Origin of the sequence: Cobetia sp. UIB-001 (genome assembly GCF_044789135.1) — a bacterium.
GTDB classification, from domain to species: domain Bacteria; phylum Pseudomonadota; class Gammaproteobacteria; order Pseudomonadales; family Halomonadaceae; genus Cobetia; species Cobetia amphilecti.
Genome location: NZ_CP058244.1, coordinates 3,452,828 through 3,683,513 on the forward strand (window position 1 = coordinate 3,452,828; position 230,686 = coordinate 3,683,513).

The 230,686-nt window shown below is 63.6% G+C and carries 168 protein-coding genes, 4 tRNA genes, 3 rRNA genes and 1 pseudogene (2 of these 176 cut by a window edge); 73 read left to right on the forward strand and 103 right to left on the reverse strand.

Annotation, left to right across the window (positions count from 1 at the left end):
* The 10 genes from HA399_RS14330 to HA399_RS14375 all read right to left on the reverse strand — a co-directional run.
* On the reverse strand, positions 1-880 hold the beginning of the coding sequence (locus HA399_RS14330; protein WP_348472091.1) for a type I secretion system permease/ATPase. Its footprint begins 1,295 nt before the window's first position; the window shows 880 of its 2,175 coding nt (coding positions 1-880); it begins with the start codon at positions 878-880; the stop codon falls past the left edge of the window.
* Between the two features lie 97 nt (positions 881-977).
* Positions 978-10,202 (reverse strand): VCBS domain-containing protein, encoded by a 9,225-nt coding sequence (locus tag HA399_RS14335; RefSeq protein WP_404325353.1) that lies wholly within the window; start codon positions 10,200-10,202, stop codon positions 978-980.
* Positions 10,102-16,062, reverse strand: a complete 5,961-nt coding sequence (locus HA399_RS14340) for a VCBS domain-containing protein (RefSeq protein WP_404325355.1) — start codon at positions 16,060-16,062, stop codon at positions 10,102-10,104. Before HA399_RS14340 ends, HA399_RS14335 begins: the two co-directional genes overlap by 101 nt.
* Positions 16,059-16,427 carry a hypothetical protein gene (locus HA399_RS14345; RefSeq protein WP_404325356.1) on the reverse strand — a complete coding sequence of 123 codons (369 nt, stop codon included), beginning with the start codon at positions 16,425-16,427 and terminating at the stop codon, positions 16,059-16,061. Before HA399_RS14345 ends, HA399_RS14340 begins: the two co-directional genes overlap by 4 nt.
* Positions 16,424-16,747 carry a VCBS domain-containing protein gene (locus HA399_RS14350; protein ID WP_404325357.1) on the reverse strand — a complete coding sequence of 108 codons (324 nt, stop codon included), beginning with the start codon at positions 16,745-16,747 and terminating at the stop codon, positions 16,424-16,426. The genes HA399_RS14345 and HA399_RS14350 overlap by 4 nt, the downstream gene beginning before the upstream one ends.
* Positions 16,720-23,370, reverse strand: a complete 6,651-nt coding sequence (locus HA399_RS14355) for an Ig-like domain-containing protein (protein WP_404325358.1) — start codon at positions 23,368-23,370, stop codon at positions 16,720-16,722. Before HA399_RS14355 ends, HA399_RS14350 begins: the two co-directional genes overlap by 28 nt.
* A 296-nt stretch (positions 23,371-23,666) precedes the next feature.
* Entirely contained in the window at positions 23,667-25,823 is a 2,157-nt protein-coding gene (locus HA399_RS14360) for a DUF3488 and DUF4129 domain-containing transglutaminase family protein (RefSeq protein ID WP_404325359.1), read from the reverse strand.
* Entirely contained in the window at positions 25,820-26,839 is a 1,020-nt protein-coding gene (locus HA399_RS14365; RefSeq protein WP_404325360.1) for a DUF58 domain-containing protein, read from the reverse strand. The genes HA399_RS14360 and HA399_RS14365 overlap by 4 nt, the downstream gene beginning before the upstream one ends.
* A complete protein-coding gene (locus tag HA399_RS14370; protein ID WP_404325361.1) occupies positions 26,836-27,765 on the reverse strand; it encodes an AAA family ATPase in 930 nt (309 codons plus the stop codon). Before HA399_RS14370 ends, HA399_RS14365 begins: the two co-directional genes overlap by 4 nt.
* A 118-nt stretch (positions 27,766-27,883) precedes the next feature.
* The gene (locus tag HA399_RS14375; RefSeq protein ID WP_225347259.1) at positions 27,884-28,396 is read right to left on the reverse strand and encodes an NUDIX hydrolase; all 513 of its coding nucleotides are present in this window, start codon (positions 28,394-28,396) and stop codon (positions 27,884-27,886) included.
* Between the two features lie 323 nt (positions 28,397-28,719).
* Here HA399_RS14375 and HA399_RS14380 point away from each other — a divergent pair, with 323 nt between their 5' ends.
* Positions 28,720-29,262, forward strand: coding sequence for a copper chaperone PCu(A)C (locus tag HA399_RS14380; RefSeq protein ID WP_404325362.1), 543 nt, complete (start codon positions 28,720-28,722; stop codon positions 29,260-29,262).
* A gap of 148 nt (positions 29,263-29,410) precedes the next feature.
* On the opposite strand, the gene HA399_RS14385 is transcribed toward HA399_RS14380, so the two are convergent.
* A complete protein-coding gene (locus tag HA399_RS14385; RefSeq protein WP_054556894.1) occupies positions 29,411-30,022 on the reverse strand; it encodes a LysE family translocator in 612 nt (203 codons plus the stop codon).
* 939 nt (positions 30,023-30,961) lie between these two features.
* Between HA399_RS14385 and HA399_RS14390 the strand changes: the two genes are divergently transcribed.
* The gene (locus tag HA399_RS14390; RefSeq protein WP_248380780.1) at positions 30,962-31,207 is read left to right on the forward strand and encodes a hypothetical protein; all 246 of its coding nucleotides are present in this window, start codon (positions 30,962-30,964) and stop codon (positions 31,205-31,207) included.
* A gap of 256 nt (positions 31,208-31,463) precedes the next feature.
* Here HA399_RS14390 and HA399_RS14395 read toward each other — a convergent pair.
* Positions 31,464-31,549, reverse strand: a tRNA-Leu gene (locus HA399_RS14395).
* A gap of 407 nt (positions 31,550-31,956) precedes the next feature.
* On the opposite strand from HA399_RS14395, the gene queA reads away from it, so the two are divergent.
* The 5 genes from queA (at position 31,957) to secF (ending at position 37,567) form a co-directional block, all read left to right on the forward strand.
* On the forward strand, positions 31,957-32,988 hold the full coding sequence (gene queA, locus HA399_RS14400) for a tRNA preQ1(34) S-adenosylmethionine ribosyltransferase-isomerase QueA (RefSeq protein ID WP_107336757.1): 1,032 nt from the start codon (positions 31,957-31,959) through the stop codon (positions 32,986-32,988).
* Between the two features lie 137 nt (positions 32,989-33,125).
* A complete protein-coding gene (gene tgt, locus HA399_RS14405; RefSeq protein WP_215823441.1) occupies positions 33,126-34,262 on the forward strand; it encodes a tRNA guanosine(34) transglycosylase Tgt in 1,137 nt (378 codons plus the stop codon).
* A gap of 130 nt (positions 34,263-34,392) precedes the next feature.
* Positions 34,393-34,728 (forward strand): preprotein translocase subunit YajC, encoded by a 336-nt coding sequence (gene yajC / locus HA399_RS14410; protein WP_043333819.1) that lies wholly within the window; start codon positions 34,393-34,395, stop codon positions 34,726-34,728.
* Positions 34,729-34,798: 70 nt separating this feature from the next.
* Entirely contained in the window at positions 34,799-36,649 is a 1,851-nt protein-coding gene (gene secD, locus HA399_RS14415) for a protein translocase subunit SecD (protein WP_054556870.1), read from the forward strand.
* Between the two features lie 12 nt (positions 36,650-36,661).
* Positions 36,662-37,567: a protein translocase subunit SecF gene (gene secF, locus HA399_RS14420; protein ID WP_107336021.1), complete on the forward strand. Its 906-nt coding sequence runs from the start codon at positions 36,662-36,664 to the stop codon at positions 37,565-37,567.
* 127 nt (positions 37,568-37,694) lie between these two features.
* Here secF and HA399_RS14425 read toward each other — a convergent pair whose 3' ends face one another.
* On the reverse strand, positions 37,695-38,489 hold the full coding sequence (locus tag HA399_RS14425) for an inositol monophosphatase family protein (RefSeq protein WP_043333816.1): 795 nt from the start codon (positions 38,487-38,489) through the stop codon (positions 37,695-37,697).
* Between the two features lie 505 nt (positions 38,490-38,994).
* On the opposite strand from HA399_RS14425, the gene HA399_RS14430 reads away from it, so the two are divergent.
* The 14 genes from HA399_RS14430 (at position 38,995) to der (ending at position 53,872) form a co-directional block, all read left to right on the forward strand.
* Positions 38,995-39,792, forward strand: coding sequence for an RNA methyltransferase (locus HA399_RS14430; RefSeq protein WP_054556868.1), 798 nt, complete (start codon positions 38,995-38,997; stop codon positions 39,790-39,792).
* A 9-nt stretch (positions 39,793-39,801) separates the two neighbouring features.
* Entirely contained in the window at positions 39,802-40,761 is a 960-nt protein-coding gene (gene cysE, locus HA399_RS14435) for a serine O-acetyltransferase (RefSeq protein WP_404325363.1), read from the forward strand.
* 142 nt (positions 40,762-40,903) lie between these two features.
* Positions 40,904-41,377, forward strand: a complete 474-nt coding sequence (locus tag HA399_RS14440) for a Fe-S cluster assembly transcription factor (protein WP_043333815.1) — start codon at positions 40,904-40,906, stop codon at positions 41,375-41,377.
* 125 nt (positions 41,378-41,502) lie between these two features.
* Positions 41,503-42,651 (forward strand): aminotransferase class V-fold PLP-dependent enzyme, encoded by a 1,149-nt coding sequence (locus tag HA399_RS14445; protein ID WP_404325364.1) that lies wholly within the window; start codon positions 41,503-41,505, stop codon positions 42,649-42,651.
* A gap of 15 nt (positions 42,652-42,666) precedes the next feature.
* A complete protein-coding gene (locus HA399_RS14450; protein ID WP_043333813.1) occupies positions 42,667-42,993 on the forward strand; it encodes an iron-sulfur cluster assembly accessory protein in 327 nt (108 codons plus the stop codon).
* A gap of 278 nt (positions 42,994-43,271) precedes the next feature.
* Entirely contained in the window at positions 43,272-43,697 is a 426-nt protein-coding gene (ndk, locus tag HA399_RS14455; protein WP_043333812.1) for a nucleoside-diphosphate kinase, read from the forward strand.
* 354 nt (positions 43,698-44,051) lie between these two features.
* On the forward strand, positions 44,052-45,209 hold the full coding sequence (gene rlmN / locus HA399_RS14460; RefSeq protein WP_404325365.1) for a 23S rRNA (adenine(2503)-C(2))-methyltransferase RlmN: 1,158 nt from the start codon (positions 44,052-44,054) through the stop codon (positions 45,207-45,209).
* Between the two features lie 131 nt (positions 45,210-45,340).
* Positions 45,341-46,249 carry a type IV pilus biogenesis/stability protein PilW gene (pilW, locus tag HA399_RS14465; RefSeq protein WP_404325366.1) on the forward strand — a complete coding sequence of 303 codons (909 nt, stop codon included), beginning with the start codon at positions 45,341-45,343 and terminating at the stop codon, positions 46,247-46,249.
* Positions 46,250-46,587: 338 nt separating this feature from the next.
* On the forward strand, positions 46,588-47,631 hold the full coding sequence (locus HA399_RS14470) for a RodZ domain-containing protein (RefSeq protein WP_404325367.1): 1,044 nt from the start codon (positions 46,588-46,590) through the stop codon (positions 47,629-47,631).
* Positions 47,632-47,642: 11 nt separating this feature from the next.
* Complete coding sequence (gene ispG, locus HA399_RS14475) at positions 47,643-48,758, forward strand: flavodoxin-dependent (E)-4-hydroxy-3-methylbut-2-enyl-diphosphate synthase (protein WP_043333809.1); 1,116 nt, start codon at positions 47,643-47,645, stop codon at positions 48,756-48,758.
* A 112-nt stretch (positions 48,759-48,870) separates the two neighbouring features.
* Positions 48,871-50,154 carry a histidine--tRNA ligase gene (hisS, locus tag HA399_RS14480; RefSeq protein WP_084589419.1) on the forward strand — a complete coding sequence of 428 codons (1,284 nt, stop codon included), beginning with the start codon at positions 48,871-48,873 and terminating at the stop codon, positions 50,152-50,154.
* Between the two features lie 87 nt (positions 50,155-50,241).
* Positions 50,242-50,898, forward strand: a complete 657-nt coding sequence (locus tag HA399_RS14485) for a tetratricopeptide repeat protein (RefSeq protein WP_043333808.1) — start codon at positions 50,242-50,244, stop codon at positions 50,896-50,898.
* Positions 50,895-52,055: an outer membrane protein assembly factor BamB gene (gene bamB / locus HA399_RS14490; protein ID WP_404325368.1), complete on the forward strand. Its 1,161-nt coding sequence runs from the start codon at positions 50,895-50,897 to the stop codon at positions 52,053-52,055. Before HA399_RS14485 ends, bamB begins: the two co-directional genes overlap by 4 nt.
* Before the next feature lie 392 nt (positions 52,056-52,447).
* A complete protein-coding gene (gene der / locus HA399_RS14495; RefSeq protein ID WP_043333806.1) occupies positions 52,448-53,872 on the forward strand; it encodes a ribosome biogenesis GTPase Der in 1,425 nt (474 codons plus the stop codon).
* 174 nt (positions 53,873-54,046) lie between these two features.
* Here the strand turns inward: der and HA399_RS14500 are convergent, their stop codons facing one another.
* Positions 54,047-54,910 carry an ATP-binding protein gene (locus HA399_RS14500; RefSeq protein WP_043333805.1) on the reverse strand — a complete coding sequence of 288 codons (864 nt, stop codon included), beginning with the start codon at positions 54,908-54,910 and terminating at the stop codon, positions 54,047-54,049.
* A 237-nt stretch (positions 54,911-55,147) separates the two neighbouring features.
* Here HA399_RS14500 and HA399_RS14505 point away from each other — a divergent pair, with 237 nt between their 5' ends.
* Both HA399_RS14505 and HA399_RS14510 read left to right on the forward strand, forming a co-directional pair.
* On the forward strand, positions 55,148-55,987 hold the full coding sequence (locus HA399_RS14505; protein WP_404325369.1) for a M48 family metallopeptidase: 840 nt from the start codon (positions 55,148-55,150) through the stop codon (positions 55,985-55,987).
* Between the two features lie 363 nt (positions 55,988-56,350).
* Positions 56,351-57,538 (forward strand): EAL domain-containing protein, encoded by a 1,188-nt coding sequence (locus HA399_RS14510; protein WP_404325370.1) that lies wholly within the window; start codon positions 56,351-56,353, stop codon positions 57,536-57,538.
* Between the two features lie 207 nt (positions 57,539-57,745).
* Here HA399_RS14510 and HA399_RS14515 read toward each other — a convergent pair whose 3' ends face one another.
* Both HA399_RS14515 and HA399_RS14520 read right to left on the reverse strand, forming a co-directional pair.
* Positions 57,746-60,157, reverse strand: coding sequence for an ATP-binding protein (locus HA399_RS14515; protein WP_404325371.1), 2,412 nt, complete (start codon positions 60,155-60,157; stop codon positions 57,746-57,748).
* Between the two features lie 48 nt (positions 60,158-60,205).
* Complete coding sequence (locus HA399_RS14520; protein ID WP_043333803.1) at positions 60,206-60,697, reverse strand: hypothetical protein; 492 nt, start codon at positions 60,695-60,697, stop codon at positions 60,206-60,208.
* Positions 60,698-60,973: 276 nt separating this feature from the next.
* On the opposite strand from HA399_RS14520, the gene HA399_RS14525 reads away from it, so the two are divergent.
* The gene (locus HA399_RS14525) at positions 60,974-61,690 is read left to right on the forward strand and encodes a response regulator transcription factor (RefSeq protein ID WP_043333802.1); all 717 of its coding nucleotides are present in this window, start codon (positions 60,974-60,976) and stop codon (positions 61,688-61,690) included.
* Positions 61,691-61,869: 179 nt separating this feature from the next.
* On the opposite strand, the gene aroE is transcribed toward HA399_RS14525, so the two are convergent.
* The 3 genes from aroE to HA399_RS14540 all read right to left on the reverse strand — a co-directional run bounded on the left by aroE (position 61,870) and on the right by HA399_RS14540 (position 64,428).
* The gene (gene aroE / locus HA399_RS14530; protein WP_152965433.1) at positions 61,870-62,703 is read right to left on the reverse strand and encodes a shikimate dehydrogenase; all 834 of its coding nucleotides are present in this window, start codon (positions 62,701-62,703) and stop codon (positions 61,870-61,872) included.
* Positions 62,704-62,746: 43 nt separating this feature from the next.
* Positions 62,747-63,667 (reverse strand): oxygen-dependent coproporphyrinogen oxidase, encoded by a 921-nt coding sequence (hemF, locus tag HA399_RS14535; RefSeq protein ID WP_107336010.1) that lies wholly within the window; start codon positions 63,665-63,667, stop codon positions 62,747-62,749.
* Between the two features lie 179 nt (positions 63,668-63,846).
* The gene (locus HA399_RS14540; RefSeq protein WP_404325372.1) at positions 63,847-64,428 is read right to left on the reverse strand and encodes an L-threonylcarbamoyladenylate synthase; all 582 of its coding nucleotides are present in this window, start codon (positions 64,426-64,428) and stop codon (positions 63,847-63,849) included.
* A gap of 292 nt (positions 64,429-64,720) precedes the next feature.
* On the opposite strand from HA399_RS14540, the gene HA399_RS14545 reads away from it, so the two are divergent.
* Entirely contained in the window at positions 64,721-65,605 is an 885-nt protein-coding gene (locus HA399_RS14545; RefSeq protein WP_107336008.1) for a 5'-nucleotidase, lipoprotein e(P4) family, read from the forward strand.
* 87 nt (positions 65,606-65,692) lie between these two features.
* On the opposite strand, the gene dprA is transcribed toward HA399_RS14545, so the two are convergent.
* Together dprA and HA399_RS14555 are read right to left on the reverse strand one after the other, a co-directional pair.
* Positions 65,693-66,982 (reverse strand): DNA-processing protein DprA, encoded by a 1,290-nt coding sequence (dprA, locus tag HA399_RS14550; protein WP_404325373.1) that lies wholly within the window; start codon positions 66,980-66,982, stop codon positions 65,693-65,695.
* Positions 66,983-67,083: 101 nt separating this feature from the next.
* Entirely contained in the window at positions 67,084-68,136 is a 1,053-nt protein-coding gene (locus tag HA399_RS14555; RefSeq protein WP_404325374.1) for a LysM peptidoglycan-binding domain-containing protein, read from the reverse strand.
* 255 nt (positions 68,137-68,391) lie between these two features.
* On the opposite strand from HA399_RS14555, the gene def reads away from it, so the two are divergent.
* The 5 genes from def (at position 68,392) to HA399_RS14580 (ending at position 74,616) form a co-directional block, all read left to right on the forward strand.
* A complete protein-coding gene (gene def / locus HA399_RS14560) occupies positions 68,392-68,901 on the forward strand; it encodes a peptide deformylase (RefSeq protein ID WP_043333797.1) in 510 nt (169 codons plus the stop codon).
* Between the two features lie 185 nt (positions 68,902-69,086).
* Positions 69,087-70,091: a methionyl-tRNA formyltransferase gene (fmt, locus tag HA399_RS14565; protein WP_404325375.1), complete on the forward strand. Its 1,005-nt coding sequence runs from the start codon at positions 69,087-69,089 to the stop codon at positions 70,089-70,091.
* A complete protein-coding gene (rsmB, locus tag HA399_RS14570; RefSeq protein WP_404325376.1) occupies positions 70,088-71,539 on the forward strand; it encodes a 16S rRNA (cytosine(967)-C(5))-methyltransferase RsmB in 1,452 nt (483 codons plus the stop codon). The genes fmt and rsmB overlap by 4 nt, the downstream gene beginning before the upstream one ends.
* Positions 71,540-71,699: 160 nt before the next feature.
* Positions 71,700-73,073, forward strand: a complete 1,374-nt coding sequence (trkA, locus tag HA399_RS14575; protein ID WP_043333795.1) for a Trk system potassium transporter TrkA — start codon at positions 71,700-71,702, stop codon at positions 73,071-73,073.
* A gap of 94 nt (positions 73,074-73,167) precedes the next feature.
* Complete coding sequence (locus HA399_RS14580) at positions 73,168-74,616, forward strand: TrkH family potassium uptake protein (protein ID WP_043333794.1); 1,449 nt, start codon at positions 73,168-73,170, stop codon at positions 74,614-74,616.
* Positions 74,617-74,705: 89 nt separating this feature from the next.
* On the opposite strand, the gene HA399_RS14585 is transcribed toward HA399_RS14580, so the two are convergent.
* The 10 genes from HA399_RS14585 to HA399_RS14630 form a co-directional block, all read right to left on the reverse strand.
* Positions 74,706-75,617 carry a tRNA-uridine aminocarboxypropyltransferase gene (locus HA399_RS14585; RefSeq protein WP_404325377.1) on the reverse strand — a complete coding sequence of 304 codons (912 nt, stop codon included), beginning with the start codon at positions 75,615-75,617 and terminating at the stop codon, positions 74,706-74,708.
* Between the two features lie 99 nt (positions 75,618-75,716).
* Positions 75,717-76,661: a bile acid:sodium symporter family protein gene (locus tag HA399_RS14590; RefSeq protein WP_043333793.1), complete on the reverse strand. Its 945-nt coding sequence runs from the start codon at positions 76,659-76,661 to the stop codon at positions 75,717-75,719.
* An 82-nt stretch (positions 76,662-76,743) separates the two neighbouring features.
* Complete coding sequence (locus HA399_RS14595) at positions 76,744-77,493, reverse strand: Sir2 family NAD-dependent protein deacetylase (RefSeq protein WP_052384572.1); 750 nt, start codon at positions 77,491-77,493, stop codon at positions 76,744-76,746.
* 54 nt (positions 77,494-77,547) lie between these two features.
* A complete protein-coding gene (aceK, locus tag HA399_RS14600; protein WP_404325378.1) occupies positions 77,548-79,326 on the reverse strand; it encodes a bifunctional isocitrate dehydrogenase kinase/phosphatase in 1,779 nt (592 codons plus the stop codon).
* Between the two features lie 218 nt (positions 79,327-79,544).
* Entirely contained in the window at positions 79,545-80,510 is a 966-nt protein-coding gene (gene ttcA / locus HA399_RS14605; RefSeq protein WP_082388814.1) for a tRNA 2-thiocytidine(32) synthetase TtcA, read from the reverse strand.
* 213 nt (positions 80,511-80,723) lie between these two features.
* On the reverse strand, positions 80,724-80,945 hold the full coding sequence (locus tag HA399_RS14610) for a hypothetical protein (RefSeq protein WP_043333792.1): 222 nt from the start codon (positions 80,943-80,945) through the stop codon (positions 80,724-80,726).
* Between the two features lie 505 nt (positions 80,946-81,450).
* Complete coding sequence (locus tag HA399_RS14615) at positions 81,451-82,095, reverse strand: 3'-5' exonuclease (RefSeq protein WP_348471572.1); 645 nt, start codon at positions 82,093-82,095, stop codon at positions 81,451-81,453.
* Positions 82,096-82,123: 28 nt separating this feature from the next.
* On the reverse strand, positions 82,124-84,094 hold the full coding sequence (locus tag HA399_RS14620; protein ID WP_404325379.1) for a DUF294 nucleotidyltransferase-like domain-containing protein: 1,971 nt from the start codon (positions 84,092-84,094) through the stop codon (positions 82,124-82,126).
* 152 nt (positions 84,095-84,246) lie between these two features.
* On the reverse strand, positions 84,247-86,049 hold the full coding sequence (locus tag HA399_RS14625; protein ID WP_404325380.1) for a sodium:solute symporter family protein: 1,803 nt from the start codon (positions 86,047-86,049) through the stop codon (positions 84,247-84,249).
* A gap of 90 nt (positions 86,050-86,139) precedes the next feature.
* Positions 86,140-86,397, reverse strand: coding sequence for a DUF4212 domain-containing protein (locus HA399_RS14630; RefSeq protein WP_043333789.1), 258 nt, complete (start codon positions 86,395-86,397; stop codon positions 86,140-86,142).
* Between the two features lie 553 nt (positions 86,398-86,950).
* Between HA399_RS14630 and HA399_RS14635 the strand changes: the two genes are divergently transcribed.
* The gene (locus tag HA399_RS14635) at positions 86,951-90,949 is read left to right on the forward strand and encodes a NahK/ErcS family hybrid sensor histidine kinase/response regulator (RefSeq protein WP_404325381.1); all 3,999 of its coding nucleotides are present in this window, start codon (positions 86,951-86,953) and stop codon (positions 90,947-90,949) included.
* A 145-nt stretch (positions 90,950-91,094) separates the two neighbouring features.
* Here HA399_RS14635 and HA399_RS14640 read toward each other — a convergent pair whose 3' ends face one another.
* From HA399_RS14640 to HA399_RS14655, 4 genes are all read right to left on the reverse strand, one after another.
* Positions 91,095-91,757, reverse strand: a complete 663-nt coding sequence (locus HA399_RS14640) for a response regulator transcription factor (RefSeq protein ID WP_043333788.1) — start codon at positions 91,755-91,757, stop codon at positions 91,095-91,097.
* A gap of 228 nt (positions 91,758-91,985) precedes the next feature.
* Positions 91,986-92,942 carry a DMT family transporter gene (locus tag HA399_RS14645; protein ID WP_404325382.1) on the reverse strand — a complete coding sequence of 319 codons (957 nt, stop codon included), beginning with the start codon at positions 92,940-92,942 and terminating at the stop codon, positions 91,986-91,988.
* 268 nt (positions 92,943-93,210) lie between these two features.
* Complete coding sequence (gene acs / locus HA399_RS14650; RefSeq protein WP_107335998.1) at positions 93,211-95,157, reverse strand: acetate--CoA ligase; 1,947 nt, start codon at positions 95,155-95,157, stop codon at positions 93,211-93,213.
* A gap of 276 nt (positions 95,158-95,433) precedes the next feature.
* On the reverse strand, positions 95,434-96,090 hold the full coding sequence (locus tag HA399_RS14655) for a SprT-like domain-containing protein (RefSeq protein ID WP_216061424.1): 657 nt from the start codon (positions 96,088-96,090) through the stop codon (positions 95,434-95,436).
* Between the two features lie 181 nt (positions 96,091-96,271).
* Between HA399_RS14655 and HA399_RS14660 the strand changes: the two genes are divergently transcribed.
* The gene (locus HA399_RS14660; protein ID WP_064503292.1) at positions 96,272-97,000 is read left to right on the forward strand and encodes a YecA family protein; all 729 of its coding nucleotides are present in this window, start codon (positions 96,272-96,274) and stop codon (positions 96,998-97,000) included.
* A gap of 120 nt (positions 97,001-97,120) precedes the next feature.
* On the opposite strand, the gene HA399_RS14665 is transcribed toward HA399_RS14660, so the two are convergent.
* Positions 97,121-98,242 carry a phosphatidylserine/phosphatidylglycerophosphate/cardiolipin synthase family protein gene (locus HA399_RS14665; RefSeq protein ID WP_054556850.1) on the reverse strand — a complete coding sequence of 374 codons (1,122 nt, stop codon included), beginning with the start codon at positions 98,240-98,242 and terminating at the stop codon, positions 97,121-97,123.
* A 317-nt stretch (positions 98,243-98,559) separates the two neighbouring features.
* Here HA399_RS14665 and plsB point away from each other — a divergent pair, with 317 nt between their 5' ends.
* A complete protein-coding gene (plsB, locus tag HA399_RS14670; protein WP_404325383.1) occupies positions 98,560-101,172 on the forward strand; it encodes a glycerol-3-phosphate 1-O-acyltransferase PlsB in 2,613 nt (870 codons plus the stop codon).
* A 111-nt stretch (positions 101,173-101,283) separates the two neighbouring features.
* On the opposite strand, the gene HA399_RS14675 is transcribed toward plsB, so the two are convergent.
* The 8 genes from HA399_RS14675 to ampD all read right to left on the reverse strand — a co-directional run bounded on the left by HA399_RS14675 (position 101,284) and on the right by ampD (position 112,406).
* Entirely contained in the window at positions 101,284-101,982 is a 699-nt protein-coding gene (locus HA399_RS14675) for a class I SAM-dependent methyltransferase (RefSeq protein ID WP_404326991.1), read from the reverse strand.
* A gap of 296 nt (positions 101,983-102,278) precedes the next feature.
* On the reverse strand, positions 102,279-103,097 hold the full coding sequence (locus tag HA399_RS14680) for an undecaprenyl-diphosphate phosphatase (protein WP_404325384.1): 819 nt from the start codon (positions 103,095-103,097) through the stop codon (positions 102,279-102,281).
* A gap of 205 nt (positions 103,098-103,302) precedes the next feature.
* Positions 103,303-103,998 (reverse strand): tRNA (adenosine(37)-N6)-threonylcarbamoyltransferase complex dimerization subunit type 1 TsaB, encoded by a 696-nt coding sequence (tsaB, locus tag HA399_RS14685; RefSeq protein WP_215823459.1) that lies wholly within the window; start codon positions 103,996-103,998, stop codon positions 103,303-103,305.
* Positions 103,999-104,288: 290 nt separating this feature from the next.
* A complete protein-coding gene (gene adk / locus HA399_RS14690) occupies positions 104,289-104,945 on the reverse strand; it encodes an adenylate kinase (RefSeq protein WP_131432716.1) in 657 nt (218 codons plus the stop codon).
* 554 nt (positions 104,946-105,499) lie between these two features.
* Positions 105,500-106,261 carry a TerC family protein gene (locus HA399_RS14695; RefSeq protein ID WP_404325385.1) on the reverse strand — a complete coding sequence of 254 codons (762 nt, stop codon included), beginning with the start codon at positions 106,259-106,261 and terminating at the stop codon, positions 105,500-105,502.
* Positions 106,262-106,531: 270 nt separating this feature from the next.
* Entirely contained in the window at positions 106,532-108,565 is a 2,034-nt protein-coding gene (gene aceF, locus HA399_RS14700; RefSeq protein WP_404325386.1) for a pyruvate dehydrogenase complex dihydrolipoyllysine-residue acetyltransferase, read from the reverse strand.
* A gap of 105 nt (positions 108,566-108,670) precedes the next feature.
* Positions 108,671-111,346, reverse strand: a complete 2,676-nt coding sequence (gene aceE / locus HA399_RS14705; protein WP_043333779.1) for a pyruvate dehydrogenase (acetyl-transferring), homodimeric type — start codon at positions 111,344-111,346, stop codon at positions 108,671-108,673.
* Positions 111,347-111,794: 448 nt separating this feature from the next.
* A complete protein-coding gene (gene ampD, locus HA399_RS14710; RefSeq protein ID WP_052384569.1) occupies positions 111,795-112,406 on the reverse strand; it encodes a 1,6-anhydro-N-acetylmuramyl-L-alanine amidase AmpD in 612 nt (203 codons plus the stop codon).
* Positions 112,407-112,577: 171 nt separating this feature from the next.
* Here ampD and nadC point away from each other — a divergent pair, with 171 nt between their 5' ends.
* The 3 genes from nadC (at position 112,578) to HA399_RS14725 (ending at position 115,140) form a co-directional block, all read left to right on the forward strand.
* The gene (gene nadC, locus HA399_RS14715; protein WP_054556845.1) at positions 112,578-113,441 is read left to right on the forward strand and encodes a carboxylating nicotinate-nucleotide diphosphorylase; all 864 of its coding nucleotides are present in this window, start codon (positions 112,578-112,580) and stop codon (positions 113,439-113,441) included.
* Positions 113,442-113,551: 110 nt separating this feature from the next.
* Positions 113,552-114,211, forward strand: a complete 660-nt coding sequence (locus tag HA399_RS14720) for a class I SAM-dependent methyltransferase (protein ID WP_225347288.1) — start codon at positions 113,552-113,554, stop codon at positions 114,209-114,211.
* Positions 114,212-114,345: 134 nt separating this feature from the next.
* Positions 114,346-115,140, forward strand: a complete 795-nt coding sequence (locus HA399_RS14725) for an SDR family NAD(P)-dependent oxidoreductase (RefSeq protein WP_404325387.1) — start codon at positions 114,346-114,348, stop codon at positions 115,138-115,140.
* Between the two features lie 122 nt (positions 115,141-115,262).
* On the opposite strand, the gene HA399_RS14730 is transcribed toward HA399_RS14725, so the two are convergent.
* The 4 genes from HA399_RS14730 to HA399_RS14745 form a co-directional block, all read right to left on the reverse strand.
* Complete coding sequence (locus HA399_RS14730) at positions 115,263-115,784, reverse strand: GNAT family N-acetyltransferase (protein ID WP_052384567.1); 522 nt, start codon at positions 115,782-115,784, stop codon at positions 115,263-115,265.
* A gap of 93 nt (positions 115,785-115,877) precedes the next feature.
* A complete protein-coding gene (gene mtnC, locus HA399_RS14735; RefSeq protein ID WP_043333776.1) occupies positions 115,878-116,558 on the reverse strand; it encodes an acireductone synthase in 681 nt (226 codons plus the stop codon).
* Positions 116,555-117,151 carry an acireductone dioxygenase gene (locus tag HA399_RS14740; protein WP_052384566.1) on the reverse strand — a complete coding sequence of 199 codons (597 nt, stop codon included), beginning with the start codon at positions 117,149-117,151 and terminating at the stop codon, positions 116,555-116,557. The genes mtnC and HA399_RS14740 overlap by 4 nt, the downstream gene beginning before the upstream one ends.
* Positions 117,148-117,813 carry a methylthioribulose 1-phosphate dehydratase gene (locus HA399_RS14745; protein ID WP_175089099.1) on the reverse strand — a complete coding sequence of 222 codons (666 nt, stop codon included), beginning with the start codon at positions 117,811-117,813 and terminating at the stop codon, positions 117,148-117,150. Before HA399_RS14745 ends, HA399_RS14740 begins: the two co-directional genes overlap by 4 nt.
* Positions 117,814-118,172: 359 nt before the next feature.
* On the opposite strand from HA399_RS14745, the gene tsaA reads away from it, so the two are divergent.
* Positions 118,173-118,913, forward strand: a complete 741-nt coding sequence (tsaA, locus tag HA399_RS14750) for a tRNA (N6-threonylcarbamoyladenosine(37)-N6)-methyltransferase TrmO (protein ID WP_404326992.1) — start codon at positions 118,173-118,175, stop codon at positions 118,911-118,913.
* A 187-nt stretch (positions 118,914-119,100) separates the two neighbouring features.
* Positions 119,101-119,679 (forward strand): NADPH-dependent FMN reductase, encoded by a 579-nt coding sequence (locus tag HA399_RS14755; protein WP_043333775.1) that lies wholly within the window; start codon positions 119,101-119,103, stop codon positions 119,677-119,679.
* Between the two features lie 158 nt (positions 119,680-119,837).
* Here the strand turns inward: HA399_RS14755 and purC are convergent, their stop codons facing one another.
* From purC to dapA, 4 genes are all read right to left on the reverse strand, one after another.
* Positions 119,838-120,554, reverse strand: coding sequence for a phosphoribosylaminoimidazolesuccinocarboxamide synthase (gene purC / locus HA399_RS14760; RefSeq protein WP_043333774.1), 717 nt, complete (start codon positions 120,552-120,554; stop codon positions 119,838-119,840).
* 194 nt (positions 120,555-120,748) lie between these two features.
* Positions 120,749-121,531, reverse strand: coding sequence for an MBL fold metallo-hydrolase (locus tag HA399_RS14765; RefSeq protein ID WP_213114027.1), 783 nt, complete (start codon positions 121,529-121,531; stop codon positions 120,749-120,751).
* A gap of 143 nt (positions 121,532-121,674) precedes the next feature.
* Positions 121,675-122,613, reverse strand: a complete 939-nt coding sequence (locus HA399_RS14770) for a hypothetical protein (RefSeq protein ID WP_404325388.1) — start codon at positions 122,611-122,613, stop codon at positions 121,675-121,677.
* On the reverse strand, positions 122,613-123,497 hold the full coding sequence (gene dapA, locus HA399_RS14775; RefSeq protein ID WP_043336386.1) for a 4-hydroxy-tetrahydrodipicolinate synthase: 885 nt from the start codon (positions 123,495-123,497) through the stop codon (positions 122,613-122,615). The genes HA399_RS14770 and dapA overlap by 1 nt, the downstream gene beginning before the upstream one ends.
* A 447-nt stretch (positions 123,498-123,944) precedes the next feature.
* Between dapA and HA399_RS14780 the strand changes: the two genes are divergently transcribed.
* Positions 123,945-124,421, forward strand: a complete 477-nt coding sequence (locus HA399_RS14780; protein ID WP_054556838.1) for a peroxiredoxin — start codon at positions 123,945-123,947, stop codon at positions 124,419-124,421.
* Positions 124,422-124,555: 134 nt separating this feature from the next.
* On the opposite strand, the gene HA399_RS14785 is transcribed toward HA399_RS14780, so the two are convergent.
* Positions 124,556-125,647 (reverse strand): AI-2E family transporter, encoded by a 1,092-nt coding sequence (locus HA399_RS14785; protein ID WP_043336373.1) that lies wholly within the window; start codon positions 125,645-125,647, stop codon positions 124,556-124,558.
* The gene (locus HA399_RS14790) at positions 125,644-125,910 is read right to left on the reverse strand and encodes a sulfurtransferase TusA family protein (protein WP_043336423.1); all 267 of its coding nucleotides are present in this window, start codon (positions 125,908-125,910) and stop codon (positions 125,644-125,646) included. Before HA399_RS14790 ends, HA399_RS14785 begins: the two co-directional genes overlap by 4 nt.
* 255 nt (positions 125,911-126,165) lie before the next feature.
* On the opposite strand from HA399_RS14790, the gene HA399_RS14795 reads away from it, so the two are divergent.
* Positions 126,166-127,668: a M48 family metalloprotease gene (locus HA399_RS14795; protein WP_404325389.1), complete on the forward strand. Its 1,503-nt coding sequence runs from the start codon at positions 126,166-126,168 to the stop codon at positions 127,666-127,668.
* Between the two features lie 110 nt (positions 127,669-127,778).
* Here HA399_RS14795 and nadA read toward each other — a convergent pair whose 3' ends face one another.
* The 12 genes from nadA to purL all read right to left on the reverse strand — a co-directional run bounded on the left by nadA (position 127,779) and on the right by purL (position 143,543).
* The gene (gene nadA / locus HA399_RS14800) at positions 127,779-128,858 is read right to left on the reverse strand and encodes a quinolinate synthase NadA (RefSeq protein ID WP_404325390.1); all 1,080 of its coding nucleotides are present in this window, start codon (positions 128,856-128,858) and stop codon (positions 127,779-127,781) included.
* A 296-nt stretch (positions 128,859-129,154) separates the two neighbouring features.
* A tRNA-Lys gene (locus HA399_RS14805) sits at positions 129,155-129,229 on the reverse strand.
* A 16-nt stretch (positions 129,230-129,245) separates the two neighbouring features.
* Positions 129,246-129,320: transfer RNA gene (locus HA399_RS14810), tRNA-Lys, on the reverse strand.
* Between the two features lie 36 nt (positions 129,321-129,356).
* Positions 129,357-129,431: transfer RNA gene (locus tag HA399_RS14815), tRNA-Lys, on the reverse strand.
* A gap of 280 nt (positions 129,432-129,711) precedes the next feature.
* Positions 129,712-130,572 carry a 23S rRNA pseudouridine(2605) synthase RluB gene (rluB, locus tag HA399_RS14820; RefSeq protein ID WP_043336411.1) on the reverse strand — a complete coding sequence of 287 codons (861 nt, stop codon included), beginning with the start codon at positions 130,570-130,572 and terminating at the stop codon, positions 129,712-129,714.
* A gap of 332 nt (positions 130,573-130,904) precedes the next feature.
* Positions 130,905-132,020 (reverse strand): SMC-Scp complex subunit ScpB, encoded by a 1,116-nt coding sequence (gene scpB, locus HA399_RS14825; protein WP_404325391.1) that lies wholly within the window; start codon positions 132,018-132,020, stop codon positions 130,905-130,907.
* Positions 132,017-133,054, reverse strand: coding sequence for a segregation and condensation protein A (locus tag HA399_RS14830; protein ID WP_404325392.1), 1,038 nt, complete (start codon positions 133,052-133,054; stop codon positions 132,017-132,019). Before HA399_RS14830 ends, scpB begins: the two co-directional genes overlap by 4 nt.
* A 126-nt stretch (positions 133,055-133,180) precedes the next feature.
* Positions 133,181-134,395, reverse strand: coding sequence for a hypothetical protein (locus HA399_RS14835; RefSeq protein WP_043336371.1), 1,215 nt, complete (start codon positions 134,393-134,395; stop codon positions 133,181-133,183).
* Between the two features lie 131 nt (positions 134,396-134,526).
* A complete protein-coding gene (locus HA399_RS14840) occupies positions 134,527-136,317 on the reverse strand; it encodes a DEAD/DEAH box helicase (protein ID WP_284727265.1) in 1,791 nt (596 codons plus the stop codon).
* Between the two features lie 233 nt (positions 136,318-136,550).
* A complete protein-coding gene (locus HA399_RS14845) occupies positions 136,551-137,372 on the reverse strand; it encodes a crotonase/enoyl-CoA hydratase family protein (protein ID WP_404325393.1) in 822 nt (273 codons plus the stop codon).
* A gap of 213 nt (positions 137,373-137,585) precedes the next feature.
* Positions 137,586-139,232: an FMN-binding glutamate synthase family protein gene (locus tag HA399_RS14850; protein ID WP_404325394.1), complete on the reverse strand. Its 1,647-nt coding sequence runs from the start codon at positions 139,230-139,232 to the stop codon at positions 137,586-137,588.
* 396 nt (positions 139,233-139,628) lie between these two features.
* Positions 139,629-143,543, reverse strand: a complete 3,915-nt coding sequence (purL, locus tag HA399_RS14855; protein ID WP_404325395.1) for a phosphoribosylformylglycinamidine synthase — start codon at positions 143,541-143,543, stop codon at positions 139,629-139,631.
* 172 nt (positions 143,544-143,715) lie between these two features.
* On the opposite strand from purL, the gene mltF reads away from it, so the two are divergent.
* Positions 143,716-145,209, forward strand: a complete 1,494-nt coding sequence (gene mltF, locus HA399_RS14860) for a membrane-bound lytic murein transglycosylase MltF (protein ID WP_082388806.1) — start codon at positions 143,716-143,718, stop codon at positions 145,207-145,209.
* Between the two features lie 82 nt (positions 145,210-145,291).
* Positions 145,292-147,247 carry a GGDEF domain-containing protein gene (locus tag HA399_RS14865; RefSeq protein ID WP_052384859.1) on the forward strand — a complete coding sequence of 652 codons (1,956 nt, stop codon included), beginning with the start codon at positions 145,292-145,294 and terminating at the stop codon, positions 147,245-147,247.
* 78 nt (positions 147,248-147,325) lie between these two features.
* Here HA399_RS14865 and tadA read toward each other — a convergent pair whose 3' ends face one another.
* Complete coding sequence (gene tadA, locus HA399_RS14870) at positions 147,326-147,772, reverse strand: tRNA adenosine(34) deaminase TadA (RefSeq protein WP_054556831.1); 447 nt, start codon at positions 147,770-147,772, stop codon at positions 147,326-147,328.
* Positions 147,773-147,972: 200 nt separating this feature from the next.
* Here tadA and HA399_RS14875 point away from each other — a divergent pair, with 200 nt between their 5' ends.
* Positions 147,973-148,818 (forward strand): acyl-CoA thioesterase, encoded by an 846-nt coding sequence (locus HA399_RS14875; protein ID WP_404325396.1) that lies wholly within the window; start codon positions 147,973-147,975, stop codon positions 148,816-148,818.
* A gap of 172 nt (positions 148,819-148,990) precedes the next feature.
* On the opposite strand, the gene HA399_RS14880 is transcribed toward HA399_RS14875, so the two are convergent.
* The 6 genes from HA399_RS14880 to HA399_RS14905 form a co-directional block, all read right to left on the reverse strand.
* Complete coding sequence (locus HA399_RS14880) at positions 148,991-149,269, reverse strand: hypothetical protein (protein WP_153636550.1); 279 nt, start codon at positions 149,267-149,269, stop codon at positions 148,991-148,993.
* Positions 149,270-149,679: 410 nt separating this feature from the next.
* Positions 149,680-149,795 (reverse strand): 5S ribosomal RNA (rrf, locus tag HA399_RS14885).
* Positions 149,796-149,931: 136 nt separating this feature from the next.
* Positions 149,932-152,817, reverse strand: a 23S ribosomal RNA gene (locus HA399_RS14890).
* 244 nt (positions 152,818-153,061) lie between these two features.
* Positions 153,062-154,602: ribosomal RNA gene (locus HA399_RS14895) — 16S ribosomal RNA — on the reverse strand.
* The 16S, 23S and 5S rRNA genes sit together here, the layout of an rRNA operon.
* Positions 154,603-155,208: 606 nt before the next feature.
* Positions 155,209-156,195 (reverse strand): uroporphyrinogen-III C-methyltransferase, encoded by a 987-nt coding sequence (gene cobA / locus HA399_RS14900; RefSeq protein ID WP_404325397.1) that lies wholly within the window; start codon positions 156,193-156,195, stop codon positions 155,209-155,211.
* Positions 156,164-159,028 (reverse strand): molybdopterin-dependent oxidoreductase, encoded by a 2,865-nt coding sequence (locus tag HA399_RS14905; protein ID WP_404325398.1) that lies wholly within the window; start codon positions 159,026-159,028, stop codon positions 156,164-156,166. The genes cobA and HA399_RS14905 overlap by 32 nt, the downstream gene beginning before the upstream one ends.
* Positions 159,029-159,871: 843 nt before the next feature.
* Between HA399_RS14905 and HA399_RS14910 the strand changes: the two genes are divergently transcribed.
* The 3 genes from HA399_RS14910 to nirD are packed head-to-tail and all read left to right on the forward strand — an operon-like array spanning position 159,872 to position 164,399.
* Positions 159,872-161,305, forward strand: coding sequence for an NAD(P)/FAD-dependent oxidoreductase (locus HA399_RS14910; protein ID WP_404325399.1), 1,434 nt, complete (start codon positions 159,872-159,874; stop codon positions 161,303-161,305).
* On the forward strand, positions 161,302-163,959 hold the full coding sequence (gene nirB / locus HA399_RS14915) for a nitrite reductase large subunit NirB (protein ID WP_404325400.1): 2,658 nt from the start codon (positions 161,302-161,304) through the stop codon (positions 163,957-163,959). The genes HA399_RS14910 and nirB overlap by 4 nt, the downstream gene beginning before the upstream one ends.
* Complete coding sequence (gene nirD / locus HA399_RS14920) at positions 163,956-164,399, forward strand: nitrite reductase small subunit NirD (RefSeq protein WP_303594859.1); 444 nt, start codon at positions 163,956-163,958, stop codon at positions 164,397-164,399. Before nirB ends, nirD begins: the two co-directional genes overlap by 4 nt.
* A gap of 504 nt (positions 164,400-164,903) precedes the next feature.
* On the opposite strand, the gene HA399_RS14925 is transcribed toward nirD, so the two are convergent.
* The 6 genes from HA399_RS14925 to HA399_RS14950 all read right to left on the reverse strand — a co-directional run bounded on the left by HA399_RS14925 (position 164,904) and on the right by HA399_RS14950 (position 171,969).
* Positions 164,904-165,905, reverse strand: coding sequence for a branched-chain amino acid ABC transporter permease (locus HA399_RS14925; protein WP_404325401.1), 1,002 nt, complete (start codon positions 165,903-165,905; stop codon positions 164,904-164,906).
* Position 165,906: 1 nt separating this feature from the next.
* Complete coding sequence (locus HA399_RS14930; RefSeq protein WP_043334657.1) at positions 165,907-166,794, reverse strand: branched-chain amino acid ABC transporter permease; 888 nt, start codon at positions 166,792-166,794, stop codon at positions 165,907-165,909.
* Between the two features lie 107 nt (positions 166,795-166,901).
* Entirely contained in the window at positions 166,902-168,083 is a 1,182-nt protein-coding gene (locus HA399_RS14935) for an ABC transporter substrate-binding protein (protein ID WP_404326993.1), read from the reverse strand.
* 246 nt (positions 168,084-168,329) lie between these two features.
* A complete protein-coding gene (locus HA399_RS14940) occupies positions 168,330-169,115 on the reverse strand; it encodes an ABC transporter ATP-binding protein (protein ID WP_404326994.1) in 786 nt (261 codons plus the stop codon).
* Positions 169,116-169,123: 8 nt separating this feature from the next.
* Positions 169,124-169,957, reverse strand: coding sequence for an ABC transporter ATP-binding protein (locus HA399_RS14945; RefSeq protein WP_404325402.1), 834 nt, complete (start codon positions 169,955-169,957; stop codon positions 169,124-169,126).
* Positions 169,958-170,586: 629 nt separating this feature from the next.
* Positions 170,587-171,969, reverse strand: a complete 1,383-nt coding sequence (locus tag HA399_RS14950; protein ID WP_043334655.1) for an L-serine ammonia-lyase — start codon at positions 171,967-171,969, stop codon at positions 170,587-170,589.
* Positions 171,970-172,233: 264 nt separating this feature from the next.
* On the opposite strand from HA399_RS14950, the gene HA399_RS14955 reads away from it, so the two are divergent.
* The 3 genes from HA399_RS14955 (at position 172,234) to HA399_RS14965 (ending at position 174,901) form a co-directional block, all read left to right on the forward strand.
* Complete coding sequence (locus tag HA399_RS14955; protein ID WP_404325404.1) at positions 172,234-173,244, forward strand: LysR substrate-binding domain-containing protein; 1,011 nt, start codon at positions 172,234-172,236, stop codon at positions 173,242-173,244.
* Positions 173,245-173,397: 153 nt separating this feature from the next.
* A complete protein-coding gene (locus HA399_RS14960; protein WP_107335965.1) occupies positions 173,398-174,132 on the forward strand; it encodes a hypothetical protein in 735 nt (244 codons plus the stop codon).
* A gap of 442 nt (positions 174,133-174,574) precedes the next feature.
* On the forward strand, positions 174,575-174,901 hold the full coding sequence (locus HA399_RS14965) for a hypothetical protein (protein ID WP_054557224.1): 327 nt from the start codon (positions 174,575-174,577) through the stop codon (positions 174,899-174,901).
* A 210-nt stretch (positions 174,902-175,111) separates the two neighbouring features.
* Here HA399_RS14965 and rpoD read toward each other — a convergent pair whose 3' ends face one another.
* From rpoD to rpsU, 3 genes are all read right to left on the reverse strand, one after another.
* Complete coding sequence (rpoD, locus tag HA399_RS14970; protein ID WP_043334650.1) at positions 175,112-176,950, reverse strand: RNA polymerase sigma factor RpoD; 1,839 nt, start codon at positions 176,948-176,950, stop codon at positions 175,112-175,114.
* Between the two features lie 326 nt (positions 176,951-177,276).
* Positions 177,277-179,370 carry a DNA primase gene (gene dnaG / locus HA399_RS14975; protein ID WP_404325405.1) on the reverse strand — a complete coding sequence of 698 codons (2,094 nt, stop codon included), beginning with the start codon at positions 179,368-179,370 and terminating at the stop codon, positions 177,277-177,279.
* 228 nt (positions 179,371-179,598) lie between these two features.
* A complete protein-coding gene (gene rpsU / locus HA399_RS14980; protein WP_024951433.1) occupies positions 179,599-179,814 on the reverse strand; it encodes a 30S ribosomal protein S21 in 216 nt (71 codons plus the stop codon).
* 425 nt (positions 179,815-180,239) lie between these two features.
* Here rpsU and tsaD point away from each other — a divergent pair, with 425 nt between their 5' ends.
* Positions 180,240-181,280, forward strand: coding sequence for a tRNA (adenosine(37)-N6)-threonylcarbamoyltransferase complex transferase subunit TsaD (gene tsaD / locus HA399_RS14985; RefSeq protein WP_054557225.1), 1,041 nt, complete (start codon positions 180,240-180,242; stop codon positions 181,278-181,280).
* Between the two features lie 144 nt (positions 181,281-181,424).
* Here tsaD and folK read toward each other — a convergent pair whose 3' ends face one another.
* A complete protein-coding gene (gene folK / locus HA399_RS14990) occupies positions 181,425-181,964 on the reverse strand; it encodes a 2-amino-4-hydroxy-6-hydroxymethyldihydropteridine diphosphokinase (protein WP_043334642.1) in 540 nt (179 codons plus the stop codon).
* Positions 181,961-182,338, reverse strand: coding sequence for a dihydroneopterin aldolase (folB, locus tag HA399_RS14995; RefSeq protein WP_043334640.1), 378 nt, complete (start codon positions 182,336-182,338; stop codon positions 181,961-181,963). Before folB ends, folK begins: the two co-directional genes overlap by 4 nt.
* 161 nt (positions 182,339-182,499) lie before the next feature.
* Between folB and HA399_RS15000 the strand changes: the two genes are divergently transcribed.
* Complete coding sequence (locus tag HA399_RS15000) at positions 182,500-183,120, forward strand: glycerol-3-phosphate acyltransferase (protein ID WP_082388932.1); 621 nt, start codon at positions 182,500-182,502, stop codon at positions 183,118-183,120.
* A gap of 183 nt (positions 183,121-183,303) precedes the next feature.
* Here HA399_RS15000 and HA399_RS15005 read toward each other — a convergent pair whose 3' ends face one another.
* The 8 genes and pseudogenes from HA399_RS15005 to HA399_RS15040 form a co-directional block, all read right to left on the reverse strand.
* Entirely contained in the window at positions 183,304-184,548 is a 1,245-nt protein-coding gene (locus HA399_RS15005) for a polynucleotide adenylyltransferase (protein WP_404325406.1), read from the reverse strand.
* Between the two features lie 91 nt (positions 184,549-184,639).
* Positions 184,640-184,966: a thiosulfate sulfurtransferase GlpE gene (gene glpE / locus HA399_RS15010; RefSeq protein ID WP_404325407.1), complete on the reverse strand. Its 327-nt coding sequence runs from the start codon at positions 184,964-184,966 to the stop codon at positions 184,640-184,642.
* Positions 184,967-185,045: 79 nt separating this feature from the next.
* A complete protein-coding gene (locus HA399_RS15015) occupies positions 185,046-185,885 on the reverse strand; it encodes a symmetrical bis(5'-nucleosyl)-tetraphosphatase (protein ID WP_404325408.1) in 840 nt (279 codons plus the stop codon).
* A 71-nt stretch (positions 185,886-185,956) separates the two neighbouring features.
* Positions 185,957-186,337 carry a Co2+/Mg2+ efflux protein ApaG gene (gene apaG / locus HA399_RS15020; RefSeq protein WP_043334633.1) on the reverse strand — a complete coding sequence of 127 codons (381 nt, stop codon included), beginning with the start codon at positions 186,335-186,337 and terminating at the stop codon, positions 185,957-185,959.
* A 185-nt stretch (positions 186,338-186,522) separates the two neighbouring features.
* Positions 186,523-187,311: pseudogene (gene rsmA / locus HA399_RS15025) on the reverse strand (16S rRNA (adenine(1518)-N(6)/adenine(1519)-N(6))-dimethyltransferase RsmA); the annotation flags it as partial.
* Positions 187,312-187,505: 194 nt separating this feature from the next.
* Positions 187,506-188,522 carry a 4-hydroxythreonine-4-phosphate dehydrogenase PdxA gene (gene pdxA / locus HA399_RS15030; RefSeq protein ID WP_404325409.1) on the reverse strand — a complete coding sequence of 339 codons (1,017 nt, stop codon included), beginning with the start codon at positions 188,520-188,522 and terminating at the stop codon, positions 187,506-187,508.
* 27 nt (positions 188,523-188,549) lie between these two features.
* Positions 188,550-189,833 (reverse strand): peptidylprolyl isomerase, encoded by a 1,284-nt coding sequence (locus HA399_RS15035; protein WP_404325410.1) that lies wholly within the window; start codon positions 189,831-189,833, stop codon positions 188,550-188,552.
* Positions 189,834-189,915: 82 nt separating this feature from the next.
* Positions 189,916-192,300 carry an LPS-assembly protein LptD gene (locus HA399_RS15040; protein ID WP_404326995.1) on the reverse strand — a complete coding sequence of 795 codons (2,385 nt, stop codon included), beginning with the start codon at positions 192,298-192,300 and terminating at the stop codon, positions 189,916-189,918.
* A gap of 381 nt (positions 192,301-192,681) precedes the next feature.
* On the opposite strand from HA399_RS15040, the gene HA399_RS15045 reads away from it, so the two are divergent.
* The 4 genes from HA399_RS15045 (at position 192,682) to speD (ending at position 196,504) form a co-directional block, all read left to right on the forward strand.
* Positions 192,682-193,932 (forward strand): aminoglycoside phosphotransferase family protein, encoded by a 1,251-nt coding sequence (locus HA399_RS15045; RefSeq protein ID WP_404325411.1) that lies wholly within the window; start codon positions 192,682-192,684, stop codon positions 193,930-193,932.
* On the forward strand, positions 193,932-194,792 hold the full coding sequence (locus tag HA399_RS15050) for an NDP-sugar synthase (protein WP_404325412.1): 861 nt from the start codon (positions 193,932-193,934) through the stop codon (positions 194,790-194,792). The genes HA399_RS15045 and HA399_RS15050 overlap by 1 nt, the downstream gene beginning before the upstream one ends.
* Before the next feature lie 178 nt (positions 194,793-194,970).
* Positions 194,971-195,396: an OsmC family protein gene (locus tag HA399_RS15055; RefSeq protein WP_054557233.1), complete on the forward strand. Its 426-nt coding sequence runs from the start codon at positions 194,971-194,973 to the stop codon at positions 195,394-195,396.
* Between the two features lie 313 nt (positions 195,397-195,709).
* Positions 195,710-196,504, forward strand: coding sequence for an adenosylmethionine decarboxylase (gene speD, locus HA399_RS15060; protein WP_043334620.1), 795 nt, complete (start codon positions 195,710-195,712; stop codon positions 196,502-196,504).
* Positions 196,505-196,625: 121 nt separating this feature from the next.
* Here the strand turns inward: speD and HA399_RS15065 are convergent, their stop codons facing one another.
* The 4 genes from HA399_RS15065 to HA399_RS15080 form a co-directional block, all read right to left on the reverse strand.
* Positions 196,626-197,510: an ion transporter gene (locus tag HA399_RS15065; protein WP_213113630.1), complete on the reverse strand. Its 885-nt coding sequence runs from the start codon at positions 197,508-197,510 to the stop codon at positions 196,626-196,628.
* A gap of 141 nt (positions 197,511-197,651) precedes the next feature.
* Positions 197,652-198,419 (reverse strand): hypothetical protein, encoded by a 768-nt coding sequence (locus HA399_RS15070; RefSeq protein WP_404325413.1) that lies wholly within the window; start codon positions 198,417-198,419, stop codon positions 197,652-197,654.
* Positions 198,420-198,498: 79 nt separating this feature from the next.
* A complete protein-coding gene (gene glnE / locus HA399_RS15075; protein WP_404325414.1) occupies positions 198,499-201,588 on the reverse strand; it encodes a bifunctional [glutamate--ammonia ligase]-adenylyl-L-tyrosine phosphorylase/[glutamate--ammonia-ligase] adenylyltransferase in 3,090 nt (1,029 codons plus the stop codon).
* Positions 201,589-201,690: 102 nt separating this feature from the next.
* Positions 201,691-202,062 carry a diacylglycerol kinase gene (locus HA399_RS15080; RefSeq protein WP_043334615.1) on the reverse strand — a complete coding sequence of 124 codons (372 nt, stop codon included), beginning with the start codon at positions 202,060-202,062 and terminating at the stop codon, positions 201,691-201,693.
* Between the two features lie 287 nt (positions 202,063-202,349).
* Here HA399_RS15080 and nhaB point away from each other — a divergent pair, with 287 nt between their 5' ends.
* Together nhaB and HA399_RS15090 are read left to right on the forward strand one after the other, a co-directional pair.
* On the forward strand, positions 202,350-203,882 hold the full coding sequence (nhaB, locus tag HA399_RS15085) for a sodium/proton antiporter NhaB (RefSeq protein ID WP_043334613.1): 1,533 nt from the start codon (positions 202,350-202,352) through the stop codon (positions 203,880-203,882).
* A 197-nt stretch (positions 203,883-204,079) separates the two neighbouring features.
* A complete protein-coding gene (locus HA399_RS15090) occupies positions 204,080-205,057 on the forward strand; it encodes an MDR family oxidoreductase (RefSeq protein WP_404325415.1) in 978 nt (325 codons plus the stop codon).
* A 305-nt stretch (positions 205,058-205,362) separates the two neighbouring features.
* On the opposite strand, the gene dacB is transcribed toward HA399_RS15090, so the two are convergent.
* The 3 genes from dacB to HA399_RS15105 all read right to left on the reverse strand — a co-directional run bounded on the left by dacB (position 205,363) and on the right by HA399_RS15105 (position 207,764).
* The gene (gene dacB / locus HA399_RS15095) at positions 205,363-206,913 is read right to left on the reverse strand and encodes a D-alanyl-D-alanine carboxypeptidase/D-alanyl-D-alanine-endopeptidase (protein WP_234368091.1); all 1,551 of its coding nucleotides are present in this window, start codon (positions 206,911-206,913) and stop codon (positions 205,363-205,365) included.
* Between the two features lie 67 nt (positions 206,914-206,980).
* A complete protein-coding gene (locus HA399_RS15100) occupies positions 206,981-207,310 on the reverse strand; it encodes a multidrug efflux SMR transporter (RefSeq protein ID WP_043334608.1) in 330 nt (109 codons plus the stop codon).
* Between the two features lie 4 nt (positions 207,311-207,314).
* On the reverse strand, positions 207,315-207,764 hold the full coding sequence (locus HA399_RS15105; protein ID WP_043334606.1) for a PACE efflux transporter: 450 nt from the start codon (positions 207,762-207,764) through the stop codon (positions 207,315-207,317).
* A gap of 141 nt (positions 207,765-207,905) precedes the next feature.
* Between HA399_RS15105 and HA399_RS15110 the strand changes: the two genes are divergently transcribed.
* The gene (locus tag HA399_RS15110) at positions 207,906-208,832 is read left to right on the forward strand and encodes a LysR family transcriptional regulator (RefSeq protein ID WP_404325416.1); all 927 of its coding nucleotides are present in this window, start codon (positions 207,906-207,908) and stop codon (positions 208,830-208,832) included.
* Between the two features lie 6 nt (positions 208,833-208,838).
* On the opposite strand, the gene HA399_RS15115 is transcribed toward HA399_RS15110, so the two are convergent.
* On the reverse strand, positions 208,839-209,528 hold the full coding sequence (locus HA399_RS15115) for a tRNA (guanosine(46)-N(7))-methyltransferase TrmB (RefSeq protein ID WP_054557238.1): 690 nt from the start codon (positions 209,526-209,528) through the stop codon (positions 208,839-208,841).
* A gap of 478 nt (positions 209,529-210,006) precedes the next feature.
* Between HA399_RS15115 and HA399_RS15120 the strand changes: the two genes are divergently transcribed.
* The 9 genes from HA399_RS15120 to HA399_RS15160 all read left to right on the forward strand — a co-directional run bounded on the left by HA399_RS15120 (position 210,007) and on the right by HA399_RS15160 (position 222,894).
* Positions 210,007-211,881, forward strand: a complete 1,875-nt coding sequence (locus HA399_RS15120) for a beta-ketoacyl synthase (RefSeq protein ID WP_279837392.1) — start codon at positions 210,007-210,009, stop codon at positions 211,879-211,881.
* 210 nt (positions 211,882-212,091) lie between these two features.
* On the forward strand, positions 212,092-212,601 hold the full coding sequence (gene coaD, locus HA399_RS15125) for a pantetheine-phosphate adenylyltransferase (protein WP_043334599.1): 510 nt from the start codon (positions 212,092-212,094) through the stop codon (positions 212,599-212,601).
* 10 nt (positions 212,602-212,611) lie between these two features.
* Entirely contained in the window at positions 212,612-212,869 is a 258-nt protein-coding gene (locus HA399_RS15130) for a YfhL family 4Fe-4S dicluster ferredoxin (protein ID WP_043334597.1), read from the forward strand.
* A 566-nt stretch (positions 212,870-213,435) separates the two neighbouring features.
* A complete protein-coding gene (locus tag HA399_RS15135; RefSeq protein ID WP_404325417.1) occupies positions 213,436-216,366 on the forward strand; it encodes an MASE3 domain-containing protein in 2,931 nt (976 codons plus the stop codon).
* A gap of 716 nt (positions 216,367-217,082) precedes the next feature.
* A complete protein-coding gene (locus tag HA399_RS15140; RefSeq protein ID WP_404325418.1) occupies positions 217,083-217,676 on the forward strand; it encodes an outer membrane beta-barrel protein in 594 nt (197 codons plus the stop codon).
* A 155-nt stretch (positions 217,677-217,831) separates the two neighbouring features.
* Entirely contained in the window at positions 217,832-219,178 is a 1,347-nt protein-coding gene (locus tag HA399_RS15145) for an MATE family efflux transporter (protein ID WP_347421968.1), read from the forward strand.
* Positions 219,179-219,346: 168 nt separating this feature from the next.
* Positions 219,347-220,657 (forward strand): short-chain fatty acid transporter, encoded by a 1,311-nt coding sequence (locus tag HA399_RS15150; RefSeq protein ID WP_054556491.1) that lies wholly within the window; start codon positions 219,347-219,349, stop codon positions 220,655-220,657.
* A 272-nt stretch (positions 220,658-220,929) separates the two neighbouring features.
* A complete protein-coding gene (locus HA399_RS15155; protein ID WP_043332919.1) occupies positions 220,930-221,454 on the forward strand; it encodes an acyl-CoA thioesterase in 525 nt (174 codons plus the stop codon).
* Positions 221,455-221,568: 114 nt separating this feature from the next.
* On the forward strand, positions 221,569-222,894 hold the full coding sequence (locus HA399_RS15160) for a methylated-DNA--[protein]-cysteine S-methyltransferase (RefSeq protein WP_404325419.1): 1,326 nt from the start codon (positions 221,569-221,571) through the stop codon (positions 222,892-222,894).
* Between the two features lie 13 nt (positions 222,895-222,907).
* On the opposite strand, the gene HA399_RS15165 is transcribed toward HA399_RS15160, so the two are convergent.
* Positions 222,908-224,356 (reverse strand): PLP-dependent aminotransferase family protein, encoded by a 1,449-nt coding sequence (locus HA399_RS15165; protein WP_404325420.1) that lies wholly within the window; start codon positions 224,354-224,356, stop codon positions 222,908-222,910.
* A 157-nt stretch (positions 224,357-224,513) separates the two neighbouring features.
* Between HA399_RS15165 and HA399_RS15170 the strand changes: the two genes are divergently transcribed.
* The 6 genes from HA399_RS15170 (at position 224,514) to HA399_RS15195 (ending at position 228,612) form a co-directional block, all read left to right on the forward strand.
* On the forward strand, positions 224,514-225,116 hold the full coding sequence (locus tag HA399_RS15170; protein ID WP_043332923.1) for a LysE family translocator: 603 nt from the start codon (positions 224,514-224,516) through the stop codon (positions 225,114-225,116).
* Between the two features lie 133 nt (positions 225,117-225,249).
* Positions 225,250-225,855 (forward strand): glutathione S-transferase family protein, encoded by a 606-nt coding sequence (locus HA399_RS15175; RefSeq protein ID WP_404325421.1) that lies wholly within the window; start codon positions 225,250-225,252, stop codon positions 225,853-225,855.
* A gap of 44 nt (positions 225,856-225,899) precedes the next feature.
* Complete coding sequence (locus HA399_RS15180) at positions 225,900-226,343, forward strand: GNAT family N-acetyltransferase (RefSeq protein ID WP_404325422.1); 444 nt, start codon at positions 225,900-225,902, stop codon at positions 226,341-226,343.
* Positions 226,344-226,450: 107 nt separating this feature from the next.
* Complete coding sequence (locus tag HA399_RS15185; RefSeq protein ID WP_043332928.1) at positions 226,451-226,855, forward strand: DoxX family protein; 405 nt, start codon at positions 226,451-226,453, stop codon at positions 226,853-226,855.
* Positions 226,855-227,439, forward strand: coding sequence for a DNA-3-methyladenine glycosylase I (locus tag HA399_RS15190; protein WP_404325423.1), 585 nt, complete (start codon positions 226,855-226,857; stop codon positions 227,437-227,439). The genes HA399_RS15185 and HA399_RS15190 overlap by 1 nt, the downstream gene beginning before the upstream one ends.
* Before the next feature lie 57 nt (positions 227,440-227,496).
* Entirely contained in the window at positions 227,497-228,612 is a 1,116-nt protein-coding gene (locus HA399_RS15195; protein WP_404325424.1) for a metal-dependent hydrolase, read from the forward strand.
* 85 nt (positions 228,613-228,697) lie between these two features.
* On the opposite strand, the gene HA399_RS15200 is transcribed toward HA399_RS15195, so the two are convergent.
* Entirely contained in the window at positions 228,698-230,017 is a 1,320-nt protein-coding gene (locus tag HA399_RS15200) for a sodium ion-translocating decarboxylase subunit beta (protein WP_192839147.1), read from the reverse strand.
* Positions 230,018-230,087: 70 nt separating this feature from the next.
* Positions 230,088-230,686: the 3' portion of a sodium-extruding oxaloacetate decarboxylase subunit alpha gene (gene oadA, locus HA399_RS15205; protein ID WP_404325425.1), read on the reverse strand. The gene runs 1,237 nt beyond the window's last position; 599 of the gene's 1,836 nt are visible here — the last part of the coding sequence; the start codon falls outside the window, past its right edge; the stop codon is at positions 230,088-230,090.

The following is a 230,686-nucleotide window of genomic DNA, read 5'->3' on the forward strand; positions in this document are numbered from 1 at the left end:
GGGCAAACGGCAGATCGACCAGGGTGGTCAGGGTCGCGGAGGTGAAGAACTCGCGAATCGAATCGAACTCCTGCAGGTGCTTCACATAGCCACCGACAGAGCCGGGACGCGCTTCCATCCGCAGGTTCATGGTCTTGGAGAAGAGTTTCGAGGTCAGCAACACCTCGGACTTCTTGCCGGCCGTATCCATGAAGTAGGCGCGTGTCTGGCGCATCACGAAGTCGAACACCATGATGATCGCCATACCCGTCGCCAAGACCCACAGCGTGTTGAAGGCCAGGTTGGGCACGACCTTGTCATAGGCGTTCATCACGAACAGTGGCGATGCCACGGCAAACAGGTTGATCAATATCGACGCCAGAATCACGTCACGATAGATCGGCCGCGACAGCTTCAGCGTTGACCAGAACCAATGGCCATCGCTCTGCTTGAGCGTTTCCGGTGCGCGTTCATCAAAGCGGTGCTCCTGCTTGAGATAGACGACACGCCCATCATGACGCTCAGCCAGAGACTCGATGTCGACCAGCTCATCACCATCGGCCTCAGGCTGATGAATCCTGGCCTTGCCTGCGTCGTTGTCGACCTCCAGCAAGACGACAGCACGCTCTTCCTTGAGTATGAGAATGCACGGCATCAGCATGTCGCTGATGGCCGTGATCTGCTGGTTGACCAGTTTGGCACTCAGATTGGCACGTGCCGCGGCACGACTGACAAGCGCCAGGGGAAGACGGCCTTCCTCCATGGGAAGGCCATCGACCAGCACTGCTGCAGATCTGGGATTGCCGTGGTATCGCGCCATGAAGACCAGCGCATTGAGAAGGGGGTCGCCCTCCCTCTCGCCAACAGGCTCCGGTCTTAATGGCGTGGGTTGATCGCTCAACCTGTCCTCCTTAGTAGGGCACTTCGCAGATGTCTCTACGGCAAAGTCTAATACAGCAAGGGGAGACAGCCTAAGCCATCTCCCCTATCACATCGATTCAGCCGTCGACGTTCGTCTTGAGACTGTTGCTGTCGAGCAGAGATTGAATGATCTGCGTATCCGTGTCGCCACCTGATGTCAGGTCGACATCCTGCAGATTGATCTCTTGCGTGATATTGCTGCCGTCGGATCCATCGACACTGATCTCGATATTGGTGCCACCTTCTCCATCTGACTCGAAGTGCAGGAAGCTCGAGAGCGTATCGGCATCATCGTTGGACTGAAGCAGATCGGACAGATCGATGACATCGCCATCCGCGACACTGAAGTCGGTGATGGTATCCGTCGCCATGCCGCCTTCGCTGTTGATGTCATGACCGCTCAGCCACTGGAAGGTATCGGCACCATCGCCGCCGGTCAGGATGTCATTGCCGGCACCTCCGACCAGAAGATCATCGCCCTCACCACCAGAGAGGATATCGTTGCCGGTGCCGCCTCTCAGCGTATCATTGCCGCTGCCACCTTCCAGACGATCGCTGCCCTCGCCACCGCTCAGGGTGTCATTGCCGCCTTGGCCAATCAGATAGTCCGCATAGAACGGGCCATCGCCATCGCCCGTCAGGGTCTCGTTGCCATCGGTACCGATGACCACGGCCAGCTTGTCGACATCGATACTGACACTTGAGGCGTTGGTATCCCCGTCATTGTCGACCGTCACGTAATCGAAGCTGTCCGTGGAGCGCTCGCTGACGTTATCCGGGGGCGTGTAGGTGAAGTCACCGCTCCCCAGATTGAACAGCATGCTGCCCCCCAGGTCCGTCGAGATGATCAACTCCAGGCTGTCCGCATCGTAGCTGCTGTTGTCCGACCCCGTAGCAGACACGGTGTTGGTAACCGGGTCATAACTGTAGGTCGTGCCATCCACGGTGACCGATTGCAGATAACCGCCATCCGCTCCCAACAGACTGCCATCCACGGAGCTGCCCGAGACAAGTTGCCCACTGACAGGCGATTGCACGGTCGCGGCCAGACTATCATCGAGGTCCGAGAAACTGGTGACGATAGCGGCATCAATATCTTCATCAGCTGAGCCGTCATAGGCAATGGGATTTAGATTGTCCTCGGAGACACCGGCCCCCATGCCGATGGCATAGGACTTGATTCCATTGTCCACAAGGAAATCTGTCCAGATCCCTTCTTCCGTATTGCTGATGCCAGTATCAGAGCGGTCACGAACCGGTATCAGCTGGCCACCGCTAAAGTACTGAACACTGTCGTAATCGAGGGAATTGTCGAGTTCATTACTATTGCCATCAGCACCGTATGGCGTGCCATCGGAGAAGAAGTAGGAAATATTCTGCGCTGACTCCAGCGCTCCATCTTCCGCATAATTCTCCATCGCTTCAGCGAGTGCTGCATCGTAATTGGTGACGCCACCGGCACTGAGGCCTTCCAATACAGTCACGGCCTCACTCGCTGTCATCCAGGCAGCGTAAGACGTCGCTGTGGTCGAGAATGACACCAGATTGATGCGCACATCCCCAAAATCGTCGTAGGCCGAGATCAGCGTCTTGATAGATTCAATCGCACTTTCAAGACGGGTCTGAGTCCCTATCCCACTTGCGCTCGCCATGGAGCCGGACACATCCAGCACGATGGTGAGATTGGTATCCACCAGGGTCGACGAGAAGCTCTGCGCTTCCTGCTGCTCTGGGGCATCATCCTCGATGCCGATGGTCAGCGTGCCGGTGGAGCTGGCACCTTCGCTATCCGTTGCGAGCACACCGAAGTCCAGAGACAGGACATCCTCACCATCACCCGAGTGATCGACCGCCTGACTCAGAGTGAAGGTATAGGCGCCGCTATCATCGATGGTCACCGTCGCGACTTCATTGCCTTCAGCATCGGTTGCCACCATTGACTGGGTGCCGCTGCCGGACCAGGTCACCGCACTGCCACCGGAGGTGATGGCCGTGGCAGGAGCCGTCAATACCAGCGACACGCTGTCACTGTCGACATCCGTGACGGAAACCGTACCGGTGACGGTGGTGGCATCGGTGGTATCCGTAAAGCCATCAGCCGCATCGCTGTCGGCGATACCGCCTTCGAGCCCTTCTTCGCTGACGCGGCCTTCAGTCGCAGTCACCACCGGGGCATCATTCGTCCCCTGAATGGTAATGGTGACATCCTGGGTAGCTGTCGCTCCCGCCGTATCCGTGACAATGACGGTGTAGGTCAGGACCAGCGACTCGCCTGCAGACAGGTAGTCGAAGCTTTCCCCGGCAGCACTGCTGTCGAAGGACCAGTTGAGCGTACCTTCAGTGCTCTCGTCATCGATGACGGCCCCGGTATCCACGCCCAGCAGCGCAAGCAGGTCATCGTTGTCCAGCGTGCCGGTATCGCCATCACTGGAGACGCCGGTAACGCTCGGCGTCACGCTATTGCTGAGATCCACGTCATCCACCGACAGAGTCCCGCTGGCACTCAGCGGTGAACCCGTCTCCGTCAGGCTGGCGGCGGCACTGTCGCCACTGCTGACACTTATCTCCGGCGCATCGTTGCTACCTTTGATGGTGATGGTCAGCGTGGTAGTGGCAGTATCACCGTCAGCATCCGTGATCACATAGGTATAGACATCCGTGACCGACTCACCGGCCGCCAGGTACTGCAGGTCGTCGCGTGCTGACTGATAGCTGTAGGATCCATCCGCCGCCAGGGTCAGCTCGCCGTGCTCACCCGTGATCACGGCCGCCGCGCCATCGCTCACCGGGGCAGTCTCCGCTCCGGCGATGACGGCAGTCACGGTTACCGCATCGGCACCCAGAGTATCGGCAGTCGCCGATGTGCCATCCACGACATTGCCGACAACGGCAGCATTGCGATTCTCGCCAATGCTGCGCGTATCAGCGTTGGCTACCGGCGCCGTATCCAGCACCGTGACATCGAGACTGTCACTGGTGCTCTGGCCTGCCAGATCCGTTACCACGACGGTGAAACCATCGACGACGCTGTCATCGCCATCTGTGTGATCAGCCGCTGTGCCATCTTCCACATAGGTGTAGGTGACCTCACCGCTGTCGGCGTCGTAGCCGGTCACGGTCAGCGTGCCTTCACCATCTGGATTGGAGATCACTACCGGTGTGGTGCTGGCATTCGTGATATCCACGCCAGCAATCGTCACTGCCGCGATACCTGCTGCAGCTGACACGGTAAAGGTATTGGTAAGCGTGCTTCCGGTCGCTTCGGTGACGGACTGGTCTTCCAGTGAACTGATGACCGGCAGCGCATCATCAGTCCCCTTGATGACGATATCCACTGTCGTGCTGGAGCCATCGCTGAGCTGCACGATGTACTGCTCATTGATCGTGTCGGCAGATGTCAGCCCCTGCACAGCGGCAGTGTCGTTATCCAGCGTATAGGTCCAGTTGCCGCCGGCATCGACGGCGAAGGTACCGTAGAGACTGCTGTCGTCAGTGGCCGGCGTGAACGTCGGCGCGTCACTATCGACATCGGTCGCGGTCAGCGTCCCTGAAGCTTCCGTCACACCATCTTCGGCAACAGCGCCATCATCGGCACTGATGACGACAGGGTCATCAATCGCTGCGACGTCCTCGAAGCTGAGAATGGCTTCATCGAACTCGGTGCCATCCGTGATCACATAAGTGGTGTCGGGTACCGGACCGTTGTAATTCTCACCGGGCGTGAAGGTGAAGGTACCGTCAGCATTGATCAGAAGTGTGCCGACTTCGCCAAGATCCGCTGTCTTGCCCGGGTCGTACGTAACCCCGTCAACTGTGAAGCTGACGACGCTCAACTCATCACCATCGGCGTCGACGTCGTTGTTCAGGACGTTGCCGCTGACCGGAGTATCTTCTTCGACCACGATCGGACCGTCGTCATAGGCCACCGGCTTGTCATTCAAGCCCTGGACATTGATGGTGATGTCGGCGGTATCCGAGTCACCATCCGCATCCAGGATGGTGTACTCGAATACTTCCTTGACGAGGTCACCGGCACCCAGTGCCTGAGCGCGCGCATCATCAAGGTCATAACTGAAGGTGCCATCGGTATTGATGGTCAAGCTGCCGTAGCTGCCATCGACCGTAACGCTACCCTCATTGTCTGCCAGTGAAATGCCATCGAGATGCGTGATGGTCACGCCATCAGCGCCTAGCTCATCCTGTCCGCCGCCGACAACACTGGAAATGACATTGGTGTTGATCACCGGCTCACCATCCGGAGACGTATCATCTTCGCGAATGGTGTAGGTGTCGTCATTGGCGACAGGCGCGGTATCCACAATCTTGACGTCAAGGCTGTCGCTGGTGCTCTGCCCGGCCAGGTCAGTGACGACCACGGCGTAGTTGTCGAACACGCTATCGTCGCCAGCCGAGTGATCCGCAGCCGTGCCATCCTCCACATAGGTGTAGGACACGGTGCCGGCATCGTAGCCCGTGATGGTCAGCGTGCCTTCGTCATCAGTCGCACCCGGAATCACGATGGGGTTATCCACTGACGCCGAAGTGATATCCGTGCCATTGATGGTGACGCTGGCGATGCCGGCATCCGCATCCACCTCGAAGGTGTCAGTGACCGTGGCACCTGTGGCCTCAGTCACTTGCTTGTCAGCCAGCGTGATGACCGGCACTGCGTCGGCCGAGCCGGTGATATTGATGGTCAGCGTGGTGCTGGAATAGTCGCCATCGCTGTCTTCCAGCACATAGGTGAAGACGTCTTCCGCCGGTTCGCCCTCTGCCAGAGACTGCGTCTTGGTGGTGTCCAGAACGTAGGTATAGCTGCCGTCGCTGTTGAGCGTCAGCGTGCCGTAGTCACCCGTGACCGTGGCACTGCCGCCGTCGGCAATTCCGGTATCGTCCAGTTTGCAGACCATGAACGGCGCATCTGCACCCAGGACGTCCTCATTGTCATTGGCACCATCAATCACGTTGCCCGTGAGCTCGTCCGTCGCATCTTCATCTATATCGCGCTCATCCGGCTTGGCCGTCGGCGCGGTATCCACAATCTTGACGTCAAGACTGTCGCTGGTGCTCTGCCCGGCCAGGTCAGTGACGACCACGGCGTAGTTGTCGAACACGCTATCGTCGCCAGCCGAGTGATCCGCAGCCGTGCCATCCTCCACATAGGTGTAGGACACGGTGCCGGCATCGTAGCCCGTGATGGTCAGCGTGCCTTCGTCATCAGTCGCACCCGGAATCACGATGGGGTTATCCACTGACGCCGAAGTGATATCCGTGCCATTGATGGTGACGCTGGCGATGCCGGCATCCGCTGCCACCTCGAAGGTGTCAGTGACCGTGGCACCTGTGGCCTCAGTCACTTGCTTGTCAGCCAGCGTGATGACCGGCACTGCGTCGGCCGAGCCGGTGATATTGATGGTCAGCGTGGTGCTGGAATAGTCGCCATCGCTGTCTTCCAGCACATAGGTGAAGACGTCTTCCGCCGGTTCGCCCTCTGCCAGAGACTGCGTCTTGGTGGTGTCCAGAACGTAGGTATAGCTGCCGTCGCTGTTGAGCGTCAGCGTGCCGTAGTCACCCGTGACCGTGGCACTGCCGCCGTCGGCAATTCCGGTATCGTCCAGTTTGCAGACCATGAACGGCGCATCTGCACCCAGGACGTCCTCATTGTCATTGGCACCATCAATCACGTTGCCCGTGAGCTCGTCCGTCGCATCTTCATCTATATCGCGCTCATCCGGCTTGGCCGTCGGCGCGGTATCCAGAATCTTGACGTCAAGACTGTCGCTGGTGCTCTGCCCGGCCAGGTCAGTGACGACCACGGCGTAGTTGTCGAACACGCTATCGTCGCCATCCGAGTGATCCGCAGCCGTACCATCCTCCACATAGGTGTAGGACACGGTGCCGGAATCGTAGCCCGTGATGGTCAGCGTGCCTTCGTCATCAGTCGCACCCGGAATCATGATGGGGTTATCCACTGACGCCGAAGTGATATCCGTGCCATTGATGGTAACGCTGGCGATGCCGGCAACCGCTGCCACCTCGAAGGTGTCAGTGACCGTCTCACCCGTGGCCTCGGTCACTTCCTTGTCAGCCAGCGTGATGACCGGCACTGCGTCGGCCGAGCCCGTGATATTGATGGTCAGCGTAGTGCTGGAATAGTCGCCATCGCTGTCTTCCAGCACATAGGTGAAGACATCTTCCGCCGGTTCATTCTCTGCCAGAGACTGCGTCTTGGTGGTATCCAGAACGTAGGTATAGCTGCCGTCACTGTTGAGTGTCAGCGTGCCGTAGCTGCCGGTGACGACTGCGGCGGCATCGGCCGTGACGTCGGATGCACTCCCGCCGTCCGGCGTGACGCTGGTCACGCTGGTGGCATCGGCCCCCAGGGTGTCGGCGGTGTCGCTGGCGCCGTCGATGACGTTGCCGTCGAGTGCCGTGGTGGTGTCTTCGTCGATGTTGCGGGCGTCGGCCTTGGCCTCCGGCGCGGTATCGAGGATCGCGATGTCCAGGCTGTCGCTGGTGCTCTGCCCGGTGATGTCGGTGACCACGACGGTGAAGCTGTCAGTGATGTCACCGCCGGTGTGATCTTCGCTCTCGCCATCCTCGACGTAGCTGTAGGTCACGGTGCCCGTGTCGGCGTCATAGCCGGTCACGCTCAGGACACCTTCGACGGTGGTGATCTCGACCGGATCGGTCTCGGTCGCGCCGGTGATATCAGTGCCATTCACGGTGACGGTATCGATGCCGGCAGTGGCGGCGACCGTGAAGCTGCCGGTGACGGAGTCGCCGGTGGCTTCGGTGAGGCTGTGGTCCGCCTCATCACCGCTGATATCGGTGATGGTCGGCACGCCATCGGTCGAGCCGTCGACGGTGATGGTCAGCGTGGTGCTGGAGGCATCGCCATCGGCGTCGGTGATCGTGTAGCTGAAGACGTCGGTCAGTGACGCCCCATCATCCAGGCCCTGGACCTCGGCATTGCTGTTGTCGAGCACATAGCTGTAGCTGCCGTCGGCTTCGAGGGTCAGCGTGCCGTAGCTGCCGGTGACGACTGCGGCGGCATCGGCCGTGACGTCGGATGCACTCCCGCCGTCCGGCGTGACGCTGGTCACGCTGGTGGCATCGGCCCCCAGGGTGTCGGCGGTGTCGCTGGCGCCGTCGATGACGTTGCCGTCGAGTGCCGTGGTGGTGTCTTCGTCGATGTTGCGGGCGTCGGCCTTGGCCTCCGGCGCGGTATCGAGGATCGCGATGTCCAGGCTGTCAGTGCTGCTCTGCCCGGTGATGTCGGTGACCACGACGCTGAAGCTGTCGGTGATGTCGCCGCCGGTGTGATCTTCGCTCGCGCCATCCTCGACGTAGCTGTAGGTCACGGTGCCCGTGTCGGCGTCATAGCCGGTCACGCTCAGGACACCTTCGACGGTGGTGATCTCGACCGGATCGGTCTCGGTCGCGCCGGTGATATCAGTGCCATTCACGGTGACGGTATCGATGCCGGCATCCGCTTCCACCTGGAAGGTGTCAGTGACGGTGCCGCCGGTCGCCTCAGTGACCGACTGGTCATCCAGCGAGGTGATGGTCGGCACGCCATCGGTCGAGCCGTCGACGGTGATGGTCAGCGTGGTGCTGGAGGCATCGCCATCGGCGTCGGTGATCGTGTAGCTGAAGACGTCGGTCAGTGACGCCCCATCATCCAGGCCCTGGACCTCGGCATTGCTGTTGTCCAGCACATAGCTGTAGCTGCCGTCGGCTTCGAGGGTCAGCGTGCCGTAGCTGCCGGTGACGACTGCGGCGGCATCGGCCGTGACGTCGGATGCACTGCCGCCGTCCGGCGTGACGCTGGTCACGCTGGTGGCATCGGCCCCCAGGGTGTCGGCGGTGTCGCTGGCGCCGTCGATGACGTTGCCGTCGAGTGCCGTGGTGGTGTCTTCGTCGATGTTGCGGGCGTCGGCCTTGGCCTCCGGCGCGGTATCGAGGATCGCGATGTCCAGGCTGTCGCTGGTGCTCTGCCCGGTGATGTCGGTGACCACGACGCTGAAGCTGTCGGTGATGTCGCCGCCGGTGTGATCTTCGCTCTCGCCATCCTCGACGTAGCTGTAGGTCACGGTGCCCGTGTCGGCGTCATAGCCGGTCACGCTCAGGACACCTTCGACGGTGATGATCTCGACCGGATCGGCCTCGGTCGCGCCGGTGATATCAGTGCCATTCACGGTGACGCTGGCGATGCCGGCATCCGCTTCCACCTGGAAGGTGTCAGTGACGGTGCCGCCGGTCGCCTCAGTGACCGACTGGTCATCCAGCGAGGTGATGGTCGGCACGCCATCGGTCGAGCCGTCGACGGTGATGGTCAGCGTGGTGCTGGAGGCATCGCCATCGGCGTCGGTGATCGTGTAGCTGAAGACGTCGGTCAGTGACGCCCCATCATCCAGGCCCTGGACCTCGGCATTGCTGTTGTCGAGCACATAGCTGTAGCTGCCGTCGGCTTCGAGGGTCAGCGTGCCGTAGCTGCCGGTGACGACTGCGGCGGCATCGGCCGTGACGTCGGATGCACTCCCGCCGTCCGGCGTGACGCTGGTCACGCTGGTGGCATCGGCCCCCAGGGTGTCGGCGGTGTCGCTGGCGCCGTCGATGACGTTGCCGTCGAGTGCCGTGGTGGTGTCTTCGTCGATGTTGCGGGCGTCGGCCTTGGCCTCCGGCGCGGTATCGAGGATCGCGATGTCCAGGCTGTCGCTGGTGCTCTGCCCGGTGATGTCGGTGACCACGACGCTGAAGCTGTCGGTGATGTCGCCGCCGGTGTGATCTTCGCTCTCGCCATCCTCGACGTAGCTGTAGGTCACGGTGCCCGTGTCGGCGTCATAGCCGGTCACGCTCAGGACACCTTCGACGGTGATGATCTCGACCGGATCGGCCTCGGTCGCGCCGGTGATATCAGTGCCATTCACGGTGACGCTGGCGATGCCGGCATCCGCTTCCACCTGGAAGGTGTCAGTGACGGTGCCGCCGGTCGCCTCAGTGACCGACTGGTCATCCAGCGAGGTGATGGTCGGCACGCCATCGGTCGAGCCGTCGACGGTGATGGTCAGCGTGGTGCTGGAGGCATCGCCATCGGCGTCGGTGATCGTGTAGCTGAAGACGTCGGTCAGTGACGCCCCATCATCCAGGCCCTGGACCTCGGCATTGCTGTTGTCCAGCACATAGCTGTAGCTGCCGTCAGCTTCGAGGGTCAGCGTGCCGTAGCTGCCGGTGACGACTGCGGCGGCATCGGCCGTGACGTCGGATGCACTCCCGCCGTCCGGCGTGACGCTGGTCACGCTGGTGGCATCGGCCCCCAGGGTGTCGGCGGTGTCGCTGGCGCCGTCGATGACGTTGCCGTCGAGTGCCGTGGTGGTGTCTTCGTCGATTGCGGGCGTCGGCCTTGGCCTCCGGCGCGGTATCGAGGATCGCGATGTCCAGGCTGTCGCTGGTGCTCTGCCCGGTGATGTCGGTGACCACGACGCTGAAGCTGTCGGTGATGTCGCCGCCGGTGTGATCTTCGCTCTCGCCATCCTCGACGTAGCTGTAGGTCACGGTGCCCGTGTCGGCGTCATAGCCGGTCACGCTCAGGACACCTTCGACGGTGATGATCTCGACCGGATCGACCTCGGTCGCGCCGGTGATATCAGTGCCATTCACGGTGACGCTGGCGATGCCGGCATCCGCTTCCACCTGGAAGGTGTCAGTGACGGTGCCGCCGGTCGCCTCAGTGACCGACTGGTCATCCAGCGAGGTGATGGTCGGCACGCCATCGGTCGAGCCGTCGACGGTGATGGTCAGCGTGGTGCTGGAGGCATCGCCATCGGCGTCGGTGATCGTGTAGCTGAAGACGTCGGTCAGTGACGCCCCATCATCCAGGCCCTGGACCTCGGCATTGCTGTTGTCGAGCACATAGCTGTAGCTGCCGTCGGCTTCGAGGGTCAGCGTGCCGTAGCTGCCGGTGACGACTGCGGCGGCATCGGCCGTGACGTCGGATGCACTCCCGCCGTCCGGCGTGACGCTGGTCACGCTGGTGGCATCGGCCCCCAGGGTGTCGGCGGTGTCGCTGGCGCCGTCGATGACGTTGCCGTCGAGTGCCGTGGTGGTGTCTTCGTCGATGTTGCGGGCGTCGGCCTTGGCCTCCGGCGCGGTATCGAGGATCGCGATGTCCAGGCTGTCAGTGCTGCTCTGCCCGGTGATGTCGGTGACCACGACGCTGAAGCTGTCGGTGATGTCGCCGCCGGTGTGATCTTCGCTCGCGCCATCCTCGACGTAGCTGTAGGTCACGGTGCCCGTGTCGGCGTCATAGCCGGTCACGCTCAGGACACCTTCGACGGTGGTGATCTCGACCGGATCGGTCTCGGTCGCGCCGGTGATATCAGTGCCATTCACGGTGACGGTATCGATGCCGGCATCCGCTTCCACCTGGAAGGTGTCAGTGACGGTGCCGCCGGTCGCCTCAGTGACCGACTGGTCATCCAGCGAGGTGATGGTCGGCACGCCATCGGTCGAGCCGTCGACGGTGATGGTCAGCGTGGTGCTGGAGGCATCGCCATCGGCGTCGGTGATCGTGTAGCTGAAGACGTCGGTCAGTGACGCCCCATCATCCAGGCCCTGGACCTCGGCATTGCTGTTGTCGAGCACATAGCTGTAGCTGCCGTCGGCTTCGAGGGTCAGCGTGCCGTAGCTGCCGGTGACGACTGCGGCGGCATCGGCCGTGACGTCGGATGCACTCCCGCCGTCCGGCGTGACGCTGGTCACGCTGGTGGCATCGGCCCCCAGGGTGTCGGCGGTGTCGCTGGCGCCGTCGATGACGTTGCCGTCGAGTGCCGTGGTGGTGTCTTCGTCGATGTTGCGGGCGTCGGCCTTGGCCTCCGGCGCGGTATCGAGGATCGCGATGTCCAGACTGTCACTTGTGCTCTGCCCGGTGATGTCGGTCACCACGACGGTGAAGCTGTCGGTGATGTCGCCGCCGGTGTGATCTTCGCTCTCGCCATCTTCGACGTAGCTATAGGTGACCTCACCGGTGTCGGCGTCGTAGCCGGTCACGCTCAGGACACCTTCGACGGTGGTGATCTCGACCGGATCGGTCTCGGTTGCGCCGGTGATATCAGTGCCATTCACGGTGACGCTGGCGATGCCGGCATCCGCTTCCACCTGGAAGGTGTCAGTGACGGTGCCGCCGGTCGCCTCAGTGACCGACTGGTCATCCAGCGAGGTGATGGTCGGCACGCCATCGGTCGAGCCGTCGACGGTGATGGTCAGCGTGGTGCTGGAGGCATCGCCATCGGCGTCGGTAATCGTGTAGCTGAAGACGTCGGTCAGTGACGCCCCGTCATTCAGGCCCTGGACCTCGGCATTGCTGTTGTCCAGCACATAGCTGTAGCTGCCGTCGGCTTCGAGGGTCAGCGTGCCGTAGTCACCGGTGACGACTGCCGCGGCATCTGCCGTGACGTCGGACGCACTGCCGCCGTCCGGCGTGACGCTGGTCACGCTGGTGGCATCCGCGCCCAGGGTGTCGGCGGTGTCGCTGGTGCCGTCGATGACGTTGCCGTCGAGTGCCGTGGTGGTGTCTTCGCCGATATTGCGGGCGTCGGCGTTGGCGACCGGCGCGGTATCGAGGATCGCGATGTCCAGGCTGTCAGTGCTGCTCTGCCCGGTGATGTCGGTGACCACGACGGTGAAGCTGTCGGTGATGTCGCCGCCGGTGTGATCTTCGCTCTCGCCATCCTCGACGTAGCTATAGGTGACCTCACCGCTGTCGGCGTCATAGCCGGTCACGGTCAGGGTGCCTTCGTCGGTGGTGAGCTCGACCGGATCGGCCTCGGTCGCGCCGGTGATGTCAGTGCCATTCACGGTGACGGTATCGATGCCGGCAGTGGCGGCGACCGTGAAGCTGCCGGTGACGGAGTCGCCGGTGGCTTCGGTGAGACTGTGGTCCGCCTCATCACCGCTGATATCGGTGATGGTCGGGACGCCGTCGGTGGACCCCTCGACGGTGATGGTCAGCGTGGCAGTATCACTGTCGCCATCGGCGTCGGTGATCACGTAGGTGAACGTGTCTTCTTCCGTCTCGCCATTATTCAGCGACTGGACCGCCGGGCTGGTGGTGTCGAGCACATAGCTGTAGCTGCCGTCACTGTTGAGTGTCAGCGTGCCGTACGTGCCTTCGACCACGGCAGCGTCATCGGCCGTGACGTCGGACGCACTGCCGCCGTCCGGCGTGACGCTGGTCACGCTGGTGGCATCCGCGCCCAGGGTATCGGTGGTGTCGTTGTCGCCACTGATGACGTTGCCGTCGAGAGCGGTGGCGTCCTCGTCGATACTGCGCGCATCGTCATTGGCCGTCGGCGCGGTGTCGACGATCGCGATGTCCAGGCTGTCGCTGGTGCTCTGCCCGGTGATGTCGGTGACCACGACGGTGAAGCTGTCGGTGATGTCGCCGCCGGTGTGATCTTCGCTCTCGCCATCCTCGACGTAGCTATAGGTGACCTCACCGCTGTCGGCGTCATAGCCGGTCACGGTCAGGGTGCCTTCGTCGGTGGTGAGCTCGACCGGATCGGCCTCGGTCGCGCCGGTGATGTCAGTGCCATTCACGGTGACGGTATCGATGCCGGCAGTGGCGGCGACCGTGAAGCTGCCGGTGACGGAGTCGCCGGTGGCTTCGGTGAGACTGTGGTCCGCCTCATCACCGCTGATATCGGTGATGGTCGGGACGCCGTCGGTGGACCCCTCGACGGTGATGGTCAGCGTGGCAGTATCACTGTCGCCATCGGCGTCGGTGATCACGTAGGTGAACGTGTCTTCTTCCGTCTCGCCATTATTCAGCGACTGGACCGCCGGGCTGGTGGTGTCGAGCACATAGCTGTAGCTGCCGTCACTGTTGAGTGTCAGCGTGCCGTACGTGCCTTCGACCACGGCAGCGTCATCGGCCGTGACGTCGGACGCACTGCCGCCGTCCGGCGTGACGCTGGTCACGCTGGTGGCATCGGCCCCCAGGGTGTCGGCGGTGTCGCTGGCGCCGTCGATGACGTTGCCGTCGAGTGCCGTGGTGGTGTCTTCGTCGATGTTGCGGGCGTCGGCCTTGGCCTCCGGCGCGGTATCGAGGATCGCGATGTCCAGGCTGTCGCTGGTGCTCTGCCCGGTGATGTCGGTGACCACGACCGCGAAGCTGTCGGTGATGTCGCCGCCGGTGTGATCTTCGCTCGCGCCATCTTCGACGTAGCTATAGGTGACCTCACCGGTGTCGGCGTCGTAACCGGTCACGCTCAGGACACCTTCGACGGTGGTGATCTCGACCGGATCCGTCTCAGTCGCGCCGGTGATATCAGTGCCATTCACGGTGACGCTGGCGATGCCGGCATCCGCTTCCACCTGGAAGGTGTCAGTGACGGTGCCGCCGGTCGCCTCAGTGACCGACTGGTCATCCAGCGAGGTGATGGTCGGCACGCCATCGGTCGAGCCGTCGACGGTGATGGTCAGCGTGGTGCTGGAGGCATCGCCATCGGCGTCGGTGATCGTGTAGCTGAAGACGTCAGCCAGGCTCTCGCCATCATCCAGCGACTGTACGGCCGGATTGGTGGTGTCGAGCACATAGCTGTAGCTGCCGTCGGCTTCGAGCGTCAGCGTGCCGTAGCTGCCGGTGACGACTGCGGCGGCATCTGCCGTGACGTCGGACGCACTGCCGCCGTCCGGCGTGACGCTGGTCACGCTGGTGGCATCGGCCCCCAGGGTGTCGGCGGTGTCGCTGGCGCCGTCGATGACGTTGCCGTCGAGTGCCGTGGTGGTGTCTTCGTCGATGTTGCGGGCGTCGGCCTTGGCCTCCGGCGCGGTATCGAGGATCGCGATGTCCAGGCTGTCAGTGCTGCTCTGCCCGGTGATGTCGGTGACCACGACGCTGAAGCTGTCGGTGATGTCGCCGCCGGTGTGATCTTCGCTCGCGCCATCCTCGACGTAGCTGTAGGTCACGGTGCCCGTGTCGGCGTCATAGCCGGTCACGCTCAGGACACCTTCGACGGTGGTGATCTCGACCGGATCGGTCTCGGTCGCGCCGGTGATATCAGTGCCATTCACGGTGACGGTATCGATGCCGGCATCCGCTTCCACCTGGAAGGTGTCAGTGACGGTGCCGCCGGTCGCCTCAGTGACCGACTGGTCATCCAGCGAGGTGATGGTCGGCACGCCATCGGTCGAGCCGTCGACGGTGATGGTCAGCGTGGTGCTGGAGGCATCGCCATCGGCGTCGGTGATCGTGTAGCTGAAGACGTCGGTCAGTGACGCCCCATCATCCAGGCCCTGGACCTCGGCATTGCTGTTGTCGAGCACATAGCTGTAGCTGCCGTCGGCTTCGAGGGTCAGCGTGCCGTAGTCGCCGGTGACGACTGCGGCGGCATCTGCCGTGACGGTGCTGCCATCGACGTCAGTGACCGTGGTGGCATCGGCCCCCAGGGTGTCGGCGGTGTCGCTGCCGCCGTCGATGACGTTGCCATCAAGTGCCGTGGTGGTGTCTTCGCCGATGTTGCGCGTATCGGCGTTGGCGACCGGCGCGGTATCGACGATCGCGATGTCCAGACTGTCACTTGTGCTCTGCCCGGTGATGTCGGTCACCACGACGGTGAAGCTGTCGGTGATGTCGCCGCCGGTGTGATCTTCGCTCTCGCCATCTTCGACGTAGCTATAGGTGACCTCACCGGTGTCGGCGTCGTAGCCGGTCACGCTCAGGACACCTTCGACGGTGGTGATCTCGACCGGATCGGTCTCGGTTGCGCCGGTGATATCAGTGCCATTCACGGTGACGCTGGCGATGCCGGCATCCGCTTCCACCTGGAAGGTGTCAGTGACGGTGCCGCCGGTCGCCTCAGTGACCGACTGGTCATCCAGCGAGGTGATGGTCGGCACGCCATCGGTCGAGCCGTCGACGGTGATGGTCAGCGTGGTGCTGGAGGCATCGCCATCGGCGTCGGTAATCGTGTAGCTGAAGACGTCGGTCAGTGACGCCCCGTCATTCAGGCCCTGGACCTCGGCATTGCTGTTGTCCAGCACATAGCTGTAGCTGCCGTCGGCTTCGAGGGTCAGCGTGCCGTAGTCACCGGTGACGACTGCCGCGGCATCTGCCGTGACGTCGGACGCACTGCCGCCGTCCGGCGTGACGCTGGTCACGCTGGTGGCATCCGCGCCCAGGGTGTCGGCGGTGTCGCTGGGCCGCCGTCGATGACGTTGCCGTCGAGTGCCGTGGTGGTGTCTTCGCCGATATTGCGGGCGTCGGCGTTGGCGACCGGCGCGGTATCGAGGATCGCGATGTCCAGGCTGTCAGTGCTGCTCTGCCCGGTGATGTCGGTGACCACGACGGTGAAGCTGTCGGTGATGTCGCCGCCGGTGTGATCTTCGCTCTCGCCATCCTCGACGTAGCTATAGATGACCTCACCGCTGTCGGCGTCATAGCCGGTCACGGTCAGGGTGCCTTCGTCGGTGGTGAGCTCGACCGGATCGGCCTCGGTCGCGCCGGTGATGTCAGTGCCATTCACGGTGACGGTATCGATGCCGGCAGTGGCGGCGACCGTGAAGCTGCCGGTGACGGAGTCGCCGGTGGCTTCGGTGAGACTGTGGTCCGCCTCATCACCGCTGATATCGGTGATGGTCGGGACGCCGTCGGTGGACCCTCGACGGTGATGGTCAGCGTGGCAGTATCACTGTCGCCATCGGCGTCGGTGATCACGTAGGTGAACGTGTCTTCTTCCGTCTCGCCATTATTCAGCGACTGGACCGCCGGGCTGGTGGTGTCGAGCACATAGCTGTAGCTGCCGTCACTGTTGAGTGTCAGCGTGCCGTACGTGCCTTCGACCACGGCAGCGTCATCGGCCGTGACGTCGGACGCACTGCCGCCGTCCGGCGCGTGACGCTGGTCACGCTGGTGGCATCCGCGCCCAGGGTATCGGTGGTGTCGTTGTCGCCACTGATGACGTTGCCGTCGAGAGCGGTGGCGTCCTCGTCGATACTGCGCGCATCGTCATTGGCCGTCGGCGCGGTGTCGACGATCGCGATGTCCAGGCTGTCGCTGGTGCTCTGCCCGGTGATGTCGGTCACCACGACGGTGAAGCTGTCGGTGATGTCGCCGCCGGTGTGATCTTCGCTCTCGCCATCCTCGACGTAGCTATAGGTGACCTCACCGCTGTCGGCGTCATAGCCGGTCACGGTCAGGGTGCCTTCGTCGGTGGTGAGCTCGACCGGATCGGCCTCGGTCGCGCCGGTGATGTCAGTGCCATTCACGGTGACGGTATCGATGCCGGCAGTGGCGGCGACCGTGAAGCTGCCGGTGACGGAGTCGCCGGTGGCTTCGGTGAGACTGTGGTCCGCCTCATCACCGCTGATATCGGTGATGGTCGGGACGCCGTCGGTGGACCCCTCGACGGTGATGGTCAGCGTGGCAGTATCACTGTCGCCATCGGCGTCGGTGATCACGTAGGTGAACGTGTCTTCTTCCGTCTCGCCATTATTCAGCGACTGGACCGCCGGGCTGGTGGTGTCGAGCACATAGCTGTAGCTGCCGTCACTGTTGAGTGTCAGCGTGCCGTACGTGCCTTCGACCACGGCAGCGTCATCGGCCGTGACGTCGGACGCACTGCCGCCGTCCGGCGTGACGCTGGTCACGCTGGTGGCATCCGCGCCCAGGGTATCGGTGGTGTCGTTGTCGCCACTGATGACGTTGCCGTCGAGAGCGGTGGCGTCCTCGTCGATACTGCGCGCATCGTCATTGGCCGTCGGCGCGGTGTCGACGATCGCGATGTCCAGGCTGTCGCTGGTGCTCTGCCCGGTGATGTCGGTCACCACGACGGTGAAGCTGTCGGTGATGTCGCCGCCGGTGTGATCTTCGCTCTCGCCATCCTCGACGTAGCTATAGGTGACCTCACCGCTGTCGGCGTCATAGCCGGTCACGGTCAGGGTGCCTTCGTCGGTGGTGAGCTCGACCGGATCGGCCTCGGACGCGCCGGTGATGTCAGTGCCATTCACGGTGACGGTATCGATGCCGGCAGTGGCGGCGACCGTGAAGCTGCCGGTGACGGTATCGCCGGTGGCTTCGGTGACGCTGTTGTCGTCCGTGCCGCTGATGCCGGTGATGACCGGCGCGGCATCGGTCGAGCCCGTGACGGTGATGGTCAGCGTGGTGCGCGAGGCATCGCCATCGGCATCGGTGATGCCATAGGTGAAGACGTCGCTCAGCGGGTCGCTGTCATCGTTCAGTGACTGGACCTCGGCATTGCCGTTGTCCAGCACGTAGCTGTAGCTGCCGTCACTGTTGAGGGTCAGCGTGCCGTAGCTGCCGGCGATCTCGGTACCGGTCGTGTCGTTGACGTTTGCCGCAAGCGCGTCATCGTCTTCCAGAGTGCCTGTCACGACACCGGTGACCAGGGTCGGCGTGTCGCTGCCCAGGGCATCGGCGGCCGCATCGGCATCCGTGCTGTCACCGGACCCGCTGATGACATTGCCGGTCAGGGCGTCAGTGGTGTCCTCGGCGATGGTGCCGGTGTCGGCATTGGCCGTCGGGACGGTGTCGACGATCGCGATGTCGAGACTGTCCGTGGTGCTGGCATCCGTGATGTCGGTGACCACGACCGCGAAGCTGTCGGTGATGTCGCCGCCCGAGTGATCCTCGGTCTCGCCATCCTCGACGTAGCGGTACGTTACGGTGCCCGTATCGGCGTTATAGCCGGTCACGCTCAGGGTGCCTTCGCTCCCCTCGATGACCACCGGGTCGACCTCGGTCGCATTGGTGATGTCGACCGGCGTATCCGCATCCGCGCCAGCAATGGTGACCGTAGCAATCCCGGCAGTGGCGGCGACCGTGAAGCTGCCGGCGACGGTATCGCCGGTGGCTTCGGTGACGCTGTTGTCGTCCGTGCCGCTGATGCCGGTGATGATCGGCGCGGCATCGGGCATACCGGTGATCAGGATGTCGACCGTGGTGGTCGAGCCATCGCTGAGCTCGACCACGAACGACTGGCTGACAGTGTCACCTTCATTCAACCCCTGAACGACAGCGGCATCGTTATCGAGGGTGTAGGTCCACTCCCCTGCCTCGTTGACGCTGAAAGTGCCGTAATCATCGCTTTGGGTACCAGCGACAACATCAGTACTTTCGACATCGACAAGCGCGCCGGAAGCTTCGGTAACGCCATCCTCCGTTACCTCTCCAGAATCGCCGCCAATCAGGGCGCCCACGTCATTGCTGGTCGCGGTGTTGCCGGCCGGATCGGTGACCGAGGCCTCGACGCTGTATTCGCCTTCGCTCAGCGGTGTCTCGGCGTCAACCGTATAGGTGCCGTTCTCGACGGTGGCGGTGACGGTCTGCTCGTTGCCGTCGCTGTCGGTGATGACCAGGGTGACGGTGCTGCCGTCTTCGGCATCGGTGGTACCGACGATGGTCGGCGTGGTGTCGGAGGTCAGTGCCGGAGCATCGACAGTCAGCGCCGGCGCGCTTGCGTCGATCTCGCCCACGTCATTGCTGGTCGCGGTGTTGCCGGCCGGATCGGTGACAGAGGCCTCGACGCTGTATTCGCCTTCGCTCAGTGGCGTCTCGGCGTCGACGCTGTAGGTGCCGTTCTCCACAGTCGCGGTGACGGTCTGCTCGTTGCCATCGCTGTCGGTGATGACCAGGGTGACGGTGCTGCCGTCTCCGGCATCGGTAGTGCCGACGATGGTCGGCGTGGTGTCGGAGGTCAGTGCCGGAGCATCGACAGTCAGCGCCGGCGCGCTTGCGTCGATCTCGCCCACATCATCGCTGGTCGCGGTGTTGCCGGCCGGATCGGTGACCGAGGCTTCGACGCTGTACTCGCCTTCGCTCAGCGGCGTTTCAGCGTCAACCGTATAGGTGCCGTTCTCGACGGTGGCGGTGACGGTCTGCTCGTTGCCGTCGCTGTCGGTGATGACCAGGGTGACGGTGCTGCCGTCTTCGGCATCGGTGGTGCCAACGATGGTCGGCGTGGTGTCGGAGGTCAGCGCGGGAGCATCGACGGTCAGCGCCGGCGCGCTGGCGTCGATCTCGCCTACGTCATTGCTGGTCGCGGTGTTGCCGGCCGGATCGGTGACCGAGGCTTCGACGCTGTACTCGCCTTCGCTCAGCGGCGTTTCAGCGTCAACCGTATAGGTGCCGTTCTCGACGGTGGCGGTGACGGTCTGCTCGTTGCCGTCGCTGTCGGTGATGACCAGGGTGACGGTGCTGCCGTCTTCGGCATCGGTGGTACCGACGATGGTCGGCGTGGTGTCGGAGGTCAGCGCGGGAGCATCGACGGTCAGCGCCGGCGCGCTTGCGTCGATCTCGCCCACGTCATTGCTGGTCGCGGTGTTGCCGGTCGGGTCGGTGACCGAGGCCTCGACGCTGTATTCGCCTTCGCTCAGCGGCGTCTCGGCGTCAACCGTGTAGGTGCCGTTCTCGACGGTCGCGGTGACGGTCTGCTCGTTGCCGTCGCTGTCGGTGATGACCAGGGTGACGGTGCTGCCGTCTTCGGCATCGGTGGTGCCGACGATGGTCGGCGTGGTGTCGGAGGTCAGCGCAGGAGCATCGACAGTCAGCGCCGGCGCGCTTGCGTCGATCTCGCCCACGTCATTGCTGGTCGCGGTGTTGCCGGCCGGATCGGTGACCGAGGCCTCGACGCTGTATTCGCCTTCGCTCAGCGGCGTCTCGGCGTCAACCGTGTAGGTGCCGTTCTCGACGGTGGCAGTAACGGTCTGTTCGTTGCCGTCGCTGTCAGTGATGACCAGCGTGACGGTGCTGCCATCGTCGGCATCGGTAGTGCCGACGATGGTCGGCGTGGTGTCGGAGGTCAGTGCCGGGGCATCGACGGTCAGCGCCGGCGCGCTTGCGTCGATCTCGCCTACATCATTGCTGGTCGCGGTGTTGCCGGCCGGATCGGTGACCGAGGCTTCGACGCTGTACTCGCCTTCGCTCAGCGGGGTCTCGGCGTCAACCGTGTAGGTGCCGTTCTCGACGGTGGCAGTAACGGTCTGTTCGTTTCCGTCGCTGTCGGTGATGACCAGGGTGACGGTGCTGCCGTCTTCGGCATCGGTGGTGCCGACGATGGTCGGCGTGGTGTCGGAGGTCAGCGCAGGAGCATCGACAGTCAGCGCCGGCGCGCTTGCGTCGATCTCGCCCACGTCATTGCTGGTCGCGGTGTTGCCGGCCGGATCGGTGACCGAGGCCTCGACGCTGTATTCGCCTTCGCTCAGCGGCGTCTCGGCGTCAACCGTGTAGGTGCCGTTCTCGACGGTGGCAGTAACGGTCTGTTCGTTGCCGTCGCTGTCAGTGATGACCAGCGTGACGGTGCTGCCATCGTCGGCATCGGTAGTGCCGACGATGGTCGGCGTGGTGTCGGAGGTCAGTGCCGGGGCATCGACGGTCAGCGCCGGCGCGCTTGCGTCGATCTCGCCTACATCATTGCTGGTCGCGGTGTTGCCGGCCGGATCGGTGACCGAGGCTTCGACGCTGTACTCGCCTTCGCTCAGCGGGGTCTCGGCGTCAACCGTGTAGGTGCCGTTCTCGACGGTGGCAGTAACGGTCTGTTCGTTTCCGTCGCTGTCGGTGATGACCAGGGTGACGGTGCTGCCGTCTTCGGCATCGGTGGTGCCGACGATGGTCGGCGTGGTGTCGGAGGTCAGTGCCGGGGCATCGACGGTCAGCGCCGGCGCGCTTGCGTCGATCTCGCCTACATCATTGCTGGTCGCGGTGTTGCCGGCCGGATCGGTGACCGAGGCTTCGACGCTGTACTCGCCTTCGCTCAGCGGGGTCTCGGCGTCAACCGTGTAGGTGCCGTTCTCGACGGTGGCAGTAACGGTCTGTTCGTTTCCGTCGCTGTCGGTGATGACCAGGGTGACGGTGCTGCCGTCTTCGGCATCGGTGGTGCCGACGATGGTCGGCGTGGTGTCGGAGGTCAGCGCAGGAGCATCGACAGTCAGCGCCGGCGCGCTTGCGTCGATCTCGCCCACGTCATTGCTGGTCGCGGTGTTGCCGGCCGGATCGGTGACCGAGGCCTCGACGCTGTATTCGCCTTCGCTCAGCGGCGTCTCGGCGTCAACCGTGTAGGTGCCGTTCTCGACGGTGGCAGTAACGGTCTGTTCGTTGCCGTCGCTGTCAGTGATGACCAGCGTGACGGTGCTGCCATCGTCGGCATCGGTAGTGCCGACGATGGTCGGCGTGGTGTCGGAGGTCAGTGCCGGGGCATCGACGGTCAGCGCCGGCGCGCTTGCGTCGATCTCGCCTACATCATTGCTGGTCGCGGTGTTGCCGGCCGGATCGGTGACCGAGGCTTCGACGCTGTACTCGCCTTCGCTCAGCGGGGTCTCGGCGTCAACCGTGTAGGTGCCGTTCTCGACGGTGGCAGTAACGGTCTGTTCGTTTCCGTCGCTGTCGGTGATGACCAGGGTGACGGTGCTGCCGTCTTCGGCATCGGTGGTGCCGACGATGGTCGGCGTGGTGTCGGAGGTCAGCGCGGGGGCATCGACGGTCAGCGCCGGCGCGCTTGCGTCGATCTCGCCCACATCATTGCTGGTCGCGGTGTTGCCGGCCGGATCGGTGACCGAGGCCTCGACGCTGTACTCGCCTTCGCTCAGCGGTGTCTCGGCATCGACGCTGTAGGTGCCGTTCTCCACAGTCGCGGTGACGGTCTGCTCGTTGCCGTCGCTGTCGGTGATGACCAGCGTGACGGTGCTGCCATCGTCGGCATCGGTGGTGCCGACGATGGTCGGCGTGGTGTCGGAGGTCAGTGCCGGGGCGTCGACGGTCAGCGCCGGCGCGCTGGCGTCGATCTCGCCCACGTCATTGCTGGTCGCGGTGTTGCCGGCCGGGTCGGTGACCGAGGCCTCGACGCTGTACTCGCCTTCGCTCAGCGGCGTTTCAGCGTCAACCGTATAGGTGCCGTTCTCGACGGTGGCGGTGACGGTCTGCTCGTTGCCGTCGCTGTCAGTGATGACCAGCGTAACGGTGCTGCCGTCTTCGGCATCAGTAGTACCGACGATGGTCGGCGTGGTGTCGGAGGTCAGCGCCGGTGCATCGACCGACAAGGACAGCACGACCTCTGTGGGCAGTGTCGGATCAAGATCCAGCCCCAGGCCATCTTCGTCCTCATCATTGAATTCCGGGTCGGTAAAGCCGCTCTCATATTCATAGGAGGTCCGTTCGACACGCCCTTCGCGCCCCACCCCAGAGGCATCCAGGAAACCACTACGACTGCTACCCGGCGCACCGCCACTCTCACCGGCTGCGGGAGCTTCCTGAATTGCGGTCGGGTCTTCACCACGAGCGATCGCTTCGCGCAACGCTTCCACTGCCGGGTCAACAGGCGCTTCCCCACGCGACTCGGCCAGCAACACCTCAACGCCGATCGGCGCCCCCTGCGGCACCACAAGCTGGGTGCCGTCTTCTAGCACCACGATCGCGCCCTGCGGCGCGACCAGAGTGGCTGTAGATTCAAGCGTCATTCCTTTGACGACACGCTGCGCCTCGTTGGTGGAGGAAGCAACAAGTACTGTGCCTTCTGTGCGAATGACCTGGACCATGGGGACATACTCCTGCTGGGGAAAGGTGCTACATCATGCTGCGAAGGGGGAGCGATGGCATGATAGACAAGAACGGATGGTTACATTTTGATACACAACAACACTTACCGCAACCTAGCAATTTTCAGTAGCGCTATCGCGCTGCAAGGATGAGATATCTAATGCGAAAAAACCTCTTTAAATCAATAAGTAACGCTCATAAAAGTCATCATTGTGATTTAGCGAATCTTGCGAGACTGCACAGACCACTGGCGCCGAACACTACGCAAGGATGATGCTTCACCATGAGAACTCGCTAATACCGTAGCATCGTTGTATAGCCATTGTTCAATCAAATCTGCCAAATGTAACAATACTCTTACATTCTGCGGCTGCTGTTGGGCAATACGGCGCAAGTGGCTGCCGGGAGCCTCGCCCACGTGGGGGCCATGGCCCGTACGCTCCAGCCGCTTCACCAACCTGCGGTAGGCTCGCACACCTGCGTGCGCTGACACCTCACGGCCCGACCACAACACCAGTGCCACGCCTGCCAGCACCACACTGGCCAGCAGCCCGAGCACACCCCAGACAAGCCACTCCCAGCGGAAGTCACCAAACAGTCGCTTCCAGAGATTTCGCTGCTCGTCGAGACGGAACCCCACCACGCTGCGTTGCCAGCGGTATTCGAAACGCTCCCACTGCCGTCTCAGATCACTGAGCAATGAATTATTCAGCGTGAAGGCGCGCAAGCCAGCATCGGCCATGAAGCCCGGCTGCCCCTGCAGGCTCAGCGCCCCCTGCGAGATTCGCTCGGGAGCCACCGCCGCGGTGGGATCAAATCGATGCCAGCGACCGGCATGGAACACCTCGACCCAGGCGTGGGCGTCATACTGACGGATGCTCAATTCCTGCGGCCCACCGATGCCATCGCCTTGTGCCTCGCCGCCCAGATAACCCGCGACCATACGCGCCGGCAGTCCGGCAGCACGTGCCAGAAAAACGCTGGTAGAGGCGTAATGGGTGCAATAGCCCCGCAAGCTGTCGAACAGGAAATCATCGACACGGCTGAGCCCCTCGAGGCGCGGTGGCGTCAGGGTGTAGTGGAAAGGCTGGCGATTGAAATACTGGAAAAGGCGTTGCAGGAAGACCTGCGGATCTCCCCCCGACTCCCGCATCAGATCGCGAGCGAACTCGCGGGCACGCGGGTTGCCATCATCGGGCAACAGCTGATCAAGGCGCTGCATCCATTGCGGGGCCGTTGTCGGTGGCGCGCCGGAGGAAGACATCTCCAACAGCTCGCGGGTATTGAGTGACGCCAGCCCCTCAAGGGTGCCGTCAATCAGGTAGCGGGCCTCACGGCTGGTCGTCAGTGGCGCGCCGAGACTCGGCCGCCAGGGGCGCGGGTCCGGCTCCAGCAGCAGCTCATAGCGGTGACGCGCGACTTCCCCCTCCATGCGCGTCCCGCGCTGAACGTAGCGTTCAGGCGGCCCACCCAGTGCCTCCTGAAGACGCTCCGGCGTGGCGCGCGACCAGCGCACGCCATCAAACAGACTCAGGGTATACACACGCCAGTAGCGCTGGGAGGCCGCAGGCAGTCCGTTGTCGAAACGTGCCCGAAACGCCAGGGCATCACTGCGACCCAGGGCGGCGATATCGCCGGGAGAGACACTGTCAGTAAGCCCCGTGGTGGCCTCGTTGAGCTGCGGCACGTTCCACAGCGGCGGCAAGCGGGGAAAGAGCACGAACAAGCCCAGCATCAGCGGCAGGGACAGCCCCATCAGCCAGGCCGTCTCCCGCATGGCCTCACGACGTTCGCGTGCACCGGCGATCAACACCAGCCCGCCGACCAGCCACGCCGCGGCCATGACCGAAGCCGCCGCCATCAAGGGCCCCTGGTCATGCAGGAAGGCCGCCGCCAGCACCACGAAACCCAGCCCGCAGACCACGCGACCATCGCGCAGGCTGTCCGTCTCCAGCAGCTTGAGCAGATAGATGCCGACCAGCAGGCCGATCATCGCCTCCAGGCGCAGCATCTGGCCATATTCGAGAAACAGGCCCGCCGCGACCATTGCCACCGCCGCCAGTCGCAACAGGATGCCAGCGCGCGGAACTCGCGCCCGGAGCTGCTGAAAGCGCCACAACGCCGCCAGCAAGGCCGGCAGGGCAAGCCACACCGGCATCCACAGCACATGCAACGCCAGCACCAGACACTGGCCGATGAACAGATGGCGCAGCTCCAGCCAGCCCAGCGCCTGGTCAGGCGTCAGCGGTTTGCGCTGCCACCAGCGTCGTCTGGCACCGGAGGAGGGAGAAGACGCGCCACTGGAGTGATCGTCCCTTGTGGAGCGGCCCAGGGAGGCACGTCCCGGGGAAGCCTTGGCTGTCGACAGGCTCATGCGCTGCCCTCCTGACTCAAGGGACGACTCGCGCCGGCTCGCTCGGCGGCCTCACTGGCCACCAGCTGGGCGGACCATGGCAACCTGTGCTCGCCGCCGAACAGCGTCAGCGCCTCAAGCACTCGACGGCGATGCGCCCCGCCACTGGCGATGGCCAATGTCTGGCCCGGCAGCCGCAGACCATAGGTCGCCTGGGCGCCTTCCGCCGCCAGCACCCGCGCCGTCAGCTCCGAGAGCCGCTGCTCCATGTCGCCACGACAGGCCTCGTAATCCAGCCACAGCGAGGGACGCGCAGGCGTCTCGAAGCGCTTGGTGACCAGCTCGCCGCTGCGCCCCCAGTGCTTCCAGGCGATATGCGCTGGCGCATCACCCGGTACATAGCGGCGCAGACCGGCGAAATCGCCCTGCTCTATCTGCTCGAGCGTACGACGACTGCCCTGCGGGGTGGAGGGAAGCTCTGGCTGTGGATAGACGAGGACCGGCGTGTCGATCGCGACCCAGGCCCACAGGCGCACCAACCCCAGTGGCCAGCGCGACTCCAGCGTCAGCGTCGGCAATGAGAACTGGCCACGCTGAAAGGCCGCCAGCTCCAGCGGCGCACTGCCCTCACCGTCATGGATCTCGAGTCGCTGGCGCGCCTCTCCCAGTCGCACATCAATGGCATGTGAGCGAGCCCGACCGGTGAGGCGCACCATGACACGCAACGCATTGCCCGCAAACGCCTCGCCATCGGCGATCAGCTGCACTCGCACGCCCGCCAGATTGCGCCAGCTGCGAAAGATGCTGACCACTGCCACGGCGAACAGCCAGAAGGACAGACCATGCGCCAGCGAGTTCTCGTAATTGATCCCCAACAGCAGCAGCAGGATCACCAGCACCGCCCAGAACAGCCCGAAGGGCGTCGGCAAGATCATCAAGCGCGCATGATGAAGCGCCTCGCCTCCGCCAATCGACATCTTGCGCAGCATGCGGGCTTTCACGCGCGTCCATGCGCCGGGCTTCGCCACCTGGGTCATGCAGGCACCACCGCCACCTGCCCGAGCAGATGGCGCGCCACGGCCTCACCTTCGGCAACACTGCCTTCGCTGAGGCGGTGCCCCACGACGGGCGCCCAGACCGCTTGCACATCCTCCGGCAGCACATAGTCGCGTCCTGCCAGCAGTGCCCAGCCACGCGCAGCACTGGCCAGCGCCAGCACCCCACGCGTCGAGAGACCATAGGCCACTTCCGGCGAGCTACGCGTCGCCGCCACCAGCGCCTGCAGATAATCCAGCAACGGATCAGACAGACGCACACGGTCCACGGCGGCCTGCCACTCCTTGAGCACCGAGACGGGCAACAAGGGTCGCAACGCCTCGATATACTGTCGCCCGGCATTGCCCTTGAGAACCTCGCGCTCGGCTGCGGGTTCCGGATAGCCCAATGACAGCCGCATCAGGAAACGGTCCAGCTGGGACTCCGGCAGCGGGAAGGTGCCGGATTGCTGGAGCGGATTCTGGGTCGCGATCACGAAGAACGGTTCTGGTAGGCGACGGGTCTCGCCCTCCACCGTGACCTGACGCTCTTCCATCGCCTCCAGCAACGCGCTCTGCGTCTTGGGCGTGGCACGGTTGATCTCGTCCGCCAGCACCAGCGAATGGAACACCGGGCCGGGGTGAAAGCGGAAGTTGCCCTCACGCGGGTCGAATACCGACACGCCGAGAATGTCAGCGGGCAATAGATCGCTGGTGAACTGCACCCGCTGCATGTCGGCTCCGATCAGACGCGCCAGTCCCTGGGCGAGGGTCGTCTTGCCCAGCCCGGGCAAGTCCTCGATCAGGACATGACCACGGCACAGCAGACAACAGAGCGCCAGACGGATCTGGCGCGGCTTGCCCGCCAGCACCGTCGACAATGCGGCTTCCACCTCTTCCAGCTGCTGTGGCGATACCTTGGCATTCATGCAAAGACTCCAGAACAAAGTGGGGAGGAGGAGATGCGGCCATCACGATGGGCAGCACACGCCAGATGGCGCAGGGCCAGCGGCGTTGCTGCCCAGGCTCGACAAGGAAAAGCGAAGATCATCGGCTCAGGCTCTCACTCAGAAAGCCTTCACGAATCAGGCGCTCAAGGGCCATACGGCTATCAGGCGTTGAAGGATGCAACGCAAGCGCATCGGCAGGCGTGACCCAGAAGGCGTCCGCCACTTCTTCAGCCTGAAGCGTCAGCGGGCCATCGTAATGCACCAGATATGCACTGCCGAAGACATGGTTGGTCGCGTCGGTGTAGCAGAAATCGAAACAATGCTTGAGCGGCGCGCCGCGCACGCCAATCTCTTCCTCCAGCTCGCGACGGGCAGCCACCTGCACGGCCTCACCGGCCCCGACAACCCCCCCACTGGCGAGATCGAAATAGCCGGGGAACACTTCCTTGCTCAGGGTACGCTTCTGGATACACAGCTCACCGCGGCCATTGAGCACGAAGGCATAGGTCGCACGGTGCCAATAGCGGTAGCGTCGCATCAAGCGACGCGGTGCCGTGCCACAAGGGCGATTCTGCGCATCGACCAGCTGAATGATTTCGTCCTGGATCACCGTTCCCTGTTCCTTGCCTGTCCTTGAATCATTTCGATAGCCATCCGCGACGACCAACACCGCCGGATGGCATCGACCAATGCGTCCCACGGTAGCAGAATGCGACGAAGCTGCCTTCAACTGCGGCCCGGACACCTGCCTTCACCCCCGGGCAACAGGTGACGCTCGCATTCGTGCAAACCACCTAAAACAGAACTCTCTGCAATAGCCTCTGCACTAGCCTCTACACTAGAGGCCATCGACGTCAGAAAACACCACACTGGCATCATGGACCGCTCCCATGGTCATTCTCTTTACACACCCAGACAGGAGATGCGCACAGCATGAGGCAACCTCGCCAGGGACATGGCGCGCCGCGACGCGCCGGACAGATATCGGCTGGCCTGACCGCCCTTCGCACCATCGCCAGCAGATGGCTGGCGACGCTAGCCCTGCTCTCCCTTGTCACGGTTCACGCCACTGCGCAGGAGCCCCCATCCGCCGTCCCCCATGTCGAGCGAGCCTTTGCGCTGCCGACGCCACCGGGTGCCACGACCGGGGCCGCCTACCTGACACTCTCGATCGTAAAGGGCGATGCCGTGCTGACAGGCGCCAGCACGCCGATGGCCGCCACGGTCGAATTGCACAGCATGCAAGTCACGCAAGAGCGCATGCAGATGCATAGAATCGAGCAACTGGCGATTTCCTCTGACGCGCCACTGACGATGGCTCCCGGCGGCGGCCCCCATCTGATGCTGATCGGGCTGACGCAGTCACTCACTGCAGGCGACAGGCTGCCGCTGACGCTGCATTTCCTGGCGAGACCTGACACGAGCCTTGAGGTCTCGATCAAGGACTACGCCGAGATGATGTCGCTCAGTGAGTAACGCCAACGGTACATACGCCTCTATCGACAAACACCTCTATCGACAAACGCCTCAACCCGCGAAACGCGCATGCAAAACGGCCCTAACACAAGGTGCCAGGGCCGTTTTCTCAAGAAGCGCCAGATCCTCACCGGGCTGACAGGCTGTCTCAAAGCCCCCAGACCACCCGCAACGCCAGCCCCAGCAACACCACGCCCGTCAGACGATTGATCCACATCGCACGCGCCTGCAACCAGGGCAGCACCCGCGAGTGCGACAGCACCAGTGCCACCAGCACATACCAGAGCCCGTCGATGCCCATGGCCGTCACGACGACCAGCCACTTGCCCATCTCGCTCATCTCCGGCGTGATCAACTGACTGAGCAGCGCCACGAAGAACAGGATCAACTTGGGGTTGGCCAGCGCCACCATGAAACCATCGCGTATCGCCATGGAGCGAGACGTCGTGACGGCCTGCGCCTCCAGCGCTCCACCGCGGCCTGCCCGCAGCGCCTTGAACCCCAACCAGGCCAGATAGACTGCGCCCAGTAGCATGATCGCCTGGAAGACCCCCGGATAATGAACGATCAAGGCGCCGAGCCCCCAGGCAGTCAGCGCGGCGTACAACCCGACTCCCAGCGCATGACTGATACCGGCGGCGACCCCCGCACTCCTGCCGCCGCCCAGGGTATGGCGCAACACCATCGCCAGACTCGGTCCGGGCGACATCGCCCCCATCGCGCATAGCGCAACCAGTGACAACCACAGATTCAGCGGCATCCAATGCATGAAGGTCATTCCATGTTCCAGTCAATTGGTGAAAGCGACACTGCGCCGGCCTTGGACATACACCTGGGGGATCACCTGACAGTAGCCCGGCGCTCGCGATGGGGCCCGCCCTACCCATCCGGCGCTGCTCAAGGGATGAGAGCATCGGACACATACGACTCCCACCAAGTCTTCAGGCAGACGCAGTCGAGTGTATCAAGCGCCGTGCTGATGCGGCAGCAGGCCATATGGACGACCTGAACATGCCCCTCACGATAGGTGTCACACGGGCTGGACCGTCCGCCCTCGAAGGCGGCCGTCGTGCATGGATTTATATGAGAACATAATAAAGTACAGAAATTTACACATTTGAAAACTTGTGCAACAAATTAGACGTTGTACAAGTTTATGATAACCAGTAACGTCTCTACCGCTGCTCAGGAAGAGCGGCAGGTTCAGCGTAGTGACAGGCCAAGTGCACAGGAAGTGCAGCCAGGGACAGGCCCTGTCAAAGGATGACGCGCAGGCTTGGGGACTTCGCTCCTTAGCCAGGAAGATTCGTAAGCCTGAGCGGGTAGGTTTACGAATCTTCATGACTGGCAAGCCTGCGAGCTCAGGGAAAGAGAGCACTACGCTGAATGACACCGAATTCAGTCAGTTTCTGAAAGGTGTACAAGATTCTTGCGGGTCAGTAACGCCCGATCGCTGCTCAGGAAGAGCGGCAGGTTCAGCGTAGTGACGGGCCAAGTGCACAGGAAGTGCAGCCAGGGACAGGCCCTGTCAGAGGATGACGCGCAAGCATGGGAAGCTTCACTCCCCGGCCAGCAAGATCCATGAGTCTGAGCGATTGATTCATGGGCCTTGATGACTGGCAGGTTTGCGAACTCAAGGAAAGAGACCACTACGCTGCACCTCACCAGATTCAGTCAATTGCTGAGAAGGAGAGGAGACATGGAAGGGAAAGCTCAAGCCGCACTGTGTTGTCCGGCATGCTCCGGCCTGAAGATGGAATATCAGTACCACACTCCATCGGCCGACCACCTGGTGCACTGCCAGGATTGCCATGAATACGTCGGCATGTGGTTTACCCTGCGCCAGGAACTCGCGATCCAGAACACCCGCATCGCACTCCTCGACCCCTCCCTCGCCAGCAACAGCCTCTATCGACGCGTAAAGAGCGTTCCACATCAGGCGTGAGCCGCCGTCTGGATGCACGAGACACAGGAAAGCCCCGACATTCGCTCGGGGCTTTCCTGTGTCTGGGCCCCTGCCGTCACTTACAGAGCAAAGACAAGCAGCTGCCATCGCCAGCGCCATGACAGGCGAAGCGTGAAGAGATAAGCAAGGACTGGTATTCGGGGCAGGGACTGAGCGCGAGCGAAGAACCACAAGGGAGATGAATCGGCGGGAGCCAGAAACGCAAAAAGCCGCTCGAAAGCGACTTTTTCAATTCTGGTGCCGGTGGTCGGACTCGAACCGACACGCCTATTAAGCGGCGGATTTTGAATCCGCTGCGTCTACCAATTCCGCCACACCGGCAACGGAGCGAAATTATACGGGACATTGCGCCAAGGTCAACGAGTTTTGGCGTCAGATCAGACACATGGAGCGCTTCCTCACACCCCACGCCGCAGTGGGCTGAGGCGTGTCGCCCGCAAACGGGTCTTCGCGTGGACGATGGCATTGGGTATCATGAGCGACCTTTTTCGTCTGCCCAGACAGCCAAGGCCTCAAGAGTGTCGCACCTGACTGCCCCACCCGCAGAAAGGGAGCCATGCGCTCGCGACGAGAGCGCCAGTGTCTCAGGGCGGCATCTCCCCATTGTGCATGTACGCATGCCACGGAGCGCACCACGCGCCTCGTGCTATCAGAGTGTCAGGTTGGCCATGTCACGTATCGATTCCGGTGATGCCTCGGGCGTTGCCACACCTAACGACGCGCGCCCGATGCAGCGCAGCGATTACGATTTCAGCCTGCCGGATGAGCTGATTGCCCGCTACCCGTCAGAGCAACGCAGCGATTGTCGGCTGCTGCATCTGGATGGCAAGAGCGGCGAGATCGTGCACCGTCGCTTCCCGGATCTGCTCGAGCAGCTGGAACCCGGCGATGTCGTGGTGTTCAACGACACCCGCGTGATCCCCGCGCGCCTGCATGGTCAGAAAGCCTCCGGCGGCAAGATCGAGATGCTGCTGGAGCGCCCGCTGGACGCCCATCGTGGCCTGGCGCACATCCGCTCCAGCAAGTCGCCCAAGCCGGGCACCGAACTGATCTTCGAAGGCGGCATCACGGCCGTGGTCGAAGGCCGCCAGGAGGCGCTGTTCGAGCTGCGCTTCCACGGCGAGACACCGATGATCGAGCTGCTCAACCAGCACGGTCACATGCCGCTGCCGCCTTATATCACTCGGGATGACGAGCTGTCGGATCGCGAGCGCTATCAGACGGTCTATGCCAAGCGCGATGGCGCCGTAGCCGCCCCGACGGCGGGCCTGCACTTCGATGAGCCGATCATGGCCGCCATGGCCGAGAAAGGCATCGAGACCGCCTTCGTCACCCTGCATGTCGGCGCCGGCACCTTCCAGCCGGTGCGCGTCGACAGCATTCTCGAGCACCACATGCACAGCGAGTGGATCGAGGTCGGTCAGGAAGCCTGCGACAAGATCGCCCGTGCCCGCGCCGCCGGCCGCCGCGTAGTCGCCGTCGGCACCACCAGCGTGCGCTGTCTCGAGAGCGCCGCCAAGGCCCACGCTGGTGAGCTGGCCCCCTACTCCGGCGACACCGACATCTTCATCTACCCGGGCTACGAATGGCAGGTGGTGGATCTGCTGATCACCAACTTCCATCTGCCGGAATCGACCCTGCTGATGCTGGTCTCGGCCTTCGCCGGCTACGAGCACACCATGGCGGCCTATCAGGCAGCGGTGGAAGAGCGCTACCAGTTCTTCAGCTATGGCGATGCCATGCTGCTGGAACGCGCCTGAACCCCCTCTTCTGACATGGCCCCGGCATTCGCCGAGGGCCGTGTCATGCGCAGTTAACGCGCCCCGCGCTATGCTGCGGCATAGTGGCATCGACACACCAGCTGCGGCCTGTTTCGCCGCCAAGCAAAGAGAGCACCATGCGTAAAGAATGCTTCATGAGCTTTGAAAAGCTCGCGACCGATGGCCGTGCACGTCGTGGCCGCATGACCTTCCCGCGCGGCACCGTGGAAACCCCGGCCTTCATGCCGGTGGGCACCTACGGCACCGTCAAGGGCATGACGCCGGAGTCCATCAAGGAAATCGGCGCCGAGATCATCCTCGGCAACACCTTCCACCTGTGGCTGCGCCCGGGTACGGAGGTCATCGAAGCGCATGGCGATCTGCATGACTTCGCGCAGTGGGACAAGCCGATCCTGACCGATTCCGGCGGCTTCCAGGTCTTCTCGCTGGGCAAGACGCGCAAGATCACCGAACAGGGCGTTCACTTCCGCTCACCGGTTGATGGCTCCAAGGTCTTCATGGGCCCGGAAGAATCGATGGCGGTGCAGCGCTCGCTGGGCTCCGATATCGTGATGATCTTCGATGAGTGCACGCCGTATCCGGCCACCCATGATGAAGCCCGCAAGTCGATGGAGATGTCCCTGCGCTGGGCGCAGCGCTCCTACGACGCGCATGGCGACTCGCCGTCGGCGCTGTTCGGCATCATCCAGGGCGGCATGTATCCGGACCTGCGCGAGAAGTCCCTCGAGGGCCTCAAGAAGATCGATTTCGACGGCTACGCCATCGGCGGCCTGTCCGTGGGCGAGCCCAAGGACGAGATGATCAAGGTTCTCGACTACCTCCCCGAGTGGATGCCGGAAGACAAGCCGCGCTATCTGATGGGCGTCGGCAAGCCGGAAGACCTCGTCGAGGGCGTGCGGCGCGGCGTCGACATGTTCGATTGCGTGATGCCGACCCGCAACGCGCGCAACGGCCACCTGTTCACGCCGACGGGCACCGTCAAGATCCGCAACGCCGTCCACAAGCGTGACACCTCACCGCTGGACCCGGACTGCGATTGCTACACCTGCACCAATTTCTCGCGCGGCTATCTGCATCACCTTGATCGCTGTGGAGAAATGCTCGGCTCGATGCTCAACACCATCCACAATCTGCGCTACTACCAGACCGTGATGGCTGGTTTGCGCGGTGCAATTGAAGCGGGTACATTGCAGGACTTCGTGGAACAGTTCTATGCCGCGCGCGGCCTGCCGGTGCCGCCGCTGGCCGACTGATCGAGGCGAATGACGACCGGGGGCCAAATCCTCCGGTCGTCTTGATATTCGACTCGAGCCAGACGTGAAGAAGAGCCTGAATCACGCTCATTGCATAACAACAGTTCACTCGTAACCTCTGGAGATACACATGCTGGAATTCCTGATTCCTGCCGCACACGCGGAAGCCGAAGCGGCTGTCGCCGGCGGCGGCGCCATCGGCCAGATCGTCATGCTGGTCGGCTTCGTGGTCATTTTCTATTTCCTGCTCTGGCGTCCGCAGTCCAAGCGCGCCAAGGAACACAAGAACCTGATCGGCAATCTGGCCAAGGGTGACGAAGTCGTCATCGGTGGTGGCCTGGTTGGCCGCATCACCAAGGTCAGCGAGCAGTTCATCACCATGGAGCTGAACGAAGGCAACGAAGTCAACGTGCAGAAGTCTGCCGTGGCTGCAGTCCTGCCGAAGGGCACCATCAAGTCCATCTGATCCCTCCTGCTGCCGGCCCCTGTGCCGGCAGCATGCTTTTCTCTCCCGCTCCACCAAGGACAGGGCTGCCATGCTCAACCGCTATCCGCTTTGGAAGTACCTGGTGATCTGCCTGGTACTTGCCGTCGGCGTGATCTACGCATTGCCGAATCTCTACCCCGAAGACCCGGCTGTGCAGATCAGTGCCGCCAGCGGCGCCGAGGCCATCGACCAGCAAGACCTCGATCGCGCCACCAGTGCCCTCGAAAACGCCGGCATCACGCCCAAATCCGGGGAACTCAACGGTTCCACCGGCCTGATTCGCCTTACCAGCAACGACCAGCAGCTGCGCGCCAAGGAACTGATCAGCGAGACGCTCGGCGATGACGCCATCGTCGCGCTGAACCTGGCCGACGCCACGCCGTCGTGGCTGGCCAGCCTCGGTGCCTCACCGATGAAGCTGGGCCTTGACCTGCGTGGCGGTGTCCACTTCCAGCTGGAAGTCGACATGGACGCCGCGGTCAAGCAGCGCCTGGAAGTCAACGCCAGCGCCATCAAGGAAACCCTGCGCGAGGAGCGTATCCGCTACCGCGGCAGCGAAGTCGACGACGGCACCCTGAGCCTGACGTTCTCCGATGAGGAGGACCGTTCGAAGGCGCGCTCACTGATCTCGCGCGACTTCCAGAACTTCGAATACGACGAGCGCGATGTCGAGCGTGGGGCCGTACTGGACCTCACCCTGACCGCCGCCGCCGTCAAGGAGATTCAGGATTACGCGGTCAATCAGAACCTGACCACGATCCGCAATCGCGTCAACGAGCTGGGCGTGTCCGAGCCGCTGGTTCAGCGCCAGGGCCCGAACCGCATCGTGGTCGAGCTGCCGGGCGTGCAGGACACGGCCGCCGCCAAGCGCGTGCTGGGTGCCACCGCCAACCTCGAATTCCGTCTGGAAGCGGCCAGCGACACGCCGGCCAGCGAGATGGAGAGCTTCGCGTTCCGCAACCAGCCGAGCCGCACCGCCAACATCATGAAGGACGTGATCATCAGCGGTGACAGCGTCTCCAGTGCCAGCACCAGCTTCGATGAAAGCGGCCGTCCGCAGGTCAACATCAACCTGGACGGAACCGGTGGCTCGATCATGAACCGCGTCACGCGTGCCGCGATCGGCCGCAACATGGCGGTGCTGTTCATCGAGCACAAGACCCGCACGCGCACCGTGATGGAAGACGGCGAGAAGGTCGAGAAGCGCATCCCGTACACCGAGAAGGGGCTGATCAGCCTGGCGACCATCCAGAGTGCACTGGGCAACAGCTTCCGCATCACTGGCCTCGACTCGCCGACGGAAGCCAAGGAGCTGTCGCTGCTGCTGCGTTCCGGCTCACTGGCCGCGCCGATCTACTTCGTGCAGGAACGCACCATCGGCCCGAGCCTCGGTGCCGAGAACATCTCGCGCGGCATCCTGTCCGTCGAGCTGGGCCTGCTGCTGGTCGTGCTGTTCATGCTGGCGCGCTACAAGGCCTTCGGTGTCGTCGCCAACGTGGCCCTGACCGCCAACCTGGCGATCCTGATAGCCGCGATGTCGATGCTGGGCGCCACCCTGACGCTGCCGGGTATCGCCGGTATCGTGCTGACGCTGGGCATGGCGGTGGATGCCAACGTGCTGATCTTCGAGCGTATCCGCGAGGAAATGCGCTCCAAGATGCCGCTGCATCAAGCCGTGCATACCGGCTTCGAGCGCGCCTTCACCTCCATCGTCGATGCCAACATCACCACCCTGCTGGTCGCGGTGATCCTGTTCTCCATCGGCAGTGGCCCGGTCAAGGGCTTCGCGGTGACGCTGTCCATCGGCATCCTGACGTCGATGTTCACGGCGATCATGGTCTCGCGCGGCATCATCAATCTTGCCATTGGCGGCAAGACACTCAAGAAACTCTGGATCTGAGGGGCCATCGTGATGCGACAGTTTGACTTCATGAGCAAGCGGCGCGCGGCCTTCATCGTCTCCATCGTGCTGACGATCGTGGCCATTGGCGCCCTTGTGATTCATGGCCTGAACCTGGGCCTCGACTTTACCGGCGGCACCCTGGTGGAAGTGAAATACCAGGCAGCACCGGCGCTGGACAGCGTGCGCCAGACACTGGAAGCCGCCGGCTACAAGGATGTCTCGGTCCAGACCTTCGGTGCCAGCAACGAGATTCTGGTGCGTCTGCAGCAGAGCTTCGAAGCCGGTATCGGCAATGACATCGTGGCGCATCTGCAGGCCACCGGTGACAGCGTCAACCTGATCCGCGCCGAGTTCGTCGGTGCCCAGGTCGGTGATCAGCTGCGTGACCAGTCCGGTCTCGGCATGCTGCTCGCCCTGGCCGTGGTGATGGTCTACGTGGCCTTCCGCTTCCAGTACAAGTTCGCCCTCGGCGCACTCATCTCGCTGGGTCACGACGTCATCATCCTGCTGGGCATCTTCGCCCTGTTCGGACTCGACTTCGACCTGACGGTACTGGCCGCGGTGCTGGCCGTGATCGGCTACTCATTGAACGACACCATCATCGTCTACGACCGCATTCGCGAGAACATCCGCAAATCGCGTACCGATGACATGCCGTCGATCTTCAATGACGCCATCAACGCGACGCTGTCACGCACGCTGTCCACCTCCGGCACCACCTTGCTGGTGTTGCTGGCGCTGTACTTCCTCGGCGGTGACATGATCCACAACTTCGCCATCGCACTGATCATCGGTGTGGTCGCGGGGACCTTCTCGTCCATCTACGTGGCAGCGGCGCTGCTGCTGGTGGTCGGCCTGAAGCGTGTGGATCTGATCCCCCCGCCCAAGGAGCAGTTCGAGGACGGCGCGCCGTAAGCGCCTCCGCTCGTTAAGCCCGGCACGGATCGCCAGGCACAAAAAAACCCCACCTCATGCGAGGTGGGGTTTTTTTCGTTCTCCAGACGGCCCCGAGGGCTGTCAGGTCACGTCATCTTGCAGGGTCTTACAGGTGCGGCTGCATGGTCTGCGCCAGCGCCTTGTACAGACGCGCGCCAGCGGCCATCAGGGTGCCTTCGGCAACCACGACCGGCGTGCCGTCGGCACTGCCTGCCAGTGCGCCACATTCCTTCAGGAACAGGCTGACGATCTCGCTGTCACCGGCATCCAGACCCAGCACATAGACGGCATCGACGCGACCGGAGGCCAGCTCGAGCACATCCAGCAGCGCACAGCCGCTGGTGCGCAGCATCTCGACCTGCGGGCCGACCTGCTGAACGATGGAGAGGTAGGTCGGCAGGTGACGCGGACGCTGCCAGCTTTCCGGCAGACCCATCGCCAGGCGCGCACCTTCGATGGAGGTGGCGTTGGTCACGCGGATACGGTGACCGGAGTGCTGGGCACCACGGCCACGGCTGACGATGTACTCTTCGTCAGTGAACGGTGCGATGACCACGGCGTGCTCGGCACGGCCCTTGAACAGGCAGACCACGGACAGCGCGAAGCCGGAGGCCGCGGAGGCCAGGTTGGAGTAACCGTGCACCGGCTCGATGCGCCAGTGGTAGTCAGAGCCCTGACCTTCACCATCGCGATGGTCGGTATAACGGCCGGAGAGACCGTGTTGCGGATAACCGCGCTCCAGCTGACGCACGATGTGCGCTTCGGCGCGACGTGCAGTGTCTGCAATGAAGGTGTCGAGATCGTTGTCGCCACGGGCGACTTCGATACGTTCACGAGCACGGACGAACTGCTCTGCGGCACCGCGTGCAGCACGCAGCGCAAATTGGACCATCGGATGCATGATCAAGGCCTTGACGAGTCGGGAGCTGTTAAAGAACGGGTGCCACGGCGCGTGAGACATCAACGCGGCGCAACACGGATCGAGCGAAACTGGGTGCAATCAGATCAGGCGGTCATGTAGCCCGTACAGGAATCCTGATACGGCGCGGGGCGCGCTGCATAGTGCAATGTATGCAGGCTGCCAGCCGCCACAGCACGCGGCGCCAGCGAGGGCGAACACATGTTGCGACATGACGGGACGGCGTAGTCTATCAGAGCTCGGCTCGAGCTGCCATTGCCTGCGGCCACCCTCTGCCTGCGCTTCGCCTCCCTGAGCCCTGCCCGCGCGCGCCTCCCTCGCGCCGCTCTTGCCCTCAACACCGGCGGGAAACTGCTCCCTGACGCGGCTTCATGCTAGGATATCGGGTCCTGACGCGCGATTTATCGCTGAGTCTGCGTATGCGGATCACGCACTGCGCCAGCCGCGTCGGCCGACCCGCCCTTCAATTGCTATCCTGGAAGTCCTCATGCTTGAACGTCTGCGCATTGTCCTGATTGGCACCAGCCATCCCGGCAACATTGGTGGTGCAGCCCGCGCCATGCTCAATATGGGCCTGGCCGATCTCGCACTGGTCGCGCCGCGATGTCAGGTGCAATGCCAGGAATCCGCCTCACGCGCCTCGGGTGCCGATGCACTCGTCGCCAGCGCCTCGGTGCACGAGACGCTGGAAGAGGCCGTGGCGGATTGCAGCCTGGTGGTCGGCTGCAGCGCACGTTCGCGCAACCTGCCGTGGCCGATGATCACGCCGCGCGCCTTCGGTGCCACCCTGGCCGATGAAGCCCGCCTGCCGGATGCCCGCGTGGCCATCGTCTTCGGCCGCGAGGATTCCGGGCTCTCCAATGAAGAGCTGCAGCGCTGCCACCGCCACGTGCACATCCCGACCAATCCGGATTTCAGCTCGCTGAATCTGGCCGCGGCGGTGCAGGTGCTGGCCTATGAGTGCCGCCAGGCGTGGCTGGCCGACCAGGAAGCCGCCGGCGAGACGCCGCGTGCCGAGGATGACCAGCCGTTCGGCATCGACTGGGACAGCCCGCTGGCCAGCCATGCCGACCTCGAGCGCCTGTTCGAGCATCTCGAGAAGACACTGATCAGCGTCGACTTCCTCGATCCGGAACAACCGCGCCAGCTGATGGCACGCCTGCGTCGCCTCTATCTGCGCGCGCGTCCGGACAGCATGGAAATCAACATTCTGCGCGGCATTCTTTCCGCGGTGGACAAGCAGGTTCGCCTGGCACAAGCCGACACGGCCAACCGCACTTCCTGAGGACACGCCATGTTCACTCGACTGCGTGAAGACATCGATAGCGTGTTTGCCCGTGATCCGGCGGCGCGCAACTTCTTTGAAGTCCTGACCAACTATCCGGGCCTGCATGCGCTGGTGGCCCATCGCATCAATCACTGGCTATGGCGCCACAACGCCAAATGGCTGGCGCGCACCGGCTCGACCCTGATGCGCTGGCTGACCGGCATCGAGATCCACCCGGGTGCCACCATCGGTCGGCGCTTCTTCATCGACCACGGCATGGGCGTCGTGATCGGCGAGACCGCCCTGATCGGCGATGACGTGACCCTCTATCACGGCGTCACTCTCGGCGGCACCACCTGGAACGCCGGCAAGCGCCACCCGACCCTCGGCGACGGTGTCATCGTCGGTGCCGGCGCCAAGATTCTCGGCCCGTTCACCGTCGGTGCCGGCGCCAAGGTCGGCTCCAATGCCGTGGTCACGCGTGAAGTGCCTGCCGGCGCCACCGTCGTCGGCATTCCCGGCAAGATCGTCAAACGTGCCGAGCCGGATGTGGCAGAGGAGCCGTCAGTCGACCCGGAAAGCCGCGAGGCCATGAAGGAGAAGTTCGGCTTCGATGCCTACGGCATGGGCCAGGACATGCCCGATCCGGTCGCGCGCTCCATGCACGCGATGCTCGATCACATGCATGCCGTGGACAAGCGCATCGAACAGATGTGCGGCACGCTGCGCAAGCTGGATGCCAGCTATCGCGCCGGGCGCCTGCCGGAGCTCGATGACGCCGACTTCGCCCAGCTGATCGATGAACTGGGGCCCTGCGGTGGCGAGACCACCGTCGCTGACGTTGCCGCGGCCCAGGGCAGCACCTCGCCCAAGGGCCGGGCAGCCTCCAGTTCCGAGCAGACCTCGACCCAGCAGGCGCCGACTGAGCAATCACCGACCGAGCAGGCAAGCGATACGCAGGAGCCCGCCGAACGTCAGCATGGCTAAAGTTGACCAATTCAGTCGGGATTGACCCCGCCAGACCACCCCACCATAATGGGGCGCATTGATACGCCGTCTCGCCAGAGGCGGCGACTACGCCCGGCCTCGTCCTCAACGTCGCAGGCTCCATCTGCTCACGGACTCTGTCATGCGCCTGACCACCAAGGGACGCTACGCCGTCACCGCGATGCTCGATCTGGCCCTGCATGCCAGTTGCGGCCCGACCTGTCTGGCCGATATTTCCGTACGCCAAGGCATCTCGCTGTCGTATCTGGAGCAACTGTTTGCGCGTCTGCGGCGTGCAGGTCTGGTCAAGAGCGTGCGTGGCCCCGGTGGCGGTTATCTGCTGGATACCGAACTCGAGACCACCTCGGTGGCGTGCATCATCGACGCCGTCAACGAGTCAGTCGATGCCACACGCTGTCAGGGAATGTCGGACTGTCAGGCCGGTGACACCTGCCTGACGCACCATCTGTGGTGTGATCTGTCCGACGAGATCCACGGCTTTCTCGACGGCATCAGCCTGGCCGACCTGGTCGCGCGCGAAGAGATTCGCCAGATCGCCAGTCGCCAGCGCAAGGCGTGCGAGCCGACACCGATCACCGTCATGCAAGGCAGCTGAGCGGCGTTTGTCAGCCAGGCTGAGCACGGCCAGCCGAGGCGATGCTCGCCGCGCCCCGTCGCCCTCGAGATCGCCTTCATCACGTTCACCGTCATCACTGTCTGTCGTGTCTTCAGGAAGTCACCATGTCCCAGCCGATCTACCTTGACTATGCCGCCACCACGCCCGTCGACCCACGCGTCGCCGAGCTGATGATGCGTCACCTGACGCAGGACGGCACCTTCGCCAATCCGGCCTCGCGCAGTCACATGCCGGGCTGGCTGGCCGAGCAGGCCGTCGAGGGCGCACGTCGTCAGGTGGCCGAGCTGATCGGTGCCGACCCGCGTGAGATCGTCTGGACCAGCGGTGCCACCGAAGCCGACAACCTGGCGCTGACCGGCTACATGCGTGCCAATGCCGCGCGTGGCCGCCATCTGATCACCTCGACCATCGAGCACAAGGCGATTCTGGATACCGCCAGTGCGCTGGAGGCGGAAGGCTTCGAGGTCACGCGCATCGCGCCGCAGCCTGACGGGCGCATCAGCCCGGACAGCCTGCGCGACGCCCTGCGCAGCGACACCATCCTGGTATCGCTGATGGCGGTGAACAATGAGCTGGGCAGCCTGAATGATCTGGATGCGCTGGGTGACATCGCCCACTCGCATGGCGCGACCTTCCATGTCGATGCCGCCCAGGCGCCCGGCAAGGTGCAGATCGATGTCAGCCGTCAGCCCATCGACATGCTGTCACTGTCCGCCCACAAGGCCTACGGCCCCAAGGGCATCGGCGCGCTGTACGTGCGTCGCCAGCCGCAGATCAAGGTCGATGCCCTGATCCACGGCGGTGGCCATGAGCGTGGCATGCGTTCCGGCACCCTGCCGACCCATCAGATCGTCGGCATGGGCGAGGCCTACCGCCTGAGCGCCGAAGAGTTCGACGCCGATCACCAGCACCTCGTCGCGCTGCGTGATCAGTTCGTCGCCGGGCTTGCCGGCCTTGAAGGCGTGCACTTCAATACCGATATAGAGGTCAGCGCGCCCAACATCGTCAATCTCGCCTTCGAGGGCGTGGATGGCGAGGCGATGCTGATGGCGCTGCGCGGCATCGCGATTTCCACCGGCTCGGCCTGCAATTCCGCCAGTGTCGAACCGTCTTTCGTCCTCACCGGCATCGGGGTACCCCGTCCGCTGGCGCTGTCATCACTGCGCTTCAGCTTCGGTCGTTTCACCACCGCTGCCGACATCGAATCCGCGCTCGGCGAACTCAGGCATGCCCTGACGTCGCTGCGCGCCTGACCCGGGAGACTGCTCATGGCACATCTGTCGATTTCCTCCTCCGCCGCCGACCAGATCCGCGTCGTGCTGGCCGAGCGCGGCCACGGCCTTGGCCTGCGTGTCTCGGTCAAGCCCAGCGGCTGCTCCGGCTACAGCTACGTGCTCGACTTCGCTGACGAGGTCAACGAGGAAGACGCCGTCTTCGTCGATCACGGCGCCACCGTCTATGTCGACACCGAAGCCCTCACCGTGCTCGACGGCTCCGAAGTGGACTACGTCAAGGACGGCCTGAACCGCTACTTCCGCTTCAACAACCCCAACGTCAAGGACGAGTGTGGTTGTGGTGAGAGCTTCAGCGTGTAGACCAGGCTTCAGCGTCTGAGACTGGCTTCAGCTTGTAAACAGAGCTTCAGCGTCCAGGCCAGGCGCAACGTCCGAACCGACCCTCAGCGCCTCGCCAGCCCATGCCGACGAGGCGCTTGCCATCTGTGCGTCATGCGACTCAGGCATGATGGATGCAGCCGGTGGCACTTGCCGCTATAATGCCGCCCACTTTTGTCGCGCGCATGCCGACAGAGCCCGTTTTCCGCCGTTCGGCATCTGCCGTGCGGCTCTTCAAAGCTTGTCTCAGGAGATTCACCATGACTCAGCGTACTCTGTCCATCATCAAGCCGGATGCCGTTGCCAAGAACGTGATCGGCGAAATCTACTCTCGCTTCGAGAAGGCCGGTCTGCAGATCGTCGCTTCCAAGATGGTTCACCTGTCCAAGGAACAGGCCGAAGGCTTCTACGCTGAGCACAGCGAACGTGGCTTCTTCGGTGAGCTGGTCGGCTTCATGACTTCCGGCCCGGTCATGATCCAGGTGCTGGAAGGCGAAGACGCCATCACCAAGAACCGCGACCTGATGGGCGCTACCAACCCGAAGGAAGCAGAAGCCGGCACCATCCGTGCAGACTTCGCCACTTCCATCGACGCCAACGCCGTTCACGGTTCTGACGCGCCGGAATCTGCTGCTCGCGAAATCGCCTACTTCTTCGGCGACAACGAAATCTGCCCGCGCGGTTGATTTCGCCTTGTACGACTGAGAAGCCCGGCCCTTCGGGGCACGCGCCTTTCAGCCGTGCATGACACGACGGCCCTGCCTGCGAGGCGGGGCCGTCGTGGTATCGGACGTGCTGAAGCGTCGCGCGACAGCATGCACCCCCTGAAGCAGATTCGACGCTTGAGCAGGTCCGATACGCTTTTCTGAAAGCCGCTGCAGCGCCCTCTCCCCACGCCATGTGACGCCAACGCGCACTGCGCTGATGATGAGAGCCTCTTGAGGTCTGCGAGCCATCGCCACCTCCGCTGACAGCGTCGCCCTGCAGACGTCTATCCTTTGTGTGACGCCTGCCCATCCCTGACACGACCGGCCCATACCATGACTGATACCACTGCAACTGCCACCGATGCCGCGGCGCCTGCCGCCGTCAAGCTCACCAACCTGCTGGGCCTGCCGCGCCCGGCGATGGAAGCCTTCTTCGAGAGCATCGGCGAGAAGAAATTCCGCGCCACCCAGGTGATGAAATGGATTCACCAGGAAGGCGTCGACAGCTTCGACGAGATGACCAACCTCGCCAAGCCGCTGCGCGAGCGCCTCAAGCAGGTCGCCGAGATCCGTGCGCCGGGCATCGTCTATGAAGGCGAGTCCAAGGACGGCACCCGCAAGTGGGTGCTGGAAGTCAGCGATGGCAGCTATGTCGAGACCGTGCTGATCCCGTCCGAGAATGGCAACCGTCGCACCCTGTGCGTGTCTTCCCAGGTCGGTTGCTCGCTGGACTGCAGCTTCTGCTCCACCGGCAAGCAGGGCTTCGAGCGTGACCTGACCGCCGCCGAGATCATCGGCCAGGTGTGGGTCGCCACCCGTGGCGCCGAAGACCGCAAGGACACCCGCAAGCGTCCGGTCACCAACGTGGTGATGATGGGCATGGGCGAGCCGCTGATGAACTACGACAACGTCGTGCCGGCGATGAAGCTGATGCTGGACGACAACGCCTATGGCCTGTCCAAGCGTCGCGTCACCCTCTCCACCTCCGGTGTGGTGCCCAAGCTGGACCAGCTCGGCGACGAGATGGACGTCAGCCTGGCGATCTCGTTGCACGCGGCCAACGATGAACTGCGCAACGTGCTGGTGCCGATCAACCGCAAGTGGAACATCCGCGCACTGCTCGACTCCTGCCATCGCTACCTGGCCAAGTGTGACGACGCACGTATCATCACCATCGAGTACACCCTGATCAAGGACGTCAACGACCAGATCCAGCACGCCGAGGAACTGGCCGCGCTGCTCGACGAGCTGCCGTGCAAGATCAACCTGATCCCGTTCAACCCGTTCCCGCATTCCGGTTACGAGAAGCCGTCACGCAACCAGGTGATGCGCTTCCAGCAGCGTCTCTATGAGCTGGGCTACACCGCACCGGTGCGCGCGACCCGTGGCGATGACATCGACGCCGCCTGTGGCCAGCTGGTCGGTCAGGTCAAGGACCGCACCCGTCGCGCCGAGCGTTACATCAACGCCATCCAGCTCGACGCCGACTGAGCGGCTGCCAGCCCTGACCTGACGCTATCGCCATAGCCATGCGCCGCCCTGCCACCTTGACTTGTGGCAGGTGCGGCGCTTTGATGGGGGCGCTTTTGTTGCCTGCCGCGACCCTCGCCCGCAGGCACATCATGAGCCTTCATTCACGCGAGGATTGCATGCCGAGTCGTCTGCCCCGTCATCGCACCAATGAGCATGACCCTGTCGCCCATCACTCTGTCGCACAGGGCCCCTGCCAGCATGATTCCCACACCCGCACCGCTGCTCGCGGCATCACTTGCCGCACCCGAGCCCTGCTGCTGTGCCTCGGGTTTGCCGGCCTGACCCTCGCAGGCTGCGCGACACGCGTGGAAACCAACGACCCCTACGCCCCGCCGGATGACAACAAGGCCTCGAACGCCTACGTGGAACTCGGGGAGGCCTATCTGGGTCGTAATCAGCTGCAACGCGCTGACAGCGCCTTCCAGAAGGCACTCAAGCTGCAGAGCAGCAATGCCGAGGCCAAGGCCGGGCTGGCGATGATCTATCAGCGTCAGGGTGAGAACGTGCTCGCCGATGACTATTTCAATCAGGCCATTTCCAGCGATCCGTCCTTTACTCGTGCGCGCAACAACTACGCGGCCTTCCTCTATTCTCGCGGTGAATACGTCGAGGCCTGTCGGCAGCTCGAGATCGCGGCAGAAGACCTGACCTACGACAATCGTGGCCAGCTCTACACCAATCTGGGCCGCTGTCAGTTGCAGCTGGGCAAGACCAGCGAGGCCGCGAAGAGTTTCGAGCGCGCCGTCAAGATCAACCCGCGTGAGTCAGAGGCCTGGTTGGCGGTGGCACGCATGTCGCATGACGCCGGCGACAATGACGCCGCCCAGTCGGCGCTGAGCCGCTACTTCCGTCTGGCAGGCACCGATAGCGACAGTCTCGCCCTGGCCGTCGATGTGGCCACCGCACGCGGCGACAGTCGTCTGGCAGATCTCTACAGCCGTCAGCTGGAGCAGGTCATGACACGGGAATCCGGTCGCGCGGTGATTCGCACTCCCTGAGCGAGGCGCAACGACGCCGCTGATGGCGCCACCTCACGGGCGGGGTCGCTGCAAGCAGGACCGAGAAGACCGAAATGCCGGTGAAAATCTCGGCGCGGGCTTGGTATAGTGCCGACGCGGACGAACGTGTGTTCGTGCGCGTCGATTGGCATGGGGGGGTCATCGCTTTTCACGCTGCTCACTCGCATGATGAACAACGAGTCGTGCAGTACCCGGCCAATCGCGCGACAGCATCAGTCAGCATGCTCCAGCATCAGTGTCAGGAGCAGTTTCCCGCAGTACCGGAAGAGCGCCCGGATGTGCGTTCGGTAGACAGTTTTTCCTTACAAGGATGCGCCATGAGCGAACATCAACCCGCCCCTGATCAGCACGCCAGTGATGCACTGCCTGGCACGCGCCTCAAGCTGGAGCGCGAGCATCAGGGGTTGTCGCGTGATGAGGTGGCGACACAGCTCAACCTGCGCCCCAGCCTGGTCGATGACCTGGAACGCGACCACTACGACCAGATTCCCATCGCCGCGTACCGTCGCGGCTATCTGCGTGCCTATGCCCGCCTGCTGGGCATGGACGAGAAGGCGATCGTCGGGCAGTACAATGCCCAGTTCGGCACCACCGAAGCCGAGCGCTACACCCCCAGTTCCACGCCGTCGGTGCGCCCGCCGGGCAAGATGGGCAAGTACTTGTTCCGCCTCGTCAGCCTGCTGGTCATCGCCGGTCTGATCGGTCTCAGCTACGTGTGGTGGCAGAGTGGCGACTATGGCCGCACCTCGCCGGCGGAAACCTCCGCCCTCGAAGGTGGCAGCGATGCGGACAACGCCGCACCGGTCGTGAACGCCGATGGCTCCATCGAGCTTTCGCTCTCGCAGTCCTCTGCCAGTGAAGCGGCGCCGTCCTCCACTGCTACCGCCACCGGTGATGCGTCTGCCGTCGAGGCAGCAACCTCGTCCGAGGCGACAGCGCAGAGTGCCGACGCGCTCGATACAGGCGCGACCGCGGCCGCGCCGGGCGCTGCAGAGGCTGGCACGTCAGCGTCTGGCGCTGCCACGGATAGCGCCGCTGCCACTGACGTGAGTGCTGTCGCCGATGCCAGTGCCGACACCACACAAGAGAGCGCAGCAGAAGAAGCTGCGCCGGCGGCAGACCCGCGCAAGCTCGAATTGACGTTCAACATCAATTCCTGGACCGACATTCGTGATGCCGATGGCAAGCGCCTGCTGCGCGGCAACAACGAGGCCGGCACCAGCACGACGCTGGAAGGCAAGCCGCCCTTCACGCTGACCATCGGCAATGCCTCTGGCGTCGAATTGCGTTACATGAATGAAGCGGTCGACCTCACGCGCGTCACGCGCGGCAGTGTCGCCAAACTTACCCTCGGTGAATGATCCGGAATCCCATGCATAGTCACTCCCCCATCAAGCGCCGCGTCTCGCGCAAGATTCATGTCGGCAATGTGGCCGTCGGCGGCGATGCACCGATTTCCGTGCAGAGCATGACCAACACCGACACCAACGATGTCGCCGCCACCGTCGCGCAGATCAAGCGCCTCGAGGATGCCGGTGCCGATATCGTGCGTGTCAGCGTGCCGGACATGGATGCCGCCGAAGCCTTCGGTCGCATCAAGCAGCAGAGCAACATTCCGCTGGTCGCCGACATCCACTTCGATTACAAGATCGCCCTGCGTGTGGCGGAACTTGGCGTCGACTGCCTGCGCATCAACCCGGGCAACATCGGTCGTGAAGACCGCGTGCGCGCCGTGGTCAGCGCCGCACGCGACAACGGCATCCCGATCCGCATCGGCGTCAACGCAGGCTCGCTGGAAAAGGACCTGCAGAAGAAATACGGCGAACCGACGCCGGCGGCGCTGGTCGAATCTGCCATGCGTCACATCGACCATCTGGATCGCCTCGATTTCCAGGACTTCAAGGTCAGCGTCAAGGCCAGCGACGTGTTCATGGCCGTCGCCGCCTATCGTGACCTGGCAGCGCGCATCGAACAGCCGCTGCACCTGGGCATCACCGAAGCGGGCGGCCTGCGCTCGGGCACCGTCAAGTCTTCCATCGGCCTGGGCATGCTGCTGATGGACGGCATCGGTGACACCATCCGCGTGTCGCTGGCAGCGGACCCCGTCGAGGAGATCAAGGTCGGCTTCGACATGCTCAAGAGCCTCAAGCTGCGCGCCAAGGGCATCAACTTCATTGCCTGTCCCAGCTGCTCGCGTCAGAATTTCGACGTCATCAAGACCATGAACGAGCTGGAGACACGTCTTGAAGACGTGATGACGCCGCTGAACGTCTCGGTCATCGGCTGTGTCGTCAATGGCCCCGGCGAAGCCAAGGAGACCGATGTCGGTCTGACCGGCGGCAGCCCCGCCAACCTGGTCTACCTGGACGGCAAGCCGGCCAGCAAGTTGACCAATGACACCCTGGTTGACGATCTTGAGCGACTCATCCGTGACAAGGTCGCGGAAAAAGAGGCCCGTGAGGCCGACACTATCATCCGCCAGAGCTGAGCTTGTCTCGGCTGGCTTGCGCGTCATGATTGACGCGCCTTCGTCTCCCCACCCGCCTGCATGACGTCATGCGAGCGCCGTGGGGAGACGCGCAAGGATTCAGGAGAGAACGTTGAGTACCAAGATCCAGGCCATTCGTGGCATGAACGACCTGCTGCCGGACCAGTCACCGGTATGGCAATACTTCGAGCACCAGGTGGAAGCGCTGATGGGCCAGTACGGCTATCGCGAAATCCGCACCCCCATCGTCGAGCAGACCGCGCTGTTCAAGCGCTCCATCGGCGAAGTCACCGACATCGTCGAGAAGGAGATGTACACCTTCGACGACCGTAACGGCGACAGCCTGACCCTGCGTCCGGAAGGCACCGCCAGCTGCGTGCGCATGGCGATGGAGAATGGCCTGGTCCACAACCAGATCCAGCGTCTGTGGTACACCGGTCCGATGTTCCGCCACGAGCGCCCGCAGAAGGGCCGTTATCGTCAGTTCCATCAGGTGGGCGTCGAAGCCTACGGCATGGAAGGTCCTGACATCGATGCCGAGATGATCCTGATCTCCGCGCGTCTGTGGCGCCAGCTGGGCCTGCTGGAGCACGTCACGCTCGAGCTCAACTCGCTGGGTAGCCTCGAGGCGCGTGCCGCCTATCGTGACCTGCTGGTCGAATACTTCGAACAGCACCTGGATGTCCTCGACGAAGACTCCAAGCGTCGTCTGCACAGCAACCCGCTGCGCATCCTCGACACCAAGAACCCGGACATGGCCGCCGTCGTCGACGCCGCGCCGCGCCTGGGGGATCATCTGGATGAAGAGTCCCGCGTGCACTTCGAGGGCCTCAAGGCACGTCTCGACGCCGCCGGCATCGAGTACGTCATCAACCCGCGCCTGGTGCGTGGCCTCGATTACTACTCGCGCAGTGTGTTCGAATGGACCACCACCGCGCTGGGCAGCCAGGGCACCGTGTGTGCCGGCGGCCGCTACGACAGCCTGTTCGAACAGCTGGGCGGCAAGCCGGTACCGGCGGTCGGCTTCGCGATGGGCGTCGAGCGCCTCATCCTGTTGCTCGAGACACTGGAACTGGTACCGCAGGACGTCCGCGAGACCGTCGATGTCTACCTGATGTCGATGGGCGAGCAGGCCGAAGGCGAAGCCATGCGTCTGGCCGAAGAGCTGCGTACTGCCCTGCCCAATCTGCGTCTGGTGCTGCATTGCGGTGGCGGCAGCTTCAAGAGCCAGATGAAGAAGGCCGACAAGAGCGGTGCTCGCATCGCGCTGATTCTCGGTGAGAATGAAGTCATCGAAGGCACGGTGGCGCTCAAGTTCCTGCGCGAGGAACGCGACCAGGAAACGCTGAACCAGCGTGCGCTGGGCGAACGTCTCGACAGCGTCTTCGGCGCCTGAGACTGCCAATGAATATCGGGCGGAGAGCCAGCTCTCCGCCTCACGAATGCAAGTGCCGGCATGCCGGCCAGGTCAAGGAGACCGCCCGTGGCGGAAGAGCTCAGAAGCGAAGAAGAACAGCTTGAAGCCATCAAGCGTTGGTGGAGCGAGAACGGCAAGTCACTGATTGCCGGTGTCGTACTGGCCGGCGCCGGTGTCTTTGCCTTCAAGGCCTGGCAGAACTACGACGCCAGCCAGTCCGAAGCGGCCTCCGTGCGTTACCAGCAACTGATCAGCCTCGTCAGCCAGCCCAAGCTGGAAGACGCCGGCGTCAAGCAGGCGCGTACGCTGATCGGCGAACTGGAAAGCGAGCACGGCGACAGCCTCTACACCCAGATGGCACACCTGCTGGATGCCAGCATGTCGGTCAAGGCCAACGATCTCGACGCAGCCGCCACGGCGCTGCAGAGCGTGATCGACAACAGCGATGACAGCTACCTGCAGGGGCTGGCCAGCCTGCGTCTGGCGCGCATCAACGTCGAGCGCGGCGACAACGACGCGGCACTCGCCCTGCTCAAGAGCCCGCCGGCGCCGCTGGCAGCGCAGGCGGCGGCGGTGCGTGGCGATGCCCTGGCCGCACAGGACAAGCGTGATGAGGCCATCGCCGCCTATCAGCAGGCCAGCACCCTGTCGCAGGAAAGTGGTCAGCCGGTCTACGGTCTCGACCTGAAACTCGCCGATCTGGCTGCGGAGTCTTCTTCATGAGCGTCACTCGTCGTCTGAGCGTACCGGCCTCGCTGCTGGCCGTGAGTCTGCTGGCCGGTTGTGCCAGCAGTGCCCAACCGGAATATGCGCCCAAGGAGCTGGTCGATTTCGATCGTCAGGTCGCGCTGGATTCCGTCTGGAGCGAATCGGTCGGCAATGGCCTGGGCCGTGCCCACTATCCGCTGTCACCGATCTTCGCCAACGACAAGCTGTTCGTCGGTGCCGAAGGCGGTGAGCTGGAAGCCCTCGCTGCCGACAGTGGCGACGACATCTGGCAGACACGGTTGCCGGCTGGCATCACCAGCGCACTGAATGCCGATGCCTCTCGCCTGTACATCGGTACGCGCGATGGCAAGGTCAGCGCCGTCAGCCAGGAAGATGGCAGCATCGAATGGAGCACGCGTGTCTCCAGTGAAGTGCTGGCCGCGCCGCAGTACAACGACGAGCTGGTCGTGGTGCAGAGCGTCGATGGCACCGTGACCGCGCTTGATCGCTTCACCGGCGAAGAGCAGTGGGCCTACTCGGCCACGATTCCGGCCCTGACGCTGCGTGGCACCGGCGCGCCGCGTGTCATCCAGCCGGTCACCTTCGCGGGCTTCGCCAACGGCAAGCTGGTCACGCTCGACAACCGCTCAGGTCAGGAACTGTGGGACCTGCGCGTTGCCGTGCCGGCCGGGCGCACCGAGGTGGACCAGCTGGTCGATCTCGATGGCCAGCCGGTACTGACCCAGGATGGTCGCCTGTTCGTCACCAGCTACAACGGTCGCCTGATCGCGCTGGACGCCCGCAACGGCGAGCCGCTGTGGGACAAGCCGTCCTCCAGCTATCTGACGCCCATCGTGGTCGGCGATTACCTGTTCAGCATCGACAATGCCAGCCATGTGCTGGCGATGGATGCCAACACGGGCAACGTGCTGTGGAAGTCCGAAGACCTGGAAGGCCGCTGGCTGACCTCTCCGGCCTTCGTCGATGGCAAGCTGGTGGTCGGTGACTACGAAGGCTATGTGCACCTGATCGACGCCCAGAGCGGCGAGATGGCCGGCCGCTATGACGTGGGGGGCGATGGCATCAGCATCACCCCGCTGACCGAAGGCAAGCGCATCTACGTCTACACCAACGATGGCGAGCTGACGGCGCTGGATCTCGAAGCCCCGTAAGCCACTGATCGAGCGCGCACGTCAGCCTGCCCCGCAATCTGACATGCGCCTCGTTCAGCCCTCGTCACGACAACGGCAGCCATCTGGCTGCCGTTGTCGTAATGCGCCATTGGTAGCAACTCCCTGTCAATGCTAGAATGCTGCCCCCGCTGATCAGGCCTGCCGCACGACGCAGCCATTGATTCAGCCACGAGATCTTTCCGCCGACAGTGCTAACCCCCTGTCGGCGGACCATACTGGATGCATGCGACGCCTGCGTCGTCATCCAGTGCCCCAAGTCCGATATCATCGCTATCGCCCTGCCTGCACAAGGTGCTTTCCAGCCATCATGGTTCGAAGCAGACCGTACGGGGCCGGCATCGATGCTATCCCTGCGAATGCTGTGAGATTCCATGAACCCCGTGATCGCCCTGGTCGGCCGCCCGAATGTCGGCAAGTCGACGCTATTCAATCGCCTCACCAAGACCCGTGATGCTCTGGTCGCCGATTTCCCCGGCCTGACCCGTGACCGCAAGTACGGCACCGGCAAGGTCGGCGGCAAGCCCTACACCGTCATCGACACCGGCGGCATCAGCGGTGACGAGGAAGGCATCGACCTGATGATGGCCGGCCAGTCACTGGCCGCCATCGACGAAGCCGACATCGTGCTGTTCATGGTCGATGCGCGCGCCGGCCTGAACATGGCGGACGAGGCCATCGCCAATCACCTGCGCGTCAACCAGAAGAAGACCTGGCTGGTGGTCAACAAGACCGACGGCATGGACGAGGAGATCGGCAAGTCCGACTTCTGGACCCTGGGTCTGGGTGACCCGCGCGCCATCGCCGCCGAGCACGGCCGCAACGTCACCACGCTGCTGGAAGAGGTGCTCTCGCCCTACCCTGAAGTCGAGGAAGGCGAAGACGAGGACCTGCACCCGGAGCTGGATGATCGCGGCGTGCGCATCGGCATCATCGGTCGCCCGAACGTCGGCAAGTCGACGCTGGTCAATCGCCTGCTGGGCGAGGAGCGCGTGGTCGTCTATGACCAGGCCGGCACCACCACCGACGCCGTGGAGATTCCCTTCGAGCGTCGTGGCAAGCCTTACCTGCTGGTCGATACCGCCGGGATCCGTCGTCGCAAGAACGTGCGCGAAGTGGTGGAGAAGTTCTCCATCATCAAGACGCTGGAAGCGATCAAGAAGTGCAACGTCGCCGTGATGGTGCTCGATGCCCGCCAGGGGCTGGTCGAGCAGGACCTGCACCTGCTGGACTTCGTGCTGACCAGCGGCCGCGCGCTGGTGCTGGTGGTCAACAAGTGGGATGGCCTGGAAAGCGAAGCCAAGGAGAAGATGCGCTCCGAGATCAAGCGTCGTCTGGGCTTTGCCGACTACGCTGACCTGCACTTCATCTCCGCGCTGCACGGCACTGCGGTGGGTGATCTCTACCCGTCCATCGACCGCGCCTTCGAAAGCGCCGTGGCCCGCTGGTCGACCAAGCGTCTGACCACTCTGCTGCAGGACGCCACCCAGGCGCACCAGCCGCCGATGGTCAACGGCCGTCGCATCAAGCTGCGCATGGCTCACCAGGGTGGCGCCAATCCGCCGCTGATCGTGGTGCACGGCAACCAGACCAACCGTCTGCCGGAAGCCTACAAGCGCTACCTGACCAACACCTTCCGCAAGGTGCTCAAGGTCAAGGGCACGCCGATGCGCTTCGAGTTCCGCTCCGGCGACAACCCTTTCGATGGCGCTCAGGGGGCTGACGACCGCGAACGCGCGAAAGAGCGTTCACTGGCGCGCACCAAGGAAGCTCGCAAGGAACGCAAGCAGCGCCGTTGATGGCGTGAACTGCGCCCGTGCGTGATGGCAGGCGAGCGGATCTGATCCGCCAGCCTGCCCCATGAAAAAGCCGCCCCTGCAGATGACTGCAGGGGCGGCTTTTTCATGTCGCGAGCACTGACGCTTCAAGCACCTCAAGCGCCGCAATCATCTCAAGGGCGTCAAGCAACGGGCTCACGCCTCCAGCGTCTTCTGCCCCGCCCAGAGATTGGCAAACTGCCAGGCGGCACGCCCGCTGCGCACCCCGCGCTGGGTGGCGTAGCGCAGCGCCTCGCCACGCGCGGCCTCATCGAAGCTGCCAGCGCCGAGACGCCATTCCACCCAATGCTGACAGGTCTCCAGATAGGCGTCCTGGTTGAAGGGATGGAAGGCCAGCCACAGACCGAAGCGGTCCGACAGCGAGATCTTCTCTTCCACTGCATCGCCATGATGCAGCTCGCCATCGACGATGTGGGTGGCCTGGTTATCGCTCATATGTTCCGGCAGCAGATGACGACGGTTGGAGGTGGCGTACAGCAGCACGTTCTCCGGCGGCCCGGTCAGGGTGCCATCCAGCACGCTCTTGAGCGCCTTGTAGGCGTCATCGCTGCCCTCGAAGGACAGGTCATCGCAATAGACGATGAAGCGATGCGGCTGCTGGGCCAGCTCGGCGACCAGCGCCGGCAGTGCCGGCAGGTCGTGCCGGTCGATCTGGATCAGACGCAGCCCCTCGCGGCCCAGGGTATTGAGCAGTGCGCGGACCAGCGATGACTTGCCGGTGCCACGGGCGCCCCACAGCAGCGCGTGGTTGGCCGGCTTGCCCGCAAGGAAGGCGCGGGTGTTGGCCAGCAGCTCGCGCTTCTGGCGTGCGATGCCGAGCAGATCCTCGAGAGTCAGGGCGTCACGCGGCGCGATCGGCGTCAGGCGCCCTCCCAGCGGGTGGCGGGTCCACAAGGCGGCGACATCGCGTGTCCAGTCCACTTCGACAGCCGTCGGCGGCAGCATCGGCTCGAGTCGGTCCAGCAGATGCGAGAGGCGGCGTTCAAACTCTGGCGACATGGTGATTCCCTGTCAGATACATGGGGTCCGGGCCGTGGCAGGCCCATCAGATCAAGTCCAGTATCTCATGCCCGGCGGGGCCGTCTGGCCTGACGATGCTGTGATCTCAGCAACGTATCATTTCGCTGACTGCACCACTGCGCCTATCCGGTTATGCTGTCTGCACGTTTCTTGCACGTTCAGCGTCGCCCTGCCGTGCGCTCGAAGGTTGTCACGTCATCTAGCCAGGAGGCCCCAATGCCAGGATTGCTCGATCTCTCATCTCCCCGCGCCCTGCGTCGTCTGCTCCCGTTGGCGGCGCTTGCGGCGTCCGTCACCCTGAGTGCCTGCGCCAGCTCTCCGCTGGGCCGCAGTCAGCTGACCCTCTACTCGGACCAGGACCTGGAGAAGATGGGGGAAGCCAGCTTCAGCAAGTACCAGCAGGAGCTGCCGGTGGTGGAAGGGCGTCAGGATGCCTACGTCAGCTGTGTGGCGGATGCGGTGACCGCCAAGGTGCCCGCCAGCTATGGCATCAGCGGCTGGCAGGTCAAGGTATTCGAGGATGAGTCCGCCAATGCCTTCGCGCTGCCGGGCGGCTACATCGGCGTCAACACCGGGTTGCTGGAGGTCGCCGAGAATCAAGACCAGCTGGCGACCGTCATCGGCCACGAGATCGCCCACGTGCTGGCTCGCCACGCCAACGAACGCGTCTCGACCCAATCGCTGACCTCCGCCGGGCTGTCACTCACCCAGGCACTGGCCGGCCTCGAAGGTACCGGTGGCGATCAGCTCATGGGGCTGCTGGGCATGGGCGCGGAATATGGCGTGCTCAAGCCGTTCTCGCGCTCCCACGAGTCCGAAGCCGACCTGCTGGGACTGGACCTGATGGCCGAAGCCGGCTTCGACCCGCGCGCCAGCATCAAGCTGTGGGCCAACATGAATGCTGCCGGTGGCGCGCAACCGCCGGTGTGGATGTCGACGCACCCGAGTGATGAGCAGCGCATGGCGGCCCTCAACGAGCGCCTCGAGACCGCTCTGCCGACCTATCAGCAGGCCCGCGCCGCCGGCGAGAAGCCCAACTGCGATCGACTGCGCTGACCCCGCCTGTGTGGCGTGGTTTAACCAGTCTCAGGTAACACACGCTCGCGCAGTCCCGGAGGCAACCCGGGGCTGCGCGAGCGTGTGGCGCTCTCTATCCAGCCGCCCTCTACTCTCTGGCCCTGCTCTCACTAGCCTGCCTTCTGATCTATCTCCCTTGGCTATCTAACGCTCTACCAGCTCCTCGCTTTACCGGCTTGGCAGCCTGAATGTAAAAAGAAGCCGTCAAATGTGTCGATATCCGCGAATCATGTAACCGCATTGCTAATCTGGGATCACCCGCTCGCCTGCGCACTGCTCACTCAGACACTTCATGCACAGCGGCGCGAGCGTATTCCCGACACTCGCTTGAGGATGCCTTACATGACTCGACACGCACTCATCATTGACGACGATCCGGATTTTCGTGAACTCATCAGCGGCCTGCTTTCCGCCCATGGTTTCGACTGCACGCAGAGCGAAGGGCTGCAGGACATCGCCTGCAATCCCGCCTGCCTGGAGACGGACCTCATCCTGGTGGACTACGAACTGGGCGACTTCACCGGCGATGATGTGCTCGGCTATCTGCGCGAACGCAATGTCGAGGCAGGTATCATCCTGATGAGCGCCTGTCACAACGACGACATGCAAGCGATGGTCGCCAGGGGCAAGCGCAGCGGCCTGGAGATGCTGGGCCAGCTCGGCAAGCCCTTCGACATCATGCACCTGGCCTCGCTGCTGGCAGAGCTGGACAAGCAACGCAATCCGCTGTCACTCGATGAGCTGGATGATGCCCTGACCGAGCGCCAGCTGCATCTCGTCTATCAGCCCAAGATCGACCTCGCCAGCGGCCAGCTCAGCGGCGCGGAAGCTCTCGTGCGCTGGCAGCATCCTCTGCGCGGCATGGTCATGCCCAACCAGTTCATCGCCCTGGCGGAACGCAGCAACCGTATCGAAGCGCTCACCTGGCAGGTCATCGATCATGGCTTCCGTCAACAGGGTCAATGGCAGTCCCAGGGCCTTCACCTTGATCTCGCGCTCAACCTGTCACCGCAACTGCTGCGCACCCGCGACATGCTGAAGACGCTGGATGCGCTGGCCAATCAACATCGTATCGACCCGCACTCCATTACGCTGGAACTCACGGAAAGCTGCGGAATTGACTGCCTCACCTATGCCCGCCACCTGCTCAATGCCATCCGCGAGCGTGGCTATCGTCTGGCACTCGATGACTTCGGCACCGGCTTCTCTTCGATGATGCAGCTCTACAACCTGCCATTCGATGAATTGAAGATCGACCAATGCTTCGTCGGACGCAGTGACAGCCACCCGGAAGCTCGCGCCATCACACGCACCATCGTCGAACTGGGTCAGCGCTTGAATCTCGCCGTGGTCGGGGAAGGCATCGAGACCGCGGAACAACGTGATTACCTTTGCGATACCCGCTGCAATATCGGTCAGGGCTATCTGTTCGCGCGCCCCATGCCCGTCAGCGACTTCAATGCCTGGAGCCGCTGCCCGCCCAGCGCCGTCAATGCACTCAGCCAGCGCCACGTCTCCGCTGTCCATTGAGGAGACTGGCGTCCCGCCGCAGCGCAGCACAGACAGCGGGAATGCCGCAACACCCCCACTACACAGACGCCACCCATGTCCCCATGGGTGGCGTCTGTGTAGTGGGTGACAGGGTGAAGAGAACGAAAGAAGGCGGGAACGGGAGAACCAGAGGGACGGTAATGGAATGCTGTCGGCTGTCTATCACGCCATCACGTCCCAATACCGTCAGGAGAACAGATAGCCCTCTGCGAGGAGGCTGTCCCGCGTCGGTACACTCAAGGAGCGCAACGTGGCGACATAGTGGTGTACCTCGGGCAGGTCCTCACTGATCACCGCCTCCTCCAGCGCCTTGGCACCACTGGCTATGCCGCTGCATCCCAGCGAGGCTGACGCCCCCTTCAGGGAGTGTGCCTCGCGCTTGAGCTCGGTGAGATCCATCTGCTTCAGCAAGGTCACCATCACGTCGAGGCGTCCTTCGAGGCGCGTCAGATAATTGCTCAGCAATCGTGAATAAGCCTCGCCACTCAGGGTCGTGAGCAGCTCCTGACAGGTCGCGTGTTGCAGCAAGGAAGGCGCGGCATCGGGCAGAGCGCGCGCGCCTGAGTCGTCAGTTGCCACATCGAACGCCGGAGCAGCGTCGATCTGCGCGCTCTTCTCATCAGCCGCTGACGAGCTGATGCAATCATCGCCTGATACCTGCAGGGCGGCAGACGGCTCGCCAGCCGAGTCCTCTGGCTTGTCTGGCTCGAGCGCCTTCTGCTGCGAATCAGACTTCTGTGAATCAGGCTCCTGCGAATCAGAGGCCTGGACCAGATACTGTTGCAGCACCCGATGCAGATCATCACGCGTGAAGGGTTTGTGCAGCACCCCCTGCATGCCAGCCTCGATGCAGCGGCGGGCATCCTCCTGCATCACGTTGGCGGTCATCGCGATGATCGGCAGACGAGCGCTGGCGGGTTGCTCTGACTCGTACTGCCGCCAGCGACGTGTCGTCTCGACGCCATCCAGCACCGGCATCTGCATGTCCATGAACACCAGATCGACATCGTTGCCAGCCTGCGCCAGCCATTCGAGTGCCTGTTCACCGTCTTCCACCACCGTGACCTGCTGCCCCAGATACTCGAGCATGGCCCGCGCCAGTGACTGATTGACCTCGTTGTCTTCCACCACCAGCACGCTTGCATGGGGCAAGGGCGTGTCTCCCACCGCCTGCTGCGGGCAAGCCTCGGCGGCGGTCAATACCGGCAGCGGCACGCGGCACCAGAAGCGACTGCCAAGCCCGAGATGACTCTCGACGCCGATCTCGCCGCCCATCGCCTCCACCAGTCGCTTGCAGATGGCAAGCCCGAGCCCGGTGCCTTCATGACGACGCGCAATCGAGGTATCCACCTGGGTGAAGGGAGCAAACAACTGGCTCACCTGGTCGGCGGCGATCCCGCAACCGCTGTCGTGAACCTCGAAATGAAGCGTCTCGCCATCTTCCAATGATGCCCTCAGCCGGATGGTGCCCTGGGGACAGAACTTGAAGGCGTTGTTGAGCAGGTTGGTCAGTACCTGACGCAGGCGATTGACGTCACCCTTGACCCAGACAGGCAGGTCATCGGCACGTTCTTCGAGGAAGATGCGCGAGCATCCCTTGCCGGCACTGCCTGTCTGGCGATGGTAATGCGCGGCCAGGGAATCGAGGAATTCGGGCAACGAGAAGCAGCGCTGATCCAGCTCCAGCTTGCCGGCTTCGATCTTGGAATAATCCAGCACATCATTGATGACGGCCTGCAGGCTCTCGGCACTCTGGCGCAGCATCGTCAGGTATTGCTGGCCACGCCGGGTCGAGACTTCCTCGCCGATGAGGTCCGACACACCGACCATGCCATTGAGCGGGGTACGTATCTCATGGCTCATGATCGCCATGAATTCCGACTTGGCACGACTGGCCGCCTGCGCCAGCTGCACCATGCCATCCAGCTCCTGGGTGCGCTCCTCCAGCTTGCGGGTCTTGTAGGCCCGTCCACGACTCTCGACGATCAGCGCGACCACCAGCACGATGCCGCTCAACGTCATCAGCAGCACCAGCGACAGCGCGAGGGCATACAGGTTGAGGAGCTCCGAGCGCTCCTTGGTGCGCTGGATAGCGGCCTCGGCATTGATGTTGAGCAGCAGCTCGCCGGTCTGCTCCTGAAGCGAGGCAAGCCGGCTGAGTATCTGCACATAGAGGGACGCATCACGCTCCTGACGACTCGCCAGGTCCATGATGGCGCTGTCCAGCACCTCGATTCTGGGCAGCATGGCCATCAGCTGGGCATGCAGGTCGGGCATCCCCGCCAGCATGCTGCCCAGTTGGCCGCTCTGCAGCAGCTGCACCCGGCTATAGAGGATGTCGAGCCGCAACAGCAGCTCGCTGTCATCCATCAGGGCGGGCGACGTCGGGGTCTTCTGCTCCTCGGCCACCACCATGCGCAGCTCGCGCACTTCCCTGTCGAACTGATAGACCGCCCAGATCAGATTCTCACGCAGCTTGTGCTCGAGTGCCTGCTGACGCTGATAGACCAGAACGCCAGTCACCAATGCCGAGACGAAGAACAACGTCGCGGCAATGGCGATGGCGGTTCTGAAATGCAGAGAACGGAGTGGATTCATGCACGAGCATCCTGGCAGCGCTCATGAAACGGAGCAGAAAAGGCGGGTTCAGCGTTCGATGTCGATTCGCTTCACCTGCCAGACAGAGCGGGTCATGATTTCCTCGTTGAGGAGATCCGGCTGCTCACTGAAGGGGTAGATGATGAAGATGGGGCCATTGTCGCGTACACGCAGTCGCTTGCCATCGACTTCCATGGCCAGTATCACCGGATGATCGAAATAGTCCTGCACCGGCGCGGTGGCGGCGTAGTCGTTGAGCGCCACGATACGCATGGTGCCATCCTCGACGCCTACCGCCTCCATCAGCGCCGAACCGAGCGGACCGCTGAAGCTCACTTCGCCGTCATGCCAGGGGGTGGTGGTCACGGTTTCCCGTTGCGTCAGCGCCATGAGCATGGCGCGATCGAAATGTGCCTCGCCTCCGGCGTTGGCATGGGTGACATCCCCGGTGACGCGCAGCACCACCGGCCCCTGCGGAGCCTCCAGGGCCATGGCGAAGGGGCAAAACGACAGCGTCAGCAGCAGAAGCCAGTGGCGCATGCGGGGTAACGCCGTGGTGAGACATCGCAGGAGAATGAGAAGCGGCATGGGAAGACTCCAGGGGTCATGGACAACCATGGATGACGGCCGGAGGTTCACCGTCTCGTTTCATCCTCGCCATTCACGGGTCAGCAGCGGCACCGCGCCATGAAGCAGCGAGAGGGGATGAACACGAGTATATGTCGCCATCGTCCTGCCAAACGTGAACCATTGTGACGCGGTCTCACGCAAGAGACGCGTAGACTGCTTGCGATACCCACGCGGGGAGACAGCGACATGCAAATCGGCATTCTGGAAGATGATCATGATCAACGTGATTACCTGACCCTGTGTCTCGAGGCCCAGGGACATGAGCTGGCAGGCTTCGAGCGCGCCAGCCAGTTGTTGCGCGCACTGCGCGAGCGCAGCTTCGACCTGCTGATCATCGACTGGCAACTGCCGGATGCCTGCGGCATGGAGCTGACGCGCACACTGCGCAGCGAGCACGGCTGGCGAGGGCTGATCCTGTTTATCACCGCAAGCCAAGGAGAGGAGGATGTCGTGCATGCGCTTCAGCACGGCGCCGATGACTTTCTGGCCAAGCCTATCCGCCCTGCCGAGCTCACGGCGCGTGTGGAAGCGCTGGGCAGGCGTTTCGTCACCTCCGACACCAATTACCTGCAGCCCAAGGTGGCCATCAGCGATCAATATCGGATCGAGCCGGATGAACACACCATCTGGTGCGGCGAGGAGCCGGTCGCCCTGACCCAGCGCGAATATCAGCTGGCCTCCCTGCTGCTTCGCCACGTCGGAGAGCTTTACTCACGCGCCTACCTGCTGGAGATGATCTGGGGGGTCAACGGGGACATCTCGACCCGGACGGTCGACACCCACGTCAGCCGCCTGCGGCGCAAGCTGGGACTGAACGGCAGCCGTGGGCTCAGACTGAAAAGCGTCTATCAGTACGGATATCGGCTCGAATCCTGTGCCACGGCCCCCGTCAAGAGCAGCTGAGCGCCAACAGCGAGGCGTGAGCACGCTGGATCATGGCCAACCAAAAAGGAGTGGGGGACTCTGTCGAGTCCCCCACTCCTTTTCATCGTCTGTCGTCTGACTGGTCGGCTAGCTGGTCATCTGGCTGCCCGTCTGGCGGCCATCTGAATCGACGTGCATGCCCGGCAAGCGCACACGAATCACCCCTCCGCCAGCATCCTGCGCAACATGTCCGCCACTGGCCCCGTCTCCGGGCGCTTGTGACGCCACAGGAAGTAGGACTCGGCCGCCTGCTCCACCAGCATGCCGAGACCATCCTCGACCCGCGCACCGCGCTCGCTGGCCCAGCGCATGAAGACGGTCGGCTCGGCGGCATACATCATGTCGTAGGCGAGCGCCTGCGGAGAGAACAGCGAATCCGGCAACGGCGGCAGCTCACCGCCCAGCGACGCACTGGTGCCATTGATGACCAGATCGAACTGACCTTCGATGGCCGCATAGCTGCCACCGGACAGCAGGCAGCCTTGCCCCGCCAGGTCGGCGAAGTCCTCGGCCAGCGCGCTGGCCTTGGCGGCGGTGCGATTGGCGATCACCAATGCCGCCGGCTGCTTGGCCAGCAGAGGTTCCAGCACGCCACGCACGGCGCCACCCGCGCCGAGAATCAGGATGCGCGCGCCCTTGAGCGGCGCCTCGAGACGTTCGAGATCACGGGTCAGGCCGACACCATCGGTGGTATCGCCATACAGCTGACCGGTCTTGCCGAGCATCAACGTATTGACGGCGCCGGCGCGGCGAGCGCGCGGGCTCAGCACATCGACCAGCCGGAAGGCCTGCTCCTTGAAGGGCATGGTGACATTCGCCCCCTGGCCGCCTTCGGCGACGAACTCGGCCCAACCGGCCGCGAAGTCATCGACCGGCGCCAGCCTTGCCTCGTAGCTCAGCGAGTCCTTGAGCTGCTCAGCGAAGGAGCGATGAATCAACGGGGATTTCGAGTGGGCAATCGGGTTGCCGAATACAGCGTAACGGGACATCAGGACTCCGGGACAATCACAGAAAAGCGTCAGGTCAATGCGGCGATCAGGCCTCTTCGCCCAGCCAGTCGCGGGCATGCAGGAAGTCACGATACAGCACGGCTTCGGCACTGCCTTCCTCAGGCTCGTAGCCGTACTCCCAGTGCACCACCGGCGGCATCGACATCAGGATCGACTCGGTACGTCCGCCGCTCTGCAGACCAAACAGCGTGCCGCGGTCCCAGACCAGGTTGAACTCCACGTAGCGCCCGCGACGATAGAGCTGGAAGTTGCGTTCACGCTCGCCATAGGCCGTGTCGCGGCGGCGCTCGACGATGGGCAGATAGGCCTCGAGGAAGCTGTCGCCGACGGATTGCTGGAAGGCGAAGCAGCGTTCGAAGCCCCACTCGTTGAGGTCATCGAAGAACAGGCCACCCACGCCCCGCGTCTCGTCGCGGTGCTTGAGGTAGAAGTACTCGTCACACCAGGCCTTGTAACGCGGATAGACATCACTGCCGAAGGCGATGCAGGCATCGTAGGCCGTCTGGTGCCAGTGACGCGCGTCTTCTTCATGCGGGTAGAACGGCGTCAGATCGTAGCCGCCCCCGAACCACCATACAGGTGCCTCGCCCTCCTTCTCGGCGATGAAGAAGCGCACATTGCCATGGCTGGTCGGCACGTGCGGGTTGTGCGGATGCAGCACCCAGCTGACCCCGACGGCGTGGAAGCTGCGACCGGCCAGCTCCGGACGCACCGCCGTCGCGGAGGCCGGCAATTCATGCCCGAAGACATGCGAGAAGTTGACGCCACCCTTCTCGAAGACGCCGCCGTTCTCGATGACCCGTGAGCGACCACCGCCACCCTCGGCACGCTCCCAGCTGTCTTCACGGAAACTTGCCTGGCCATCGCAGGCTTGCAGCGCCTCGCACAGGCGGTCTTGCAGATCGAGCAGGTAGACCTTGACGTCTTCGAGATTGGCGTGGGCCACGATGCCTCCGGTAGAACGGGAATGAATGATGACGGGGCGACACCCGTCGTTGGCCGCTGCTGGCGGTGAACTGCCAGCTTACCGCGACACGCTGCGCTCGACAGGTCGAAAAATGCGACGCCTGGGCGCCTGAATGACGCGGCACTGATCTGGATCAACCCGAGCGACGATCCTGCTGCTCAGGCGCGCAGTACCTGGCCGGTCGCGAGATCACGAATGGTGCTGGGACGCGGGTTGCCGCCGAGCGGTCCTTCGAGGATCACGTCATTGACCAGCGCATCGCCGAAGGCGTCACGCACCTCGTCTGCGCTCATGGCAGGCGATTCGCCGGCACGGTTGGCCGAGGTAGACACCAGCGGTCCGCCGAAGGCGGAGCACAATGCCTGGACCAGCGGATGATCGGTCACGCGCACGGCCAGGCTGACGTGTTCACCGCGCAGCAAGGGGTGCGCACGGCCATTGTCAGGCACCAGCCAGGTATAGGGTCCCGGCCAGCTGGCCAGCAGCTGCTCACGCTGCTCGACGGTGACTCCCGCCAACCAGGGTTCCAGCTGGGCGATATCACCGGCGATCAGGATCAAGCCCTTGGCGGCGTCGCGGGACTTGAGCTTGATCAGCCGTGCCAGGGCCTCACCATCGTCGGGATCACACCCCAGCCCCCAGACGGCCTCGGTGGGATAGGCGACGATGCCCCCATTGCGAAGACAGGCAGCGGCGCCGTCGAGGGCACGCTGATCCAGCGAAACATCACTGACATTCATGATCTGCTCGAACTCCTAGCTGCGGCAACACAATGGCGGCGATTCTAGCACGCTCACCGGCGCGAGACCGACGCTGCACATCGACGCAACACGGCGTCGCGTCGGGGTGGCATAGGCGCACCGCTCGGTTCACGGCATGATGAACGGGTCCACCGCCCTCAGGGTATTGCGAAACTGACGCAAAGGCTTGTTTCAAAAGACTATCGAGGTCATTTGAACGCTTTGCTGGACAGTCTCCAGCACCGGGCCTGATGGCGTTTCACCCTCATTTTTACAGACAAGGATGTGATCCATGCGTCGCGCTTTCTCACTGACCACCTCAGCCGCTCTACTGCTGGCATTGGCAGGCTGTGCCAGCTCTGGCACCCAGACGCCGACCGCGCCGGCGCCACGCCCTGCCCCGCTGCAGGATGCCGCAGCGCAGGCGCCCTTGAGCGACCAGGCCATGCTGGCGACCCTGTGGATACAGCGCAGCGCGGAGTTTCATGCCCTGTCACTGCAAGCCTTCAACGTGGCCCACGACCGCCTGAATCTGGCGCTGGCGCGTCGCCACGCGCAGGACAAGCCGCTGGCGGTGGTCGTCGATGTCGATGACACCGTGCTCGACACCACCAGCTACGGCGGCTGGGCACTGCGTGAAGGCCGTACCTACGACAGCCAGAGCTGGGCTGACTGGGTGGATGACGCCGTCTCCACGGCTTCACCGGGCGCCGTGGAGTTCCTCAACTACGCACACGCCAGCGGCGTCGATGTCTACTACATCACCAACCGCAAGGCGGCCGGCAAGCAGGCCACCATCGCCAATCTCGCCGCGCTGGGCTTCCCGCAGGCCAATGCCGAGCACGTGATGCCGCGCACCGACAGCTCCGACAAGACCGCGCGCCGCGCGCGGGTCACGCAGGAGCATGACATCGCGCTGCTGATGGGCGATAACCTCGGTGATTTCGATCAGGCCTTCCAGCAGTCCACCACCCGCGCACGCAATGCCGAGGTCGCCCGCCAAGCGGATCAGTTCGGCCGTCGCTTCGTGCTGTTGCCCAACCCGACCTACGGCGAGTGGGAAGGCGTGCTCTACGATGGCAACTGGAGTGCCAGTGAGCGCGAGAAGCGCGCCATGCGTGACGCGGCGCTCAATGCCTGGCAGCCCGAGAGCGGCAAGGTCAGCCAGGGCAAATGAGTTCAGGTTGCCGGCCTCCCGGATCATCACTGTCAGGTCGGCAATCTCGGATCATCACTGCCAGGTCGGCGACTTTTGCTCAGAACGTCATAGCCGTTTCCAGCCACCCGGTGCCTGCATGACTCGCCCCTCGAGCTCCAGTTCCAGCAACTGCATGCTCAGCTCGCTGACCGAGGTGCCGCTCAGCTCGACCAGCTTGTCCAGCGCCAGCGGCACGGCCCCCAGAAAGCACAATGGCGCCGCCTCCTGACTGACAGGCGGTGTGGCAGCGCGTGATACTGTCGGCGCCAGGGACGGCAAGGGCAGTGATGTCGTGGGTGTCGCGAAGGTGGCGGAGGCTGTCGCTTGCCGAGCCGAAGTGACTGAGCGAGAGGCCGCAGAACCGGCAGCGGCCTGTCTGGATGACGCCACCCGGGACTGCACTGCTGTCTGCTCGGTCGAGTGAGCCGGCAGCAGGTGCTCGAGCTCCGCCAGCATGTCATCGACATCGCGTACCAGCGTCGCCCCCTGACGGATCAACTCCAGACAACCGCTGGCGGTGATGTCATCGATGCGTCCCGGCAGCGCGAACACCTCGCGATTCTGCTCCATCGCCAACCGGGCACTGACCAGTGAGCCACTGCGCAGCGTGGCTTCGACCACCAGCACGCCAAGTGACAGGCCGGTGATCAGCCGATTGCGGCGGGGAAAGTGGCGCGCATGCGCACCGGTGCCAGGCGGATGCTCCGAGAGCAGCAGACCACCGCCCTCCAGCAGCCGCTGGCGAAGATGATGATGCTGAGCGGGATAGACCACATCGACCCCACAGCCGAGCACCGCCAGCGTCGAGGGGTTGGCCGCATAGTCGTGCGCGCCGAGACGCGCTGACGCCGCCAGGGCTCCCTGATGCGCCGCGGCATCGACCCCCAGCGCCAGCCCACTGGCGACACTCCAGCCACGTGAGACCAGCTCAGCCGCGAAGTCATGCGCATGCCGCAGGCCTGCCTGGCTCGCCTTGCGTGCGCCGACGATGGCCAGCATGGGCAACTCAAGCAGCGACTGCCGCCCCAGCGCCCAGAGCGCCAACGGCGGGTCCGGCAGGGTGTCGAGCATGGCTGGCCACTCGGGGTCCGCGGGGGTGAGCAGATGATAGCCCTGTGCCGGCGCATGCCAGGCAAGGTCTGCCATCACCTGCTCATGGAGCGGCGAGGATTCGGGGCGCTCGCACCACAGGCGCAGCGGTGCCGCGAGGCGTGGCGGCAATACCGCCAGCCAGCCCTGCGGCCAGTCGGCTCGCTCACGCAGCTTGGCCGCGGTATGCGTGCCAAAACCCGGCAAGCGCGCCAGAAAGACGAAATCCGCCCGCGAGGGGCCGCGTTGTTCGACATCGATCGACACGCCACACCTCCCGAGCGGATTATTGACTCACCCTGGTTGTTCACTTCAGCACGACGAGTCGTTTCACCACGCTGATGCTTGCGGATGACAGGGGCTTTCGATCAGCCGTGGGGCTCCAGCAGCTTGTCACCGACGCTCAATGGGCGGCCGGCCTGCATCACCAGCGCGTAGCTGACCTTGTCGTAGATACGAAATACCATCACCAGGCCACCTTCCTCGCCGGGCAGGGTGATCGGCTCGCCGGTGACGGGGTCGGTGATCGTCTCGCCGCGGCGCTCGATACCGAAGACGTACCCCGGCTGGATGCCTTCACGACTGCCGCGATTGAGCGCCACGATGTCATTGCGACCGATGTTGCGCAGTCCATCAGGGGCCGCGAGGATGACGCCGCCTACATCTTCTTCGGGCGGCTGCGGCTGGAAGCTGGTGGTGATCGCACCACCGTCCGCCGGCAGCAGCAGATCGCCATTGAGAATCTCGCGATTGGCCGACAGCACGCGCAGCACGCCGATATCGCCTTCGCGGCGCTCAAGCTTGATGTCGCCGATGCTGATCATCTCCAGCCCCAGAAACTCCTGGGTCTCCGGGTCCAGATAGCGCTGGCCCTTGCGGTAGACGCTGTAGGTGTCATTGGAGGACCAGTTGCCACGGGCGTAGATGGTATCGCCGGCACCGCTGATCAGGCGGGTGTCATCCCCGGCCACGATATAGGGCGCATCAGTGAGCAGCGCCGGGTCAATCACGCGATGCTCTTTCAAGAAGGCCGAGATCTTCTCCAGCGGAATCGGCGGCACCGCCTCGCGCTTGGGAATCTTGCGGATCTGGGGAGACAGCTTCACGACCCCGCCCTGACCGCGCTCCAGGCGCAGACGTGGCTCGCCATTCTCGTAGTAGAGCGAGATGCGATCGCCCGGATAGATCAGGTGCGGATTCTTGATCTGCGGATTGGCGCGCCAGACTTCCGGCCACAGCCAGGGTTCACGCAGAAAGCGCCCGGAGATGTCCCAGAGCGTATCGCCACGCACCACCACATAGGTGGAAGGTACGTCATCACGCACGGTTGCTGCCTGTGCCAGCGACATCCCTGCGCTTGCCCCCAGCGTCGCCATGCCGAGGAGTGCCGTAAAGACGGCATTGCCGACCAGTCGTTTCATGCCCATTCCTGCGTCCCTTGCGTTATTGCCACCCATCGCTCGGTGGTGATGGTCTTGTTCTGAACTCCGCACCGCGCAGACCCGCTCTGCCCCGCGCCTGGTGGCTGCTGACCCCTGTCCATCGCCATGTCAGATCAATCCTGACTATTGCCGCGATAGTAGCAGCATTGACGGCATTCGGTTCCGTTCCTCGCTTGCGCACACTACAATATCAGGCAAATCCTTTCTGACAGCACAACGGTAATTACACCAGCCATGGCCAAACGCGAAATCCTTGAATTCCCTGATGAGCGTCTGCGCAACGTTGCCGCCCCGATCGACACGATCGACGCCGAGCTGCAGACCCTGATCGACGACATGATCGAGACCATGTATGACGCCCGCGGCATCGGCCTCGCCGCGTCACAGGTCGACGAGCATCGCCGTCTCATCGTCATCGACGTCAGCGAAGATCAGTCCCAGCCGCTGGTGCTGATCAACCCGGAATACACCCCGATCGGTGATGAACAGCAACCGATGCAGGAAGGCTGCCTGTCGATTCCTGAATATTATGCCGAAGTCCCGCGCTACCTGAAGGTACGACTCAAGGCTCAGGACCGCAACGGCGATGCCTACGAACTGGAAGCCGATGGCCTGCTGGCACATTGCATCCAGCATGAGCACGACCACCTGCAAGGCAAGCTGTTCGTCGACTACCTCTCCCCGCTCAAGCGTGATCGGGTGATGAAGAAGATGCAGAAGCGTCACAAGCTGCAAGAAGCCTGATCCCTCACGCTCGGCCACACGGCCGATATTGAGCGCATGGCGGCACCGCACGAAGGCCGAGGGCATCCCCTCGGCCTTCGTGCGGTTACTGGTCCATCAGCCGCGCCTGTCGCGCTGGCCGTCCTGCCGCAACCGTCAGCACCTTGAGCACGGCCGCCTCCGTGCTCCTACATGAGTCATAGCACATGTCGAAAGCCCTGCGCATCGCCTTTGCCGGCACCCCCGATTTCGCCGCCGAGTGTCTGTCCGCCCTGCTGAGCAGTCGCCACGAGATCATCAGTGTCCACACCCAGCCTGATCGCCCCTCCGGACGTGGTCGCAAGCTGACCCCGGGCCCCGTCAAGCAGCTGGCGCTCCAGCACGATATCCCCGTCCATCAGCCGCTCAACTTCAAGGACGAGGCCGATCGTCAGATCCTGCGCGACCTCGAGGCCGACATCATGGTGGTGGTGGCCTACGGGCTGATCCTGCCGCAGGCGGTGCTCGATATTCCGCGTCTGGGCTGTCTGAACATCCACGCCTCTCTGCTGCCGCGCTGGCGCGGTGCCGCGCCGATCCAGCGTGCCATCGAAGCCGGTGACAGCGAATCCGGAGTCACCATCATGCAGATGGATGCCGGCCTGGATACCGGTGACATGCTGCTGATCCGCCGCACCCCGATCACCGCCAGCACCACCGGTGGCGAGCTGCACGATGCGCTGGCGGCCCAGGGTGGCGAGGCCATCGTCACGGCTCTCGACGCCATCGCCGCTGGCGACCTGCCCGCGACCCGCCAGCCGGAAGACGGCGTGACCTACGCCGCCAAGCTTTCCAAGGCCGAGGCCGAACTCGACTTCACCCGCCCTGCCGCCGAGCTGGACGCGCGCATCCGCGCCTTCAATCCGTGGCCGGTGGCCTGGACCCGCCTTGAAGGCGAGCCGCTGCGCCTGTGGATGTCCCGCACCGGTGAGCAACGCCTCACCGACAGCGTGACGCCCGGCACCCTGCTGGCACCCGGCAAGGATTGCCTGCGCATCGCCTGCGGCGATGGCCATGAGGTGCTCGAGATCACTCGCGCCCAGTTGCCCGGCGCCAAGCCGCTGTCCGTCAAGGACCTGCTCAATTCCCGTGCTGCGCGCTTCCCCGAGGGCCTCGTCCTCGGCGCAGATCACGCCCCTGATACCGATTCCCAGACCGAGACTTCCGCATGAGCCAGTCAGACAACCCGTCCTCCAAGGGCAACGGCAAGAAGCGCAACTCCCTGCCGCCGGCCCGCAGCAAGGGCGGCGCTCACAAGCATGGCGGCGCCCGTCGCAAGCCTGACAATGCACCGGCCTCGCCGGGCGCTGCGGTACGTGTCGCGGCCGCGCGAACGCTGGCCCCGGTGCTGGCCGCGCGTACCTCGCTGAACCTGGACAGCCTGCCGTCTGGCGTCGCCGGGCGTGACCAGGGCCTCTACAAGGCACTGTGCTTCGGCGTCTGCCGCCAGCTGCCGCGTCTGGATGCCTTGGCGGGCAAGCTGCTGAAGTCGTCCTTCAAGTCGCAGGATCAGGACATCCACGCCCTGCTGCTGCTCGGCCTCTATCAGCTGCTGTACATGCGCATCGCCCCGCACGCCGCCGTCGGTGAGACCGCTGGCGCTGCCCGTGGCCTGGGCAAGGGCTGGGCCACCGGCGTGCTCAACGCCTGTCTGCGTCGTTTCCAGCGTGAGCAGGAAGCGCTGGAAGCCGAGGTCGACAAGGACCCCGCCGTCGCCCTGTCCCATCCCCAGTGGCTGCTGGATACCTTCCAGCGCAACTGGCCGGACGACTGGCAGGCCATCGCCGAGGCCAACAACGCCCAGGCGCCGATGACACTGCGCGTCAATGTCTCCGCCATCAGCCGCGACGACTACCTCGCCCAGCTGGCGGAAGCCGAGATCGAAGGCGTAGCCTGCCCGTTCGCCGAGCACGGCATCACCCTGACCAGCGCCTGCGACGTCAGCGCCCTGCCGGGCTTCGAGGAAGGCCTGGTCAGTGTGCAGGATGAAGCGGCACAGCTGGCCGGTCAGCTGCTGGCACCGGCCGTGACGGCCATCAACGCCGAGGGTGAAGGCGTGCGCCTGCTGGATGCCTGCACCGCGCCGGGCGGCAAGCTGGCGGACATGCTGGAGCGCTTCCCGGGCCTGGACGCCACCGCCATCGACATCGACGGCGAGCGCCTCGAGCGCGTGGAAGAGACGCTGGAGCGTCTCGAGCTTGGTGCCGGCGTCGTGTGTGCCGATGCCAGTGAACGCGACTGGTGGGACGGCGAAGCCTTCGACGTCATCCTGCTCGACGCGCCCTGCTCCGGCAGTGGCGTCATCCGCCGTCACCCGGACATCAAGCTGCTGCGTCGCCCGAACGACATCGGCGATCTGGCACGCCTGCAGGGCAAGCTGCTGGCCAATCTGTGGGGCATGCTCAAGCCCGGCGGCACCCTGGTCTACGGCACCTGCTCCATCATCACCCAGGAAAACGCCCGCGTGATGGACCGCTTCCTGGCCGCGACGCCGGACGCCAAGGCCGAGACCATCAAGGCCGGCTGGGGCCGTGTCTCCGGTGCTGGCCGCCAGATGCTGCCACAGGTCAATGGTCACGACGGCTTCTACCTGGCCCACATCACCAAGGCCAGCGCCTGATCACAGCCAGGTAAGCCGTGTCGGCGCGACGTCCGTGATGACATGAGACGCCACGCCTGACATTCCCGGACAGCCGCGCCCCGACTCTCGGGGCGCGGCTGTCTTCCGTCCTGGCACTGGTTTATCCTGTGCCGACTGAGCAACAGCGGACGAGCCGGACATGAAAATCATCATTCTGGGCGCAGGTCAGGTCGGCGGTACGCTCGCCGAACACCTGGCCCATGAAGAAAATGACATCACGGTGGTGGATACCGACAGCGAACGGCTGCGCGAGCTGCACAACCGACTCGACATCCGCACTGTCACGGGGCCGGCGAGCTATCCGCAGATCCTGCGGCAGGCGGGTGGCGAGGATGCCGACATGCTGATCGCGGTGACCAACTCTGACGAGGTCAACATGATCGCCTGTCAGATCGCCCATAGCCTGTTCCACACGCCGACCAAGATCGCGCGTGTGCGCTCGACCGCCTATCTGACCCGCAAGGGCCTGTTCTCGCATGACGCCATCCCGGTCGATGTGCTGATCAGCCCCGAGCAGGTGGTGACGGACCACATCCGCCGCCTGATCGAATATCCCGGCGCCCTGCAGGTGCTCGACTTCGCCAATGGCGTCGCCCAGCTGGTCGCGGTCAAGGCCTACTACGGCGGACCGCTGGTCGGTCAGGAGCTCGGTTTCCTGCGTCGCCACATGCCCAACGTGGATACCCGCGTCGCCGCCATCTATCGTCGCAATCGTCCGATCATCCCGCGCGGTGACACCGTGATCGAGGCCGATGATGAGGTGTTCTTCATCGCGGCACGCAAGGACATCCGCACCGTGATGGGCGAGCTGCGACGCGTCGATCGCAACTTCCGCCGGGTGGTGATCGCCGGTGGCGGGCACATCGGTGAGCGTCTGGCCGAGACGCTGGAGCACAGTCATCAGGTCAAGATCATCGAGCACTCGCTGGCGCGTTGCACCGATCTCTCCGAGCGCCTCGATCGCACCGTGGTCCTGCACGGCAGCGCCACCTCCAAGCGTCTGCTGCTGGAGGAGAACATCGAGGATTGCGACATCTTCTGCGCGCTGACCAACGACGACGAGGTCAACATCATGTCGTCGATGCTGGCCAAGCGACTCGGTGCCAAGAAGGTGCTGACGCTGATCAACAACGCGGCCTACGTGGACCTGGTGCAGGGCGGCGAGATCGACATCGCCATCTCGCCCCAGCAGGCGACCATCGGCGGCCTGCTGACCCACGTGCGCAAGGGTGACATCGTCAATGTCCACTCGCTGCGCCGTGGTGCGGCGGAGGCCATCGAGGCCATCGCCCACGGCGATGAGCGCTCCTCCAAGGTGGTAGGCCGACGCATCGAGGATATCAACCTGCCGGAGGGCACTACCATCGGTGCCGTAGTACGCGGCAAGGAAGTGCTGGTGGCGCATCATGACCTGGTGGTGGAGTCCAACGACCACGTCATCCTGTTCGTGGTCGACAAGCGTCGCATCCGCGAGGTGGAGCGTCTGTTCCAGGTCGGGTTGACCTTCTTCTGATGCCGGCCTCCATGACTTCCGCCCCGCGCCCGCGCCCGCCCCGAACGTCACTCGGCGGCCTCGCCACGCTGCGCCTCTCCCAGGGAGGCGCCGCATGAGCCTACGCGTGATCTCTCGCATCCTCGGTATCCTGCTGATGCTGTTCAGCCTGACGCTGGTGCCGCCGATGCTGATCTCGAGGGTCTTCGAGGACGACACCCTGAGCGCCTTCGCCGTGGCGATGGGCATCACCCTGCTGACCGGTTTCGCGCTCTTCTACCCCAATCGGCACGCCCGCAAGGAGCTGCGCAACCGCGATGGCTTCCTGATCACGGTGCTGTTCTGGACCGTGCTGGGGGCCTTCGGCTCGCTGCCCTTCCTGCTCGCCGAAGACCCGAACCTGACCATCATCGATGCCATGTTCGAGTCGTTCTCGGGGCTCACCACCACCGGCGCCACGGTGATGACGGGGCTCGATCTGCTGCCCCACTCCATCCTCTACTACCGCCAGCAGCTGCAATGGCTGGGCGGCATGGGGATCGTGGTGCTGGCGGTGGCGATCCTGCCGACACTCGGCATCGGCGGCATGCAGCTCTACCGCACCGAGATTCCCGGCCCGCTGAAGGATTCCAAGCTGACGCCGCGCATCACCGAGACGGCCAAGGCGCTGTGGTACATCTACGCCGCGCTGACGCTGGTGTGCTTCGCCAGTTACTGGGCGGCCGGCATGAGCTGGTTCGATGCCCTGGGCCACAGCTTCTCGACCGTCGCGGTCGGTGGCTTCTCGACCCATGACGCCAGCATTGGCTACTTCGACTCCGCCAGCATCGAGATGATCTGCGTGTTCTTCATGGTGGTGTCCTCGATCAGCTTCGGCCTGCACTTCGCCGCCTGGCGCGAGGGGCGCATCAGCCATTATCTGCGCGACCCGGAGACACGCTTCTTCCTGATCCTGCTGCTGATCCTGACCTGCGTCACCATCGCCGGACTGCTGCTCACCGGCAGCTACGATGACAGCAAGGCGCTGCGCCACGGCCTGTTCGAGGCCGTCTCGGTGGCCACCACCACCGGCTTCGGCGTCGCCGATTTCACCGGCTGGCCGGGTGTCTTGCCGATGATGCTGTTCATCGCCGCCTTTATCGGCGCCTGCTCCGGGTCCGCCGGTGGCGGCATGAAGGTCATCCGCATCCTGCTGATCCTCAAGCAGGGCGTGCGCGAGATCCATCGTCTTATCCACCCCAATGCCATCCTGTCGGTCAAGGTCGGCAAGATGCGCATCTCCGAGGGTGTCGCTGAAGCGGTGTGGGGCTTCTTCTCCGTCTACCTGATGCTGTTCGTGCTGATGATGCTGGGCATGCTGGCCACCGGGCTTGACCAGGTGACGGCGTGGTCAGCGGTCGGCTCGGCGCTCAACAATCTGGGGCCGGGGCTGGGTGAGGTCGCGACTCACTACGGCGATATCCCGGGGGCCGCCAAGGGCATCCTGATCCTCGCCATGCTGCTGGGGCGTCTGGAGATCTTCACCATCCTGGTGCTGTTCACGCCGGCCTTCTGGCGGCGCTGATAGCCGCCAGAAGGCCGAGAGCATCACCTTGAACGCAAACGCCCCCGCCGGAGGACTCCGACGGGGGCGTTTTTGTTGTGGCGCTTAGACTATGACTCGTCGGTAGTGGCGTCACGGCGCGCCAGCAGGCGGCGCATCGGCGCGGTCGGCTCCAGCACATAGTGGATGCGGCTGGCACGATAGCAGTCGTTGAAGGCATCGAAGTAGTCATCCAGCACGCTGGCCGCGTTCTCCTCCCCCGCCTGACGCAGCAGCTCCGCCGCCACTTCCGCCGTGCACAGGTGCGCCTCGGAGGCAGGCTTGCGCAGGTGATAGCGGGTCAGGCGCTGAGTGTGCAGCGGCAGGACCGGCAGGCCATCCAGATAGGGGCTCTTGCGGAAGATGCGTCGCGCCTGACGCCAGGTGCCATCGAGCAGGATGAACACCGGAATGCGCGCCTCGCCACTGGCGGTATGCGTCGCCACATCTGCGCCGACGCCGGCGATGGCATTCACGTCGACCACGCGATCGGCGTAGTCGGGCTGGTCATCCGGGAAGATGATGAAGGGCTGATAGCGCTCATCTTCCAGCAGCGCCAGCAGGCGCGGGTCCGGCTCGACGCGATACCAGCTGAAGACCTCGGTGCCCGCCAGCACATCCGAGATCAGGCGCCCGGTATTGGTCGGCTTGTAATGTTCCAGCGGATGGGTGATCAGCCAGAACTTGATCCGCGACTCGGCGGTGACCTGATAGGGACACAGGCAATTGAGCCTGGGCAGGCGGCACGCCTCACAGCGAATCACCTGACTGCCACGCGCCTTGAACTCGCGGCGCGGATGCCGCCCATGCCACGCCTCCGGCTCGCCACTGGGCAGCGTGGTGATGCCACTGCCTTCACCTGGCGCGACGGTATCGATTGCCACAGCGTCGCCATCGACGCTGGAGGCGACAGCGGAAGCAGATTGAGGCGCACAGGCGGCGATATCGTCGCCATCAGCCGGCGGGGGGCGGGAATCACACATGATGAGCAGTCAGAACCAAAGAAAAAGGGACGCGCATTCTAGCATGTGCGTCCCTTTCTCATATTCCTCTATCACAGCTCAGGCGGCCAACTCGCGGGATCAGACCTCGTAGCGGTGCTTGCTGCCGGTCACGAACTTGGGCGGACGACGCTTCCAGTAGCCTGCCAGCAGCGACCCCGAGACGTTGTGCCAGATGGAGAAGATCGCCCCCGGCAGCGCCGCCGTGGCGGAGAAGAACTGACTGGCCAGTGACGCCGCCAGGCCGGAATTCTGCATGCCGACCTCGATGGCGATGGTGCGCGAGGTGCGCTCATCCAGCCCGAACAGGCGCGACAGGCCGTAACCCGCGCTCAGACCGATGGCATTGTGTGCCACGACCGCCAGCGCGACCAGCGGGCCCAGCGTGGCGAGGCGCCCGACGTTGAGCGAGACCACGATGGCGATGATCAGCACGATGGCCAGCATGGCCAGACTCGCCAATGCCGACTCCCACTCGCGGATCAGATCACGCGCGAAGTGGTGCACGACCACGCCAAGCACGATGGGGGCGACCACCAGCTTGGCGATGCTCAGCAGCATGCCGCTGACCGGCACGTTGATATCGGTACCCAGCAGCCACCAGGTCAGCAGCGGCGTCATCACGATGGAGAGCAGCGTCGAGGCCATGGTCATCGAGACCGATAGCGCCACGTGCCCGCCGGCAAGCCAGGTCATCACGTTGGAGGAGGTTCCCCCTGCCGTGGCGCCGACCAGCACCATGCCCACCGTCAGCGCCGGGTCCAGCCCCAGCAGACGCGCGATCAGGAAGGCGGCCAGCGGCATCACGCTATATTGCAGCAGCAACCCGAGCGCGATCGGTCCGGGGCGACGTGCCACGCGTATGAAGTCGTCACGCGACAGGGTCAGGCCCATGGCGAACATGATCAGCGCCAGCAGAGGCTGAATGGTGTCCTTGAGCGCCACGAACGGCGTCGGAGCCACCACGGCGATGCCGGCAAAGACCAGCGCCCACAAGGGGAAGAAACGATTCAGCGTCTCGAACATGCTTTTCACTTTTCGGTCGCCCGGGGCATCGATTTCCCGGAAATTGCTGGCCCGCCTCCCATGGCAGGCCTGAAGGCGCGCATCATAACGTATCAGGCAGCCCCAGGTGGCCCTGATACAACCAATGGCGCACAAGGCGCGGTACCGCCTGACCGGCACTTTCGGCCAGCGGTAGCACGCCGGGCTCGGCCAGTTCATCGGCATTCGGGTCGACCAGCACGATGGGGGCATCCAGCGGCGCTGCTGCATAGAGGTTGGACGCCGGCATGACCTTGAGCGAGGTGCCGACGATCAACAGCAGGTCCGCCTCGGCGGCGATCTCCTCGGCGACCGCATAGAGTGGCACCGCCTCACCGAACCACACCACGTCCGGACGCAGCTGACTGCCCTTGTCACACAGGTCCCCGAGGCGAATGCCGCCACGCGGCAAGGGATAGCGCAGGCCGTGGTCGACGCTGGAGCGCGCCTTGAGAATCTCGCCATGCAGATGCACGACCTCGCGCGAGCCCGCTCGCTCGTGGAGGTCGTCGATGTTCTGGGTGATGACCGAGACGCGAAAGCCGTGCTGCTCCAGCTCAGCCAACGCCTTGTGGGCCGCGTTGGGTCTGGCGCGGCGCACTTGGGTGCGGCGGTCATCGTAGAAGCGCAGCACCTGCTGGGGGTCACGTCGGAAGGCCTGCGGCGTCGCGATGTCTTCCAGACGATGCTCTTCCCACAGGCCATCCTCGGCACGGAAGGTGCGCAGGCCGCTCTCAGCACTGATGCCGGCGCCACTCAACACGACCAGATGGCGTCCGTGACGTGCACCGGGGTCCTTGAAGCCTTCACTCATCTAGCACTCTCTCTGGCGTTGGACAGGATCGAACAGCGGGCATGGCGATCACACTCAGTCATCGATGAAGTCCTGACTGCGATCGACACCGAAGCGCCGCTTGTTGCGATAGGGATAGACATCGATCACGCGCCCTTGCGCGATGGCGTCCTGCAGGCCACGCCACCAGCTGGCCTGGAAGATCTCGGGATGCAGCTCGTAGAACAGCTTGCGCAGCTGAATATCGGCAAACAGGAAGGGGCCGAACTCCTCGGGGAAGATGTCGTTGGGCCCCACCGAATACCAGGGCTCGCTGGCCAGTTCCTGCTCAGGGTAACGTGCCTCGGGAATCTCACGGAAGTTGCACTCGGTCAGGTAGCTGATCTCGTCGTAGTCATAGAAGACCACCCGCCCGTGGCGCGTGACGCCGAAGTTCTTGAGCAACATGTCGCCGGGAAAGATGTCAGCGGCAGCCAACTGCTTGATCGCATTGCCATAATCATTGAGCACCGCGCGGGTTTCCTCGGCGTCACACTCCTCGAGATACAGGTTGAGCGGCGTCATCATGCGCTCGGTATAGCAGTGACGGATCAGCACCTTGTTGCCGCGCAGGCTGATCGAGGAGCTGCACACCTCCAGCAGCTCTTCGAGGCAGGCCGGGTCGAAGTGGTCCTTGCCGACGGTGAAATTCGAGAATTCCTGCGTATCGGCCAGTCGCCCGACGCGATCATGGCGCTTGACCAGACGGTACTTCTCGCGCACCTGATCACGACTCATGTCCTTGCCGGGGGCGAAGCGGTCCTTGATCAGCTTGAACACCAGCCGGTAACTGGGCAGCACGAAGACCGCCATCACCATGCCGCGCACGCCCGGCGCGATGATGAACTGATCGGAGCGACTCGCCACATGCTGGTTGAGGCCGCGGAACAGCTCGGTCTTGCCATGCTTGTAGAAGCCGATGGCGGCGTACAGCTCGCCGATGGGCTTCTCGGGCATCAGGGTCTGCAGGAACCCGACCACCTCGCTGGGCACTTCGATCTCGACCTGGAAATAGGCCCGCGTGAAGGAGAAGATGATCGAGACCTCTTCCGGCTCGATGATCACGGTATCCAGATAGACGCCATCGCGCTCGGTATGCAGCACCGGCAACACCAGCGGCAGGGTCTGGCCGCCACCCTCGATGCGCCCGACCAGATAGGCCCCCTTGTTGCGATAGAAGACGCTGCGCAGCATCTCGAAGGCGGCATCCGGCGCATCGCGCACCGCCTCAGGCAGCGTCGCGAGCAACATCTCGGCGCCCAGCGTCACATCGCGCCCCTGATGCTCGAAGGCGATCCCCAGTGGCGCCTCGTTGAGCACGGATTCGAGTGCCCCGGCCCAGTCACCCTCGACCGGAACACGATGGCTGATGCTCAAGCCGGAATGGCGTGCCGGCCTCTGGCGGGATGGCGAGACGAACATCCAGTCGTCGTGGATGTGACGATGGGAAAACACGCTGCAGAAGATGGAGTTGTAGAAGGTCTCGGCCAGCTTGTAGTCGAGGCGTTGATCGATCAGCGCCATGTACTGCCGCTTGGCCTCGCCCCACAGGGTGCACTCGCACAGGCGGTCGGGCTCGAAGGCACGCTCCAGCCGCTCCATGGTGGCGGCGACCTTCTCGTCGTAGAGGTTGATGCGCGCGGCGGAGGCCTGCTGTGCCTCACGCCAGTCGGCCTCGATGAAGCGTCGCCGCGCATCACTGGAGATCTGCTTGAAGCGTGATCGATATTCATCGAAACCATGCAACACGGTCGCCGCCAGTCGCTGGCCCTGCTGGCCATTGCCGCGCTCGTCACTGTCCACATCATTGCCCATCGCCGCCTCCCTGCCCTTAAGTCACCTGACATGACCAAAGCATGCGGACTGTCGCGCCAGCAAGCGAGACGACAATGGTCGCGGGCCTTCAACCCTGACTCACGCTAGGTGCGCCATCCATCAAGGCCGGGATGGCAGCAGACCGCCTGAAACGCAGAACGCCACCCCGCAAGCGAGGTGGCGTTCATGATGTCTGACGATGGCCAGGGGCGCGTGGCTTACAGCTCATGCCCCAGCGAGGCCGCCGAGTCGGCCAGCGGCTTGACGCGGCGCTCGGCCTCGAACAGGTCATCGGCCATGCCGGCCTGCTCGGAACTCATGTCCAATGCATCAATGCGCGATGCCTGGAAGCGATCACGCTGCTCATCCAGGCCGGCGAAATCGAACAGGTCGCGGTCTGCCAGGTGTGACGGCGCCACCGAGGTGACGGCATGGAACATGGTTTCCAGCCGCCCCGGATGCTTCTTCTCCCAGTCCTGCAGCATCTCCTTGACCACCTGACGCTGCAGATTCTCCTGCGAGCCGCACAGGTTGCAGGGAATGATCGGAAACTCGCGCGCGTTGGAATAGGCCTCGATATCGGACTCACGGCAGTAGGCCAGTGGACGAATCACGATATGGCGCTGGTCATCGGAGAGCAGCTTGGGCGGCATCGTCTTGAGCTTGCCACCGAAGAACATGTTCAGGAACAGCGTCTCGAGGATGTCGTCGCGGTGGTGACCGAGGGCGATCTTGGTCGCGCCGATCTCGGCGGCGAAGCCATACAGCGAGCCGCGACGCAGGCGCGAGCACAGCCCGCAGGTCGTCTTGCCCTCCGGCACCTTCTCCTTGACGATGGAATAGGTGTCGCGCTCGAGGATGTGGTACTCGACGCCCACCGACTCGAGCCATGCCGGCAGCACATGTTCCGGGAAGCCGGGCTGCTTCTGGTCGAGATTCACTGCCACCAGCGTGAACTGCACCGGCGCATTGCGCTGCAGGTTCATCAGGATATCCAGCATGGTGTAGGAATCCTTGCCCCCGGACAGGCACACCATCACCTTGTCACCATCACGGATCATGCCGTAATCGGTGATGGCGGTACCGACATTGCGCCGCAGGCGCTTCTGCAACTTGTTCAGTTCGCGCTTGGCAGTGGCCGCATCAGTGGGGCTGGACGAAAGCTCGCTATCGGGTGTGAACATGGGGCATCAGGCTGGCAGTTTGGAAGGGCGCACAGTCTAGCATTGGCCAGTAGACGGTCACAGAGGCAGCGTGCTTCAGGCGGGGGTGCCTGCCCCCTGTCGGGCCAGGTGGCGGGACGCCGACGCAAGATACGCCAACGCCCGCAGTCAGCGGGCGTTGGCGTGTGGCATGCGCCGTGGGGAACAGCGGCGCTTGCAGGACGTCCGTGCAAGCTAGAAAAGGCGCAGCACTTCCAGATAGCGGATCACCACCCCGCCCAGCATCACGAGGATACCGAAACGTTGCAGTCTGAATTCAAGCGCAGTGAGCGCAAGCTTGCGTGACCAGAACATCAGCACACCGCGCATGTCCTGTGTCCGGCGAATATAGAGGCCGTAGGCAAACAGCACGATGGCCAGGCCAAGAATCAACAGCGTATTGGTCGCGATCAGCATGTCGCACCTCGTGGGCAAGTACCCCTGAGTCATAAGGAAGGCAATCGTGGGCGGATGCCTTATCTGAAGCCGGGCCCCGAGCAGATGCCCGGGGCCCGACAGTCATCACCTGGCGCAGTGATGACGATCCTGAAGAGAATGATTCCGTCCCCAGGCCTGACAGAGGCTGGCTGACAGCAGGTCCGTATCACGCGTGGCCTTTGCTCGCTGTCGCCGCTTCATTATGGTTATCAAAGCTGCTCGGTATTGCATCCTGCATGGCTTGGCCGTCCTGCTGGCCGGTAGTGCACTGGCGTGTAATCAGAGTCGACCTCTCGCCGCAGTGGGCGTGTCGTATGGGTGCCAGTGTGGACAAAGGCAGTGAGCCGGGCCATTGGACATTCCGGCAACAGACCTTGGAATAATAGCCTTGAGGATGATGTCGGCTGATGAGACGTCTGATACCGGGCCTGACTCTCATCCAGCCCCTGCCCAGCCCCTGCCCAGCCCCTGCCATAAGCCTCGCTCAGGCCTGACTGACCAGCGAGGGCGACAGCGGTGCCTGCATCAGGCGCTGCGCCATCAGCGCACTGGTCACGGCGTCCCCCAGCGCGCTGTGGCGACCGATCACCGGCACTCCCAAGGCGTCAGCCATCGCCTCGAAGCGCAGGTCCGGGGCGGCCTCCGGCTGCTCATGCTTGCAGCGCCGGGCGTAATCGCGCGCCAGATCATGACGCTGGTTGGGCAGATCAAAGCCGAAGCGTGGCCGCAGGTGACGGTTGATCACCGCGACATCGAAGTCGATGCACCAGCCCACCAGCGGACGATTGCCGATGAACTCCAGCAGCTGTCGCAGCGCATCGCCCAGCGCTTCTCCGCCATGCAGATCGATACCGCGCAGACGATGGATGCGAATCGAGTCGCCCTGCAGACCTTGCGGGCATTGCAGGTAGAGTGACAAGGCGCTGGAGGTATGGATATGGCGCGCATCGAAACGCACCGCCGCCAGCGAGACCAGCTCGGCGTGGCCGACATCGAGACTGGTGGTCTCGCAGTCCAGCGCCACACGCTCCCCGCCCCGCTCGGCGGCATGCCAGGGACGAAAGAGCTCGGCGAACTCGCCCTGCGCATGACGACGACGATCACTGGCGCGTCTCAGTTGTTCGAACATGCCACCTCCCCTCGGCCTTGAGGCCGGTTCAGTATTCCAGGTGATAACGATGTGACAGGCGCTGCTTGAAGTCCTTGACCCGACTCAGGGCATCGCGCAATAGATCACGCTCCAACGAGGACAGCGACTGGGTGATGATCAGGTTGCGACTCCCCGCCTCACGCGCCGCCGAGGTCTTGTCCTGGCCATCCCTTCGCGAGTCGCTGGCCCCGCCAGCGGCAGCGCCATGTTCGTCCTCTTCCAGATGGCGCAGCTGCTGGCGCAGACGCAACTCGGCAAACAGTGACAATGCCTCGGCAAGGTCGGCGCTGTCGCTGGCCTCGATACGCCCATCACTGACCAGCGCCTCAAGCCGCGCGAAGGTGCCGGTGGCCATCACTCCGCGTTCCAGCGCCATGGTGCGAACGCCATGCACGATGGGGAAGATGCCGCCCTTCTTGATATCGATGCCGTGTCGCGGCGAGCGCAAGGAGCCGAACAGCGTCAGCGGGGTCGAGAAATGCAGCGCCGGGCGCGCGAAGTGTGACAGCAGCAGTTCATCGCGCGTGGCGTGGCGCACCAGGTGGCCGCGCAAGCTGTCGACCAGCGCTTCATTGCCGCCGCTGGCGCGCGCATCGAAGACGATGGCCAGATTCATCAGCGCCTCGCCATCGCGCCCGGCGCACCAGCGTGCGATCTTGCCGCGCCAGCGCGACTCGGTGGCGACCCACTCAGGATTGGAGACCATGATGTTGCCCGGGCATGGTGGATAGCCGAGACCCGCCAGGGCGTCACTGAAGCGCTGCAGGGTGTCCTCGTTTTCGGGCCACTGGTGGCCATCGGCGATGATCAGCCCATTGTCCTGATCGGTCTTGAGGATCTGTTCGCCGCGCCCTTCGCTGCCCATCAGCATCAGGCAACTCGAGGCCCGGTGCTCCTCCTCGACCAGCATGGCGAAGGTGCGCTCGATCAGGCGCCCGTTGAGCGCACTCAACAGCGCCATCGCATGGCGCATGTGGACTCCCTGCATCGCCAGCGCCCTGACCATTTCCGGCAGACGCGCACTGGCCTGCTCAAGCGCCGCCATGTCAGAGGCGCGCTCGATCTCGAGACTCACCAGCTGACTGCGATTGGAGAAGAACCCCAGCACGTCGGTCAGCTCGATGACCCCGACGACCGCCGCGTCAGGCGTCAGGCGCTCCTTGACCACGACCCGCGCGACCCGGTGGCGGGTCATCTGCACCAGCGCCTGGAACAGATATTCCTCCGCTGTGACCGCCACCAGCGCAAAGCTGCCCAGCGAGGCGAGCGGATGGTTGGGAGCCAAGCCCTGGATCACCAGCGCATTGAGCAGGTCCGTGCGTGTCACTACGCCCTGACGGCCCTCGACAGAGATGATCAGACTGTCCGCCCCCGCCGTCTGCATGGCCTTGACGCCCTGCTCGATGCTGGCGCTGGCCGCCAGCTTGAGCGGCGGACGCATGCAGTCCATCACCCGCGCCAGCATGAAGCCCGCCTGGTCGCGACTCGCGCCCTGACGGGTGTCACGCTGCGCCGCCAGCAGCCGCGCCTTGTCGCTCAGGCTGTGCTGGAAGTACTCACCGAAGGCAGGACACTCGTCGCACAGCGAGAAGAACAGCTCTGCGGGCAGCTGATAGCACAGCGTCTCCTGCTCGCAGACGAAGCGGGTGCGGCAATGGCCATTGAGCAGCGTCAGCGCCCCGAACAGGTCCCCCGCGGTGTAATGGCCGATGCGCAGACTGACCCAGGCATCCAGCCCCTCGCGCTGCGCCTTGTCGAGCGTGGCGGCGTCCGGCAGTGCCGAGTCGGCGGCCAGTTCCGCCACCTCGCCCTTGTGAATGATGTAGACCGCCTCACCGACGGCCCCCGGCACCAGCGGCTGCGCCAGTGCCTCGAAATAGTGAAGATCCACCCCTTCGGCCAGCCGTTGCCGAAGACGCTCATCCAGCAGACTGAACGGCGGCTCCTCGAACGCGATATCCACCAGTGACGCTTGCATGACAGCGACTCCCCTCTGCGCGTACACCGCTGATCGATGCACGAGCCCTCAAACCACGAGGCCCCGCCTGCAGGTGCAAGACGGGGCTTCGGGAAACGGGGGCCTGTTCGCGCCGATGCTGCGTGCTGCGCGAACAGGCCCTGCTGCCTGAATCAGTGATCCACTGCTGTTCCGGCCCCGCGCGGAACACGAATGTCCTCGACGATATGCTGGATGTGCTCGGGCGGCGGCGGAGTCATCTTGCAGACGATGACCGCGACGACGAAGTTGAGCACCATGCCCAGCGAGCCGATCCCCTCCGGTGACACACCCAGCAACCAGTTCTCGGCGCTGTTGAGTTCCGGCGAGATGAACTTGAAGTAGACGATGTAGCTGAAGGTGAAGACCAGGCCGACCAGCATGCCCGCGATGGCACCTTCCTTGTTCATGCGCTTGGAGAAGATCCCCAGCAGGATGACCGGGAAGAAGCTCGATGCCGCAAGCCCGAAGGCAAAGGCCACCACCTGCGCCACGAAGCCTGGCGGGTTGATACCGAAGTACCCGGCGATCACGATGGCCACTGCCGCCGCCAGACGTGCCGCGACCAGCTCCTGTTTCTCGCTGATGTCCGGCTTGAAGGTCTTCTTGAGCAGGTCATGCGAGATGGCCGACGAGATGACCAGCAACAGGCCTGCCGCCGTCGAGAGCGCTGCCGCCACACCACCCGCCGCCACCAGCGCGATGACCCATGCCGGCAGATTGCCGATCTCCGGGTTGGCCAGCACGATGATGTCGCGATCGATGTAGACCTCGCTCTCATTGTCGGTGGGCGTATTGCTCACCAGACGCTGACCGTGTTCGCCGCGTGCCGCCTGGCTGTCGGCACTGCCCTCGTAGCTCGGCTTGCCCGCGAAGGGATCACCGCCACGCATCTGGATGATGCCGTCGCCATTCTTGTCGACCCAGCCGATCAGCCCGGTGTTCTCCCAGTTGTAGAACCAGCCCGGCAGCTCCTCATAGGCCGTCTCGTTGACGGTCTCGACCAGATTCACCCGCGCGAAGGCACCCACGGCCGGCGCAGTGGTGTAGAGCAGTGCGATGAAGAACAGCGCCCAACCGGCGGAGATACGTGCATCCTTGACCGTCGGCACCGTGAAGAAGCGCACGATGACGTGGGGCAGACCCGCGGTACCGCACATCAGCGCGGCGGTGATGAAGAAGACATCGATGATGGACTTGGAACCCTCGGTGTACTCGCGGAAGCCGAGATCGGTCACCACCTGATCGAGCTTGTGCAGCAGATAGACGCCGGTGTCATTGCCCTGGGCATCAACCAGGGTGCCGCCGAAACCGGTCTGCGGCAGCACGTGGCCCGTCATCATGATCGACAGGAACACCGCCGGCACCAGGAAGGCGAAGATCAGCACGCAGTACTGGGCCACCTGGGTATAGGTGATGCCCTTCATGCCGCCGAGTACCGCATAGAAGAAGACGATCGCCATGCCGATCACCACGCCGACGTTCACGTCCACCTCGAGGAAGCGCGCGAAGACGATGCCGGTACCGCGCATCTGGCCGGCGACATAGGTGAAGGAAATGAAGATGACGCAGACCACCGCCACGGTGCGCGCGACGCTGGAGTAGTAACGGTCACCGACGAAGTCCGGCACCGTGAACTTGCCGAACTTGCGCAGGTACGGCGCCAGCAGCATGGCCAGCAGGACGTAGCCGCCGGTCCAGCCCATCAGGTAGACGGAGGCGTCATAACCGACATAGGCGATGATGCCCGCCATCGAGATGAACGAGGCCGCCGACATCCAGTCAGCGGCGGTCGCTGCCCCGTTGGCGATGGGGTGTACGCCACCCCCGGCGACATAGAATTCCTTGGTGGAACCGGCTCGCGACCACACCGCGATCCCGATATAGAGCGCAAATGACGCGCCCACGAACAGATAGGTCAGCAGTTGAACATCCATTGGCAGTGTCCTTGGCGATGTCGATCATATTGTTCTTATTCACACAACGGCGCGTCACGACGAGCGGCCTGTGCCCGGCGTGTCACTGACTCATTGCTCGTGAACATCGAAGCGCTCATCGAGCTTGTTCATCGAACGGGCATACAGAATGATCAGCGCGAGGAAGAAGTAGATCGCCCCCTGTTGCGCAAACCAGAAGCCCAGCTTGAAACCGAAGAACTGGATGTTGTTCAACACGTCCACCAGCAATATCCCGCATCCATAGGACACCACGAACCAGACCACGAGATAGCCCATGATCAGTTTGATATTGGCGGACCAATACGCCTTGGCATTCGCTTCCTTCATGATGGTGTTCTCGCATTGTTATTGTGATTGGCGAAGTGGAGTGATTGGCGATCCGGAGATCGATGACCACCCGTCAGCGGATGATCCTTTCTCGGCGGTTGATGGGTATTTCCTGCGCCTTTCAAGGCATGACAGGAAACTTGGCGACTCGAATCTGACAGTAGACAAGGCCCTGCAACGTTGCAGGCTGACTTTAGTCGAGAATGTCAGTCACCCCTGATGGAGCAAAGTTGAGAACGATGCAATTCCTTTGAAATCAACAAGTTGATTAATATCCTAAAGATGCAATCCCTTGGTCTATTGGCCAAATGGGCGAAGAATGATCGGTGAAAGCTTCGGCATATTGCGCGCATGACATTGGCCGATGCCGGAAAACAGGCCCGAAGTGCAGACGCCATTTCCGGCTTCTTGACGCCAATCATCGAGGCGTCTGCGTGGCAATGGATGACACAGCCTCTTCCCCACGACTCTCAAGACGCCGAGTCTGTCATGCACAGTGCTTGGGACTCGTGGCGGGGCTGCGTAGAATGGCGCTTCCAGAGAGGAGAGCGACATGTTCCAGGGTTGGTGGCTGATCGCAGTGGCACTCGCATATATCGCGGTGCTGTTCACGATTGCATGGCGGGGGGATCGCAACGCCAAGAAACACGGGTCGCCGAATCGGCGCCCAGCGGTCTACAGTCTGGGGCTTGCGGTCTACTGCACCAGCTGGACCTTCTACGGTAGCGTCGGGCAGGCCGCGACCAGCGGCTGGAGTTATCTGAGCATCTTCATCGGGCCGATTCTGGCCTGTCTGCTGTTCTGGCCGATCCTGCTCAAGATGATTCGGGTCGCCAAGCGCCAGAACATCACCTCGATCGCCGACTTCATCGCCTCGCGCTACGGCAAGACGCAGTCGCTGGCGGTGTTCGCCTCGCTGGTGGCCCTGGTCGGCACCCTGCCCTACATCGCCCTGCAGCTGAAGGCCGTCTCGAGTGCCTATCAGGTACTCACCGACACCAGCGATGTCACGCGAACCGCCTGGCTGGGCGATACCGCCTTCTATGTCGCGGCGATCATGGCGCTGTTCGCCATCCTGTTCGGCACCCGCCACACCGACGCCACCGAGCACCATGTCGGCCTGTTGCAGGCGATCGCCTTCGAATCGCTGGTCAAGCTGGTCGCCTTCCTGACCCTGGGCGTCTATGTCACCTGGGGCATGTTCAATGGCCTGGGCGACCTGTTCACCAAGGCCGATACCTATCTGGAGCTGCAACAGCAGCTGGAGACCCAGACCTTCGGCACCGGCTTCTGGGCCCAGACGCTGCTGGCGATGCTGGCGATCTTCTGCCTGCCGCGTCAGTTCCACGTCGCGGTGGTCGAGAACACCCACCACGATGACGCCCGGCGTGCGCGCTGGATGTTCCCGATCTACCTGGTCGCCATCTCCTTCTTCGTGCTGCCGATCGCCGCCGCCGGCCTGACCATGTTCCCCGATGGTTCGGTGTCACCGGACAGCTTCGTGCTGGCACTGCCGATGGCGGCGGACCAGACCTGGCTGACCCTGCTGACCTTCATCGGCGGCTTCTCCGCCGCCACCGGCATGGTGATCGTCGCCGCCGTCGCGGTCTCGATCATGATCTCCAACGAGATCGTGATTCCGCTGTTGTTCCGCCTGCGCTGGTTCGATACCGAGGCGCGCGACTACAGCCATATCGTGTTACTGGCACGCCGTCTGACCATCGTGATGATCCTGGCGCTGGCCTACGGCTTCTATCTGCTGATCGCCGAATACAGCACCCTCTCGGCCATCGGCTTGCTGTCGTTTGCCGCCGTCGCCCAGTTCGCACCCTCGCTGATGGGTGGCCTCTACTGGAAGCGCGGCAATCGTCTCGGCGTCATCGTCGGCCTGAATGTCGGCTTCGCGGTCTGGGCCTGGACCCTGCTCGTGCCGGCACTGGCACAGGCGGGCCTGATGCCGACCGAGATCGTCAATCATGGCCCGCTGGGCATCGACTGGCTGTCGCCGCATGGCCTGTTCGGCTTCCGCTTCAATGACCCGCTGACCCACGGCGTGATGCTGTCGCTCGGCCTGAACCTGTTCTGCTACATCTTCGTCTCGCAGATGACGCCGCAGCGCGTGGTCGAGCGCATCCAGGCCTCGCTGTTCGTCGACAGTGTCGAGACCCGCCAGACCAGCGTCTCGCGCCCCTGGACCGGCTCCACCTCCGTCTCGGACCTGCGCGTCCTGTGCGAACGCTTCCTCAGCCACGAGCAGGTCGAGCGCGCCTTCGAGGACTACGCACGCCGCAGTGGCCAGCCGCTGGAGCTGCATGCACGCGCCTCCATCGACCTGATCCAGTTCACCGAACGCTTCCTGGCCTCGGTACTCGGCGCCTCCTCGGCACGCATCGTCGTCAACTCGGCGCTGCAGGGTCGCGGCATCGGTATCTCGGATGTCATCTCCATCGTCGATGAAGCCTCGCAGGTGCTCGAATTCAATCGCGCCCTGCTGCAGGCGACCATCGAGAACATCCACCAGGGCATCAGCGTGGTCGACCAGCACATGCGCCTGGTGGTGTGGAACCAGCGCTACCTGGACATGTTCCGCTTCCCTGACAACCTGATCCGGGTCGGCGCGCCCATCGATCGCATCTTCCGCTACAACGCCCACAACGGCGAATACGGCCCGGGCGACCCCGAAGAGCACGTCGATCAATTGCTGGATGCCATCCGCAACGGCGAGCCGCACCGCTACGTGCGCTATCGCCAGGATGACAGCGTGATGGAGATCCAGGGCAATCCGATGCCCGGTGGCGGCTTCGTCTACACCTATCAGGACATCACCCAACAGAAGCGCACCGAAGAGGCGTTGATCCGCTCGGAAAACAACATCCGCATCTACACCGACAACGTGCCGGCGCTGATCGCCTACTTCGACAAGGAGTGTCGCTACCTCTTCACCAACCGTGCCTATGAAGCGGTGATGGGCATCGACCGTACCGCCGTGATCGGCGAGCCCGCCGAAGAGGCGATGCCGGAAGACATCTATCGCCAACGCGCGCCGTGGATGACGCGCGCGCTGTCAGGTGAGCGCGTCTCCTTCGAGATCTCGCTGGAAGCCCCGGAAGGCGGCGTGCGCTACATGCTGGTCACCTATACGCCGCACTTCAGCACCAAGGGCAACATCCTCGGCTTCTTCGCGCTCTATCAGGACATCACCGAGCGACGCCTGGCGGAGATCGCCCTCAAGGAGACCAACGAGAACCTGGAGGAGCGCGTGCGCGTGCGTACCCAGGAGCTGTCACAGGTCAACGAGGCCCTGCGCACCGAGAACCGCGTGCGCGCCGAGGCCGAGCAGGCACTGCGTCAGGCCAAGCAGCTGGCCGAGGATGCCAACGCCTCCAAGACGCGCTTCCTGGCCGCGGCCAGCCACGACCTGCTGCAGCCACTGAATGCGGCGCGTCTGTTCACCTCCGCCCTCGCCCAGCAGGTCGAAGGCGAGATGAAGACCACCACCAATCACATCGACAACTCGCTGCAGGCCGCCGAGGAACTGCTCAGCACCCTGCTCGACATCTCCAAGCTGGATGCCGGGGCACTGGCGCCACGCCGCAGCGTGTTCCGCCTCTCCGACATCCTCAAGCCGCTCAAGGCCGAGTTCGAGGTGATGGCGGAAGACCGCGGACTGGACCTGAAAGTGGTGATGACGCAGCTGGCGGTGGACTCCGATGGCCAGATGCTCAGACGCATCGTGCAGAACTTCCTCTCCAACGCGGTGCGCTATACCCGCCAGGGCCATGTGCTGCTGGGCTGTCGCCGTCTGGGCGATCGCATTCGCATCGAGGTCTGGGACACCGGCCCCGGCATTCCCGAGTCGAAGCTGACCGAGATCTTCCAGGAATTCCGGCGTCTCGATCAGACCGAGCGTCACAAGGAAAGCGAGAAGGGTCTCGGCCTGGGACTGTCGATCGCCGAACGCATGAGCCGGGTGCTCGACCACCCGATCACGGTGCGCAGCTGGGTCGGCATCGGCACCGTCTTCGCCGTCAGCGTGCCGATCAGCAAGGAGCTGCCGGCGGCCGAGCTGCCGGATGCCGTGCCGGCTCGCAAGCGCGCCGGCAACAAGCTGACCGGCACTCGTGTCCTGTGCATCGACAACGAGAGCCTGATTCTCGAGGGCATGAAGGCGATGCTGTCCGGCTGGGGCTGCGAGGTGTTCACGGCGACCTCGATCGGCGGCGCCAAGTCGGTGATCCGCAACCTGGATGGTGATCCGGATGCCATCCTCGCCGACTACCACCTCGACAACGAGGTGACTGGCCTGATGGCGCTGGACGCGCTGGATGAACGTCTGGCGGGCTCGGTGCCGGGCATCGTGATCACCGCCGACCGCACCGATGAGGTCGCCGAGGAAGTGCGCCGTGCGGGCTATCACCTGCTGCTCAAGCCGGTGCGACCCGCCGCGCTGCGTGCGCTGCTGACGCGCACCCTGCAGGCCAACCGCGCCGAGAAGCACACCAGTGGCGCGAGTGATTCCCCCGACGCCGCGACGGATGACCCAGCCCCCTGATCAGGCGGGCTGGCCTGTCGCTCTTTCGTCCTTAACTCTTTTATCCATGACGCAAAAAGCCCGCCCTGTCAGCGACAGGGCGGGCTTTTTGTGGCTTGAAGGCGCGACTCTCGAGGAGAGCCTCAGCTCAAGCGCTGACGCAGGATCAGGAGCGGACTTTCGGCGGCTCGACTTCCAGACGCTGGGCCGCGATGACGGCCTGGGTGCGCGAATGCACGCCCAGCTTGCGCAGAATGGCAGTCACGTGGGCCTTGATGGTGGCCTCGGACACATTCAGCTCATAGGCGATCTGCTTGTTGAGCAGACCTTCCGTCAGCATGTTGAGCACGCGGAACTGCTGCGGCGTCAGTGACGCGATCGCCTCGGCGAAGCGCGATTCATCCTCGGAAGACTCGCCCATGGCCTCGGCGATATCCGTCGGCAGCCAGACCTCACCTTCGAGGATCTCGCCGATGGCTTCGGCGATGACGTCGAGGCTGGCGGACTTGGGAATGAAGCCGGAGGCCCCATAATCGATGGCGCGGCGCACCACGTAGGGCTCCTCGCTACCGGACACGACCGCCACCGGGATGTCCGGTGTCTGGCCACGCAACTGGATCAGACCGGAGAAGCCGTGGGCTCCCGGCATGTGCAGGTCCAACAGGATCAGGTCGGCATCGGGATGGCGGGCAACGACTTCGTTGGTCGCTTCCATGCTGTCAGCCTCGACGATCTCCGCCTGGGAGGCGACTTGTCTAAGCGCCTGGGTCAGTGCGGCACGAAAGAGCGGGTGATCGTCTGCAACGATGAACTTCTGGGCAAAGGCCATTGAGTCTCCTCCAAAACCCCGATGGTGATCATCACCGACCTTCCTGGCCGGTCAACAATCGCCGTTATTTTCTGGCATGTTACCCCATAAAACGTGCGTTTAACAAAGCAGCCCACCATCGGAAGATGTACTGATGTTTCGCTCGGGGAACACGAGTATCGCACGGATTGATGCCCGGCGAGCGAACAATCCGTGCGCTGATTCTGACAGCATCCTGGGGATGGTGAGTCAGACAACCCTACCCGCAACGCGACTGGCATGCCAGCCGATCAATGCGACACCGGCAATCAGCACGAAGCCGATCAGACTGGCAATATCCGGCACCTCCCCCCAGATGGCCCAGCCCGCCAGTGCCGAAAACACGATGGTCAGATAGGAATAGATCGACACTTCCCCCGCCGGTGCGAGGCGATAGGCGGTGGTCATCAGAATCTGACCGCCGGCCGCAAAGATGCCGATGCCCAGCAAGGCCAGCGCCTGAGGGCCGCTCGGCATCACCGGATTCATCAACATCGGCACCAATGTCACCACACTGGAGACCAGCGAGAAATGCAGCACGATGGTCGCCGAGGCCTCGCGCCCTCTCATCGCACGGATGAGCGTATAGGCCGCCCCCGCCAGCATTGCCGAACCCAACCCGACCATGGCGGGCAACAATGCCTCCACTCCGCCCTCGGCAAATGCCAGTTGCGGCTTGATGACCAGCGCCGCGCCAGAAAAGGCGACCAGCATGCCCACCAGCCGCCAGCCACCAAGGCGCTCGGCCAGGAAGAGGCCGGCGAACAGGCTGACGAAGAACGGCGATAGCTTATTCAGAATAGTCGCATCTGCCAGCAGCAGATGATCGATGGCGTAGAAGAAGCTCATCACGCCGCCGAGTCCGATCAGTGACCGCGCCATCAGCATCGGCTGGTGATGCCAGTGGCCCAGCAGACGCGCGCCCGCCATGCGCACCATCACCACCGCCACGCCGAGACTGACCAGGTTGCGCACGAAGACCTTCTCGAACAGCGGCAGGTCGCCGCTCAGCTTGACCATCGCCCCCATCAGCGCGAACGAGATCGCCGACAGGCACATCAGGATGACGGCGCGAGGACGATTCTCGCCCTCATTGGACGACGCAGCGGCAGGAGAACTGGCTGGCTGAGAGGCGGGGCAGGATGCATCCGACTTGCCTGCTGACATGGGGGTGGCCTTGATCTTGAATTGATTGGGGAAATGCGCAGCGAGGCGAGAATGGACTCCGCGGGCACATGCGCTGGCGCGTCATTATCAAGCCAGCGCCTCCTCGATGGCCAACCTTTCACGTCTTGCACAGCGCAAAAGCGCGGGCCAGGAATACGAACAGACAGATGCTCCCGGACAGGCGCACAAAAAAGCGCGGGAGCCAGGCTCCCGCGCTTCGCTGTCGCTGCGTGTCTTGTCAGGCCTCGATGGCCCTTACTCGACGCGTTCAGCGGTTGGCGCGCTGCTCGATCAGGTCATCCACCACTGACGGGTCCGCCAGGGTCGAGGTATCGCCGAGACCGTCGGTCTCGTTGGCGGCGATCTTCCTGAGGATGCGGCGCATGATCTTGCCGGAACGCGTCTTGGGCAGTCCCGGCGCCCACTGGATGACATCCGGCGAGGCGATCGGGCCGATGTCCTTGCGCACCCACTGGGTCAGCGTCTTCTTGAGCTCATCACTGGCTTCGATACCGTCGTTGAGCGTTACGTAGATGTAGATGCCCTGGCCCTTGATGTCATGGGGATAGCCGACCACGGCGGCCTCGGCGACCGCCTCATGCGCGACCAGCGAGGACTCGATCTCGGCGGTGCCCATGCGATGGCCAGAGACGTTGAGCACATCATCGACGCGCCCGGTGATCCAGTAGTAGCCATCCTCGTCACGGCGACAGCCATCACCGGTGAAGTACATGCCCGCATAGGTGGAGAAGTAGGTCTGCACGTAGCGTTCGTGATTGCCCCAGATCGAACGTGCCTGCCCCGGCCAGCTGTCGAGAATCACCAGGTTGCCTTCGGTCGCGCCCTCGAGGATGTTGCCCTCGTTGTCGACCAGCGCCGGCTGCACACCGAAGAACGGCAGCGTGGCGGAGCCCGGCTTGAGATCGGTCGCGCCCGGCAGCGGCGCGATCATGATGCCGCCGGTCTCGGTCTGCCACCAGGTGTCCACCAGCGGACAATTGCCATTGCCGATCACGCGGTGGAACCACTCCCAGGCCTCGGGGTTGATCGGCTCGCCCACCGAGCCGAGCAGCCGCAGGCTCGTGCGCGAGCTTGAGTCCATCACGCTGTCACCGTGTGCCATCAGCGCACGCACGGCGGTCGGGGCGGTATAGAGAATGTTGACCTGGTGCTTGTCGACGATCTCGCCGATGCGCCCGTGGGTCGGATAGCTGGGCACACCCTCGAACATCAGCGTGGTCGCGCCATTGGCCAGCGGTCCGTAGACGATGTAGCTGTGGCCCGTCACCCAGCCGACATCCGCCGTGCACCAGTAGATATCGCCATCGTGATAATCGAACACGTAGCGATGGGTCATCGCGGCATAGAGCAGATAACCGCCCGTGGTGTGCTTCAGACCCTTGGGCGTGCCGGTGGAACCGGAGGTGTAGAGGATGAACAGCGGGTCTTCCGCGCCCATCGCCTCGGCCGGGCAGTCACTGGACTGACGGTCCACCAGCTCATGGAACCAGGCATCGCGACTGCCCCAGTTCACCTCACCGCCGGTACGCCGCACCACCAGCACGTGGTCGACACAGTCGGTGCCATCACGCTCCAGCGCCTCATCGACGTTCTCCTTGAGCGGTACGCGCTTGCCACCCCGCAGTGACTCATCGGCGGTGATCACGATGCGCGAGCTGGAATCGACGATACGCCCCGCCAGCGCGTCCGGCGAGAAGCCACCAAAGACCACCGAGTGCACGGCACCGATGCGCGTACAGGCCAGCATCGCCATCGCGGCTTCCGGAATCATCGGCATGTACAGCGTGACCACGTCGCCCCGCTTGACGCCCAACTCCTTGAGGCCATTGGCAAACTGGCTGACACGCGCGTGCAGCTCGCGATAGGTGATCGACTGGGACTCGTTCGGGTCATCCCCTTCCCAGATGATGGCGACCTGATCGCCACGCTCGGCGAGGTGGCGATCGAGGCAGTTGTGCGCCACGTTGAGCTTGCCGTCCTCGAACCAGCGCACATCGACATCACCGGGGCCGAAGTTGGTATTGCGGATCACCGAGGGCGCATCGAACCAGTCCAGTGACTGGGCCTGCTCGGCCCAGAATGTCTCCGGCGCCTCGACGGACTGCTGATACATGGCCTGATAGCGCTCGCGGTCTGCCCAGGCGTGGGCGGCGACATCGGGAGTGACCGGATGAACCTTGGCATGTTCGCTCATGTGGCGTGACCTCTGACGGATTGGCTGGCGACTCGCTGTCCCACGCAGCATGCGTGAAGCGCAGGCGAGCCGAGGCAAGTCCATTTCAGCTTAAACCCAAGCATGGGGGGGCCACACACTAGACCTTGGTAGATAAATTTTTACTAATTATTTCAACTGTTTATCAACAAATTACACCAAGGTCACAGCGACGTTCGGAGGACAGAAACCGCCTGAAAAGACACCTTCTGGCGCGACTCGCACTTTGCAATGACGCGCAGGCGAGCGAAATGCGCCTCAACGCGCAGTCGACGCATTGCGCGCCGGGTCATTCAAGGGACCGCTCAATTCCTGGCCACAGCGCCGACAGCGATAGCGGTGACCGCGCTGGGCATTGGCATGGCGTCGCGAGCTGAAATAGTGCGCGGTATCGCAGCCACAACCATAGGCCCAGGGCGTCGGGCTGGCAGTCGAGACATCCATGCGATGCGTCACCTCCGGCGGGATGCCGTAGAGGTTGGTCATCACCTGCTGCCACTCGGGGCCATGCGGTTTGACACGCGTCTTGCCGGCGCGCTCGACCACCTCCATCACCACCCAGTGCGCGACCTCGTGGGGGACGGTCTGGCTGAGGAAGTGATGGCGGTTCTCGCTGAGCAGCTGCCAATTGAAGCGCAGCCGCTGGCGCGCCGAATCCGCCGTGCCCGCCGTGCGCCCCTTGAGGCGGCAGGAGACCGACGGCATGCGCAACTCGGGGAACAGGGCACGCGCGCGTGCCAGACATGCCAGCACCTGCGCCTCCAGCGTCGCGTGCAGGGCAGGCGCCGTCAGCGCCTCGAGCGCGGCGGCATCGGCCAGCGGCAGTGGCGTCGCGGGGGCCTCCCCCAGGCGGGCCAGGGCATGATCGGGCGCAAAGCGGTGACGGCTGACGACACGACGAGTGGATGATGACATGACACGATGACCAGACAGCAGAGCGATGGAACGGATGAGCTGATGACGAGCGAGCGTACCACTCCTCGAGGCGTGAAATGATACACTAGCGCCATTCACGCCTGCCCGGTTCCCCTTGGTTCACCCAGGTAACCAGGCGGCACTGTTCGACTTCTCCCCTTATCGCACGTGAGACTCCCCCATGGCCGAGCCTGTCCAGACCCAGCCGCTGCTGGATGATGAATCCCTCGACATCCTCGACGAATTCCTCGAGTCCGACATCGTCGGCCCGGAAGCTCTCGATATCATCAGTGCGCATGGCTTCATGCTGGCACTGGCCATCGCACCGCGCGAAGTGCCCTCCAGCCTGTGGCTGCCGGAACTCTTCCAGGGGCAGCCAAGCTACGAAAGCCCGCAGCAGGAAGCGGAAGTCGTCTCCCTGTTCGAGCAGATGCGCGCCAATGCCATCGATGCCCTCGAGCACGGCGTGCTGCCGGAACTGCTGTTCGAGCTGGAGCTGGGCGGTGCCGACCCCGTCGAGACACCGATCGGCGACTGGTGTGCCGGCTTCATGGAAGGCGTGTTCATGGACGAGGAGGCCTGGTTCGGCACCCAGGAAGAGGCGGCCGCCGAACTGCTGCTGCCGTTCATGGCCATCTCCGGCGTCTTCGACGATGAAGACCCGGAGATCGGCGAGCTGATCGCCGACCCGATCGGTGCCCAGCGCTTCGTCAACCAGCTGCCGGAACTGCTGCTGGACCTCTACCTGCTCTACCGTGTCCCGCCGGAAAGCCCCAAGCCGTCGCCGCGTCGCAAGGGTTCCGCCGCACCGGGCGCAGCCGGCATTCCGCGCAGCAAGCACGCCGGCAACAAGGGCGCTGGCAAGGGTGGCAACAAGAACGGTGGCAAGGGCGGCGGCAAGAAGCGCTGATCCCGCCATGGCGCTCTTAACGCCATGCAGCCTTGAAAACGACAACGCCGGTCGACCTCATGGGTCGTCCGGCGTTTTTGGTTCCACGCAGCCGCGTCTGTTGAAACAGCTGCGAACCGGTCAGCGCAGCCGCGTCACCAGGCTATCCAGAGTGCCATAGCCCCACTCGCGACAGCGCTGCATCAGCGGCCGACGCTGCCAGGCGGCCTGGGTGATCTCGACACTGTGGGCGAAATGATGCTCGAACAGCGTGGCGACGTCGGCGGCGAAGCGATGGTCCTGCACTTCCTGATTGGCCTCCAGATTCCACTGCAGGCTCCAATGATCGAAGTTGCACGACCCCAGCGTCACCCAGTCATCCGCCAGCGAGAACTTGGCATGCAGAAAGCGTGGCTGGAATTCATGGATACGCACGCCCGCCTTGAGCAGCCCGGCGTAGAAGCGCTGCCCCGCCGAGCGCACGCCCGGGTGATCATGATGCTGCCCGGCGATCAGCAAACGGACATCGACACCCCGGCGCGCCGCACGCTTGAGGCGCCGCCGCATGCTGAAGGTCGGCACGAAGTATGGCGTACAGATCCACAGCCGCTTGCGTGAGCTGCTGGCCTGATGCTGCAGGGAATGACGGATGGCTTGATAGCGGAAACCATGCCCCCAGACCACCCGCCCACGCATGCTCAGATAGCCCTCGACCCGGCACGCCCGCACATTGATGCTGCGCACCGCCAGCCGACTGCCATGGCCACGACTGGCCGCGGAGTCCCACACGCGTGCGAACAGGCGCACCCAGTCACTGATGCACGGCCCCTCGATACGTATCGCGACTTCCGACCAGGCCTCGGCGAAGACGTCCACCGCACCGAAGCCGCCGGTAAAGCCCACCTCCCCATCGACCACCAGAAGCTTGCGATGGTCACGCGTCAGATTGCGCCCCAGCCGCCACCAGGAAAGCGGGTTGTAGATCCTGAGCTGGATATCGGCCTCGATCATGCGCTGGCGGTCAGCTTCCTCGAGGCCCAGCGAGCCGAAGCCATCCAGCAGCACCAGCACCGTCACGCCGCGGCGGCGCGCGCCACACAGCGCATCGATCAGGACGCGACTGAGGTGGCCGCTCTCGGCCAGATACAGCTCGAGCAGGATGGAATGGCGCGCGGATTCCACCGCCTCCAGCATGCTGGGCAGAAAACGCGCGCCTTCCGGCAGCAAGGTGAATCGATTGCCTGATCGCCACATTCCCAGCATGCCTTGCCTCCCGTCATTTCCCTGCACGGCACGATACAGATGACGATGCCCATGACGGTGCACCGCCAGATGCTGCCACTGTGCGCTTCGTCACTACGCACTCAGTCACTACGCACTCAGTCACCAAGTACTCTGCACGGCGTCTGCGGGCAGAATGCGTATAATGTTCAATATCATGCTTGCGCTGAACGCTACCAGCCAGACCATGAAAACGTCGCAATCAACCCTCATTCATCGTCCCGATGCTTTATTCGTGAACGCCGACAGATTGTCGTTTCCGGTAGTCCGTCCTTGTCCACACCTGCGAGAGCCTCACCATGTCGCCAGTCACCTTAGTCTTGCGCCCGTTGCGCAATGTCAGTCGCCGTCTGCTGGACAAGTGGGTGGAGCTGCGCGCGGTGGAGCCCGACATCAATGCGTTGGACCACAGCGCCTTGAACCTCGACCCGACGCTGCCGGTGGTCTACGTCTTCCCGTACCAGGCATTGTCCGACGAGCTGGTGGTCGAGCAGCTGTGCGAGGCACGCGGCCTGCCCTCTCCGACCCTGCCTCTGAGCATAGGCGACCTGCGCCTGAGCCACTCTCGTCTCCGCCTGTTGCGGCGCTCGCGCAGCGACAGGAGCCTGCTGTCACGCCGGCTGGCCAAGTTGATCGCCGCACTGGAAGACGCCCCGAGTGATGTCGAGGTGCAGCTGGTGCCGGTCAGCGTGTTCTGGGGGCGTGCCCCGGGCAAGGAATTCGGCTTCTGGAAGTTCATCTCCGCCGATAGCTGGCGCGTCACGGGCGTGCTGCGCCGCGCCATCGCGATTCTGGCGCATGGCCGCTCGGTGGATGTGCATTTCGGCCAGCCGCTCAGGCTGCACGAAGCGCTCAGGGAAGGCCCGCAGGACTCGGCGCTGGCGCACCGCCGCATCTCGCGCCTGCTGCGCGTGCACTTCCGGCGCGTGCGTACCCGCCTGCTGGGGCCAGACCTCTCCCACCGCCACACCATGATTCGCAACCTGCAGAAGGCACCCGCCGTACAGGACGTGATCAGCGAGCTGGCACGCGAGCAGAATCAGCCGCCGGCACGTCTGGAGAAGCGCGCCCTGCAGTATGGTCGCGAGATCGCCTCCAACATGGGCTATCCGGTGCAGCGCTTTCTGGCGCATGCCCTCAAGCGGCTGTGGCACAAGCTCTACGACGGCGTCGAGGTGCGCGGCATGTCCCAGGTCAAGGCGATCGCCGGCGACTGCGAGCTGATCTACGTGCCCTGTCATCGCAGCCATATCGACTACCTGCTGCTGTCCTACGTGCTGTTCCACGAGGGCCTGATGACGCCCCACGTCGCCGCGGGCAAGAACCTCGACATGCCGATCATCGGCCCGATCCTGCGCCGTGGCGGCGCCTTCTTCCTGCGCAGAAGCTTCCGCGGCAATCGCCTGTACGCCACCGTCTTCGACGAGTACGTGCATCAGCTGATCACCCGCGGCCATCCGCTGGAATACTTCATCGAGGGGGGGCGTTCACGCACCGGCCGCATGCTGCCCCCGCGCCCGGGCATGCTGGCGATGACCCTGCGCTCCTTCCTGCGTGATACACGCCGCGAGGTGGCCTTCGTGCCGGTCTACATCGGCTACGAGAAGGTCTTCGAGAGCCTGAGCTATCAGCGCGAGCTGTCGGGGGCCAGCAAGAAGAAGGAATCACCGCTCGACCTCATCCGCGTGCTCGGCCAGCTCAAGCAGCCCTTCGGCAAGGTCTACCTGAACATCGGTGAGCCGCTCAAGCTGGGCGAATGGCTGGATGAGACCGCGCCGGGCTGGAAGGCCAGCCGTCATCAGCGCCGCCCAGAATGGCTAACCCAGGCGGTGCCGCAACTGGGGCATGAAATCGCCACGCGCATCAATGCCGCCGCCGCGCTCAATCCGGTCTCGCTGACGGCGCTGGTGCTGCTGTCCACCGCCCACCACGCCATCGAGGCCAGCCTGCTGCAACGCCAGCTGGCGATACTGGTGCGTCTCGCCGACAAGCTGCCGGGCCGCCATGACCACAGCCTGCCCGAGGGCACGCCGGATGAGTGGGTCGCACACTGCGCCCATCTGGGGCTGGTCACCCTGCGCCCACAGAGTCTTGGCGAGCTGGTGATCGCCACCCCGGAGCAGGCCAGTCTGCTGACCTGGTATCGCAACAACGTGCTGCACCTGCTGGCGTTGCCGGCGCTGATCGCCTTCGCCTTCCGCAATACGGCCCAGTACACCCTCGAGGCACTGGAAGACCAGATCAGTCCCGCCTGGCCGCTACTGGTGCGCGAGCTGTTCGTCCCCGAAGCCCCTGAGCTGAAGGCGGATATCGCCACCACGCTAGCTCTGATGAGCGAGGAAGGTCTGCTGGAGCATCAAGCCGCGACTGGCGACACTCCGGAGCGCTGGTCACGTCCGGTGGCCAGTCAGGAGCCTTCCGAGCAGCTGCGCCTGCTGGCTCAGCCGGTACAACCGACGCTGGAACGCGGCTATCTGTTGATCGCCGCCCTGTTGCAGCACGGCAGCGGCACGCTGGACCGCGAGTCCCTCGAAAGTCATTCCGGCGCTTTGGCCGAACGCCTGACCCTGCTGTCGGGCCTCAATGCACCGGAGTTCTTCGACAAGCGTCTGTTCAGCGGCCTGCTAGACACCCTGCTGGAGCTGGAGTTCATCTGGCTGGAAAGCGGCCAGCTATGCTTCGGCGAAGCGCTGGAAGACCTGCAGGTGCACGGCCGCGATCTGTTCGATCCCGCCCTGCGCCACCGCCTGCAGCATGTGCGCCTGCGCGACAGCGAGAACGAGAAAGAGAACGACGCCCCGACTGAAGGCATGGTCGAGGAGCAGGCGCCAGCCCTCGACGACAGCGAGGCCGCTGACGACCCCGTGTCAGCAGACCGCAAGGCATCCGACACCTCTTCTCAGCGCGAATGAGATGATGGGCCGAGGCCCCTGGCGCAAAAAAGCCCCCGCCGCGATCAGATCGCGAGCGGGGGCTTTTGCGTTTGGCGGAGGCTGTTACATCGCTGACGCCATCGTCAGGCGTCAGCGCAGCGCCTGCTTCACATAGACGTCGTAGCGGCTGGTCTTCTCCTCGACCACATGGCTCGGCGCGAGTCCGCCGATCGGTTCGGCCTTGCGTGGGCGCTTGACCACCACGCGATGCGTCGCGACCTCCAGCGCCGCCTCGAGCAGCGCCGGGGCATCCGCATCATCGCCGGCCAGGGCCCGGAAGACACGCATCTCCTTCTTGACCAGAGCCGACTTGTCACGGTGCGGGTACATCGGGTCGAGATGCACCACCTGAGGCGGCTGATCCCACTGCGTCACCAGCTCCCCGAGCTCCCGCGTGGCATCACCGTGCAGCGCCTGCATGCGCAGCGCGATATCACGAATCTCGTCATCCGCGCAGCCCTGTGCCCGGGTCAGGCCATCGACCAGAATCGCCGCCGTGGCCGCCACGCGCTCGATCATCAATACCGGTGCCCCGAGACTCGCCAGCACGAAGGCGTCACGCCCGAGCCCTGCGGTGGCATCGACGATGCTCGGCAGTGCGCCTCGATTCAGGCCACAGGCGCGTGCGATCAGCTGGTTGCGCCCCCCGCCGAAACGACGGCGATGATCGGCACGACCGGCGACGAAATCGACGCACAGCGGCTTGCCGTATTCGCGCTCGTCTCCGGCGATCACCAGGCGCGGTGCGCCCTGCTCGTCCAGCGCCACCTCAAGCTTGAGCGCCGGCATCTCGTCATCTTCCCGCAGCGCGATACCGAAATGTGCCGCCAGCATGGCGAGTTCCGGGCGCGCCTGCAGCCGTGAACGGGCAATGGCGATCACGGGAGCGGCATCGGCCGCTGCATCATGGGCAGCGAGGGAGTCTTCGGGTGGCAGCATGGATGGGCTCTATGAGAAACGGTGAAGAGAAACGGTGAACGCAGGAAAAGGGAAACTCGCATGGCATGCGATCAGGCTGACAAACGCCGACGGCGCCGCAAGAGCGACGCCGTCAGGAGACAAGCTTACGTCATCGCGCGCATGGCTTACAGCAACAACAGCATGCCGAACAGCATCATGCCCAGCAGCAGGCGGTAGATGACGAAGGGCAGCATGCCGATGCTGTCGATGGCCTTGAGGAACAGCTTGATGCACACCAGCGCGGAGACGAAGGACAGCACCACGCCGAGGGCGACATCGAACAGCTGCGCCTCACTGCCGGTCTCGATCAGCTCCAGACCCTTGAGCAGGCCAGCCGCGACGATCAGCGGAATCGACAGCAGGAAGGAGAAGCGCGCGGCGCTCTGACGCTCGAAGCCCAACAGCAGCGCGGCGGTGATGGTGATGCCCGAACGCGAGGTGCCGGGAATCAGGGCCAGCGCCTGGAACAGGCCGATGACCAGCGCGCCCTTGAGCGTCAGCGTCGCCAGGTCACGCGTGCGTGCGCCCTTGACGTCCGCCCACCACAGCAGCAGACCGAAGACGATGGTGGTGGTACCGATCACCGCGATCGAGCGCCCGGCCGTTTCCACCACATCGCCCAGCAGGCCGCCGAAGATCACGGCCGGCAGCGTCGCCAGCAACACCGCCCAGCCCAGACGGCTGTCTTCGGTCTGGCGCGCCGCCAGCGTACCGCTGCCGCTGAACTGACCAAACCAGCCAGCGAGAATGTTGGCGACATCCTTGCGGAAGGCCATCACCACGGCCAGCAAGGTACCAACGTGTACCGCGACATCAAACGCCAGCCCCTGGTCCGGCCAGCCGAACACCTGGGAGGGCAGAATCAGGTGGGCGGAGGAGGAAATCGGCAGAAATTCCGTCAGACCTTGAATGACGGCCAACGCCACCACATGCATGAGTTCCATGAAACATCCTTTTAAGAGAGACGGGCCTCAGTGGCCCACACGGACGACAGACATCGTCTGTGGCACTGCACGTGCCGTAGTGACAGAACAACGCTTTGCGTCAAGCCGCGCCGCGAGTGTCGGGCGCGACATGATGATGCGCGAATCTTATGTCAGCCTTGGCTGAACCCACGATGACGCAACGAGATGGCAATCCCTGCTGCCATCAGCGCCATGCCACCTCATTGCGCAGATAGACCGGCTGGGCCTCGACCGCCGACACCGCTTCACCGCGGGCATACGCCTGGGCAGCCAGCATCACCATGGCCTCGGCATCCGGTTGCGGCTCGGGCAGTTGCAGTGCCAGGCTGGCACGCACGCTCTGGGGCAGCTCGTCGTGCATCACCAGTCCCGAGCCGACCGCCAGCCAGTCATGCTCACGCAGCGCCGCAGGCAGCTCCAGCAGGCCCGGAGCGCAGACCTGCTCGGGTAGCACCTGCTCGACCTCGATCTCGCCGTCAGCGCGCGTCACGACGCGATAGGCGCCGGTATAGAGCTCGCCCATGCGTGCATCCAGCATCGGCAGCACGAAACGCGCGTGATGCAGGCGGTGGGCCTGCAGTGACAGGGCCGCCAGCGTCGAGACGCCGATCACCGGCACATCGAGACCGAAGGCGAGGCCCTGGATGGTGCCAGCGGCGATGCGCAACCCGGTGAACGAGCCTGGTCCGTGGCCATAGGCCAGGGCATCGAGGTCGTTGAGGGTCAGATCGGCAGCGGCCAGCAGCGCCTCGATCATCGGCATCATGCGCTGGGTGTGCTGACGGGGAGCCTCACAGCGCTCGGCAGTAACAACGCCGTCTTGCCACAGGGCAACGGAACAGGCGGAAGAGGATGCATCGATGGCCAGAAGCGTGGTCATGGGCGGTTCGTCGTCAGAAAAATGTGACGCGATTCTACCCGTCCCCCGCGGGCAGCAAAAGACGCAGGCTGTCCACGGCTGGTGTCGGCCGCGGGCGTCACTCCTGCTGCAACCCCCACGCCCACGCCGGCAAGCGGCCTGCCGCAACGCCTGATTCCTGATTCGCGCCAGTATGCGAAGAACAAAAAAACGCCCGCAGACAATGTCTACGGGCGTTCTTCGTCAGGCGGCCGGCTTCACCAGCGCGATCAGATCTGTTCCAGCTGAGCCACCTGAGGCGTGCCGGGCAATCAGTGCTCCAGCGCGCTGACCAGCTGAGCACGAATGTCGTCGACGGAGCCGACGCCTTCGATGCGGTGGTAGGCCGGGGCCTGGGCATCGCCAGTGGCAGACCAGCTGGAGTAGTACTCGACCAGCGGTTCCGTCTGCTCGTGATAGACAGACAGGCGGTTGCGCACGGTGGCTTCGCGGTCGTCTTCACGCTGGATCAGGGCTTCGCCGGTGACGTCGTCCTTGCCTTCTTCGCGCGGCGGGTTGTACTCGATGTGGTAGACGCGACCGGAATCCGGGTGCACACGACGACCGGACAGACGCTTGACGATCTCTTCGTCAGCGACGGCGATCTCGACCACGTGGTCCAGCTTCACGCCCGCTTCCTTCATGGCGTCAGCCTGCGGGATGGTGCGCGGGAAGCCGTCGAACAGGAAGCCGTTCTCGCAATCGGGCTGGCTGATGCGCTCCTTGACCAGGGCGATGATGATCTCGTCGGACACCAGTCCGCCGGTATTCATGATCTCCTTGACCTTGAGTCCCAGCTCGCTGCCGGCCTTGACCGCGGCGCGCAGCATATCTCCGGTAGAGATCTGCGGGATGTTGAAACGCTCGCAGATGAACTGGGCCTGGGTGCCCTTGCCGGCGCCGGGGGCGCCCAACAGGATCAAACGCATCGGTACTGCTCCTTGAGTGTGCAAATGAAAAGCATCAAACGGGTGTAAAGGGTCATCTGGCGCTGGTGCACCTTGCCCTCGGCGGCAGATAGCCATCCAAGGCGCTCTGGTCGTCGACACGATCGAGGTGAAGCGGCGAAACTCGCGGCGTCGAGACGCTCGACTACCTCATGAGGGTCGAACGCATCGAGCGTATCGATGACCAGGATGAATATGGGCAGCGGACCAATATGTGCTGCGCAAAACGACGGCGCGCACGGATGATCTCATTATGTCATCGCCATGCAATGTAGAGCTGACGATACCGTTCACACGACGCCGGCACAAGCACACCAAAGGCGCGTATGCCGCCCTTTGGCACTGTTTTGGCGCGCAGGAGGGCCTGTCGCCCTCCTCGCCGGTTGCCGACCTGCCATACACGGCTGTCATGACACGAAAACGCCCCCTGCGGCACGCGGTCGCAGAGGGCGTCTTTCCACTCACGCCGGGCCACCTTGCTCAGTCGCCGTGGCGTGATCAGGCTGAGTCATGTCAGCCGTTGCTGTGCCAGTGTCTCACTCGGTGACGTCTTCCGCCTGGCTGCTGCGACGCAGACGCACTGCCTTGGCGCGCTTGCTGCGCAGACGGATGTTGAGCATTTCCACCGCCAGCGAGAAGGCCATCGCCACGTAGATGTAGCCCTTGGGCACGTGGACACCGAAGCCTTCGACCATCAGCATCATGCCGACCATGATCAGGAAGGACAGCGCCAGCATCTTGATGGTCGGGTGACGATCGACGAAATCGCCGATGGGCTTGGCGGCCACCATCATGATGCCCACCGAGATGACGATGGCGATGACCATCACCATCAGGTGATCGACCATGCCCACCGCCGTGATCACCGAATCCAGCGAGAAGACGATATCGATCAAGGCGATCTGGACCATGATTGCCATGAAGCTGGCGCTGCCTTTCTTCGCGCCCTCTTCGGCGGGGTCTTCGCCTTCCAGGTTCGCGTGGATCTCGTGGGTGCTCTTGCCGAGCAGGAACAGGCCCCCGAAGACCAGAATCAGGTCGCGTCCCGAGAAGCTGAAGTCGGCCACGCTGAACAGGGGCGCGGTCAGTGACATCAGCCACGACAGCGACATCAGCAGCACGATGCGCATGCCCATCGCCAGGCCCAGGCCGATCATGCGGCCCTTCTGGCGCTGGGACTCGGGCAGCCGCGCGACCAGAATCGACAGGAAGATGATGTTGTCGATGCCCAGCACGATCTCAAGCGCGGTCAGGGTCGCCAGGGCCACCCATGCCGAAGGGTCCATCAACCATTCCATTGTCTTGCTCCTTGTGCGTTGCGAGAACCGGCCTTCCCGGGTCGTGCCAGCACGATGCGGCAGATCGCGGCAGGTTGGCGTGAAGCATCGCATGTTGTGCAGGGCAGCAACAGCGGTCGCCGCCCTGCCACGCCAACGGACATGCACAAAAAAACGGCCTCCCGAAGGAGGCCGTTATGTCAACCAGACCTGCCAGCCAGGCCTGTCAGCGAGGAGCGCCTTCACCTTCCAGGAAGGTCACGGCACCCGCGCTTCATGCCACAGGCATCATCAGAGCAGCATGCGACGCACGTCGGTCAGCACCTGAGCCAGATACGCCGTGAAGCGTGCTGCATCCGCCCCGTTCACCGCACGGTGATCGTAGGACAGTGACAGCGGCATCATCAGACGCGGCTGGAAGGCAGCGCCGTCCCACACCGGCTTCATCTGCGCCTTGGAGACGCCCAGGATGGCGACTTCCGGCGTGTTGACGATCGGTGTGAAGGCAGTACCGCCAATGGAGCCAAGGCTCGAGATGGTGAAGCAACCACCGGTCATCTCTTCGCGCTTGAGCTTCTTGGTCTGCGCCTTCTTGGCCAGTTCCACGGATTCCTTGGCCAGGTCCAGCAGGCTCTTCTGATCCGCATTGCGGATCACCGGCACCATCAGGCCGTCCGGCGTATCCACTGCGATACCGATGTGCACGTACTTCTTGTGCACCAGGGTCTCGCCGTCGGCCTTGAGGCTGACGTTGAACTGCGGATACTTGGCCAGCGCGTGAGCCGCCGCCTTGATCATGAACGGCAGCGGCGTGAGCTTGGCACCTGCCGCTTCCGCCTCGGCCTTCATGGACTTGCGGAAGGCCTCGAGCTCGGTGATATCGGCTTCATCGAACTGGGTCACGTGCGGGACGTTGAGCCAGCTGCGATGCAGATTGGTGGCACCGGCCTTCATCAGGCGGCCCATCTTCTTCTCTTCGATCTCACCGAACTGGCTGAAGTCCTGATCCGGCACCTGCGGGATACCGGCACCGCCGGTGGCCTGCGCGGCAGGGGCTGCCGGTGCGGACTTGGCCTTCTGCATCATCTGCTTGACGTAGGCCTGGACATCTTCCTTCACCACACGGCCCTTCGGACCGCTGCCGGAGACGTCCGCCAGGTCGACACCGAACTCACGTGCCAGCAGGCGAACCGCAGGCCCTGCGTGGACCTTGGCACCCTTGCTAGGCTTGTGAGCGGCCATCTGGGCTTCCGGGCTCGGCGCACCGGCCGGTGTCGGAGCCGGCTTCTGCTCGCTCTTCTCCGCCTTGGGAGCAGCCGGCGCTTCGGACTTGGCAGCCTTCGGCGCAGGCGCGGCACCCGCGACCTCGATGTAACCGATCAGGTCACCCTCGGAGACGGTGTCACCTTCCTTGACGGAAAGCTCCACCACCTTGCCCTTGTAGGGGCTCGGGATGTCCATGGTCGCCTTGTCGGACTCGAGCGTGATCAGCGCGTCTTCCTCGTTGACCTCGTCACCGACGGCCACGGCCATCTCGATGATCGGCACGCTGTCGCTGCCGGAGAGATCCGGGACACGCAATTCCTTGCGCTCCGGCTCACCGGAGGCCGGCTCTTCTTCAGCAACCGGTGCCTCGGAAGACGTGTCTTCAGAGGTGGACTCGGAGGAAGAAGCCTGCTCGGCCGGCGCGGAATCAGACGCGCTGTCACCGCCTTCACCGGCGATTTCCATCTGACCGATGACATCACCGGAAGAGACGCTGTCGCCTTCCTTGACGGTCAGCTTGACGATCTTGCCCTTGTGCGGGCTCGGGACGTCCATGCTGGCCTTGTCGGATTCCAGCGTGATCAGCGCATCTTCGGCGTCGACTTCATCGCCTTCGGAGACGGCCATCTCGATGATCGGCACGGCTTCGGAGTCGCCCAGGTCCGGCACGACGATGTCGACGGTCTGGGTACCACCGGAAGCGACCTTCGGTGCAGAAGCGTCTTCCTTCGGCGCTTGCTGCTCAGAGGCTTCCTGCTTGGGAGCCTCTTCCTTCGGCGCTTCCTGCTCGTCAGAAGCGTCAGAGGAGGTGTCACCACCGCCTTCGGCTTCCAGCTCCAGGATATCGTCGCCTTCGGAGACGGTGTCGCCTTCCTTGACGAGAATCTTCACCACCTTGCCGCCCTTCGGTGCCGGCACATCCATGCTGGCCTTGTCGGACTCAAGAGTGATCATGGTGTCTTCGGCGGAGATGACATCTCCCACCGCCACCGCTATCTCGATGATCTCGACATCGGAACTACCGCCAATGTCGGGAACCTTGATGATTTCGCTGCTCAAGATCGTGCTCCTTCCAAAACGTGCACGGGGAGCGACACCCGAATCACCTGCGCATCATCATGATGTCGAGGAGGGAGTGCCGCTCGCCTGTTCCGCGATCTCCGCTCAGACGTTCAGCGGATTCGGCTTGTTGGGGTCGATGCCGTAGGTCTTGATCGCTTCCGCGACCACCTTGCGGTCGATCTCACCACGATCCGCCAGCGCCTTCAGGGCCTGGACGGTGACGAAGTTGCGGTCGACTTCGAAGAAGTGACGCAGCTTCTCGCGGGTATCGGAACGACCGAAACCGTCGGTACCGAGCACGTGATAGTCAGCCGGCACCCAGGCACGAACCTGGTCAGCAAACAGCTTCATGTAGTCAGTGGCAGCCACGACCGGGCCGTCACGTCCTTCCAGACACTGAGTGATGTGCGGCTTGGCCGGGGTCTCTTCCGGCTTGAGGAAGGCCTGACGATCCAGTTCCAGCGCTTCACGACGCAGCTCGTTGAAGCTGGTGACGCTCCAGATGTCGGCGTCGACACCGTAGTCCTGCTTGAGCATCTCGGCGGCTGCCTCGACTTCACGCAGGATGGTGCCGGAACCCAGCAGCTGAACGCGTGCCTTGCCGTCCTTGCCGCCTTCCTTGAGCAGGTACATCCCCTTGATGATGTCCTCTGCGGGCACCGTCTCGAGTGCTGGCTGCTCGTAGTTCTCGTTCATCACCGCCAGGTAGTAGAAGACCGGCTCGTGCTGCTCGAACATGCGCTTCATGCCGTCCTGCACGATGACCGCCACTTCGTGAGCGTAGGTCGGGTCGTAGGTGCGGCAGTTCGGGATGGTCGAGGCCAGGATATGGCTGTGGCCATCCTGGTGCTGCAGACCTTCGCCGTTCAGGGTGGTACGACCGGCAGTGCCGCCGACCAGGAAGCCACGTGCCTGCAGGTCGCCTGCGGCCCACGCCAGGTCACCGATGCGCTGGAAGCCGAACATCGAGTAGTAGACGTAGAACGGCATCAGCGGCAGGTTGTGGTTGGCGTAGGACGTTGCCGCCGCCACCCACGCAGACATGGCGCCTGCTTCGGAGATACCTTCCTCGAGGACCTGACCTTTCTGGTCCTCGCGGTAATACATGATCTGACCCTTGTCGACCGGCTCGTACTTCTGGCCTGCCGCGGTGTAGATACCCAGCTGACGGAACATGCCTTCCATGCCGAAGGTACGCGCTTCGTCAGGAATGATCGGCACGACACGCTCGCCGAGGGTCTTGTGCTTGACCAGACCGTTGAGCACGCGCACGAAGGCCATGGTGGTGGACACTTCGCGGCCGTTGGAACCCTTGAGCTGGGACGCGAAGATCTTGTCGTCCAGCGGCGGGATTTCCAGCGTTTCATACTCGGTGCGACGCTGCGGCAGGTAGCCGTTCAGACGTTCGCGCATGAGGTGCATGTACTTCATTTCCGGGCTGTCGTCCGCCGGCTTGTAGTACGGCACTTCCTCGAGCTGCTCGTCGGTCAGCGGAATACCGAAGCGATCGCGGAATGTCTTCAGCGCTTCGTGTTCCATGGTCTTGACCTGGTGGGCTTCGTTGGCAGCTTCGCCATCGCCCATGCCCATGCCGTAACCCTTGACGGTGTGCGCCAGGATGACGGTCGGACGACCATTGGCGTTGTTGACCGCTTCGTGATACGCCGCGTAGACCTTGTACGGGTCGTGGCCACCACGGTTCAGACGCCAGATATCGTCGTCTGACATGTCCTTGACCAGATCGGCCGTCTCCGGGTACTTGCCGAAGAAGTGCTCACGCGTGTACGCGCCGCCATTGGCCTTGTAGTTCTGGTAGTCGCCGTCGACCGCTTCGTCCATGCGCTTCTGCAGGATGCCTTTCTTATCCTGTTCGAAGAGCGGATCCCAGAAGCGACCCCAGGTGACCTTGAGCACGTTCCAGTCGGCACCACGGAAGACGCCTTCCAGCTCGTCCATGATGCGGCCGTTGCCGCGCACCGGACCGTCAAGACGCTGCAGGTTGCAGTTGATGACGAAGATCAGGTTGTCGAGGTTCTCGCGACCCGCCAGCGAGATGGCACCCAGGGATTCCGGCTCGTCACACTCGCCGTCACCCATGAAGCACCACACCTTGCGGTCGTACATGGACTTCAACTCACGCGAGTTGAGGTACTTCATGACGTGCGCCTGGTAGATCGCCTGGATCGGGCCCAGCCCCATGGAGACGGTCGGGAACTGCCAGTAATCCGGCATCAGCCACGGGTGCGGATAGGAAGACAGGCCGTTGCCGTCGACTTCCTGACGGAAGCTGTCCATCTGCTCCTGGCTGAGACGACCTTCCAGGAAGGAACGGGCGTAGATGCCCGGCGCCACGTGACCCTGGATGTAAAGCAGATCGCCTTCGAAATCTCCTTCCGGTGCACGGAAGAAGTGGTTGAAGCCTACGTCGTAAAGCGTCGCACTGGACATGAAGCTCGAGATGTGACCGCCCAGGCCCTTGTGGGCACGGTTGTTGCGGATCACCTGAGCGATGGCGTTGTAACGGATAAGCGAACGGATACGACGCTCCATGAACAGGTCGCCCGGCATGCGCGCTTCGCGGTGCACGGGGATACTGTTGCGATGGGGCGTGGTCACCGAGAAGGGCACCTGATGGCCATCACGACGCAGGCGGTCGGCCAGGCGTGACATCAGGTACTGGGCACGATCCTCACCCTCACGATCCAGAACCGATTCCAGGGAGTCCAACCATTCCGTGGTTTCGATCGGATCGAGATCTTCTCTTGCCTCCAGACTCATAGACGTCTCTCCGAGTGAAGAAATTTTTTGTCAAACGTTTCGACGAACAGCGATATCGAAACCAGTGGCGCTCTTCAGTGTGGGCACGACCTTCTGAGTGGGTCGCATCTCCGATAGACCTGTCGTGACCGGGTCTTGCCGGCCGTCAATCTCGACGCGCATCCTGCGCCAAAGCAGGGCACAAGATGCAGTCATTTGGCGTGAAAGATACCGCAAACACCCCCGCGTGCCAATTCAGGGCAGCAAGACTCACCGGGCAGGTGCAACGCTTGGCTGCCCCGCGGCAGCACTGGCCTCATGCGCCTTGCGGTCGGGACTCATACGCCAGACTGAGCCGCCCTCGATAGCCGTGATGTAGTAAAACTACCAACGCGCCCCGCCACTGGGCGTTTCCTGCCTGGAGACGCCACACAATGCTGCAATGCACCATCGCGAGGCACCTGCGACCTTAGTCCTGAATGTCGTCCAGCAGGCGATCGAAGTAAGCCCAATCGAAGGCCGGGCCAGGATCCGTCTTGCGCAACGGCGCAATCCGCGCATGCGAGGTGATGCGCTCGCGCGTCAGCGCGGGATAGCTCGCCATCAGGCCGGCCACGGTGCGTGCCAGGGTGCGATATTGGACATCGCGATAGGGATGCACCTCATCGCCCTCGAGTTCGATGCCGATGGTGAAGTCATTGAGCTCGACACGCTCACGCTGACCGTCATGCCAGCGCGAGCGACCGGCGTGCCAGGCACGACGATCGAAGGGCACGAACTGCACCAGGCGACCATCGCGCTGGATCAGCACATGCGCCGAGACGCGCAGCTGATGGATATCGGCAAAGTAAGGGTGGGCGCCAGGGTCGAGCTGATTGGTGAACAGCTGCTCGATGGCCGGGCCGCCGAAGCGTCCGGGCGGCAGGCTGATGGAATGCAGCACCAGCGCCGAGACTTCTCCCTCGGGACGAGCATTGTGATTGGGAGACGGCACCTGACGGGCGCTCTCCAGCCAGTGCTCGGGGGTGACCGCCAGACGCGTCAGGTGGCCCGACCGCGGGGAAGAGGACAAGGGGGGCATCGAAGACTCCAGACGGGAAGGTCGTCGCACGCGGGGACTGACCGCTCGCGTGGCTTTTCCTATAATGGCGCACATTATGGCATGCTCGGCAGCCACGGGTCTGTGCCACTGCCCCGGCACACGCACAGACCCCGGCTCCGGCAGCACTCTTCGTACAAGGATCAGACGCGCATGAACTTCCACGACGCCCTCGCCGAGGATATCCGTACCAGCGCCGCCCGCCTGCTCGCCGAGGATGTCGGCGGTGGCGATATCACCGCCGAATTGATTCCGGAGCGCCAGTGGGCCAAGGCGCGCGTGATCAGTCGCGAACCGGCCATCCTGTGCGGTGTGCCCTGGGTCGATGAGCTGTTTCGGCGCCTCGATCCGCGCGTCAGCCTCAAGTGGCTGGCCAGCGACGGTGATCGCCTCGAGGCCGACGCGCCCTTCCTGGAGCTGGAAGGCCCGGCACGCTCGCTGCTGACCGGCGAGCGTGCGGCGCTCAACCTGCTGCAGACGCTCTCCGGCACCGCGACCCGCGCCAGCCACTATGCCTCGCTGGTCGAGGGCAGTGGCGTGCGCCTGCTCGATACCCGCAAGACCCTGCCGGGCATGCGTGTCGCCCAGAAGTACGCCGTCAGCTGCGGCGGTGGCCACAATCATCGCATCGGCCTCTATGACGCCTTCCTGATCAAGGAAAACCATATCGCCGCCTGTGGCAGCATCGCGGCGGCGGTGCGTGAGGCGCGCGACATCGCCTCCGACGTCACCTGCGAAGTGGAAGTCGAGAATTTCGAGGAGCTGGCCCAGGCACTGGATGCCGGTGCCGACGTCATCATGCTCGACAACTTCGACAACGATCAGCTCATCGAGGCCGTGGCGCGCAACAAGGCGCATGCCAAGCCGGCCGTGCTGGAAGCCTCCGGCAACGTCAGCGAGGCGACCCTGCCGGGTATCGCCGCCACCGGCGTGGATTGCATCTCGATCGGCGCGCTGACCAAGGACGTGACCTCCATCGACCTGTCGATGCGCATCTACACTGTCGAGACCCGCTAGCCAACGACAGGTGAATGCCTTCCTGCTGGCCAGCTCCTGTCCTGCAGAGGTCGCCGCTGACGCCGGCCCATCTGTCACGACACATTGCCATGCCGCCAGGGAGGCGCCCCATGTCCCCGCCATCTCCTCATCAGCATCCGCCTGAAGCCTCCAAGGCATCAGGCGGATGCTGGCAGACGCGCCGCTGGAGTCTCTACGCGCCGATCTATGACCGTGTGGCCGCTCGCATCCTGCGCTCCGCGCGGCGCGATGCCATCGCGACCCTCGATATCCAGGCGGGCACCCGCGTGCTGCTGCTCGGCGGTGGCACCGGGCTCGACCTGCCCTTCCTACCCCGCGACATCGAACTCGAGGTGATCGACGCCTCCCCCGCCATGCTGCGCCGCTGTCGCGAGCGCGCCGAGACGCTGGGCTTCGATGCCAACGTCAAGCCGGGCGACGCCATGGCGCTCGACTTCCCCGATGGCTATTTCGATGTCGTCATCGCCCACCTGATCATCGCCGTGGTGCCCGAGCCCCAGCGCGCCTTCGATGAAGCGCTGCGCGTTCTGGCCAGCGATGGCGAGCTGTCGTTGCTCGACAAGGGCCTGCGCGGCAATCGCCCGGCTGGACGGCTGCGTCGTCTGCTCAATCCACTGGCCCGGCTGGTGGCGACCAACCTCAATGTGCCGCTGGACAACCTGCTGGAGGGCCATGCGGTGCAGCGACTCGAGGACCGCGACCTCGGCCCCGGCGGGGCGTTGCGCCACATGCATCTGCGCAAGATCTGATCTGCACTGCCGCTCCCCCTTGCATTGCGCGTTCGGCATCGCCACGCAATGAGCACACCCGGATGACGAAAGCGACACGGCTCGAGGCACCTGCCTGGGCTCTCGTCGCCGTCGCTCCCTGCAAGGAGGTTTGCATGCAGATTGATCTACGCGGCCGCAGCGCCATCATCAGTGGTTCCACTGCCGGTATCGGCTTCGCCATCGCCAACGGGCTTGCCCGCGCAGGCGCCAGCGTCACCTTGACCGGCCGCACCCAGGCGCGTGTCGATGAGGCCGTCACCAGCCTCAGAGACAAGGCGCCCGGCAGCGAGGTACAGGGAGTGGCCGCGGACCTGGGCACACGCGAAGGCTGCTACACGCTGATTCACGCCGTGCCGGACACTGACATCCTGATCAACAATGTCGGCATCTTCGCCCCGCAGGATTTCTTCGACACCGACGACGACACCTGGGAGCAGTTCTTCCAGGTCAACGTGATGTCGGCGGTACGCCTGTCCCGCCACTATGCGCGCGGCATGAAGGAGCGCGACTGGGGCCGCATCCAGTTCCTGTCCAGCGAATCGGCGCTCAACATCCCCAGCGAGATGGTCCACTACGGCATGACCAAGTCGGCGGTGCAGTCCGTCTCGCGCGGGCTCGCCAAGGTGCTGTCCGGCACCCGGGTGACCGTCAACGCCATCCTGCCGGGGCCGACCCGCTCCGAGGGCGTGCTCGAGATGCTCAAGCAGAACGCCGAGGAGCAAGGCAGGTCACTTGAGGAGGTCGAGGCCGACTTCGTCAAGCAGGCCCGCCCGACCTCCATCCTGCAGCGCCTGGCAAGCCCCGAGGAAGTCGCCAACATGAGCGTCTACGCCGCCTCCGAGCAGGCCAGCGCCACCACCGGCGCCGCATTGCGCGTGGAAGGCGGCATCGTCGACACCATGGCCTGATCGATATGATCACGCGGCATGACTGGCACCATGCCAGACGCGACACCATGCCAGACGCAAGAAGCCCCCACCGGGCGACCGGTGGGGGCTTCTTCATGTTCAGCATCACAGTGCTGTGCGCTTCACTCGTCCAGGCGTTTCTCGAAGCGCTCGCGCTTGAGGCAGATGCCATCGCGCTTGACGTGCTCAAGCCCCAGACTGTGCCAGCCACGGCGGGCCAGGCCCGGCGACAGCGTCAGACTGGCCTCCAGACTCATCACGCGCACCTTGCGCTCGCGCAGGTCGCGCTCGGCCGCCGCCAGCAACTGGCTGCCGATGCCCTGCCCCATCAGACTCGGATAGACGTAAAGCATCTCGATGCGCGCCAGCGGCCATTCGGGGGCGTACTCGCAGAAGCCGATGCAGCGGCCATCACGCTCCGCCACCAGCACCTCGAAGCGATGCTGACGCGCGGCCCAGCGTTCGGCGTCGCGCGGGACACGCGCGGCCCACTGCTGTCGCTGCGCCAGATCATAATGACCGGCAGCGCCCTGCATGACGGCCTGGTAGAACACCTCGGCCTGGTCCGCGGCATGCTGCGGCTGCGCCGCCACGATATGAACACGCTCCCTGGCCACTTCACGGCTATCGGTCTGGCTGTGCAATCGTTCGTCCTCCTTGTGTCCTCGAACGAGGACGATGTATTCATGGAAAACCTGACAGGCTCACGGCTGACACCTGTCACTGAAGCGTCCTGTTCAGCCGCTGAAGGACACCTCATCGAAGCGGCTGGCCCGGGGGTGATCTCCCGTGACCATGTCCGGCTCCCGCACCAGCTGCCAGGTATGGAAGCCGGCGGCAGCGGCGGCGTCCAGCTCGGCGACGACATCCGACAGGAACAGGATCTCCGCGCCCGGAATGCCCAGCTGACCGGCGATGCGGCGATAGCTCTCGGCTTCCTGCTTGGGGCCCGTGGTGGTGTCGAAGTAGCCGGCAAACAGCGGAGTCAGATCGCCGACATCGGAATGCCCGAACAGCAGCTTCTGGGCCTGAATGGAGCCTGAAGAGTAGACATACAAGGACAGTCCGCGTTCCTTCCAGTCACGCAATCCCTTCACGGCATCGGGGTAGACATGGCCGGTGAAGTCACCGTCCGCGTAGCCCTGTGCCCAGACCATGCCCTGCAGCGCCTTGAGCGGCGTGGCCTTGCGGTCGGCGTCGATCCAGCCTTCCAGAATGGCGATCACGGCCTCGAGATCGGCCGCGGGCGCCTCGGCCAGCTCGCGGGTGGCGGCCAGCTGCTCGGCGACGTCCTCACGCTCGGCATTGGCGCGCACGAAATCGCCCAGGTTGGCGCGCGCATAGGGGAACAGCACCTGATGCACGAAGCGAATCGAGCCGGTCGTGCCCTCGATGTCGGTGACGATGGCGCGAATCATGCGGACTCCTGGGAATGCGGGGCTGCGGTCTGGGTAAAGTGCTCGGCCAGCGCTTCATGACGCGGGAAGCGGGCAGCGATGTCATTGTCGGTGAAGTTGGCGATCCAGCCTTCCGGATTGGTGAACAGGCGGATGGCGGTGAAGTCCGGCGTCGGCCCCATGTCGAACCAGTGCGGCGTGCCGGCCGGTACGGCGATCAGGTCATCCTTCTCGCAACCGACCGCCAGCACGCGCTCGCCCAGATGCAGGTAGAAGATGCCGCTGCCGCGCACGAAGAAGCGCACCTCATGCTCCGCGTGGCGGTGCTCATCGAGGAACTTGCCGCGCAGGGCGTCGCGGTCAGGGTGATCCGGCGTCAGGCCGATCACGTCGGCGGTGACGAAGCCGTTCTCGGACTTGAGCCGCGCGACATCGTCGGCGTAGGCCGCCAGCACCTGGGTCTGGTCGGTGGGATCACTCATCTCGCAGCCCGCCGTCCAGCGCTCGAAGCGAATGCCTTCGGCCTCGAGTTCGCTGGCGATCTGCGCGCCATCATTGGTGATCAACTGCGGACGCGAGGCGTCCTGCTCGGCGTAGATGGCCAGAAAGCTCATCGCTGTCTCCTCAGTTCCAGTTCACAACCCATCAGGAAATCGAGCGCTTCGACATGGCGGCGACAGGCCGTCATGCTGCTGGCCCAGGTATAGAGGCCATGGCCGCGAATCAGGTAGCCGTGCAGACCGGCATCGGCGGCCAGGCGGGCGCGTACGTCCAACGCCAGCGCCTCGATATCCTGAGTATTGTCGAAGACGGCCAGACGTACCGCCGTCTCATGACTCTTGACGCCTTCCAGCGCCTTGTTGAGCTCGAAACCCTCCAGGCTCAGGGTGTCGCCCTCATGGCACAGCGACAGCACGGTGGCGGCCCTGGAGTGGGTATGCAGAATCGCCTGTGCGTGGGGCAGGTCTTCATAGAGCTGACCATGCAGGCGCGCCTCGTCAGAGGCCTTGCGGGAAGTGCCCTGCAGCCTGACGGCAAAATCGCTGACAAGAATGTCGCCACTGGTCAGGCGGCCCTTGTGGCAGCCCGAGGCGGTGACCGCCATCAGGCGATCGCTGAGACGACAGGAGAAGTTGCCACCGGTGGCCGGCACCTGCCCGGCAGCGTCCAGCGCCTGACCGGCCTCGATCAACTGTTGGCTCGCCAGTGCAAGGCGGTCGAGGTCCAGTGTCGACGGCAGGCCGTCGGCAGCGGCAATGGCGATAGGGTCTGACATGATCAAAGTTGCCCTCAAGAGTCGCGCGGGGCATTCACGCCCCGTCGCCAGCATCACGATTCAGCGCCACGCGGCGCTGCTCTCGCGGCAGACTACACAAGCCGACCCAGTGAGACCAGTCATGCCGTGCGACGACGAGCATGGCATCATGGCGGCCTGGAATGTCACACGACATTCTGCGCCATCATCACTTCAGCCTCTGCCACGGTCTTGCCATGTCCTCTTCCGATCAGCCCGCCAGCCCCCACCCGACCGCCGACACGGCCGAGCGCCCGATGAGCGACGCCGCACTGGCCAGGCGCCTGCCGCTGCTGCCCCCACATCTGCGTGAGCAGGCCGTGGCGCTGGGGCAACAGGCCATGCAGCCGGTGGGCATCATCGAAAGCTGCTACCCGGACAAGTTCGGCATTCCCCGCCAGCCGGGGCTGGCGCGCCACGCCACCGCCATCCTGCACCTGCTGCCACCCTTCGATGACCCGGACTGCGTGCGCGACATCGAGGGCTTCAGTCATCTGTGGATCCACTTCCTGTTCCACGCCAGCCCCACACGTTGGACGCCCTTGATCCGCCCGCCGCGCCTGGGGGGCAACGCGCGCACCGGCGTCTTCGCCTCGCGCAGCACCCACCGTCCCAACCGACTGGGGCAGTCGGTGGTCGAACTGGCAGGCGTCGAGACGGCGGCCAACGCCACGCCGGATGGCAAGCAGTCGGGCAAGCGCAACGGCGTGCGCCTGCTGCTGCGCGGCCATGACCTGCTCGATGGCACGCCGGTGATGGACATCAAGCCGTATCTGCCGTGGGTCGATGCGGTGCCCGAGGCGCGTGCCGGCTATGCGCCTGCGCCACCGCCGCGTCACGCCGTCGTCTTCAGCGCACCGGCCGAGCAGACACTGGCGACCCGGGCCGACAGCGCCACGCTGCGCGCGCTGATCGAGGAAGTGCTCGCCCAGGACCCGCGCCCCGCCTATCACGCCGCCAGGCCCGCCGATGGCAAGCGCCAGTATGGCGTGCGGCTGGTGGACGTGGATGTGCGCTTCACGGCCCGCACGCAACCCGATGGCTCCTTGACGATGGAGGTCGCGGCCATCGTGGCCGTCTGATCAAGCCCCTGCGCGAGCCAGGGCAACGCCTTGCCCAGTGGGGGTCAACCCTTTGCATGAAGCGGATCGAAGGATTGCGCGCGCCAGATCAAGACAATGCCAGATTGGATTGGCAAACCGTCACGAGACCTGACCATACTGGGCGTGCGTTCCTTCATCTCCACTCGCTTCACCGGGAGTCCGCCGCATGAGTATCCGTCTGCTTGCCTTTGCCGCCAGTACCCGCAAGGCCTCCGTCAATCGACGCCTGATCGAGCGCCTGGCGCACCACGCCCGGCAGGAAGGTGCCGAGGTCAGTCTGCTCGATCTCAACGACTTCCCGATGCCGCTCTACGATGGCGACAGCGAAGAGGCCAATGGCCGCCCCGCCAGCGCCGACCGCCTGCAGGAGATGCTGGCCAGCCATCAGGGGCTGCTGCTGGCGACGCCGGAATACAACGGCTTCTTCAGCCCGTTGCTCAAGAACACCTTCGACTGGCTGTCACGTCCGGCGGCGGATGGCCAGAGCGGCATGGACGCCCTGCGCGGTATGCCGGTCGGCATCGTCTCGGCCTCACCCGGTGCCATGGGCGGCATGCGCGCGCTGCCCTTCGTGCGCCTGTACCTGAACAATCTCGGCATGCTGGTCGCGCCCCAGCAGATCGCGGTCTCGCGTGCCGCCAGCGCCTTCCACGAGGATGGCAGCCTGGATGACGAAGGCCAGGACCACGCCCTCGCGGCTGTCGCCCGCCAGGTGATCGACCTGGCCAGCCTGCGCGCCTCCTGAAGCGCCACGCCTCTTTCCTCACAGCTACGTACCCGGCCAGACACTTGGCGCCTGCCAAACAAGAACGGCCCCCTGCCACTGGCAGGGGGCCGTTCCTTGATGCACTGTCTACGTGACGTCAGGACCTCAGTGCCCCAGTGCGTCACCCAAGCTCAGGCTCAGGCCGAGAAATCGATACCGATGCGGCGACCGACTTCCTCGTAGGCTTCGATCACGCCGCCCAGGCCCTGACGGAAGCGGTCCTTGTCGAGCTTCTCGCGCGTCTCGGCATCCCACAGACGGCAGCCGTCCGGCGAGAATTCGTCACCCAGCACGACTTCACCCTTGAAGACACCGAACTCGAGCTTGTAGTCGACCAGCAGGATGCCGCCGTCGAGGAACAGCTGCTTGAGGATGTCGTTGACCTGGAAGGTCAGTTCCTTGGCGCGTGCCAGGTGCTTGGGCTCTGCCCAGCCGAAGGTCTCGACCAGCGACTCGTTGATCATCGGGTCGCCCTTCTCGTCGTTCTTGAGGAACAGCTCGAAGGTCGGCGGATTGAGCTCGATGCCTTCCTCGACACCTAGACGACGCACCAGTGAACCGGCGGAGATGTTACGCACCACGCACTCCACCGCCATCATGTCGAGACGCTTGACCAGACACTCGTTGTCGCTGACCAGACGCTCGAAGTGGGTCGGGATACCGGCCGCCTTGAGTTTCTCCATGATGAAGGCATTGAACTTGTTGTTGACCATGCCCTTGCGATCCAGCTGCTCGATACGCTTGCCGTCGAAGGCGCTGGTATCGTCGCGGAATTCCAGCAGCAGAAGATCCGGGTCGTCAGTGACGAAGACGGATTTGGCCTTGCCAGCGTAGAGCTCTTCACGCTTTTCCATGAGATTCCCCCTGATGACGCTAGACGCGTCGAGTGTTGAGGCGGTCGACGATGAATCGATCACGCTTGAGTCTGTCACGCCCAGTCGAGAAGGACTGTGGCGTTGGTGTATGGCGTGACTCTAGAGCTGTCCATCTGGTCAGCTCATCCAGAATCACAAACGCCCGATCGCGGAGCGACCGGGCGTCATGAATATCAGGCGATGGCCTGCCAGCCAAAGCCGCTGTCCTGCGCGGCGATGATCAGGCGACTATCGTCATCCGCAAGCCAGGGGGCCAGCGCCTCCCGGGCCAATGACGGATGGTTGTTGCTCTCCGACAGATGCGAGGCCACCAGCCGCTGCAGGCGCGCCAGCCCCAGATAGGGCAAGGCGGCGCACGCCTGGGCATTGGCCAGGTGACCGAGCCGCCCCCCGACCCGCCGCTTGAGGCTGGGCGGATACGGCCCGCTGGCCAGCATCTGCGGATCGTGGTTGAACTCCATCACCAGTGCGTCGCAATCGGCAAAGCACTGCAGCACATGCTCACTGACGTGACCGAGATCGGTCAGCACGCCGAGACGACGCGTGGCCGTCTCACCGCGCCGGTTGAAGACGAACTGCACCGGCTCGCGCGCATCGTGGGGCACCGTGACCGGCAGAATCTCGAGATCCTTGATCGCGAACTCCTGCTGCGGCGTGATCAGATGCCGACTCGGCAGCGCGCCGAGCTTCTTGGCACGCCCGGCAAGCCAGGTGCCGGTGGTCAGATGCACCGGCACAGCATGGCGACGCGCCAGCGGCCCCACGCCGCTCAGGTGATCACCATGTTCATGCGTGACCAGCACGGCGTCCAGCTGCGAGGGGTGCACGCCAAGGCGCGCCAGGCGGGCCTCGGTCTCCTTGAGGGTGAAGCCGCAATCGACCAGCACCAGTGCCTCGCGAGTGCGGATCAGCGTGCCGTTGCCCTTGCTGCCGCTGCCCAGCGACGCCATCGCCATCACGCCCTGGGCGTCGCCAATCGGCCCACGGGCGGCCGCCAGCGCCCCACTGCCTGCCACCGGGAGGGGGATCTGAAACGACGCAGCCGCCTCACCCGACGAGTCGTCAGATGAGGCGGCGCAAGGCGTGTCGAGCCACATGCTCAGCGCAGTGTCGACGCCACGGCGTCGAGCAGCTCACGCGCCAGTGCCGGCGTGGTCTCTTCACCATCGGCACGGGTCGCCATGACCAGGGTGTGGTCATTCTCGGCGCGCAGCTTGAGTACCATCGGCACCGGGTCACCATCGCCGCCGATACCCAACCAGCCGCCATCACGCTCTTCACGCGGGATGTAATCGACCATGAACTCGCCACGCGAGCGGTCCTGATCGGTCAGCGTCTGGTAGTCGGTGTTGAAGTTCTTCTGCAGCTGATAGAGCAGCTCGGCCCAGCTGCGCTCGGTATCCAGCGCCAGATCGACCTGCCAGGTGCCATCGCGGCCTTCCAAGCGCACGCGGTCATCACGGCTGAGCGACTGGGCCGCCAGCGAGACGCCGCTATCGGCGGAAGACGCGGCCAGATAGCCGCTCAGCGCGTTCAGGCAGCTGCCGGCGACATCGCCGCCCTGCTGACAACGCACTTCGGAGGCATCGGCACGCAGCCCCTGGCTGACGCTGATGATGCCCTGGGCCGTGGTGATCTCGCCCTTGCCGGCATCGATGCTCTGCACATCAAGGCCCTGGTCGCGCACGAAGGACTGCAGACGCGTCCACACCGCTGCCGGCGCGGCGTTCACGGCCAACCAGCGGGCATCGCCGCTTTGACGCATGGCGACGAACTCACGCCCGCCCTGCTCGCTGGTCGCCAGCGGCTGGGGACGCGGTGCCTCGAAGTCGTCGCTGGCCAGGAAGTCACTGCTGGCCTGCGGCACCGGCATGGAATCCTGGTAATCACCACGATTGATCGTGTCCGGCAGCTCCAGCGGCGGCGCGATGCTGGCATCGGCATACTCGCTGTTGCGATCGTAGTAGTAGCCATCACTGGAACAGCCTGCGACCGCGAGCGCCGTCAGCAGGGCCAGTGGCACGAAACGCTGACTCATCAGTTGAGCACCTCGGCCAGTTGCAGTGCTTCCTCGACCGTGGAGTGATACTGCTCGGACAGCCAGGTCAGCGGCAGACGCACGCCGGATTCCGGCGACAGGCCCATGCGATGCATGGCGAACTTGACCGGGATCGGGTTGGACTCGACGCCCATCGCGGAGTGCAGCGGCATCAGGCGCGTGTTGATCTGGTGAGCGCGCTCGGCATCGCCGGCCACGGCGGCTTCACACATCTCGTGCATCAGGCGCGGCGCGACGTTGGCCGTCACGGAGATATCGCCGTGGCCGCCCATCAGGATGAAGTCGCAGGCCGTGGGGTCGTCGCCGGAGTAGAGCGCGAAGTCAGTGCCCTTGAGGCGGTCGATCAGTTCCTGACCGCGCTCCAGGTTGCCGGTGGCATCCTTGAGGCCGACGATGTTGTCGAGCTCGGCGAGGCGGAAGACCGTCTCGTTGTAGATGTCGGAGCAGGTACGACCCGGCACGTTGTAGAGAATGACCGGGATACCGGCCTGCTCGGCGACGGCCTTGAAGTGCTGGTAGAGCCCTTCCTGGGTCGGCTTGTTGTAGTACGGCGCCACGGAGAGGCAGTAATCCGCACCGACTTCCTTGGCGTAGCGAGCCAGCTCGACCGCTTCGGAGGTGGCGTTGGCGCCCGTGCCGGCAATGACCGGAATCTTGCCGGCGACCGTCTCGACCACACAGCGGATGACATCGAAGTGCTCCGCGAAGGACATGGTGGTCGGTTCGCCGGTGGTGCCGGCGGCGACGATGGCATCGGTGCCATTTTCGAGGTGGAAGGCGACCAGCTGGCGCAGGGCGTCCCAGTCGATCTCGCCGGTGGCCTTCATCGGGGTCGCCAGTGCGACAATGCTACCTGTGATCATCCCTCGAATTCTCCTCTGGTGCCTGATGCGCCAGGCGTGTCCCTGCGCTGTTGAAACAACGGATCTCGGGGACAGACATCTGACATAAATTGGTTGACGCAGGACTCTGATTGCGTGGGCACGCCGACACGCGAGTCGCGTCAAGGGTGATGATGTTACAAAGACCATCGAAGCCTGTACAGACGCCATCTGCACCGGTTGTGCAAAGCGGTGGATTCCCTCGCCTGTCCACGGGGCAGATGCACGGTGGATGGGCGCGATGGCGCCGGTCGCCAAGACGGTGAAACACAAGAGTTCTGCCCTGTCTTTGACAAGTCAGGACGCCCTGCGTGTAATGCAGGACACACCGCAGAAGCGGGCAAGCGCGATGCCCATCACTGCCGGTTTTTTTCATCATTCAGCACTGTCAGCCGCCACATGGCCGTCAGTCATCGCCAGGAGAGCACGATGAGCGTCAGCCTCGGTCAGCCAATTCCCGACTTTACCGCCCAGGCCACCAGTGACACCGAAGTCACTCCGGCCAGCCTCAAGGGCAAGCAAGCCGTCATCTATTTCTACCCGAAGGACCACACGCCGGGCTGCACCACCGAAGGCGGTGACTTCCGCGACAACCTCGAGGAATTCGAAGCGGCCAACACCGTGATTCTCGGCGTTTCCCGCGACAGCCTGCGCACCCACGAGAACTTCCGCGCGAAACAGGGCTACCCGTTCGAGCTGATCAGCGACCCGGACGAGACCCTGTGCAAGATCTTTGACGTCATTCACATGAAGAAATTCATGGGCAAGGAAAGTCTCGGCGTGGTGCGCTCCACCTTCCTGATCGACGCCGATGGCAATCTGGCGCGCGAATGGCGTGGCGTGAAGGTCAAGGGCCATGTCGAGGAAGTGCTGGAAGCCGCCCGCGAGCTCAACGCTGACCGCTAGTCTCGAATGGCAACAGCTCGAGTGGCAGCAGCCCGCGTGACAGCAGCTCGTGGAGAAACAGCTGAGCGGAGAGCGCCTGTGCGCCAGCCGCCTCAGCCATGAAAAAGCCCCGCCGATTGGCGGGGCTTTTTCGATCAGGCGCTCTTGTCCGCGACCCGATTCTCCTCGGCGCGCGCCCGGCGCGGCCAGGCATAGAGCAGCGACTTCATCAGGGTCGCCAGCGGGATGGCGAAGAACACCCCCCAGAAACCCCAGATGCCGCCGAAGAACAGCACCGCGAGGATGATCGCCACCGGATGCAGATTGACCGCCTCCGAGAACAGCAGCGGCACCAGCACGTTGCCATCCAGCGCCTGGATGATGCCGTAGGCGATCATCACGTACATGAAGGTATCGCCCAGTCCGTAATGGAAACCGGCGACGGCGGCGACCGGCAAGGTTGCCCCTGCCGCACCGATATAGGGAATCAGCACCGAGAAGCCGACCACGATCGCCAGCAGCGCCGAATACGGCAGCCCGAAGGCGACGAAGGTGACGTAGCTGACGCCGCCGACGATGACGATCTCGATCACCTTGCCGCGCACGAAGTTGGCGATCTGGTCATCCATCTCGTTCCAGACCCGGCTCATCAGCAGACGCTTGCGTGGCAGTAGCGCCAGCGTGAAGTCCACCAGCCGCTCGCGGTCCTTGAGCATGAAGAACACCAGGATCGGCACCAGCACCAGGTAGATCACCACGCCCATCAGGTTGCCCAGCGACGCCAGCGACAGCGATACCGCGCGCTGCCCGAACTGGGTCAGCTCACGTCCGGCGGCGCCGACCCACTGCTGGACCTGCTCCGGCGTGATCAGGCCGGGGAAGCGCTCCTGAAGCTCGCCCAGCCAGCGCTGCCCGGAGGCGAACATGCCGGGGATCTCCTGGATCAGATTGGCCAGCTGATGCCAGACCAGCGGCAGCAGGATCAGCGCACTGGCCAGCATGATGCCCATGAACACCAGCGTCATCAGGCTGACCGCCGCCAGGCGCGGCAGGCCACGGCGCTCCATCCAGCTCACGCCGCTCTGCAGCAGGAAGGCGACGATCAGGGCGGTGAAGAATGGCGCCAGCATGCTGCCGAGCAGAATGACGGCGGCGAATACCAGCACCAGCACCAGAAACAGCACCACCGCTTCTTCGTCGGAGAAATAGCGCTCGATCCAGCCACGCAACAACGTCTTCATGGTCATGACGGATCTTCCTCGCACAGCGCCTTGATCACGAAGCGATAATCGCCCTCTGGCGTCTCTTCACGCGAGACCAGCGCGTGATCGCTCAGCGCCAGATAGGCGGGGATGTCGCCCCAGGCGCCGGCGTCGCTGGCGAGGACCTCGAGTTGCTCGCCGGCACTCATGCCAGCCAGTTTGAGCTTGGTGCGCAGCAGCGGCAACGGACAGTGCAGGCCGCGCGCATCCAGCGTCTGCAGGTGGGTATCGGCCGTGGAGTCAGCCATCGGATTCGCAGTCTCAGCGCCAGGTCGTTCGAATGCCATCTGCCCTTCCGTTCTCGTTATGATGTTCTGCCGCACGCCATGGAGGGTGCAGCTTGAAAACGCCCCGATTTAAGGGCACCTTGCCTGACAAAGCAACTTTCCGCCCTGCGCGGCTGCGTCTTGCCCGGGCTCACGCAGGGCCGTCAACGCCAGTGCGGCGCCCGGCAATCCTGCGAGCCGACCGCACCTTGCGCCATACCGAAGAGGATTGCCTGCATGTCGTTGCTGCCCCCCTTGAGCGGACGCGTCCGCATCGGACGCCGCGGGCTTGCCACCCTGTCGAGCGCCTTGCTCGGCCTGTTGCTGATGGGCGCGCCGGTCGCCAGTGCGCCGGCTGCATCCCACAACGACTATGGACTGCCGGACCTGGGGAGTGCGAGTGGCGGCATCTCCAGCAACGATGAATATCGTATCGGTCGCGCCTGGCTGCGTCAGTTCCGCGCCCATGTGCGTGAATGGGATGATCCCATCACTCTGGACTGGATCGGTAGCATCGTGCGTCAACTGGCGCCGTGGAGCGAGCTGGATGAGCGCAATTTCATCATCACGCTGGTCGCCAGCAGCCAGCTGAATGCCTTCGCCGTGCCCGGCGGCGTGGTCGGCGTCAATACGGGGCTGTTCGCCTTCGCGCCGGACCGCGACGCCTTCGCCTCGGTGCTCGCCCACGAACTGGGCCACCTCTCCCAGCATCACTTCGCGCGCAACATGGAGCGCCAGGCCGAGACACGCCTGCCGACGCTGGCCGGCTTCCTCGCCGGCATGGTGATCGCGGCGGGCGGAGGCGGTTCAGCGGGCATCGCGACCATGGCCGGCACCCAGGCCGCTGCCATTTCCGATCAGCTGGCCTATTCGCGTCGCTTCGAGCAGGAGGCTGACCGCGTCGGCATCGATGCACTGTCACGCGCCGGCTTCGACCCCGAAGCCATGCCGCGCATGTTCCGCGCCATGCAACGCATGGCCAGCCTGCAGGGCGGCAATGCACCGGAATTTCTGCTCACGCACCCGGTGACCGAGGCGCGTATCGGCGACACCCAGGCGCGTGCCGACGCCATGCAGAAGGTGGCACCCGACCCGCTCGCGCAGCTCGCCTACACGATGATCCGTGCCCGCGCCCTGCTGGCGCTCAACCTGCGCCAGCCCGAGCAGGGGCTGACGACACTGCGCGAAGACAACCCCGACCCTGACGCGATTGCCTACTACCAGGCGCTGGCCGCGGCGGAGCACAACCAGGTCGACAAGGCACTGGCCGCGCTGGATCGCCTGCATGACAAGCATCCTGACCTGACCCTGATCAGCGCCAGCGCGGTCGAGGTCGCGCGGGATGCCCGGCGTTATGAGGAGGCGACCCGCCGCGCCAGACGCCTGCTGCGCCTGCAACCCGACTACCTGCCGACCCGGCTGGCCATGGCGGAAGTCGCGCTGCAACAGGACCCCGCCGCCGCGCGCCAGCAGCTGGAAGACATGCGCCGCGATCATCCCGATGACCCCAAGGTCTGGAGCCTGGCCTCCGAAGCCAGTGGGCGCAGCGGCCACACCGCCGAAGCCTTCCTGTATCGCGCCGAATTCGACCAGCTGGAGGGCCGCATGGACAAGGCCTTCGCTCAGCTCAAGCTGGCCGACGAGGCCGCGCGCAAGAACGGCGACTTCAGCATGGCCAACCGTATCAGTTCACGCCGGGAGGACTTCAAGCGCTATCGCAACGCCATCGAGGAGTTCTGAGGCACGCTCCCTCTCGCAGCACCAGGCAAACAAAAACCGCCGCCCCGAGGAATCGGGAGCGGCGGTTCTGGTTCATGCAGACATCAAACGGTGGCGATCAGCGTCAGCCCTCAGCCGCGATTGAATTCCAGCATCCGCGTCAACGGCTTCAGGGCGCGCTCACGCAGGTCATCATCGACGAAGACTTCCTCGGCATTGGCTTGCGACGGATCGCGACGCAGCACGGCGGCCAGATTCTCCAGGCCGTTCATCGCCATCCACGGGCAGTGCGCACAGCTCTTGCAGGTCGCGCCATTGCCGGCGGTCGGCGCCTCGTACAGCTGCTTGTGCGGCGCGGCCTGCTGCATCTTGAAGAAGATGCCACGATCGGTCGCGACGATCAGCTGCTGATTGTCGAGCTCGACGGCGGCCTTGATCAGCTGCGAGGTGGAACCGACCACATCGGCCAGCTCGACCACCGACTGCGGTGATTCAGGGTGCACCAGCACCGCGGCGTCCGGGTAGACCTTGAGCAGGTCACTGACGCCCTGGGCACGGAACTCGTCGTGGACGATACAGGCGCCGTCCCACAGCAGCATGTCGGCACCGGTCTGCTTCTGCACGTAGGCGCCCAGATGCTTGTCCGGCGCCCAGATCAGCTTCTCGCCCCGGGCGTGCAGGTGCTCGATGACATCGACGGCGATCGAGGAGGTCACCACCCAGTCGGCGCGCGCCTTCACGGCCGCCGAGGTATTGGCGTACACCACCACGGTGCGGTCGGGATGAGCATCACAAAAGGCCGCGAATTCGTCTTCCGGGCAGCCGAGGTCCAGCGAGCAGGTCGCCTCCAGCGTCGGCATCAGCACGCGCTTCTCCGGCGACAGGATCTTGGAAGTCTCACCCATGAAGCGCACGCCGGCGACGATCAGCGTCGAGGCATCATGGCGGGCACCGAAACGTGCCATCTCGAGCGAGTCGGCCACGCAGCCGCCGGTTTCCTCGGCCAGCTGCTGGATGGCGTCGTCACAGTAGTAATGCGCGACCAGTGCGGCATCACGCTCGATGAGCAGCTGCTTGATCTCATCGATCAGCGCGGCATCTTCGGCGGCGGGGCGTGTCGGGCAGTAAGCGCGGGCCAGATGCTCGCGCACCTGCTCACGGACGGCATTGTGGGCCTCACGACCCGGCATGGCATTAGTCAGGCTGTTCATGTGTCTCTCACCTAGCCCACAGGGGCTCCCCCTGTGCTGAGTGGGTCAGGACTCGGCCCGGACACGAACGGCCCGTGGCGGCCCTGCCAGCGCTGCAGCTGGGCTCCCCAGACTGCGGCGTGTGCCTTGGGCGTCTATCGCCCGCAGCGTCGTCCGCACTGGGCGGACAAGAGCCTTGGCTCGCCCACAAGGATACGCCTAGCGCGATCACGGCTCCAGTCGACTTGGGGGCAACGGACTCTTTCCTTTCGCGTAACAAAAATTGCCCCGCGCCAATGAAGGCACGGGGCAAGATCTGGTGGGTCGTGAGGGATTCGAACCTTCGACCAATTGGTTAAAAGCCAACTGCTCTACCACTGAGCTAACGACCCAAAACTGGGTGGCGGATGGTGGGTCGTGAGGGATTCGAACCTTCGACCAATTGGTTAAAAGCCAACTGCTCTACCACTGAGCTAACGACCCGCCGCCGGGTGCTTTGCAAGAGACCATTCCAGAGAATGGTGGGTCGTGAGGGATTCGAACCTTCGACCAATTGGTTAAAAGCCAACTGCTCTACCACTGAGCTAACGACCCTTGCGAAGCGGGACGTAAGATACCGCCGATCCCGTTTCGACGCAAGCCTTTTGCAAAAAAACTTCAAGTAAATGACCAGCTTGTCCGCTGGCACCTCGCGAAACGCCCGCGCCAGCGCCTGCGCCAGAGCCCGGTCCAGCCCCTGTGCCAGATACACGCAAGCCCGCGATGAGCGCGGGCTTGCGGGTTACCACTTAGGTCGCACGAGCTTGTGGCATGTCCACGAGCTTATGCCAAGTCAGTGAATGACGGCGCATCGCCGCCCTCACCGACTGCGCCATCAGCGCGGCTTGCGCGTACGCTGCGGCGGCTTCTTCATGGCGCGCACCGGACGACGCTTCTGCTTGTCGCGGCTCCAGCGGTTCTGCTCATCCGGCGTCAGGGCCGGCGCCTTGCGATGCTCGAGACCTGCCAGCGTGGACAGCTCATCGATCTCGCTCTGCTCCATCTCCACCCACTCACCGGCGCGAGCGCGCTTGTCGAGGAAGATGTTGCCGTAGCGCACGCGCTTCAGACGGCTGACGGTCAGGCCCTGGGAATCCCACAGACGGCGAACCTCACGGTTGCGGCCTTCCATGATCACGACGTGGAACCAGCTGTTGATGCCTTCGCCACCGAATTCCTGCACATCGGTGAAACGTGCCGGGCCATCTTCGAGCATCACGCCATTGACCATGTTGACGACGTGCTCGCGCTTGACCTCACCCATGACACGCACGGCGTACTCACGCTCGATCTGGGTTGACGGGTGCATCAGACGGTTGGCCAGCTCACCATCGGTGGTGAACAGCAACAGACCGCTGGTGTTGATGTCGAGACGACCGATCGCGATCCAGCGCTCGCCCTTCAGACGCGGCAGACGCTCGAAGACGGTGCGGCGGCCTTCCGGGTCCTTGCGCGTGCACAGCTCGCCTTCCGGCTTGTTGTACATGATGACGCGACGCGCCGTCTCTTCGGCGCCCTTCAGGCTCTGCGGACGATCATCGAGGCTGACCTGGTCACGCGGGCCGACGCGATCGCCCAGCTGGGCGACCTTGCCGTTGACCTTGACGCGACCGGCGCTGATGGCGACTTCCATCTCACGGCGGGAGCCGAGACCGGAGCGCGCCAGCACCTTCTGCAGTTTCTCGTCCTCGACCAGCTTGTCGCCCTTGGCCTGCGGCGGCAGCGGACGCAGTTCCGGCGCGTCGGCGGCGGCCGGCTTCTTGCCGACATTGGCCTTGCTACCGCGCGTGGACTTGCCGGTATCACGGGTCGGGCGGGCCTGCTCGCCACGCTTGTCGGCAGAATCTGCCGCGCGCTTGTCCGCGACGTTCTTGTCCGCGAAGGCCTTGCCGGTCACGGCCTTGCCACCGGCGTGCTTGCCGCCAGCCTGCTTGTTGCCTGCCTGGCTGCTGCCGGGGCGAGAGGTCTTGCGCTTATCAGAGTCTGTCTTGCTCATGACATGAACCATTTCATCTATAGGAGTTTCGCCTACGCAGGGTCGTCATCATCGACGGTCCCGGCAGCGGAGGAGTCGTGCGGCTGCGCATCGGCAGCGTCGTCATCCTCGTCTGCACCGCGCAAACGTTGGCTGAGGCGCGCTTCGAGTGTGGCGAAGTCGAACCCCGAGCCGGTGGACGCCATCCCGGCGTGGTCATTTTCCGCCTGTGAGGCGGAGGGTGCTGCTGTGTTCGGTGTGTCAGCCGAGGCACCGGAGGTATCGAGTGCGCGCATCTTCAGCGCCTCTTCCAGCTGCTCGGCGGTGACGTCCGGCGGTTGCCAGTCGTCGGGCACCGGGGTGCCAGTGTCGGTCTCAAGACCTGTCTCAAGCCCTGTCTCAAGACCTGATTCAAGCCCTGTCTCAGCGCCTGATTCAGTCTTTTCCCCTGTCTTTTCCCCAGTCTCTGCGTCAGGTGCTGACTCAGGCGTTGTCTCATGCTCTGGATCAGCTCCTGCATCAACGCCGTCTGCCGGTGCCTCCTCCGCCTCGCCGTCCGGGTCGTCCGGCAGCGGCAAGGTCTGAGAGGGCGGCACATCATACAGGTCTGCCTCGAGCTGTTCGAGTCCTTCGAAGCCTTTCAGTTCATGCACCGGCGGCAGCTCTTCCAGCGTCTTGAGACCGAAGTCATCGAGGAACTGACGCGTGGTGGCGAAGACCGCCGGACGCCCCGGCACATCACGGTGACCGACCACTCTCACCCAGCCGCGCTCGACCAGGGTACGCATGATCGAGGAGCTGACCGTCACGCCACGCACCTGCTCGATATCGCCGCGGGTCACCGGTTGACGATAGGCCACCAGCGCCAGGGTCTCCAGCAAGGCGCGTGAATAACGTTGCGGGCGCTCTTCCCACAGCCGCGATACCCAGGGGGAATACTGCTGGCGAACGCGCAGCCGCCAGCCACTGGCGGTCTCGATCAGCTCCAGCGCGCTCTTGTCGGCCGGGTGACGCGCTTCCAGCTTGCCCAACGCCTCGCGCAGCGCAGGCCTGGTCGGGCTTGAATACTCATCGAACAGACCGGCCAGGCGCTCTAGCGTCAGCGGCTCGCCGGCGGCCAGCAGGGCCGCTTCGATGATCTGGTCCAGCGGGACATCGCGCAAACTCATGACGCCGCGTTCTCCTGCTCGTCGGATGGGGGTAAGGAAGGTGACGTCTGCGCATCATCGGACGCTGCGTCATCGTACGCTGCGTCATCGAACGCCCCCTGATCGGCCGCCACCTCGTCTTCGTCGGCGAATTCCAGCGCCAGCCAGTCCTCGTCATCCTCGGGGTCCGGCTCCGGCGTGCGGGCGCGCACGTGAATCGGTGACAGCGGCGCATTCTGGACGATCTCGATCATCGACTCCTTGGCCAGCTCCAGAATCGCCATGAAGCTGACCACCACCCCGGCACGCCCTTCCTCGAGCGTGAACAGCTTCTCGAAGGGCGTGAAGTGCTCATGGGTCAACAGATTCATGATCGCCAGCATGCGCTCGCGGGTCGACATCACCTCGCGCGAGATGGTGTGCGCCTGGACGAGATCCGCCTGACGCAAGAGACCGGACAACGCGCCGAGCAATTCCGACAGCTCGACATCAGGGTGCACCACCCGCGTCTCGAGCTCGGGCAGGTCTGCCGTGGCCACGAACCAGTCGCGGCCCTGACGCGGCATCTCATCCAGCCCTTCGGCGGCCAGCTTGGTCTGCTCGTATTCCTGCAGACGGCGAATCAGCTCTGCTCGCGGGTCCTCTTCCTCGTCGTCATCACTCGCCTTGGGCTGACGCGGCAGCAGGCTGCGCGACTTGATCTCCGCCAGCATCGCGGCCATCAGCAGGTATTCACCGGCCAGATCGATCTGCATGGCGTGCATCAGTTCGACATACTCGATGTACTGATGGGTGATGGCCGCGACATTGATGGCGAGGATATCGAGGTTCTGGCGACGAATGAGGTAGAGCAGCAGATCCAGCGGCCCCTCGAAGGTCTCGAGAAAGACACGCAGCGCCTCCGGCGGGATGTAGAGGTCCTGCGGCATCTCGGTGAGCGCGGTGTCGTTGACGCGCGCCAGCACCGTCGACGCCGCCGTCGGGGGCGTGACGAGAGGTGCGGGCTGATGCCCATCGGTGAGGGCAAAACTGGCGCCATCGAGCAGGTCGCTCATGACATCTCCTGCAGGAGGCGGGTGAAGGTGGGTCTGGGGGACGGGCATTCTAGCGGCTCGCGCCCCATCCCCCAAGTCTTTACGCCGCCGGTGATACGCCGGGGCCGCGCTCGGCGCCGCCCGCCTCTAGCGATAGGTCAGGCCGATCACGCGCCGCAGCTCATCCAGGGTGTCACGCACGGTGTCGCGGGCCCGCTCGGCCCCTTCTGTCATCATGGTGCGCACCTTGCCATGCTCCCCTTCCAGCGCCTCGGCACGCTCACGAATCGGCGTCAGCGCTGCATCGACATGCTCGATCAGACAGCCCTTGCAGTCCAGGCAGCCGATGCTGGCATCACGGCAGCCCTCCTCCGCCCACTGGCGGTCCGAGGCGGGCGTGAAGCTTTCATGCAGCGTCCACAGCGGGCAGCGCTGCGGGTCACCGGGGTCCTTGCGGCGCACGCGCGCAGGGTCGGTGGGCATCTCGCGCACGCAGGCCGCGATATCGTCGCGCCCGCTGCGCAGGAAGATGGCGTCTTCCCGTGCGGCCTTGTGTGTCTTGAGCTCCATGCCCAGCAGCGGCTCGACCTCGCCCTGCCAGTGTTCCGGCTCGCCGAGGATGCGCCGCCCGCCACCTTCCAGATAGCCGAGCAGCCGCTCCTGCTGGTTGCGGTTGAGCTTGCTGGTCTCGGCCAGCAGGCCACGCGCGCGCTCGAAGGCTTCGAGATCGCCCTCTTCCTGATAGTCGCTCAACCATTCGCGATACAGGCGACCGCTCTTCTTGCCCAGGCGCGCGATGGCGCGCTCGGCCTGCTCCTCGAAGCCGGCATCGCGGCCATAGCGATGATTGAAGCGTCGGGCGACCTCACGGGTGAACTCGATATGCGCACGCTGCTCGGGGCCGGCGGGCACCACCTGCCCCCGCAGCGCCAGAATGTCGGCCGCCTGCATCAGGGGCGCACCGAGCATGGCCAGGCTGGCACCCTGCTGCTCACCGAGCCCGGCGACCATCTCGCGGTAGCTGGGCAGACGCTCCAGCCAGGCCTTGGGCGTGACGCTGGCCAGGATCATGTGCACATCGGTCAGCTCCGGCACCCACGACTGGATGAACAGGGTAGCGACCTTGGGGTTGACCCCACAGGCGAGACAGTCGATCACCATCGCCCAGCTGTATTGCTCGATCTCGTGAGGCGCGTGACCGCTGACCGCCAACGCGTTCCAGTCGGCGACCAGAAAATAGGCATCGTGATGGTATTGCAGCTCGGTCCAGCGCCGGATCACTGATTGATAGTGTCCGAGTTGCAGGTGTCCGGTGGGGCGTAAGCCGGACACCAGCCTGGCCGAGGTATCGGTGGCACTCACCTTGTGAGTTCTCCCTGAGGCGTATGAAGCCGCCAGTCTAGCAACCCGAGGCCCCGCTCAGCATCCCCGCGACGTCGTGTCCCTGACAACATGCGCCACGCGACCGGATCACGCAGCGGCCAGCGCGCCGCTCAGCCGGCGGCGATACCGGTGCGATAGCGCCCGGCGTAGTCGAACAGCTTGTCGCGGATCTGCCAGTAACGCCCGCTCTTGCGCCCGATGACGAAGTCCGGCGCCTTGAGACGCTCCTCGCCTGCCAGCACCTCGGCGATGTCCTTCGGCGCCCAGTCACTGCCCGGCGCGCGCAGATGACGCGCGAGGAAGCTCAAGCGGAAGGCGTGACGCTGAGCAGAGGTCTCGAGCGCGAACCACTCGGACAGATCGGTGCCATCCTCGTCGTAATAGGTCACCTTCAAGCGTGGCAGGCCGCGCCCGTTGCGCGCCTCCTCCAGCTGCCAGCCGCTGACGCGCAGCACCCGCGCATCACGCAGCTTGAGCGCATCGCGCAGCTTGTCATCCGGATCGACCAGTCGCGCCTGACAGGCATGACAATGGCGGGCGGCGATGTCATTGGCCTCGCCACACTGCGGGCAGGCCTTGGCGCGATAGCGAAAGTCGCACTGCACCAGCGGCCTGCCCTCGCCCTCCGGTGACTCGACCAGCCCCTGACACCGGCGCCCGAAGTGCTCGACCACCAGCTCACCATCCTTGCGTCCCCAGAACAGATTGGCATTGCCGCATACCGGGCACTCGACCTGGACGATCTCGGTGTCGCCGGCCGGCTTCGGCGTCGCCACCTCCGGCGCGTAGAGGTCCCAGGGATTGCCGGCGTAGTCGAGAATCAGACAGTCCGTCTTGCCGGGGCTCAGACGCAGGCCGCGCCCGACGATCTGCTGATAGAGACTGACGGATTCGGTGGGCCGCAGGATGGCGATCAGATCGACATGCGGCGCATCGAAGCCGGTGGTGAGCACCGCGACATTGACCAGATACTTGAGCTGCTGGGCCTTGAAGGCATTGATCAGCCGCTCGCGCTCCTCGCCGGGCGTCTCGCCGGTGATCAGCGCCGCCTCGCCGTCAGGCAGGAGTGCGGTGACTTCCTCGGCATGCTCGACGGTGGAACAGAACACCATCACACCGCGCCGCTCGCGTGCCTGGGCGACGATATCCAGCACGATGCCCGGCGTCGCGCGCGAGCCCTGCACCACCTCGTTGAGCTCCGCCTCCTGGAAGCTGCCGCCGATACCGGGTGCCAGCTGCGAGAAGTCATAGCGTGCCACCGCGACATCGACGCGCCGCGGCTCACTCAGAAAGCCCTGCCGCACCATCAGGCGCAGTGGCTGCTCGAAGACGCAATCACGGAAGAAGCAGTCGTCATCCCCGCGCACCATGCCGTGATAGTGACGATGGAAGATGAAGCCCTGACCGAGACGATACGGCGTCGCCGTCAGTCCCAGCACCTTGAGGCGCGGATTGTGCTCGCGCAGATGATTGATGACCTTGCGATAGCTGGCGTCCTTCTCCAGCGAGACCCGGTGACACTCATCGATCACCAGCAGCGTGAAGGGCGCCGCCTGAGCATCAGTCGTCGGCTCAGCCGGCGTGAAGGCATCAAGATTGCGCACCACTGACTGCACCGAGCCGAACACCACCTGACGCGAGGCCTGCTTGCGCTTGAGGCCGGCACTGAAGATGTCGGCGTCCTTGCCATAGGATTCGTACTTGGCGTGGTTCTGCTCGACCAGCTCGCGCACATGCGCCAGCACCAGCACACGGCCACGCGCGATACGCGCAAGCTCCGCGATCACCAATGACTTGCCGCTGCCGGTGGGCAGCACGATCACCGCCGCCTCATCACTGCGGCGAAAGTGCTCGACGGTACGCCGCACGGCCTCCTGCTGATACGGACGCAGCTCAAACATGCAGCGCCGCCCAGCAAGACACATGAGTGGGAGCGCTGCCGGCAGGCAGGCCCAGGGAAGTGATGGCTGACAGGGACGTGAGGGCTGACAGGGAAGTGATGGCTGACAGGAACATTGACATCAAGGGGCCGCCGAATCGCAGGAAGGGACAATGCCCCCATTATCCGCATCAGCGACTGCAGCGGCAAAGTGGGTGTGGATAACCTGAGCCCGTCAGTCTTGACCCGTCAGGATCAGAAGCGCGGCGCGCGTCCCTCGAGCTTGGCCTTGATGCACTCGGTCTGCTCCGCACGCCCCAGCAGCGAGGACTGCAGCTCTGCCTCAAGCGCCAGTGCCTCGGCTTCCGGCGCAGCGAGGGCCTCGTCATAGAGACGCGTGATGGCGCGGATGGCACTGGGAGAGCGCCCGGCAATCTGGCGCGCCAGGGCCAACGCCTCCTCCTGCGGGCTGGAGATGATGCGCGTGACCAGGCCGGCGCTCTGCGCCTCGTTGGCCTCGACCTTGCGTCCGCTCCACGTCAGCTCGTGCAGCCAGTCCGGTCGTACGCCACGCGCGGTGACGCTGATGCCCATGTCCGGAATGATGCCCCAGTCGATCTCGAGCACCGCCAGGCGCGCATCAGGATCACACAGCCGGATGTCCGCCCCCAGCGCGATCTGCAGGCCGCCACCGAAGACGTTGCCATGCAAGGCGGTGATGACCGGCACCCCGATATCTCGCCAACCCAGCGCCAGCTGCTGCACGGTATTGCGCTGCGGTGCACAGCCATTGGCCCCCGCGACCAGCAACTGCGGCACGCGGGCGGCGTCGCCCATGATGGCGGCGATATCCAGCCCCGCACAGAAACTGGGCCCCTCGCCCGACAGCACGATGGCGCGCAGGCCTGATTCCCGGGCGCGGGCATGCAACTCCTGCTGTACCGCCAGCAGGGCATCGATCATCTTCCAGTCGATGCCGTTGTGCTTGTCAGGGCGATTGAGGCGCACGTCGGCGACATGCTCACTGATCGAGAGGGTCACATAACGTTCAGGCGTGAGGTGGGTAGCGTCAGACATGGCGGTCTCCCTGCGAAGGATAACGAGCAAGCACGCGCTCGAACGATTTCACGACAGTGCCGAGCGATGGCACTCATCCAGTGATAAACCCAAAAGGCGCAGGCAACCACACTGCGTTCGTCGAGCTGCCCGCGGGCATGACTCGCTACGTCTCAGTGTGACTGCCTGCGCCCGGTTGTTGAACGGTCGTTTGGTCGCAGAGGTGACGATTGTCTACTCGCGCTTGGCGCCCGAGACCTCCGACAGCGATCGCGGCTGGAAGCTCTCGGCCTGGGCCATCGCCCAGACACGACGATAGAAGGGATAGTCGTCCCCTTGCGTCAGCAGTGCGCCCTTGGTCAGGAAGGGATGCAGGTGCGAGAACAGCTTGACCTCATTCTCGGAGACACGATGCACCAGGTGGTCCGGGGTGATCTGCCAGGGCGTATGCAGGCCCGCCGCCGACAGGATCTCGGCCAGCGCATGCAGGGTGTTGTGATGGAAGTGACGCACCTGATCGGCCTTGTCTTCCACGACCAGCGATTTCTGGCGCAGATCATCCTGGGTAGCGATCCCCGTCGGGCACTTGTTGGTGTGACAGCTCAGTGACTGGATGCAGCCCAACGCGAACATGTAACCGCGTGCGGCATTGACCCAGTCCGCGCCCAGTGCCATCACGCAGGCGATATCGAAGGCGCTGATGATCTTGCCGCTGACCCCGATGCGCACCTCATCACGCAGCCCTGCGCCCACCAGCGAGTTGTGGACGAACTGCAGCCCTTCACGCAGCGGGGTGCCGAGGTGATCGGTGAATTCGGTCGGTGCGGCGCCGGTACCGCCCTCACTGCCATCGACGACGATGAAATCGGGCACGATCCCGGTCTCGAGCATCGCCTTGACGATGGCCATGAACTCCCACGGCTGACCGAGGCACAGCTTCAAGCCCACCGGCTTGCCACCCGACAGCTCGCGCAGGCGCTGGATGAAACTCAACAGCTCAAGCGGTGTGGAGAACTCACCATGGTTGGAGGGCGAGATGCAGTCCTTGCCCATCGGAATCCCGCGCGTCTCGGCGATTTCCTCGCTGATCTTGCTGGCCGGCAAGACGCCCCCGTGGCCGGGCTTGGCGCCCTGGCTGAGCTTGATCTCGATCATCTTGACCTGCTCGCTGGCCGCCTGACGGGCGAACTTCTCGCCATCGAAGCGCCCTTCCTCGTCGCGGCAGCCGAAGTAGCCACTGCCCAACTCCCAGATCAGATCGCCCCCGAATTCGCGGTGATAGGGGCTGATGCTACCTTCGCCGGTGTCATGGGCGAAGTTGCCCAGCCTGGCGCCCTTGTTCAGGGCGCGGATGGCGTTGGCACTCAAGGAGCCAAAGCTCATCGCCGAGATATTGAACAGCGAGGCATTGTAGGGATGCGAGCACTGGGAGTTGCCGACGTTGAGACGAAAGCCCTTGGGGTCCGGCACGCTCGAGGTCTGCATGGAGTGGCCGATGAACTCATAGCTGTCGGAATAGACATCGAGCAAGGTGCCGAACGGCTGGGAGGAATTGTGCTGACGGCCACGCGCATAGACCAGCTCGCGCTGCTTGTGGGAAAACGGCAGCTGATCGGTGTCCGACTCGAACAGGTACTGACGCATTTCCGGACGCAGCGCCTTGAACAGGTAGCGCATGTTGCCGATCACCGGATAGTTGCGACGCACGGCGTAATCCGGCTGCTGCATGTCGTAGATGCCGACGGCGACCAGAAAGGCCATCAGCAGCGTCAGCGGCCATATCCAGGGCGTCAGCTCCGACAGCCCCAGGCAGACCAGCAAGCCGAGGACACAGAGCCCGAAGACGGAGTAGCGAGGTAACAGCGACCATTTCAGTTTCATCAAAGCTTCCTTTGCCAGCGAACAGCAATGTCAGGGCTGTCGTTGTGGGAGGGTCTGGGGTTGCGATCAAGAGTTGTGGCCAGGGGTTGTGATCAAGAGTTGCGTCCAGTGCAGCGGCCACGGAACACACCATGCCTGTCAGGCAGGCATCATCATCGATAGCGATGGCGACATCACGATGACGCCAGCCTGCCGCATGCCGGGCCGAGTGTCCTGCTCAACGGTGGAATCCGCTGTTGAGCCAGTCGCACCACGGTGCTCTCAGCATGTCTGTAAACAAGAAGACGCCCTCGTGGCGTGAACCACGAAGGCGTCTCCCGTTACTGCATTTCGCCACTGGTGGCGTGCGCCAGCCTCATCAACCGAGGAAGCCGAGTCGCTGGCGCGTCACGTCGCTCAGTCAACCCAGCGACGGGCATTGCGGAACATGCGCAACCAGGCGCCATCCTGCTGCCAGTCGTCCGGACGCCAGGAGTTGGTGACGGCACGCGCCACGCGCTCCGGGTGCGGCATCATGATGGTCACGCGACCATCATCGGTGGTCAGACCGGTGATGCCGGACGGCGAACCGTTCGGGTTGGCCGGATAACGCGTGGTGGTCTGGCCGTAGTTGTCGACGTAACGCAGCGCGACCTGGCCGCTGCTCTGCATCTTGCGCAGGTGAGCGCTGTCGCGGAACTCGGCACGCCCTTCGCCATGCGCGATGGCGATCGGCAGGCGCGAGCCTTCCATGCCATCGAGGAACAGCGAGGCGCTCTTCTCGACTTCGACCATCGCGACACGCGCCTCGAACTGCTCGGACTCATTGCGCACGAAGCGCGGCCAGGCCTCGGCACCCGGAATCAGCTCCTTGAGCTGGGAGAGCATCTGGCAACCGTTGCAGACGCCCAGCGCGAAGCTGTCATCACGATTGAAGAAGCGCTCGAACTGTTCACGCGCACGCGCATTGAACAGCACCGACTTGGCCCAGCCACCGCCGGCGCCCAGCACGTCACCGTAGGAGAAGCCGCCACAGGCGACCAGACCCCGCATGGTGTCCAGATCGACACGCCCTTCGAGGATATCGCTCATGTGGACATCGACAGCCTCGAAACCGGCACGGTCGAAGCTTGCCGCCATCTCGAGCTGACCATTGACGCCCTGCTCGCGCAGGATCGCCATGCGCGGACGTGCACCGGTGTTCAGGTACGGCGCGGCGATGTCGTCGTTGACGTCGAAGGTGGCCTGGGCGGTCAGGCCCGGGTCACGCACGTCGTTGATGGACTCGAATTCGCTCTTGGCGCAATCGGCGTTGTCACGCGCGGCCTGCATGCGATAGCTGGTCTCGGCCCACAGGCGCTCGGCACTGGCGCGGGTGGTGGAGAGCAGGTTCTGGCCCAGCAGCGTGATGTTGATCTGCTCATCGGCACGCGGCGTGGCGATCACGCCACTGTGCTCGAGGCCCACGGCCTTGAGCTCGGCGAGGATCGACTCGGTATGTTCGCGACGCACCTGCACCACGGCACCCAGTTCTTCGGCGAACAGCGCGCCGGTGGCCTGACCCGGCTCGGCGGCGGTCCAGTCGAGGGAGATGTCGAGACCGACACGCCCCGCGAAGGACATTTCCATCAAGGTGGTCAACAGACCACCGTCGCTGCGGTCGTGATAGGCCAGCAGCTTGCCTTCGACGTTGAAGCGCTGGATGGCCTCGAAGAAGTGCTTGAGGTCTTCAGGCTTGGCAAGATCCGGCGCTTCGTTGCCGACCTGACCATAGACCTGCGCCAGCGCGGAGCCACCGAGGCGGTGAGCGCCATGGCCGAGATCGATCAGGATCAGGTCCGTTTCCACGGCCTCGCCATTCAGCGTGCGGCGCAGCTGCGGCGTGAGAGTACGCATGGCATCGGTGACCGGCGCGAAGCCTGTCATCACCAGCGACAGCGGCGCGGTGATCGACTTGTCTTCACCGTTCTCGTCCTGCCAGGCGGTGCGCATGGACATGGAGTCCTTGCCGACCGGAATGGTCAGGTCCAGCGCTGGGCACAGTTCCATGCCGACGGCGTGGACGGCCTCGTAGAGCGCCTGATTCTCGCCGGTGTGATCGGCAGCGCTCATCCAGTTGGCGGACAGCTTGATGTCAGACAGCTTGGCGATCGGCGCGGCGGCCAGGTTGGTGATCACCTCGGCCACGGCCAGACGCGCGGACGCCGCCGGCGAGATCAGCGCGACCGGCGTACGCTCGCCCATCGCCATCGCTTCACCGACATGGCTGTCGAGGGAGCTGGTGGTGACGGCGCAATCAGCCACCGGCACCTGCCACGGACCGACCATCTGGTCGCGCGCGACCATGCCGGTGATCGAGCGGTCGCCGATGGTGATCAGGAATTTCTTGGAGGCGACGGTGGGCAGCTGCAGCACACGGGTCATCGCTTCGCGCGGGTCGAGGTTGTCGAGACCCAGCGCTGGCAGCTCCAGCGTCTGGCGCTCGAAGCTGCGTGACATCTTGGGCGGCTTGCCGAACAGCACGTCCATCGGCAGATCGACCGGACGCGTATCGAAGTGACCATCCTTGACGACCAGTTCGTGCTCCTCGAGGGCTTCACCGACCACGGCGTACAGGCAACGCTCACGCTCACACAGGGCTTCGAAGGTGGCCAGATTCTCCGGTGCCACCGCCAGTACGTAGCGTTCCTGGGATTCGTTGCACCAGATCTCCAGCGGGCTCATGCCGGATTCGGCGCTCGGCACGGCGCGCAGGTCGAACAGGCCACCGCGACCGCCATCCTTGACCAGCTCCGGCAGTGCGTTGGACAGACCGCCCGCGCCGACGTCGTGGATGAAGCAGATCGGGTTCTTGTCATCCAGTGCCCAGCAGCGATCGATGACTTCCTGCACGCGACGCTCCATCTCGGCATTGTCACGCTGCACGGAGGCGAAATCGAGGTCTTCGCTGGAGCTGCCGGAGGCCATGGAAGAGGCAGCACCGCCGCCCAGACCGATCAGCATCGCCGGGCCGCCCATCACGATCAGCTTGGCGCCGACCGGAATATCGCCCTTCTCGACGTGCTGGCTGCGGATGTTGCCGTAACCGCCGGCGAGCATGATCGGCTTGTGATAGCCGCGACGCTCGATGCCGCCGGCACCGAAGGCATCCTGCTCGTAGGTACGGAAGTAGCCGTTGAGGTTGGGACGGCCGAATTCGTTGTTGAACGCAGCGCCACCGATCGGGCCTTCGAGCATGATGTCGTAGGCGGTCTTGATGCGCTCCGGCTTGCCGTAGTCGTGCTCCCACGGCTGTTCGAAGCCCGGGATACGCAGGTTGGAGACGCTGAAGCCGGTCAGACCCGCTTTCGGCTTGGAGCCGACACCGGTCGCGCCTTCATCACGAATCTCGCCACCGGCACCGGTCGCGGCGCCCGGATAGGGGGCGATGGCGGTCGGGTGGTTGTGCGTCTCGACCTTCATCAGGATGTTGATCGGTTCCTGATGGTAGCGATAGATATGGCCTTCGCCTGTCGGGAAGTAACGCCCGGCAGTCGGGCCTTCCATGACGGCGGCGTTGTCACTGTAGGCGGACAGCACGCCATCCGGATGATGCTGGTAGGTGTTCTTGATCATCTTGAACAGCGAGTGCGACTGCGCTTCGCCGTCGATGGTCCAGTCCGCATTGAAGATCTTGTGGCGGCAATGCTCGGAGTTCGCCTGAGCGAACATCATCAGTTCGATGTCGGCAGGATTGCGGCCCAGAGTCTTGAAGGACTCGACCAGATAATCGATCTCGTCATCGGCCAGCGCCAGACCCAGGCTACCGTTGGCCTTGGCCAGGGCTTCGCGGCCACCGCCGAGGATGTCGACATGGGCAAGCTTGGCAGGTGCCTGATGCTGGAACAGACGTGCCGCGTCCTGAGTACGGGTCAATACCGTCTCGGTCATGCGGTCGTGCAGTCGGGAGGACAGCGTGGCGAAGAGCTCTTCGCTCAGGGGCGCGTCCAGCTTGATGCGGTAGGCGATGCCACGCTCGAGGCGGCGGACTTGCGGCAGGCCGCAGTTGGCGGCGATATCCGTGGCCTTGGAAGACCAGGGAGACAGCGTGCCGAGACGGGGGATGACGAGGAAGAGATGTCCTTCCGGAGCGCTCTCGTCACGACTGGGGCCGTAGTCCAGCAGGCGCTCCAGTGTTGTCCGATCGGAACTGCTCAGTTCACCATCGACCTCGGCCAGATGAAGGTACTCGGCATGAAGAGATTCCACCTCCGGCACCAGCTCGCGTAATGCAGCCAGTAGACGGGTGTGACGGAAGGCGGAAAGGGCAGGCGCGCCTCGCAGTTCGAGCATGGTCAGGGAAAGCCTCTGAAGCAGCGTGAACGGACAACCGCCAAACGGCGGCAGCAAGCGCATATCATACGTGAAAGGCGAGCCTTAACGAAGCCCGCAGGCGACATGCGTTGGATGACAGTGTGTTGAGCTGCCGGTATGGTGGAAGCCCTGCCGTGAATGATGCTGACGCATGCTCAAGACTTCGCCCTCTTCTCTCATTCCGCCCGTGCGACAGCTGCTGCGCCACGCGCGGCGTTTCCTCGTCGCGGCGCTGGCCCTCGCCTTGCTGATACTGCCCGAGCGCACCCTCATCGAGATGCCCACGCGGCTGGACGATGTCCGCGCGCGCGACTTCATTCAGGTCGCCACGCGCAATACCCCTACGACCTTCTATCGTGGCCGTCAGGGGCCTACCGGTTTCGAATACGAGCTGGCACGGGACTTCGCCGATTATCTTGGCGTGAGTCTGTCGATGGATTCCGAGCACAATATCGAGAGCCTGACCCAGAGCGTGCTCAATGATCAGGCCGATCTTGCGGCCGCGACCCTGCCGCTGGATCTCTCCGAACAGGACCTGCGCTTCTCGCGCCCCATCCTCGAATTGCAGGCGATGGTGGTCTATCGGCGCGGCATGCACCCGCCCAAGGAATTGAAGGATCTGGTCGGCAAGCGCATCGGCGTCATCAAGGGCGCCGGCACCAGCCTGGTACTGCGGGAAGTCCAGCAGGACATCCCCGAGCTCAGCTGGAAGGAAACCGGCGAGCTTGAGGTGGCGGACCTGCTGCAACGCATCGAGGAGGACAAGCTGGATGCGGCGGTCGTCTATGCCCATCAATTCAAGCTCAATCGCCTGTTCTTCCCCAATGTGGAGAACGGCTTCGACGTGGGCGATCCGCTGACGCTGGCCTGGGCCTTCCCCGCGCATGGCGACATCTCATTGCTGACCGCCGCCAATGATTTTCTCGAGACACGCCGCCAAGATGGCACCCTCGATCAATTGGTCGAGCGCTATTTCGGCCATGATGACTATCTCGAGTATGTCGGCGCACGCACCTTCATCCGCCAGGCACGCGACCGCCTGCCGCGTTATATCGACACCTTCAAGGAAGCCGCGCGCGAAACCGGCATCGACTGGAAACTGCTGGCCGCCACGGGCTATCAGGAATCGCACTGGCAGCCCAAGGCCACCTCTCCCACAGGGGTGCGCGGCCTGATGATGCTGACCAATGTGACGGCGCGCGAAATGAAGATCGCCAACCGTTTGGACCCCGTTCAGAGCATCGATGGTGGCTCACGCTATCTTGTGAGTATAAAGGGACGCTTGCCGGACGAGATCAAGGAACCGGATCGCACCTGGATGACGCTGGCGGCCTACAATGTCGGTCTGGGTCACCTGTTTGACGCCAGACGGATCGTGAAGATGAAGGGCGGCGACCCGAATCGCTGGAAGGATGTCCGCGAAGCCCTGCCCTTGCTGCAGAATCGTGAGTGGTACCAGAAAGTCCGTTATGGTTATGCACGCGGCGGAGAACCTGTCATCTATGTCCGCAATATCCGTCGTTATTATGAAATACTGAATTATGTTTACCGTAGCCAGCAGCAGTTCTATCAGCTGGATGAGCGTCCGATTACCGACGACGAAGGCGACAGCAATCCCTTCGATACAGTGCCTCCGATTCTCTGAGGATGGAGTTCGGACCGTCAGCACTCCGGTGCCTCAAGTGCACGCATCTTCACCACGCATCAAGAGCCTCTAAGGACAGGGAATGACACGCAGACTCGTCTTGATGTCGCTAAGCCTGATCGCGTTCGGCATCGCCTTGCTGGGGCTCTGGCCGTCTGCCGGCAATGAAGCCAATGCGCTGTTGCTGATGATGTTGACCCTGCAGGCCGCCGGCCAGGCTGCCTGGCATTGGCGCAATACCTCCCTCAGCCAGCTGTTCCTCAGCGCCTCATTGATCCTCAATATCCTGCTGATCTGCACCTTTCTGCTACCGGAAAGCTGGGTGGGGGTGGACCACTGGGGAGACCTGCTGATCAATCTGCCGGGCGATTGGCATATCGCCAATATCCGCCCGCCTATCCTGATCCTGTTTGCCTGTTTCGGCCTCACGACCTGCGCCCTGTTGCGCATGCGACTGGGATTCGGCTCTGCCATCCAGCTGACGCAAGTCACGCTGCTGTTGCTGTTTGCCATGATGTCCGACGCCAGTCTTTCCGTCGCCAGCATGGTGCTGGCAGGTCCGGAGCGCATCACGCTGACCAGCTTCGTCAGTCTGCTGCTGATCGCTCAATGGATCGATCTACAGCCGGCATTCATGCAGATGTGGCGCCGCAACCTCATACCGCTGATCATTTCCTCCTCGATCACCCTGGTCTGTCTGCTCGCCTGGCAGCAGCAGAGCCAGGACGAGAACAATCGCATCAACCAGTCGACCTACGTACTGGGCGACAAGATCGCCACGGAGCTGTCTCGCGAGATCAACGACCAGCTCAATGCGATGCGACGTTTCGCCGGTTTCTGGAGCCTGATGGGACAGACTCCGTCACGCGGAGAGTGGCAACGCCTGGCACGCAGCTATTACAAGGATTTCGATTACTTCCAGAACATTGCCTTCATCGACCCGGACAGCGTGATAACGCGCGTCTTCCCGGACAAGGGCCGCAATCATGATGTACTGGGCGTCCGGCTGCTGGATGCTCAGCCGGACACTCCGCTGCGCAACCCGCTGGAACTCGGCATCGAGGGCCATACCGGCATCATCGACCTGATTCAGGGCGGCAAGGGCATGGTGTCCTACCTGCCGGTGCGCGATCCTCGCGATGGCACCATCCTGGGGGCGATCGCCATGGTGGTGGATCTGGCCCCTCTGCTCGACAGGGCCATGGATACGGCACGCAATGAGGCATTTGCGGTCACCCTGTCAGAGCGCGGCAACATCTATATCCATGTCGGCCCGGAAAGCCGTCTGGCGCCCTGGGGCCATCGCATCCCCATCGAGCTGCCCGCCACCGACCTGACACTGGGCCTGCAGCCGACACAGCAGTTCCTGGCGGCCACTCGTGGTCGTCTGCCGGAGGTGACGTTGCTGACAGGCATGCTGCTGGCCTACCTGCTCTTCCTGGTGATCTACATGTATCGCCGCGTCTCGCAGGAGCACGGTATCGTCAAGAATGCCAATGATGCACTTCGCGAAGAGATGGTGCGGCGAGAGCGACTGCAGAACGAGATCCAGTGGCTGGCGCGTCACGACGAGCTGACCCAGCTGCCCAATCGTCGCTATTTCCTCGAGCAGGTGCAGAGCTTCAGCGGCAAGATGCCTCTGACGGTCATGATTCTGGATATCGACTTCTTCAAGACGATCAACGACAAACTGGGTCACTTGGAGGGAGATCGCTACCTGCAGAAGATTGCCGCCGTCTCACGGGCGCCCGTGGAGTCTGCCGGCGGCATACTGGCGCGCTTCGGTGGCGAGGAGTTCGTGGTGTGCATTCCGGAATGCCCGCGCGCGGTAGGCCGCACTCTGGCGGAAGAGCTGCGGCGTGCCGTGCAGGCTGCAGGACTGCCGCAGCCCGCCACGGACAGCGTCGTCACGGTATCCGTGGGCATGGCATGCGTGGCGCGCGCTCCGTTGCGGCTGGATGCACTGCTGCAGGCAGCGGATGAAGCGCTGTATCGCGCCAAGTCCAGCGGTCGTAATCAGGTTCAGGTCGCCGCCTGACGGCTCATGGAGACCAACACGATCGCAACGCGAAGAGATGTGCGGGAGGACCTGCGCGAAAGGTTCAGCATGAAAGGATCAGCGCGGAAGCTCACCGCGCCGCTCCGCGAAGAAGGACTTGAGCAAGCGCTTGGCGTGAGCGGCCAATAGTCCCCCTTCCACCTCGACGTGGTGATTATGCCAGGGCTGTGCAAACAGATTGGCACGCGATTCCACCATGCCGGTCTTCGGCTCTGCCGCCCCGTAGACGACCCGCTTCACCCGCGCGTGGATCAAGGCACCACTGCACATCATGCAGGGTTCCAGCGTCACATACAGCGTGCAATCGTCGAGACGATAGTTGCCGAGTCGGGCCGCCGCCGCGCGCAAGGCCTGCACCTCGGCATGTGCCGTCGGGTCCGGGGTACTGACAGGCGCATTGTAGCCAGTGCCGATGATGTCGCCCTGGGGATTGACCACCACCGCGCCGACAGGCACCTCGCCAGCCTCGAATGCCAGCCGCGCCTGGTCCAGCGCCCGGTGCATATAGTAATGATCCCCACGTGGCCCACTCCGGGCCTGCGGCGCTATCGCCAACTCGTCACTCACCGTTGTTCTCCGGTATCCTGAGGCCATTGTTTCGCTCACCATGATAACGGCTTGGCGCTCGCGCTTCCTCCTGCATTGCTACCCCGCGCGGTCTGGCACTGCTCCGAGCGCCTGCCTCTCAGCACAAGGATAGATCCATGACCCAAACAGCTACTGCGCCTCTTGAGGCACTGGTCACCCTGCTGGGTCTTGAGACCCTGGAAGAGAACCTGTTCAGAGGGCACAGTCAGGACCTCGGCTTCCCTCAGCTGTTTGGCGGACAGGTACTCGGACAAGCGCTGTCCGCAGCGACACGCACGGTGCCGGTCGAACGCCAGGTTCACTCTCTGCATGGCTACTTCCTGCGCCCGGGCGATGCCCACAAGCCTGTCATCTATCAGGTTGATGGCGTGCGTGATGGCGGCAGCTTCACGACCCGACGCATCAGTGCCATCCAGAATGGCAAGACCATCTTCTTCTGCAGCGCCTCCTTCCATGGCAAGGAGGCGGGATTCGAGCATCAGCTCGCCATGCCCGATATCGAATCCCCAGAGCAGTTGATCGAACAGGGGGCACGCATCGAGCGCTACAAAGGCCATCCCATCGAGTTCCTGCGCCTGAAGGCGCCGATCACGGCGAGTGTTGATGACGCCTGCCCACCGCCACGCCAGCGGTTGTGGTTCCGACTGGCAGGCGAGCTGCCGGAAGATGATGCCCTACATCGCTACCTGCTGACTTACAGCTCCGACTTCAATCTGCTGGCGACAGGCCTCGGCGGACATGGCGTGCGGTTCGGTTCGCCCGAACTGCAAATGGCGAGCCTGGATCACTCGCTATGGTTCCACCGCGATGTACGCGTCAATGATTGGTTGCTCTACGAGATGGATAGCCCGTGGGCGGGAGGCGCACGTAGCTTCGCTCGCGGCAGCCTCTACAACCGGCACGGTGAACTGGTGGCATCCAGCGCCCAGGAAGGCCTGACACGCCTGCGCAAACGCCCCTGAACGAATCGCCCTGTGCGAATTGTCCTGAGCGAATCGTCCTGAACAACAATGCCCCTCTTGAGACATTCTCAAGAGGGGCATTGTCATTTTTGGCTGCGTCTATCTACAACCTACAACCCACAGCGCTGAGAATAGCGCACTGCGATTCACTATTATCGCGTCAATAGGGGAGTCACTTCAGTGCTGTCCTGACGCGCGTGCAGTTTTCATCCCGATAGCGCTGCTTGTAGTCATTGCGCTGGGACTGCCAACTTCGCATCTGGCCCGACGACCCGCCGCCGCGACGCCTATCGGTATAATATTCGATCTTGTCCTTGATGAACTGACAGCGCTCTATCTTCCTCTCTCGCTCCCCGGCAGATGCCATTTCTGACGACATCAGCCCCAACAAAAGAGCCATCATTCCTGCCAATAGAAGTCTTGATAACGAATATGAAAAGCCCCTCGACATGTCGCCTCCTTGCGCCTGTTCATGGATAACTTCAATGAGTGATATTCAATGACAGCGCAGACACCGAGCAGGTACTGCAACAGCAAAAATATCTCCCGATAAAGATACCTCTCAACAGCGTGGAATGCCTGTCGATCAAGTACACTCAATAGAGCGTCAGAACGCTTTCCCAGTAATACTGATCCATAAACAAAGATGCCTCTATCACAGAAGTGATAGAGGCATCTTTGTTTCATGCAACTCATGTAGCTATGTCTTGCGCTCTACGCATTTACCCCAGCACAACTTCTTCTTTAGGCGTACTTTGCTTGCGCGAGGCTTTTCTTTCACACCACTTTTCCGCACAAGTTTTCCTGCGCACAAAGAGAACCGCCCCTGCAGCAAGGCTACAGGGGCGGTTCGGGATAAGTGCCTGACGATGACCTACTCTCACATGGAGAAACTCCACACTACCATCGGCGCTAAGCGGTTTCACTTCCGAGTTCGGCATGGGATCGGGTGGTTCACGCTCGCTATGGTCGTCAGGCGAAACGGTGGCATCTTGCGATGCCTGAGTCTCAAGGCTTGTGGCCTCGTGACTCGCAATATGAATCATGCTGACCGATATGTCTCGATCCTGTCGCAATCCCGGCGTTTGCCTGCGCAAACCCCTTGGGTGTTATATGGTCAAGCCTCACGGGCAATTAGTACTGGTTAGCTCAACACATTGCTGTGCTTCCACACCCAGCCTATCAACCTTGTAGTCTTCAAGGGCCCTTCAGGAGGCGCAAGGCCTCAGGGAAGTCTCATCTTGAAGGGGGCTTCCCGCTTAGATGCTTTCAGCGGTTATCCCGTCCGAACGTAGCTACCGGGCAATGCCATTGGCATGACAACCCGAACACCAGAGGTTCGTCCACTCCGGTCCTCTCGTACTAGGAGCAGCTCTTCTCAAACTTCCGACGCCCACGGCAGATAGGGACCGAACTGTCTCACGACGTTCTAAACCCAGCTCGCGTACCACTTTAAATGGCGAACAGCCATACCCTTGGGACCGACTTCAGCCCCAGGATGTGATGAGCCGACATCGAGGTGCCAAACACCGCCGTCGATGTGAACTCTTGGGCGGTATCAGCCTGTTATCCCCGGAGTACCTTTTATCCGTTGAGCGATGGCCCTTCCATACAGAACCACCGGATCACTAGAACCTACTTTCGTACCTGCTCGACGTGTCTGTCTCGCAGTCAAGCACCCTTATGCTCTTGCACTCAATGCACGATTTCCAACCGTGCTGAGGGTACCTTCGTGCTCCTCCGTTACTCTTTAGGAGGAGACCGCCCCAGTCAAACTACCCACCATACACTGTCCTCGATCCGGATAACGGACCTGAGTTAGAACGCCAATGATGTCAGGCTGGTATTTCAAGGTTGGCTCCACCGCATCTGGCGACGTGGTTTCAAAGCCTCCCAGCTATCCTACACAGACAACATCAGCATCCAGTGTAAAGCTATAGTAAAGGTTCACGGGGTCTTTCCGTCTAGCCGCGGGTACACAGCATCTTCACTGCGATTTCAATTTCACTGAGTCTCGGGTGGAGACAGCGTGGCCATCATTACGCCATTCGTGCAGGTCGGAACTTACCCGACAAGGAATTTCGCTACCTTAGGACCGTTATAGTTACGGCCGCCGTTTACCGGGGCTTCGATCAAGAGCTTCGCGTGAGCTAACCCCATCAATTAACCTTCCGGCACCGGGCAGGCGTCACACCCTATACGTCCGCTTGCGCGTTTGCAGAGTGCTGTGTTTTTAATAAACAGTTGCAGCCACCTGGTATCTTCGACCGGTAAGAGCTTACGGAGCAAGTCCTTCACTCGAACCGGTGCACCTTCTCCCGAAGTTACGGTGCCATTTTGCCTAGTTCCTTCACCCGAGTTCTCTCAAGCGCCTTGGTATTCTCTACCTGACCACCTGTGTCGGTTTGGGGTACGGTCGCATGTGATCTGAAGCTTAGAGGCTTTTCCTGGAAGCGTGGCATCGATGACTTCCTGACCGTGGTCAGTTCGTCTCGCATCTCGACCTCAGAGGAACCGGATTTGCCTGATTCCTCGGCCTACATGCTTTCACCAGGACAACCAACGCCTGGCTCACCTAGCCTTCTTCGTCCCCCCATCGCAACCACATCCGGTACGGGAATATTAACCCGTTTCCCATCGACTACGCGTTTCCGCCTCGCCTTAGGGGCCGACTCACTCTGCTCCGATTAACGTAGAACAGAAAACCTTGGTCTTCCGGCGGGGGAGTTTTTCACTCCCCTTATCGTTACTCATGTCAGCATTCGCACTCGTGATACCTCCAGCAGACTTCTCAATCCACCTTCATTGGCTTACACGACGCTCCTCTACCGCTCATCCAGAGGATGAACCCGTAGCTTCGGTACCTGATTTAGCCCCGTTATATCTTCCGCGCAGGCCGACTCGACTAGTGAGCTATTACGCTTTCTTTAAAGGATGGCTGCTTCTAAGCCAACCTCCTAGCTGTCTGAGCCTTCCCACATCGTTTCCCACTTAATCAGGATTTTGGGACCTTAGCTGACGGTCTGGGTTGTTTCCCTTTTCACAACGGACGTTAGCACCCGCTGTGTGTCTCCCACGCTGCACTCACTGGTATTCGGAGTTTGCCTCGGGTTGGTAAGTCGGGATGACCCCCTAGCCGAAACAGTGCTCTACCCCCAGCGGTGATACGTGAGGCGCTACCTAAATAGCTTTCGAGGAGAACCAGCTATCTCCGGGCTTGATTAGCCTTTCACTCCGATCCACAGCTCATCCCAGCATTTTTCAACATACTTGGGTTCGGGCCTCCAATTGATGTTACTCAATCTTCACCCTGGCCATGGATAGATCGCCCGGTTTCGGGTCTATACCCTGCGACTGGTCGCCCAGTTAAGACTCGGTTTCCCTACGCCTCCCCTATACGGTTAAGCTCGCCACAGAATATAAGTCGCTGACCCATTATACAAAAGGTACGCGGTCACACCACGAAGGTGCTCCCACTGCTTGTACGCATACGGTTTCAGGATCTATTTCACTCCCCTCGCCGGGGTTCTTTTCGCCTTTCCCTCACGGTACTGGTTCACTATCGGTCAGCCAGGAGTATTTAGCCTTGGAGGATGGTCCCCCCATGTTCAGTCAAGGTTTCTCGTGCCCCGACCTACTCGATTTCACGTGACTCAGACTTCGACTACGGGACTATCACCCTGTATCGTCAAGCTTCCCAGCTTGTTCGTCTGTCAGTTGTCACGCTTAAGGGCTGGTCCCCGTTCGCTCGCCGCTACTTGGGGAATCTCGGTTGATTTCTTTTCCTCCGGGTACTTAGATGTTTCAGTTCCCCGGGTTTGCCTCTATAGGTTATGTATTGGCCTATAGATACTCACCTGATGGTGAGTGGGTTTCCCCATTCGGAAATCGTTGGGTCGCAGGGTATTTGCCACCTCGCCAACGCTTATCGCAGGCTATCACGTCCTTCATCGCCTCTGGCTGCCAAGGCATCCACCGTATGCGCTTAATCGCTTGACCATATAACCCCAAGGGGTCTGTCAAGGATTACGAATCTGTCGGACCTCTCCGACATATCGTTTGATAGACATGCACTTGGCGCACACATCTATCGTCAGCATGATTCACATTGTTAAAGAGCGGCTGTTCAGAGAACAGTGAGAAGCGCGCTCTATGATGAGCACGCTTGCCACTGCCGGCTAAGCCAGCAATAAGATCAGGTAATTCGTTGTGAGCACTTGCCGCGAGCAGTAGACAGTGTCGATAAGGAGGTGATCCAGCCCCAGGTTCCCCTAGGGCTACCTTGTTACGACTTCACCCCAGTCATGAACCACACCGTGGTGATCGCCCTCCCGAAGGTTAGGCTAACCACTTCTGGTGCAGTCCACTCCCATGGTGTGACGGGCGGTGTGTACAAGGCCCGGGAACGTATTCACCGTGGCATTCTGATCCACGATTACTAGCGATTCCGACTTCATGGAGTCGAGTTGCAGACTCCAATCCGGACTGAGGCAAGCTTTATGGGATTGGCTCCACTTCGCAGTATTGCAACCCTTTGTACTTGCCATTGTAGCACGTGTGTAGCCCTACCCGTAAGGGCCATGATGACTTGACGTCGTCCCCACCTTCCTCCGGTTTGTCACCGGCAGTCTCCTTAGAGTTCCCGACATTACTCGCTGGCAAATAAGGATAGGGGTTGCGCTCGTTACGGGACTTAACCCAACATTTCACAACACGAGCTGACGACAGCCATGCAGCACCTGTCTCAGAGTTCCCGAAGGCACCAATCCATCTCTGGAAAGTCCTCTGGATGTCAAGGGTAGGTAAGGTTCTTCGCGTTGCATCGAATTAAACCACATGCTCCACCGCTTGTGCGGGCCCCCGTCAATTCATTTGAGTTTTAACCTTGCGGCCGTACTCCCCAGGCGGTCAACTTATTGCGTTAGCTGCGCCACTAAGTCCTCAAGGGACCCAACGGCTAGTTGACATCGTTTACGGCGTGGACTACCAGGGTATCTAATCCTGTTTGCTACCCACGCTTTCGCACCTCAGTGTCAGTGTCAGTCCAGAAGGCCGCCTTCGCCACTGGTATTCCTCCCGATCTCTACGCATTTCACCGCTACACCGGGAATTCTACCTTCCTCTCCTGCACTCTAGCCAAGCAGTTCCAGATGCCGTTCCCAGGTTGAGCCCGGGGCTTTCACACCTGGCTGACTTAGCCACCTACGCGCGCTTTACGCCCAGTAATTCCGATTAACGCTTGCACCCTCCGTATTACCGCGGCTGCTGGCACGGAGTTAGCCGGTGCTTCTTCTGCGAGTGATGTCTTTCCTCGGGAGTATTAGTCCCAAGGCGTTCTTCCTCGCTGAAAGTGCTTTACAACCCGAAGGCCTTCTTCACACACGCGGCATGGCTGGATCAGGCTTTCGCCCATTGTCCAATATTCCCCACTGCTGCCTCCCGTAGGAGTCTGGGCCGTGTCTCAGTCCCAGTGTGGCTGATCATCCTCTCAGACCAGCTACGGATCGTCGCCTTGGTGAGCCATTACCTCACCAACAAGCTAATCCGACATGGGCTCATCCGATAGCGCAAGGTCCGAAGATCCCCTGCTTTCTCCCGTAGGACGTATGCGGTATTAGCCTGAGTTTCCCCAGGTTGTCCCCCACTATCGGGCAGATTCCCATGCATTACTCACCCGTCCGCCGCTCGACGCCTCCTAGCAAGCTAGGATCGTTTCCGCTCGACTTGCATGTGTTAAGCCTGCCGCCAGCGTTCAATCTGAGCCATGATCAAACTCTTCAGTTGAAAGCTTGATAGTCTGTTAAGCAGACCAAACTTGGTTCAGAGTCAAACTTCTCGTGAGAGGCTTGCTCCGATATTTGGTGACCTTGTCACCACTCATCGGCAAGCGCTCACACGAATTACCTGATCAAATTTTTAAAGAGCGTCGCTGTTAAGCGAGGAGGCATATTCTACCCGGAACGCTTGAGAAGTCAAGCACTTGATGATGAGTCAGTCGACTGCCTCTAAGCATCATCAAGCGGTGAGGAGCGTTGCTCGATCACCTGTTCCGTAAGGAGTGCGGCGTATTCTAGCGAATCGCCCGGGATTGTCAATCGTTGATGTCGAAGCGGACTTCAAAAACATCAAGCAAAACAATCACCTGCAAACCTCTTTCACCGCTGGTAACGCCATGCGTCCCCGGCAGCGGATGCGTACTTTACGCACGAACCGCCGTGAGGGCAAGGGCTTTTTGGCAGCAATGTCCAAAAGAGTGCAAAGCGGGCCCATGCGTTTCTCTAGCGCCATCAGGACGACATCTCGAAGAACACCACATGAAGAGCTCTCTATACAGCCACTTCATTTACCGGCGCTTTCAGTACCACTCCATCAAGCGCACCTCCCCCCCTCTCAACACGCTTCTTCAAAAACTTCCCTGCAAGACATGTGAGCCGCTGCATGCGCGACGGCATCGGCCAATGCACTTTCTCTCCCCGCCGCCATCTGGCAGACACTGCCCACGATGATCAGGCACGGTGTCGGCAATGGATGCTCGGCCAGACGACTCACCATATTGCCGAGCGAGCCGTGCAGAGCCTGCTGCTCGGGAAGGCTGGCATTGGCGACCAGCATCATCGGCCAGTCCGCCGGCAATCCATGACGCTGCAACTCATCACAGATCACCTCGAGACGATTGAGCCCCATATAGAAGAGAAGCGTTTCATCGCGACGCGCCAGCTGCTGCCATTCAGGCTGTTCGCTCTTGCTGCAGAGCTGAGCGGTCACGAAACGCAGACGCTGTGCATGCGCCCTGTCCGTCAATGGCATCCCCAGGGCAGCGGCCGCACCGGAAGCCGCGGTGATGCCCGGCACGATATGACGCGTGATGGCGGCATCATCGAGGGCCGCGAGCTCTTCCCCCATGCGGCCGAAGACACCGGGGTCACCGCCCTTAAGGCGCACGACCCGCATGCCTTCCCCCGCCAGGCGAACCATCAGCGCACCGATCTCATCCTGCGGCACACTATGATTGCCGCAGGCCTTGCCGACGTAATAGCGCTCACAGTGAACCGGTAGCTGAGCGAGAATCTCATCGCCGACCAGTCGGTCATATACCACCGCATCCGCAGCATTCAGCATTCGCCAAGCCTTGAGCGTCATCAGGTCCGGATCCCCCGGCCCCGCGCCCACCAGCGCGACCTGGCCCGGAAGAAACGCCTCCCAGGCGGGAGAAATCCCGTTGGCATCGCTGCGCGCTGGCGCCTGCCGATTCTCGCCACGCCACTCGCGCCGCGACATCAGGCCATCAGTCAGCGGCGCCATGAGAATCCCGAGAGACTCTGCACTGCTGGATACCGACATCAGGTCACGCCATTTCCAACGAATCAGTCCGCTCATCGGATCGCTCCTCTTCCACAAGACGTTTGAGTTCAGGCAGGCAGGAACCGCAGCGAGTGCCGCAGGCCAGTCGCGCGCCCAGGGCTTCCACGGAACCGTCACCGGACTGGATGGCCTGACGAATGGTCAGTTCGCCGACCTGATGGCAGGCGCAGACCATCGCCCCGACGTCCGCTTGCCCGGAGAGACGGCCGGCCAGCAGGCTGCGCCGCTCATGCGCGGAGAGCTGCTCTGATGCGAAGCATTCGCCCAGCCAGGCGATATTGGGTTGGCGATCGAGGTGTGCGTCACCCGGCATCACCTTCAGCCACCAGACAAGGCGTCCATCACGAAAGCCCGCTGCGCTGATGCCACCCTGGGCGGCGTCCTGTGCCCAGAGCCCCGCCGGGACACCCAGATGGCTTTCGCACCAATGCTGCCAATCCGGCTGGCCCTGACCTGCCAGCTGGTAGCGCACCAATGCCGATTGCGGAATACGCGCCCAGTAGCGCCCGTCGAGCTGGGCCACGGCATCCACCAGATCCTCACGCCCGGCCAGGATGGAGGGGGCAATCAACAAGGTGGCCTGCCACTCGCACGGCAATGACTCGACCTCGACCGCGCCATGCTTGGATTCCGGCTGTCCGGAGAAGGGATCGACGAGCCCCGCCAGCAGCGCACCGGCCCGAGCGTGACTCGCGAAGTGGTCGCTCCAGTGCATCGGAATGAATACCTCCCCGCGACGCTGACCACTGCTGATGCGGACGCGAGCCCGATAATCTCCACGCAGCCCGCCCTGCTCATCACGCCCCTTGAGCTGCGCTAGACCGCCATCCCGCAAATCGCGAGCCGCCGCATCCTGCGGATGAAGCTCCACGAAAGGCTCGGCACGATGATTCATCAGGCGAGCACTGCGCGCGGTGCGCGTCATGGTGTGCCACTGATCACGGATACGCCCGGTATTGAGGCGCAGCGGCGCCGCATCGCTCAGCGCCTGTTGCGGAAATTGCGGTACCACGGGCACCAGCCGTGCGCGCCCATTGGGTGTGTTGAAGGTGGCATCCTCGAACAGGCGCGGCGTGCCGATCAGCTCGCCCTTTTCCCCACGGCGTACCGGCCACTGGATCGGCTTGAGCGCGTCGTAACCCGCGCGATCCAGATCCGCCAACGGCGCGATGTTGAACAGCCGCTTGACCGAGAAGGTCGCCGATGGCTTGCGACCGGCCTTGAGACGCGGCGCAGAATTGCGAAACCCCGAAAGACGGGCGTGCTCACGAAAGATCGCGTGGGGCCCCGAGTAGTCGAAAGCCTCCTGAAAGCCCATGCGCTTGCCGACCTCCGCCAGCTGCCACCAGTCATGACGCGCCTCGCCGGGCGGAGTTAGCAGGCCACGCTGACGCGAGATGCAGCGCTCGGAGTTGGTGACGGTGCCATCCTTCTCGCTCCAGCTGCTGGCCGGCAGCACCACATCGGCGTACGCCAAGGTGTCGCTGTCGGCCATGCACTCGGAGACGATCACCAGCGGGCAGGCCGCCAGCGCCGCACGCACTCGTGCGCTATCCGGCAGGCTCACCGCCGGGTTGGTCGCCATGATCCACAGCGCCTTGATCTCGCCACGCCCCAGCGCCGCAAACAGCTCGACCGCCTTGTGACCAGGCCCCTCGGGCAGGTTCGGTGCCTTCCAGAACTCGCTGACCAGCGCCCGCGCACCCGGCGTGTCGTAATCCATATGTGCCGCCAGCTGGTTCGCCAGCCCACCGACTTCGCGGCCGCCCATCGCATTGGGCTGCCCGGTGATGGAGAACGGCCCCGCGCCCGGTAGCCCGATCTTGCCGCCTGCCAGATGGCAATTGATGATCGCATTGCCCTTGTCGGTGCCACTGGTCGATTGATTCACGCCCTGGGAGAACAGCGTGACCACGTGCAGCTGGGTGGCGAACCAGTAATAGAAGGTCTCGAGACGCTCCACATCGATATCGCAATCCCGCGCAATCGCGGAAAGCGAGCAGTCGTCACGCTTTGCCTGCTTGAGTGCCGCATCGAAACCCTGGGTGTGGGCCTCCAGATAGAGGCGATCGGTGCGTCCGCGCTCGGCCATATAGGCCAGCAAGCCATTGAAGAGGCGCGCGTCGCTGCCGGGGCGAATGCCCAGATACAGGTCCGCGATCTCGCAGCTGTCGGTCAGGCGCGGGTCGATCACCACGATACGCAGCAGCGGATTGTCGATACGCGCCTGCTTGAGACGCTGGAACAGCACCGGGTGATTCCAGGCCAGATTGCTGCCGACCAGCACCACCAGCTCGGCACGCTCGAGATCCTCATAGCTGCAAGGCACGGCGTCTGCCCCGAAGGCACTCTTGTGCGCCACGACCGCCGAGGCCATGCACAGCCGCGAATTGGTATCCAGGTGCGGCGTGCCGATGAAGCCCTTGAACAGCTTGTTGGCGAGGTAATAGTCCTCGGTCAACAGCTGCCCCGACAGATAGGCGGCGATGCTGTCCCCACTATGGGTGCTGCGCAGCTCACCGAAGCGAGCGGCGATCAGCTCCAGCGCCGTATCCCAGCTCACCTCTCGCAGCACGCCTGCGGCGTCGCGTATCTGAGGCTGCGTCAGGCGGCCGCTGGATGACAGCGTCTCGGCAAGCGCAGACCCCTTGACGCACAGACGCCCGTAATTGGCCGGATGGTCGTTGTCGCCGCTGACGGCGGTGATCCTGCGCTTGAGCTCACCACCCTCCTGCGCCCGGGTTTCCAGCTCAAGTGACACGCCACACCCGACACCGCAATACGGGCAGGTCGTCGAGGCGCTGCAGGAGGAAGACTCACTTGTGCTATGGGGCTTGCTGGCCTGCATCGACATCACTCCCTGGTGCAGTAAGCATGAAAAAAGGCGCCTGATGACCCGCCACGTAATGTGCGGTCATCAGGCGCCTTTGCCTGTCGTTGTCAGTCCTGCTCTACCCTGCAGACTGACAATGGAAACTGATGGTGAATACGATCTCGTCATGCCGATGGGTGCGCAATCTCGTCTTCGAGACGTCGACATGGCGTGCGTGATTGAAGAGCCGCCGTTGGCCGGTTCGCGAGTCTCGCAACAGTGAAGCTTGCGGAGTCGCGAACCCTCAATCAGGTATCACACCAATGACCTGACAGACGCACTTAACAGACCAACCCTGACCAATCACCAGAAATAACAATCACTTGGCCGTCATAAGCTACCAAAGCAGGAGGCGAACAGCGCGAGACGGCCAGCGCCAGGCACCGCTGACGCACCAGCCATGTGCATCAGCGCATGCGACTGCACCAATCCCTGCCTTGATGCCTCCCGCAACCGCGACCGACTCTGCCATGGCAGGACAGCGCCTCGAGCCTCTTCAACTGCAAGTGAATGAAAAATAGCGACTTTCTCTGAAGCGGCACCGAATTCGCCTGAATATCGGCAGGTTGGGTCAATGACGACCCCGAATCGCAGGTCTCGCAACGCATCACTCCGATGAGTGACATGCAGCAGCCAACGGTCCGCCAGACCTGCCGCAGTTGCGGGTGACATCGACATCGGCACCTGAACACTGCAACTCGCTATCCAATGCTTAGCCCTCATCTTCCAGGCAAAGGCGCCTGCTTGACGTCGTGATCATCACGGCGGCAAGCAGGCGCTTTTTTTTATGCGTCCAGAACGTCAGCGCAAGGAGGCAGAATGCATCCGTCATCTACCACCCGCGAGCCTACGCCAGCACTGGTCATCATCGGCCACGGCATGGCGGCGCAGAAGCTGTTGGAGCAGCTGGTCTCGCTGAGCCCTGATCAGCAGCTGCCCTGGCCGGTCACGGTGATCGGCGAGGAGCCCCACCTCCCCTACAACCGCATTCAGCTCTCGCCGCTATTGGCCGGCGAGACACAAACCGACGGCCTGATCAGCCAGCAGGCCGACTGGTTCTCGCGGCACGGCATCACACGGATCAGCGGCGACCCCGTCAGCCAGATCGATCGCACCGCCCGCTGTGTCGAGACCGCCAGCGGTGGCCGCATCCCCTATCAGCGGCTGGTGATCGCGACCGGCTCACGTCCGGCGCTGCCCCTGCCTCTGCCCGCTCATCTGCCAGAGGCATCGTCCGCCAATGACTGGCCGCCGGGACTGATGGGCTTTCGCGACCTGAAGGATGTCGAGCAGATGCAGGCCGCCTGCCTTGCCGGACGGCAGGCGGGCGCCGGCGCACTGGTCATCGGCGGCGGGCTGCTCGGGCTCGAGGCCGCCGAGGGCCTGCGCAAGGGTGGCCTTGAGGTGACGCTACTGCAGCGCAGCGAGCGCCTGATGAACCGTCAGCTGGATCAGATCGCGGCCGGACTGCTGGAGCAGGAGCTTCGCGAGCGTGGCCTCGACATCATCACTGGCGCGCACCTTGAAGAGTGGCTCGAGTCCCCGGCGGGCCGCATCAGCGGCGTGCGCCTCAAGGATGGCCGCGAACTGCGCGCCGGACTGACCATCGCCGCCACCGGCATCCGCCCCGAAATCGAGCTTGCGCGTGCTGCGGGGCTGGCCTGTCAGCGCGCCATCCAGGTCGATGGCCATCTGCTCACGAGCGATCCGCACATTCATGCGCTGGGCGAATGCTGTGAGGTGGCTGGCGAGACCTTCGGCCTGATCGAGCCCATCTGGGCGCAGATCGAAGTGCTCGCCCGCCAGCTTCTCGCGCAACCGACTCCGCCCTATCGCAATGCGCCACTGGCGACGCGTCTCAAGGTCAGCGGCATCGACCTCTATAGCTGCGGCGAGCTTGCCCCCCAGCCGAATGACGAGGTGCTGGTCTATCAGGACCACGCCCTGGGCGACTACCGCCGACTGCTGCTGCGCGAGGAGCGCCTGGTCGGCGTGGTGCTCTACGGCGACGTCAGTGCCGGCAACGCCCTGTTCGAAGCGCTCAAGGCCGGCACGCCACTGACCAGGATTCGCGAAGACCTCCTGCTGATGCCGGCAGAAGCCCTCGCACGTCTGACCCAGGACGGCCCGCCGACGGCGCCCGATGACCCCAGCGGCAAGCCGGGCACTCAAGACATGACAGACCAGCATCGTGATCGCGACACCACAAACAAGACCGACAACACCCCTGACACCTTCGAGGAGGCCGCATGAAACACCTGATCATCATCGGCAATGGCATGGTTGGCCATCACTGCGTCGAGCAGCTGATCGCACTGGGCGCCACCGCGCACTACCAGATTCATGTCTTCGGCGAAGAACGCCACATCGCCTACGACCGCGTGCATCTCTCGGAGTATTTCACCGGACGTGATGCCGAATCTCTCGCGCTCGGCACCGCCGACGACTACCGCAAGGCGGGCGTCACCCTGCACCTCGACGAGTGTGTCACCGCCATCGACCGCGATGGCGGCCATGTCATCACCCCGCGCGGGCGCTACCCCTACGACAGCCTGGTGCTGGCGACCGGCTCGACCCCCTTCGTGCCGCCCATCCAGGGCCTCGGTGAGCCGGGAAGCGAGGCTGCCGCCAGCAATCGTCTGGTCTACCGCACCCTGGAGGATCTTGATCAGATTCGCGCTGCCGCCGATGGCAAGACACACGGCGTGGTGGTCGGCGGTGGCCTGCTGGGGCTGGAAGCCGCCAATGCCCTCAAGTCACTCGGCCTGGAAGCGCATGTCGTCGAATTCGCGCCACGCCTGATGCCGGTGCAGCTGGATGAGGATGGCAGCCTTGCGCTCAAGCAACACATCACTGCGCTGGGCGTGGGGGTGCACCTCAATCGCGCCACCACCGACATCGTGCCCGGCGAGCACCATCAGTGGCGGATGAACTTCGCCGATGGCGAGTATCTGGAGACCGACCTGATCGTGTTCTCCGCCGGCATCCGTCCTCAGGACGCGCTGGCACGCAGCGCCAGCCTCGAGATCGGCGAGCGCGGCGGCATCATCATCGATGACGAATGCCGCACCTCGGACCCGGAAATCTTCGCCATCGGCGAGTGCGCTCTGTGGCAATCGCGCATCTTCGGGCTGGTCGCGCCGGGCTATCAGATGGCCCGCGGCGTGGCGTCCCTGCTGGCTGCCAGCGCTGGTGATGCGGCAAGCGCCTCTCAGGAGAGCTTCCGCTTCCAGGGCGCTGACATGTCCACCAAGCTCAAGCTGCTGGGCGTGGACGTCGGCTCCATCGGTGACGCCCATGGCAAGAGCGAGGGCGCGATCAGCTATCGCTACTGTGACGAGGCCGACGGCGTCTATCGCCGCCTGATCGTCTCGCAGGACCGCAAGCAGGTGCTGGGCGCGGTGCTGATCGGCGACAACTCACGCTACGACACCCTGCTGCAGTACGTCACCAATGGCATCGCGGCGCCCAAGGACCCGGCGGCACTCATCCTGCCGGATGCCAGTGGCGAAGCCATCACGCTGGGCGCGGATGCCCTGCCCGACAGCGCCACGCTGTGCTCCTGCCACAACGTCTCCAAGGGCGATGTCTGCAGCGCCATCGATGCCGGCAACAGTGATCTGGGCGCCATCAAGGCCTGCACCAAGGCCAGCACCGGTTGCGGAGGCTGTGCGGCGCTGCTCAAGAAGGTGGTGGATGCCGAGCTGGAAAGTCGTGGTGTCGAGGTCGATCGCTCACTGTGCGAGCACTTCTCGCACACGCGTCAGGAGCTCTACTCGCTGGTGCGCGTCGAAGGCATCGAGACCTTCGCCGAGCTGATGGCCAGCCACGGCCGCCATCCGGATGCCCTGGGCTGCGAGATCTGCAAGCCGGCGGTGGGCTCGATTCTGGCCTCGTGCTGGAACGCGCCGATCACCGAGTCCTCGCACATTCCGCTGCAGGACACCAATGACACCTTCATGGCCAACATGCAGAAGAACGGCACCTATTCCGTGGTGCCACGCATCCCCGGCGGCGAGATCACGCCGGACAAGCTGATCGCCATCGGTGAGATCGGCAAGCGCTACAACCTCTATACCAAGATCACCGGCGGTCAACGCATCGACCTCTTCGGTGCCCAGCTGCATGAACTGCCGGACATCTGGAGCGAGCTGATCGCCGCCGGCTTCGAGACCGGTCACGCCTATGGCAAGTCCACCCGCACGGTGAAATCCTGCATCGGCAGCACCTGGTGTCGCTATGGCGTGCAGGACAGCATGGCGATGGCACTGACGCTGGAAGACCGCTACAAGGGCCTACGTTCACCGCACAAGCTCAAGTTCGCCGTCTCTGGCTGTACCCGTGAATGCGCCGAGGCCCAGAGCAAGGATGTCGGCGTGATCGCCACCGAGAACGGCTGGAACCTCTATGTCTGCGGCAACGGCGGCATGCGCCCGCGTCATGCCGAGCTGTTCGCGACCGATCTGGATGACGAGAGCCTGATTCGCACCATCGACCGCTTCCTGATGTTCTACATCCGCACCGCCGACCGCCTGCAGCGCACCTCCGTCTGGCGCGAGGGCCTCGAAGGCGGCCTCGACTATCTGAAAGAGGTGATTCTCGAGGACAGCCTGGGGCTCGGCGAGACGCTCGAAGAGCAGATGCAGCAGGTGGTGGACCGCTACGAATGCGAATGGGCCAATGCGCTCAAGAGCCCCGAGAAGCTCAAGCGCTTCCGCAGCTACGTGAATGACCAGCGCCCGGACCCTGACGTGGTCAATATCGTCGAGCGCGACCAGATTCGCCCCGCCAGCCGCGATGAACTGGCCAGTGGCAATCTGATCATCAGCGACGGTGGCGCCCGCGAAGCAGTGGCAGAACATCAGCCTCAGTCAACGACTCACCTGGCCACGGAGGTGCGCTCATGACATCGCCCGCACTCGCCACGACATCTACCGATCCGCTCTCCAGCCCGTCCTCTGCAACACAGGACACCTCTGCCGCGGCACAGACGCCGCTACGCTGGGTGACACTCTGCCAGCGCGAGGACCTGGTGCCGGGCTCCGGCGTGGCCGCCTGGCTTGAGGCGGACGGCCAGGCCCGCCAGATCGCCCTGTTCACGCTGCCGGCCACAGCCGACAGCGACGACCTCACGCTGTTCGCCATCGACCATCATGACCCGGTGTCAGGCGCCAACGTGATTGCCCGCGGCCTGCTGGGTGATCACGCCGGAGAGCCACTGGTGATCTCGCCACTCTACAAGCAGCGCTATCGACTCAGTGATGGCCAATGCCTGGACGACGACACACTCGCATTGACGGTGTGGCCTGTGCGTCTGGCAGGCGGCGAGGTACAGATACAGTGCTAGCGGGCAGACGATGTCTGCTAGCCACACCCGCTATCCACACCCGCAAGCCACATAAGTTATTGATGACGTACGCATATGCTCGAAAAACGGCACATATTTGGTGCACAACCATGCTGCAACGCACCATGAATCGCCCAACAGCGCGCACGCCTCAAGTCATCTGACCGCCACCTGGCAGCCCACAAACAGGCACCAATATCTCAAGCCATTGTTTTTATTGAAAATACCAGAAAGCTGGCATCGGGCATGCAATCTATACAGTGAGATGGCAAATGGCGGCTATCTCGCATGGCGTGCTCATTGCTGAGTCGAGGATCCGGGACCGGCGTATCCCCCTCGATATACAATGGCATTTAAGTCCACCCTACTTGGGGTGGACTTTTTTTATGTCTGAAATCATCGGCAAGTCATTGATGTCTTTGCTTCAGAGCACGATGGGCCACTCACTCCTTCTTTATGATCTCCCTTCGTGCTTCTCGCTTTTCCTTCTCGCCGCCTCGCCACTCATTTTTCTTCCCGCTGCTGACGACGCGCGATCCAGCGCTGACATTCCCCGATGATGCCGCTGCGGAAGCTGAGCACGCAGACCACGAAGATGGCGCCCAGAATCACGCTGACCCAATCCCCCAGCGCGGATTGCGCCAACTGATGCTGCAGCCCGATGACCAGCCCGGAGCCCACCAGTGGCCCGAGCAGCGTGCCGACGCCGCCCAGCAATGTCATCAGGATCACCTCCCCCGACATGTGCCAGCTGGCATCACCCAGCGAGGCGAGCTGGAACACCAGCGTCTTGGTCGCTCCCGCCAGGCCTGCCAGCCCCGCCGACAGCACGAAGGCCACCAGCTTGTAGGCATCGGTGTGATAGCCCAGCGAGATGGCGCGCGGTTCATTCTCGCGGGTGGCCTTCAGCACCTGACCGAAGGGGGAATGCACCACGCGCCGGATCAGGGCAAAGGCCGCCACGAAGATCGCGAACACGAAGTAATAGAGGGTGTGGTTGTTCGCCAGATCGAACACGCCGAACAGCTCACCGCGCGGCACGCCATGCAGGCCATCTTCTCCGTGGGTGAACGGCGCCTGGATGAAGAAGAAGAACATCATCTGGGCCAGGGCCAGCGTGATCATCGCGAAGTAGATGCCCTGCCGCCGGATAGCCAGCGCCCCGAACAGCGTCCCCAGCACTACCGCGCCGAGCGTACCGGCCACGATGCCCAGCGCCGGACTCAGGCCCGGATATTCCGCGAGCAAGAAGCCGGTGATATAGGCGCCCGTGGCCAGGAAGGCGGCATGCCCGAAGGACAGCAGCCCCACGAAGCCGAGCAGCAGATTGAAGGCGCTGGCGAACAGCGCAAAGCACAGAATCTTCATCAGAAAGACGGGATAGGCGACCCAGGGTGCCAGCAACCCGAGCAGGAACAGCACGAGATACAGCACGCCCAGCGGGGTGATTCTGCGCGGCGCTCTGCCTGCACGCGCGGCCTGGTGATCCTGTTGCAGTACGGCCATGTCAGGCCTCCTTTCCGAACAGCCCGGCAGGGCGAAGCATCAACACCATCACCATCACCACGAAGATCACGGTATTGGCGGCCTCGGGATAGAACACCTTGGTCAGCCCCTCGATCAGCCCCATCGCGAGCCCGGTAAGAATGGCGCCAAGAATCGAGCCCATCCCGCCGATGACCACCACCGCGAACACCACGATCAGCAGGCTCGAGCCCATGGTCGGCGAGACGGGATACAAGGGCGCGGCCAGCACGCCGGCGAAGGCGGCAAGCGCCACACCGAGTCCGTAGGTCAGCGACACCATCAAGGGCACATTGATGCCGAAGGCCTGCACCAGCTCGGGGTTCTCGGTTCCCGCGCGCAGATAGGCACCGAGGCGCGTGCGCTCGATCAGGAACCAGACTCCGAAGCAGACCACCAACGCCGCCACCAGCACCCAGGCGCGATAGGTGGGCAGGAACATGAAGCTCAGCTTGAAGCCGCCACTCAGCGCCTCGGGGATCGGATAGCTCGACCCCGAGACACCGAACAGATTCACCAGCGTGCCCTCGAAGATCAGCGCCAGCCCGAAGGTCAGCAACAGGCCATAGAGGTGATCAAGATGCTGGATGCGCCGCAGCAGCAGACGCTCGACCACGATGCCCAGGGCACCCACCACCAGCGGCACCACGATCAGCGCCGTCCAGTAGTTGAGCCCCAGATATTGCGCTCCCAGCAGCGCCGCAAAGGCGCCCAGCATGTACTGGGCACCATGCGCGAAGTTGATGATGCGCAACAGACCGAAGATCACCGCCAGCCCCAGGCTCAGCAATGCATAGAAGGCACCGTTGATCAGCCCCAGCATCAGCTGGCCGAACAGCACCATCAGGGGTATTCCAAAAATCATGGTCATCCGCACATTCCTTTTCAGCGCCCATTCGCGTCAGCCGCTCGGCGCTGCCGATCACCCGACCGGCAGCGCCATGCCATACGCCTCAGCGACTCGACTGACGTTCGGCTTCAGCCCTTGACCAGCTCGCACTGGCTGTCCGCCAGCGGTCGGTAGGCTTCAGCGCCGGGAATGGTGCGGATCACGTCATAGACATCCCACTCGCCTTGGGATTCGGAGGGCGCCTTGACCTTGACCAGATACATGTCGTGCACCATGCGCCCATCGGCACGGATGGTGCCGTTGTTGGCGAACATGTCGTTGACCGGCGTCGCGCCCATCTTGGCGCGCACGGTGGCGGTGTCATCGCTGCCGGTGGCCGCGACCGCATTCAGGTAATGCAGGGTGCTGGAGTAGATGCCGGCCTGCACCATGGTCGGCATGCGCTCATTGCGCTCGTGATAGCGCTGGGACCAGGCGCGTGTCTCGTCATTGAGGTCCCAGTACCAGCCGGTGGTGAGCTGCAGACCCTGCGCCACCTCAAGCCCCAGGGCATGCACGTCATTGAGGAAGATCAGCAGCCCCGCCAGCGACTGCCCGGCCTGTACCACACCGAACTGGCTCGCCGTGGTCAGCGCATTGACGGTGTCCGACCCGGCATTGGCCAGCCCGACGATCTTGGCCCCGGAGCCCTGCGCCTGCAGGATGTAGGAGGAGAAATCACTGGTCGGGAACGGATGGCGCACCTTGCCGACGATGGTGCCGCCGTTCTCGCTCACCACCTTTTCCACATCGCCTTCCAGGGCATGACCGAAGGCGTAATCCGCGGTCAAAAGGAACCAGCTGTCGCCGCCTTCATCGACGATCGCCTTGGCCGTGCCGTGCGCCAGCGGATAGGTGTCATACACCCAGTGGACATGATTGGGCGTGCAATGCTCATTGGTGATGCTGGAAGCCGCCGAGCCGGAAACGATACCCAGCGTGTCCTGTTCGGCGAGAATCCGCGTCACCGCGATGCTCACCGATGAGGCCACCAGCCCGGCGACCATGTCGACATTCTGCTGATCGATCCAGCCGCGCACCGTATTGGCACCGACATCGGCGCTGTTGCGGTCATCGGCACTCAATACCTCGATCGGCATGCCGTTGACGCTGCCGCCGAAGTCCTCGACGGCCATCTTGAGCGCATCGAGACCGCCCGGGCCTGCCAGGTCACGATAGGTGCCCGACATGTCGGCCAGATAGCCGATCTTGATCACGCCATCGCTGATATCGGCCTGCGCGATTCCCGCCGACAGTAGTGACCCCATCATGAGCGCGGACAGCGGCAACAGGCGCCGGCGTGTGGCCGCCGTGATGCAGCGTGACAACGGTGACGCGACAGGGGTGGCGTTGGATGAAACGGTGGCGTTGGATGAAGCAGTGGCGTGCATGACATCTCCAGACCGGATTGCCCGGCAATATTGTGATTGTTGTGATGAGACGTACGGACTTCAGATTGGCGAGTGCAAAGGCCGTGCATAGCGGCCAGCCCTGTGCAGCTCAGCCCGAGCGGGAGCTCAGACCCCCAGTACCTTGTGCAGATATTCGTGGCGGGCCGGTAACTCGTCCGCGCTGATCTCTTCCAGAATGGTGCCGTGCTCCATCAGGTAATGACGGTCGGCCAGCGGTGCGGCAAAGCGGAAGTTCTGCTCCACCAGCACGATGGTCATGCCGCGCGCCTTCAGCATCATCAGCACTTCGGCCAGCTTCTGATTGATGACCGGCGCCAGACCCTCGGTGATCTCATCCAGCAGCAGCAGGTCCGCCCCGGTGCGCAGGATGCGCGCCAGCGCCAGCATCTGCTGCTCGCCACCGGAGAGGCGCGTGCCCTGACTGGTGCGCCGCTCATGCAGATTGGGGAACAGCGCATAAAGCTCATCCAGCGACATGCTCTGGCTCTGGCCCTGGCTATGGCTCTGATCATGCCCCGTGCTCCTGACCAGCGGTGGCAGCAGCAGGTTCTCCTCGACGCTCAGGCTGGCGAAGATGCCGCGCTCCTCGGGGCAGAAGCCGACACCGAGATGGGCGATGCGATGCGGTGCCAGCCCCATGCTGTCCTGCCCCTTGATGAGGATCTCGCCGCTGCGCCGGCCGACCATGTTCATGATCGCGCGCAGCGTACTGCTGCGACCAGCCCCGTTGCGCCCCAACAAGGTCACCAGCTCGCCGCGCCGTACCGTCATGTTGACGCCATGCAGCACATGGGACTCGCCATACCAGGCGTTCAGCTCGCGCAGGCAGAGCTGCTCTTCCCCCATTGGCGAGTTGGCCGCCGAGGCTTGCCTGTCCGTCGCCTGCTCCATAACTACAGTCATGAAACCTCCTTGTGCTCATCCGCCGTGGACTCGGGCACTTCACTGCCCAGATACGCTTCACGCACCTCGGGGTTGGCCGAGACGCTGGCGTAATCGCCTTCCGCCAGCACCCGCCCGCGCGCCAGCACGCTGATGCGATCGCATAGACGGCTGACCACGCTCAGATTGTGCTCGACCATCAGCACCGTACGGCCCCGCGCCGCGACACGAATCAGCTCGACCACGCGGTCCACATCCTCGGCGCCCATGCCCTGGGTCGGCTCGTCCAGCAGCATCACCGTGGGCTCAAGCGCCAGCGTGGTCGCCAGCTCCAGCGCCCGCTTGCGGCCATAGGGCAGACTGGCGGTCACACGGTGGGCGTCATCGCGCAGCCCTACCTGCTCCAGCAGATGCAGCGCCTGCTCGTTCAGGCTGTCGAGGCTGCGTTCCGGCTTCCAGAAATGAAACGAGGTGCCCTGGGGGCGTTGCAGGGCGACCCGCACGTTCTCGAGCACCGTCATCTGGGAAAACACCGCCGATATCTGGAAGGAGCGCACCAACCCCAGGCGCGCGATCTCATGCGACTTCATGCGAGTGATGGATTTGCCGCGATAGAGAATCTCGCCGCGAGTGGCCGGCAGAAAGCGCGTCAGCAGATTGAAGACTGTCGTCTTGCCGGCGCCATTGGGGCCGATGAGGGCATGGATATGCCCTTCCTGCACCTGGAGATTGACGTCATCGACGGCCGTGAAACCCCGAAAATCCTTGCTCAAGCCACGCGTCTCGAGAATCGGGGCTGTCGCTGATGCGCCCCCGCTGGCACGCGGCCCCTGAATGGGCGGTGATGGCATGTCAGTACTCCGTCCTGACCGGCAAGCCGGTGGTCTGTGTCTTCCAAGAGACATGAGGGCTGTTCGTCAGCGTGGATGCCCGCAACATCGCGGCTCGCCATCGATACGCAGCATCAACAGGCGCTATTCACAGGCGCCATCAACAGACGCCACTGACAGGTCCACGATACGCATCATCGTTGCGAACGGCGCAACTGACGTTAACGTAAACTAGAACAGCGAGAGGCGCGCTGCCAGCGGCAAGCGCGCTCACTCGACCAATAGCCGATATATCAGCGACTTCTTTACAACGCAGCCCTCCCGAAACATCTCTAGGCTGACAGATCCCCCTACCAAACCGAGCCGAACAGTCGAGATGAGCGCTATTTCCGCCATAAAAAAGACGCCTGTCCGTCGCGGAATACCGCGCCGAAGAGGCGTCAACGAGGGTTGCCGAGATCATGACCTCTGGCCGGAGATCATGTACCTGACAAGAGACAACGGGTTTGGCCGGAGGCGGCAGGCCTCCGGCGGAAAGTCATGGCAGTTCGACTCAGGCTCACATCACAAAGATTCACATAGCGCGGGGTCAATTCACGCAGACTCAATCCAGTCCAGGTCACGGAACCTGCCAGTGGCTAGCGGTCGTATCAGCATTCGATGGCGTTGACCGCGAGACCGCCCTTGGAGGTCTCCTTATACTTGTCCTGCATGTCACGGCCGGTGTCGCGCATGGTGCGGATCGCCTTGTCCAGCGAGACGAAGTGATCGCCATCGCCACACATCGCCATCTGGGCGGCATTGATCGCCTTGACCGAGGCGATCGCATTGCGCTCGATGCAGGGAATCTGCACCAGGCCCCCGATCGGGTCACAGGTCAGCCCCAGGTTGTGCTCGAGACCGATTTCCGCCGCGTTCTCGACCTGCTCCGGCGTCGCGCCCATCAGCTCGGCAAGCCCGGCGGCCGCCATGGCGCAGGCGGAGCCCACCTCGCCCTGACAGCCGACTTCCGCGCCGGAGATGGAAGCGTTCTTCTTGCACAGGATGCCCACCGAGGCTGCCGTGAGCAGGAAATCGACCACGTCCTCCTCGCGAGCATCTTCCTGGAATTTCATGTAATAGCTGAGCACCGCCGGAATGATGCCGGCCGCGCCATTGGTCGGCGCCGTCACCATGCGACCGCCGGCCGCGTTCTCTTCATTGACCGCCAGCGCGAACAGGTTGACCCAGTCCATCGCCGAGAAGGTCGAGGTGATGATCGACTTGCTGGATTCCACATCCAGCAGGCGTGCATGCAGACGCTTGGCACGACGCTTGACGTTGAGACCGCCGGGCAGCACGCCTTCGTGCGTCAGGCCGTTGTCGATGCACTCGTTCATCACTTCCCAGATACGCCATAGCCCACGCCGCACCTGGGTCTCACTGCGCAGCGCACATTCGTTGGCCATCATCAGCTCGCTGATGCGCATCTTGTGCATGCGACACAGCGCCAGCAGTTCATTGGCGGTGTTGAATTCATACGGCAGACGCAGGCTTTCGTCTTCCAGCAGCGGGTCACGCGCGGCCTCGACTTCGTCGACCACGAAACCGCCGCCCACCGAGTAATAGACATTGCGGTACAGCTCATCGCGATGGCCGTAGGCGATCAGACGCATGGCATTGGGGTGATACGGCAGCGGCGCATCGTGCCACTGCATGTCACGTACCCACACGAAGGGCACCGCGATGCGGTTGTCGAGCAGCAGTGTCTGGGACTCCAGCAGCTCTTCGATGCAGGGGTCGATGATGGCAGGGTCGATCGTTTCCGGCAGCTCGCCCATCAGGCCGAGAATGGTCGCCTTGTCGGTGCCATGGCCTACGCCGGTGGCAGACAGCGAACCATGCAATTGCACCTCGATGCGCGCCACACGCTCCAGCTGGTCGCGCGAGCGCAGGGTCTCGACGAACTGCGCGGCAGCACGCATCGGGCCGACGGTGTGCGAGCTGGAGGGGCCGACACCGACCTTGAAGAGATCAAATACACTGATGGACATGACAACACCTCATCTCGGAAACTCGCCGCGCCTGAGCGCCTGCCAGTGGATGAGGCAATGATGATGGATGGGGACGGGACGCGACAAACCATAAAAATTGGTCGTGGGTTTAGCCTGACTAAACCCTATGCATCAAAAACGGCGTAAACTATGCTCTTCGCGCCACCTTGTGCCCTGATGCCTTTAGCTATCACCGCCATCTTCATCTGGCCATCGCGGCTTCTCCTTCTCTATCTGCCTCCAGCGCTTGCATGAGACCCGCCCATGACGCCTTCCCGCGACAACACGCCTGGTACTGGCCCCGCCGCGCCGCCGACGGCGACCGGCACGCCCGCCACCACACCGAGCCTGCGCCACCTGAATGGTCAGACCCATGCCTGGCTGCAGGTCTTCGCCTGCGCCGCGCGTCATGGCTCCTTCACGCGTGCGGCGGAAGAACTGCACGTCACCACGGGCGCGGTGAGTCAGCAGATCAAGCAGCTGGAGGAGCGGCTGGGCTTCAAGCTGTTTCTGCGTCGTTCACGTGGACTCGAGCTGACAGGGGAAGGCGCGCGACTGGCGCGTGTCGTGGAGCAGTCCTATAGCGCAGTGGGGCTGGAGGTCAAACGGCTGCGCAGCGGCTTGATGAGCGGTGTGCTCAGGTTGCGTTCGGTGCCGTCATTTCTCTCCAAATGGCTAGCGCCCCGGCTACCGCGTCTGCAGGCACGCTTTCCGGATATCGAGCTGCACGTGCGCGCCGAGGACAGTGACTCACCGCTGCGCGAGGGTGATTTCGAGCTGGCAGTCGACCTCAACGACGGCCACTACCCGGGCATGCAGGTCACCGACCTGATGGAAGAGGAGATCTTCCCCGTCTGCCATCCCGGCCTGATGCGCGGCCGCCCGCCGCTGCGCAGCGCAGAGGACCTCGCCTGGTATCCGCTGCTGCACGACATCACCGCCTGGCGCGGCAGCCACGATCACGCCGAGTGGGAATTCTATCTGGCCAGCATCGGCGCGCCCGAGATCAACGTTCAGCGTGGCTATACCTTCAACCGCAACCACCTGTCGATGGAGGCTGCCATCGCCGGCATGGGAGTCGCGATGGCAAGACGCACGCTGATCACCGACGAGCTGTCGCGCGGCACGCTGATTGCGCCCTTCGCGCAGCGGGTACTGACCGGCAAGCGCTACGTCATCGTCCATCCCCACGGCACCCTGGATGATGGCCGCATCCAGGCCGTGCATGACTGGATCGTCGAGGAAGCCGAGCGGGATCGGTTACGTCAGAGCTGACGAACATTTCCGCTCGGCGCAACATCGATGCTGAAATGGAATCTCACAGTTTTCTTACCAGAATATTAACTGAGCACCTTTGCATCGTTATAATGAGCAGGCAAACAACACCCTCACCCTGACTGGCAGTCCATGGACTGTCCGGAGAGTCCCTTGTCTCGCCTGACTTCGCATACCCAGCACCATAACGCTGTTCCGCTCCCCATCAGCGCCGAACAGCCGCTGTATGGGCGCAAGCCCACTTCGCTCTTCATGCAAGCCTGCCTACGCCTGGCCATCTATGCGCCGCTGGTGGCCGCGATGATGTCGCTGGTCATGCATGATGCCCACCACTTCGGTGATGTCGGCTTCAGCGAAGCCAGCTGGACAGAACACATGCAGAGCACTCTGCTGGCGTTGAGCGCAGCCACCATGTGGCTGGTGCATTCACGCCTGCCGGACCTGCGCACCATCAGCCTGCTGCTGTTCGGCCTGTTCGCGGCGTCCCTGATCCGCGAACAGGACGCCCTGCTCGACGGCATGATCGGCGATGGCAGCTGGCAGTTCCTGGTCAGCGTGGTCGCGATCCCGGTCATCATCGGCGTATGGCGCAACCGCAGTCGCTTCATCGCCGAGTTCGAGCACTTCGGACGCAGCTTCGCGTTCGGCCTGTTCGGCGCCGGCTTCCTGGCGACCTACGTCTTCTCACGCCTCTACGGCCGCTCGGAATTCTGGGAAACCCTGATGGGGGACTCCTACCTGCGTTCGGTCAAGAATGCCGCCGAGGAAGTCACCGAACTGTTCGGCTACACCCTGATGGCCATCGCCGTGATCGAGATCGTGCTGCTGGCGATCCGCATGGGCCGCCAGCGCCGCGCCCTGCTGCGTGAGCTCAACGCCAACGACTGAGCCCGGCAGCAAAACCCTCTTGCCGAGCTGCGCGCATGACCTGTCGCATGGCCGTCACTTCGCCCTGCCCCATGAAACAACGCGAAGTGACGTGACATGACATGAAGCACAGCGTGAAGCACAAGAGACAGACAGACCCGTGACTCTCCCAAAAGCCGCTGCTCACCTGAGCCGCGGCTTTTTTTCGTTTCTACTCTCAACAGTCTTTGCTCAACAGTCTCTGCTCGACAGTCTCTGCTCGACAGCCTTCTCTCGACAGGCTGCGCTAGGCAGCCGTCTCTCGATAGCCATTGCGCGAGGCGCTGACAGGAAACGGCTGGACATCAAATGAGAATGATTATATTTTACTAAGCAGTGGATACAATTCAACTATCGCCACTGCCACAGGAAAGCACCGACAGGATCTTGACCGTGTCATGCCCTCATTCTCAAGGAGCCTCACATGCGCTGGTTCAGTAGCTACCGCTTGCACGGTCATAGTCTTGCCCCCAGTCTCCCGCAGCACAGCCTCATCATCAGCATGCGCTGGCCCAGTCGCTGGCGATTGACGCCCGGCGCCACCGTCGTGGTGGAACATCCCAGGCTCGGCCAGCTGGTCAAGCGCCTGCATCGCATCGATGACAACGGCCGCCTGTGGCTACGCGGCGAGCACCCCGACGGCTTGAGCAGCGAGCAGATGGGGCCGGTCTCCCGTCAATGCATCAAGGGCCGTGTCGTCTTCAGCGTGGCGGCAACGCCTTCGTCTCACCAGTTGCGCCACGGCGCCTGATAGCCCCCAGGGCACATCACGCAGACCTTTAACGACGCAGTTCGAAGGTGGCAAGGTCCGTAAAGAAAAGCCTGAAGGCGACACAGCCCGTAGAGAAAGACCCGCAACGTAAAGCCCACAAACGACAACGCCCGCCTCCCATTCGCATGGGGGCGGGCGTTGTCTTGTCAGCGGGGCCAGCAGTTTAGGTGTGGCCCCGAGCGCTTCAGATCACTCTTCCATGAAGGAACGCAGTGACTCGGAGCGTGACGGGTGACGCAGCTTGCGCAGCGCTTTCGCTTCGATCTGACGGATACGCTCACGGGTGACATCGAACTGCTTACCGACTTCCTCGAGGGTATGGTCGGTGTTCATATCGATACCGAAGCGCATGCGCAGCACCTTGGCTTCACGTGCGGTCAGGCCGGACAGGATACCGCGGGTCGCTTCGATCAGACCTTCGCCGGTGGCGGAGTCGATCGGCGAGACCATGGTGCCGTCCTCGATGAAGTCACCCAGGTGCGAATCATCATCGTCACCGATCGGCGTCTCCATGGAGATGGGCTCCTTGGCGATCTTGAGCACGCGACGCACCTTGTCTTCCGGCATCTCGAGACGCTCGCCCAGCTCTTCCGGCGTCGGCTCGCGACCCATTTCCTGCAGCATCTGACGCGAGACACGGTTCAGCTTGTTGATGGTCTCGATCATGTGCACCGGAATACGGATGGTGCGCGCCTGGTCCGCGATGGAGCGAGTGATCGCCTGACGGATCCACCAGGTGGCGTAGGTCGAGAACTTGTAACCACGACGGTACTCGAACTTGTCCACGGCCTTCATCAGACCGATGTTGCCTTCCTGGATGAGATCCAGGAACTGCAGACCACGGTTGGTGTACTTCTTGGCGATGGAGATGACCAGACGCAGGTTGGCCTCGACCATTTCCTTCTTGGCACGACGCGCCTTGGCTTCACCGATCGACAGGCGACGGTTCACTTCCTTCAGCTCGCTGACCGGCAGCTGGACCATGTCCTGCTCGAAGGCGATCTTGCGCTGGGCACGCAGCACGTCGGCACGGAACGGCTCGAGCTTGTCGGCGTACTTCTTGCTGCCACCGATGAAGCTGTCGAACCAGTCCATGTCGGACTCGTGGCCCGGGAAGGCCTTGATGAAGCTCTTGCGAGGCACCTTGCCGCGCTTGACGAAGATCTGCAGGATGACCTTTTCCTGCTCGCGCACCTGCTCGACGGACACGCGAACCTGACCGACCAGACGCTCGAAGTGCTTGGGCACCAGCTTGATCGGCGAGAACAGCTCGGCAAGACGGTCCTGTTCGGCTTTCGCCTCGGCAGAGCCGGAACCGTACTTCTCGATGGCGGCCTTGGTCGCCTCATTCTGCTCACGGATCTGCTCGAAGCGGACGCGGGCCAGCTCGGGGTCCGGGCCACCTTCAGAGGCGGAATCGTCGTCTTCGTCTTCGTCGCCTTCGGACTCTTCGCCCTCGGGAATCTCTTCGACTTCCTCGACTTCGACTTCGGCGACACCCGGCACGCCTTCGTCAGGGTCGATGAAACCGGAGAAGAGATCGGACAGACGTCCGCCGTCTTCGCCCAGAGTGCCGTCGTAGGCTTCCAGGATGGAGTCGACTGCCCCCGGCAAGAATGCCAGCGACGACATCACCTCACGCGTGCCCTCCTCGATCCGCTTGGCGATCTTGATTTCGCCTTCGCGGGTCAGGAGTTCCACGGTGCCCATCTCACGCATGTACATGCGGACGGGGTCGGTGGTGCGTCCCACATCGCTTTCCACCGCGGCGAGGGCGGCAACGGCCTCTTCGGCGGCAGACTCGTCAGTGGAGGAATCAGACATCATCAAGGTATCGGCATCGGGCGCTTCTTCCGCGACCTTGATGCCCATATCGTTGATCATGCTGATGATGTCTTCCACCTGTTCGGGATCAGCGATATCCTCGGGCAGGTGATCGTTGACCTCGGCATAGGTCAGGTAACCCTGTTCCTTGCCGCGCGCGATCAACTCCTTGAGACGCGACTGCTGCTGCGCATTACCAGCCATAGAACCCCTATCTCGACGAAGAAGAATGAAGCACCTGGACGCGACGCGGCTCAGCGAGTGAGCATGGCGCCGGTATAGGGACGAAGAGAGCATCAAGCGCACCAGTATAGCGTGCCATCAGGAGATGCTGCCAGCGGCGTATTTGCCGGACCATCCAGGTGTGTTAGCGTTATCGGTTACGTTGCGGCAGTCCGCATCGGGAGCTACCTCATTAAATAGTGGGCATGAGTGCGTCTTTCAAGGCCATGGGGCGTATTTTCCTGCGCCATCGCCTCAGCTCTCACGGCATTTCCACCATTGTCGGCCTTCCTGGCACCGAGACTGCGTCAGCGCCGTGTTGCCAGCTCCATCAGCAGGGCCATCAGCCGCTGCTTCTCTTCTGCCGACAACTTCTCGCCACGCTTTTCCTTGGCCAGCAAGGCCTGATATTCCGCTTCCGGCGTGGTGCGCGCCTGCTGATGCTGGCAATGCTCCACCAGCCCCTTCAGCTCTTCGCTGCGCACGTCACGCGGAATCAGCAATTCGCGGGCCGCCAGCTGCTCAAGCCTCGGCCCCTGTGCGGTGCCGAGGAAGTGCGCCAACAGCACCTGTGGCGAACGATACTGCCCCGCCTTCAAGAGACGCACCACATCGTTCAACAGCTGCGCATCCTCGCTGCCGGCCGGCTCGCCCGCTCCTTCGATCCACTCATTGGAGTCAGGCAGCTCGGCGACCAGCTGCGGCTCGTGCACCAGAAGATGCAACAGGCGCGTCAGCATGCTGACCGAGGTGCGCTTCTGAGACCTGGCCGGCGTCGCGCGCGAAGCTTGAGCGCCCAGGTCCGCAGGCATCTCGCCATGCGACTGCCAGTCATCCGGCTGCCAGCCATCGGGCTCGCTGTCGCCGAAGCCGGCATCTGCCATCGCCTCCAGCGACGACCACTCGTCCTGCGCGTCACTCAGCGTCGCACCGTCCTGAGGACTGGCAGCGGACGCTGAGCGCGGTGCCGAGTGTGTCGCGCCGGGCTGACGTTGCTGCTGTTGCGAACGCTGCTGTTGCGGTTGCTGACGTAGCTGCTGGTGCTGACGCAGCCGTGCCTGCTGGGCTTCACGCGCTGCGGCGCGCTCCACCAGCATGGCATCCAGCCGCTCACGCTCCAGACCACTGCGCCGCTCCAGTTCCTTGAGCAGCAGCGAGCGCAGCACCCCTTCGGGCACGCGCGAGATCCACTCCAGCGCCTGGGTCACGAACCGCTCGAGCTGCTCCATGCGCTTGAGGTCACGCCCTTCCGCGGCCTGCTCGAACAGGAACTCGGAGAGCCCGGAGGCGCAGGTGACACGCTTCTCGAATGCCTCCTGACCCTCGCTACGCACCAGGGAATCCGGGTCCTCGCCTTCCGGCAGGAACAGGAAGCGCGCCTGACGCCCATCGATCATGACCTCGAGCACGGTCTCCAGCGCGCGGCGCGCCGCCTGGCGGCCGGCCTTGTCGCCGTCGAAGCAGAACACCACCTCATCGACCAGGCGATAGAGGCGCTTGAGGTGCTCCTCACTGGTCGCGGTACCCAGGGTCGCGCAGGCATTGCGAATGCCGTACTGCGCCAGTGCCACCACGTCCATGTAGCCTTCGACGATCAGCATGCGTTCCAGCTTGCGATTCGCCTCACGGGCTTCGAACAGACCGTAGAGCTCGCGCCCCTTGTGGAAGACAGGAGTCTCGGGAGAATTCAGGTATTTGGGCTTGGCATCGCCCATCACGCGACCGCCGAAGGCGATGGTGCGGCCTTTCCAGTCACGGATCGGGAACATCACGCGATCGCGGAAGCGGTCATAGCGGCGACCGCTTTCCTCATGATGGATCAGCAGACCGTATTCGATCTGCACATCCTCGCTGACACCCAGCTTGCTCAGGTGATGCTTGAGGTGCTCCCAGCCTTCCGGTGCGAAGCCGATGCCGAAATCACGCATGACCTCACGCGACAGACCACGGCCTTCCAGATACTCACGTGCCGGCTGCGCGGCCGGTTCCGTCAGGCGCTGACGATAGAAGTCCGCGGCCGCCTCGAGCAGATTGACGCCCTCTTCGCGGGCCTGCTCGCGACGCTGGCGCTCACGGCGCTCGTGCGGACTCTGGTTGCCGCCTTCGCGCGGCACTTCAAGCGCCAGCCGCGAGGCCAGCTGCTCCACGGCCTCGGGGAACGGCAGGCGATCGAACTCCATCAGGAACTTGAGGGCACTGCCGCTCGCCCCGCACCCGAAGCAGTGATAGAACTGCTTGTCCGGGATGACGTTGAACGAGGGAGAGTTTTCCTGATGGAACGGGCAGAGGCCGACATAGCTCTTGCCGGCCTTCTTCAGCTGGACGCGCTCACCCACCACCTCGACCACGTCGGTGCGGGCCAGCAGATCGTCAATGAAGCCTTGGGGGATGAGACCAGCCATGATTCGCCAGAAGTCGTGGAAAAACGGACTGACCGCAAGATAGTGTCGGCTCAGCAAAGTGAGCGGCTACCTTCGGGTCAGGCCATTCCTCGAGTTAGCGACATGCGCCAGGCAACGGCACACGGCTCGAGAACAAACGGACCACTAGAGACAAAAACAAGCGGCCACCGTGAGGCAGCCGCTTGGTGTCCTTCCAGAGAGCAGAATATCACTCCCCAAAAGTACGGATCAGTAGAGACGCTCGAAACGCTTGCGCTCACGCTGAACCTTCTTGGCGTGGCGCTTTACAGCGGCCGCCTGCTGACGCTTGCGAACAGCTGTCGGCTTCTCGTAGTGCTCACGACGACGCACTTCGGAAAGAACACCGGCTTTTTCGCAGGAGCGCTTGAAACGGCGCAGGGCGACGTCGAACGGCTCGTTGTCACGTACTTTAACTGAAGGCATTAAACACTCACCTACCTTGAGATCATGAGTTCGGTTTGAACGCACATCCGGTGCAGCCACTCCTCAGGAGCCACCAGCCAGCGACGGTAAACCGCCACCTGCAGGTCGATCCAGCATCAATCAGTCGCCTGCGACACCACCGGTGAGGGTAGCCGTCGCTGGCTGGAATCATGATTCGGGGAGCTTTTGCGGGGTGGTCGGATGCACGACCCAGTCTTGCAGAGTGCCATATTCTAGACACCCGCCCCCGGCTTTGCAAACGCGGAAACCGGAAATCCTCTCTGCCTCAACGCCAGCTGGCGCGACACCCGTGCTCACAGCCAGTAGAATGTCGCGCATTCACGGCACACACGCCTCTCGGGCTCGCTCAGGCAGCCTCGCTGGCCGTGCCGCCCTCTACTTCTGATATTTCCTGAGAGTCAGCCATGCGAGTGCTCGGCATCGAGACTTCCTGCGACGAGACCGGCGTCGCCATCTACGACACGGACCAGGGCCTGCTTGCAGATGCCCTCTACAGCCAGATCGCCATGCACGCCGAGTTCGGCGGCGTGGTGCCGGAACTGGCGTCGCGTGATCACACTCGCAAGCTGCTGCCGCTGATCCAGCAGGTGATGGACGAAGCGCAGCTGAAGGCCGCTGACATCGATGCCATCACCTATACCGCAGGCCCGGGCCTGGTCGGCGCGCTGATGGTCGGCGCGTCCACCGCACACGGGCTCGCCAAGGCATGGGGAGTGCCGGTGCTCGGCGTCCACCACATGGAAGGCCACCTGCTGGCGCCGATGCTGGAAGACGACGCGCCCGAATTCCCCTTCGTGGCGCTGCTGGTCTCCGGCGGACACACCCAGCTGGTCGCGGTGCGCGGACTGGGCGAATACGAGCTGCTCGGCGAGTCCGTGGATGACGCCGCCGGCGAAGCCTTCGACAAGGCCGCCAAGATGCTGGAACTGCCCTACCCCGGTGGCCCGCAGGTCGCGAAGCTGGCCGAACAGGGCGACCCCAAACGCTATCGCTTCCCGCGCCCGATGACAGACCGCCCGGGCCTCGATTTCAGCTTCTCCGGCCTCAAGACCCACACCATGGTCACGCTCAAGAAGGCCAAGGCCGCGGATGACCTGGATGAGCAGCACTGCGCCGATATCGCGCGCGCCTTCGAGGAAGCCGTGGTCGACACCCTGGTCATCAAGTGTCGTCGCGCGCTGGACCAGACCGGCCTCAAGCGCTTGGTCGTCGCCGGCGGCGTGAGTGCCAACACCCGCCTGCGTGAGCGTCTGAGCCATGAGCTGACCAAGCGCAACGCTCGCGCCTACTACCCGCGTGGCCGCTTCTGCACCGACAACGGCGCGATGATCGCCTACGTGGGCGCGCAGCGCCTGAATGCCGGCGAGCAGGACACCGGCCCGATGAAGGCCGTGCCGCGTTGGCCGCTGGACAGCCTGGCGGCCCCGAGCACAGCGCAGGACTGAGGCTCAGTCCTGCCAGACGACAACGCCCTGCCGATGAGAATCGGCAGGGCGTTGTCGTTGAGGGGCCAGTCGTGCTCACCGCCGGACACTGACACCGGCAACGTGGCGCCTGATGGTGTCAGACCGAGACATCAGAGAGCAGTGTCAGACCGTGGCATCGGCGCGAGAGATCATCCGGCAGCGCCAGCTGAAGTCCACCGGCCATAGCGGCTGCTGTTCGGCGCGCCCGGCGGCCACGAACGCCTTCCAAAGCGAAGCGTAATCCTCGCCGGTGACGGGGTGGCGCTCTTCGCCGAACGACTCGGCCAGCGGCAGCAGCACGAAGGCATTGCGATCGACCTCATCGCGCGGCAGCATCACGCCATCGACCTCCCCGGTCAGGGTACCGACGGTCAGCAGGTCCAGATCCAGGGTACGCGGGCTGAATTTGGCGCTGTTCTTGAGGCGACCATTGGCCAGCTCGAGCTGCTTGCACCAGGCCTGCAATTCGCCGACGCTCCAGTCACTCTCGAAACCCGCGACCAGATTGAGGAAGTTGCGCCCGTCGACGAAGCCCACCGGCTCGCTCTCGTAGACGGAGGACAGCGTCAGGTTGCCGAAGGTCGCCTCCAGCGCATCCAGGCAGACCCGCACATGATGCTCGCGCTCGATATTGCTACCGATGGAGATCAGTACCAGACTCATGCCGGCGCATCCGAGACGGTCTCGAGGCTACCGCGCACGATGCGCACGCCAACGGCGGCGGCTTCCGGCACGGCGCCCGGCTTGCGCACCGTCATGGTCAGCCAGGGAATGCCGAACTCTTCACGCAGCAGGGCTGCCAAGCGCTCGGCGAAGGTTTCCACCAGCTCGAAGTGGCTCTCTTCGGCGAAGGTCTGGATGCGCGCGCTGATGGCGGCGTAGTCCAGGGTGTGCGTCAGGTCATCGTCGGCAGCTGCGGCACGAATATCCGTGGCCATTTCCAGATCCATCACCAGACGCTGGCGAATGGTACGCTCCCAGTCATAGACACCAATCACGGTTTCCACGGCCAGAGCCTCGATCAGCACACGATCCACGGCGTTACCTCTATGCTTGTCGAATGAACGAATAAAAACGACGCCCAAGGCCCCGCCATCATGCGACTGATTCTACTGCACCCGGCCCCTGCTTGGCCAAGCTGCCTGCCCCTCTCTCCCTGCCTGTGTGCGACACCTCGGGCACGCAGCGAGTCGACATCATGCTGACGGGCCTGATCGAGTGGGCCGCGCAACTGGCCGCCTGGCAACAGCTGAGCCTGCTGATGGCCGTGGCCTATGCCAGCGGTTCGGTGCTGGGCGCGGTGTGGATCTGTCAGCGACTGGGGCTGGCCGACCCACGCCTGGCGGGGTCCTTCAATCCGGGCTTCTCCAATGTGCTGCGATTGCATGGCGCGCTGCCCGCCGCCCTGGTGCTGGTCTTCGATGCCGCCAAGGGCATGCCGGCACTCTGGCTGGGGCTGGCGCTCTCGCTGCCGCCCTGGGCTCTGGGGTTGATCGGGCTGGCCGTGCTGATCGGCCACAGCCTGCCGCTGTGGCACCGTGGCCATCGCGGCGGCAAGGCCGTGGCCGCTGCCTTTGGCGTGCTGCTGATGCTGGCGCCAGGCGTCGCCTTGAGCTGCGCCGCGCTGTGGGTCGGGCTGGCCTGGCGACTGCGCACGGCGGCCATCGCCTCGCTGGTGGCCGGACTGGCGGCACCCCTGTTCAGCCTGTGGCTGGCGCCGCAGATGAGCGGCGTGATTCTGGTCTTCGCCAGTCTGATCGTGATTCGTCATGCACTGAATCTGCGCCGCCTGAGCGATGGCAGCGAGCCGCGCCTGTAAGCATGCTTTGCTCACACGCAGCGCACTACTCATGAAAAACACGCTCTGCTCACACGCACACTCCGCCTCACAAGGCCCCCTTCCTGCGACCAAGACGCAAAAGCCCCGGCGCAGGGCCGGGGCTTTCGGGGTCATTTGCTCAGGTCAGGTGCACAGACCAGGCGCTCAGCAGCGGTCAGGTGCTCAGTGACTGTGTCCGCAGCCGCAATGAGGCGCGTGCACTTCCGGCATGGCCTGCCATTCGCTCAGCGCCTGCTCGATGGCCTGCTGGCGCTGTTCACTGAGCGCACGCCCGATCTCCGCCCCTTTCAGGCCCTGTTCGACCAGAGACTGCGGCGACACCGCCGTCGCGGCCTGCCAGACGGCATTGCCCAGCCGCGCCAGGCCCTTGTCCTCGACGGCCAGCAGAGCCACCAGCACCGACTGGCGCTCGCCACGCCGCCAGGCATCGACACCATCCAGCCAGGCCTTGAGATCGGCTGCGCTCACGCCACCTTCCCGCCGCGAGTCTTCGTTCAATTCCCGGCACAGACGTGCCTGCTGGGCGGCGTCACGCACGGCGCTGGGCAGACGCAAGTTCTGCGCCAGGGCATCGATCTCGTCGCGTGACAGGTGCTCCACCAGGCGCGCCATACGCCAGCAGACCATCTCCGCTTCATCGACCAGCTGACGCGGCAGGCGGTCCAGACGCGCCAGCGCCGCTGTGAGCTGCTCGGCATCGCGGGTCAGTGGCGGCATCAGCACCGCCAGCGCCCCAAGCTCATCGAGCAGCTGGAAGTAGGCTTCGGGACTGGCCTCGCCCAGCGCCTTCTCGGTCTCCTTCCAGACCCGCTCGGCCACCAGATGCGAGACCTCGCCGCTCTCGACCATGGCGACCATCATCTGCCGTGTCTCCTCCGCGACCGTGAAGCCGAGCCCCTGATAGCGCGCCAGAAAGCGTGCCACGCGCAATACGCGCAGCGGGTCTTCGCTGAAGGCGCTCGAGACATGACGCAACACACGCGCCTCGAGATCCGCCAGGCCACCGTAGGGGTCGATCACCTCGCCCTGCCCCGGCGTGCTATCGAGCGGCTCGGCCATGGCATTGATGGTCAGGTCGCGACGAATGAGGTCCTCTTCCAGCGTCACATCGGGGCTGGCATGCACGCTGAAGCCGACATACCCGTGGCCGGACTTGCGCTCGGTACGCGCCAGCGCGTACTCCTCCTGGGTCTGCGGATGCAGGAAGACCGGGAAGTCCCGTCCGACCGGTCGGAAGCCACGCGCCTGCATGTCTTCCACCGTCGCGCCCACCACCACGAAGTCGCACTCGTGCCACGGCCAAGCCAGGCGCGCATCACGCACCGCGCCGCCCACGCGATAGACCTCAAGCCCGCTCAACAGGCGGTCACGCGAATCGGTCAGTGAAGATGGCGTCGTCTGAGTCATGCGAATGTCCTTGCCCTGCGGCACGAGATACAAAGCTGAATGAGGAAAGCGAGGAAGTAAGGCCAGTGATGGCAGTCACGTGCAGACGGCGTCAGCTACCGCTCTCGACGTCATCGCCATGCGTCAGTTGGTACTGGGTAAAGCCACCATCGAGAGAATAGACCTTCTCGAAGCCCTGCCCCGCCAGCCAGGCGGCGGCCTGCTGACTGGAATGGCCGTGATAGCAGACCACCACCAGCGGCTTGTCGCGCGGGGTGCCTTCCAGAATGGCACCGGCACTGGCGTTGTCCAGATGACGGCTGCCCGGGATACGCCCCTGCGTGAAGCTGAGCGGATCGCGGATATCGAGTACCACGAGTGACGGGTCGCGTTGGCGCCAGTCACTGAGGGTTGCGAGATCAAGATGTTCGAAACTCATGCGGACTCCGCTTGTTGAGTAAGGGGAAAGGCATTCGCCAGCGACGGCAGACCTGCTGTCACTGGCGACGGGAGGGCGCTCAGCGCGAGGTCAGCGCCGGCTCGAAGACGCGCTCTTCCGTCTCGAGGTTGAGCGCCGTCAGGCCACCGCCCCACACGCAGCCGGTGTCCAGCGCCTCGACATCCTGACGCGCCGCCGGTGTCTCGCCTTCCAGAGCAGCCCAGTGACCGAACAGCAGGCGCGGCGAATCATCCCAGGCCCCTTCGGGACGCGGGTACTGGAACCAGGGACGGCTCCCCTCCGGCGCGCTGTCCAGCCCTTCCTTGGCCGCGAAATCCAGTCGGCCATCACTGTACAGAAAGCGCATGCGCGTGAAGACATTGACGATGCAGCGCAGGCGCGGCGTGCCTTGGAGATCCTCCTGCCAGCGGTCCGGCGTATTGCCGTACATCTCGCCGAGAAAGCCTCGATAGTCGTCGCCCGCCAGCACGGCGTGCGCTTCGCGGGCATAACCGGCCGCCTGGTCCAGCGTCCAGCTCGGCAACACGCCGGCATGGCTCATCACCGTGCGGCGATTGCCGACCAGCGCATCCACCATCAGCGGCTGACGACGCAGCCAGTCCAGCAGCTCCTCACGGTCCGGCGCCTCGAGAATCGGCGTCAGCGTATCGGAGCGCTTGTGACGGCTGAAGCCTTCGGCCACCGCCAGCAGGTGGAGGTCATGGTTGCCCAGCACCACCCGCGCATCATCGCCCAGCGACTTGACCATACGCAGGCATTCCAGCGAGCCCGGCCCGCGATTGACCAGGTCTCCCGCCAGCCACAGCACATCGCGCCCCGGCGTGAAATCGAGGCGCTGCAACAGAAGTTCGAACTCTTGATGGCAGCCCTGCAAATCGCCAATCGCCCACTGCGTCATGCCCACTCCCTGGCCGCCGTGGCGGCCTGACTTGCTGTCTTGAATACGAAACGCTGCGTCACGCGGCCACCCTAGTGAACCTGATGCGGACCGGCGAGACGGAACGGTGCGATGGCGACCTCGAAGGTGCGCGCATGGGTCGCGTCACAGAAGGTATAGGCCCCCTGCATCACGCCGACCGGCATGTCGAGCACGGCACGCGAGGTATAGCGAAAGCTCTCGCCGGGCGCGATCAGCGGCTGCTTGCCGACCACGCCCTTGCCACGCACTTCCTGCTCATCGCCGCTGCCCTGGGTGATCTTCCAGTAGCGCGCCAGCAGCTGCACGGTCTCATCCGTCCCGTTGTGCACGGTGATGGTGTAGCGGAACACGTGTCGGTTCTCGCTTGGACGACTCTCGTCGGCGCAGTACTCGGGTACGGCGTCGATACGGATGTCCGCCACGCTACTCATGCGTCGTGGTCGCTGGCGTTGTGGGCGTCGCCCTTGGCATCGCTCTCGGCATCGAGGCGCTCGCCACTGTCACTATTCCCATCACTACCACTGGCACTGTCGGCTGCCGGCGCACCGTGGCCGACATTGCTGCGTGGACGCTTCTTCGGTGCCTTGTCGGCCTTGTCCACCGTCATGCCCTGCTCACTGAGGTGGTTGCTGATCATCACCAGCTCAGCGACGGTCAGTGTCTGCGGACGACGCGAGGGGTCGATGCCCAGCGCGGTCAGCTGGTCGGCATCGATGCGGCCCTTGAAGTTGTTGCGCAGCGTCTTACGGCGCTGGGAGAAGGCTTCGCGCACGATGACGGCGAGCAGCTTCTCGTCCTTGGCCGGATGCGGCAATTCACGGTGCGGCACCAGACGCACGATGGCGGAATCCACCTTCGGCGCCGGGAAGAAGGCGCTCGGCGGCACCAGGAACAGATTTTCCACCGCGCAGTAATACTGGGTCATCACCGACAGGCGGCCCCAGTCGGTGCCACCCGGCTCGGCGGCCAGACGCTCGACGACTTCCTTCTGCAGCATGAAGTGCATGTCGGAGATCGCGCCGCGTGCTTCCAGCAGGTGGAAGATCAGCGGAGTGGAGATGTTGTACGGCAGGTTGCCGACCACGCGCAGTGCCGGGCCATCACCGACCAGCTCCGGGAAGTCGAAACGCAGGGCATCGCCTTCGTGGATCACGAAGTCCGGGTAGTTGAAGAACTGCACGCGCAGACCCGGGATGAGGTCACGGTCCAGCTCGATGACTTCCAGCTTGCCTGCCGCTTCCAGCAGCGGGCCGGTCAAGGCACCCTGCCCCGGACCGATCTCGACCAGGCGCTCGCCTTCCGCGGGACGAATGGCATTCACGATGCGAGAGATGACGCCAAGGTCCTGCAGAAAGTTCTGACCGAAACGCTTGCGAGCGCGATGCGCGGGGAAATGTTGGGACATGGGACTGACCTTCCTCCTGGGAATCCGTCGGGATTCCCGACAACAAGACGCCGCCATGGCCTGCAGGGACACAGGCAGACCGGGGCGGCGAGACCATCCTCGATGGTCGAATGACTGGGGTAGCGAGACGCCACGCTGTGGCGCACGCCTGACGTGCCGCCATGCGGTCACGCCCGAGTGATGCGGGGATTATCTCAGGCTCGCGCGGCGGCTGCCATCTCGATGGCGACACGCACGGCCTGCAACAGGCTGCCGACGTCGGCACGCCCGCTGCCGGCAAGGTCCAGCGCCGTGCCGTGATCCACGGAGGTACGCACGATCGGCAGGCCCAGCGTGATGTTGGCGGCTTCACCGAAGCCGGCATACTTGAGCACCGGCAGGCCCTGGTCGTGGTACATCGCCAGTACCGCATCCACGCCCTCCAGATGCCGCGGCGTGAACAGGGTATCGGCCGGCAGCGGGCCATCCAGCTGCATGCCGGTCGCGCGCAGGGCGTCGAGCGTCGGGGAGATCACCTCGATCTCCTCATGCCCCAGGTGCCCGCCCTCGCCGGCATGCGGATTAAGCCCGCACACCGCGATGCGCGGCGCGGCACAGCCGAAGTAGCGCGTCAGGTCCTTGGCGAGGATCTTCATCACCCGCGTCAGGCCCTCGGGCGTGATGGCATCGGCCACCTCGCGCAGCGGCAGATGCGTGGTGGCCAGCGCCACCCGCAGCCCGGGGCACGCCAGCATCATGACCACTTCCTCGACCCCGCAGACATCGCGCAGGTATTCGGTGTGGCCGGTGAAGCCCGCATGCCCGGCCTCGATCACGGCGGCCTTGGACAGCGGCGCCGTCACCATCGCACTGGCATGACCGGCCTGGCAGGCGGCGATGGCGACATCCAGCATCGCCAGCACATGATCGCCATTGCGCGCATCGATCACGCCCGGCTCGCTGGGCACTGCCAGCGGCACCGGCCATACGGCCAGCTCACCATTGCGGGCCGGCGGCAGCGGGTCACCCGGCGCCAGCTCATGCACCACCAGCGGCAGTCCCAGCAGGCGGGCACGACTGACCAGCAAGGCGGGGTCCGCCACGGCGACCAGCTGCGCGGGGAACGCTTCCGCCTGACCGGCGAGCATGACCAGCAGTTCCGGGCCGATGCCCGCCGGCTCGCCGGCGGTCAGGGCGATGATGTCGGGCGCAATCTCTTCGCGACGATTCATGACGGTGTCTCGCTGCTCCACTCGGACTTACTGCTCATCGAGACGGTTGTCGACATAGGCCTCGGCCCGCACCTGCTGCTGCCAGGCTTCGAGCTCATCATTGAGCTTGCGCTGGAACAGGGTCTTGCGCACCTTGTCACGCTGGCTGGAGTTGGTCACATCCTGCTGGCGACGCTCCTCGACTTCGATGATGTGATAGCCGAAGCGGCTCTTGACCGGCTGGCTGATCTCGCCCACGTCCAGGCCATTCATGGCCGTCTCGAAGGAGGAGACCGTCTGGCCCGGGCTGACCCAACCCAGCTCACCACCCTTGAGAGAGCTGCCCTTGTCGTCGCTGAATTCCTGAGCCAGCGCGGCGAAGTCCTCGCCTCCCAGCAGACGGCGGCGAATGGACTCGGCACGCTCAAGCGCCTGCTGATCGCTGAGGTTCGGGTTGGGCTGGATCAGGATGTGGCGAGCGCGCGTCTGGGAGATCAACGCCTTGCCCGCGCCACGCTTCTCGATCAGCTTGACGAGGTGATAGCCGCTGGCACTGCGCAGCGGCTCGGAGACCTGACCGGCCTGCATGTTCGGGATGACCTCGGCGAACACCGTCGGCAGCTCACCGCCGGAACGCCAGCCGAGATCACCGCCGCTCAGTGCCTGACTGCCGGCGGATTCGGCGGCAGCCAGCTGGGCGAAATCGGTGCCCTGCTCGATCTGCTGACGCAGGCTGTCGGCCTTGGCGCGCGCGGCCTTGACCTGGTCCGGCGTCGGCTCCTGGGGCAGTGCCACCAGCAGGTGGGCCAGATGGTACTGGACGTCGCTGCCGACATTCTGCTGATTGAGATAGCGGTCTATCTCACGATCGGAGATCCGCACCCGGCTGGCGACGCTGCGCTGCTGGATCTGCTGCACCAGCAGCTCACGACGCACCTGATCGCGCACCTGGGCCAGTGACATGCCATCCTGCTCGAGCTTGTCGGCGAAGGCTTCCAGGCTCATGCCGTTGTCCTTGGCGATGCCGCGCAAGGTAGCGTTGAGCTGGGTATCGTCGATGCTGAGGTTGGCCTGTTCCGCCAGCTGCAGCTGAATCTGCTCGTTGACCATACGATCAAGAACCTGACGCTCCAGCACGTCGCGCGGCGGCAGGTTGATGCCACGGCTCTGCAACTGCTGACTCGCCTGGGTGACGCGCTGCTCCATGTCGCTTTGCATGATGGCGTCCTTGTTGACCACGGCAACCACGCGGTCGAGCAACTCGGCGGCACCGGCCGGCAGACTCGCCAGCACAAATGCCAGCCCCAGCGGGGCAATCAGGGTCTTGCGCATCACATGTTCTCTCGGCGTAAAAATGTTGATGGCGCCGCCCTGCGGCGGCGCCTTGGCGTCATTCACGGCCTGGCGCGGCGACTCAGAAGCCCGCGTTGCGATAGCCCGGTACGGCCTGTTCCAGGTAGCTGTCAGCACTCTGGCCGACGCCTCCCAAGCCCTTGAATTCAAAGGTCAGGAAGATGCCATTCTTCTCTTCGTCATCCGAGATGGTGTTGGCGGTGTCGTTGTCATCCTGCCATTCACGCCAGGTAACCTGCACGCCGTAGCAGCAATCGTTGTACTGCACGCCCAACACCTTCTCCAGTGAACGGGAATTGGTGCTGTCATACATGTAGCGGCCCAGCAGCGACCAGCTCTCGCTCATCGGCGTCGCGAAGGAGAAATCCCACTCGTTGCGGGTATAGCCCAGCACGTCATCCGCGTCCTCATCGTCGTAAGGCACGAAGCCTTCGATCTCACGATTGAAGCCAAAGTTCAGTACCGTGCCTTGTTCCGCACGATAACGCAGCGAGGTCTGGGCACTTTCGGTCACGCCACGATCGAAATCCTGGAACACGGCCTGGGAGGCGGTCCACTGGTCGTTGAGCACCACATCGGCCTGGAAGACCACCGGCGAGCGGTCACGCGTCGCACGATAGTAGTCGGAGTAGCTGTCGAAATCGGAGCGTGAGGTCTTGTCCGGATCACCGTCCATGTCGATGTTGCGGTCCGACAGATAGCTCGACTGGCCGACACCCAGCTTGAGGCGTTCACGGCCGCTTTCATCGCTGATGAAGCGTGACGACACGCCGTAGGAGACCTTGTTGGTATCGCCGACGCGGTCACCCCCGCTGAAGCGGTACGGCGACCACAGCTGATTCCAGCTGAAGGCGTCTTCCGAGGTGTCGAAGTCGGGCAGATCGGACTGGTCGACCTCCGGCACGTAGGCGTAATAGAGGCGCGGCTCCAGTGTCTGGGTATAGCCGTCGCCGAACCATTCGGTCTCGCGATCGAAGATCAGGCCGCTGTCCAGCGACAGCACCGGGATGGTGGCGGACGGGCTGGTGCTGCGGTCGGTCTCGCGATCACCGTAGTCCAGGCTGTATGACAGGCTGACCAGCTGCGCGCGCGGCTCGATGAAGCTCCAGCTCTGATCGCTGCGCCAGCCCAGCGCCGGCGCCAGACGCAGGCGCGAACCATTGGCGGCCTGGTCTTCGTCGATGTCGGTATCCGTCTCATCGACATCACGCCAGAAGTAGGTCGCGTTGGAATTCCACTCTTCGTAGAAGCCGTTGGACTGACTCCAGCGACCATCCGCGGTCAGACTCGGCAGACGGTAGAACGGCTTGTCATCGTTATCCAGCGGGTAGTCCATGCGCTGGTAGCCCTGCGCCTTGAACTGCAGGTCCCAGGCATCGCCGTGGTAATCGAGCTGCGCCAGACGCTCAAGGCTATCGGTTTCCGTTTCCCCGAAGTTGCGCCCGAAGTCGTCGAAATAATTGCCATCGGAGGCGGCGCCGTACTTCAACTGGTAGTCGGTACGGGCATCATAGCGGCCAGCATGCTGGTAGTTGATGTACCAGCGGTCCTCACCGATCAGGTCTTCCTCGTCATCGTCGGGATCGCTGCCGCCATCGTCATCGGCGAGCCAGGCACCCTCGATGCTGCCTTCATCGCCACGCGGCAATAGATAGCGGAATTCGCCTTCCAGCATCTCGCCACGCTCGGAGATGTAACGCGGCGTGAGGGTGGCATCGTAATTGGGGGCCAGATTCAGGTAGATCGGCTGGGCGTAATCGAAGCCGCTGGAGCTGGTGTAGCTGAACTGCGGCCACAGCAGGCCCGTGTGGCGACGGTCATCGACCGGGAAACGCACGTAGGGCCAGTAGAAGACCGGCACGCCGCCCATTTCCATGCGCGCATGCTTGGCCGTTCCCCAACCGGAGTCCTGATCGATGGTGATGTCGCTGCCGACCAGACGCCACAGGCTGTTGCCCGGCTCACAGGAGGTGAAGCTGGCATCCTTCAGGCGGTAGCGACCATCCTCGAGACGCGCCAGCTGCACCGCGTCGCCGCGCACATGCTGCTCGTGAAAGACGTAGTGGCCGTTGTCGACGCTGGCCGCATCGCTGTTGAGCGAGACCCGCGCGTCGTCGCCGCGCAGCAGGACCCCGGGCTGGCGATAGGTGACAGGCCCCTTGGCGGTGGCGGTGTCACGCGCCTCGTTGACGCTGACCTCGGGCGATTCCAGCTGGGAATCGCCGCGGCGCAGCACCACCTCCCCCATCAGGGTGGCGACGCCATCGTTGCCGTAGTTGGCCTTGTCGGCCGAGGTCGTGACCTGTTCCGGCGTGTCGCCCGCCTCGATACGGTAGGCCGGCGTGACATAGCGCCCGGAGCACAGCTTGCCCTGAGGCACCTCATCATAGGGCTGCCAGTCGAGCTGACTGGCTGACAGGGGCTCGGGCGGAGCGGCCTGTGCCATCAGAGGGGCGCCGGCGGCCAGTGGCGCCAGGGTCCACAACAGACGGAAAACCAGTGGCTTGAGCTGCCAGACCGGGCGGTCATCGCCCAATCGGGCTATCGGTGCCTGCCGGGAATGAGCAGACAGAGAGGGAGTCGCGAAGCGACGCTGACGTCGCCCGGGAGCGGTCGTCGGCTTGCCCGGATGGGATGAATGGCTGCGCTGGGCCATGGCTGCTCTGTGTCCTTGGCTGGGGGAATCGGTATTATACAGGCCCAGCAACCGGCCTTCCTGCTTGCCGGTTCCGCCTGCCTTCTCGTCACCACACGACAGCATGCGGGGCCGCGGCACAGGCGTCAACTGACAGCCGGCCCCGCACACGCCGACAGGAGCCCAAGCCCCATGACATCCGACGCCCGCCGCCAGGCGCTGCACGCCTGGGCCGCCGCCCGCCACGACCTCACGCCAGAGGCCGTGCGCATGAGCGCCGTGGCTGACGACGCCAGCTTCCGCCGCTATTTCCGCCTGCACCTCGAGGAACTCGACCCGACCACGCCGGCGCGCATCCTGATGGACGCCCCGCCCGAGAAGGAAGACAGCCACGGCTTCGTGGCCATCGCCCGCCAATGGCGCGACGCCGGCCTGCCGCTGCCCGAGGTCTTCGCCTTCGACGAGACACTCGGCTTTCTGGAGCTGGAAGACCTCGGCGATACCCCGCTGATGACCGCCCTGACCAGCACCGAGCACGCCGACCACTACTATGGCGAAGCCATCGGGCTGCTCGAGCAGCTGCATCAGCTGCCGCCCGGCAACCTACCTGCCTATGACGACACCCGCCTGTCCGCCGAACTGGAGCTGTTTCCTGAGTGGTGTCTCGGCCAGCTGCTCGACATGCCACATGACCGTCGCTACGCCGCCTGGGGCAAGCTGACGGGGCAATTGCTCGCGGCCGCCAGCGCGCAGCCGGTGGTGAGCGTGCATCGCGACTTCCATGCCCAGAACCTGTTCCTGCATCAGTCGGCATCCCAGCACCAGCCCCGACTGTGGATCATCGATTTTCAGGACGCCGTCAGCGGCCCCGAGAACTACGATCTGATCTCGCTGCTGCGCGACCGTCACTGGCGCTGGCCGGAACCCGCCATGGCGCGCTGGATCGAGCAGGCGCGTCTGGCCGCCTTGCCACGCTACGCCGCGGCCGGCCTGCCGGCACCGAGCCCGCTGGAATACCGCCAGAGCGTCGAGCGCATGGGCGTGCAGCGCAATCTCAAGATTCTCGGCATCTTCGCGCGCCTGACGCTGCGGGACGCCAAGCCCCGTTACCTGACGCTGATGCCGCGTTTCCTCGGCCACCTGCGCGAAGGTCTGGCCTTCTGCCCGGAACTGATCTCCTTCACCCACTGGCTGGATGAGGTGCTGACGCCGGCGCTGTCGCTGCGCCTGGCCGAGGAATGCGAGGCGCGTGATCTGCGTCTCGCCAATGGCGAGCGCCCCGAGATCAACCTCGATGATTACGATGAGCTGGCAGCCCTCGCCGATCGCGCTGCCCGCCTGCAGCGCAATGCAGCCGCCGCTGACACCGCGAAGAGCGCTGCGGCAAGTGGGGAAAGCAAGGAAAGCGCAGCAAATGCCGACAACGATTCAGGGAGCCACTGATGCGCGCGATGATTCTGGCGGCCGGTTTTGGCACGCGCATGCGCCCGCTGACCGACCACACCCCCAAGCCATTGCTGGAAGTCGCCGGGCTGCCGTTGCTGGAGCACCATCTGCTGCGCCTGGAAGCGATCGATGTGGACAGGGTCGTCATCAATGTCGGCCACCTGGCCGACAGGATTCTGAGCCACTTCGCCGCGAAGCCGAATGCCAAGGGCCAGCTCGAGGCTTGCTGGCAGGGGCGCAAGCGCTGCCTGACGCTGATCTTCTCGCGCGAGGAGACGCCGCTGGAAACCGGCGGCGGCATCGCTCGCGCCCTGTCACTCTCCGATGCGCTGACGCAGGACGCAGGCGATGACACGCCCTTCCTGCTGATCAATGGCGATGTCTGGTGTGACGTCGACCTCACGCTGCTGACCATCCAGGCGCTGGCGAGCCATTCACTGGCTCCGCTCGCCGACCAGCCGCAGGCGCTGGCGGGTCTGGTGCTGGTGGACAACCCGCCACATCATCCCCGCGGGGACTTCCTGCTCACCCCGACGGGGATAGTGAAGGATGAAGCCCGCGCCGCGAGTGACGAACAGGGCGAGAAGGACGAGAAAGATGAGCAGGAAGAGCAGGCCGGCACCCGCCTGACCTTCTCCGGCGTGTCGTGGCTGTCACCACGCCTGATCCGCCGCGCCATCGCCGAGACGCCTGCCTACCAGGGCCCTGACAGCGTCTTCAAGCTGGCGCCGCTGCTGCGTGACGCCATGCAGCATGGCGAGGTGCGCGGCCTGCATCATCGCGGCGCCTGGATCGATGTCGGCACCCCACAGCGTCTGGCCGAGCTGGATGAGCTGCTGAGCCACGCCAGGGCCTGAGCCAGCGCGATATAAGCTCAGCGCTGGACGTTCCTCCGGGCACGCCGATGACAATGCTACCCTGTGCGCCATCGTGCTCACCGCGCCCTTATTCCTATCGCCCCTGGCCTTTATAGCCACTAGCTCCGGACCGGTGGCGCATCAACGACTTATCAGATGGAGAAGTTCCGACATGGCAATGAACGCCAGCATCAAATGGACCGATGGTCGCCAGTTCCTCGCCGAATCCGGCAGCGGCCACAGCGTGGTCATGGACGGCAATCCGGACAACGGCGGTCGCAACACCGGTCCGCGTCCGATGGAAATGCTGTTGATGGGTCTGGGCGGCTGCACCAGCTTCGATGTCATCCAGATTCTGGAAAAGGCCCGCCAGCAGGTCACCGACTGTCACGCCGAACTGAGCGCCGAGCGCGCCGATAGCGTGCCGAGCGTGTTCACGAAGATTCACGTCAAGTTCGTGGTCACCGGTCGCAACCTCAAGGAATCCCAGGTCAAGCGTGCCGTCGAGCTGTCCGCCGAGAAGTACTGCAGCGCCTCCCTGATGCTGAGCGCCGGGGGTGTCGAGATCACTCACTCCTACGAAGTCATCGACATCGCGGCCTGATCACGCCTCGCCCTCCCGCCGCTCAAGGCCCCGCCGACGGCGGGAGGGAGCGCACTACTGACGACGTCTCGCCAGGATCGGCGGGAATTGTCGCTGGCGTGTCAGCCCTGCCTGTGCATAATACGCCCCTCAAACCGGTCGTCTCACCGGTCGTCTCGTGGCAAAGATGGTACGCAATGCTCCCTGTGAGTCATGCTGCCAGCGCCCGGGACGGGCCTTTCGAGATGTCCTCTTCGGCCCGATGCCTGCCTCTGCCCCATTGCAATGGCGCATCGGATGTCATACCACCCTCCCATTTCAAGGAGGCCTGGACGTGAGCGATCAACTCCGCCTTCACGGGTTCAACAACCTCACCAGTTCGTTGAGCTTCAATATCTACGACATCTGCTACGCGCAGACCGAAGAGCAGCGCACGGCGTATATCGATTATATCGATGAGCTCTACAATGCCGAGCGTCTTACCCAGATCCTCAAGGATGTCACCAACATCATCGGTGCCCACGTGCTGAACATCGCACGCCAGGACTATGAGCCGCATGGTGCCAGCGTGACCATCCTGATCGCCGAGCACGAGCTGGAAGAGCAGGACGTGTCCCAGACCGCGCCGGGCCCGGGCCCGCTGCCGGAAACGGTCGTCGGCCATCTGGACAAGTCTCACGTCACGGTGCACACCTATCCCGAGTCCCACCCGGACAACGGCATCAGCACCTTCCGTCTCGATATCGATGTCTCGACCTGTGGCATGATCAGCCCGCTGAAGGCGCTGAACTATCTGATCCACAGCTTCGATTCCGATATCGTGACCATGGACTACCGCGTGCGTGGCTTCACGCGCGACGTGGATGGCAAGAAGCTGTTCATAGATCACGACATCACTTCCATCCAGGATTACCTGGCGGAAGACACCAAGCGTGCCTACCAGATGGTCGATGTGAACGTGTATCAAGAGAACATGTTCCACACCAAGATGCTGCTCAAGGACTTCGAGCTGGACAACTACCTCTTCGGCACCTCGCGTCGCGAGCTGACCTTCGAGGAAGCCACCAACATCGAAGGCCGTCTGCGTCGTGAAATGCTCGAGATCTTCTACTCGCGCAACTTCGACTGATCATCGCCTGCGTCATGCACGGCAGTCGCAGCGCCTGTGTCTGCTTGCCTGAGGCCTGATGACAGTTCGAAAAAAGCCCCTGATACCTCACGGTATCAGGGGCTTTTTGTTGCCTGCCGGCTCAGCGATCGCCGACGGGGCCCTCCTTGTCTGGCGGAGCGGCATCCCCCAGGCGCTGTTCCATCTCCTCATTCACCTGACGATGCAGCGCCTCGCGGTGGCGTTCGCGCTCAGCCAGCGACTCGCCCCGCTCCTGCGCGACCTGATCCAGCCGTTCACGCAGCTCGCGCACTTCCGTCGTCAGCTCGCTGATCTGATGATAGAGCGCCCGCGTCATGTCGCGCTGGGCACGCGCCGCCCGGGCCTCCTGCTCGCTGTCATCCTCGATGAAGATCGAGCTGATATAGGCGGCGAAACTCCCGAACAGCCCCACGCCCCCGACCATCAGCAGCACCGCCACCACGCGACCGAGCGTCGTGATGGGATAGTAGTCGCCATAACCGACGGTGGTCACCGTCACCACCGCCCACCACAGCGCCTCCTCGGCGGTATTGATGGGGCTGTCGGGATTGGGTGTCTCCACCATCAGCATGGTCAGGGCGCCGAACACCACCAGCAGCACCGTAGCGGTGGCCGCCGAGGCGAAGACCCCCTCGGCCCGGTTGCGGAACAGCAGCTTCCAGATCATTTCCATCGACTTGATGGCGCGCAACACCCGCAGCACCTGCACCACGCGAAACAGCCTCGCGCCCTGGAAGAGCCCCGCCGGGATACAGGCCAGCAGGTCGATCCAGCCCCACTTCATGTACTCACGCTTGCTCTTGGCACTGGCGAAGCGCTTGCAGAAATCGATGAAGAAGAACAGGCAGACCACGTAGTCCATGTATTCCAGCAACCGCTGGACCTGCGGTGACAACACAAAGACGAGGTCCACCACCATGGCGCCGATCACATAGATCGACAGCACCAGGATGAACAGCTGAAAGGGCGTGACGCGTTCCTGCATCCGAAGACTCTCCGTGAATGGGGCTCTGGAAAGCCTACCCCATCCTCGTCGCCCTGACAGTGTGCAGCCACCGCTGGCGTGCGCCCGGGCACTCATCTGTCCGGTGGTTCATGGATTTCTGGCCTCATACACCCGCGCTCATCAAGCCTTGTTGCGCGACTCCTCGTCACTCGGGGGCTGGAAGGTGGACTGCTCGCTGATGTCCTCCCCACTGATGCGATTCAAAAGCTTGCGCAACTTGTGACGCTGCCTGCGTGATGACAGGCGATTGGAATCCCAGCGCTCCGGTACCAGCGCACATTCTCCATTGGCATCGTGCAGGCGGAAGGCACGCTCGACGCCGATCGGATGGTCCTCACTGCCGTAGATGCCGATGATGCGCAGTGTCAGGCGCTGGAATTCCAGCTGCTCATTGCTGGGCCAGTGACCGTCGAGCGAGATGCCATTGCGACGCGCCATGCGCTCGATGACTTCAGAGAAAGTCCCGATATGCAGGAAGTCGCCCGAGCCCAGCGGCCCCTGACGCGTGGTATCGGAGATACGCCATTCACTGCTGCTGGATGCCTCCTGCGCGGCCTGTTCGCTCTCACCGTCCTGCGCATCCTTGCGCTGCTCGTCCCCTTCCTGATAGCTGCGTTCGAACTCGGTGACATCCATCAGCAGGCTGCCATGACTGGTATCCAGACGGGCGATGATGTGCTCGATGAAGATCGATTCGGCACTCATGTTGCTGACGATGCACAGACTGTCGATACCCTTGGACTTGCCGCGATTGATCAGCACTCGCGGGCGACGCTGGCGACGGAAGTTGTGATACAGCAGCTGCGCGTAGACCAGCCAGATGAAGAACGAGCCGATACTGGCAATCGCCGAGATGGTTTTCGAGTGATTCGCAATCCACTCCATCATGCTGACCTCCCCTGTCAACGTTGTCTGGTGCACCCTTTCTTGGGGACAGCGACAGGGGATTGCGAGCATTGATTTGGCGTTAAACTCCCTCGTGACTGACCTGATCCTCGCCCAGCAGTGACTGCCAGAGGGTGATGACCCGCTCACGGTGGGCGGCAATCACCGGGTGCTGCTCCAGCCGCATCAGGCTGCCGTGCTTCTCCAGCGCCAGGCGATGACTGACATCGCGATAGGCCAGATAGGCCTCGCGCAGCTCACCGGCCTGCTCGCCCGGCAGCCGTCCGCAGGACTCGAGGGTTTCCAGCAGTCGCATGTTGTCGCTCCACTCGAGCAGAGCAGGCACCTGATGACTCAGCGCCAGCACGCAGTACTGGGCGAGAAACTCGATGTCGACGATGCCGCCGGCGTCCTGCTTGAGATGGAACTGGCCGGCCTCGCGGTCCTTGGCGCTGCTGCCCAGGTGATCACGCATCTTGTGGCGCATGGCGATCACCTCCTGGCGCAGCGCCTTCTCGTCCCGCTGCTGACCGAGCACCTCACGGCGCACCTCCTCGAAGGCCAGCGCCAGCGCCGGGTCTCCCGCCACGGCCCGCGCGCGCACCAGCGCCTGATGCTCCCAGGTCCAGGCTTGCGTGAGCTGATAGTCCCGGAAGGCCGCCAGACTCGAGACCAGCAGCCCCGAATTGCCCGACGGGCGCAGGCGCATGTCGACCTCGTAGAGCGCACCGGCCGGCGTCACCGCCGTCAGCAGGTGGATGATGCGCTGCCCCAGACGCGTGAAGAACAGCGGGTTGTCCAGCGGCCGCGGGCCATCCGTCTGGCCCTTGCTGGCCGCATCATGCAGGAAGACGAGATCCAGGTCCGAGCCATAGCCCAGCTCGATGCCACCCAGCTTGCCGTAGCCGACGATCACGAAGCTGCCACTCAGGCTGTCGCCGGTGATCGGCTGGCCATCGCGCCCGATGGGGAAGCCATGCTTGCGGGTCAGGGTCTTCCACGCCATCGCCAGCACCTGTTCCAGCACCACCTCGGCGATGAAGGTCAGATAGTCGCTGACCTTCATCAGCGGGCGGGCACCGGCGATATCGGAGGCCGCCACGTGCAGCACCTGGGCATGACGGAACACCCGCAAGGCCTCGAGCAGCGCCTCTTCATCATCTTCGGGAATGCGCGACAGCGCGGTGCGCAGCTCATCGGCGAGGCGCGTCTTGTCGGCGGGTGAGTACAGATTGTGCGGGTGCAGCAGCTCGTCGAGCAGCACCGGATAGCGCGCCAGCTGCTCGGCGATCCACGGGCTGGCCGCACACAGGCGCATCAACTGCGCCAGCGCATCCGGATTCTCGCGCAGCAGCGCCAGATAGGCCGTCCGCCGCAATACCGCCTCGATCAGCGGCAAGACGCGCTCCAGCACTCGGCTGGCATCGTGCTCGCCGGGCTTCTCGGGGTCGCCCGCCGCCGAGCCCAGCGCCTGCAGCAATGGCGGCATCAGTGCATCGAGACGATCAAAGCCGATGCGCTGCATGCCCTGCACCGCACGTGACCGCCGCAGGCTGTCGAGGCGCCGGAAACTCTCGGCTGCACTCTCGAAGCCACTCTCGGCGAGCAGTGCCTCGCCCTCCTCCGCCGTCAGCTCGCTGCGCCACAGTGCTCGCCACTCATCCAGCGCCTGCTGGCCTTCGCCCTGCTCGGCCTCGTCGTCTTCCGGCGCGGCGATCACGTTGTCGAAATGATGGCGGATGCGCGTACGCACCTCTTCCAGGCGCGCGGTGAGCGCCTCCCAGTCGGGCAGCTTCATGGCCAGCGCGAGGCGCTCGCGGCCCAGCGGGTCCAGCGGCAATGTCTGGGTCTGGCGGTCGGCCTGGGCCTGCAGAGCGTGTTCAAGATCGCGCAGGAAGACGTAGTCCGGCACCAGCTCATCTACCACCGCCTGCGGCAGCAATCCCAGGGCTGGCAGGCGCGCAAAGGCCTGCTTGAGCGAGGTGACCTGCAATTCCGACTCACGCCCGCCCCGAATCAGCTGGAAGGCCTGGGCGACGAACTCCACCTCGCGAATGCCGCCGGAGCCGAGCTTGATGTTGTCGGACAGCCCGCGCCGCTTGACCTCGCGATTGATCATCGCCTTCATCTCGCGCAGCGACTCGATGGCACCGAAATCCAGATACTTGCGATAGACGAAGGGCCGCAGGTGCGCGATCAGTCGCTCGCCGGCAGCCACGCTGCCCGCCACCGGGCGCGCCTTGAGCATCGCGTAACGCTCCCATTCGCGCCCCTGATCCTGATAGTAGCTGGCCAGCATCGAGAAACTGCCGACCAGTGGCCCGCCGTCCCCCAGCGGACGCAGCCGCATGTCGACGCGAAACACGAAGCCATCGGCGGTCATCGCGTCCAGCGCGGCAATCAGCTTCTGGCCGAGACGCGTGAAATATTCTTGATGATCCAATGACTTGCGACCGCCCGATGTCTCGCCCTTGTCGGGGAAGGCGAAGATCAGGTCGATATCGGAGGAGAGGTTGAGCTCGCCGGCGCCCAGCTTGCCCATACCGAGCACCACCAGCCGCTGCGGCTCGCCGAAGCGGTCCGGCGCGGGGCGGCCGTAACGCGGCTCAAGCGAGGCTTCCAGCCAGCCAAGCGCGCCCTCGAGAGTGACTTCGGCGAGGTGCGAGACTGCCGCCGCGGTCTGCCACATGTCGGCGCCGTTGAGGTCGCGCCACACGATGCCCAGCATGCGCAGCTGGCGGAAACGCCGCAGCACCTGCTGCATCGCCTTCTCATCATCGGCACTGGCGAGGCCGGCGGCGAGGCGCTCAGTGAGCTGCGCAACCGGCAAGGCGCGCTCCAGCTCGCCGCTCTCGAGCAGCTCGGACAGCAGTTCAGGGCGGCGGCACAGCGTCTCCAGCGCGAAGTCGGACAGCGTGATAAGACGTCCCAGCTGGCTGCGCTGACGCTCATCGAGGGCCAGAAAGGCCGCAAGCGGAGAGCTGTCATCGCCACGCATCTCGCTGAGGTTTTCAGCCTGGGTCAGGCTCTCTTCGAGGCGCTCCCGGGCGGCGCACAAGGCGCTCTCGAGCGTGGCACGGCTGTCAGCCGACTGCTCGGCCAGCAGCGATGACGGCGCAAGGAAATCAGCGGGTAACAATGGGCGGGACTGCGCGGGGGATGGCTGGGGCATGGTCGTCTCCTTCGATCCAGCCCTCAGCATAACGGAGGCCGCAGGCACATGACACGGCCCTGTCCGCTGCCCCTTACATCGATGAGACCGGGGCGAAGACGCTCAGCCGAACAGCTTGTCGTAGAGCAAGGTGCCCCAGGTCAGCCCGGCGAAGATCAGGCTGATCATCACCGCCGCCGAGCCCATGTCCTTGGCGCGCCCGGACAGTTCATGGAATTCCGGGCCGATGCGGTCAATCGCGGATTCCACCGCCGAGTTGAGCAGTTCGACCATCAGCACGATCAGCGTGGAGCCGACCAGCAGCAGCCACTCGACATGCGAGTCGCCGATCCACCAGGCAAACGGCAGCAGCAAGGCGCACAGCACGATCTCCTGGCGGAAGGCCTCTTCGTTGCTCCAGGCGGCCTTGAGGCCCTTGAGCGAGTAACGCGCGGAATGCTTGAGGTGGGTCAAGCCGGTATGCCGTGATTTCATCTTCGGGTCTCGTACAGAAGCAGCACGGAGGCTGCAAAGGCCGATCTTTCAATCGGACGACGTCTGCCAGCAACACGCCTCGGGAGAGCTCGCAGCACACCGGCCAGCGACAGCGCAGCGCTGCCTGCGCGATTTTCACGACCAAAGGCTACCCGAGACCTCATCGACGGGCGTGCTCTAATACCGCCAGGCGCTCGATGACGGCGGCGATGATAGCAAAGCACGCGCTGAAGCGGCATTGCCGATCCCGTCCTCCAACAACAACAAATCAACGCCGGGAACTGCCCATGCCTTCGCTATCACACGACACACGCCAGACGCTCAGCCGCGGACTGGCGCGCAACTTCCTCGGCCAGTCGCCACGCTGGTACAAGCAGTTGATGTGCCTGTTTCTGATCACCAATCCGCTGCTGCTGTGGTTCAGCGGTCCGCAAGGTGGCGTGATCGTCGGCTGGCTGCTGCTGGGGGAATTCATCTTCACGCTGGCGATGGCGCTCAAGTGCTATCCCCTCCAGCCGGGCGGTCTGCTGGCGCTGGAGGCCGTCGTCATCGGCATGGCCTCGCCGGAGGCCATCATGCAGGAGATGGAGCGCAACCTGCCGGTGATCCTGCTGCTGATGTTCATGGTGGCCGGCATCTACTTCATGAAGCCGCTGCTGCTGTATGCCTTCACCAAGATCATCCTCGGCGTGCGCTCCAAGACCTGGCTGTCGCTGATGTTCTGTCTCTCCAGCGCCCTGCTGTCCGCCTTCCTCGACGCCTTGACGGTGACGGCGGTGATCATCGGCATCGCGGTGGGCTTCTACTCCGTCTATCACAAGGTGGCCTCGGGCAAGCATTTCGATACCCAGCATGACCATGCCAACGATGTCAGCGTCGAGGCCGTGCACAGTGAAGACCTCGAGGATTTCCGCGGCTTTCTGCGCTCGCTGCTGATGCATGGCGCGGTGGGAACCGCGCTGGGAGGCGTCAGCACCATGATCGGCGAGCCGCAGAATCTGGTGATCGCCAAGGCCGCCGAATGGGACTTCATCGACTTCTTCCTCGCCATGGCGCCGGTCACCGTGCCGACCTTCTTCGCCGGCCTCGCCCTGTGCGTGCTGCTGGAGCGTGGCCGCTGGTTCGGCTACGGCCAGCGCCTTCCCGCCAGCGTACGACGCATTCTCGAGGATTATGACCATCACCAGGATTCACGGCGCACGCCGCGGGAACGCGCCGCGCTGATCGTGCAGGCCGTGGTGGCCGTGCTGCTGGTCCTGGCGCTGGCACTGCACATGGCAGAAGTCGGGCTGATCGGGCTGGCGGTGATCATCCTGCTGACCGCCGGCAATGGCATCACCGATGAGCATCAGATCGGCCGCGCCTTCCAGGAATCGCTGCCCTTCACCTCGCTGCTGGTGGTGTTCTTCACCATCGTCGCGGTCATCCACGAGCAGCATCTGTTCCAGCCGTTCATCCAGTGGGTACTGAGTCTGCCCATCGAGGAACAGGCCGGCGCGCTGTTTCTGGCCAACGGCCTGCTCTCGGCCATCTCGGACAATGTCTTCGTGGCCACGGTGTACATCACCCAGGTCAAGAACGAGTTCGTGGCCGGCAATATCAGCCGCGAGCACTTCCATGCGCTGGCGGTCGCGGTGAACACCGGCACCAACCTGCCCAGCGTTGCGACTCCCAATGGCCAGGCGGCGTTCCTCTTTCTGCTCACTTCCGCCATCGCGCCACTGGTCAGGCTCTCCTACGGGCGCATGGTGTGGATGGCGCTGCCCTACACGGTGCTGATGACGCTGGTCGGGCTGGCCACCGTGCGCAGCTTCATCTAGCCAGCACCTCCTGTTACCGGGGCCAGCCGCACCTCCGGCTGGCCCCGGTTGCGTCAGTCTCATCCCAATGTCGATATCGCGAGGCTTCCCCACAGCGTCGCTTGCAGGCACTGTGAGATGACGCGTCTCGATCAGACGCCGTGACACCTTCAAGCAGGAAGACCGCCAACACCCGCGCCATCCACAAGGAGACAGCCATGTCCCGCGCACTGATGCTGCACGAAGAGACACCTCGCGCCCGAGTCGTCGACCTTTCCGATGATCAGCTACCTGACCTGCCTGTCACGGTGGCCATCGAGCGTTCCGGACTCAACTACAAGGACGCGTTGGCCATCACCGGCCGTGGCAAGATCGTTCGCGAGCTGCCCTTCGTGCCGGGCATCGATTTCGCGGGACGCGTCGAAGCCTCCGACTCGCCGGACTATCAGCCGGGCGATGAGGTCCTCCTGACCGGCTGGGGCGTGGGCGAGCGCCATTGGGGCGGCCTGGCCGAGCGCATGAGCGTCAAGCCCGAGTGGCTGGTCAAGCGCCCCGCCAATCTGAGCGCCGAGCAGGCCATGGCCTTCGGCACCGCCGGCCTGACCGCCATGCTGTGCGTGATGCGTCTCGAGGAGGCCGGCCTGACACCCGAACAGGGCCCGGTGGTCGTCACCGGCGCCACCGGTGGGGTCGGCAGCTGGGCCGTGCAGATGCTGGCCGGGCAAGGCTTCGAGGTTCACGCGGTCAGCGGCAAGGCCGAGCAGCGCGAATGGCTCGAGTCACTGGGCGCGAGTGAAGTCCATCTGCGCAGTGATTTCGAGGACAAGGGCCGTCCGCTGGAAAAGAGCCGCTGGGCAGGCGCCGTGGATACCGCCGGTGGCCAGGTACTGGCCAATCTGCTGGCGCAGATGAATTACGATGGCAAGGTGGCGGCCGTGGGCCTCGCGGCGGGCGCCGACCTGCCCACCAGCGTTATGCCGTTCATCCTGCGCGGTGTCTCGTTGCTGGGCGTCGATAGCGTCATGATCAACGCCGAACGCCGTCAAAAGGTCTGGCAGCGTCTGGCCGACCTGCCGGACGAGATGCACGCCCAGATGCAGCTCGAGACGGTCGGCCTGGAAGGCCTCGCCGAACGCGCCGAGGCGATGATCGACGGACGCGTCAGCGGTCGTGTGCTGCTCGATCCGACGCGCTGAAGACACTCGACGCACGACCCGCGACGGAAAATTTGCCCTCGCAGCGCCAAAAACGCTTCAAGTCCTTGATTGTTGCGGTGCAATAGCGATTTTGGCGTTAGCCAACGCCGTCACACAACGCTATGCTCTTGTTATCTCGTTGCGCCCTGTCGAGCGTCCCGAGTGCCCTCCCCTCAGCCATGCCGGGCGTGTGGAGGACCACCCCGCCTTCGGGCGGGGTTTTTTGTGTCTGTCACTCAGGCCATGAACACGAAAGCCCCGCCGATTGGCGGGGCTTTCGTGTTCATGCGCTCGCGATCAGGAGCTCAGTTGCGCTCGATCATCGCGGTCAGGTCCTCGGCGACCGGATCCAGCACCTGCGGCCAGGACAGATAAGGCACCGCCGCCCGGCCGTTGACCATCACCGCGAAGGCGCCCCAGCGGCCACTTTGCGTGCGGAAGTATCCCGAGATGGCGCGCACCGGCACCGGGTTGTTGAGCGTGCCCGTCTTGACCATCACGTGATTGCGGAAGGTCTCGCTGCCACGGCGGATGAAGCGCATCGGACCATTGACCGGTGCCTGCAGGCCCGCCACGAAGGTGGGGAACAGCGCCGGGCGGTGATACATGCTGTCGAGCAACGCCACCAGCCCACTGACGCTGGTGCGGTTCTGGGAGGTCAGGCCGCTGCCGGAATACATCGTCAGCGGGCCGTGACCGGGAATCGCGCTGGCGAAGGTCTCGAGCTTGGCGCCGCCCTGGCGCAAGGTGGCCTGACTGCCGCCGACCAGCGCCAGCGTCAGCTGGTCCGCCATGAAGTTGTTGGAGTAGTTGAGCATGCGCGTCAGCAACTCCTGCATCGGCTTGCCTTCGACGCTACCGAGCTGCGCGGCGCTGGAGGGCGGCGCCGTCGAGGTGATGTCCACCCCGCCGGTCACCGTGATCCCGGCGCGCGCCAGGATGTCGCGCATCAGCTCACCGGTGTACAGCGCAGGATTGGAGACGGCGCGGTAGATGCTGCGCGGCTGGCTGTCGGCGGCGATGGTGCCGGTGACGACCAGCGTATCGCGACCGTTGCTGGTGGTGCGGCGGGCATTGATGGCGCTCTTGCCCCCCGCGCCGACCGTGGTGACCTGGTTGTCGAAGATCTCGGTGGGCTGGGTGGTGTCGCAGCTGGCCAGTCGCGCCGGCGCCTGACTGCCCGCCCCCGGCATCACCTTCACGCACCAGCTGGCATAGTTGCTGGCCGCGGACGACAGCAGCGCATCATAGGCATTGCTGGAACGCCGCGAGGCATTGCAGCGATCGGTACTGATACAGGGCACCGGTCCGAAACGCCACTGACTGATCAGCAGGCGCCCTTCGACGCGGCGGATGCCCCGAAAGCGCAGCTCCTCGGTCAGACGCCACAGTTCTTCACTGGTCAGCGCCGGGTCGCCGCTGCCCTCGAGCACCAGGTCACCGGTCAAGACGCCGCCGCTGATCGTGCCCGTGCTGCGCAGACGCGTGGAGAAACGGTACTGCGGGCCGAAACGGTCCAGCGCCGCACCGGCGATATAGAGCTTGGACAGCGAAGCCGGCGTCAGTTGCTGGTCGGGATTGACCGAAGCCAGCGTCTCGCCGGTATCGAGCATGCGCGCCTGGGCACTGACGATGAAGCCCTTGTCAGTCAGTCGCGTCAGGTTGTCAAAGCCCGCCGCCTGCGCCGGGCCCGCCACGACAAGCGTCGCTCCGGCCGCCATGGCCAGTCGGCGCAGCGAGCGCGTGAAACGCAGCGACTTGCCCGCTGCTACGGGGCGCGCCGCCTTCAGCAAGGGCAACAGGGGAGACAGTCGGGAGGGGCGCGCAGAGGTCGGTGCAGTGCGAAATAGGGGCATGAGGCATCCAGTGACGTCGTCGGTGAGCATCCATGTCACAGCCGGGAGGCGCCGTGATGCCCCTAGCTTAATGAGGACTGGCGCTGGAAAACAGATGCAGGACGGCGACACCGCCCACGATCATCGCCAGCCCCAGGATGGCCGGCAGGTCCGGCATCTCGCGATAGACCACCGCACCGAACACGGTGACCAGCACGATGCCGAGCCCGGACCACACCGCATAGGTCACGCCCAGCGGCAGATCACGCAGTACCAGCGTCAGAAAATAGAAGGCGATGCCGTAGCCCACCACCACGATCACGCTGGGGCCGAGTCGCGAAAAGGACTCGGAGGCCTTGAGCGCGCTGGTCGCGATGACCTCCGCCAATATGGCCACTGCCAGGAAGACATAACTCATCGAATCACCTCGTATTGTGGGGGGCCAGCTGCTGCTCACGCGCGGCCTTGCGCGCCAGCAGACGACTCATCACGGCATCGAACAGCGGATTGAAGATCATGGCCCAGACCAGGAAGAAGGCAACGAAGCCCAGATCCAGCAGCAATGCCTGCCACAGCCCCAGGTCGAGCCAGGCGGCCACGATGAAGACGGTCACCAGTACCAGGCCGAGCTCGAAGCCGAGTGCCTGAGCGATGCGCTGGCTCGCGCTGCGCTGGCGGGTCGGCACCCAGCGATCGAACATCCAATTCCAGACCGTACTCCAGATCACCGCCAGTGTGGACATCACCACCGCCAGGCTGCCCATGCTCGCCAGGTCATGCCCCGTGACCAGTGCCGACAGCGGCGCCACGAGCAGGATGCCGCCCAATTCCAGCAATCCTGCCTGGGCCAGACGTTCTTTCTTGGAACGCATGTCATACCTCCTCTCGATCACCGCGTGTGATGCCGGATAGGCTGAACGACGCGGATGGAGGAGGCATTCTAGAGAGATACAAGATGGTTTAAAGTTGGTATCCATCTATTATTCAGATGGATCAAGGCGCGAGGCGAGGCAATGAACTGGACACTGGAGCAACTGCAGACATTGCGCTGCGTGGCGGAGACGGGCTCGTTCTCGGCGGCGGCGCGGCGTCTGGGTCGCGCGCAATCCGCGGTCAGCACCGCCATCGCCAATCTGGAGCTGGACCTGGGCTGCGAGCTGTTCGATCGCCGCCCTCGTACGCCGGTGCTGACACCCGCGGGCGAGGCCATGCTGCATGAAGCCAACAGCGTGCTGATGCAATGCCAGCGCCTGGAGGCACGCGCCCGCACCCTCAGCCAGGGGCTGGAAGCCAGCCTGACGCTGGCGATCGATGAGGCGCTGGTAGAAATGCCGCCGGTGATGGCAGTGCTGGAAAAGATGGCGGTGCAATACCCGACGCTGACGCTGAATCTGCTCAATGGCGCGCAGGATGAGGTGGCCCGCTGGGTGGAGCAGCACCAGGCCAATCTCGGCATCCTGTTCTATCAGCCGCTGGGTGTCATGGTGCTGGAGCGCGAGGCGCTGGGACGGCTGGAGCAGGTGCTGATCGTGGCACGCGATCACCCACTGGCGCAGCTCGAGAGCCCGACCCACAGTGATCTGGCCGATCACCGCCAGCTGATGATCGGCCAACGCCAGCAGCTGGAACCCGGCCACGAGGGGCCTCGCTCACAGCGCTTCTGGCAGCTCAACAGCTTCTATGCGATGGCAGAGCTGACGACACGCGGACTGGGCTGGGCGCAGGTTCCGCGCCATATCGCCCACTACCCGCCCTTCCAGCAGCGCCTGAAGATTCTGGACTTGAGCGCACTGGGCGCCACCGCCGACATCGATATCGAACTGATCTCGCGCCGCGACAGCCCTCGCGGCCCCGCGGCCAGCTGGCTGCGCCAGTCCCTGCGCGACACCTTCCACAACAGCCACGCCGCTATCGCCAACCAGAACCTGCCACCGGCGTGATTCGCGTCAGACCTGCAGCGGGTAGCGCTCGGGCGTGTGTTCAAGCTGGCATTCGAGTCGCCACAGCGCCTGGCCAGACTCGTGATACTTGCGCTCGAAGTGCGTCAGATAATCGCCCTGCGGCTCGAAGGCGTGCGCCGTCACCTCGACACCGGTGGCATGCCCGATGGCCTGGGCGAATTCCCGGGCGTAGATCTCCCAGTTGGTGCGCAGCTCCAGCTGACCGCCCAGCGCCATGATGATCGGAAATACCGGATGGCCCTGCCAGCGCATCTTGAGATGGCGCGCCTTGGGATAAGGATTGGGGTACAGCAGGGTGTGATGCGCAGGTGCCCAGCCCGCGGCAAGCGCCAGGCGCCAGAAGTCGACGAGGTCCGCGCGCACCAGCAAGGCGTTGTCCGGCAGCTCGCCATGCTTGCGGCTGAGGCGGTCTTCGCTGCGGTCCACGCCGATGACGGCATGGTCCGGATGCGCCAGTGCCAGCTGACGGGTCGATCGCCCGACGCCGCAGCCGCTGTCCAGCCACAGGGGCTTCGCCTGAGCCGACAACCACTGTTGCGCTTGCAGGAACGCTTCGCGGGTATGCTCCGCCACGGGCTTGCGCAGCGGATGCGCCATCGCACGGCGCACGCGACGCTCGATATCCTCGTGGGGGCCGGTCTGGGGAGAGTCGATCTGGCGGGAGTTGGCGTACATCAGCAGTTCCGATAGCAACGGGCAGGAAAATCACGCGCGGAGTCTAGCAGATGCGCCTGCATCGGGCTGCGCCATATGGCGTACAGCCCATCCGGGGCCGGCGGCGCAGGAAGGCCTGGGCACAAAAAAAGGCGCCTGCCTCGCGGCACGCGCCTACTCCAACTCAAACAGCCACGACAGAATGGCAGCTTGCGATTCGAAAATCAAACAAACGTTTAATCGCAATCATCCCGCGCCATGACGAGTACAAAAACAGGCCAGTGGGACTCGCACTGAGCGCAGAGATATCGCACAGTGTTCGCAGCAAGCGCTCGCTGGCGCGCCCGCGTAGAGGCGGGGGTGCATGACGCCTGTATTGAGGGGGTGTTATCATCCGCCCATCATTTGGACGAATATCCGCAGAGGTATCGCCCAGACCAACGACTCACAGTATTTTTACGAGGAAAGCGGCTTGTCACACTTACCGGTGATCGTCGGCATGGGCGGCGTCAATGCCGCCGGCAGAACTTCGGGCCATCAGGCGTTCCGACGCACGGTGCTCGACTCCCTGCCGGAGACAGACCGTCAAGAGACCCTGCTGGGTCTCGCGTCGCTCATGAACCTCGCCCGCTGCGATGATCAGGGCCAGTGGTTCGATGCCGAAGGCCAGCCCGCCGAGGCTCAGGCGCTTGCGGAGCGTCTGGCAGACCAGGTGCTGTCCCACACCCTGATTCGTCGCATTGAAGACGAGCGCTTCAACGCGACCGGCATTCCTGCCAACCGTCAGTCAAAGCTGACGCTGGGCCAGGACTTGACCTTCACGCTGCGCAGCCGCCAGCTGCCGGAACAGCCGCCCGCTGACTGGCAGATCCGCGAGCTGGACAACCGTCATGTCGAAGTCACGGTACCGGCCGGCGAATTCGATGTCCTGCTGCCCGATCATCGTCAGGCGCTGGTGCGCGCCGCAGGTCAGCTGCCCAGTGGCTTCGCGCCGGAGCAGCTCTATCGCAGCGTGCATCACCCGCGCGGCCTGTCGATGACCATCTTCGGTGCCAGCGATTGCCTCGGCGACAGCGGCCTGGACTGGGATGCGCTGCGCGATAGCCTCGATCCGGACGATATTGCCGTCTACGCCGGCAATTCCATCGGCCAGATGGACGCCGAAGGCTGGGGCGGACTGATGAAGTCCTTCGTGGCCGGCGAGCGCGCCACCTCCAAGCAGATGCCGCTGGGCTATGCCCAGATGCCCGCCGACTTCCTCAATGCCTATGTGCTGGGCAATGTCGGCGGCGCCGGTGCGGCGATGGGCGCCTGTGCCAGCTTCCTCTACAACCTGAAGCTGGGCCTGAATGACATCCGCAGCGGCCGTCGCCGTGTGGTGATGGTCGGCACCGCCGATGCGCCGATCACGCCGGAAGTCATCGAGGGCTTCCGCAGCATGGGCGCCCTGGCCGATGACGAGAGCCTCAAGGCCCTCGACGCGCTGGAAGTGCTCACCGACAGCGATTACCAGAAGGCCTGTCGCCCGTTCGCGCGCAACTGTGGCTTCACCATCGCGGAAGCGACCCAGTTCGTGATCCTGATGGCGGATGATCTGGCGCTGGACACCGGCGCTCGCATCATCGGCAGCGTGCCGGACGTGTTCGTCAATGCCGACGGCTGGAAGCGCTCCATCTCGGCGCCCGGCGTCGGCAACTACATCACCCTGAGCAAGGCGGTGGCGCTGGCGCGCGATATCGTCGGCGATGAAGGCGTGCGCCAGCGCAGCTTCGTGCACGCCCATGCCACCTCCACGCCGAAGAACCGCACCACCGAGTCCCACGTGCTCAATGAAGTGGCTCGCGCCAACGACATCCAGGCCTGGCCTGTGGTGGCGGTAAAATCCTTCGTCGGCCACAGCCAGGGCAGTGCCGCGGGCGATCAGGCGGTGTCGGCGCTCGGCAGCATGGCGACCGGCATCCTGCCGGGTATCCCGACGCTGGATGCCATCGCCGATGACGTGCATCACAGCCACCTCGACATCCGCCGCGAGGCGCGCGAGTTCACCGCGGACGTCGCCTTCATCAATGCCAAGGGCTTCGGTGGCAACAACGCCAGTGGCGTGGTGCTGTCGGCAGACGTCACGCTGAAGTTGCTGGCGGCGCGACATGGCGAGGAGGCACTGGCCGCCTGGCGTGAGCGCAGCGGTCTCTGCGAGCAGCGTCGCGCCGACTATCTGGACAAGGCACAGCGCGGCGAATTCACGCCGACCTATCGCTTCGGTGAAGGCGTGCTCGAAGGTCCGGAGCTGGAGATCACGGATCGCGAGATCCGCATCCCCGGCTATGCGAAGCCCGTCTCGCTCAAGGTCGACAACCCCTTCGGTTCGCTGTAAGCCAGGCTGGCTGCCCTCCCGGGTTGCGCACTCGCTGACGAATCCCCTCCCGCGACTGGCAAGCCGCGCGAGGGGTTCTACACTCGGCGTACCGGGGGAGCCGGCGGCGCGACAGCCACTGCGCCCCGGCCTTCTGCGGCTCCTCATCCTTCGTCGTCCACTGCAGCCGGTCACCAGGCTGACCCGCTGCCGACAGAGCTCGAGTTCGTCATGCCCAAGAACATTGCCGTCTATCCCGGCACCTTCGACCCGATCACCAATGGCCATACCGACCTGATCGAGCGCGGCGCCCGCCTGTTCGACAAGGTGGTGGTCGCGGTGGCTTACAGCCCCAGCAAACGCCCCGCGCTGCCGCTGGAGATGCGCATCGATCTGGCACGCCGGATTCTGGCGCATCTCGACAATGTCGAGGTCATCGGTTTCAGCTGCCTGCTGACAGAGCTGCTTGAGCAGCAGAATGCGCGTATCATTCTGCGCGGCCTGCGTGCGGTCTCCGACTTCGAGTACGAACTGCAGCTGGCCAACATGAACCGGGCCCAGGCACCGCACGTCGATAGCCTGTTCCTGACCCCGGAATTACAGAACTCCTACATTTCATCGACCATCGTGCGCGAGATATCGCGTCATGGCGGTGATGTGTCGCGTCTGGTGCATCCGCTGGTGGCCGAGACCCTCGCCCGGCATTTCTCCGCTACCGACGACGACACCGCCACAAGCTGAGGACAGCATCATGGCCCTGATCATCACTGATGAGTGCATCAACTGCGACGTCTGCGAGCCGGAATGTCCCAATGGGGCCATCTCGCCGGGGGAAGAGATCTACGTCATCGACCCGGACCTGTGCACCGAATGCGTCGGACACTTCGATGAGCCGCAATGTCAGCAGGTCTGCCCTGTCGACTGCATCCCGCTCGACCCGGCCAACAAGGAAAGCCAGGAAGAGCTGATGGACAAGTACCACATCATCACGGCCGCACTCGGCAACTGATTGCCGCCTGCTCCGGCAGCCGTCATGACGATGACATGGCCTGTACTGCGCCACATCCGTCGTGACGGCTGCTGCTTGCTTCTTGCCTGACACCTCCTGCTTTCTCCGCAAGCCCTCTCTATAAGCTCTTTCCGCAAGCCCTCTCCATAAGCTCTTTCCTCAAGTCCTTTCCTCAGGCTCGGCCCTGACTGACGCTTCAGCGCCAGACTCGCCAACGCGGTGCCTCTTGCTGCAAGACACCAACGGGTAACGTAACCGACTGGCGCTAACACCGACGGGCAAAGACGCCGGCTGGCGACACACTTCGTTCGCGATCAAGACCTCCCGCTCTACCCGCCATTGCCTGCTCCCGCCGTCCTCCCTGCTGGCCCCGCTGCTGGCCTCACGGCTGACATGGCCAGACTGCATCGTGGCTCCCAGCCTGCTCTCGGCCCCTGCCTAAACGGCTACGCAATTAATACCAAACGCTACTCTAGGTTATTTTCTGTTAGGATAATGTAAACAATCTATTCTATCCTGTAGTTACGCAGTCACCGGTCATCCCCTTTCACGCGCACGGATTGCCCATGTCCTCTCGCTCTCTCTCTACCGTTCTCAAGCGCCCCTTCCTGGGGACACGCACACAGCTGCCCAATGCCGGCACGGCGATGCTGCTTGTCATGCTGGCGATCATGGTGGTCTTGATCGTGGTGCCGCGTCCGCAGCTGTTCAGCTCGGTCGGACATTACCTCGTCCCGCATTCACTGCTGGAAATGGGCGCGATACTGGTCGCACTGATGTCTGCCGTCTCCATCTTCCAGGGGCACCGTCGGACGCTGCCGACCAGCTTTCTGGTCATGGGATGCGCCTTCATGCTCTCCGCCTTCTTCGACATGGTGCATATCTTCAGCTACGACGGCATGCCCGACTTCGTCAGCGAAGCCTCCGTCAGCAAGGCCATCCACTTCTGGCTGGCAGGGCGGACCGCCTTCATCATCGCGCTGCTGGCCCCCTGCCTGCTGACAGCCCGCCCCGTGCCGCGTCGCTATCTGCCCCTGGCCTTTGGCTTGACGCTCGCCATCGGGCTGGCGGTGAGCTGGATAGGCCTCTTTCATCTCGACTTCCTGCCAGAGACCTTCATCGTCGGCAGCGGCCTGACCGCCTGGAAGATCGGCTACGAGTGGGCCCTGGCGCTGAGCGCTGTGCTGGCCGCGGTACTTCTGCTCGGCGCGCGCCGACTGCCTGAAGGCACCAATGCCGGCTGGCTGGCGGTCGCGGCGCTGGCCACGGGGATTTCCGAGCTGTGCTTCACGCTCTATGCCACTGCCTTCGATGTCTTCAATCTGCTCGGCCATCTGTACAAGGTGGTGGCCTACGCGATGATCTATCACGCCATCTATTCATCGCGCATGGTCTACCCCTATCAGCAGCTGCAGAAGATGAGTGACGCCCTGGGCGAGGCCGAACAACGCTGGCAGTTCGCGCTGGAAGGCTCAGGCGCCGGCGTCTGGGACTGGAAGCAGGATACCGATCACGTCTTCTACTCTCCGCAGTGGAAGGCGACGCTCGGCTTCCAGGAACACGAGATCGGCAGCAGCTTCGATGAGTGGAAATCACGCATCCACCCGGATGACATGCCGCGCACCCTCGACGACCTGAAACAGCACTTTGAAGGCCACAGCGCAGAATATCGCAACGAGCACCGCATGCTGACGCGCAACGGTGAATGGAAGTGGATCCTCGATCAGGGACGCGTGGTGGAGCGTGCCGAGGATGGCCGGCCCCTGCGCATGATCGGTACTCACAGCGATATCGACTGGATCAAGGAGCAGCAGCAACGCCTGATCAGCAGCCGTGCCCGCCTGCGCTCCATCTATCACTCCGCCCCGGTGGGCATCATCGTCGCCGACCGGGATGGCACCATCGCGGATGCCAACTCGGCCATGCATGCCCTGCTGGGCAAGAGTGATGCCGAGCTTTTCCAGCAATCGCTGTGGGGGCTGTTCTCACTGGATGAGATCAGTCGCATGAAACGTGCCTGGGGCCAGCTGCAGCGCGAAGGCGGCAGCTTCCAGGACGAATACCACATGCAGACCGACACGGGGCAGATGTTCTGGGCGGAAGTCACCCTCACACCGCTGGAGGGCGAGGAGCGCACCCTGGTATTGATCAACAATATCGAGGACCGCCGCCGCGCCATCGAGTTGCTCGAAGAGAACGCGACCCTGTATCAGGAAGTCTTCAGCACCGGCAACGCCATCAAGCTGCTGATCGACCCGGAGCTTGCCGAGATCATCGATGCCAACCCGGTCGCCGCCGACTTCTATGGCTACAGCATCGGCGAGATGTGCGGCATGCCGCTGGGCCGTATCAACGTGCTGGCCAGCCAGTCGCTCTCCAAGCGCATCCGTGCGGTCGTCAACCGTACCGACAACCACTTCGAGGCCAGCCATCAGCTTGCCAACGGTGAATTGCGTGATGTCGAGATCTTTACCGGCCCGGTGGACCTGAACGGCCGCACCCTGCTGTTCTCCATCGTTCACGACATCACCGATCGCAAGCGTGCCCAGCGCGACCTGCAGGCCGCCAACCTCAAGCTGTCGCGACTCTCCGAGAGCCGCAGCCAGATCCATCACCTCGCGGAATGCCTGCTGACCTGCTCCCAGCTCGATGAGATCATCACCCAGCTCAATGTTCGTCTGCCCAGCCTGTTCGCCGGCTGCGAAGGCAACGTGACCCTGCATGACCCGAATGACATCAATCAGACGATGCATATCAACTGGGGGACACCACCCACAGATGCTCGTCACCTCAAGCAGACGCTGACGGTCGGGGATGGCCAGGTGGGGGAATTCGTGCTGCTGATCCCGCCGGAAGAGGACAGCCTGGAGCGCCTGCAGCCCCTGGCGGAAGATGTCAGCCACCTGGTGATGCTGGCACTGGCCGACCTGCAGTTGAAGCGGGGTCTGGCACATGAGGCGCGCAAGGACACGCTGACGCGCCTCTTCAATCGTCGTCACCTCGATGAGGTGCTGCCCCAGAAACTGGCCGAGGCCAGCATCGGCAACCCGCTGTCCCTGGTGGTGCTGGATCTCGACCACTTCAAGCAGGTCAACGATACCTACGGACACGAGATGGGCGATCAGGTTCTCACGCGTCTGGCCAACCTGATACGTGAGTCGCTGCGCAGCTCCGATGAAGCCTGTCGCTACGGTGGCGAAGAGTTTGTGATCCTGATTCCCGGTGCCAGCGCAGCGGTGTCACGTGCACGCGTCGAGGCCATTCTCGAAGCCTTCCACGAAGAAGTCTTCGAGCATGAGACGCTGGGGCCGCTGACCGGCTTGAGCTTCTCCGCGGGGGTCGCCAACGCGCCGCATGACAGCCAGGCCACCGACGCGCTGTTCAACATGGCCGACAATGCGCTCTATGAGGCGAAACGCGCCGGACGCAAACGCGTGCTGTGCTTCAACTCACTACCGCCCGCAGCCGATAGCCACGCCAGGCAACCCGCGCACTGACCGCCGCTTTCACCACCCTTCAGACACGACAACGCCGACCCTCGAGGTCGGCGTTGTCGTGTCTGGATCATCGAGTCATGGCTCGTCTCACGTTTGCCATATTCCTTCAGGTCTTACATTTCATCAGCACGACGGCTCAACTCACACCCGAGGCAGCGACGGAATGTCGCTTCCGCGGGCGTCTTGACCAATGTCTCTGCCGTAGCATCCAGATTCCCTCCGAGAGCCGCGAAGGGGGCAGACACCAGGAAAACTGCCGTGCCAGCGACTGTCGTCAACAACAACAGGGGGCGCCCTATCAATGCATCGGCCACCATGGCGCCAGCTCCCGGCCCTGACTGCTCCGGTTCACCAGGCAGGTCCAGCGCCTGAGCGGGCATGGCCATGGCAAGAGCCATCGCCCCACCCACCATGAGCCCCAACCATCCTTCTCGTCTTGTTTTCATTCCCCTCACTCCCTGTAGGCTGCATGGATGCGCTCGCGTCCCTATCGGTATGACGGCCTGTTGGCGCACTGCTCCACCCAAGTGTATCAGGTGAACTCATTCCAGCTGGAGATAGTGCATGCCAAGTGATCAACGTAGAGGGTGCGTCGCATCAAGGATACTGTGTCGAGAAACCTCATAATACAATATGACGATATATTAAATCTGTGGTGATATTATATAACTCGTACGGAACCATCATAATCAACAACACACACAAGGATATTGATCATGTTTGCAAGGATGCTGTTTACCGGCGCTATTCTCTTCTCTGCGGCACAGGCGCATGCCGCCAGCGACACCGCTCCTTCTGATAAATTCTATCTGGGCGGGGGAGCCGGGCAGGCTGTCTATCACAGTGACACTCTCGATGATATCGATGACATCGAGGGCGCCAATGTTGACGAAAAGGATGCCGCTTACACCCTGTTCGGCGGTTATCGATTCAACCCGAACTTCAGCATGGAAGTCGGCTACGTCAACCTGGGAGAGGCAACAGGCAAGGTCAGCGGTGTTGGTCAGGTCGCGTCTTTTGAGGTCGATGGTGTGTCGGCTTCACTGCTGGGTCGCTTGCCGATAGATGGCGGCTTGAGCGTGATCGGACGCATCGGCGCCATCAAATGGGACTCCGAGGCCAAAGCGTCCAACGAAAAGGAAAAGGATAACGGCACTGATCCCCTTTTCGGAGGTGGCCTTGAATACAGCAATCAATCCCTTTTCGCCCGTGCTGAATACACACGTTATATGCTCGATGTGGATAGCGGCAACTCCGATGAAGATTTCGACATCGATCTGTGGAGCCTGAGCGCTGGCATGTATTTCTAAAGAGCGACTCTAGTTTCTTTTACCAAACGTCAAGAATCATCGCCTGTATTGATGCCCTGCAGAGTTTCTGCGGGGCATCATCACATCCGGGCTCCTACAGGGCATTGACGACTTCCTGCGCAAGGGTAGGCTTGTAGCTCTTGAATGGAGCGCCAATGACCGATTCCCCACGCCAAACCGACATCTCCTCGCCTCTCCCTTCTTCCGCAGATCGCCATATGTGGCGCCTGGCCTGGCCCATCATCCTTTCCAACATTTCCGTGCCGTTGCTGGGGCTGGTGGATACCGCCGTGGTCGGGCATCTCGAGGATGCGGTGTATCTGGGCGCGGTCACGCTGGGCGCGGTCCTCTTCAGCTTCCTGTACTGGGGCTTCGGGTTCCTGCGCATGGGCACGACCGGCATGACGGCACAGGCCCATGGCCGTGAAGACTACGATGGCCTGCGCACCTTGCTGGGCCAGGGCATCGGGCTGGCACTGGCCATCGGGCTGGTGTTGATCATCGCCGGCTCGCCGCTGATCACATTGGGGCTATCGCTGATGGAGGCCAGCGAGACCACGCGTGCCCTGGCCCATGACTACGCCAGCATCCGCCTGTGGTCGGCACCGGCCGTGCTGATCAACTACGTGATTCTGGGCTGGTTCCTGGGACTGGGAAATTCGCGCGTCACGCTCGGCATCCTCGTGCTGACCAATGGCGTCAACATCCTGCTCGATCTGGCCTTCGTGCCCGGGCTGGGCATGACCAGCGATGGCGTGGCGCTGGCCAGCGTGATCGCCGACTACTGTGCGCTGGCCACGGGCCTGTGGCTGGTCGCCCGCCAGCTCAGACGCATGCCGGGGCGCAGTGATCGCGCAGCGCTGCTGTCTCTCCCCGCCTGGGGCGCGCTGATCCGCGTCAATCAGCATCTGTTCGTGCGCACCCTGTGCCTGCTGGGCGCGACGGCCTATTTCACCTCGCAGGGTGCCAGCTTCGGCGATGATGTTTTGGCGGCCAATGCGGTGCTGCTGCAGTTCGTGATGATGACGTCCTATGCACTGGATGGCTTCGCCCAGGCGGCGGAGTCAGAGGTCGGGCGAGCCGTCGGCCAGAACGACTGGCAACGCTTCGCGCGCAGCGTGGGGGCGGCAACCCGCTTCTCCTTGATCACCGCGACAGCGGCCAGCGGCCTGCTCTGGCTCTGCGGGCCGGCGTTGATCCACCTGCTGACCGACATTCCCGAGGTGCGCGCCCTGGCCACCCTCTATCTGCCCTGGATGGTCGCCATGCCCCTGGTCGCGGTGTGGAGCTACCTGCTGGACGGCATCTTCATCGGTGCCACGGCGACGCGTGAAATGCGCAATACGCTGGTGGTATCCCTGCTGGCCTTCATCGGCCTGTGGCCGCTGCTCGAAGGCTTCGGCAATCATGGACTGTGGCTGGCCTTCCTGCTGTTCACCAGCGTGCGCTCTGCCGTGCTCGGCGGCTACTACCTGCATCATCGCCGCCATCATTGGCGCTGATGCAATGCCCGTTGGAGCCTCCAGCAGGTTGATGCAGCGCTGAAAGGCTTTCCGCTGGCATTGGTGCGCCACTCGACCATCGCGCGATATTCTCCTGATAGCGAATGGACTAATGTGAGCGTGCCAACCCGTATCCCATACCGACAAAAAGCCAACAGGGACTCTCACATGCTGCAATCGCTATCACGGCCAGCCGTCAAGCTGGTTGAGCGCTATCTGCCTGACCCCTATATCTTCGTCTTGTTGCTGACCGTCGTTGCAGCGGCAGCCGCCATGCTCATCGAGCAGCGCTCCCCCACCGAGGTGATGCGCTATTGGGGCGATGGCTTCTGGAATCTGCTGACCTTCTCGATGCAGATGCTGCTGGTGCTGATCTCGGGCTTCATGCTCGCCAACACCCCGCCGGTGAAGAAAGGCCTGGCCAGCATCGCCTCGCTGGCCAGAACGCCCGGCAGCGCCATCATGCTGGTCACCTTCGTGTCGCTGATCGCCAGCTGGATCAACTGGGGCTTCGGGCTGGTCATCGGGGCACTGTTCGCCAAGCAGCTGGCCAGGATGATCAAGGTCGATTACCGCCTGCTGATCGCCAGTGCCTACTCCGGTTTCGTGATCTGGCATGCGGGCATCTCGGGCTCGATTCCGCTGACCATCGCCACCGCGGGCCACTTCACCGAGGACAGCATCGGCATCGTGCCCACCTCGGACACCATCTTCGCCTTCTTCAATATCGCCATCGTCGCGGCGCTCTTGATCATCATGCCGCTGGTCAATCGCGCCATGATGCCCTTCGAGAAGGAAAGCGTGTACGTGGACCCGGCCCTGCTCGAGGAGAAGCACACCGAGATCAGCGACCAGCCTCGTCCCGCCGAGCGTCTCGAGAACTCGCCGATTCTCGCCTGGGTCGTCGGGCTGTTCGGCCTCGCCTGGCTGGTGGATCACTTCGTGATTCGTGGCGGCGGACTGAACCTGAACGTGATCAACTTCAGCTTCCTGTTCCTGGCCATCGTGCTGCATGGCACGCCGCGCAAGCTGCTGGACAGCCTGAACGAAGCCATCAAGGGCGGCGCAGGCATCGTCATCCAGTTTCCCTTCTACGCCGGCATCATGGCGATCATGGTGCAGTCGGGACTGGCCGCCACGCTCTCCGAAGGCTTCGTGTCGATTGCCACCGCCGACAGCCTGCCGTTCTGGTCCTTCATCAGTGCCGGTATCGTCAATCTGTTCGTGCCCTCCGGTGGTGGCCAGTGGGCCGTGCAGGCACCGGTCATGATTCCCGCCGCCCAGGCATTGGGTGCCGACCTGTCACGCGTCGCCATGGCCGTCGCCTGGGGCGATGCCTGGACCAACATGCTGCAGCCCTTCTGGGCATTGCCGGTGCTCGCCATCGCCGGCCTCAAGGCCAAGGACATCATGGGCTTCTGTCTGGTGCAGCTGCTGGTGACCGGCATCATCATCTCGCTGGGTCTGACGCTGCTCTGATACCCGCCTGACGGCGGCGTCAGCTAGCCTTTTCAGCCAGCGATTCAGATAGCCTTACCGATAACCCCGCAAGCTCCTTGCCCCCACAGGCGACTGTGGGGGCAAGGTCGTTTATAGATAGCTGATATGCCGCTCACGGGGTGCCAAGACGTCACGAATCCCGCAGACTAGCCATAATCCCTCTCTGCGCGGCATGCCAGAGCCATTGCTTCATCTGAGAGCCCCTGACAGCTCCCACTCACCTGACAGGCCCGTGCCTGAAGGACGCCCCTATGAGCGAGAACCAGCCAGAACAGACCGCCCTCAACGAAGCTCTGCCCGGCCAGCATCAGTTGATCATGACCGAGCTGATGACCCCCGACATGGCCAACTTCAGTGGCAAGGTGCACGGTGGCGCCATCCTCAAGAAGCTGGATGAAGTCGCCTACGCCTGTGCCAGTCGCTACAGCGGCAGCTACGTCGTCACCCTCTCGGTCGACCAGGTGCGCTTCAAGCAGCCGATCCACGTCGGCGAGCTGGTGACCTTCCTGGCCTCGGTCAATCACGTCGGGCGCTCCTCGATGGAGATCGGCATCAAGGTGGTCGCCGAATCCATCCAGGGACGCCTGATTCGCCATACCAACAGCTGCTATCTGACCATGGTCGCGGTCGATTCCAACGGCCAGCCGGTGCCGGTGCCGCCACTCAACCTGGAAACCCAGGAACAGAAGCTGCGCTTCCACAAGGCCGCCATCCGCAAGAAGCTGCGCAAGCAGGCCGAAGAAGAAGAGAAGCGCCAGGAATCCATCGAGTTCTGAGCGACTTCCGGCAAGTGCTGCAAGCGCAATCCTGACAGTCAGCACAAGATACGGAGTGCACCGCCCCGAGCGGATGGCGATACTGATCGTGAACCTTGCACAGCGAGATGAACGATGACATCAGTGTCCGGCGAAAAGACAGCGGCAGGCATGACGGCACCACCTGCCGCTGGCGACACTCAAGGGTGCGATGAGGCCATTTGGCAGCGTCTGCTGGCGCGCCAGCCGATCGCCGGGGAGGCGCTGCGCTACGGCGTGATCACCACTGGCATCTTCTGTCGCATCGGCTGCCCATCCCCGGCGCCACGCCGCGACAACCTGCGCCTGTTTGCCGACGCCCACGCGGCGCGAGCCGCAGGCATGCGCGCCTGTCGGCGCTGTCATCCTGAGCCGTCCGACAAGCCTGATCGCCCTCAGGCCGACAAGCAGGCTCGCCATCCCGTCAGGGCCACGTCTGGAGCACCGACGATGCCGGAATCGAACGCCTCACATTCATGCGCCTCCACTGCCGCCCGCTCGACACCTGCGATTGCTGACTCAACCCCCGCCTCGCCCTGGCCGCTGACGGTGTGCCGGCAGCTGGAGCAGGCCGTCGCCGCAGGCGAGCCCACCCCGACACTCGCAAGCCTGGCGACGGAGCACGGGATAAGCGCCTCTCATCTTCAGCGCCGCTTCACGACACTGCTGGGCCTGTCACCTTCCGAGTACTCGGCGGGTCTGCGTCAGAAGCAGTTCCATGCGCTGCTGGAGGAAGGCCATGGCGTGACCGAGGCGATCATCGCCGCCGGCTATCGCTCCAGCAGTCGCGCCTATGCGCGCAGGGACGGCATCACGCCCAGCGCCCGCCGCTCCGGCGGCCAGGGAGAAGACCTGCTGGCATTGCATTGGCCGTGTCGCTTCGGGATACCGGAGCAGTCCTGCTGGCTGAGCGCAGGCCTCAGCGCGCGTGGCGTGGTCGTCATTCAGCTCAGCGACAGTCGTGAGGCGGGCCAGCAGGCGCTGGAAGCACGTCTACCCAAAGCCAATTGGCAGCAGATGGAGACAGACGAGCAGGACGGCAACGCTCACGCGGCCAGTCGCCTGCTGCATGCCTCACTGGGGGCACGGTTGCTCGCCCTGTGCGAGCAACCAGAAACCAGTCATGCACTGCTGCTCGAACTGCCGCTGGATGTGCGTGGCACTGCCTTTCAATTGAGCGTCTGGCAGCAGCTCAACGCCACCGTGAGCGGCGATACCCTGACCTACCGCCAGCTGGCCGAGGCGCTTGAGCGGCCGACCGCCAGCCGCGCCGTCGCCAATGCCTGTGGCGCCAACCCGCTGGCTCTGCTGACGCCTTGCCATCGTGTGGTACGCGGCGATGGCGGGCTTGGCGGCTATCGCTGGGGCGTGCCGCTCAAGCAGGCCCGATTGGCGCAGGAGTCCGGCACCCGCCGGGAGTGAGAGCGGCGATGTGCTAGAGCGTCATGGGGCGCAGCGCAGGTGGCGCCTGCAGCTGCTCGCGCACGATTTCCAGCGCGTGGGTCAGCGCCTCACGGCTCTCGGCAGCGCTCAGGCACAGCCGGATGGCCTGCGGTGGCGGCTCATTGCCGACACAGAAGGGCTCGGCGCTGGTGACGTGCACCCCCCGCTCGGCCAATGACGCGACCATCGCCTGACTGCGCTGCCCTTCGGGCAACTCGAGCCACAGATCGAACGAGGACGGCCGCGCCGCCGGCGACCACTCCGCCAGCAGCGTGCGGGCCAGTCGCTGGCGCGCGCGCATCTCCTCCATCTGCCACTCCACTAGCTGTGTCGCGTTGCCGCTGGTCAGCCAGGCACAGACCGTCTCCATCAACAGCGGCGCCACCATCCAGCTGTGGCTGCGCAGCACTGCGCCGATGCGGGTCAGTACCTCCACCGGCGCCCGCAATACGCCCAGGCGCAGGCCGCCGGCCAGCAATTTGGAGGTACTGAAGACATACAGGGTGCGCTCCGGCGCCATCTGATAGAGCCGCGTGCCGCACTCCTCGTCGGGCAGATATTGCACCCCATCTTCCAGAATCCAGAAGTCATGTTGGCGTGCGAGGGCGACCAGTGCCTCGCGCCGTGTATGAGACAACTGCGCCGCGCCCGGATTGTTCTGCTCGGCCATCACATAGACCATTCTGGGCGCCTGCTGACGACACAGCCGCGCCAGCGCCTCGACATCCATGCCGTCCTTGTCCAGCGGCACCCGCAACAGCTTGAGGCCACGTTCGGCGCTGGCGACGATCAAGCCGGGATAGGTCAGTGCGCCGGTGACCACGGCATCCCCGGGCGCCAGCAGCGCCGACAGCGCCAGTGTGATGCCATTCTGGCCGCCCTGGGTCAGCATCAGCTCCTCGGGGTCAACCGGCATGCCGAGCTCGCCCATCCAGCTCGCCAGCAACTGCCGGTGACTGCCGTCGCCGAATTCATTCTGATACTCGACACTGCGCAACAAGGCCTCGGGTGACTGGCTGATCGCGGCCAGCGCCGCCGCCATTCCCTGCTGCCGCGCGGGGTGAGGCGGTGGCAGGCTCATGGTGAGATCGATCACACCGGATGCCGGCAGCGCGCCCTCCTGTTCTGGCGCCAATCCATAGGCCTTGCTGGCACGCAGGGCATGCCCGAAACTGCTGAAGGACCCATGCGCGCTCCGGGTGGCGCCGTTGATGTAGGTGCCGCTCCCGACACGCGCCGACACCAGGCCGCTCCGCTCGGCCTCGGCGTAGCCTCGCGTCACCGTGCCGATGGTCACGCCCAGCGCATCCGCCAGCCGCCGTTGAGGCGGCAGTCGCTCGCCTTCCTTGAGTTGGCCCGCGGCGATATCGAGGCGGATGGCCTCTGCCAGCGCACGGTAACGCGGCATGGCGGGGTCCAGGGTCGGAATCCACATTGTCATGGTGACAAAAAACCTGTTGACGGTAATTGTCATCAGATTATGCTCAAAACATGCCGCCAACAAGCCACAAAACACGTTAATGTGCCGGCATCCGAAAATTGAACCCATACAATCAGACGCACCACCTCGACAACGCCCACCACGCTGAAGGACACCCATGGAATCCCTCGCCTTTCTGGCCCCCGCCACGCTTTTCATGCTGTCGATGACCCTGACACCCGGCCCCAACAACGTGATGTTGACGGCCTCGGGGGCCAACTATGGTTACTGGCGCACCCTGCCGCATATCTTCGGCATCCTGATCGGCTGCCTGGTGCTGTTCATCGCCATCGCGCTGGGGCTGGGGCTGGTCTTCGAGCGTTATCCCATCGTGCAGACACTGCTGAAGGTGCTGGGCAGTGCCTACCTGCTCTACCTGGCCTGGAAGATCGCCACCGCCCCGCCCCCTGACTTCGCCAGCCAGCAGGATGCGCGTCCGATGACCTTCCTCGCGGCGTGCCTGTTCCAGTTCGCCAATCCCAAGGCCTGGGTGATGGGCATGGCGCTGATGGCAAGCTTTCTGCCCGAGGAAGGCCCGGCACTGCTCAACGCCGTATTGCTGGCAGGCTTCGCGGAACTGGTCGCGCTGCCGTGCATCTCGCTGTGGGCGGGCTTCGGGACCGCCATCGGGCGCCTGTTGAATACCGAGCGCGCCTGGAAGATCTTCAACCGCGTGATGGGCGTACTGACCGCTTCCTGCGTGGTGATGATCCTCGGCTGACCCTCAGCCTGCGTCTGGAGTACGCGAATGACACCGGAGCGTCGAACACTGTTCGAATAATCACTGTTCATGCAGGCGAGGTTGGTTAGACTGTCGAGACGCCAATTCCACGCTCGCACAGGACGCTCCCTGCATGCTGACACTCTACGGTGATCGCCGCTCCGGCAACTGCTACAAGGTCGAGCTGCTGCTGCACCTGCTCGAACGCCATCATCACTACATCGAGGTCGATATTCTGGCCGGCGACACCCGCACGCCGGAATTCCTGACCCGCAACGTCAATGGCAAGATTCCGCTGCTGGAGCTGCATCGCGGCGAGACGCTGTCAGAGTCGAACGCCATCCTGAATTACCTCGCCGATGGCAGTGACTATCTGCCGAGTGACCCCTTCCTGCGCGCCAAGGTGCTGCAGTGGCAGTTCTTCGAGCAGTACAGCCATGAGCCGTACATCGCCACCGCCCGCTTCATCAATCGCTACCTCGGTCTCCCCGATGAGCGCCGCGCCGAGTACGCCGCCAAGCAGGATGGCGGCAAGCGCGCCCTGCGCGTGATGGAGCACCATCTCGTCGAGCATGACTGGCTGGTCGGGGACCGATTCACGATCGCCGACATTTCCCTTTATGCTTATACGCATGTTGCCGATGAAGGCGGCTTCGCGCTGGATGACTATCCCGCCATTCAGGCGTGGCTGGCACGTGTCGCGGCGCAGCCGGGGCATTTCGATATCCCGCGGGACTGATAGGATATGGCATCCCCGACGACCGCCGTTTGCCAGGACACACGATGCCAACCTTGACCTATCGCCCGATGACACCGGAAGACCACCCTGCCTTCATCGCCATGATGGAGGCGACCCCGGGCGTGGTCATCCGCGATGCCGACCGCCATGCCCCTGTCGCCCGCTATCTGGCGCGCAACCCCGGCATGAGCCACCTGGCCTTTCTCGATGAGCGCCTGGTCGGCTGCGCCATGGCGGGCCATGACGGCAAGCGCGGCTATCTTCAGCATGTGATGACGGCGCCGGACATGCGTGGCCAGGGCATCGCCAGCACGCTGATCGACCGCTGTCTGGCAGCCTTGGCCAGCGAAGGCATCGACAAGGTGCATCTGGATACCCTGCACGACAACCATGACGCTCATCGCTTCTGGGAGCGTCTTGGCTGGTCCAACCGCAATGCCGAGATCGTGCGCTTCTCGCGCATTCTGGTGGACAACCCCAACGCCTGAGACAGCCGCCTTCTGATCCCGACGACCGCTGAGCAAGCCCGACGACCACTAAGCAAGCCCGACGACCACTGAGCAAGCCCGATGACCGCTGAGCAAGGAGCTCTACCGTGCAATTTCTCGAAAATGACGACCTCGGCAAGCTGATACTGCGCCTGATGCTGGGCCTGCTGTTGCTGTTTCATGGCCTCTCGAAATTGCTCGGTGATGGCGGCACGCTGAGCTGGATCGCCGGCGAGCTCGAGAATCTGGGCATCCCGGGCGTGGTGGCCTATGGCGTCTACATCGGCGAGATCATCGCGCCCATCATGCTGGTGCTCGGCGTGCACTCGCGCATCGCCGGACTGATCGTGGTCGCCAACATGCTGTTCGCCTTTGCCGTGGCGCACATGGGCCAGCTGTTGAGCCTGTCGCCCTCCGGCGGCTGGGCGCTGGAGCTGCAAGGCTTCTTCCTCGCCAGCGCCCTGGCCATCGTCTTTCTCGGCAGCGGCCGCTTCGCGGTACAGGAGGACTGATGGCCGACGTCGTCACCGCCAGCACCTATTGCGAGAATGCTCCCCAGCACCCGATTCATGGCCCATACCATGACCATGAATACGGCTTTCCGGTCAGCGATGACCGGGTGCTGTTCGAACGCTTCGTGCTCGAGATCAATCAGGCCGGCCTCTCCTGGCTGACGGTGCTCAAGAAGCGCGCGGCCTTCCGCGAGGCCTTCGAGGATTACGATATCGCGCGCATCGCCGCCTACGGGGACGAGGAGCGCGCGCGCCTGCTCAGCAATGCCGGCATCATTCGCAACCGACTCAAGATCAATGCCGTGATCCACAACGCAGGCGTGGTGATGCAGCTCAAGGACTCCTACGGCAGCTTCAGTGCCTGGCTGGATGCCCACCATCCACAACCGCTGTCAGCCTGGATCAAGCTGTTCAAGAAGACCTTCCGCTTCACCGGCCCCGAGATCGTCAACGAGCTGCTGATGAGCTGCGGCTATCTGCCCGGCTGTCATCGTGATGACTGTCCAGTGCAGACACGTGTGCTGGATGCCGGCCCGCGCTGGGCCGAGCCGGGCGCCCTGGCGGCGATCCGCGCAGATGACTGATGACTGACGCCTGCTCCCACGCCTCCCGCTCTCTTCTTCCTCACAGGTAGCCCACGCATGGACTCCCTCACCCAGATCTGTCTCGGGGCCGTCGTTGGCGGCGCCGTCATGGCGCCGGCCATTCGCCGCCTGCCCGGCCCGAAACGCGGCGCGGCCATCCGCTATGCGCTGCTCGGCGGTGCGGCACTCGGCACCCTGCCCGACCTCGACGTGATGATCGACTACGGCGACGCGGTCGCCAATTACACCCATCACCGCGGCTTCAGCCATTCCCTGCCGGTGCTGGCGCTTTTGGGCATCGTGCTCGGCTGGCTGCTGGCGCGCCTGCCACGTCTGGCGAGCCTCGGCCGTGGGCGGCTGATCGCCTACTGCGTGCTGTGCCTGGTCACCCACCCGTTGCTGGACAGCTTCACCACCTACGGCACCCAGCTGCTGTGGCCGTGGCCCAGCCGTCCCATCAGTCTGGCCAGCGTCTTCATCATCGACCCGCTCTACACCCTGCCGCTGCTGATCACCGGCCTGTGGGTGGCGATTCGTGGTCGCGCCGGGCGCCTTCTGACCACGGGCCTCATGCTCTCGAGCCTCTATCTGGGCTGGGGACTGGCCGCCAAGAGCTGGGTCGAGCATCGCGTGGCGCCGCTGCTGGCCAGCCAGGGCTTCGCCGACGTCCCGCGCATGGTGCAGCCGACTCCCTTCAACAGCCTGCTGTGGCGTGTCAGCGCAACCACGCCGCAGGCGGATCACGAATGGATGGTCAGCGTGTTCGACTCCGACGCGCAGCTGGCGTCTCTCGCACGCCGCGATTTTCCGCGCCATCCGACGCTGGATGCCGAGGTCGCGAAGCTGGAGGACGGCCAGCGTCTGCGCTGGTTCGCGGCGCCCTATCTACGTGCGAGCCGCGAGCAGACCCCAGAGGGCGAGACGCTGCTGTCAGTGACCGATACACGCCTGGGCTCACCCGGTTATCACCCCTTCCGCTTTGCCCTCGCACGCCAGAGCGCCGCGGGGGAATGGCAAGGGCTCGAGGACAGCCAGCGCCTGCCCAGCCGGCCTGTCGATCGCGCCGCCCTGCTAAGCCTCTGGCAGGCCGTCCACGACCCGCAGACGCGCATGCAGCCGAATCAGCGCACCGTCTCTGCCACGCCCTCAAATCCCTCGGCCGAGACAAGATAAAGCGCCGCTGATGAAGGCCTGAGATACGACAACGCCCGCCATGGTAGCCATGGCGGGCGTTGTCGTATCAGTGCGGCAAAGACGATCAGCCGAGGTACTTGATCATCACCCCCGCGGCAACCGCTGAGCCGATCACGCCGGCCACGTTCGGCCCCATGGCATGCATCAGCAGGAAGTTGTGCGGGTTGTACTCGAGCCCGACCTTGTTGGAGACACGTGCCGCCATCGGCACCGCCGAGACACCGGCCGACCCGATCAGCGGATTGATCGGTGTCTTGGAGACCTTGTTCATCAGCTTGGCCATCAGTACCCCGCAGGCCGTGCCGATACCGAAGGCGACCACGCCGAGGGCCAGAATGCCCAGCGTCTCCACCGCCAGGAACTTGTCGGCCTGCAGCTTGGAGCCCACCGACAGTCCCAGGAAGATGGTGGTGATGTTGATCAGTGCGTTCTGGGCGGTATCCGACAGACGCTCCACCACACCACACTCGCGCATCAGGTTACCGAAGCAGAACATGCCCAGCAGCGGTGCGGCGTCCGGCAGCAGCATCGCCACCATGATCAGCAGCACCAGCGGGAACAGGATCTTCTCGGTCTTGGACACCGGCCGCAGCTGGGTCATGACCAGGCTGCGTTCCTTGGCGGTGGTCAGCGCGCGCATGATCGGCGGCTGGATCATCGGCACCAGTGCCATGTAGGAGTAGGACGCCACGGCGATCGCGCCCAGCAGCTCCGGCGCCAGCAGACTGGCGACATAGATGGAGGTCGGGCCGTCTGCACCACCGATGATGCCGATGGCCGCCGACTGCTGCAGGCTGAAGTCCATCAGGCCCATCGAGGTCAACGCCACCGCGCCCAGCAGGGTCGCGAAGATGCCGAACTGCGCCGCCGCACCGAGGAACAGGGTCTTGGGATTGGCCAGCAGCGGGCCGAAGTCCGTCATCGCGCCCACGCCCATGAAGATCACTAGCGGCGCGATGCCGGAGGCGATCGCCACGCTGTAGAAGCTGTAGAGCATGCCGTTGGAGAAGCCGCCATCCAGCGCCATGTTGCTGGCCTGCTGCTTGAGCGCGGCGGGAATCTCGCCATGCAGCGCCTGCTCCACCGCGTGGCGCGCCTCATCCAGCGGCAGGCTGGCGATGTTGACGTTGAGCAGATTGGCCATCGAAGCCAACAGCTCCGGCTTGCCGAGATGGGCCGCCTGCTCGGCGGCAGACAACGCCAGCCCCGCTTCCGGGATGTTGGCCAGAATGCCGCCGAAGCCGATCGGCACCAGCAGCAGGGGTTCGAAGTTCTTGCGAATCGCCAGATAAAGCAGGCCAAGGCCGATGACGATCATCGCCAGCTGGCCGAAGCTCATGTTGTAGAGCCCCGAGCCGTGCCAGAGGTTGAGTATCTTGTCCATGTCGTGTCGCCTTGCAGAGGAGCATCACCGACCGGCCCGCCGCGCATGACGACGGGCCGGACACACCGGCTCAGAGGGTGATCAGAACGTCGCCGACACTGACACTGTCGCCTTCCTTGACCTTCACCGCGGAGACGGTACCGGCCTGGTGGGCACGGATCTCGGTCTCCATCTTCATCGCCTCGAGGATGATGACCACTTCCCCTTCGGCCACGCTGTCGCCGACACTGACATTGACCTTGAAGATGTTGCCCGCCAGCGGCGCACTCACCGGCTCACCAGAGGCGGCCTGTGCAGCAGGTGCCGCCGCTGCGGCTGCCGGAGCAGGCGCCGCTGGCGCGCTGGCCTGCACCTGGGTGATGTCTCCACCCTCGGCGACCTCGACCACATACTGCTTGCCGTTGACGTTCAGGGTGTAGGTCTGCGGACCGCTGGACGCGGCTGGAGCACTGGTGGCTGGAGCACTGGAGACCGGCGCACTTGCAGCCTTGGACGTCTTGTCATCGACAGCCTGCGGGGCGGGCTCGAAGGCATCCGGGTTGCCACGGTTGCGCAGGAACTTGAGGCCGATCTGCGGGAACAACGCGTAGGTCAGCACGTCATCGGTCTCGCGCTCGCCGCCTTCCAGGGTGATGCCCTCTTCACTGGCCTTGCCCTTGAGCTCCTCAC

What these genes read in the sequence shown, in the direction of transcription:
- HA399_RS14745 (WP_175089099.1), bottom strand. Translation starts at nt 117,813, where the DNA reads ATGTCAGACCCTATCGCCATTGCCGCTGCCGACGGCCTGCCGTCGACA.
- HA399_RS14950 (WP_043334655.1), bottom strand. Translation starts at nt 171,969, where the DNA reads ATGTCCATCAGTGTATTTGATCTCTTCAAGGTCGGTGTCGGCCCCTCC.
- HA399_RS14585 (WP_404325377.1), bottom strand. Translation starts at nt 75,617, where the DNA reads ATGTGTGATTCCCGCCCCCCGCCGGCTGATGGCGACGATATCGCCGCC.
- HA399_RS15105 (WP_043334606.1), bottom strand. Translation starts at nt 207,764, where the DNA reads ATGCGTTCCAAGAAAGAACGTCTGGCCCAGGCAGGATTGCTGGAATTG.
- HA399_RS15190 (WP_404325423.1), top strand. Translation starts at nt 226,855, where the DNA reads ATGGCCGACGTCGTCACCGCCAGCACCTATTGCGAGAATGCTCCCCAG.
- HA399_RS14440 (WP_043333815.1), top strand. Translation starts at nt 40,904, where the DNA reads ATGCGCCTGACCACCAAGGGACGCTACGCCGTCACCGCGATGCTCGAT.
- plsB (WP_404325383.1), top strand. Translation starts at nt 98,560, where the DNA reads ATGTCGCCAGTCACCTTAGTCTTGCGCCCGTTGCGCAATGTCAGTCGC.
- HA399_RS14470 (WP_404325367.1), top strand. Translation starts at nt 46,588, where the DNA reads ATGAGCGAACATCAACCCGCCCCTGATCAGCACGCCAGTGATGCACTG.
- HA399_RS15180 (WP_404325422.1), top strand. Translation starts at nt 225,900, where the DNA reads ATGCCAACCTTGACCTATCGCCCGATGACACCGGAAGACCACCCTGCC.
- HA399_RS14590 (WP_043333793.1), bottom strand. Translation starts at nt 76,661, where the DNA reads ATGTTCGAGACGCTGAATCGTTTCTTCCCCTTGTGGGCGCTGGTCTTT.
- HA399_RS14665 (WP_054556850.1), bottom strand. Translation starts at nt 98,242, where the DNA reads ATGCTGGGAATGTGGCGATCAGGCAATCGATTCACCTTGCTGCCGGAA.
- ttcA (WP_082388814.1), bottom strand. Translation starts at nt 80,510, where the DNA reads ATGTTCACACCCGATAGCGAGCTTTCGTCCAGCCCCACTGATGCGGCC.
- queA (WP_107336757.1), top strand. Translation starts at nt 31,957, where the DNA reads ATGCAGCGCAGCGATTACGATTTCAGCCTGCCGGATGAGCTGATTGCC.
- HA399_RS15005 (WP_404325406.1), bottom strand. Translation starts at nt 184,548, where the DNA reads ATGACTCAGACGACGCCATCTTCACTGACCGATTCGCGTGACCGCCTG.
- secD (WP_054556870.1), top strand. Translation starts at nt 34,799, where the DNA reads ATGCTCAACCGCTATCCGCTTTGGAAGTACCTGGTGATCTGCCTGGTA.
- HA399_RS14935 (WP_404326993.1), bottom strand. Translation starts at nt 168,083, where the DNA reads ATGATGGGGTCACTACTGTCGGCGGGAATCGCGCAGGCCGATATCAGC.
- acs (WP_107335998.1), bottom strand. Translation starts at nt 95,157, where the DNA reads ATGAGCGAACATGCCAAGGTTCATCCGGTCACTCCCGATGTCGCCGCC.
- tgt (WP_215823441.1), top strand. Translation starts at nt 33,126, where the DNA reads ATGCGTAAAGAATGCTTCATGAGCTTTGAAAAGCTCGCGACCGATGGC.
- coaD (WP_043334599.1), top strand. Translation starts at nt 212,092, where the DNA reads ATGCCCAAGAACATTGCCGTCTATCCCGGCACCTTCGACCCGATCACC.
- purC (WP_043333774.1), bottom strand. Translation starts at nt 120,554, where the DNA reads ATGGAAAAGCGTGAAGAGCTCTACGCTGGCAAGGCCAAATCCGTCTTC.
- HA399_RS14675 (WP_404326991.1), bottom strand. Translation starts at nt 101,982, where the DNA reads ATGCCGGCGCTCAAGCTTGAGGTGGCGCTGGACGAGCAGGGCGCACCG.
- HA399_RS14940 (WP_404326994.1), bottom strand. Translation starts at nt 169,115, where the DNA reads ATGGAGCAGGCGACGGACAGGCAAGCCTCGGCGGCCAACTCGCCAATG.
- scpB (WP_404325391.1), bottom strand. Translation starts at nt 132,020, where the DNA reads ATGAGTTTGCGCGATGTCCCGCTGGACCAGATCATCGAAGCGGCCCTG.
- ndk (WP_043333812.1), top strand. Translation starts at nt 43,272, where the DNA reads ATGACTCAGCGTACTCTGTCCATCATCAAGCCGGATGCCGTTGCCAAG.
- rpoD (WP_043334650.1), bottom strand. Translation starts at nt 176,950, where the DNA reads ATGGCTGGTAATGCGCAGCAGCAGTCGCGTCTCAAGGAGTTGATCGCG.
- HA399_RS14680 (WP_404325384.1), bottom strand. Translation starts at nt 103,097, where the DNA reads ATGGAACTCATGCATGTGGTGGCGTTGGCCGTCATTCAAGGTCTGACG.
- rsmB (WP_404325376.1), top strand. Translation starts at nt 70,088, where the DNA reads ATGAGCCAGTCAGACAACCCGTCCTCCAAGGGCAACGGCAAGAAGCGC.
- HA399_RS15070 (WP_404325413.1), bottom strand. Translation starts at nt 198,419, where the DNA reads ATGATGGAGTGGATTGCGAATCACTCGAAAACCATCTCGGCGATTGCC.
- nhaB (WP_043334613.1), top strand. Translation starts at nt 202,350, where the DNA reads ATGCCTTCGCTATCACACGACACACGCCAGACGCTCAGCCGCGGACTG.
- der (WP_043333806.1), top strand. Translation starts at nt 52,448, where the DNA reads ATGAACCCCGTGATCGCCCTGGTCGGCCGCCCGAATGTCGGCAAGTCG.
- mtnC (WP_043333776.1), bottom strand. Translation starts at nt 116,558, where the DNA reads ATGATTCGCGCCATCGTCACCGACATCGAGGGCACGACCGGCTCGATT.
- HA399_RS15170 (WP_043332923.1), top strand. Translation starts at nt 224,514, where the DNA reads ATGGAATCCCTCGCCTTTCTGGCCCCCGCCACGCTTTTCATGCTGTCG.
- HA399_RS14635 (WP_404325381.1), top strand. Translation starts at nt 86,951, where the DNA reads ATGTTCCAGGGTTGGTGGCTGATCGCAGTGGCACTCGCATATATCGCG.
- HA399_RS14945 (WP_404325402.1), bottom strand. Translation starts at nt 169,957, where the DNA reads ATGCCATCACCGCCCATTCAGGGGCCGCGTGCCAGCGGGGGCGCATCA.
- tsaA (WP_404326992.1), top strand. Translation starts at nt 118,173, where the DNA reads ATGCAGCCGGTGGGCATCATCGAAAGCTGCTACCCGGACAAGTTCGGC.
- HA399_RS14845 (WP_404325393.1), bottom strand. Translation starts at nt 137,372, where the DNA reads ATGTCTGACGCTACCCACCTCACGCCTGAACGTTATGTGACCCTCTCG.
- HA399_RS14595 (WP_052384572.1), bottom strand. Translation starts at nt 77,493, where the DNA reads ATGAGTGAAGGCTTCAAGGACCCCGGTGCACGTCACGGACGCCATCTG.
- tsaB (WP_215823459.1), bottom strand. Translation starts at nt 103,998, where the DNA reads ATGACCACGCTTCTGGCCATCGATGCATCCTCTTCCGCCTGTTCCGTT.
- HA399_RS14930 (WP_043334657.1), bottom strand. Translation starts at nt 166,794, where the DNA reads ATGACCATGATTTTTGGAATACCCCTGATGGTGCTGTTCGGCCAGCTG.
- adk (WP_131432716.1), bottom strand. Translation starts at nt 104,945, where the DNA reads ATGCGTTTGATCCTGTTGGGCGCCCCCGGCGCCGGCAAGGGCACCCAG.
- nirD (WP_303594859.1), top strand. Translation starts at nt 163,956, where the DNA reads ATGACATCGCCCGCACTCGCCACGACATCTACCGATCCGCTCTCCAGC.
- HA399_RS14425 (WP_043333816.1), bottom strand. Translation starts at nt 38,489, where the DNA reads ATGCATCCGATGGTCCAATTTGCGCTGCGTGCTGCACGCGGTGCCGCA.
- HA399_RS14610 (WP_043333792.1), bottom strand. Translation starts at nt 80,945, where the DNA reads ATGCTGATCGCGACCAATACGCTGTTGATTCTTGGCCTGGCCATCGTG.
- HA399_RS14770 (WP_404325388.1), bottom strand. Translation starts at nt 122,613, where the DNA reads ATGAGTCAGCGTTTCGTGCCACTGGCCCTGCTGACGGCGCTCGCGGTC.
- HA399_RS15165 (WP_404325420.1), bottom strand. Translation starts at nt 224,356, where the DNA reads ATGACAATGTGGATTCCGACCCTGGACCCCGCCATGCCGCGTTACCGT.
- HA399_RS14955 (WP_404325404.1), top strand. Translation starts at nt 172,234, where the DNA reads ATGACGCCTTCCCGCGACAACACGCCTGGTACTGGCCCCGCCGCGCCG.
- HA399_RS15015 (WP_404325408.1), bottom strand. Translation starts at nt 185,885, where the DNA reads ATGACGCAGTGGGCGATTGGCGATTTGCAGGGCTGCCATCAAGAGTTC.
- apaG (WP_043334633.1), bottom strand. Translation starts at nt 186,337, where the DNA reads ATGAGTAGCGTGGCGGACATCCGTATCGACGCCGTACCCGAGTACTGC.
- dacB (WP_234368091.1), bottom strand. Translation starts at nt 206,913, where the DNA reads ATGCCCCTATTTCGCACTGCACCGACCTCTGCGCGCCCCTCCCGACTG.
- HA399_RS14385 (WP_054556894.1), bottom strand. Translation starts at nt 30,022, where the DNA reads ATGCCGCTGAATCTGTGGTTGTCACTGGTTGCGCTATGCGCGATGGGG.
- HA399_RS14380 (WP_404325362.1), top strand. Translation starts at nt 28,720, where the DNA reads ATGAGGCAACCTCGCCAGGGACATGGCGCGCCGCGACGCGCCGGACAG.
- HA399_RS15065 (WP_213113630.1), bottom strand. Translation starts at nt 197,510, where the DNA reads ATGCAGGAACGCGTCACGCCCTTTCAGCTGTTCATCCTGGTGCTGTCG.
- HA399_RS14790 (WP_043336423.1), bottom strand. Translation starts at nt 125,910, where the DNA reads ATGGCTGACTCCACGGCCGATACCCACCTGCAGACGCTGGATGCGCGC.
- nadA (WP_404325390.1), bottom strand. Translation starts at nt 128,858, where the DNA reads ATGAACAGCCTGACTAATGCCATGCCGGGTCGTGAGGCCCACAATGCC.
- HA399_RS14555 (WP_404325374.1), bottom strand. Translation starts at nt 68,136, where the DNA reads ATGAAACGACTGGTCGGCAATGCCGTCTTTACGGCACTCCTCGGCATG.
- HA399_RS14645 (WP_404325382.1), bottom strand. Translation starts at nt 92,942, where the DNA reads ATGTCAGCAGGCAAGTCGGATGCATCCTGCCCCGCCTCTCAGCCAGCC.
- HA399_RS14965 (WP_054557224.1), top strand. Translation starts at nt 174,575, where the DNA reads ATGCGCTGGTTCAGTAGCTACCGCTTGCACGGTCATAGTCTTGCCCCC.
- HA399_RS15115 (WP_054557238.1), bottom strand. Translation starts at nt 209,528, where the DNA reads ATGTACGCCAACTCCCGCCAGATCGACTCTCCCCAGACCGGCCCCCAC.
- HA399_RS14525 (WP_043333802.1), top strand. Translation starts at nt 60,974, where the DNA reads ATGCAAATCGGCATTCTGGAAGATGATCATGATCAACGTGATTACCTG.
- HA399_RS14540 (WP_404325372.1), bottom strand. Translation starts at nt 64,428, where the DNA reads ATGAATGTCAGTGATGTTTCGCTGGATCAGCGTGCCCTCGACGGCGCC.
- rpsU (WP_024951433.1), bottom strand. Translation starts at nt 179,814, where the DNA reads ATGCCTTCAGTTAAAGTACGTGACAACGAGCCGTTCGACGTCGCCCTG.
- HA399_RS15155 (WP_043332919.1), top strand. Translation starts at nt 220,930, where the DNA reads ATGAGCGAGAACCAGCCAGAACAGACCGCCCTCAACGAAGCTCTGCCC.
- HA399_RS14545 (WP_107336008.1), top strand. Translation starts at nt 64,721, where the DNA reads ATGCGTCGCGCTTTCTCACTGACCACCTCAGCCGCTCTACTGCTGGCA.
- HA399_RS15080 (WP_043334615.1), bottom strand. Translation starts at nt 202,062, where the DNA reads ATGAAATCACGGCATACCGGCTTGACCCACCTCAAGCATTCCGCGCGT.
- HA399_RS14615 (WP_348471572.1), bottom strand. Translation starts at nt 82,095, where the DNA reads ATGTTCGAACAACTGAGACGCGCCAGTGATCGTCGTCGTCATGCGCAG.
- pdxA (WP_404325409.1), bottom strand. Translation starts at nt 188,522, where the DNA reads ATGAATCGTCGCGAAGAGATTGCGCCCGACATCATCGCCCTGACCGCC.
- HA399_RS14365 (WP_404325360.1), bottom strand. Translation starts at nt 26,839, where the DNA reads ATGACCCAGGTGGCGAAGCCCGGCGCATGGACGCGCGTGAAAGCCCGC.
- HA399_RS14765 (WP_213114027.1), bottom strand. Translation starts at nt 121,531, where the DNA reads ATGGCGATGGCGTCGCTGGGCAGCGGCAGCAAGGGCAACGGCACGCTG.
- HA399_RS15195 (WP_404325424.1), top strand. Translation starts at nt 227,497, where the DNA reads ATGGACTCCCTCACCCAGATCTGTCTCGGGGCCGTCGTTGGCGGCGCC.
- rlmN (WP_404325365.1), top strand. Translation starts at nt 44,052, where the DNA reads ATGACTGATACCACTGCAACTGCCACCGATGCCGCGGCGCCTGCCGCC.
- dapA (WP_043336386.1), bottom strand. Translation starts at nt 123,497, where the DNA reads ATGATCACAGGTAGCATTGTCGCACTGGCGACCCCGATGAAGGCCACC.
- mltF (WP_082388806.1), top strand. Translation starts at nt 143,716, where the DNA reads ATGCTCAAGACTTCGCCCTCTTCTCTCATTCCGCCCGTGCGACAGCTG.
- HA399_RS15175 (WP_404325421.1), top strand. Translation starts at nt 225,250, where the DNA reads ATGCTGACACTCTACGGTGATCGCCGCTCCGGCAACTGCTACAAGGTC.
- HA399_RS14850 (WP_404325394.1), bottom strand. Translation starts at nt 139,232, where the DNA reads ATGAAACTGAAATGGTCGCTGTTACCTCGCTACTCCGTCTTCGGGCTC.
- HA399_RS14875 (WP_404325396.1), top strand. Translation starts at nt 147,973, where the DNA reads ATGACCCAAACAGCTACTGCGCCTCTTGAGGCACTGGTCACCCTGCTG.
- HA399_RS15200 (WP_192839147.1), bottom strand. Translation starts at nt 230,017, where the DNA reads ATGGACAAGATACTCAACCTCTGGCACGGCTCGGGGCTCTACAACATG.
- HA399_RS14785 (WP_043336373.1), bottom strand. Translation starts at nt 125,647, where the DNA reads ATGACCATGAAGACGTTGTTGCGTGGCTGGATCGAGCGCTATTTCTCC.
- HA399_RS14520 (WP_043333803.1), bottom strand. Translation starts at nt 60,697, where the DNA reads ATGCGCCACTGGCTTCTGCTGCTGACGCTGTCGTTTTGCCCCTTCGCC.
- HA399_RS14625 (WP_404325380.1), bottom strand. Translation starts at nt 86,049, where the DNA reads ATGGATGTTCAACTGCTGACCTATCTGTTCGTGGGCGCGTCATTTGCG.
- folK (WP_043334642.1), bottom strand. Translation starts at nt 181,964, where the DNA reads ATGAGTCTGGTACTGATCTCCATCGGTAGCAATATCGAGCGCGAGCAT.
- HA399_RS15145 (WP_347421968.1), top strand. Translation starts at nt 217,832, where the DNA reads ATGACCGATTCCCCACGCCAAACCGACATCTCCTCGCCTCTCCCTTCT.
- HA399_RS15110 (WP_404325416.1), top strand. Translation starts at nt 207,906, where the DNA reads ATGAACTGGACACTGGAGCAACTGCAGACATTGCGCTGCGTGGCGGAG.
- HA399_RS15130 (WP_043334597.1), top strand. Translation starts at nt 212,612, where the DNA reads ATGGCCCTGATCATCACTGATGAGTGCATCAACTGCGACGTCTGCGAG.
- HA399_RS14725 (WP_404325387.1), top strand. Translation starts at nt 114,346, where the DNA reads ATGCAGATTGATCTACGCGGCCGCAGCGCCATCATCAGTGGTTCCACT.
- def (WP_043333797.1), top strand. Translation starts at nt 68,392, where the DNA reads ATGGCCAAACGCGAAATCCTTGAATTCCCTGATGAGCGTCTGCGCAAC.
- HA399_RS14925 (WP_404325401.1), bottom strand. Translation starts at nt 165,905, where the DNA reads ATGGCCGTACTGCAACAGGATCACCAGGCCGCGCGTGCAGGCAGAGCG.
- purL (WP_404325395.1), bottom strand. Translation starts at nt 143,543, where the DNA reads ATGCTCGAACTGCGAGGCGCGCCTGCCCTTTCCGCCTTCCGTCACACC.
- tsaD (WP_054557225.1), top strand. Translation starts at nt 180,240, where the DNA reads ATGCGAGTGCTCGGCATCGAGACTTCCTGCGACGAGACCGGCGTCGCC.
- HA399_RS14865 (WP_052384859.1), top strand. Translation starts at nt 145,292, where the DNA reads ATGACACGCAGACTCGTCTTGATGTCGCTAAGCCTGATCGCGTTCGGC.
- secF (WP_107336021.1), top strand. Translation starts at nt 36,662, where the DNA reads ATGCGACAGTTTGACTTCATGAGCAAGCGGCGCGCGGCCTTCATCGTC.
- ampD (WP_052384569.1), bottom strand. Translation starts at nt 112,406, where the DNA reads ATGCCCCCCTTGTCCTCTTCCCCGCGGTCGGGCCACCTGACGCGTCTG.
- HA399_RS15140 (WP_404325418.1), top strand. Translation starts at nt 217,083, where the DNA reads ATGTTTGCAAGGATGCTGTTTACCGGCGCTATTCTCTTCTCTGCGGCA.
- HA399_RS14390 (WP_248380780.1), top strand. Translation starts at nt 30,962, where the DNA reads ATGGAAGGGAAAGCTCAAGCCGCACTGTGTTGTCCGGCATGCTCCGGC.
- glnE (WP_404325414.1), bottom strand. Translation starts at nt 201,588, where the DNA reads ATGCCCCAGCCATCCCCCGCGCAGTCCCGCCCATTGTTACCCGCTGAT.
- HA399_RS14510 (WP_404325370.1), top strand. Translation starts at nt 56,351, where the DNA reads ATGACTCGACACGCACTCATCATTGACGACGATCCGGATTTTCGTGAA.
- HA399_RS15100 (WP_043334608.1), bottom strand. Translation starts at nt 207,310, where the DNA reads ATGAGTTATGTCTTCCTGGCAGTGGCCATATTGGCGGAGGTCATCGCG.
- HA399_RS14630 (WP_043333789.1), bottom strand. Translation starts at nt 86,397, where the DNA reads ATGAAGGAAGCGAATGCCAAGGCGTATTGGTCCGCCAATATCAAACTG.
- HA399_RS14840 (WP_284727265.1), bottom strand. Translation starts at nt 136,317, where the DNA reads ATGTTTGAGCTGCGTCCGTATCAGCAGGAGGCCGTGCGGCGTACCGTC.
- HA399_RS15000 (WP_082388932.1), top strand. Translation starts at nt 182,500, where the DNA reads ATGCTGACGGGCCTGATCGAGTGGGCCGCGCAACTGGCCGCCTGGCAA.
- glpE (WP_404325407.1), bottom strand. Translation starts at nt 184,966, where the DNA reads ATGAGTTTCGAACATCTTGATCTCGCAACCCTCAGTGACTGGCGCCAA.
- HA399_RS14445 (WP_404325364.1), top strand. Translation starts at nt 41,503, where the DNA reads ATGTCCCAGCCGATCTACCTTGACTATGCCGCCACCACGCCCGTCGAC.
- trkA (WP_043333795.1), top strand. Translation starts at nt 71,700, where the DNA reads ATGAAAATCATCATTCTGGGCGCAGGTCAGGTCGGCGGTACGCTCGCC.
- HA399_RS14910 (WP_404325399.1), top strand. Translation starts at nt 159,872, where the DNA reads ATGCATCCGTCATCTACCACCCGCGAGCCTACGCCAGCACTGGTCATC.
- HA399_RS14640 (WP_043333788.1), bottom strand. Translation starts at nt 91,757, where the DNA reads ATGGCCTTTGCCCAGAAGTTCATCGTTGCAGACGATCACCCGCTCTTT.
- bamB (WP_404325368.1), top strand. Translation starts at nt 50,895, where the DNA reads ATGAGCGTCACTCGTCGTCTGAGCGTACCGGCCTCGCTGCTGGCCGTG.
- HA399_RS14660 (WP_064503292.1), top strand. Translation starts at nt 96,272, where the DNA reads ATGGCCGAGCCTGTCCAGACCCAGCCGCTGCTGGATGATGAATCCCTC.
- fmt (WP_404325375.1), top strand. Translation starts at nt 69,087, where the DNA reads ATGTCGAAAGCCCTGCGCATCGCCTTTGCCGGCACCCCCGATTTCGCC.
- HA399_RS14905 (WP_404325398.1), bottom strand. Translation starts at nt 159,028, where the DNA reads ATGCAGGCCAGCAAGCCCCATAGCACAAGTGAGTCTTCCTCCTGCAGC.
- HA399_RS14755 (WP_043333775.1), top strand. Translation starts at nt 119,101, where the DNA reads ATGAGTATCCGTCTGCTTGCCTTTGCCGCCAGTACCCGCAAGGCCTCC.
- dnaG (WP_404325405.1), bottom strand. Translation starts at nt 179,370, where the DNA reads ATGGCTGGTCTCATCCCCCAAGGCTTCATTGACGATCTGCTGGCCCGC.
- HA399_RS15160 (WP_404325419.1), top strand. Translation starts at nt 221,569, where the DNA reads ATGACATCAGTGTCCGGCGAAAAGACAGCGGCAGGCATGACGGCACCA.
- HA399_RS14505 (WP_404325369.1), top strand. Translation starts at nt 55,148, where the DNA reads ATGCCAGGATTGCTCGATCTCTCATCTCCCCGCGCCCTGCGTCGTCTG.
- HA399_RS15040 (WP_404326995.1), bottom strand. Translation starts at nt 192,300, where the DNA reads ATGGCACAGGCCGCTCCGCCCGAGCCCCTGTCAGCCAGTCAGCTCGAC.
- pilW (WP_404325366.1), top strand. Translation starts at nt 45,341, where the DNA reads ATGAGCCTTCATTCACGCGAGGATTGCATGCCGAGTCGTCTGCCCCGT.
- HA399_RS14830 (WP_404325392.1), bottom strand. Translation starts at nt 133,054, where the DNA reads ATGAGCGACCTGCTCGATGGCGCCAGTTTTGCCCTCACCGATGGGCAT.
- HA399_RS14880 (WP_153636550.1), bottom strand. Translation starts at nt 149,269, where the DNA reads ATGTCGAGGGGCTTTTCATATTCGTTATCAAGACTTCTATTGGCAGGA.
- HA399_RS14360 (WP_404325359.1), bottom strand. Translation starts at nt 25,823, where the DNA reads ATGAGCCTGTCGACAGCCAAGGCTTCCCCGGGACGTGCCTCCCTGGGC.
- HA399_RS14780 (WP_054556838.1), top strand. Translation starts at nt 123,945, where the DNA reads ATGAGCGTCAGCCTCGGTCAGCCAATTCCCGACTTTACCGCCCAGGCC.
- HA399_RS15045 (WP_404325411.1), top strand. Translation starts at nt 192,682, where the DNA reads ATGACATCCGACGCCCGCCGCCAGGCGCTGCACGCCTGGGCCGCCGCC.
- HA399_RS14450 (WP_043333813.1), top strand. Translation starts at nt 42,667, where the DNA reads ATGGCACATCTGTCGATTTCCTCCTCCGCCGCCGACCAGATCCGCGTC.
- HA399_RS14740 (WP_052384566.1), bottom strand. Translation starts at nt 117,151, where the DNA reads ATGAGCTTTCTGGCCATCTACGCCGAGCAGGACGCCTCGCGTCCGCAG.
- HA399_RS14620 (WP_404325379.1), bottom strand. Translation starts at nt 84,094, where the DNA reads ATGCAAGCGTCACTGGTGGATATCGCGTTCGAGGAGCCGCCGTTCAGT.
- HA399_RS14695 (WP_404325385.1), bottom strand. Translation starts at nt 106,261, where the DNA reads ATGGAATGGTTGATGGACCCTTCGGCATGGGTGGCCCTGGCGACCCTG.
- HA399_RS15135 (WP_404325417.1), top strand. Translation starts at nt 213,436, where the DNA reads ATGTCCTCTCGCTCTCTCTCTACCGTTCTCAAGCGCCCCTTCCTGGGG.
- HA399_RS14515 (WP_404325371.1), bottom strand. Translation starts at nt 60,157, where the DNA reads ATGAATCCACTCCGTTCTCTGCATTTCAGAACCGCCATCGCCATTGCC.
- HA399_RS14580 (WP_043333794.1), top strand. Translation starts at nt 73,168, where the DNA reads ATGAGCCTACGCGTGATCTCTCGCATCCTCGGTATCCTGCTGATGCTG.
- HA399_RS15035 (WP_404325410.1), bottom strand. Translation starts at nt 189,833, where the DNA reads ATGCGCAAGACCCTGATTGCCCCGCTGGGGCTGGCATTTGTGCTGGCG.
- HA399_RS14430 (WP_054556868.1), top strand. Translation starts at nt 38,995, where the DNA reads ATGCTTGAACGTCTGCGCATTGTCCTGATTGGCACCAGCCATCCCGGC.
- aceE (WP_043333779.1), bottom strand. Translation starts at nt 111,346, where the DNA reads ATGAGTCTGGAGGCAAGAGAAGATCTCGATCCGATCGAAACCACGGAA.
- aceK (WP_404325378.1), bottom strand. Translation starts at nt 79,326, where the DNA reads ATGGGCAATGATGTGGACAGTGACGAGCGCGGCAATGGCCAGCAGGGC.
- HA399_RS14720 (WP_225347288.1), top strand. Translation starts at nt 113,552, where the DNA reads ATGTCCCCGCCATCTCCTCATCAGCATCCGCCTGAAGCCTCCAAGGCA.
- tadA (WP_054556831.1), bottom strand. Translation starts at nt 147,772, where the DNA reads ATGCACCGGGCGCTGGACCAGGCGCGGCTGGCATTCGAGGCTGGCGAG.
- HA399_RS14500 (WP_043333805.1), bottom strand. Translation starts at nt 54,910, where the DNA reads ATGTCGCCAGAGTTTGAACGCCGCCTCTCGCATCTGCTGGACCGACTC.
- cysE (WP_404325363.1), top strand. Translation starts at nt 39,802, where the DNA reads ATGTTCACTCGACTGCGTGAAGACATCGATAGCGTGTTTGCCCGTGAT.
- HA399_RS14370 (WP_404325361.1), bottom strand. Translation starts at nt 27,765, where the DNA reads ATGAATGCCAAGGTATCGCCACAGCAGCTGGAAGAGGTGGAAGCCGCA.
- yajC (WP_043333819.1), top strand. Translation starts at nt 34,393, where the DNA reads ATGCTGGAATTCCTGATTCCTGCCGCACACGCGGAAGCCGAAGCGGCT.
- HA399_RS14355 (WP_404325358.1), bottom strand. Translation starts at nt 23,370, where the DNA reads ATGACGCTTGAATCTACAGCCACTCTGGTCGCGCCGCAGGGCGCGATC.
- HA399_RS15120 (WP_279837392.1), top strand. Translation starts at nt 210,007, where the DNA reads ATGGGCGGCGTCAATGCCGCCGGCAGAACTTCGGGCCATCAGGCGTTC.
- HA399_RS14795 (WP_404325389.1), top strand. Translation starts at nt 126,166, where the DNA reads ATGTCGTTGCTGCCCCCCTTGAGCGGACGCGTCCGCATCGGACGCCGC.
- cobA (WP_404325397.1), bottom strand. Translation starts at nt 156,195, where the DNA reads ATGAGCGGACTGATTCGTTGGAAATGGCGTGACCTGATGTCGGTATCC.
- HA399_RS15050 (WP_404325412.1), top strand. Translation starts at nt 193,932, where the DNA reads ATGCGCGCGATGATTCTGGCGGCCGGTTTTGGCACGCGCATGCGCCCG.
- HA399_RS15055 (WP_054557233.1), top strand. Translation starts at nt 194,971, where the DNA reads ATGAACGCCAGCATCAAATGGACCGATGGTCGCCAGTTCCTCGCCGAA.
- ispG (WP_043333809.1), top strand. Translation starts at nt 47,643, where the DNA reads ATGCATAGTCACTCCCCCATCAAGCGCCGCGTCTCGCGCAAGATTCAT.
- nirB (WP_404325400.1), top strand. Translation starts at nt 161,302, where the DNA reads ATGAAACACCTGATCATCATCGGCAATGGCATGGTTGGCCATCACTGC.
- HA399_RS15090 (WP_404325415.1), top strand. Translation starts at nt 204,080, where the DNA reads ATGTCCCGCGCACTGATGCTGCACGAAGAGACACCTCGCGCCCGAGTC.
- nadC (WP_054556845.1), top strand. Translation starts at nt 112,578, where the DNA reads ATGAACTTCCACGACGCCCTCGCCGAGGATATCCGTACCAGCGCCGCC.
- HA399_RS15150 (WP_054556491.1), top strand. Translation starts at nt 219,347, where the DNA reads ATGCTGCAATCGCTATCACGGCCAGCCGTCAAGCTGGTTGAGCGCTAT.
- HA399_RS14655 (WP_216061424.1), bottom strand. Translation starts at nt 96,090, where the DNA reads ATGTCATCATCCACTCGTCGTGTCGTCAGCCGTCACCGCTTTGCGCCC.